The sequence below is a fragment of the Qaidamihabitans albus genome, from assembly GCF_016464705.1.
Taxonomy (GTDB): Bacteria; Actinomycetota; Actinomycetes; order Mycobacteriales; family Pseudonocardiaceae; genus Qaidamihabitans; species Qaidamihabitans albus.
In genome coordinates this window covers 54,149-279,788 of record NZ_JAEHOB010000005.1, presented here as the reverse complement: position 1 = coordinate 279,788, position 225,640 = coordinate 54,149, and the positions used below count along the sequence as shown (strand labels likewise).

At 71.8% G+C, this 225,640-nt stretch carries 219 protein-coding genes and 2 pseudogenes (2 of these 221 cut by a window edge); 124 read left to right on the top strand and 97 right to left on the bottom strand.

Going from position 1 to position 225,640, the window contains the following annotated elements; all coding sequences use genetic code 11:
- Positions 1-51 carry the 3' portion of a TetR/AcrR family transcriptional regulator gene (locus JAP66_RS12780; RefSeq protein WP_372448964.1) on the top strand. Its footprint begins 681 nt before the window's first position, so only the last 51 of its 732 coding nucleotides appear in the window; its start codon lies off the left edge, out of view; its stop codon occupies positions 49-51.
- 26 nt (positions 52-77) lie between these two features.
- Here JAP66_RS12780 and JAP66_RS12775 read toward each other — a convergent pair whose 3' ends face one another.
- Together JAP66_RS12775 and JAP66_RS12770 are read right to left on the bottom strand one after the other, a co-directional pair.
- Positions 78-1,643, bottom strand: coding sequence for an alanine/glycine:cation symporter family protein (locus JAP66_RS12775; protein ID WP_199431890.1), 1,566 nt, complete (start codon positions 1,641-1,643; stop codon positions 78-80).
- Between the two features lie 157 nt (positions 1,644-1,800).
- The gene (locus tag JAP66_RS12770; RefSeq protein WP_199431889.1) at positions 1,801-2,616 is read right to left on the bottom strand and encodes a lysophospholipid acyltransferase family protein; all 816 of its coding nucleotides are present in this window, start codon (positions 2,614-2,616) and stop codon (positions 1,801-1,803) included.
- 114 nt (positions 2,617-2,730) lie between these two features.
- Between JAP66_RS12770 and JAP66_RS12765 the strand changes: the two genes are divergently transcribed.
- Positions 2,731-5,268 (top strand): DNA translocase FtsK, encoded by a 2,538-nt coding sequence (locus JAP66_RS12765; RefSeq protein ID WP_199431888.1) that lies wholly within the window; start codon positions 2,731-2,733, stop codon positions 5,266-5,268.
- 68 nt (positions 5,269-5,336) lie between these two features.
- Here the strand turns inward: JAP66_RS12765 and JAP66_RS12760 are convergent, their stop codons facing one another.
- The 7 genes from JAP66_RS12760 to JAP66_RS12730 all read right to left on the bottom strand — a co-directional run bounded on the left by JAP66_RS12760 (position 5,337) and on the right by JAP66_RS12730 (position 10,661).
- Positions 5,337-5,777 carry a phospholipase gene (locus tag JAP66_RS12760; protein ID WP_199431887.1) on the bottom strand — a complete coding sequence of 147 codons (441 nt, stop codon included), beginning with the start codon at positions 5,775-5,777 and terminating at the stop codon, positions 5,337-5,339.
- A gap of 101 nt (positions 5,778-5,878) precedes the next feature.
- Positions 5,879-6,607, bottom strand: coding sequence for a SagB/ThcOx family dehydrogenase (locus JAP66_RS12755; RefSeq protein WP_199431886.1), 729 nt, complete (start codon positions 6,605-6,607; stop codon positions 5,879-5,881).
- Positions 6,608-6,633: 26 nt separating this feature from the next.
- Complete coding sequence (locus JAP66_RS12750) at positions 6,634-7,845, bottom strand: YcaO-like family protein (RefSeq protein WP_199431885.1); 1,212 nt, start codon at positions 7,843-7,845, stop codon at positions 6,634-6,636.
- The gene (locus JAP66_RS12745; protein ID WP_199431884.1) at positions 7,842-8,402 is read right to left on the bottom strand and encodes a hypothetical protein; all 561 of its coding nucleotides are present in this window, start codon (positions 8,400-8,402) and stop codon (positions 7,842-7,844) included. The genes JAP66_RS12750 and JAP66_RS12745 overlap by 4 nt, the downstream gene beginning before the upstream one ends.
- Entirely contained in the window at positions 8,399-9,202 is an 804-nt protein-coding gene (locus tag JAP66_RS12740; RefSeq protein WP_199431883.1) for a hypothetical protein, read from the bottom strand. Before JAP66_RS12740 ends, JAP66_RS12745 begins: the two co-directional genes overlap by 4 nt.
- Positions 9,199-10,035, bottom strand: coding sequence for a MerR family transcriptional regulator (locus tag JAP66_RS12735; RefSeq protein ID WP_199431882.1), 837 nt, complete (start codon positions 10,033-10,035; stop codon positions 9,199-9,201). Before JAP66_RS12735 ends, JAP66_RS12740 begins: the two co-directional genes overlap by 4 nt.
- 122 nt (positions 10,036-10,157) lie before the next feature.
- Complete coding sequence (locus JAP66_RS12730) at positions 10,158-10,661, bottom strand: amino-acid N-acetyltransferase (RefSeq protein ID WP_199431881.1); 504 nt, start codon at positions 10,659-10,661, stop codon at positions 10,158-10,160.
- 110 nt (positions 10,662-10,771) lie between these two features.
- On the opposite strand from JAP66_RS12730, the gene rimO reads away from it, so the two are divergent.
- From rimO to pspM, 6 genes are all read left to right on the top strand, one after another.
- The gene (gene rimO, locus JAP66_RS12725) at positions 10,772-12,247 is read left to right on the top strand and encodes a 30S ribosomal protein S12 methylthiotransferase RimO (RefSeq protein ID WP_307849544.1); all 1,476 of its coding nucleotides are present in this window, start codon (positions 10,772-10,774) and stop codon (positions 12,245-12,247) included.
- A 5-nt stretch (positions 12,248-12,252) separates the two neighbouring features.
- The gene (gene pgsA, locus JAP66_RS12720) at positions 12,253-12,894 is read left to right on the top strand and encodes a CDP-diacylglycerol--glycerol-3-phosphate 3-phosphatidyltransferase (RefSeq protein ID WP_199432038.1); all 642 of its coding nucleotides are present in this window, start codon (positions 12,253-12,255) and stop codon (positions 12,892-12,894) included.
- Positions 12,891-13,364: a CinA family protein gene (locus tag JAP66_RS12715; RefSeq protein WP_307849542.1), complete on the top strand. Its 474-nt coding sequence runs from the start codon at positions 12,891-12,893 to the stop codon at positions 13,362-13,364. The genes pgsA and JAP66_RS12715 overlap by 4 nt, the downstream gene beginning before the upstream one ends.
- Positions 13,365-13,496: 132 nt before the next feature.
- On the top strand, positions 13,497-13,967 hold the full coding sequence (locus tag JAP66_RS12710; RefSeq protein WP_199431880.1) for a helix-turn-helix domain-containing protein: 471 nt from the start codon (positions 13,497-13,499) through the stop codon (positions 13,965-13,967).
- A gap of 225 nt (positions 13,968-14,192) precedes the next feature.
- On the top strand, positions 14,193-15,056 hold the full coding sequence (locus JAP66_RS12705; protein WP_199431879.1) for a PspA/IM30 family protein: 864 nt from the start codon (positions 14,193-14,195) through the stop codon (positions 15,054-15,056).
- Between the two features lie 21 nt (positions 15,057-15,077).
- Entirely contained in the window at positions 15,078-16,013 is a 936-nt protein-coding gene (pspM, locus tag JAP66_RS12700; protein WP_199431878.1) for a phage shock envelope stress response protein PspM, read from the top strand.
- 49 nt (positions 16,014-16,062) lie between these two features.
- On the opposite strand, the gene JAP66_RS12695 is transcribed toward pspM, so the two are convergent.
- The 4 genes from JAP66_RS12695 to JAP66_RS12680 all read right to left on the bottom strand — a co-directional run bounded on the left by JAP66_RS12695 (position 16,063) and on the right by JAP66_RS12680 (position 19,810).
- On the bottom strand, positions 16,063-17,118 hold the full coding sequence (locus JAP66_RS12695) for a quinone-dependent dihydroorotate dehydrogenase (protein WP_199432036.1): 1,056 nt from the start codon (positions 17,116-17,118) through the stop codon (positions 16,063-16,065).
- A gap of 29 nt (positions 17,119-17,147) precedes the next feature.
- Entirely contained in the window at positions 17,148-17,714 is a 567-nt protein-coding gene (locus JAP66_RS12690) for a GNAT family N-acetyltransferase (protein WP_199431877.1), read from the bottom strand.
- A gap of 338 nt (positions 17,715-18,052) precedes the next feature.
- On the bottom strand, positions 18,053-18,865 hold the full coding sequence (locus tag JAP66_RS12685) for an Fpg/Nei family DNA glycosylase (protein WP_199431876.1): 813 nt from the start codon (positions 18,863-18,865) through the stop codon (positions 18,053-18,055).
- Between the two features lie 3 nt (positions 18,866-18,868).
- Entirely contained in the window at positions 18,869-19,810 is a 942-nt protein-coding gene (locus JAP66_RS12680) for a ParA family protein (protein WP_199431875.1), read from the bottom strand.
- A gap of 99 nt (positions 19,811-19,909) precedes the next feature.
- Between JAP66_RS12680 and JAP66_RS12675 the strand changes: the two genes are divergently transcribed.
- From JAP66_RS12675 to JAP66_RS12665, 3 genes are all read left to right on the top strand, one after another.
- Positions 19,910-20,671 (top strand): methyltransferase domain-containing protein, encoded by a 762-nt coding sequence (locus JAP66_RS12675; protein WP_199431874.1) that lies wholly within the window; start codon positions 19,910-19,912, stop codon positions 20,669-20,671.
- A gap of 97 nt (positions 20,672-20,768) precedes the next feature.
- Positions 20,769-22,040, top strand: coding sequence for a DNA polymerase IV (dinB, locus tag JAP66_RS12670; RefSeq protein WP_199431873.1), 1,272 nt, complete (start codon positions 20,769-20,771; stop codon positions 22,038-22,040).
- 197 nt (positions 22,041-22,237) lie between these two features.
- A complete protein-coding gene (locus tag JAP66_RS12665; RefSeq protein WP_199431872.1) occupies positions 22,238-22,645 on the top strand; it encodes an SCO2097 family morphological protein in 408 nt (135 codons plus the stop codon).
- Between the two features lie 169 nt (positions 22,646-22,814).
- Here JAP66_RS12665 and JAP66_RS12660 read toward each other — a convergent pair whose 3' ends face one another.
- From JAP66_RS12660 to JAP66_RS12650, 3 genes are read right to left on the bottom strand one after another with little or no spacing between them, the layout of a single operon-like run.
- Complete coding sequence (locus tag JAP66_RS12660; protein WP_372448963.1) at positions 22,815-25,304, bottom strand: transglutaminase TgpA family protein; 2,490 nt, start codon at positions 25,302-25,304, stop codon at positions 22,815-22,817.
- Positions 25,301-26,575: a DUF58 domain-containing protein gene (locus JAP66_RS12655; RefSeq protein WP_199431871.1), complete on the bottom strand. Its 1,275-nt coding sequence runs from the start codon at positions 26,573-26,575 to the stop codon at positions 25,301-25,303. Before JAP66_RS12655 ends, JAP66_RS12660 begins: the two co-directional genes overlap by 4 nt.
- Positions 26,576-26,583: 8 nt before the next feature.
- Positions 26,584-27,687, bottom strand: a complete 1,104-nt coding sequence (locus JAP66_RS12650; protein WP_372448962.1) for an AAA family ATPase — start codon at positions 27,685-27,687, stop codon at positions 26,584-26,586.
- Positions 27,688-27,979: 292 nt separating this feature from the next.
- Between JAP66_RS12650 and JAP66_RS12645 the strand changes: the two genes are divergently transcribed.
- The 8 genes from JAP66_RS12645 to JAP66_RS12610 all read left to right on the top strand — a co-directional run bounded on the left by JAP66_RS12645 (position 27,980) and on the right by JAP66_RS12610 (position 34,851).
- Positions 27,980-28,336, top strand: coding sequence for a hypothetical protein (locus JAP66_RS12645; protein WP_199431870.1), 357 nt, complete (start codon positions 27,980-27,982; stop codon positions 28,334-28,336).
- Positions 28,337-28,344: 8 nt separating this feature from the next.
- A complete protein-coding gene (locus JAP66_RS12640; RefSeq protein WP_307849541.1) occupies positions 28,345-28,929 on the top strand; it encodes a DUF3558 family protein in 585 nt (194 codons plus the stop codon).
- 35 nt (positions 28,930-28,964) lie between these two features.
- Positions 28,965-29,582, top strand: a complete 618-nt coding sequence (locus tag JAP66_RS12635; protein ID WP_199431869.1) for a PE-PGRS family protein — start codon at positions 28,965-28,967, stop codon at positions 29,580-29,582.
- The gene (locus tag JAP66_RS12630) at positions 29,579-30,328 is read left to right on the top strand and encodes an ESX secretion-associated protein EspG (protein WP_199431868.1); all 750 of its coding nucleotides are present in this window, start codon (positions 29,579-29,581) and stop codon (positions 30,326-30,328) included. The genes JAP66_RS12635 and JAP66_RS12630 overlap by 4 nt, the downstream gene beginning before the upstream one ends.
- A 352-nt stretch (positions 30,329-30,680) precedes the next feature.
- Entirely contained in the window at positions 30,681-31,112 is a 432-nt protein-coding gene (gene mraZ, locus JAP66_RS12625; protein WP_199431867.1) for a division/cell wall cluster transcriptional repressor MraZ, read from the top strand.
- A gap of 225 nt (positions 31,113-31,337) precedes the next feature.
- Positions 31,338-32,294, top strand: coding sequence for a 16S rRNA (cytosine(1402)-N(4))-methyltransferase RsmH (rsmH, locus tag JAP66_RS12620; protein ID WP_199431866.1), 957 nt, complete (start codon positions 31,338-31,340; stop codon positions 32,292-32,294).
- The gene (ftsL, locus tag JAP66_RS12615) at positions 32,294-32,926 is read left to right on the top strand and encodes a cell division protein FtsL (RefSeq protein WP_199431865.1); all 633 of its coding nucleotides are present in this window, start codon (positions 32,294-32,296) and stop codon (positions 32,924-32,926) included. Before rsmH ends, ftsL begins: the two co-directional genes overlap by 1 nt.
- On the top strand, positions 32,926-34,851 hold the full coding sequence (locus JAP66_RS12610) for a peptidoglycan D,D-transpeptidase FtsI family protein (protein WP_199431864.1): 1,926 nt from the start codon (positions 32,926-32,928) through the stop codon (positions 34,849-34,851). The genes ftsL and JAP66_RS12610 overlap by 1 nt, the downstream gene beginning before the upstream one ends.
- A gap of 26 nt (positions 34,852-34,877) precedes the next feature.
- Here the strand turns inward: JAP66_RS12610 and JAP66_RS12605 are convergent, their stop codons facing one another.
- Positions 34,878-35,696 carry an ABC transporter permease gene (locus tag JAP66_RS12605; protein ID WP_372448961.1) on the bottom strand — a complete coding sequence of 273 codons (819 nt, stop codon included), beginning with the start codon at positions 35,694-35,696 and terminating at the stop codon, positions 34,878-34,880.
- On the bottom strand, positions 35,693-36,694 hold the full coding sequence (locus tag JAP66_RS12600; protein ID WP_199431863.1) for an ATP-binding cassette domain-containing protein: 1,002 nt from the start codon (positions 36,692-36,694) through the stop codon (positions 35,693-35,695). Before JAP66_RS12600 ends, JAP66_RS12605 begins: the two co-directional genes overlap by 4 nt.
- Positions 36,695-36,785: 91 nt before the next feature.
- Here JAP66_RS12600 and JAP66_RS12595 point away from each other — a divergent pair, with 91 nt between their 5' ends.
- Positions 36,786-37,511, top strand: a complete 726-nt coding sequence (locus JAP66_RS12595) for a TetR/AcrR family transcriptional regulator (RefSeq protein ID WP_199431862.1) — start codon at positions 36,786-36,788, stop codon at positions 37,509-37,511.
- A 17-nt stretch (positions 37,512-37,528) separates the two neighbouring features.
- On the opposite strand, the gene JAP66_RS12590 is transcribed toward JAP66_RS12595, so the two are convergent.
- The gene (locus JAP66_RS12590) at positions 37,529-39,328 is read right to left on the bottom strand and encodes an AMP-dependent synthetase/ligase (protein WP_199431861.1); all 1,800 of its coding nucleotides are present in this window, start codon (positions 39,326-39,328) and stop codon (positions 37,529-37,531) included.
- Positions 39,329-39,511: 183 nt separating this feature from the next.
- Here JAP66_RS12590 and JAP66_RS12585 point away from each other — a divergent pair, with 183 nt between their 5' ends.
- From JAP66_RS12585 to JAP66_RS12555, 7 genes are read left to right on the top strand one after another with little or no spacing between them, the layout of a single operon-like run.
- Positions 39,512-39,922, top strand: coding sequence for a polyketide cyclase / dehydrase and lipid transport (locus tag JAP66_RS12585; protein ID WP_199431860.1), 411 nt, complete (start codon positions 39,512-39,514; stop codon positions 39,920-39,922).
- A gap of 10 nt (positions 39,923-39,932) precedes the next feature.
- Positions 39,933-40,724 carry a metallophosphoesterase family protein gene (locus tag JAP66_RS12580; protein WP_199431859.1) on the top strand — a complete coding sequence of 264 codons (792 nt, stop codon included), beginning with the start codon at positions 39,933-39,935 and terminating at the stop codon, positions 40,722-40,724.
- A 27-nt stretch (positions 40,725-40,751) separates the two neighbouring features.
- Positions 40,752-41,192, top strand: a complete 441-nt coding sequence (locus JAP66_RS12575; protein ID WP_199431858.1) for an SRPBCC family protein — start codon at positions 40,752-40,754, stop codon at positions 41,190-41,192.
- Position 41,193: 1 nt separating this feature from the next.
- The gene (locus tag JAP66_RS12570) at positions 41,194-42,354 is read left to right on the top strand and encodes an ArsA family ATPase (RefSeq protein WP_199431857.1); all 1,161 of its coding nucleotides are present in this window, start codon (positions 41,194-41,196) and stop codon (positions 42,352-42,354) included.
- The gene (locus JAP66_RS12565) at positions 42,351-42,773 is read left to right on the top strand and encodes a hypothetical protein (RefSeq protein WP_199431856.1); all 423 of its coding nucleotides are present in this window, start codon (positions 42,351-42,353) and stop codon (positions 42,771-42,773) included. The genes JAP66_RS12570 and JAP66_RS12565 overlap by 4 nt, the downstream gene beginning before the upstream one ends.
- Complete coding sequence (locus JAP66_RS12560; RefSeq protein WP_199431855.1) at positions 42,774-43,730, top strand: ROK family protein; 957 nt, start codon at positions 42,774-42,776, stop codon at positions 43,728-43,730.
- A gap of 24 nt (positions 43,731-43,754) precedes the next feature.
- Complete coding sequence (locus JAP66_RS12555) at positions 43,755-44,630, top strand: NUDIX hydrolase (protein WP_199431854.1); 876 nt, start codon at positions 43,755-43,757, stop codon at positions 44,628-44,630.
- An 84-nt stretch (positions 44,631-44,714) separates the two neighbouring features.
- Here the strand turns inward: JAP66_RS12555 and JAP66_RS12550 are convergent, their stop codons facing one another.
- Together JAP66_RS12550 and JAP66_RS12545 are read right to left on the bottom strand one after the other, a co-directional pair.
- Positions 44,715-45,200, bottom strand: coding sequence for a hypothetical protein (locus JAP66_RS12550; RefSeq protein WP_199431853.1), 486 nt, complete (start codon positions 45,198-45,200; stop codon positions 44,715-44,717).
- Positions 45,197-45,958 carry an alpha/beta hydrolase gene (locus JAP66_RS12545; RefSeq protein WP_199431852.1) on the bottom strand — a complete coding sequence of 254 codons (762 nt, stop codon included), beginning with the start codon at positions 45,956-45,958 and terminating at the stop codon, positions 45,197-45,199. The genes JAP66_RS12550 and JAP66_RS12545 overlap by 4 nt, the downstream gene beginning before the upstream one ends.
- 191 nt (positions 45,959-46,149) lie before the next feature.
- On the opposite strand from JAP66_RS12545, the gene JAP66_RS12540 reads away from it, so the two are divergent.
- On the top strand, positions 46,150-46,911 hold the full coding sequence (locus tag JAP66_RS12540; protein ID WP_199431851.1) for a lysophospholipid acyltransferase family protein: 762 nt from the start codon (positions 46,150-46,152) through the stop codon (positions 46,909-46,911).
- Positions 46,912-46,939: 28 nt separating this feature from the next.
- On the top strand, positions 46,940-47,434 hold the full coding sequence (locus tag JAP66_RS12535; protein WP_199431850.1) for a polyadenylate-specific 3'-exoribonuclease AS: 495 nt from the start codon (positions 46,940-46,942) through the stop codon (positions 47,432-47,434).
- 53 nt (positions 47,435-47,487) lie between these two features.
- Here JAP66_RS12535 and JAP66_RS12530 read toward each other — a convergent pair whose 3' ends face one another.
- Positions 47,488-48,579, bottom strand: coding sequence for a 3-deoxy-7-phosphoheptulonate synthase (locus JAP66_RS12530; RefSeq protein ID WP_199431849.1), 1,092 nt, complete (start codon positions 48,577-48,579; stop codon positions 47,488-47,490).
- A 248-nt stretch (positions 48,580-48,827) separates the two neighbouring features.
- Here JAP66_RS12530 and JAP66_RS12525 point away from each other — a divergent pair, with 248 nt between their 5' ends.
- The 5 genes and pseudogenes from JAP66_RS12525 to tesB all read left to right on the top strand — a co-directional run bounded on the left by JAP66_RS12525 (position 48,828) and on the right by tesB (position 54,762).
- Complete coding sequence (locus tag JAP66_RS12525; protein WP_199431848.1) at positions 48,828-49,853, top strand: 6-phosphofructokinase; 1,026 nt, start codon at positions 48,828-48,830, stop codon at positions 49,851-49,853.
- A gap of 155 nt (positions 49,854-50,008) precedes the next feature.
- Positions 50,009-51,519: pseudogene (locus JAP66_RS12520) on the top strand (SLC13 family permease).
- Positions 51,520-51,662: 143 nt separating this feature from the next.
- Positions 51,663-52,328, top strand: coding sequence for a DUF2461 domain-containing protein (locus tag JAP66_RS12515; protein ID WP_199431847.1), 666 nt, complete (start codon positions 51,663-51,665; stop codon positions 52,326-52,328).
- Between the two features lie 67 nt (positions 52,329-52,395).
- Positions 52,396-53,820 (top strand): pyruvate kinase, encoded by a 1,425-nt coding sequence (gene pyk / locus JAP66_RS12510; RefSeq protein WP_199431846.1) that lies wholly within the window; start codon positions 52,396-52,398, stop codon positions 53,818-53,820.
- Between the two features lie 36 nt (positions 53,821-53,856).
- Positions 53,857-54,762 (top strand): acyl-CoA thioesterase II, encoded by a 906-nt coding sequence (gene tesB, locus JAP66_RS12505; RefSeq protein ID WP_199431845.1) that lies wholly within the window; start codon positions 53,857-53,859, stop codon positions 54,760-54,762.
- 18 nt (positions 54,763-54,780) lie between these two features.
- Here the strand turns inward: tesB and JAP66_RS12500 are convergent, their stop codons facing one another.
- The gene (locus tag JAP66_RS12500; protein ID WP_199431844.1) at positions 54,781-55,131 is read right to left on the bottom strand and encodes a hypothetical protein; all 351 of its coding nucleotides are present in this window, start codon (positions 55,129-55,131) and stop codon (positions 54,781-54,783) included.
- A gap of 191 nt (positions 55,132-55,322) precedes the next feature.
- On the opposite strand from JAP66_RS12500, the gene JAP66_RS12495 reads away from it, so the two are divergent.
- From JAP66_RS12495 to JAP66_RS12480, 4 genes are all read left to right on the top strand, one after another.
- Positions 55,323-56,177: a helix-turn-helix domain-containing protein gene (locus tag JAP66_RS12495; protein WP_199431843.1), complete on the top strand. Its 855-nt coding sequence runs from the start codon at positions 55,323-55,325 to the stop codon at positions 56,175-56,177.
- 38 nt (positions 56,178-56,215) lie between these two features.
- Entirely contained in the window at positions 56,216-56,425 is a 210-nt protein-coding gene (locus tag JAP66_RS12490) for a DUF397 domain-containing protein (RefSeq protein ID WP_199431842.1), read from the top strand.
- Between the two features lie 160 nt (positions 56,426-56,585).
- Positions 56,586-56,783 (top strand): hypothetical protein, encoded by a 198-nt coding sequence (locus tag JAP66_RS12485; RefSeq protein WP_199431841.1) that lies wholly within the window; start codon positions 56,586-56,588, stop codon positions 56,781-56,783.
- Positions 56,784-56,842: 59 nt separating this feature from the next.
- Positions 56,843-59,845: a helix-turn-helix transcriptional regulator gene (locus tag JAP66_RS12480; protein WP_199432031.1), complete on the top strand. Its 3,003-nt coding sequence runs from the start codon at positions 56,843-56,845 to the stop codon at positions 59,843-59,845.
- Between the two features lie 88 nt (positions 59,846-59,933).
- Here the strand turns inward: JAP66_RS12480 and JAP66_RS12475 are convergent, their stop codons facing one another.
- Together JAP66_RS12475 and JAP66_RS12470 are read right to left on the bottom strand one after the other, a co-directional pair.
- Complete coding sequence (locus JAP66_RS12475; RefSeq protein WP_199431840.1) at positions 59,934-61,547, bottom strand: succinic semialdehyde dehydrogenase; 1,614 nt, start codon at positions 61,545-61,547, stop codon at positions 59,934-59,936.
- A 124-nt stretch (positions 61,548-61,671) separates the two neighbouring features.
- Positions 61,672-62,292 carry a TetR/AcrR family transcriptional regulator gene (locus JAP66_RS12470; RefSeq protein WP_199431839.1) on the bottom strand — a complete coding sequence of 207 codons (621 nt, stop codon included), beginning with the start codon at positions 62,290-62,292 and terminating at the stop codon, positions 61,672-61,674.
- 134 nt (positions 62,293-62,426) lie between these two features.
- On the opposite strand from JAP66_RS12470, the gene JAP66_RS12465 reads away from it, so the two are divergent.
- From JAP66_RS12465 to JAP66_RS12435, 7 genes are all read left to right on the top strand, one after another.
- The gene (locus JAP66_RS12465) at positions 62,427-63,548 is read left to right on the top strand and encodes an acyl-CoA dehydrogenase family protein (protein WP_210770038.1); all 1,122 of its coding nucleotides are present in this window, start codon (positions 62,427-62,429) and stop codon (positions 63,546-63,548) included.
- A 37-nt stretch (positions 63,549-63,585) separates the two neighbouring features.
- Positions 63,586-64,728: a CaiB/BaiF CoA transferase family protein gene (locus JAP66_RS12460; protein ID WP_199431837.1), complete on the top strand. Its 1,143-nt coding sequence runs from the start codon at positions 63,586-63,588 to the stop codon at positions 64,726-64,728.
- Between the two features lie 211 nt (positions 64,729-64,939).
- Positions 64,940-65,107 (top strand): hypothetical protein, encoded by a 168-nt coding sequence (locus tag JAP66_RS12455; RefSeq protein WP_199431836.1) that lies wholly within the window; start codon positions 64,940-64,942, stop codon positions 65,105-65,107.
- A gap of 323 nt (positions 65,108-65,430) precedes the next feature.
- A complete protein-coding gene (locus JAP66_RS12450; protein WP_199431835.1) occupies positions 65,431-65,919 on the top strand; it encodes a helix-turn-helix transcriptional regulator in 489 nt (162 codons plus the stop codon).
- A gap of 257 nt (positions 65,920-66,176) precedes the next feature.
- The gene (locus JAP66_RS12445) at positions 66,177-66,992 is read left to right on the top strand and encodes a lytic transglycosylase domain-containing protein (protein ID WP_307849550.1); all 816 of its coding nucleotides are present in this window, start codon (positions 66,177-66,179) and stop codon (positions 66,990-66,992) included.
- 86 nt (positions 66,993-67,078) lie between these two features.
- On the top strand, positions 67,079-67,456 hold the full coding sequence (locus JAP66_RS12440) for a hypothetical protein (RefSeq protein WP_372448960.1): 378 nt from the start codon (positions 67,079-67,081) through the stop codon (positions 67,454-67,456).
- Between the two features lies 1 nt (position 67,457).
- Positions 67,458-67,808, top strand: a complete 351-nt coding sequence (locus JAP66_RS12435; protein ID WP_199431832.1) for a DUF3817 domain-containing protein — start codon at positions 67,458-67,460, stop codon at positions 67,806-67,808.
- Here the strand turns inward: JAP66_RS12435 and JAP66_RS12430 are convergent.
- From JAP66_RS12430 to JAP66_RS12420, 3 genes are read right to left on the bottom strand one after another with little or no spacing between them, the layout of a single operon-like run.
- Positions 67,774-68,649: a spermidine synthase gene (locus JAP66_RS12430; protein ID WP_199431831.1), complete on the bottom strand. Its 876-nt coding sequence runs from the start codon at positions 68,647-68,649 to the stop codon at positions 67,774-67,776. The genes JAP66_RS12435 and JAP66_RS12430 overlap by 35 nt on opposite strands.
- Complete coding sequence (gene speD / locus JAP66_RS12425) at positions 68,650-69,039, bottom strand: adenosylmethionine decarboxylase (RefSeq protein WP_199431830.1); 390 nt, start codon at positions 69,037-69,039, stop codon at positions 68,650-68,652. It lies immediately after the preceding gene.
- Positions 69,029-70,216: a type III PLP-dependent enzyme gene (locus JAP66_RS12420; RefSeq protein WP_199432030.1), complete on the bottom strand. Its 1,188-nt coding sequence runs from the start codon at positions 70,214-70,216 to the stop codon at positions 69,029-69,031. The genes speD and JAP66_RS12420 overlap by 11 nt, the downstream gene beginning before the upstream one ends.
- Positions 70,217-71,175: 959 nt before the next feature.
- Between JAP66_RS12420 and JAP66_RS12415 the strand changes: the two genes are divergently transcribed.
- The 7 genes from JAP66_RS12415 to JAP66_RS12385 all read left to right on the top strand — a co-directional run bounded on the left by JAP66_RS12415 (position 71,176) and on the right by JAP66_RS12385 (position 81,647).
- The gene (locus JAP66_RS12415) at positions 71,176-74,715 is read left to right on the top strand and encodes a sensor histidine kinase (RefSeq protein WP_199431829.1); all 3,540 of its coding nucleotides are present in this window, start codon (positions 71,176-71,178) and stop codon (positions 74,713-74,715) included.
- On the top strand, positions 74,712-75,164 hold the full coding sequence (locus tag JAP66_RS12410) for a roadblock/LC7 domain-containing protein (RefSeq protein ID WP_199431828.1): 453 nt from the start codon (positions 74,712-74,714) through the stop codon (positions 75,162-75,164). Before JAP66_RS12415 ends, JAP66_RS12410 begins: the two co-directional genes overlap by 4 nt.
- A 7-nt stretch (positions 75,165-75,171) precedes the next feature.
- Positions 75,172-75,783 carry a DUF742 domain-containing protein gene (locus JAP66_RS32115; RefSeq protein ID WP_235998957.1) on the top strand — a complete coding sequence of 204 codons (612 nt, stop codon included), beginning with the start codon at positions 75,172-75,174 and terminating at the stop codon, positions 75,781-75,783.
- Positions 75,784-75,811: 28 nt separating this feature from the next.
- Entirely contained in the window at positions 75,812-76,378 is a 567-nt protein-coding gene (locus tag JAP66_RS12400) for a GTP-binding protein (protein ID WP_199431827.1), read from the top strand.
- A 91-nt stretch (positions 76,379-76,469) separates the two neighbouring features.
- Positions 76,470-79,706: a fused isobutyryl-CoA mutase/GTPase IcmF gene (gene icmF / locus JAP66_RS12395; protein ID WP_199431826.1), complete on the top strand. Its 3,237-nt coding sequence runs from the start codon at positions 76,470-76,472 to the stop codon at positions 79,704-79,706.
- Between the two features lie 49 nt (positions 79,707-79,755).
- Entirely contained in the window at positions 79,756-80,586 is an 831-nt protein-coding gene (locus tag JAP66_RS12390; protein ID WP_199431825.1) for an LLM class F420-dependent oxidoreductase, read from the top strand.
- 71 nt (positions 80,587-80,657) lie between these two features.
- Positions 80,658-81,647 carry a TIGR03557 family F420-dependent LLM class oxidoreductase gene (locus JAP66_RS12385; RefSeq protein ID WP_199431824.1) on the top strand — a complete coding sequence of 330 codons (990 nt, stop codon included), beginning with the start codon at positions 80,658-80,660 and terminating at the stop codon, positions 81,645-81,647.
- Positions 81,648-81,708: 61 nt separating this feature from the next.
- On the opposite strand, the gene kstR is transcribed toward JAP66_RS12385, so the two are convergent.
- The gene (kstR, locus tag JAP66_RS12380) at positions 81,709-82,344 is read right to left on the bottom strand and encodes a cholesterol catabolism transcriptional regulator KstR (RefSeq protein ID WP_199431823.1); all 636 of its coding nucleotides are present in this window, start codon (positions 82,342-82,344) and stop codon (positions 81,709-81,711) included.
- Positions 82,345-82,494: 150 nt separating this feature from the next.
- Here kstR and JAP66_RS12375 point away from each other — a divergent pair, with 150 nt between their 5' ends.
- From JAP66_RS12375 to JAP66_RS12365, 3 genes are all read left to right on the top strand, one after another.
- Positions 82,495-84,612, top strand: coding sequence for an acyl-CoA dehydrogenase family protein (locus tag JAP66_RS12375; RefSeq protein ID WP_199431822.1), 2,118 nt, complete (start codon positions 82,495-82,497; stop codon positions 84,610-84,612).
- Between the two features lie 94 nt (positions 84,613-84,706).
- On the top strand, positions 84,707-87,478 hold the full coding sequence (locus JAP66_RS12370) for an SCO1167/SCO6262 family helicase (RefSeq protein ID WP_199431821.1): 2,772 nt from the start codon (positions 84,707-84,709) through the stop codon (positions 87,476-87,478).
- The gene (locus JAP66_RS12365; protein WP_307849539.1) at positions 87,478-88,638 is read left to right on the top strand and encodes an SWIM zinc finger family protein; all 1,161 of its coding nucleotides are present in this window, start codon (positions 87,478-87,480) and stop codon (positions 88,636-88,638) included. Before JAP66_RS12370 ends, JAP66_RS12365 begins: the two co-directional genes overlap by 1 nt.
- On the opposite strand, the gene JAP66_RS12360 is transcribed toward JAP66_RS12365, so the two are convergent.
- The gene (locus JAP66_RS12360; RefSeq protein ID WP_199431820.1) at positions 88,639-89,874 is read right to left on the bottom strand and encodes an alpha/beta hydrolase; all 1,236 of its coding nucleotides are present in this window, start codon (positions 89,872-89,874) and stop codon (positions 88,639-88,641) included. It abuts the gene before it with no gap.
- A 39-nt stretch (positions 89,875-89,913) separates the two neighbouring features.
- On the opposite strand from JAP66_RS12360, the gene JAP66_RS12355 reads away from it, so the two are divergent.
- From JAP66_RS12355 to JAP66_RS12325, 7 genes are all read left to right on the top strand, one after another.
- Entirely contained in the window at positions 89,914-91,311 is a 1,398-nt protein-coding gene (locus JAP66_RS12355) for a WS/DGAT/MGAT family O-acyltransferase (protein ID WP_199431819.1), read from the top strand.
- An 88-nt stretch (positions 91,312-91,399) separates the two neighbouring features.
- Positions 91,400-92,470: an acyl-CoA dehydrogenase family protein gene (locus JAP66_RS12350; protein ID WP_199431818.1), complete on the top strand. Its 1,071-nt coding sequence runs from the start codon at positions 91,400-91,402 to the stop codon at positions 92,468-92,470.
- The gene (locus JAP66_RS12345) at positions 92,470-93,633 is read left to right on the top strand and encodes an acyl-CoA dehydrogenase family protein (protein ID WP_199431817.1); all 1,164 of its coding nucleotides are present in this window, start codon (positions 92,470-92,472) and stop codon (positions 93,631-93,633) included. Before JAP66_RS12350 ends, JAP66_RS12345 begins: the two co-directional genes overlap by 1 nt.
- Complete coding sequence (locus JAP66_RS12340; RefSeq protein ID WP_199431816.1) at positions 93,630-94,553, top strand: bifunctional MaoC family dehydratase N-terminal/OB-fold nucleic acid binding domain-containing protein; 924 nt, start codon at positions 93,630-93,632, stop codon at positions 94,551-94,553. Before JAP66_RS12345 ends, JAP66_RS12340 begins: the two co-directional genes overlap by 4 nt.
- The gene (locus JAP66_RS12335) at positions 94,550-94,948 is read left to right on the top strand and encodes a MaoC family dehydratase (RefSeq protein WP_199431815.1); all 399 of its coding nucleotides are present in this window, start codon (positions 94,550-94,552) and stop codon (positions 94,946-94,948) included. Before JAP66_RS12340 ends, JAP66_RS12335 begins: the two co-directional genes overlap by 4 nt.
- A complete protein-coding gene (locus JAP66_RS12330; protein ID WP_199431814.1) occupies positions 94,945-96,114 on the top strand; it encodes a lipid-transfer protein in 1,170 nt (389 codons plus the stop codon). The genes JAP66_RS12335 and JAP66_RS12330 overlap by 4 nt, the downstream gene beginning before the upstream one ends.
- Before the next feature lie 165 nt (positions 96,115-96,279).
- A complete protein-coding gene (locus JAP66_RS12325) occupies positions 96,280-96,882 on the top strand; it encodes a DUF5134 domain-containing protein (protein WP_199431813.1) in 603 nt (200 codons plus the stop codon).
- 82 nt (positions 96,883-96,964) lie between these two features.
- Here the strand turns inward: JAP66_RS12325 and chsH3 are convergent, their stop codons facing one another.
- Genes chsH3 through kstD form a run of 5 tightly spaced genes read right to left on the bottom strand, consistent with a single transcriptional unit; the run spans position 96,965 to position 101,986 of the window.
- Positions 96,965-97,837: an enoyl-CoA hydratase ChsH3 gene (gene chsH3, locus JAP66_RS12320; RefSeq protein WP_199431812.1), complete on the bottom strand. Its 873-nt coding sequence runs from the start codon at positions 97,835-97,837 to the stop codon at positions 96,965-96,967.
- 13 nt (positions 97,838-97,850) lie between these two features.
- Entirely contained in the window at positions 97,851-98,900 is a 1,050-nt protein-coding gene (locus JAP66_RS12315; RefSeq protein ID WP_199431811.1) for a ferredoxin--NADP reductase, read from the bottom strand.
- Entirely contained in the window at positions 98,893-99,153 is a 261-nt protein-coding gene (locus JAP66_RS12310) for a hypothetical protein (protein WP_199431810.1), read from the bottom strand. The genes JAP66_RS12315 and JAP66_RS12310 overlap by 8 nt, the downstream gene beginning before the upstream one ends.
- A 2-nt stretch (positions 99,154-99,155) precedes the next feature.
- Positions 99,156-100,289, bottom strand: a complete 1,134-nt coding sequence (locus JAP66_RS12305; protein ID WP_199431809.1) for a 3-ketosteroid-9-alpha-monooxygenase, oxygenase component — start codon at positions 100,287-100,289, stop codon at positions 99,156-99,158.
- Positions 100,286-101,986 (bottom strand): 3-oxosteroid 1-dehydrogenase, encoded by a 1,701-nt coding sequence (gene kstD / locus JAP66_RS12300; protein ID WP_199431808.1) that lies wholly within the window; start codon positions 101,984-101,986, stop codon positions 100,286-100,288. The genes JAP66_RS12305 and kstD overlap by 4 nt, the downstream gene beginning before the upstream one ends.
- Before the next feature lie 124 nt (positions 101,987-102,110).
- Between kstD and JAP66_RS12295 the strand changes: the two genes are divergently transcribed.
- Genes JAP66_RS12295 through hsaB form a run of 5 tightly spaced genes read left to right on the top strand, consistent with a single transcriptional unit; the run spans position 102,111 to position 107,267 of the window.
- Positions 102,111-103,736 (top strand): FAD-binding protein, encoded by a 1,626-nt coding sequence (locus tag JAP66_RS12295; RefSeq protein ID WP_199431807.1) that lies wholly within the window; start codon positions 102,111-102,113, stop codon positions 103,734-103,736.
- A 59-nt stretch (positions 103,737-103,795) separates the two neighbouring features.
- Positions 103,796-104,974: a 3-hydroxy-9,10-secoandrosta-1,3,5(10)-triene-9,17-dione monooxygenase oxygenase subunit gene (hsaA, locus tag JAP66_RS12290; protein WP_199431806.1), complete on the top strand. Its 1,179-nt coding sequence runs from the start codon at positions 103,796-103,798 to the stop codon at positions 104,972-104,974.
- Positions 104,975-104,976: 2 nt separating this feature from the next.
- Positions 104,977-105,825, top strand: coding sequence for a 4,5:9,10-diseco-3-hydroxy-5,9,17-trioxoandrosta-1(10),2-diene-4-oate hydrolase (gene hsaD / locus JAP66_RS12285; RefSeq protein WP_199431805.1), 849 nt, complete (start codon positions 104,977-104,979; stop codon positions 105,823-105,825).
- A 3-nt stretch (positions 105,826-105,828) separates the two neighbouring features.
- Entirely contained in the window at positions 105,829-106,728 is a 900-nt protein-coding gene (gene hsaC, locus JAP66_RS12280) for an iron-dependent extradiol dioxygenase HsaC (RefSeq protein ID WP_199431804.1), read from the top strand.
- Complete coding sequence (hsaB, locus tag JAP66_RS12275; protein WP_199431803.1) at positions 106,725-107,267, top strand: 3-hydroxy-9,10-secoandrosta-1,3,5(10)-triene-9,17-dione monooxygenase reductase subunit; 543 nt, start codon at positions 106,725-106,727, stop codon at positions 107,265-107,267. Before hsaC ends, hsaB begins: the two co-directional genes overlap by 4 nt.
- A 98-nt stretch (positions 107,268-107,365) precedes the next feature.
- Here the strand turns inward: hsaB and JAP66_RS12270 are convergent, their stop codons facing one another.
- Positions 107,366-107,896, bottom strand: coding sequence for a hypothetical protein (locus JAP66_RS12270; RefSeq protein ID WP_199431802.1), 531 nt, complete (start codon positions 107,894-107,896; stop codon positions 107,366-107,368).
- A gap of 100 nt (positions 107,897-107,996) precedes the next feature.
- Between JAP66_RS12270 and JAP66_RS12265 the strand changes: the two genes are divergently transcribed.
- The 5 genes from JAP66_RS12265 (at position 107,997) to JAP66_RS12245 (ending at position 112,749) form a co-directional block, all read left to right on the top strand.
- Complete coding sequence (locus JAP66_RS12265; RefSeq protein ID WP_199431801.1) at positions 107,997-108,740, top strand: IclR family transcriptional regulator; 744 nt, start codon at positions 107,997-107,999, stop codon at positions 108,738-108,740.
- 95 nt (positions 108,741-108,835) lie between these two features.
- Positions 108,836-109,876 (top strand): Ldh family oxidoreductase, encoded by a 1,041-nt coding sequence (locus JAP66_RS12260; RefSeq protein WP_199431800.1) that lies wholly within the window; start codon positions 108,836-108,838, stop codon positions 109,874-109,876.
- Complete coding sequence (locus JAP66_RS12255) at positions 109,873-111,222, top strand: MFS transporter (RefSeq protein WP_199431799.1); 1,350 nt, start codon at positions 109,873-109,875, stop codon at positions 111,220-111,222. Before JAP66_RS12260 ends, JAP66_RS12255 begins: the two co-directional genes overlap by 4 nt.
- A 3-nt stretch (positions 111,223-111,225) precedes the next feature.
- Positions 111,226-111,957, top strand: a complete 732-nt coding sequence (locus JAP66_RS12250; RefSeq protein WP_199431798.1) for an SDR family NAD(P)-dependent oxidoreductase — start codon at positions 111,226-111,228, stop codon at positions 111,955-111,957.
- Positions 111,958-111,996: 39 nt separating this feature from the next.
- Complete coding sequence (locus tag JAP66_RS12245) at positions 111,997-112,749, top strand: SDR family oxidoreductase (protein WP_199431797.1); 753 nt, start codon at positions 111,997-111,999, stop codon at positions 112,747-112,749.
- A 9-nt stretch (positions 112,750-112,758) separates the two neighbouring features.
- Here JAP66_RS12245 and JAP66_RS12240 read toward each other — a convergent pair whose 3' ends face one another.
- The 8 genes from JAP66_RS12240 to JAP66_RS12205 all read right to left on the bottom strand — a co-directional run bounded on the left by JAP66_RS12240 (position 112,759) and on the right by JAP66_RS12205 (position 120,853).
- On the bottom strand, positions 112,759-114,333 hold the full coding sequence (locus JAP66_RS12240) for a putative glycoside hydrolase (protein ID WP_199431796.1): 1,575 nt from the start codon (positions 114,331-114,333) through the stop codon (positions 112,759-112,761).
- 142 nt (positions 114,334-114,475) lie between these two features.
- Positions 114,476-114,865: a VOC family protein gene (locus JAP66_RS12235; RefSeq protein ID WP_307849538.1), complete on the bottom strand. Its 390-nt coding sequence runs from the start codon at positions 114,863-114,865 to the stop codon at positions 114,476-114,478.
- A complete protein-coding gene (locus JAP66_RS12230; protein ID WP_199431795.1) occupies positions 114,862-115,158 on the bottom strand; it encodes an ArsR/SmtB family transcription factor in 297 nt (98 codons plus the stop codon). The genes JAP66_RS12235 and JAP66_RS12230 overlap by 4 nt, the downstream gene beginning before the upstream one ends.
- Positions 115,159-115,282: 124 nt before the next feature.
- Positions 115,283-116,329, bottom strand: coding sequence for an acyl-CoA dehydrogenase family protein (locus JAP66_RS12225; protein ID WP_199431794.1), 1,047 nt, complete (start codon positions 116,327-116,329; stop codon positions 115,283-115,285).
- Entirely contained in the window at positions 116,326-117,324 is a 999-nt protein-coding gene (locus JAP66_RS12220; protein WP_199431793.1) for an acyl-CoA dehydrogenase family protein, read from the bottom strand. The genes JAP66_RS12225 and JAP66_RS12220 overlap by 4 nt, the downstream gene beginning before the upstream one ends.
- On the bottom strand, positions 117,321-118,460 hold the full coding sequence (locus JAP66_RS12215; protein ID WP_199431792.1) for an acyl-CoA dehydrogenase family protein: 1,140 nt from the start codon (positions 118,458-118,460) through the stop codon (positions 117,321-117,323). Before JAP66_RS12215 ends, JAP66_RS12220 begins: the two co-directional genes overlap by 4 nt.
- A 3-nt stretch (positions 118,461-118,463) precedes the next feature.
- Positions 118,464-119,309: an enoyl-CoA hydratase gene (locus JAP66_RS12210; protein WP_199431791.1), complete on the bottom strand. Its 846-nt coding sequence runs from the start codon at positions 119,307-119,309 to the stop codon at positions 118,464-118,466.
- Positions 119,306-120,853, bottom strand: coding sequence for a FadD3 family acyl-CoA ligase (locus tag JAP66_RS12205; protein WP_199431790.1), 1,548 nt, complete (start codon positions 120,851-120,853; stop codon positions 119,306-119,308). Before JAP66_RS12205 ends, JAP66_RS12210 begins: the two co-directional genes overlap by 4 nt.
- 73 nt (positions 120,854-120,926) lie before the next feature.
- Here JAP66_RS12205 and JAP66_RS12200 point away from each other — a divergent pair, with 73 nt between their 5' ends.
- From JAP66_RS12200 to JAP66_RS12185, 4 genes are read left to right on the top strand one after another with little or no spacing between them, the layout of a single operon-like run.
- The gene (locus tag JAP66_RS12200; protein WP_235998956.1) at positions 120,927-122,087 is read left to right on the top strand and encodes an acyl-CoA dehydrogenase family protein; all 1,161 of its coding nucleotides are present in this window, start codon (positions 120,927-120,929) and stop codon (positions 122,085-122,087) included.
- Positions 122,084-122,860 (top strand): SDR family oxidoreductase, encoded by a 777-nt coding sequence (locus tag JAP66_RS12195; RefSeq protein ID WP_199431789.1) that lies wholly within the window; start codon positions 122,084-122,086, stop codon positions 122,858-122,860. Before JAP66_RS12200 ends, JAP66_RS12195 begins: the two co-directional genes overlap by 4 nt.
- Positions 122,853-123,470, top strand: a complete 618-nt coding sequence (locus JAP66_RS12190) for a TetR/AcrR family transcriptional regulator (RefSeq protein WP_199431788.1) — start codon at positions 122,853-122,855, stop codon at positions 123,468-123,470. The genes JAP66_RS12195 and JAP66_RS12190 overlap by 8 nt, the downstream gene beginning before the upstream one ends.
- A gap of 8 nt (positions 123,471-123,478) precedes the next feature.
- The gene (locus JAP66_RS12185; protein WP_199431787.1) at positions 123,479-124,630 is read left to right on the top strand and encodes an acetyl-CoA C-acetyltransferase; all 1,152 of its coding nucleotides are present in this window, start codon (positions 123,479-123,481) and stop codon (positions 124,628-124,630) included.
- Positions 124,631-124,747: 117 nt separating this feature from the next.
- On the opposite strand, the gene JAP66_RS12180 is transcribed toward JAP66_RS12185, so the two are convergent.
- From JAP66_RS12180 to JAP66_RS12155, 6 genes are all read right to left on the bottom strand, one after another.
- Positions 124,748-126,235, bottom strand: a complete 1,488-nt coding sequence (locus tag JAP66_RS12180) for an FAD-binding oxidoreductase (RefSeq protein WP_307849537.1) — start codon at positions 126,233-126,235, stop codon at positions 124,748-124,750.
- Positions 126,232-126,363, bottom strand: a complete 132-nt coding sequence (locus JAP66_RS12175) for a twin-arginine translocation signal domain-containing protein (RefSeq protein WP_199431786.1) — start codon at positions 126,361-126,363, stop codon at positions 126,232-126,234. The genes JAP66_RS12180 and JAP66_RS12175 overlap by 4 nt, the downstream gene beginning before the upstream one ends.
- A gap of 542 nt (positions 126,364-126,905) precedes the next feature.
- Positions 126,906-127,958, bottom strand: coding sequence for an NAD(P)H-dependent flavin oxidoreductase (locus tag JAP66_RS12170; protein ID WP_199431785.1), 1,053 nt, complete (start codon positions 127,956-127,958; stop codon positions 126,906-126,908).
- Positions 127,955-128,734, bottom strand: a complete 780-nt coding sequence (locus JAP66_RS12165) for a CoA-transferase subunit beta (protein ID WP_235998955.1) — start codon at positions 128,732-128,734, stop codon at positions 127,955-127,957. The genes JAP66_RS12170 and JAP66_RS12165 overlap by 4 nt, the downstream gene beginning before the upstream one ends.
- Positions 128,735-128,804: 70 nt before the next feature.
- Positions 128,805-129,668, bottom strand: coding sequence for a CoA transferase subunit A (locus tag JAP66_RS12160; RefSeq protein ID WP_199431784.1), 864 nt, complete (start codon positions 129,666-129,668; stop codon positions 128,805-128,807).
- Positions 129,668-130,417, bottom strand: a complete 750-nt coding sequence (locus tag JAP66_RS12155) for an enoyl-CoA hydratase family protein (RefSeq protein WP_199431783.1) — start codon at positions 130,415-130,417, stop codon at positions 129,668-129,670. The genes JAP66_RS12160 and JAP66_RS12155 overlap by 1 nt, the downstream gene beginning before the upstream one ends.
- 70 nt (positions 130,418-130,487) lie before the next feature.
- Between JAP66_RS12155 and JAP66_RS12150 the strand changes: the two genes are divergently transcribed.
- Together JAP66_RS12150 and JAP66_RS12145 are read left to right on the top strand one after the other, a co-directional pair.
- Complete coding sequence (locus tag JAP66_RS12150) at positions 130,488-131,273, top strand: SDR family oxidoreductase (protein ID WP_307849536.1); 786 nt, start codon at positions 130,488-130,490, stop codon at positions 131,271-131,273.
- Positions 131,270-132,175, top strand: coding sequence for an SDR family oxidoreductase (locus tag JAP66_RS12145; RefSeq protein ID WP_199431782.1), 906 nt, complete (start codon positions 131,270-131,272; stop codon positions 132,173-132,175). Before JAP66_RS12150 ends, JAP66_RS12145 begins: the two co-directional genes overlap by 4 nt.
- Before the next feature lie 31 nt (positions 132,176-132,206).
- Here JAP66_RS12145 and JAP66_RS12140 read toward each other — a convergent pair whose 3' ends face one another.
- Entirely contained in the window at positions 132,207-133,370 is a 1,164-nt protein-coding gene (locus JAP66_RS12140) for a steroid 3-ketoacyl-CoA thiolase (protein WP_199431781.1), read from the bottom strand.
- A 247-nt stretch (positions 133,371-133,617) separates the two neighbouring features.
- On the opposite strand from JAP66_RS12140, the gene JAP66_RS12135 reads away from it, so the two are divergent.
- Together JAP66_RS12135 and JAP66_RS12130 are read left to right on the top strand one after the other, a co-directional pair.
- Positions 133,618-134,844, top strand: a complete 1,227-nt coding sequence (locus JAP66_RS12135; protein WP_199431780.1) for a cytochrome P450 — start codon at positions 133,618-133,620, stop codon at positions 134,842-134,844.
- 26 nt (positions 134,845-134,870) lie between these two features.
- Positions 134,871-135,686 (top strand): transglutaminase-like domain-containing protein, encoded by an 816-nt coding sequence (locus tag JAP66_RS12130; RefSeq protein ID WP_199431779.1) that lies wholly within the window; start codon positions 134,871-134,873, stop codon positions 135,684-135,686.
- Between the two features lie 86 nt (positions 135,687-135,772).
- On the opposite strand, the gene JAP66_RS12125 is transcribed toward JAP66_RS12130, so the two are convergent.
- The 4 genes from JAP66_RS12125 to JAP66_RS12110 all read right to left on the bottom strand — a co-directional run bounded on the left by JAP66_RS12125 (position 135,773) and on the right by JAP66_RS12110 (position 139,997).
- Positions 135,773-136,945, bottom strand: coding sequence for a thiolase family protein (locus tag JAP66_RS12125; RefSeq protein ID WP_199431778.1), 1,173 nt, complete (start codon positions 136,943-136,945; stop codon positions 135,773-135,775).
- A 6-nt stretch (positions 136,946-136,951) separates the two neighbouring features.
- Positions 136,952-138,013, bottom strand: a complete 1,062-nt coding sequence (locus JAP66_RS12120; protein WP_199432022.1) for a thiolase family protein — start codon at positions 138,011-138,013, stop codon at positions 136,952-136,954.
- 21 nt (positions 138,014-138,034) lie between these two features.
- Positions 138,035-139,027 carry a Zn-ribbon domain-containing OB-fold protein gene (locus JAP66_RS12115; RefSeq protein ID WP_199431777.1) on the bottom strand — a complete coding sequence of 331 codons (993 nt, stop codon included), beginning with the start codon at positions 139,025-139,027 and terminating at the stop codon, positions 138,035-138,037.
- Between the two features lie 175 nt (positions 139,028-139,202).
- On the bottom strand, positions 139,203-139,997 hold the full coding sequence (locus JAP66_RS12110; RefSeq protein ID WP_199431776.1) for a crotonase/enoyl-CoA hydratase family protein: 795 nt from the start codon (positions 139,995-139,997) through the stop codon (positions 139,203-139,205).
- Positions 139,998-140,061: 64 nt separating this feature from the next.
- Between JAP66_RS12110 and JAP66_RS12105 the strand changes: the two genes are divergently transcribed.
- Positions 140,062-141,696, top strand: a complete 1,635-nt coding sequence (locus JAP66_RS12105; protein WP_199431775.1) for an acyl-CoA synthetase — start codon at positions 140,062-140,064, stop codon at positions 141,694-141,696.
- Positions 141,697-141,712: 16 nt separating this feature from the next.
- Entirely contained in the window at positions 141,713-142,819 is a 1,107-nt protein-coding gene (locus tag JAP66_RS12100) for an NAD(P)H-dependent flavin oxidoreductase (protein WP_199431774.1), read from the top strand.
- A 62-nt stretch (positions 142,820-142,881) separates the two neighbouring features.
- Here the strand turns inward: JAP66_RS12100 and JAP66_RS32920 are convergent, their stop codons facing one another.
- From JAP66_RS32920 to JAP66_RS12080, 4 genes are all read right to left on the bottom strand, one after another.
- The gene (locus JAP66_RS32920) at positions 142,882-143,736 is read right to left on the bottom strand and encodes a M23 family metallopeptidase (RefSeq protein ID WP_199431773.1); all 855 of its coding nucleotides are present in this window, start codon (positions 143,734-143,736) and stop codon (positions 142,882-142,884) included.
- Positions 143,733-144,269: a helix-turn-helix domain-containing protein gene (locus JAP66_RS12090; protein ID WP_199431772.1), complete on the bottom strand. Its 537-nt coding sequence runs from the start codon at positions 144,267-144,269 to the stop codon at positions 143,733-143,735. Before JAP66_RS12090 ends, JAP66_RS32920 begins: the two co-directional genes overlap by 4 nt.
- Positions 144,270-144,357: 88 nt before the next feature.
- Positions 144,358-145,608 (bottom strand): APC family permease, encoded by a 1,251-nt coding sequence (locus tag JAP66_RS12085; RefSeq protein WP_199431771.1) that lies wholly within the window; start codon positions 145,606-145,608, stop codon positions 144,358-144,360.
- Complete coding sequence (locus tag JAP66_RS12080) at positions 145,605-145,982, bottom strand: VOC family protein (RefSeq protein WP_199431770.1); 378 nt, start codon at positions 145,980-145,982, stop codon at positions 145,605-145,607. The genes JAP66_RS12085 and JAP66_RS12080 overlap by 4 nt, the downstream gene beginning before the upstream one ends.
- Positions 145,983-146,048: 66 nt before the next feature.
- Between JAP66_RS12080 and JAP66_RS12075 the strand changes: the two genes are divergently transcribed.
- Together JAP66_RS12075 and JAP66_RS12070 are read left to right on the top strand one after the other, a co-directional pair.
- On the top strand, positions 146,049-146,606 hold the full coding sequence (locus JAP66_RS12075; protein ID WP_199431769.1) for a hypothetical protein: 558 nt from the start codon (positions 146,049-146,051) through the stop codon (positions 146,604-146,606).
- 46 nt (positions 146,607-146,652) lie between these two features.
- On the top strand, positions 146,653-147,090 hold the full coding sequence (locus tag JAP66_RS12070; protein ID WP_199431768.1) for an SRPBCC family protein: 438 nt from the start codon (positions 146,653-146,655) through the stop codon (positions 147,088-147,090).
- A gap of 11 nt (positions 147,091-147,101) precedes the next feature.
- On the opposite strand, the gene JAP66_RS12065 is transcribed toward JAP66_RS12070, so the two are convergent.
- The 4 genes from JAP66_RS12065 to JAP66_RS12050 all read right to left on the bottom strand — a co-directional run bounded on the left by JAP66_RS12065 (position 147,102) and on the right by JAP66_RS12050 (position 152,357).
- Positions 147,102-148,787, bottom strand: a complete 1,686-nt coding sequence (locus tag JAP66_RS12065) for a fumarate hydratase (RefSeq protein WP_199431767.1) — start codon at positions 148,785-148,787, stop codon at positions 147,102-147,104.
- Between the two features lie 364 nt (positions 148,788-149,151).
- Complete coding sequence (locus JAP66_RS12060; RefSeq protein ID WP_210770035.1) at positions 149,152-150,183, bottom strand: sigma-70 family RNA polymerase sigma factor; 1,032 nt, start codon at positions 150,181-150,183, stop codon at positions 149,152-149,154.
- A 246-nt stretch (positions 150,184-150,429) separates the two neighbouring features.
- Positions 150,430-150,855, bottom strand: coding sequence for a D-aminoacyl-tRNA deacylase (dtd, locus tag JAP66_RS12055; protein ID WP_199431766.1), 426 nt, complete (start codon positions 150,853-150,855; stop codon positions 150,430-150,432).
- Positions 150,852-152,357 carry a DUF7782 domain-containing protein gene (locus JAP66_RS12050; protein WP_307849535.1) on the bottom strand — a complete coding sequence of 502 codons (1,506 nt, stop codon included), beginning with the start codon at positions 152,355-152,357 and terminating at the stop codon, positions 150,852-150,854. The genes dtd and JAP66_RS12050 overlap by 4 nt, the downstream gene beginning before the upstream one ends.
- Positions 152,358-152,408: 51 nt before the next feature.
- Here JAP66_RS12050 and JAP66_RS12045 point away from each other — a divergent pair, with 51 nt between their 5' ends.
- Together JAP66_RS12045 and JAP66_RS12040 are read left to right on the top strand one after the other, a co-directional pair.
- A complete protein-coding gene (locus tag JAP66_RS12045; RefSeq protein ID WP_199431764.1) occupies positions 152,409-153,704 on the top strand; it encodes an amidohydrolase in 1,296 nt (431 codons plus the stop codon).
- A 19-nt stretch (positions 153,705-153,723) separates the two neighbouring features.
- Positions 153,724-154,056: a DUF3099 domain-containing protein gene (locus tag JAP66_RS12040; protein ID WP_199431763.1), complete on the top strand. Its 333-nt coding sequence runs from the start codon at positions 153,724-153,726 to the stop codon at positions 154,054-154,056.
- A gap of 13 nt (positions 154,057-154,069) precedes the next feature.
- Here the strand turns inward: JAP66_RS12040 and JAP66_RS12035 are convergent, their stop codons facing one another.
- On the bottom strand, positions 154,070-154,972 hold the full coding sequence (locus tag JAP66_RS12035; protein WP_199431762.1) for a carbohydrate kinase family protein: 903 nt from the start codon (positions 154,970-154,972) through the stop codon (positions 154,070-154,072).
- A gap of 17 nt (positions 154,973-154,989) precedes the next feature.
- Positions 154,990-155,889 carry a pseudouridine-5'-phosphate glycosidase gene (locus JAP66_RS12030; protein ID WP_235998969.1) on the bottom strand — a complete coding sequence of 300 codons (900 nt, stop codon included), beginning with the start codon at positions 155,887-155,889 and terminating at the stop codon, positions 154,990-154,992.
- Positions 155,890-156,030: 141 nt separating this feature from the next.
- Between JAP66_RS12030 and JAP66_RS12025 the strand changes: the two genes are divergently transcribed.
- Positions 156,031-156,279, top strand: coding sequence for a DUF3039 domain-containing protein (locus JAP66_RS12025; protein WP_199431760.1), 249 nt, complete (start codon positions 156,031-156,033; stop codon positions 156,277-156,279).
- Between the two features lie 11 nt (positions 156,280-156,290).
- Here the strand turns inward: JAP66_RS12025 and JAP66_RS12020 are convergent, their stop codons facing one another.
- Positions 156,291-157,496 (bottom strand): YihY/virulence factor BrkB family protein, encoded by a 1,206-nt coding sequence (locus JAP66_RS12020; RefSeq protein WP_235998954.1) that lies wholly within the window; start codon positions 157,494-157,496, stop codon positions 156,291-156,293.
- A gap of 352 nt (positions 157,497-157,848) precedes the next feature.
- Here JAP66_RS12020 and JAP66_RS12015 point away from each other — a divergent pair, with 352 nt between their 5' ends.
- The 5 genes from JAP66_RS12015 (at position 157,849) to JAP66_RS11995 (ending at position 164,450) form a co-directional block, all read left to right on the top strand.
- Positions 157,849-159,537 carry a DEAD/DEAH box helicase gene (locus tag JAP66_RS12015; protein ID WP_210770075.1) on the top strand — a complete coding sequence of 563 codons (1,689 nt, stop codon included), beginning with the start codon at positions 157,849-157,851 and terminating at the stop codon, positions 159,535-159,537.
- 299 nt (positions 159,538-159,836) lie between these two features.
- Positions 159,837-160,967 (top strand): sugar ABC transporter substrate-binding protein, encoded by a 1,131-nt coding sequence (locus JAP66_RS12010; protein ID WP_199431757.1) that lies wholly within the window; start codon positions 159,837-159,839, stop codon positions 160,965-160,967.
- Between the two features lie 72 nt (positions 160,968-161,039).
- Entirely contained in the window at positions 161,040-161,813 is a 774-nt protein-coding gene (locus JAP66_RS12005) for an ATP-binding cassette domain-containing protein (RefSeq protein ID WP_199431756.1), read from the top strand.
- 22 nt (positions 161,814-161,835) lie between these two features.
- A complete protein-coding gene (locus tag JAP66_RS12000; RefSeq protein ID WP_199431755.1) occupies positions 161,836-163,254 on the top strand; it encodes a sugar ABC transporter permease in 1,419 nt (472 codons plus the stop codon).
- Between the two features lie 59 nt (positions 163,255-163,313).
- Positions 163,314-164,450, top strand: a complete 1,137-nt coding sequence (locus JAP66_RS11995) for an ROK family transcriptional regulator (RefSeq protein ID WP_199432020.1) — start codon at positions 163,314-163,316, stop codon at positions 164,448-164,450.
- 107 nt (positions 164,451-164,557) lie between these two features.
- On the opposite strand, the gene JAP66_RS11990 is transcribed toward JAP66_RS11995, so the two are convergent.
- A complete protein-coding gene (locus JAP66_RS11990; protein ID WP_199431754.1) occupies positions 164,558-164,737 on the bottom strand; it encodes a DUF7455 domain-containing protein in 180 nt (59 codons plus the stop codon).
- Between the two features lie 341 nt (positions 164,738-165,078).
- Here JAP66_RS11990 and JAP66_RS11985 point away from each other — a divergent pair, with 341 nt between their 5' ends.
- From JAP66_RS11985 to JAP66_RS11975, 3 genes are read left to right on the top strand one after another with little or no spacing between them, the layout of a single operon-like run.
- Positions 165,079-165,858 (top strand): EamA family transporter, encoded by a 780-nt coding sequence (locus tag JAP66_RS11985; protein WP_235998968.1) that lies wholly within the window; start codon positions 165,079-165,081, stop codon positions 165,856-165,858.
- Positions 165,859-165,889: 31 nt separating this feature from the next.
- A complete protein-coding gene (locus tag JAP66_RS11980) occupies positions 165,890-167,242 on the top strand; it encodes a type I glutamate--ammonia ligase (protein WP_199431752.1) in 1,353 nt (450 codons plus the stop codon).
- Positions 167,243-167,245: 3 nt separating this feature from the next.
- On the top strand, positions 167,246-168,046 hold the full coding sequence (locus JAP66_RS11975) for a DUF6885 family protein (protein WP_199431751.1): 801 nt from the start codon (positions 167,246-167,248) through the stop codon (positions 168,044-168,046).
- Between the two features lie 5 nt (positions 168,047-168,051).
- Here the strand turns inward: JAP66_RS11975 and JAP66_RS11970 are convergent, their stop codons facing one another.
- Both JAP66_RS11970 and JAP66_RS11965 read right to left on the bottom strand, forming a co-directional pair.
- Positions 168,052-168,684, bottom strand: a complete 633-nt coding sequence (locus JAP66_RS11970; RefSeq protein WP_199431750.1) for a response regulator — start codon at positions 168,682-168,684, stop codon at positions 168,052-168,054.
- Positions 168,681-169,868, bottom strand: coding sequence for a sensor histidine kinase (locus tag JAP66_RS11965; RefSeq protein WP_199431749.1), 1,188 nt, complete (start codon positions 169,866-169,868; stop codon positions 168,681-168,683). Before JAP66_RS11965 ends, JAP66_RS11970 begins: the two co-directional genes overlap by 4 nt.
- A 102-nt stretch (positions 169,869-169,970) precedes the next feature.
- Here JAP66_RS11965 and JAP66_RS11960 point away from each other — a divergent pair, with 102 nt between their 5' ends.
- Positions 169,971-170,558, top strand: a complete 588-nt coding sequence (locus JAP66_RS11960; RefSeq protein ID WP_199431748.1) for a hypothetical protein — start codon at positions 169,971-169,973, stop codon at positions 170,556-170,558.
- 59 nt (positions 170,559-170,617) lie between these two features.
- Here JAP66_RS11960 and JAP66_RS11955 read toward each other — a convergent pair whose 3' ends face one another.
- Positions 170,618-172,054 carry an RNA polymerase sigma factor gene (locus tag JAP66_RS11955; RefSeq protein WP_199431747.1) on the bottom strand — a complete coding sequence of 479 codons (1,437 nt, stop codon included), beginning with the start codon at positions 172,052-172,054 and terminating at the stop codon, positions 170,618-170,620.
- Between the two features lie 163 nt (positions 172,055-172,217).
- On the bottom strand, positions 172,218-172,979 hold the full coding sequence (ppgK, locus tag JAP66_RS11950) for a polyphosphate--glucose phosphotransferase (protein ID WP_199431746.1): 762 nt from the start codon (positions 172,977-172,979) through the stop codon (positions 172,218-172,220).
- A gap of 73 nt (positions 172,980-173,052) precedes the next feature.
- Here ppgK and JAP66_RS11945 point away from each other — a divergent pair, with 73 nt between their 5' ends.
- Positions 173,053-173,862 (top strand): inositol monophosphatase family protein, encoded by an 810-nt coding sequence (locus JAP66_RS11945; RefSeq protein WP_372448959.1) that lies wholly within the window; start codon positions 173,053-173,055, stop codon positions 173,860-173,862.
- Between the two features lie 44 nt (positions 173,863-173,906).
- Here JAP66_RS11945 and cei read toward each other — a convergent pair whose 3' ends face one another.
- Entirely contained in the window at positions 173,907-174,590 is a 684-nt protein-coding gene (cei, locus tag JAP66_RS11940) for an envelope integrity protein Cei (RefSeq protein ID WP_199431744.1), read from the bottom strand.
- Between the two features lie 512 nt (positions 174,591-175,102).
- Between cei and JAP66_RS11935 the strand changes: the two genes are divergently transcribed.
- Positions 175,103-175,411, top strand: coding sequence for a DUF4193 domain-containing protein (locus JAP66_RS11935; RefSeq protein WP_199431743.1), 309 nt, complete (start codon positions 175,103-175,105; stop codon positions 175,409-175,411).
- Positions 175,412-175,518: 107 nt separating this feature from the next.
- Here the strand turns inward: JAP66_RS11935 and JAP66_RS11930 are convergent, their stop codons facing one another.
- On the bottom strand, positions 175,519-176,019 hold the full coding sequence (locus JAP66_RS11930; RefSeq protein WP_199432019.1) for a DUF3093 domain-containing protein: 501 nt from the start codon (positions 176,017-176,019) through the stop codon (positions 175,519-175,521).
- A 57-nt stretch (positions 176,020-176,076) separates the two neighbouring features.
- Between JAP66_RS11930 and dut the strand changes: the two genes are divergently transcribed.
- Genes dut through JAP66_RS11915 form a run of 3 tightly spaced genes read left to right on the top strand, consistent with a single transcriptional unit; the run spans position 176,077 to position 177,911 of the window.
- Positions 176,077-176,565: a dUTP diphosphatase gene (gene dut, locus JAP66_RS11925; RefSeq protein WP_199431742.1), complete on the top strand. Its 489-nt coding sequence runs from the start codon at positions 176,077-176,079 to the stop codon at positions 176,563-176,565.
- Positions 176,565-177,278 carry a DUF3710 domain-containing protein gene (locus JAP66_RS11920; RefSeq protein ID WP_199431741.1) on the top strand — a complete coding sequence of 238 codons (714 nt, stop codon included), beginning with the start codon at positions 176,565-176,567 and terminating at the stop codon, positions 177,276-177,278. The genes dut and JAP66_RS11920 overlap by 1 nt, the downstream gene beginning before the upstream one ends.
- A gap of 6 nt (positions 177,279-177,284) precedes the next feature.
- Positions 177,285-177,911, top strand: coding sequence for a LysE family translocator (locus JAP66_RS11915; protein ID WP_199431740.1), 627 nt, complete (start codon positions 177,285-177,287; stop codon positions 177,909-177,911).
- A 76-nt stretch (positions 177,912-177,987) separates the two neighbouring features.
- Here the strand turns inward: JAP66_RS11915 and JAP66_RS11910 are convergent, their stop codons facing one another.
- On the bottom strand, positions 177,988-178,428 hold the full coding sequence (locus tag JAP66_RS11910; protein WP_235998953.1) for a peptidoglycan-binding domain-containing protein: 441 nt from the start codon (positions 178,426-178,428) through the stop codon (positions 177,988-177,990).
- A gap of 55 nt (positions 178,429-178,483) precedes the next feature.
- A complete protein-coding gene (locus tag JAP66_RS11905) occupies positions 178,484-178,993 on the bottom strand; it encodes a peptidoglycan-binding domain-containing protein (protein ID WP_199431738.1) in 510 nt (169 codons plus the stop codon).
- Positions 178,994-179,149: 156 nt separating this feature from the next.
- On the opposite strand from JAP66_RS11905, the pseudogene JAP66_RS32105 reads away from it, so the two are divergent.
- Both JAP66_RS32105 and JAP66_RS32100 read left to right on the top strand, forming a co-directional pair.
- Positions 179,150-179,554 (top strand): annotated as a pseudogene (locus JAP66_RS32105) (DJ-1/PfpI family protein); the annotation flags it as partial.
- Between the two features lie 134 nt (positions 179,555-179,688).
- On the top strand, positions 179,689-179,841 hold the full coding sequence (locus JAP66_RS32100; protein ID WP_235998952.1) for a hypothetical protein: 153 nt from the start codon (positions 179,689-179,691) through the stop codon (positions 179,839-179,841).
- Here the strand turns inward: JAP66_RS32100 and JAP66_RS11895 are convergent.
- Positions 179,804-180,556 carry an alpha/beta hydrolase gene (locus tag JAP66_RS11895; RefSeq protein ID WP_199432018.1) on the bottom strand — a complete coding sequence of 251 codons (753 nt, stop codon included), beginning with the start codon at positions 180,554-180,556 and terminating at the stop codon, positions 179,804-179,806. The two genes, JAP66_RS32100 and JAP66_RS11895, sit on opposite strands and share 38 nt — an antisense overlap.
- A 109-nt stretch (positions 180,557-180,665) precedes the next feature.
- On the opposite strand from JAP66_RS11895, the gene JAP66_RS11890 reads away from it, so the two are divergent.
- Together JAP66_RS11890 and JAP66_RS11885 are read left to right on the top strand one after the other, a co-directional pair.
- A complete protein-coding gene (locus JAP66_RS11890; RefSeq protein ID WP_199431737.1) occupies positions 180,666-181,043 on the top strand; it encodes an OB-fold nucleic acid binding domain-containing protein in 378 nt (125 codons plus the stop codon).
- Between the two features lie 104 nt (positions 181,044-181,147).
- Positions 181,148-181,801 carry a DUF3159 domain-containing protein gene (locus JAP66_RS11885; RefSeq protein ID WP_199432017.1) on the top strand — a complete coding sequence of 218 codons (654 nt, stop codon included), beginning with the start codon at positions 181,148-181,150 and terminating at the stop codon, positions 181,799-181,801.
- A 73-nt stretch (positions 181,802-181,874) separates the two neighbouring features.
- Here JAP66_RS11885 and JAP66_RS11880 read toward each other — a convergent pair whose 3' ends face one another.
- Together JAP66_RS11880 and JAP66_RS11875 are read right to left on the bottom strand one after the other, a co-directional pair.
- Complete coding sequence (locus JAP66_RS11880; RefSeq protein WP_199431736.1) at positions 181,875-182,531, bottom strand: potassium channel family protein; 657 nt, start codon at positions 182,529-182,531, stop codon at positions 181,875-181,877.
- Positions 182,531-183,196 (bottom strand): potassium channel family protein, encoded by a 666-nt coding sequence (locus tag JAP66_RS11875; RefSeq protein WP_199431735.1) that lies wholly within the window; start codon positions 183,194-183,196, stop codon positions 182,531-182,533. Before JAP66_RS11875 ends, JAP66_RS11880 begins: the two co-directional genes overlap by 1 nt.
- A 175-nt stretch (positions 183,197-183,371) precedes the next feature.
- On the opposite strand from JAP66_RS11875, the gene JAP66_RS11870 reads away from it, so the two are divergent.
- The 3 genes from JAP66_RS11870 to JAP66_RS11860 all read left to right on the top strand — a co-directional run bounded on the left by JAP66_RS11870 (position 183,372) and on the right by JAP66_RS11860 (position 187,163).
- Entirely contained in the window at positions 183,372-183,821 is a 450-nt protein-coding gene (locus JAP66_RS11870; RefSeq protein ID WP_199431734.1) for a GbsR/MarR family transcriptional regulator, read from the top strand.
- A 112-nt stretch (positions 183,822-183,933) separates the two neighbouring features.
- The gene (locus JAP66_RS11865) at positions 183,934-185,964 is read left to right on the top strand and encodes an APC family permease (RefSeq protein ID WP_199431733.1); all 2,031 of its coding nucleotides are present in this window, start codon (positions 183,934-183,936) and stop codon (positions 185,962-185,964) included.
- Complete coding sequence (locus tag JAP66_RS11860) at positions 185,961-187,163, top strand: class I SAM-dependent RNA methyltransferase (protein ID WP_199431732.1); 1,203 nt, start codon at positions 185,961-185,963, stop codon at positions 187,161-187,163. Before JAP66_RS11865 ends, JAP66_RS11860 begins: the two co-directional genes overlap by 4 nt.
- Here the strand turns inward: JAP66_RS11860 and JAP66_RS11855 are convergent.
- Genes JAP66_RS11855 through JAP66_RS11840 form a run of 4 tightly spaced genes read right to left on the bottom strand, consistent with a single transcriptional unit; the run spans position 187,153 to position 190,960 of the window.
- Complete coding sequence (locus JAP66_RS11855; RefSeq protein WP_199431731.1) at positions 187,153-188,187, bottom strand: L-idonate 5-dehydrogenase; 1,035 nt, start codon at positions 188,185-188,187, stop codon at positions 187,153-187,155. The two genes, JAP66_RS11860 and JAP66_RS11855, sit on opposite strands and share 11 nt — an antisense overlap.
- Positions 188,188-188,206: 19 nt before the next feature.
- Positions 188,207-188,980 carry an SDR family oxidoreductase gene (locus JAP66_RS11850; RefSeq protein ID WP_199431730.1) on the bottom strand — a complete coding sequence of 258 codons (774 nt, stop codon included), beginning with the start codon at positions 188,978-188,980 and terminating at the stop codon, positions 188,207-188,209.
- Between the two features lie 14 nt (positions 188,981-188,994).
- On the bottom strand, positions 188,995-190,380 hold the full coding sequence (locus tag JAP66_RS11845; RefSeq protein ID WP_199431729.1) for a GntP family permease: 1,386 nt from the start codon (positions 190,378-190,380) through the stop codon (positions 188,995-188,997).
- Between the two features lie 40 nt (positions 190,381-190,420).
- Positions 190,421-190,960: a gluconokinase gene (locus JAP66_RS11840; protein ID WP_199431728.1), complete on the bottom strand. Its 540-nt coding sequence runs from the start codon at positions 190,958-190,960 to the stop codon at positions 190,421-190,423.
- A gap of 150 nt (positions 190,961-191,110) precedes the next feature.
- On the opposite strand from JAP66_RS11840, the gene JAP66_RS11835 reads away from it, so the two are divergent.
- Complete coding sequence (locus JAP66_RS11835; protein WP_307849534.1) at positions 191,111-191,854, top strand: FadR/GntR family transcriptional regulator; 744 nt, start codon at positions 191,111-191,113, stop codon at positions 191,852-191,854.
- 42 nt (positions 191,855-191,896) lie between these two features.
- Here the strand turns inward: JAP66_RS11835 and JAP66_RS11830 are convergent, their stop codons facing one another.
- Both JAP66_RS11830 and JAP66_RS11825 read right to left on the bottom strand, forming a co-directional pair.
- Positions 191,897-193,450, bottom strand: coding sequence for a GMC family oxidoreductase (locus JAP66_RS11830; RefSeq protein WP_199431727.1), 1,554 nt, complete (start codon positions 193,448-193,450; stop codon positions 191,897-191,899).
- Positions 193,451-193,484: 34 nt separating this feature from the next.
- On the bottom strand, positions 193,485-194,957 hold the full coding sequence (locus tag JAP66_RS11825; RefSeq protein ID WP_199431726.1) for an aldehyde dehydrogenase family protein: 1,473 nt from the start codon (positions 194,955-194,957) through the stop codon (positions 193,485-193,487).
- Positions 194,958-195,118: 161 nt separating this feature from the next.
- On the opposite strand from JAP66_RS11825, the gene dxs reads away from it, so the two are divergent.
- Positions 195,119-197,029, top strand: a complete 1,911-nt coding sequence (dxs, locus tag JAP66_RS11820; protein ID WP_199431725.1) for a 1-deoxy-D-xylulose-5-phosphate synthase — start codon at positions 195,119-195,121, stop codon at positions 197,027-197,029.
- A gap of 6 nt (positions 197,030-197,035) precedes the next feature.
- Here the strand turns inward: dxs and JAP66_RS11815 are convergent, their stop codons facing one another.
- Genes JAP66_RS11815 through JAP66_RS11800 form a run of 4 tightly spaced genes read right to left on the bottom strand, consistent with a single transcriptional unit; the run spans position 197,036 to position 202,549 of the window.
- Positions 197,036-198,454 (bottom strand): aminobutyraldehyde dehydrogenase, encoded by a 1,419-nt coding sequence (locus JAP66_RS11815; RefSeq protein WP_199431724.1) that lies wholly within the window; start codon positions 198,452-198,454, stop codon positions 197,036-197,038.
- Positions 198,454-200,097: a thiamine pyrophosphate-binding protein gene (locus JAP66_RS11810; protein ID WP_199431723.1), complete on the bottom strand. Its 1,644-nt coding sequence runs from the start codon at positions 200,095-200,097 to the stop codon at positions 198,454-198,456. The genes JAP66_RS11815 and JAP66_RS11810 overlap by 1 nt, the downstream gene beginning before the upstream one ends.
- Positions 200,094-201,044 carry an agmatinase gene (speB, locus tag JAP66_RS11805; RefSeq protein ID WP_307849533.1) on the bottom strand — a complete coding sequence of 317 codons (951 nt, stop codon included), beginning with the start codon at positions 201,042-201,044 and terminating at the stop codon, positions 200,094-200,096. Before speB ends, JAP66_RS11810 begins: the two co-directional genes overlap by 4 nt.
- 38 nt (positions 201,045-201,082) lie before the next feature.
- The gene (locus JAP66_RS11800; protein ID WP_199432014.1) at positions 201,083-202,549 is read right to left on the bottom strand and encodes a sodium:solute symporter family protein; all 1,467 of its coding nucleotides are present in this window, start codon (positions 202,547-202,549) and stop codon (positions 201,083-201,085) included.
- Between the two features lie 98 nt (positions 202,550-202,647).
- On the opposite strand from JAP66_RS11800, the gene JAP66_RS11795 reads away from it, so the two are divergent.
- On the top strand, positions 202,648-204,156 hold the full coding sequence (locus JAP66_RS11795; protein ID WP_199431722.1) for a PucR family transcriptional regulator: 1,509 nt from the start codon (positions 202,648-202,650) through the stop codon (positions 204,154-204,156).
- Between the two features lie 114 nt (positions 204,157-204,270).
- Here the strand turns inward: JAP66_RS11795 and JAP66_RS11790 are convergent, their stop codons facing one another.
- From JAP66_RS11790 to JAP66_RS32095, 4 genes are read right to left on the bottom strand one after another with little or no spacing between them, the layout of a single operon-like run.
- Positions 204,271-205,503, bottom strand: coding sequence for an NAD(P)/FAD-dependent oxidoreductase (locus JAP66_RS11790; RefSeq protein WP_199431721.1), 1,233 nt, complete (start codon positions 205,501-205,503; stop codon positions 204,271-204,273).
- Positions 205,500-205,724 (bottom strand): ferredoxin, encoded by a 225-nt coding sequence (locus JAP66_RS11785; RefSeq protein ID WP_199431720.1) that lies wholly within the window; start codon positions 205,722-205,724, stop codon positions 205,500-205,502. The genes JAP66_RS11790 and JAP66_RS11785 overlap by 4 nt, the downstream gene beginning before the upstream one ends.
- Positions 205,724-206,332: a ferric reductase-like transmembrane domain-containing protein gene (locus JAP66_RS11780; protein ID WP_199431719.1), complete on the bottom strand. Its 609-nt coding sequence runs from the start codon at positions 206,330-206,332 to the stop codon at positions 205,724-205,726. The genes JAP66_RS11785 and JAP66_RS11780 overlap by 1 nt, the downstream gene beginning before the upstream one ends.
- A complete protein-coding gene (locus JAP66_RS32095) occupies positions 206,325-207,548 on the bottom strand; it encodes a DUF4142 domain-containing protein (RefSeq protein ID WP_235998951.1) in 1,224 nt (407 codons plus the stop codon). Before JAP66_RS32095 ends, JAP66_RS11780 begins: the two co-directional genes overlap by 8 nt.
- Before the next feature lie 259 nt (positions 207,549-207,807).
- Between JAP66_RS32095 and JAP66_RS11770 the strand changes: the two genes are divergently transcribed.
- The 11 genes from JAP66_RS11770 (at position 207,808) to JAP66_RS11720 (ending at position 216,844) form a co-directional block, all read left to right on the top strand.
- Positions 207,808-208,359: a sigma-70 family RNA polymerase sigma factor gene (locus tag JAP66_RS11770; protein ID WP_307849532.1), complete on the top strand. Its 552-nt coding sequence runs from the start codon at positions 207,808-207,810 to the stop codon at positions 208,357-208,359.
- On the top strand, positions 208,356-209,135 hold the full coding sequence (locus JAP66_RS11765) for an anti-sigma factor family protein (protein WP_307849531.1): 780 nt from the start codon (positions 208,356-208,358) through the stop codon (positions 209,133-209,135). The genes JAP66_RS11770 and JAP66_RS11765 overlap by 4 nt, the downstream gene beginning before the upstream one ends.
- Positions 209,136-209,358: 223 nt before the next feature.
- Entirely contained in the window at positions 209,359-210,885 is a 1,527-nt protein-coding gene (locus tag JAP66_RS11760) for a DUF1996 domain-containing protein (RefSeq protein WP_199431717.1), read from the top strand.
- A gap of 259 nt (positions 210,886-211,144) precedes the next feature.
- Positions 211,145-212,050: an SCO0930 family lipoprotein gene (locus tag JAP66_RS11755; protein ID WP_199431716.1), complete on the top strand. Its 906-nt coding sequence runs from the start codon at positions 211,145-211,147 to the stop codon at positions 212,048-212,050.
- Between the two features lie 102 nt (positions 212,051-212,152).
- The gene (locus JAP66_RS11750; RefSeq protein WP_199431715.1) at positions 212,153-212,701 is read left to right on the top strand and encodes a sigma-70 family RNA polymerase sigma factor; all 549 of its coding nucleotides are present in this window, start codon (positions 212,153-212,155) and stop codon (positions 212,699-212,701) included.
- Positions 212,698-213,384, top strand: a complete 687-nt coding sequence (locus JAP66_RS11745; RefSeq protein WP_199431714.1) for an anti-sigma factor family protein — start codon at positions 212,698-212,700, stop codon at positions 213,382-213,384. Before JAP66_RS11750 ends, JAP66_RS11745 begins: the two co-directional genes overlap by 4 nt.
- A 92-nt stretch (positions 213,385-213,476) precedes the next feature.
- Positions 213,477-214,154, top strand: a complete 678-nt coding sequence (locus tag JAP66_RS11740) for a response regulator transcription factor (protein WP_199431713.1) — start codon at positions 213,477-213,479, stop codon at positions 214,152-214,154.
- Positions 214,151-215,287: a sensor histidine kinase gene (locus tag JAP66_RS11735; RefSeq protein ID WP_199431712.1), complete on the top strand. Its 1,137-nt coding sequence runs from the start codon at positions 214,151-214,153 to the stop codon at positions 215,285-215,287. The genes JAP66_RS11740 and JAP66_RS11735 overlap by 4 nt, the downstream gene beginning before the upstream one ends.
- A 17-nt stretch (positions 215,288-215,304) precedes the next feature.
- A complete protein-coding gene (locus JAP66_RS11730; protein ID WP_199431711.1) occupies positions 215,305-216,126 on the top strand; it encodes an aldo/keto reductase in 822 nt (273 codons plus the stop codon).
- A 32-nt stretch (positions 216,127-216,158) separates the two neighbouring features.
- On the top strand, positions 216,159-216,446 hold the full coding sequence (locus JAP66_RS11725) for a type II toxin-antitoxin system Phd/YefM family antitoxin (RefSeq protein ID WP_199431710.1): 288 nt from the start codon (positions 216,159-216,161) through the stop codon (positions 216,444-216,446).
- Positions 216,443-216,844, top strand: coding sequence for a type II toxin-antitoxin system VapC family toxin (locus tag JAP66_RS11720; RefSeq protein WP_199431709.1), 402 nt, complete (start codon positions 216,443-216,445; stop codon positions 216,842-216,844). Before JAP66_RS11725 ends, JAP66_RS11720 begins: the two co-directional genes overlap by 4 nt.
- Positions 216,845-216,911: 67 nt before the next feature.
- On the opposite strand, the gene JAP66_RS11715 is transcribed toward JAP66_RS11720, so the two are convergent.
- From JAP66_RS11715 to JAP66_RS11695, 5 genes are all read right to left on the bottom strand, one after another.
- Positions 216,912-219,020, bottom strand: a complete 2,109-nt coding sequence (locus JAP66_RS11715) for a 3-hydroxyacyl-CoA dehydrogenase NAD-binding domain-containing protein (RefSeq protein WP_199431708.1) — start codon at positions 219,018-219,020, stop codon at positions 216,912-216,914.
- A complete protein-coding gene (locus tag JAP66_RS11710) occupies positions 219,017-220,207 on the bottom strand; it encodes a thiolase family protein (RefSeq protein ID WP_199432011.1) in 1,191 nt (396 codons plus the stop codon). The genes JAP66_RS11715 and JAP66_RS11710 overlap by 4 nt, the downstream gene beginning before the upstream one ends.
- A 201-nt stretch (positions 220,208-220,408) precedes the next feature.
- On the bottom strand, positions 220,409-221,659 hold the full coding sequence (locus JAP66_RS11705) for an HRDC domain-containing protein (protein ID WP_199431707.1): 1,251 nt from the start codon (positions 221,657-221,659) through the stop codon (positions 220,409-220,411).
- A 65-nt stretch (positions 221,660-221,724) separates the two neighbouring features.
- A complete protein-coding gene (locus JAP66_RS11700) occupies positions 221,725-222,441 on the bottom strand; it encodes a response regulator (protein ID WP_199431706.1) in 717 nt (238 codons plus the stop codon).
- A 399-nt stretch (positions 222,442-222,840) separates the two neighbouring features.
- Entirely contained in the window at positions 222,841-223,404 is a 564-nt protein-coding gene (locus JAP66_RS11695; RefSeq protein WP_199431705.1) for a DUF3000 domain-containing protein, read from the bottom strand.
- A gap of 83 nt (positions 223,405-223,487) precedes the next feature.
- Between JAP66_RS11695 and hemE the strand changes: the two genes are divergently transcribed.
- Together hemE and hemG are read left to right on the top strand one after the other, a co-directional pair.
- On the top strand, positions 223,488-224,579 hold the full coding sequence (gene hemE / locus JAP66_RS11690; protein WP_372448958.1) for a uroporphyrinogen decarboxylase: 1,092 nt from the start codon (positions 223,488-223,490) through the stop codon (positions 224,577-224,579).
- Positions 224,576-225,640 carry the 5' portion of a protoporphyrinogen oxidase gene (gene hemG / locus JAP66_RS11685; RefSeq protein ID WP_199431703.1) on the top strand. It continues 357 nt past the right edge of the window, so the window shows 1,065 of its 1,422 coding nt (coding positions 1-1,065); it begins with the start codon at positions 224,576-224,578; the stop codon falls past the right edge of the window. Before hemE ends, hemG begins: the two co-directional genes overlap by 4 nt.

The window sequence follows — 225,640 nt, the reverse complement described above, 5'->3', positions numbered from 1 at the left end:
GACGGCCTAGAGAGAATCCTTCACGAGCCAGGTCAGGACTCCAGCCGGTGATCTCCGGCCAGAACCCTTCTGGCCGGTTACCGCTTGACCTCCTCGATCTCACCGGAACGGACACCGGACCGGAATGAGCGCAGCTCGCGTTTGACCACGGGCGCGAGAACGTACAGCCCGAGGATGTTGAACAGCGCGAGCAGGAACAGCGTCGCGTCCACGAAGCTGAGAACGCTGTCGAGGGCGAGCACCGAGCCGACGACGAGGATCAGGCAGAACGCCACCCGGTAGACGCTCTCCTTTGTCTTGCTCCTGCCGACCAGGTAGATCCACGCCTTCTCGCCGTAGTACGCCCAGGTGATCATGGTGGAGACGGCGAAGAGGACGACGGCGACAGCGAGCACGTAGGGGAACCAGGGCAGCACCGTCTCGAAGGACTGCGAGGTGACGGTGACGCCGTCCGGGGCCCCTGCGCGGTCGCCGGTCTCCAGCACCATCTGCTGCCCCTCGCGCCAGATCGCGGTGTTGGCGGTGATGATGATCAGGGCGGTCATGGTGCAGATGATCACCGTGTCGATGAACGGCTCGAGCATCGCGACGAGCCCCTCGGTGCTGGGATGCCTCGTCCGCACTGCCGAGTGTGCGATGGGGGCGGAGCCGAGACCAGCCTCGTTGGAGTACGCGGCGCGGGTGAATCCGACGATCAGCGCGCCGATGACACCACCGAGGACGCCCTGCCCGGTGAAGGCGCCGTCGACGATCTGGCGGAAGGCGCCGGGTACCGAGGTGATGTTCACGATGATCACGATCAGGCCCGCGCAGACGTAGACGGCAGCCATGGCAGGGACGAGCCTGCTCGTGACGGCCCCGATCGACTTGATCCCGCCGAAGATCACGACGCCGATGACGGTGCCGATGACGATACCGGCGATCAGCCTGGCGCCATCGGTGGCGAGGAAGCTGTCGTCACCACCGGTCACGTTCTCGATCTGGGCAACGGCCTGGTTGGCCTGAAACATGTTCCCGCCGAACGAGAACGCCAGGATCATGACGGAGGCGAGTATCGCCAGCAGCGTGCCGATGACCTTTCCCGCGTTGCCCGGCAGCCTTTCCGCGATTCCCTTGCGCAGATAGTGCATCGGTCCACCGGAGACGGTTCCGTCGGGATGCTCCTCGCGGTAGCGAACACCGAGCGTGCATTCGACGAACTTGGTGCACATTCCCAGGAAACCAGCAATGATCATCCAGAACGTAGCTCCCGCGCCGCCGATGGTGACCGCGACACCGACGCCTGCGATATTGCCGAGGCCGACGGTGCCCGACACGGCCGCGCTGAGCGCCTGGAAATGGCTGATCTCACCCGGCTCGTCGTCCTTGGTGTACTTTCCGCGGAGTACTTTCGTCGCCAGCTTGAAGCCACGGAACTGGATGAATCCGAAGTAGATTGTGAAGACGAAGCCCGCGAGCACCAACCAGGACACGATCCACGGGAACTCGACTCCGAAGACGGATATCTCGGCGAAAACGAAATCGCTGAGCCACTCCGCGACCGGGTCGAACAAGTCGTTGATCGCCTGCTCGACGCGAGCGAGGAGTTCGGTCTTCGCCCCTTCCTCTTCCTGGGCGAGCAAGCGCGTCGCAATACTCCGCATGGCCGCCAGTAGACAACATCATCCGGCGCTCACACAAGTGCACCGGGGGCCGGCCAGCATGCACGAAATGCGCGAGAATCAACGAATCCACGACGAGTCTTCCTGTCGGCCATGGCTGCGCGGATTGGCTGGTCAGATCACTCGATTTTGGACCGGCTCAAGGCCGCCACGGGCTCCGGGTATCGGTGGGCCGGGTGGGGTCGTGGAAGCGGGGCCGGTCCGGCTCGTCCCGGCGCAGCGGCACCAGCCCCTCGGTGATCGCGCGCATGATCCGCGCGTGCGCCTTGACCGCGTCGCCGGGGCGACCCGTCGAGAACTCCGCCAGGTCGATCGGCTCGCCGAAGTGCACGCGGAACGTCGGCCTGCGCACCGGCGAGGTCAGGCCGGACCGGGCGAGCGGCAGGATGTCGGCGGGCCCGGTGACGGTCTCGGTGCCCCAGTACACGGCCTCGTGTGCGCCCCACTGGCTGATCGGCACCACGGGCACCCCGGAAGCCAGCGCGAGGCGGGCGGTGCCGGTCTTCCCGCGCTCCGGCCACAGACCGGGATCGTGACCGATCCGGCCCTCCGGGTAGACGATGATCGGCGCACCGGTGGAGCGCAGCGCCTCGACGGCATGCCCGAACTGCTCGACCGCCGAGGCCGAGCCGCGATCGATCCGCAGGTGCCCGCTGGCGCGCAGCGCCGGGCCCAGCACGGGCGCGTCGAGCAGGCCGCCCGCGAGCAGGAACCGCGGGGCGAGACCGATCCGCCTGCACGCCGCCATCAGCACGAACGCGTCGAACACGCCGATGTGGTTGGCGGCCATGAGCAGTGGCCGCCCGCGCAGCTCACGGGGCACGTTACCGCTGACCCGCAGCCGCCCGGCGAGGGCGACCAGGCCGCGGTCGACCGCCAGCATCGTGCGCCAGATCAGCGGTGACGGCTCGTCCCGGCGTGTCGTCCGGCCGTCGTCGTGGTGCAGCGCCACCATGGGCAGAGCATGTCATGCGCACGGATGAGGCCGTCGCCGGGCTCGGGGCGGATGTTTCTCGAGTGCCGTGAGTGGCGCATGTGATTCAGCCGCTGCGGCGGTTACCGTAGAGGTATGGCGAGCGGGTCGACGACCAAGGGGAGAACCACGACACGGAGCGGCGGCAGAAGCGGGAGCTCCGCACGGGGCTCCGGCCGTTCCCGTTCGTCCTCGCGCGCCTCGACGCGCAAGCCGGCCAACCGCAGGCCGGCCGCCCGTTCCCGCACGCGCAGATCCTCCGGCGGCGCCTTCGCGAAGACGGTTCGCGGCGGCTGGACGCTGGTGGCCAAGGGCGTCGGTGGCCTCGCCCGCACGGTGGGCCGGGGCCGCGAGCTGGAGCCCGAACACCGTCGCGACGGCGTCGCGCTCGGCCTGATCGCGCTCGGGCTGGTCACCGCCGTCGGCGTGCTGTGGGAGGCGGCAGGCCCGGTCGGGGAGTGGGTCACCATCGGCACCCGCAGCGTGCTCGGCGCCGGTGCCGTGGCCCTGCCGCTGGCCCTCGTGGTCGCCGCGGTCGCCCTGATGCGCTCCGAACCCAACCCGCAGACCCGGCCGCGAATGGTGATCGGCACCCTGCTGGTGACGCTCGCCCTGCTCGGCCTGCTGCACCTGTTCAACGGCAGGCCCGACACGCTCGACGACCAGATGTACGCGGGCGGCTGGCTCGGCTGGTTCTCCGGCGGCCTGCTGGCCGAGGGCGTCACCACGTGGGTCGCCGTGCCGCTGCTGGCCCTGATCCTCGGCTACGGCGTGCTCGTGTTCACCGGCACGCCCGTACGTCAGATCCCGCGCCGCCTGCGCGAATGGGGTCTCGATCCCGAGGAGCTGGAGGAGATCCGGCGCGAGCGGGAGCAGGAACAGCCGCGCGACGCCGTCGCCGAGGGCGACCCGGCGGCGGTGCGGCTGCGCAAGCCGTCGCGGCGCAGGCAGGCCAGCGCCGCGAGCGCCGAGCCCGACGCCCACCAGCCCGCCCTCGACGCGGCTCCCGAGTCGGCCGCCGCGGCGGTGCCGGCCAAGGTGCCCGCGGCGAAGGAGCCCTCCGCCGGGACGTCCGGTCGCAAGAGCCGCAAGGCCGAGCCCGCGATGCAGGTCACCCGCACCGTGGAGGGCGACTACGACCTGCCCCCGCCGGACCTGCTGACCCTCGGCGATCCGCCGAAGACCCGGAGCAAGGCCAACGACGCCATGATCGAGGCGATCACCGGCGTGCTGGAACAGTTCAATGTGGACGCCCAGGTCACCGGCTTCACCCGTGGCCCCACGGTGACGCGCTACGAGATCGAGCTCGGCCCCGGCGTCAAGGTCGAGAAGATCACGGCGCTCACCAAGAACATCGCCTACGCCGCGGCCACCGAAAACGTGCGGCTGCTCGCGCCGATCCCCGGCAAGTCCGCGGTGGGCATCGAGGTGCCCAACACCGACCGTGAGATGGTCCGGCTCGGCGACGTGCTGCGCTCCTCCACGGCGGCCAAGGACAACCACCCGCTGATCATCGGGCTCGGCAAGGACATCGAGGGCCACTTCGTCACCGCGAACCTGACGAAGATGCCGCACCTGCTGGTCGCCGGTTCCACCGGATCCGGCAAGTCCAGCTTCGTCAACTCCATGCTGGTGTCGCTGCTGGCCAGAGCCACGCCGGACGAGTGCCGGATGATTCTGATCGATCCGAAGATGGTCGAGCTGACCCCGTACGAGGGCATCCCGCACCTGATCACGCCCATCATCACCCAGCCGAAGAAGGCCGCGGCGGCGCTGGCGTGGCTGGTGGAGGAGATGGAGCAGCGCTACCAGGACATGCAGGCCAACCGGGTGCGCCACATCGACGACTTCAACCGGAAGGTCCGCTCCGGCGAGATCACCGCGCCGCCGGGCAGCGAGCGCGAGTACCGGCCGTACCCCTACATCATGGCGATCGTCGACGAGCTGGCCGACCTCATGATGACCGCGCCACGCGACGTCGAGGACGCGATCGTGCGGATCACCCAGAAGGCCCGCGCCGCAGGCATCCACCTGGTGCTGGCCACGCAGCGGCCCTCGGTGGACGTCGTCACCGGCCTGATCAAGACGAACGTGCCGTCCCGGCTGGCGTTCGCGACGTCCTCACTGACCGACTCGCGGGTGATCCTGGACCAGCCGGGCGCCGAGAAGCTGATCGGCATGGGCGACGCGCTCTACCTGCCGATGGGGGCGGGCAAGCCCATCCGCATCCAGGGCTCCTTCGTCAGCGACGAGGAGATCTCGGGCATCGTCAACTTCACCAAGGAGCAGGCGCAGCCGGACTACACCGAGGGTGTGACCGCGGCGAAGGCCGGGGAGAAGAAGGAGATCGACGCCGACATCGGCGACGATCTCGACGTGCTGCTCCAGGCCACCGAGCTGGTGGTCACCTCGCAGTTCGGTTCGACGTCGATGCTCCAGCGCAAGCTGCGCGTCGGTTTCGCCAAGGCGGGCCGGCTGATGGACCTGCTGGAGACCAGGGGCGTCGTCGGGCCGTCCGAGGGCTCGAAGGCCAGGGACGTGCTGATCAAGCCCGAGGAGCTGGACTCCGTGCTCACGATGATCCGCGGCGGCGACCCGGCGCCCGCGGAGGACGACCAGGACGAGCAGGGCTGAGCGCGACAAGCTCGTGAGTGCTGACACGAGTTCTAACTCGCGTGCGCACTCACGAGCGTCGAGGCGGCTCAGCTCGCCCCGAACTGCCGCACGGCCCGGTAGTAGGTCCACGCCGCGGAGTCGCACTGCCAGCGCCCGGCGCAGATGGCCCGCATGTCGCGGTAGAAGTTGTCGTCGAGGGCCTTCCGGCCGGTCTCGGTGAACCGGCTCTGCCGCTTGTAGTTGCGGTAGCCGAAGTCGTGCCGGTGGCAGGCACGGGTGAAGTCGTAGCCGAGCGGCCGGTCCGGAGACCAGGAGCACGCGTCGGAGGACCAGTCGAGTGTGCCCGCGTGCGGCTTTCCGCCGCGCACGTCGGCGAACTCGGACAGCGAGATGTCGAAGAGGTACCGGTCGGTGATCGCCCGGTAGTCGGTGGCCTGCGCGGTGCCGGTGCCGAGGAACAGCGCCGCCGCGACGGCGGTCGTTGCGGCGGTGGCACGGAAGCCGCGCCGCGGGGTCGTCGTGGTCATCGGGTGCCCCCTCGCTGATCGGACCGCAGGTGACGATCAGCGTGGCGCGGCCGTGGTGCGCGGCACCACCCCCGAAAGGCGGACGGACAGTAAAGATCCGGCTACGGAGAGGGACTGCCGCCGGCGAATGCCGCGGCGAGCCGCACGTCGCGCTCCGCGAGATCGAGCAGGCCGAGCACGGCGTCGTCCGCGGCGGCGCCGAGCAGGTAACCGCCGAGCCCGTCGGCCGCCGCCCGCAGCGCCACCGACTGCGCCGCGCAACCGGCCTCGATCAGGCCGTACCGGCCACCCCGCACGCCGTACTTGGCGAGCAGCGGCGCGTCGGCGAGGACGAGAACGAGCACGAACTGCGGTCCAGGGCCGTCCGCGGGCTCCGCGCCGAGCAGCGGCGCCAGCTCCGGCCACGGCGGGCACGCGCCGACGTCCTGCAGCGCGTGCCTGGCGGGTTCGTACCGGCACACGCGGCCGCTCAGCTCGTGCCGCACGTTGAGCAGCAGCGGGTAGCAGCGCAGCGGGTAGAGCCCGCCCGCGGACGGGTAACCGCGGCCCGTCTCGCCCTCGGCCAGCGGCGCCAGCACCGAGCCCAGCCGCCGGCCCGGCAGCGGTGCGGAGGTGAAGCCGCGGTCGCTGCGCCTGCGCCGGAACAGCCGCGACAACCGGTCGTTCGGCCGGGCCAGCGTGTGGTAGCCGCCGGGCAGCTCGAACGGGTCCGGCCCGGTGCCCTCGGCGCGGTACCCGGCCAGCCGGGCGGCCAGCCTGCGCAACGTGAGCGGCGTCGTGCGGCCGGCCGCCCAGAAGTCCTCGAACGGTCCTGACGGTGCTGGTGACACGGGTTCTCCGGTTCCGGGACGGGCGCTCAGCCGAGCGGATGCGGGAAGGGGCTGGGAAAGGGCCCGAGCGGTTCCGCACCGGGAAAGCGGAACGTGAGGTCGGCCGCCGTGCCGGCGAGGTGCGGCCAGCGATGGTCGGCGTGCAGGGGCACCAGGTCGGGGGAGAGCACGCGCACCGCGCGCACGCCCGTCGCGGCGAGCTCGGGCGTGGTCAGTTCCCGGTAGGCGAGCCGGACGCCGCCCCGGTCGAGCGCGGTGACGAGTTCGGTGAGCTCCGCGGCCGCACCGCGCCCGGCTGCACCGGATGCGGACGGCGCACTGCCCCTCCGGCCACGCCACCACGGCAGCGCCGACCACTGCCGGGGGTGGCCGGTGTAGTAGGCGGCGTGCCGGTCGAAGTCGGTGACCTCCTCCGGCTCCAGGGTGGCGGTGCCGTACTCGGCGAGCCAGACGGCGAGGAACGCCGTGCCCTGGCACCATTCCAGCCACGCCTTGCCGAGCGCGTCCGCCGGGTCGGCCCGGCAGGCCAGCCCGAGGGTGGCCCGGTCGCGGCCGCCGAGCGGCAGCGTGCCGGCCACCGCCACGACCGGATGCGGGCTGTAGGCGGGCGTGAGATCGAACGCCGCCACCGTGCCACCGAGCTCCCGGACCGGCGCGGACAGCGGCTCCGGCACGGGAACCCGCGGTGGCGCGACGCCGTGCAGCCAGCTCACCGTCAGCGCGTCGCGCTCGACGAGCTCCTGCGTGGCCCGCAGCAGTGCCCGGGTGGTGGAGCTACCGGCGGCCAGGCCGGACGAGGTCGCCGGGAGCCCGAACTCCGGCCGCAGGCCGACCAGACCCGCGGGCACCCAGGTCCCGGCATTGGCCGGCAGCGTCCACGCCTGCGTGTACGCGGGCTCGCGGTAGCCGTCGAGGTAGGGGAAGCCGGGCCGCGCGCGCTGCTCCGGCCGGTGCAGGCTGAACTGGTCGAGCCGCCAGCACGGCGCACCCGCCGGCGGGCCTTCCGTGCCGAGCGGGCAGCGTGCCGCCGCGTGCCGTTCGAGTGCCTCGGCGAGGGCGGCCGTCCTCGCCACGGTGCTGGCGTGCGCCGCGCCGCCCGACGTGCCGCCGTGGGTGAAGGGCTCCGCGACCGCGGCCCACCCGGCGACGGGCACGTCCGCCAGGCCACGTGGCACCTCCCGCAGCTCGGCGACCACGCCCTGCCGCCAGCCGACGGCCCGCTCCAGCAGGGTTCTCACGACGCGCGCCGGTAGCCGCGCAGGAGCAGGACGGGTGCCACGACGACCGCGGCGACGTAGCAGATGCCGAACACGACGACGAGCCCGCTCACCAGCAATGCCGCGCACACGAGGAACTCCACGAAACCCACGGCGATCCACAACAGCAGCCGCCCCGCGCTGTTCCACGGGCGCTGCGAGCCGCCCAGCGCCGCGACGACGAACGCGGTGCCGCCGGTGAGCGCGGTGGCCAGTGCGGCGGCGGGCACGGGCTCGTAGTCCTGGAGGAGGAAGTAGCCGAGCACCAGCATCAGGACAGGCAGCAGGCCGAGCAGCAGGGTGGCCAACGTAGGACGGCCGCCGCCCTCCACGTGCGGCGGCTGCCGGCGCAGGTCCTTGGCGAACCCGGCGGGCAGGGCGACCGTCGCGCTCACCGTGGACACCACGCAGCAGCAACAGCAACAGCAGCACGAGCAGGTCGGCGTGGCCGCAGCGGCCCGGGTGGCGCCGGGGCTGAACGCGTCAGGCAGGCGCAGCGCGGGGGTCGTCGCAGTGGTCGGCGACGTCGCGGCGTTCATCCGGCCTCCCAGGGCAGGGTGGCCGGGCCGGTGGGCAGGCCGGGGCACACGGGGCAGTCGGCGGCCGGCAGGACGTTCTCGGCCGTGCTGGTCAGCTCCTCGGCGTGCATGCTCACGGTTCGTTCGAGCAGCGCCAGCGATCCGGCACCGAGGCGGCGGATCGCGTGCGCGGCCAGCGCGAGGGGCAGTTCGGGCTGCTCCGCGGTGACCGGCCGCTGCGGTGGGGGAGGGTCGCCCCAGCGGCGGCCGGTGCGGACGGCGAGGCAGGCCAGGCACGCGCTCGCACCCGGCACGACCAGCGGGCCGAGCACGACGGTGTGGTGATACGCGAGGTCGAGCAGCAGGTGCGGCACCGGCGGCTCGGCGAGCTCACCGGCGAGCTCCGCCAGCTCGCGCAGGGTCTCCGTGGTGCGGACGACGAGCAGCAGGTCCGGTTCGGCGGTGTCGGCGTGCACGCGCGGCGGGAACGTCTCGTGCAGCGCTGTGGTCAGCGCGGCGGGAGTGGAGCCCACCGTCCGCACGTCCACCCCGAGCACGCGCGGCCGCTCCGGCGTCGGCAGCGCGGCGGGACGGACCGCACCGAGCGAGCGGAGCTGGCGCACCACCGCGGCCAGCTCGCCGGGCAGGTCGGCGGCGTCGACCGGACCCGCCGTCGCGGCTTCGAACCAGGCCACGAGCGCCTGCGTGTGCGCGGGGGAGAGGTCGGGGACGAGATAGTTGAGGTCGGCGCCCGCGTAGAGCACGAGCCCGTCGTCGTTGGCCTGCGCGCGCCAGCCGGGATCGGCGACGACGGCGCTCATCGTGGCTCGCCCGGCTCGGCGCCGAGGAAGCGTTCGACCGTCTGATCGTCGGCGCTGCCCGGCCCGCCCGGTTCCGGGTCGCCGAGCGGATGGCCGGGAACGAGGTCGTGCCGCCCGGCGAACCGCTCGGCGGCGGCCCGGATCGACTCGCGCAGGGCACCGAGCACCACGCTCTCGGCGGTGCCGCTCAGGGTGCGCAGGAGCTCCCGTACCTGGGTGAGCCGGTCGTCCGACTCGGCGCTCTCGATCTCCCCGGTGAGGCGGGGCCACATCCGTTCTTCGAAGACGGCGACGAAGTCGGCGGCGATGCGGTCGGTGGTGGCGCGCAGGTCGGCGAAGCGGTCGAGCACCTCGGTGGCGGGCACGGCGAGCCGGGTGAGCCGCAGACCGCTCTCCAGCGCCCAGCGGCGGGCGTGGGGGCGGCCGCGGTGCCAGCGCACCAGGCCGAGCCTGCTCGCCCGGCGGAGCAGGCCAGGTCGCAGGTCCCCCGCGGGGACGAGCGTCCTCAGATCGCGCAGCCGCACCGGCACCCAGTCGTCCGGGCCCGCGGGCTCCGGCAGCCCGAGCACCGCGGCCACGCTCGCACCACGATCGCGGGCCGCGATGAGCTCGGCGATCGCGGGCAGTGAGAAGCCGCGGCCCTGCAGGCGCTGCACCAGCCGGAGCCGTTCCAGGTGCGTGCCGTCGTAGCGCGCGCTGCGTCCCCGACGGGCGGGCGGATGCAGCAGGCCCCTGGTCTGGTACATCCGGATGGTGCTGGTCGGCAGGCCGGTCTCGGCGGCGAGCCGCTCGACGCTGAACGTCTCGGGGGGCTCGGGGGGCTCGGGGGACACAGACGCATCCTGCGCGCCCGCACTCGTCTAGTCAACACTATTCGAGTGGGAGCCAGAATAAACCAGTGGAACCGGGCGCCGGGGTCGTGAGTGCGCACGCGAGTTCTAACTCGTGTGCGCACTCACGAGTCGAGGTGCAGGAGCATGCGGGTGTTGCCGAGCGTGTTGGGCTTGACGAAGGGCAGGTCGAGGAACTCGGCGACGCCCGGGTCGGCGGAGCGCCGCATCTCCTCGTAGACCTCCCGGGGCACCGGGGCGCCGTCGATCCGCACGAAACCGTGCCGGGCGAAGAAGTCGGTCTCGAACGTCAGCACGAAGATCCGCGGCAGGCCCAGGTCCGTCGCCAGCTCGATCAGCCTGCGCACCAGCGCGTGCCCGATGCCGCGCCCGCGCACCGACCGGTCCACGGCGACGGTCCGGATCTCGGCGAGGTCCTCCCACAGCACGTGCAGGGCGCCGCAGCCGACCACCTCGTCGCCGAGCTCGGCCACCCAGAACTCCTGCACGTCCTCGTACAGGGTCACCAGGTTCTTCTCGAGCAGGACCTTGCCCGCGTCGGAGTCGACCAGCCTCTTGATCTTGCGAACGTCCGCGATACGGGCGCGGCGGATGTGCGGGGACTCCACGGCACAGACGCTATCCGGTCGCCGGGAGCCTGCACCGGGGCGGTGCCGCGGGGCAGCGCCCGATCGTGGCGGCGGCCGGCCGGCGAGCACCGGCGGTTACCCTGGTCGGCGTGTCTTCCTCCCCCGCCGCTGAACCGTCCCCGGAAGGTCGCCGGGTGTCCCTGCTGACCCTCGGCTGTGCCCGTAACGAGGTCGACTCCGAGGAACTAGCGGGCCGGCTCTCCGCCGGCGGCTGGGAACTCACCGCCGACCCGGACCACAGTGACGTCGTCGTGGTGAACACGTGCGGGTTCGTCGAGTCTGCGAAGAAGGACTCCGTGGACACGCTGCTCTCCGCGGCCGACACCGGGGCCAAGGTCGTCGCGGTGGGCTGCATGGCGGAACGCTACGGCGCCGAGCTCGCGCAGAACCTGCCCGAGGCCGATGCCGTGCTCGGCTTCGACCACTACCCGGACCTCGCCGAGCGGCTCGGCGAGATCGTGGCCGGTGGCACGGTCGCCTCCCACACGCCCGCCGACCGGCGGACGCTGCTGCCGATCAGCCCCGTACAGCGGCCGGCCGCCTCGGCCGATGTGGCGGTGCCCGGGCACGGCCAGAACGGCCAGGGCGCGCGCGTGCTGCGTTCCCGGCTCGACGACGCCCCGGTGGCCGCGCTGAAGATCGCGTCCGGTTGCGACCGGCGCTGCTCGTTCTGCGCGATCCCGTCCTTCCGCGGCTCGTTCGTCTCCCGGCACCCCGACGAGATCGTCGCCGAGGCCGCCTGGCTCGCCACGCAGGGCGCGCGGGAGCTGTTCCTGGTGAGCGAGAACTCGACGTCCTACGGCAAGGACCTCGGCCGCGAGAGCGGTGGCACCCGGGCGCTGGAGCGCCTCCTGCCGCGCCTGGCGGCGGTGGACGGCGTCGAGCGCGTGCGCGTGTCCTACCTCCAGCCCGCCGAGACCCGCCCGGACCTGGTGCGCACGATCGCGACCACGCCGGGTGTCGCGCCGTACTTCGACCTCTCTTTCCAGCACTCGAGCGAGGCGGTGCTGCGCCGCATGCGCCGCTTCGGCTCCACCGACTCGTTCCTCGCGCTCGTCGAGCAGATCCGGGAGTGCGCGCCCGAGGCAGGCATCCGGACGAACGTGATCGTCGGCTTCCCCGGCGAGACCGAGGCCGATCTCGCCGAGCTCGAGCGCTTCCTCACCGGCGCCCGCCTCGACGCCGTCGGCGTGTTCGGCTACTCCGACGAGGACGGCACGGAGGCCGAGACGTTCGACGGCAAGCTCGACCAGGCGACCATCACCGAGCGGGTCACGCGGATCTCCGCGCTGGCCGAGGAGCTCACCACACAGCGCGCCGAGGACCGCATCGGGGACACGGTCGACGTGCTGATCGAGACGGTGGACGAGGAGACAACGGAGACAGCGGAGACAGCGGAGACAAGGGGGCGCGCGGCACACCAGGCGCCCGAGGTCGACGGCGAATGCGTGCTGGTCGACGCCGGCCCGTGCGAGGTCGGCGAGCTGGTCAGGTGCGAGGTGGTCGACAGCGAGGGCGTCGACCTGGTCGTGCGGCCGGTCGCGGTCGCGGGCAGAGACCGGTGAGCTCGGTGGCCGGCGGTCCCGCGGACGCGGACGGCGACGATCCGGACACGGCCGCCCCGGCGCCGGACGCTCCAGTGGTGCGCACGCTCAACGTGGCGAACCTGCTGACGCTCTCCCGGCTGGTGCTCGTGCCGCTGTTCGTCGGGGCGCTGTTGCTCGCCGAGGAGCCGGAGGGCACCGATCCGCTCTGGCGGTACCTGGCGACGGCGCTGTTCGCCGTGGCGGCGCTGACCGACCAGGTGGACGGCTGGGTGGCCCGCAGGTACGGCCTGATCACCGATTTCGGCAAGGTCGCCGATCCGATCGCCGACAAGGCGCTCATCGGGGCCGCGCTCGTGGTGCTGAGCCTGCTCGGTGAGCTGCCGTGGTGGGTCACGATCGTCATCGCGGCGCGCGAGCTCGGGGTGACGCTGCTGCGGTTCTGGGTCATCCGCTACGGCGTCATCCCGGCCAGCCGTGGTGGCAAGGCGAAGACGATGACCCAGGTCGTGGCCATCGTGCTGTACCTGCTGCCGCTGCCCGTGGAGGTCGCGCCGCTGCGCTGGATCTTCCTCGGCTGCGCGCTCGTGCTCACCGTCGTCACCGGCCTCGACTACCTGGTCCGGGCCGTCCGGCTGCGTGCGGCGGCCCGCGCGGCGGTGCGGTGAGCACCCCCGCCGCCGGGCTGGTGGCCAGGCTCGTCCGGAGAGGCGAGACGGTGGCCACGGCCGAGTCGCTGACCGCCGGCCTGGTTTGCGCCGCGCTCACCGAGGTACCCGGGTCGAGCGCCGTGGTGCGCGGTGGCCTCATCGTGTACGCGACCGACCTCAAGACCACGCTGGCGGATGTGGACGCCGCCCTGCTGGCCGAGCACGGCGCGGTGCATCCAGACGTCGCCGTCCAGCTCGCCGACGGCGCCCGGCGGCGGTGCGGCGCCGACTGGGGGCTGGGCCTCACCGGTGCCGCCGGACCCGACCCGCAGGACGGTGCCGCCCCGGGAACCGTGTACATCGGCGTCACCGGGGTCGGCGTGTGCGCAGGCCGGAGCCTGCGCCTGCCCGGCGACCGGCACGCCGTGCGGGCGGCGTCGGTGACGGCGGCGCTCGAACTGCTGGCCGAGCAACTCGACCGGCGCTGACCTGGGCAGTCGTCGCACCGGGGGAACAAAGCGGCGCGCCGGGACGTTCGCTCTTGGCGGACGCACCTCGCATAACCTGCGTTCTGTCGTCTGCTCTCGGTAACGTGGGCACCAGCTGAAGGGAGGCGCGTGATGACCGTGCTGTTGCGCGAGGCGATCGGTGATCGGCTCCGTCATGCCCGCACCAACAAGAGCCGAACGCTGCGCGACATCTCGCGCGCCGCCCGGGTGAGCCTCGGATACCTTTCCGAGGTCGAGCGCGGCCAGAAGGAGGCTTCGAGCGAGCTGCTGGCTTCGATCTGCGACGCGCTGGAGCTTCCGCTCGCCGAGCTGCTGCGCAACGTGGCCGCGGACGTGTCCGCCCTCGACGACGTCGAGACGGCCGGTGTCCGTGAGACGGCCGAGCAGCCCGTCGCCGAGCGGGCCGGTGACGCGGCGGAGTCCTCGACGGCGCCGAGGCGCGGCTTCGAGGGCGGCCGGCTGGTGTCCAGCGCCGTCGGCAACGGCCTCGCCGAGCTGCGGACGCCCGGCAACACCCGGATGACCCCGACCCTGCGCACGACGATCAGCGCGCCGAAGACCAAGGCGGTTCTCGCCGCCTGAGCGCCCGTCCGCCCGCATCGACGCGCGGCTCGTGGGACGGCTTCGGGGGAGCCTCAGGGCCATCCCTGAATTCCCCCGGGGTCGCCTGGAACGTGGACCGCTGACCTGACACGATGGAACCCAGCACCGGGGTGGCGCGTTGCCAGGGAACAAGGGGAAACGGGACGCGCCTACCTGATCATCCGGTGGACGAGCCCGTGGGACGTAAGAAGGCAGGCGGAGGAGATGGCCAACCCTTTCGTGAAGTTCTGGAACTACCTGATGGCGGCGTTCTCGTCGAAGATCGACGAGCACGCCGACCCGAAGGTACAGATCCAGCAGGCCATCGAGGAGGCGCAGCGTAACCATCAGGCGCTCTCCCAGCAGGCCGCGTCGGTGATCGGCAACCAGCGGCAGCTGGAGATGAAGCTGAACCGGCAGCTCGGCGAGGTCGAGAAGCTCCAGTCCTCGACCCGCCAGGCCCTGGTCCTCGCCGACGAGGCGCGGTCCAAGGGCGACGAGCAGAAGGCCACGGAGTTCGAGAACGCCGCCGAGGGCTTCGCCGCCCAGCTCGTCACCGCCGAGCAGAGCATCGAGGACCTCAAGACGTTGCACGACCAGTCGTTGCAGGCGGCGGCCCAGGCCAAGCAGGCAGTCGAGCGCAACGCCAGCATGCTGCAGCAGAAGCTGGCCGAGCGCACGAAGCTGCTGTCCCAGCTGGAGCAGGCCAAGATGCAGGAGCAGGTCTCGGCGTCGCTCACGCAGATGACCGAGCTCGCGGCGCCGGGCAACACGCCGTCGCTGGACGAGGTCCGTGACAAGATCGAGAAGCGGTACACCACCGCGCTCGGTTCGGCCGAGCTGGCGCAGAACTCTCAGCAGGGTCGCATGATGGAGGTGCAGCACTCCACCACGCAGCTGGCCGGCCACAGCAGGCTGGAGCAGATCCGGGCCTCGATGAAGGGTGACTCGGTCGCCCAGGTCACCGAGGGTTCGGCCGCGAAGTCCGCCCCGCAGGCGGGGTCCGCGTCCGCCGCGGCGTCGAACGCGGACGTCCAGCGGGAGATCCAGGCGCGCGTACAGGCCGAGCAGCAGAAGAACGAGGCGTAGCCCGGCCAGGGGCAGGCGATCATGGGGTCGGGCAAGCGAGATTTCAGCGAGTTCAACGCCAAGTTGGAGAAGCATCTTGAACGCTTGCCCGACTACGCGCAGCGCGCCCAGCGGAAGCTGAACCGCTACCTCCCGCCGCAGGACGGCTCCGGGCAGCGGCCGGCGGACGGGCAGTCGCCACGTCCGAACCGGCCGCCGCTTTCGATCCCGCAGGTGGACCTGTCGATGGTGTCCGACGTGCGGGACAAGTGGGCGCGCTGGAACGAGCCCGCCGCGAAGCTGGAACGCCGCAAGCGGCGGACGTCGCGGGCTTTCACGCTGTGGATCGTGCTGTCGATCTTGAGCGTGCTGTACGCGGTCGCCGGCTACACCGGGCTGATGAGCGGCAACGAGGGCTTCGAGGGGGCTTTCGGCGGCATCACCGCCACCGTCATCTTCGGGACGCTCATGGTGCGCTCGGGGCTGAAGCTGCGCAGGCTGCACCGCGTCGAGCTGCCCGCGAGCACGTTGCCGCCACCGCTTCCGCCCACCGCTTCCGCCGCCCGCAGGCCGATGGAGCGGCTGGCCGAGAGCGAGGCTTCGCTGAGCGAGCTGCTCGGCCAGCTCACCATGCCGGCCGCCGGTGCGCCGGCCGCGGTGCCTGAGGTGTCGGTCGAGGACGCGCGGGCCACCGCGAACGACGCCGCGGCGACGCTGCGCGCCCTCGCCGACCGGATCCAGGCGGTCGAGCGGGCCCGCGACACGGCCTCGGCCGCGGACCGGGCGGCGCTGGAGTCCGCGGTGCGGTCACTGCGCGAGCAACTCGACGACGGGCTCGACGGTTACGGTGCGCTCGTGGCCGCCGCCGGCCGGGCCGTGGCCGCGAGTAGCGGGGGAGTGCAGCCCGCGAAGGACTCCCTCACCGATGCCACCGACCGGCTGGCGGGTCTGGCGCTCGCCCTGCGCGAGCTTTCCTGAGCCGGCGAGCCGCACCGCTCGTGAGTGCGCACGCGAGTGAGAACTCGACTCAACACTCACGAGCCGCGAGCGCCCGGTTGAGCCGCCGCACGAGGCCGGGCCCGTGCAGCGCGAATCCCGTGTAAAGCTGGACGAGGCTGGCGCCGGCGTCGAGCATCCGTTCGGCGTCGTCCGGTGTGAGGATCCCGCCGACACCGATCACCGGCAGCCGATCACCCGTCCGCTCGCGCACGAAGCGCACCACGTCCCTCGCCCGGGCCGCCAGCGGACCGCCGGACAGGCCACCGGCCTCCTTCGCCAGGTGCGCGTCACCGTTCACGACGCCCTCCCGGCTGAGCGTGGTGTTGGTGGCGATGATCCCCGCGACGTCGTACTCGACGCAGACCTCCAGCAGCTCCCCGAGCGCCTCGTCGGAGAGGTCCGGCGCGACCTTCACCAGCAGCGGCGTCGGGGCGTGGCCCGCTCGTTCCGCCAGCGACACCGACGTTGCCCGGAGCTCGCCGAGCAGTTCGGTGAGTGCCGCGCGGTCCTGCAACGCCCGCAACCCCACGGTGTTGGGCGAGCTGACGTTGAGCGCGAAGTAGTCAGCATAGGGATAGAGCGCCCGCAGCGAGTACCGGTAGTCCTCCACCGCGTCCTCGAGCGCGACCGCCTTCGACTTGCCGATGCTGATCCCGAGCGGCGCCGCCGGCTTGCCCCTGGCCGCCAGGCGGGCGGTCAGCGCGTCGGCGCCCGCGTTGTTGAAGCCCATCCGGTTGATCACGGCGTCGCTGCCGGGCAGGTGGAACAGGCGCGGTCTGGGGTTGCCCGGCTGCGCCAGCCGGGTCACCGTGCCGACCTCGATGAAGCCGAAGCCGAGCGCGGGCCAGGCGTGCAGCGCGCGGCCGTCCTTGTCCATACCGGCGGCCAGGCCGACCGGGTTCGGGAAGCGGATGCCGAACACCGTCACCGGTGCGTCGATCGAGTAGTGGCGGCGCAGCGCGGCGAGCGCGGGTGGCACGGCGGCGAGGCCGGCCAGCGCGCGCACGGTGCGTTCGTGCACGACTTCGGGGTCGTTCTTGCCCAGCCGGTACATCGCCGGGCGGACGATCTTGTCGAAGAGCACCGCTACATGCTGCCCCATGCGTCCCGCCGTCAACGCGACGGGCGGGCCCGCCACTCCTGTTCCAGCATCGCGAACACGAGCTCGTCGGCCCACGTGCCCTGGACGATCACGTTCTCCCGCAGACATGCCTCCTGCCGCATCCCGAGCCGCTGCATCAGCGCCGCCGACGGCCCGTTGCGTCCGTCACACCGGCCGATGATCCGGTGCAGGCCCAGCTCGTCGAAGCCCAGCCGGAGCAGTTCGGTGGCCGCCTCGGCGGCGAAACCCCGACCGTGATGGCTGGGGTGGAAGACGAAGCCGATCTCGCCGCGGCGGTGCTCCGCACTGAGCCAGTCGAGGTTGAGATCGCCGATCAGCTCGCCGGTGTCGGCCCGCTCGACGGCGATGCCCAGCACCTGGCCGTCACCGTCCAGCATGTCCCGGCGCATCCGCTTGGCCAGCGCCGTCGCGGCCTCCAGGCGGGTGCGCGGCTCCCAGTGGAGGTATCGCGTCACGTCCTCGCGGGACTGGACCGCGTGCAGGGCGTCGAGATCGCCGGGGCGGAAGGGGCGCAGGATCAGCCGGGCGGTCCTGATCGGGAAGGCGGGCCGGAGCATGGAGCAGACCATAGAGGAAGACCCCCGACGCGACTCCCGAACGTCGTCAGTCGTTCGGGCCCGAGCCGGACCGTTCTCGGGAGCGTCGGGGGTCCGGTGACTGCCTGGTATTCACCGACAGGCACACACGTGCGGCAGGTGACGAGCCGACAGGTGGTCGGAAGCGGTCCCTGCCTCTTGAGTCCTCACGTGCTGTCCGTCAGCGGACAGCCACCTCACGAGTCCTGTAGTTAATCAACTTCGGACCACCTCCCTTCTCGTGTACCCGCAACGCTAGGCGAGCGGATCGAGTGAGGGCAACATGATTTTCGGCGAGCGAACCGGTGCCGTGGCCACAGCTAGCGGGCCGGAGCGGGGCCGGGCTGGCAGCGTGGGCAGAACCAGGTCGGCCTGCCGTGCGTGCCGGATCCCTGGGTGGCCACGCGGACCGGACCGCCGCAGCGGAAGCAGCCCTGCCTGCTGCGTTCGTACACCCAGTTTCGCCGTCCCCTGGCCAGCTCACCCGTCGTGCTCTGCCCGGGCCGGGACGCGCCCGCCAGCAGGAGCCTCCGCGCGAGCGTCACCGCGCGTTCGATGTCTGCAGTGTCCATCTCGGACACCGTCGTCCACGGGGAAACCCCTAGCAGGAAGCAGGTCTCGGTCTTGTAGAGATTGCCCACCCCGGCCATGATCCGCTGGTCGAGCAGCGCGAGCCCGATCTCGGCGGAAGGTACGGCGGAGAGCGCGCGCACCGCGGTGGCCGTGTGCCGGTCCGTCCATTCCGGATCGAGCAGATCGGGACCGAGGTGGCCGACGAGACGCTCCTCCTCGCCGCTCGGCAGCAGCGCCAGGTCGTGCACACGGAAGCCGACCACCTGCGCACCCGCGCTCGCCAGGATCACCCTGGCGTGCTGCGCGGGCATGTTCCAGCGCGCACCGGGCCGGAAGACCCGCCACGACCCGTCCATCTTCAGGTGGCTGTGCAGGCTGAGCTCGCCGGAGAACCGGATGAACAGGTGCTTGCCGACGGTGCGCACGTCCCGCACGCACCGGCCCGCCAGATCGACCGTCGCCAGCGCCGGATGGCGGAAGTCCGTCCGCTCCAACGTCTGCCCGGCGAGCGCTCCCGCGATCGTGCGGCCGGTGCGGAAGACCGTGTCGCCCTCGGGCACCGGCTACCCGATCTCGGGCTCGGCGAACGCTCGCACCACGGGGAACTCCGACGTGGTCTCGCCCGCGTCGGCGTCCTGGCGCCGGTCGTGCGCGCCGGGCTCCCCGGGTTCCTCGTACTCGCCGTGCTCGTCGGCCTCCTCCCGCGCCAGCCGGTGCCGCCCGGCCCGGTTCGAGCGCAGGATCTTGGCGAGCACCATGTTGAAGGTGAGCGCGATCTCCTGAGCTCCCGGCGAGTTCCACTCGTGGATCGGCGTGCAGGCGCCCTGCGCCTGCTGGATCGCCAGCCGGTCCGGGATGGCCGTCGGCATCACCAGCCTGCCGAAGGACTCGCGCAGCTCGGCGATCCGGTACTGGTGCTCATACGAGCGTGCCCGCAGCCGGTTGACGAGCACGCCCACCGGCCGCAGCCGCGGGTTGTGCTCGGCCCGGATCGACTCGATCGCCTCGAGCGCGCGCTCGGCGCCCGCGACCGCGTACATCGTCGGCTCCGTCACCAGCAGGGCGCTGTCCGCCGCGAGCAGTGCCGAGCGGGTCAGCCTGCCCAGTGAGGGCGGGCAGTCGAGGATGACGATCTCGTAGGGCTCGCCGCGCGGCGAGCCGTGCAGCTCGTCGAGCGCCCGCGCCAGGTTGTCCATCCGGCGGCTGTCGGGACCCGGTTCGTTGAGCAGCTCCAGCTCCTCGGCGCCGACCAGCACGTCGAGCCGGTCGCTCCAGGCGCTGGGCGCGATCGCCTGGTCGAGCACGGCGAGGCGGGGCGTCTCCAGCACGTCCGCCAGCGACGCGTCGGTCATCGGCGGGTCGAGGGACGCGGTGGCGTTGCCCTGCGGGTCGAGATCACCCACCAGGGTGCGCGCGCCCCTGCGCAACGCGGCGGAGGCGATACCGAGCGCAACCGTCGTTTTGCCGACGCCTCCCTTGAGGCTGAGTACGGCGACCGTGTGCACGCCCCCGAGCGTAGCCGTTGGCGCGGCGGTGACGCGCACGGTCGGGTTTTCGCCACGGGCACCGAGCGGTCCTGACGGGTCCAACTAGGGTTACCGTCCATGCGAGCGGAGACTTCGGCCGGTCACGGATCGGCGGCCGTGCGGCAGGTACTGGAAACCGAGCTGCGGGACGCCCGCGGCCGGGGCACCGAGCGGCCGCGCGTGGTCGACGTGGGCGGCGGCAGCGGCGGCTGGGCGGTGCCGTTCGCCTCGGCGGGCTGCCTGGTCACCGTCGTGGAGCCGAACCCGAACGCGCGGGCCATCCTGGAGCGCCGGGCCAGGGAGGAGGGCGTCTCCGAGCGGATCACGGTGATCGCCGACGACTCCGACGCGCTGGGTGAGCGGGTGCCGCCCGGCTCTGCCGACCTCGTCCTCGCGCACGGGTTGCTGGAGGTGGTCGACGACCCGGCCGCCGTCGCGGCCGCGCTGGCGGCCGCGGCCGCCCCGGGCGGCGCGGTGTCGGTGCTGGTGGCCAACCGGCACGCCGCGGCGCTGCAGCGGGCGCTCGCGGGCCGGCCGGGGGAGGCGCGCAGGCTGCTCACCGACCCGCACGGCGTCCTCACCGAGGACGGGGAGACGCTGCTCCGGCGGCTGGACACCGGCGGGCTGGAGGCGCTGCTCTCCGGTGCCGGGCTCGAGGTCGAGCTGCTGCAGGGGGACGGCGTGGTATCCGACGCTGTGCACAGCACGGCGCTCGACTCGGTGAACGCGACGGCGTCGTGGGAGCACGACCTCGCCGACTTCGAGGCCGCCGCGGCGGGCACGCCGCCACTGCGGGACATCGCCAGCCGCCTGCACGCCCTCGCCCGCCGGCCACGCTGACCGCGTGTCCGCGGTTCGTGCACGCGTGTCCGCGCCCTGCGACGCGGACACGCGTGCGTAGAGCGCGGACACGGCTGCCGCGGCTAGTGTTGCGGTGATGGGAAGGAACACGGGACTGCCCGCCGGGTTCGCCCGGTTCCGTGTCGGCACGGACGGCGACCCGGCGGGGCGGCCCGACGACACCGGCTGCGGACTGCTGCACGTCGACATGGACGCGTTCTTCGCGGCCGTGGAGCTGCGCACGCGCCCCGAACTCGCCGACCGACCGGTGGTCGTCGCCGGTGCCGGGCCCCGCTCGGTGGTGCTGTCGGCGAACTACCCGGCGCGGACGTTCGGGATTCGCTCCGCGATGCCCGTCGGTGCCGCGCGCCGGCTCTGCCCGCAGGCGGTGTACCTCCCGCCCACCCGCGGCCTCTACAGTGAGGTCTCCCGGGGCGTGCTGGCGATCTTCCGCGAGCTGACCCCGCTGGTGGAGCCACTGAGCCTGGACGAGGCCTTTCTCGACGTCAGCGGCGCGCTGCGCCGGCTCGGCACCACCCCGGCCGGTGTGGGGGCGCTGATCCGGCGGCGCGTCGCCGCCGAGCACGGTATCACCTGCTCGGTCGGCGTCGCCGGGGTGAAGTTCGCCGCCAAACTCGCCTCGGGCATGGCCAAGCCGGACGGGATGATCGTGGTGCCGGTGGCCGAGACGCTCGACTTCCTGCATCCGCTGCCCGTCTCGGCGCTGTGGGGCGTCGGGAAGAAGACGGAGCAGCAGCTGCGGCAGCTGGGACTCGACACGATCGGCGACGTCGCCACGGCGCCGCTGGAGCGGTTGCGCCGCTCGCTGGGCACGGCGGTGGGCGAGCACCTGCACGCGCTGGCACACGGCCGCGACGAGCGGGGCGTGGTCCCCGGCACGGAGGAGAAGTCGATCGGTGCCGAGCGCACCTTCGACGTCGACCAGTACGACCAAGCGGTGCTGGAGCGCGAGCTGCTGCGGCTGGCCGAACGCGTCGCCGCGACCCTGCGGGCCAGGGGCCTGCGCGGGCGCACGGTGTCGATCAAGGTCCGCTACGCCGACTTCCGGACGATCACCAGGGCGCGCACGCTCCCGTCAGCCACGGACGTGTCCAGGGAGATCCATGCCACCGCCGTCGCGCTGCTGGGCGAGGCGTCCGGGAATGCCGGGAAGCCGTCGGACGGCTCGATCCGGCTCATCGGCGTCCGGGTCGAGGGACTCAGCGACGGCACGGAGGGTGAACAGCTCAGCTTCGCGGGGCCCGAGCCGCGCTGGCGGGACGCCGAGGTCGCCGCGGACGTGGCGCGGTCCAAGTTCGGCGCGGGCGCCATCCGCCCGGCCTCCCTGCTGTCCCCCGACGAGGCGTGATTTGCTCCCGCGAGGGCTGCGCAGCGGCCGATCCGGGGCATTCCGTGCAAATCTCTGGGTGCTTGATGCGGGATCGGGTAGTCGTCGGCGCGCGGGGCTCGTATCCTGGTGGGGACACCCCCGCTCCTGGGGGCTCAAGTTGGGTCCACGACGTTGCGCGGCCCGGCGCCCGCGACAGCTGTGCCGGAGGAGGAAAGATGCCACTCTCCGAGCATGAGCAGCGGCTGCTCGACCAGATCGAGCGCGAGCTCTATGCCGAGGACCCCAAGTTCGCATCCACGGTGCGTGGCACCAGGCTGCGTCGCCCTGCCCGCCGTCGGCGTTTCCAGGGCATCGCCCTGTTCGCCGTCGGTGTCGCCCTTCTGGTGCTTGGCGTGATGGTGCCGTTCCGGGTCGCCGAGATTCCGCTGGTGAGCGTGCTCGGGTTTCTGGTGATGTTCTTCGGAGTCCTGTTGGCCGTCACCTCGATGCGACAACCCGCCGAGGCCGAGGAGAAGCCGGGCCCGGACAGCGGGGGCTCGGGCGGTGGCAAGCAGCAACGCCGTCGCAGTTCCTTCACCTCGCGGATGGAGGAACGCTTCCGCCAGCGTTTCGACGACCGGTAGCCGCCCGCCGGGTCGGTTCTTACAGCGCCTGTTCTTGATCCCATGCAGGTGCGGTGTTGTGCCTGGTCACCTCTCGTGAGTGCGCACACGAGTTAGAACACTGTTAGGCACTCACGAGAGGTGACCAGCTGAAATGGTGCGCACTGGGGCCGGTTCGGTCCGGCCGGTTCTACAGCGGGCGGCGGCGGTAGCGGCCGAGCAGCGAGCGGGGCAGCAGCCGGCCCCGCAGGGACACCGGCGCGTTGCGGCGCAAGCTCTCCCGCAGGCCCTGGAACGCCTTCGCGAACCCGGGGTCGCCGGTGCCCTGGTTGCCGTACCAGGAGCGCTCCACGCCGGTCACCACCGTGCGCAGGTCGTTCTTCCCCGGCTCGTCGAGATGGTGCCGCTGCGCGACCTTCTGCGCCGCCGTCCGCACCGTGTCGCTCTTCGGGATGGGCACCCCGCGATCCGCGCACTCGTCGAGCAGTTCCGCCCATGCGGCGTCGGCCGCAGTCGGCTCCCCGGCGTCGATCGCTCGCAGCCTGCGCAGGCGCGCGATCTCCCGGGTCGCCGAAGGCACCAGCAGCACGCCCGCGACCACCAGTAGCCCGAGCGCGAACGCCCAGTGCAGCTGCCAGCTCAGCAGGACGAGCGCCATCAGCCACAGCGCCGCGGCGGTCGGCACCAGCCAGCCGGGCACCGGGGGACCGGTGGAACGGTGCCTCGCCGTCGACATCCGGCGGCCGAGCACGGCGGCGCCCCCGGTCAGCACGAGCGCTGCCAGCAGTGAGAGGAGCGCGCCCCAGCCCGACCACGCGGGCGCCTGCTCGGAGAACACGCCCCGGCCACCCTGGCCGCCGGTTTCCGGTGCCTGCGCGGCCGCCGACTCGCTCGTGGGTGTCTCCGGTGCCGAAGACGCGTTCGGCACCTCGTCGTCGGCGGAGGGCGCCTGGTCACCGGGCACGTCGTCCGGTCGCAGATACGGCGGGACGAAGCCGCGGCCGTCGGACAGCGGCGTCGGGTCGAAGCTGACCCAGCCCTCTTCGCCGAAGTAGACCTCGACCCAGGCATGCGCGTCCTGGGAGGTGATCGCGCGGTAGTCGCCTGTCGAGTAGCCGGTGGTGAACCCGACGGCCACCCGGGACGGGATACCGAGCGTGCGCAGCATGACGGCCATCGAGGAGGCGAACTGCTCGCAGAACCCGCGCTTGCCGTTGAGAAGGAAGTCGGCGAGCGCGTCGGAATCGGACGCGGGTGCCGTCTCGGTGTCGTAGATGAAGCCGTTCTGCGCGCTGAAGTAGCGCCAGATCGCCTCGACCCGGTCGAAGTCGTTCGTGGCGTTGGCGGTGAGCTGCCTGGTCAGCTCCACCACCCGCGGGTCCACGTCGTCGACGGCGGTGTAGGCCGGTGGTATCTCCCCGGACCGCGCGGTCGCCGCGCGCAGCTCGGCCTTCGTCGGCTCCTCCAGCGACGCGACCTCGACGTAGGGCGCGGGCCGCTGACGGCGCTCGCGGAAAACCGATCCGCTCGTGCGGTCGTAGTACCAGTCCTGGGGGACGCCCCGCAGCTCGCGGGGCGAGCCGTACACGGGCAGCCACAGGTCGACCCAGTTGACCGGCTCGATCCGGATCTCACGGCTCTCCCCGGTGCCGTCGTCGCCCGGAGCGGGCGGCAGCGGGCCGCTCGCGGGCACGCCTGCCGGCATCGGGCCGTCCGGCAGCCCCCAGCCCTGGTTGGCCCGGTAGGTGTCCAGGGTGAAGGCACGCAGCAGCCTGCGGTCGTTGCCCAGCCCGCGGACCCGGAACAGCTCGACGTCGTTGCCCTGGTCGAGCATTCCCCGCAGCGACGTGAACGGGTTGACGCCGAGACCGCCCGCCGCGTTCTGGCCACCGGAGACCGCGCCGGGCAGGCTGCCCTCGGTGCCGATCGCGGTGACCGTCGATCCGGCGACGAGACCCACCGCGAGCGCCGCGGTGACCACGGCCACCGGCGCCGACGTGCTTCCCGGCGACGCGCCGAGCCCCGGTGCCGTCCGGTTGCGCCAGCGCCGGTGCCGGTGGCTGCCGTCGACCGCGAGCAGCCCGGCGAACGAGCCCGCTCCGGCGGCGAAGGTCCACCACGGCAGCAGGTCACCGGCCAGCGCGGAGGGCACCGCGTAGACGCAGAGCAGGATGAGCCCGGTCGCCGCCGGGGCGGCCGCGGCGACGGCGAGTGTGTCGACCAGTATCGCGACGAGCCCGATCGCGATCGTCACCAGGCACAGGATCGGCGCGGACGCCTCCACCGGCGGCAGGCCGGTTCTGATCTGCTCGAACGAGGCCGTCAGCACATCGTTGAGCTCGGCCAGCGCCGCGGGACCGGGAAAGATCGCCAGGATGCCGCTGCGCGTGAAGACCCCGATCACCAGGCAGGTCAGCACGAACAGTTGCGCGAGCCCGACGAGGGCGGTGGGCACGCGCAACGAGCGCAGCGCGAGCCCCGTGCACGTGACGAGGACGGTGGCGACGATGATGTAGCCCAGCCAGGCGCCGCCGCTGACCACGCCGGTCAGCGAGGTCGACGCGCAGACGGTCGCCAGCCCCGCCATCGCGGGTGCGGCGATCGAGCCGCTCCAGGCCGCGGGCCCGGCCGGCTGCTGCGGGGCGGGCGCCTCCGGGCGCGGTGGGGACGTCGTCGTCACGCGGGCCCGCCGATCAGCGACGACCGGGGCACCGCGCTCTGGCAGAGCTCGGCCCACACCTGCGGCATCAGGCTGTCGGGACCGGCGACCACGACGCCCCAGCCCGCGGCGCGCAGCAGCGCCGCCGACTCCTCGGTGGCCGCGGCACGGTGCTCGGGCGCGCTCATCCCGCCGGACCAGGAGGGGGTGTCCAGCAGCACCGCGAGGCTGCGCACCCCGCGCGGCCGGTACCTGGACAGCTGGTCGACGGACTCGTTGCTGACGGTGCCGAGCACGGCGATGAGCTCCTGGCCCTGAGCGGGGTCGTAGCCGGTGGTGATGTCGCGCTCGTGCGCGGGCTGCAGCGCCGCCAGCGCGTCGAGCACGATGTTGTCGTACTGCTGGCCGCCACCGCCGGGCGTGTCGGCCAGGACGCGGCTGTGCTCGCTGACCAGGCGCACACGGTGGCCGGCCCGGCGCAGGTGCAGGCACACGCTGGCGGCGAACTCCACGGCCCATTCGAGGCTCGCGGCCGGGCCGGTGCCGTGGTGTGCCGCCGCGCGGTGGTCGAGCAGGACGGTGGTGCCGCCGCGCCACGGCCGCTCGTCGACGCGGACCATGATCTCGTCGCGCCGCGCGGTCGAGCGCCAGTGCACCTTGCGCATGTCGTCGCCGTGCCGGTACTGCCGGACGACGACATCGGTCTCACCCTGACCGGCGTGGAGCCGGACGTTGCCGTCGTCGCCCGCACCGAGGCCGGCGCCGGCCGGAAGTCCCCACAGGCCGACGATCCTGGGCACCACGACCAGCCGGGAGTGGCTGATGAGCTCGCGCTCGAACTCGCAAAGGCCGAACGGGTCGGTGATGGTGGCGCGCAGCGGGCCGACCTGCTGGATGCCGCGCAGCACGGGCTGCACCGGGTAGCGCAGTGCCACGGACCGGTGCTGGGGGAGCCGCTCGACCACGAACCGCGGGCGGGACCCCAGCGCGTAGGGCACGCCGTCCTCCAGCAGCACCTCGCCCGCGGGGAGCTTCCCCGTACGCCACAGATCGAGCTGGACCTCTCCCTGGCCGCCGACGTGGACCCGGTCGGGCAGTAGCTTGCGGGACGCCCCGATCCGTACCTTGGACGCGGACGCCAGTAGCGCGACGAACAGCGGCAGTGCCACCACGAACACCGCGACCCGGAGCAGGTCCCGCTCGTTGAGCACGGCGGCGCACACCGCGGCGGCGACCCCCGCGGCGAGCAGGCAGCGGCCGCGAGTGGTGAGGCCGGACAGAGAGCGCAGCATGTCGGTCGCTACCGGTGGTTCTGCCCGTGGCCGCCGTGCGGAACGGGTACCCGGTGCAGGATCCCGCGGATGACGTCGGTCGCCGAGCGGCGTGCGGCGTGCGCCTCCGTGGTGAGCACGAGCCGGTGCGCGAGCACCGGCACGGCGACGGCATGGAGATCGTCCGGCACGACGAACTCGCGCCCGGACAGCGCCGCCTGCGCCCTGGCCGCACGGACGAGCTGCAGCGTCGCGCGCGGCGAGGCGCCGAGCCGCAGCTCCGGGATCTGGCGGGTGGCCGACACCAGCTCGACCGCGTACTGGCGTATCTCCGGTGCGATGTGCATGGCGCGCACGGCCTCGACGAGCCGCCGCACGGTCGCGGCGTCGGACACCGGTTCGAGTTCGGCGAGCGGGTTGTGACCGGCGTGCTCATCGACCATCGCGAGCTCGGCCTGCTGGTCGGGGTAGCCGATCGAGACCCGGGCGGTGAACCGGTCGCGCTGTGCCTCGGGCAGCGCGTAGGTCCCCTCCATCTCGATCGGGTTCTGGGTGGCGATCACCATGAACGGCTCGTCGAGGTGGTAGGTGGTGGTGTCCACCGTGACCTGGTGCTCCTCCATGCACTCCAGGAGCGCGGACTGGGTCTTCGGCGATGCCCGGTTGATCTCGTCACCGACGACGATGTTCGCGAAAACGGGGCCGGGGCGGAACTCGAAGTCGCTGGTCTGCCGGTTGTAGATCGAGACACCGGTGACGTCGCTGGGCAGCAGGTCAGGGGTGAACTGGACACGGCTGACCGTGCAGTCGATCGAGCGGGCGAGTGCCTTCGCCAGCGAGGTCTTGCCGACACCGGGCACGTCCTCGACGAGGAGATGCCCCTCCGCGAGCAGCGTCACCAGCGCGATCCGCACGACGTCGGGCTTGCCGACGAGCACGCGCTCCACGTTGGCGGCGATGCGCCCGGCGGTGTCGTGCAGCTCGTCGAGCGTGGCCGCGGGGGCCTGCCCGTTACGGGTACCGGCGGCGGGCGGGTAGGGCACCTGCGCGGTGGCCTGCTCGCCGGCCGCGGCGGCGCCGCCTCCGGCTCCGTGGCGGGCGCCCACCCCCTCCGCCTGTGTCCTCGACGTCACACGACCTCCTGTGCCAAAGCCCTCGCAGATGCCACGAACGTGTGGTGACGTTCGTGGGAAACGGGCTGCCCTTGCGCGGTCCAGCCTGCCACGAAGTGTGTCAAACCCGGGCGAACCCGGTAAGAGAACCCCATGATCACGCTCCGCAACCGTTGGGGCTAGGCCATTCGGGCGGGTGAACGGCCGGTGAGCTGGGGGTCTCCCCGTGACCGAGGGTACTGTCCTATGCTGCGAAGCGGATCCGAACGGCTACGGAGCGGCATGAGCGGCAGGGAGAGGCGCGGCGCGGACGATGACCGACGTGGAGATGCGAACCCCAGCCGGGGCGGGCGGCTTCGCCGTCTCACCGGAGCTGGCCGCTGACGCCTTCCGGCGGCTCAGCGACCTGCAGGACGTCGTGGGCCAGCTGGTGCGGCAGGCGAACGTTCTCGGCCGGTCCGTCCCGCTCGGCGGCGGATACGCCGGCGAGGTCGGCGACTTCATGGCCGAGTACGGCCTCGACGGTTCCGGTTCGGCGGCCGACTCGCTGGTCGCGTTCGGACAGGAGCTGGAACGGCTGAAGGGTCAGATCGACGCGGCCCTGCGGCAGTACCGGGACACCGATGCCGAAGCCGGGGACGGCCTCGGCGTCGACTGCACGGGCGGCTAGGTGTGCCCGTGCGCCGCGGAGTCCGGACACTGCTGATCGTGGTGGGCGTTGCCGTGCTGCCACTGACGGTGACCTGTTCGGCCTGCGGTGCCCGGCCACAGGCCGAGCAGGCCACACGCGCCACCGCGTCCGCAGCCACCACGGCGGGCAGTGCGGAAGGTGCGGACGGTGCCGACGGGGTCGAGGGAGCCGAGGCGGGTGCGCTGCCTGCACCGTGCGAGCTGCTCTCCCCGGCAGAGCGCTCCAGCGCGGGGCTGACCGTGCCCGGCGAGCCGAAGACGGTCGGCGACGCCGCGGCGTGCGACTACACCGAGCCCGGCTCGTTCGGCATCACGATCACCGTCGACGAACGGTCGGGTCTGGCGGACCTGCATGAGAAGCCCGGCAGGGCCACCCCGGTGCGCTACGGCGACCGCCAGGCGCTGCGGGTCGCCGACGAGGGCGCCGATGACGGCACGTGCGCGGTGCTGCTCGCGGCGGGGGACTCCGCCAGCGTGCACATCGACGTGAGCAACACGAACTTCAGCGGCACCGCGCTGGCCTGCGAGCGGGCCGGCGCGGTGGCCGAACTGGTCGAGCCGGACCTGCCCTGAACATGCACGACCATGCTGGGACATCGGGAGCCGAGATGAGCGAACGAGCGGTGCCGGAGGCGACCCGGCGGTACGAGTCGTACCGTCACGAGGAGCTCAAGGCCGAGGTCGAGTCGGGCAACGACCCCACCGCCGCCGGCGAGATCGGCCGAGCGTGGGCGGATCTCGCGGTGCGGCTGCGGGAGGCGGGCGAGGCGCTCACCGGGATGGTCGCCGGTAGCGAGGAACAGTGGCAGGGCGCGGGCGGGGACGCGCTGCGCGCGGTGCTCGGCAGGGCGGCGGGCTGGTCGGACCGGTCGGCGGAGCTGTCGGACCTGCTCGGTGACGCGGTCGGCCAGCAGGCGGCGATCGCCGCCAAGGCGAAGGCGGAGATGCCCGAACCGGTGCCGTACGACCCGGCGGGAATGATCCGTGACGCGGCGGCGGGTGGTGACATCAGGCTGCTCGCCGGGCTCGCCGACGCGCTCGCCGCACGCCGGGCGGAGGCCGAGGCCGCGCGCCAGCAGGCGGTCGACGTCATGTACGCCAGGGACGAGGCCCTGCGCGCCGCCGCGCCGGCCACATCGTTCCCGGCGCCGCCCGAGCTCACCTCGGGTTCGCCTGGTTCGCCCGGCTCGTCCGGGACCGGCCACGGGGGACCGGTCGCGCGGTGATCCGGGTCTCCGCGTCGGCGTTCGACATCCTGTGGAGCGACCTCGGGCACGCGCGGGTCCCGCCGCCGCTGCAGGTGCGCAGTGTCGGCCGGACCGCCGAGGAGCGGGCGGAGATCCGCGACAGCGTGTACGCCAACCTCGCCGAGCGTGGACTCGCGGCGGGAGGCGAGCCGGATCCGGCACTGCGGGACCGCCTCGACGTACTCGCCACCGCCTCCGTCGTCGTCGAGTGCGAGGCGCTGGTGGACATGGCCGAGGCCGAGCCGCTGCGGGCCCTCGCCGCGGGCCGCGGCGAGGGTGAGGGTGTTCTCGCCGTGCAGCCCCGGCAGACGATCGGGCTCACCCCGATCCGCGATTCCGAGGTGTTCGTCGCCGCGGTCAGCGTCCTGCCGGACCTCGAACCGGGGCCGGGCTACGGCGTCAGCCTGCCGGTCTCCGCGCTCGGCGACGCCGTCGAGGACCCCGTCTTCGGTAGTGGCGGTGGCGGTTCGGGTCCGTTCGAGCGGCAGATCCGCGAGGTGCTCGCCATCCAGGCCAGGCCGGTGCTCGGCGCCGGCCAGTTCTCGGTGCGGGTCCGGCGGGACGGCAAGCTGCACCGGCTGGGCGGGCTGAGCTGGTTCGGCACCGACGTCGGCGCCTATCTCGGTACCGTCGCACCCGGCCGGGGTGACGAGGACTGGCTGAGCGTGGCGCCGGTGGACAGCGACCGCCTGGTCGCCAGGCTCGCCGACATCCTGCGCGACTGAACGGCGATCCCCGGCCGCCTTCCCCCACTTCCCACCACCCGCGCTCCGCGGCGGCCCCGCGGCAGCCCCGCGGCAGCCCTCCGGCCGGTCCGGCACGTCCTCGATCGCCCCTGCTGACCCCCTGCCGTCCCCCGCGGCGGCGATGGCCCCCCACCACCACCCACCACGGCCCCAGCCTGCTGACCTGCGTAAACATAAAGACCATGCGCACGATCGGGCTGTTTCAGCGTTGACTGTGGTGAAAAGTGGGGTACGGTGGTGACCAGTGGGGCGGAAGGGAAGCCTCGTGGCCGATCGCGGATGGTTCGCAGTCAGTGGACCAGGCGCGGATCGGTAGGGGAGGTGGAAGCCGATGTTCCTCGGCACCCACACTCCCAGGCTGGATGACAAGGGGCGGCTCACGCTGCCTGCGAAGTTCCGGGATGCGCTGGCAGGTGGGCTGATGGTCACCAAAGGACAGGATCACTGCCTTTACGTCTTCCCGCGTGCCGAGTTCGAGCAACTGGCCCGCAAGGTCGCCGACGCGCCGTTCACCAACGAGTCGGTACGTGCGTACCAGCGGTATCTGTTCGCCGGAACCGACGAGCAGCGCCCGGACGGCCAGGGACGCATCGCGATCGCGTCCGAGTTGCGGCGCTATGCCGGGCTCAACAAGGAATGTGTGGTGATCGGCGCGATCACCAGGCTCGAGATCTGGGATGCCCAGGCGTGGCAGGGCTACCTGGAGGAACACGAGGACAGCTACGCGAAGGCTCAGGAGGAGATTCTGCCGGGCGTGTTCTGACAGCAGTGCGCGTGGCAGGCCGGCAGGCGGCACCCACGCCGTCGGGGGGCGTGGGTCCACCCGCCGGCGAGGGAACGGAGACGTTCGACGCGGATGTCGTGAGGCCTCTGTCCGCTCAGTGGCCCTGGTGCACCTTCCCCGGCACCAGGTTCGCAGCGGGCGGGCGGAGACCTGACGGCATCCGTTTCCCAGATTCGGGGCAGGTGAGGCGAAAGGGGGACGGCCGTGACGGACAACGCCGCACATCTGCCCGTCCTGCTGGATCGCGTACTCGCCCTGTTCGCTCCCGCACTCGCCCGGCCGGAGGCCGTGCTGGTCGACGCGACCGTCGGCCTGGGTGGCCACGCCGACGCGCTGCTGGCCGAGCATCCGGAACTGCGCGTCATCGCGCTCGACCGCGATCCCGTGGCACTCGAGCGCTCCCGCGAACGGCTCGCCCGGCACGGCGACCGGGTCCAGCTCGTCCATGCCGTGTACGACCGGATGCCGGACGTGCTCGCCGGCTTCGGCCTGTCCCGTGTGGACGGTGTGCTGATGGATCTCGGGGTCTCGTCGATGCAGCTCGACCTCGCCGAGCGCGGTTTCGCCTACGCGCGGGACGCGCCGCTGGACATGCGGATGGACCGGACCACCGGGCCCACCGCCGCCGATGTGCTCAACACCTACCCGGTGGAGGACCTCGCGCGCGTGCTGCGCGAGTACGGCGAGGAGCGGTTCGCGTACCGGATCGCCAAGGCGGTCGTGGCCGAGCGGGTGCGCGAGCCGTTCGATCGCAGCGAGCGGCTCGTGCGGCTGCTCTACGACACGGTGCCCGCGCCCAGCAGGCGTACCGGCGGGCACCCGGCGAAGCGGACGTTCCAGGCCCTGCGGATCGAGGTCAACGGGGAGCTGGAGACGCTGCGGGCCGCGCTGCCCGCGGCGCTGGACCTGCTGGCGACCGGCGGCCGCATCGTCGTGGAGTCCTACCACTCGCTCGAGGACCGCATCGTGAAGCAGGAACTGGTGCGGCGCTCGAAGTCGCGGACGCCGGAAGGGCTGCCGGTGGAGCTGCCGGGACACGGCCCGGAACTGAGCCTGCTGACCCGGGGGGCCGAGAAGGCGGACGCCGCGGAGGTCGAGCACAACCCGCGCGCGGCATCGGTGCGGCTGCGCGCCGCTGAGAAGAGGGGAGCGGCAGCCTGATGACCGCGCCAGCTCGCACACGTAACCAGCCTGCCACCCGCACCCGGCAGCGGGCGCGGGCGTCGACCGGGGTCAAGGAGGCTCCGGAGCCCACCCGGACACCGAGCCGCACCCGTTCCCGGAACCGCAGCACCGCAGCCGAACGCGCCTATGCGCGGCGGGCGCAGCGGGTGGATTCCCTGCGCCGTGCCCCGGCCGCGGCCGAGGGCAGGCGACGCAGGCTGGCGCTGGGCTGGCCGCGCTCGCGTGCCTCGTTCGTGCTGGTCCAGATGGCGCTGCTGGCCGTGGGGGTGGCCGCGACGCTGTGGCTGTCCACGCAGGCGATCGCCGACTCGTACCGGCTCGAACAGCTGCGGCAGACCAACGCCGGCCTCGCCGAGCAGGCCGAGCGGTTGCAGCGCCAGGTCACCACCCAGGAGTCGCCGTCCTCGCTCGCCGACCGGGCCAAGGCGCTCGGCATGGTGCCCGGCGGCAACCCGGCCCGGATCGTCGTACAGGAGGACGGCTCGATCAGGGTGGTCGGCGAGCCGGAGCAGGCCACCGCGCCCGCACCGCCGCCCGCACCCGAGCCGGAGCAACCGGACGAGGACCGGCAAGAGGGAACCACTGGGGAACAACCCGGAGGGGAGTAATGGCACGAAACGCACGGTCCCGCGGCGGAAACCGGGCCGGCGGCGGCACCCGCCGCCGCACCTACTCGGCCCGGGCCCGCCGAGGGGGGGTGACGGCGGCCGACCGGGGCCATCGCGGCCGGTTCACGGCCGGCCGGATCGCACTGGTGGTGCTGTTGTGTGCCACCGGGCTGAAGCTCGTGCACATCCAGGGGTTCGAGGCCGAGGCGCTCTCGGCCAAGGCGGAGCGACAGCGCACGACCACCATCGACATCCCGGCCCAGCGTGGGTCCATCCTCGACCGCGACGGCGCGAAGCTCGCGTTCAGCGTCGAGACCCGCACGCTGTGGGCGAACCTTCGGCTGATGCGCAAGACCTGGGCCGAGCACGCCCGTGAGCATCCCCGGTCGGGTCAGAACTACGACCGGCACGTCGAGGAGATCGCGGAGTTCATCGCCCGCCAGGTGCCCGGCAAGACCAGCGAGGAAGAGCTGCTGGAGCTCTTCCACAAGGACGCGAGCTTCACCTACCTGGTCGACGAGGTGGAGCCCTCCGTCGCCGACCGGATCAAGGAGCAGTACCCGGAGATCGGGTACGAGAAGCGCGCGGTGCGCGAGTACCCGGGCGGCGAGCTCGCGTCGAACGTCGTCGGGTACGCGAACTGGCGGATGGAGGACCCGGACGTCTCCAAGCACAACATCCACGGCCTTGCCGGTCTGGAGAGCATGCGGGACGACGACCTGGCCGGCCAGCCCGGCAGGCAGATCGTGGACACCGCGCAGGGCAACGACAACGTGGTGATCCCCGGGACGGAGCGTGACCTGCGGCCGGCCGTACCTGGCTCCGACCTGGAACTGACGATCGACTCGGACGCCCAGTACGTGCTGCAGAACAAGCTCGCCGACTACGTCGCGAAGTCGAACGCCGACGGGGGCAGCGCGGTCGTCCTGGACTCGCAGACCGGCGAGGTGTACGCGCTGGCCAACGACAAGACGTTCAACCCGAACGACCGGAGCACGCTGCGGCCCGAGCTGATGAACAACGTGGCGGTGAGCAACCCGTTCGAACCGGGGTCGGTCAACAAGATCGTCACCGCCACCGCGGCGATCGACGCGGGCATCGTGAAGCCGGACTCGGTACTGAAGGTCCCGGACTCGATCGAGATCGCCGACCACACGGTGCACGACGCGTGGGTGCACCCCACCCAGCCGTTCACCGCGACGGGCATCTTCGCGAAGTCGTCCAACGTGGGCACGCTGATGCTCGCGCAGAAACTCGGCCCGGACCGGTACATGCGGATGCTCGAGCGGTTCGGGCTGGGCCAGCGGACCGGCCTCGGCCTGCCTGGTGAGAGCGGCGGGTACGTGCCGCCGCGGGAGGACTGGTCGGGCACCACGTTCGGCAACCTGCCGATCGGACAGGGTCTGTCGATGACCGTCGTGCAGATGGCCGGGATGTACCAGGCGATCGCCAACGACGGGCTCCGGGTGGAGCCGCGGATCGTCAAGGCGAAGATCACCCCGGACGGGACCCGGGTCCCCGAACCCGCACCGGACAAGACACAGGTGGTGAGCCCGGAGACCGCCGACACGGTGAAGAACATGCTGCGCGCCGTCACCCAGGACGGCGGCGGCCACGATCGCGGTACCGGCCCGGCCGCCGCGCTGGAGGGTTACCAGATCTCCGGCAAGACCGGCACGGGGCAGCAGGTCGATCCGAACACCGGCGGCTACAGCGACCACCTCTACAACATCACGTTCGCGGGGATGCTCCCCGCCGACAACCCGCGGTTCGTCATCGGTATCCGGCTGGACGCGCCTGACACCACGCTGCCGGAGGGAAGCTCGGCGGCGCCGCTGTTCCACGACATCGCGTCCTACCTGGCGCAGCGCTACCAGATCCCGCTCTCCGACAAGCCGGCCCCGGTGGTCCCGCTCATCATGTGACCCCGGCCCCTGCCTCATGGCAGCGTTCACAGGCCGGCGGTGCGGAAGCGGCGGACCGACAGCGGGATGAAGATCGCCAGCAGCAGCACCGACCAGCCCACGGTGGCGAGCACCGGGTTGGCCAGCGGCCATGCCAGCTCGCCCGTGGGCAGGCCCGGGTTGCCGAACAGCTGACGGCAGGCCACCGTCGCGGCGCTGACCGGGTTCCAGTCCGCGATCGTGCGCAGCACGTCGGGCATCCCGGCGGTGGGCACGAAGACGTTCGAGATCATCGTGACCGGCATGACGAGCGGGCCGAGTCGCGCGGCCGTCTCCTCGTTCTTCACCATCGACCCGAGGAAGACACCGACCCAGGACACGGCGTACTGCAGCAACAGCAGCAGCCCGAACGCGCCGAGCGTCGCGGCGACGCCGTTGTGCGCGCGCCAGCCGAAGAGCAGGCCGCAGGCGGCCATCACGAGCAGGCTGCCCGCCGCGACGACGAGATCCGCCGCCGTCTGCCCGAACGGCACCGCGGAGCGCGCCATCGGCATCGACCGGAAGCGGTCCATGACGCCGAGGCCGTTGTCCTTGGCGATGACCGTGAGCGAGCCCATGATGCCGAACACGCTGCCCATGACGAACAGGCCGGGCATCAGGTACTCGCGGTAGTTCCCGCCGCCGGGAATCGGGATGGCGCTGCCGAACACGTAGCCGAACAGCACGACGGAGACCAGCGGGAACGCGAACGTGGCGGCGATCTGGCCGGGCTGGTGCTTGAGCTTGAGCAGGTTGCGGCTCATCACGGCGGCGCCGTCGGACAGACCGGCCCGCAGCGGCGAGTACGGGACCACGGGCGCGCTCACCGGAGCACCTCCGCCACGGTCGGTGCGCTGTCCGGCGCGTTCTCCGCGGGCTTGCCGGTCAGGGTCAGGAAGACCTCGTCGAGTGTCGGGCGCCGGATGCCGACGTCGACGGCCTCGACCCCGGCCTGGTCGAGCCCGCGCACGATGTCGGGCAGCGCCACGGTGCCGTCCCCGACCGGCACGCTGAGCAGCCTGCGGTCGGGATCGATGTCGGGCGGGACGGCGGAGTCGGCGACGCGCGCGAGGGCGCCTGCCGCGCCGGAGAGGTCGCAGCCCGCGGCGATCACGACGTCGATCCGGCCGCCGATCCTGGCCTTGAGGTCGTCCGGCGTGCCCGAGGCGATCACCCTGCCCGTGTCGATCACCGCGATGTTCTGCGCGAGCTGATCGGCCTCGTCGAGGTACTGGGTGGTGAGCAGCACCGTGGTGCCGTCGGCCACCAGCCCGCGGATGGCGTCCCAGATCTCGTTGCGGCTGCGCGGATCGAGGCCGGTGGTGGGCTCGTCGAGGAAGAGCACGGCGGGGGAGACGATCAGGCTGGAGATCAGGTCCAGCCTGCGGCGCAGGCCGCCGGAGTAGGTCCTCACCAGCCGGTCGGCGGCGTGGGCGAGGTCGAAGCGCTCGAGCAGCTCGTCGGCCCGCCTGCGAGCCGCCGCGGTGCCGAGGTGGAACAGCCTGCCGAAGACGCGCAGGTTCTCGCGCCCGGTGAGCTGCTCGTCGAGCGCCGCGTGCTGCCCGGCGAGGCCGATCTTCCGGCGCACGGCCGCGGGTTCGCGGACGACGTCGTGCCCGGCGACGATCGCCGTGCCTTCGTCGGGCCTCGTGAGTGTGGCGAACACGCGTACCGCGGTGCTCTTGCCCGCGCCGTTCGGCCCCAGCAGGCCGTAGACCATGCCCGCGGGCACCGTCAGGTCCAGCCCCGCCAGCGCGGGTGTGGAGCCGAATCTCTTGTGGACGCCCTCGGCGACGACGACGGCGTCACCCGGTGGTGCTGCCATGGGATCCCCCTAAGTGAGTACGATGTACGCAGCCTACGGTAGGCAACCGAGTACGATGTACGCAACCAGTTTTCGCTACGAGGTGAAATCGATGGGGCCCGCCGACGAGTCGTCACTGCCCGCACGGGTGCGGGTGTGGCTGCCCGCGGAGAAGCGCGGCCGCGGGCCCGCGCCCGCCTACAGCAGGGAGCAGATCGCCGACGCGGCCATCCGCATCGCCGATGAGCACGGTCTTGAGGCCGTGTCGATGCGCAAGGTCGCCGCCGAGCTCGGCACGGGCGCGATGAGCCTTTATCGCTACGTCGAGAACAAGGAGTGCCTGCACGAGCTGATGGCCGACCGGATGCTCGGCAGGCAGGAGTGGCCCGAGCTGACCGGGGACTGGCGCGAGGATCTGCGGGACCTCGCGCGCGGCGCGCGCGCGATCCTGCTGGCACACCCCTGGCTGACCGAGATCTGGACCGGCCGCCCCGTGATGGGGCCGAACATGCTCGCCGGGCTGGAGCGTTCGATGGCCGTCGTGGACGGACTCGGCCTGGACATCGACGCCATGTTCGAGATCGTCGGACTGCTCAACACCTGGGTCACCGGACACGTGCAGACCGAACTGGCCACCCGGGCGAGCTTCGGTGACGTCGAGGAATGGCAGCGGCGCATGGGGCCCTACGTGGCGATGCTGGCGGACAGCGGTGACTATCCCTACCTGACGCGGATCGTTCGCGAGGCGGCGGCGCCGCACGCCGACCCGGACGAGCGGTTCGAGCGGACCCTCGGCCGGATCATCGCCGGTATCGAGGCCACCCTCCCGGGCCGGTAGCGCTGCCGCTGCCGCTGCTACTGCTTCGCGTAGAGCGACTCGATCGTGTTCGCGTAGTTCTTGCTGACCACGTTGCGCTTGAGCTTGAGGCTCGGCGTGATCTCCCCGCCCGCCTCGGTGAAGTCGTGCGGCAGGATGGTGAACTTCTTGATCGCCTCGGCGTGCGAGACGAACTTGTTCGCCTCGTCCACCGCCGCCTGGACGTCCGCCCGCAGCTCCGGGTCGTCGGCCAAGTCTGCCACGGTGGCACTCTCCGGCTTGCCGTGCTGCGACTTCCAGGTCGGGAAGAACTCCTCGTCGATGGTCACCAGCGCGCTGACGAACGGCCGCTGGTCACCCACCACCATCGCCTGGCTGATCAGCGGGTTCGCCTTCAGCGTGTCCTCCAGCCCGGACGGGGCGACGTTCTTGCCGCCCGCGGTGACGATCATCTCCTTCTTCCGTCCGGTGATCCGCAGGAAGCCCTCGTCGTCGAGCTCGCCGAGGTCGCCGGTGTGGAACCAGCCGTCCTCGATGCTCTCGGCGGTGGCCTGCTCGTTGTTCCAGTAGGCGTCGAACACCACGTCGCCCTTGAGCAGGATCTCGCCGTCCTCGGCGATCCGTACCTTCGTGCCGTTGACCGGCCTGCCGACCGTGCCCACCTTGAACGCCTTCTCGGTGTTGACGTGCGCGGCCGCGGACGTCTCGGTGAGGCCGTAGCCCTCGTACACCGGCACGCCGATGCCACGGAAGAAGTGCGCCAGCCGGGCACCGAGCGGTGCGCCGCCGGACACGGCCGCCTTGCAACGCCCGCCGAGCGCCGCCCGCAGCTTCGTGTAGACGAGCTTGTCGAACACCGCGTGCTTGACGCGCAGGCCCAGTCCGGGGCTGCCGGAGTCCTGTGCCTCGCTGTAGGCCACCGCGGTGGCCTCGGCTGCGTCGAAGATCTTGCCCTTGCCCTCGGAGTGCGCCTTGAGCTTCGCGCTGTTGTAGACCTTCTCGAACACCCTCGGCACGGCGACGACGAACGTCGGGCGGAACGTACCCAGGTCCGCGGCCAGGTTCTTGATGTCCGCCGTGTGGCCGAGGGTGACCCTGGCGGTGAACGCGGTCAGCACGATCGCGCGGGCCAGGATGTGTGCGAGCGGCAGGAACGCGAGCTGCGAGTTGCCCGGCCCCATGATGTCGGGGAAGGCGTCGATGTTGGCGCGGATCTCGGACAGCAGGTTGAAGTGCGTCAGCCGGACGCCCTTGGGCCGGCCGGTGGTGCCCGAGGTGTACACGATCGTGGCCGCTTCCGCCGCCCGCACCGCGCGGCGGCGCGTGTGCACCTGCTCGTCGGCCACGTCGGCGCCGAGCGAGGTCAGCGCTTCGACCGCCGGCTCGTCGCCCTCGATCCGCCACGCGTGGTCGAGGTCGGGCAGCCTGCCGCGAACGGACTCCAGGGTCGCGGACAGCTCGCCGGTCTCCACCACGACCGCCTTGGCCCCGGAGTCGGAAAGGATCCAGTGCAGCTGCTCGGGTGAGGAGGTGTCGTAGATCGGCACCGTGACGCCGCCCGCCGCCCAGATCGCGAAGTCGATCAGGGTCCATTCGTAGCGGGTGGCCGACATGAGCCCGACCCGGTCGCCCTGCTCGATGCCGGCGGCCATCAGGCCCTTGGCGACCCCGAGTACCTGCCCGGCGAACTCCCGTGCCGTGACGTCGAGCCACGAGCCGTTCACCTGGCGACGGAAACTCACGGTGTCGCCGAATCGCTCGGCGTTGGCCCACACGACGTCCGACAGGTTCTCGTCGTCGGTGACCGTCCGGTTTGCGGGAGCGCTGTATTCGCGCACGTGAACCTCCGTGTCCAGTGTCCTAGTCGGGGCCGGGTCATTCCGGATCGCGGCGCCGACCTCGTCGGCCCGACCGTGCATGACTCTCCCAACCTGTGTTACTCGCCGGTCAACTTAGCCGCTGCCCATCGGCTTGACCATGCTCGGGTCATCACGAATCGGTGAGCATGCCATTCTGCACGCGTGTCCACTTCTCAGAACGCACCGGCAGCACTGGACATCGTCGACGAGACGTTCCTCGCGGTGCCGCCGAGCACGGTGGCGGCGGCGTTCGCCGACCCGCGCTCCTGGACCCGGTACTGGCCCGATCTGGTACTGGAAGTTTACACCGATCGGGGAGAAGCGGGCCTGCGCTGGACCGTGCGCGGGGCACTCGTCGGCACCATGGAGGTCTGGCTGGAGCCCGTGCTCGACGGCACCGTGCTGCACTACTTCCTGCGCGCCGTGCTGCCCGGCTCGCCGAGCCCCCGCGAGCTGCGGCGGGCGGCCGACCGCAGGGCACGGGCGGCCAAGGCGATCGCGCTGGAGCTCAAGGAGACCCTCGAGGACGGTCGTGAACCGGGCGTGCCGCCGCGGGCCGGCGGCGCTGGGTAGGCTGGCCCCCGTGCGGGTTCATGTCGTCTCCGACGTGCATGGCAATGCCGAGGCGCTCGCTCGCGCGGGGGAGGGTGCCGACGCGCTCATCGTGCTCGGCGATCTGCTCGACTTCGTCGACTACCACGACCACGGCAACGGCATCCTCGGCGCGCTCTTCGGCGCCGAGCAGGTCGGCACGTTCGCCCAGCTGCGCCGCGAAGGCACGCGGGAGCAGACCGTGGCCTTCTCCCGGTCGCTGTGGGCCAGCCTGGACGACCCCGCGGCGGCGGTCGACGAGGCGATCCGCGAGCAGTACGCGACCCTGTTCGGCGCGATGACCACACCCACCTACGCCATCCCCGGCAACGTCGACGCGCCCGCACTGTGGCCCGAGTTCGCCGGGCCGGGCATCCGGACGGTCGACGGCGAGGTGGTGGAGATCGGCGGCCTGCGGTTCGGCTTCGTCGGCGGGGCGCTGCTGCCCGAGGCGGTCACCCCGCGGCGCAACGGCGCAGTGTGGCGGCCGTACCTGCGCACGCGCGAGGAGTTCGACACAGCGGCGGCGCGCCTGAGGGGCATCGACGTGCTGTGCAGTCACATCCCGCCCGCCGTGCCCGACCTCGCCTACGACGTCGTCGCGCGCAGGCCCGAGATCGGCTCAAGGGCACTGCTCGAGCTGATCCTCGCCGAGCAGCCGCGCTGGTCGTTGTTCGGACACGTGCACCAGCCGCTGACCCCGCGGCTGCGCGCCGGGCGGACCGAGTGCCGCAACGTCGGCCACTTCAAGCAGACCGGACGCCCCTACGTGCTGCGCTGGTGACGGCACCGGCCGCTACGCTCTAGCCCCATGGCCGAGCAGTCCACGCAGTCCATCGAAGTCGACGCGGCACCGGAAGAGATCATGGCGGTCATCGCCGATCTGCCCGCCTACCCGGAGTGGGCCAAGGCCGTCCGGCAGACCGAGGTGCTCGCCGTCGACGACGCCGGCCGGGCCAAGCAGGTCCGGTTCACCCTCGACTCCGGCCCGGTCAAGGACGTCTACATGCTGGAGTACGACTGGGCGGACGACGGGCTGTCGGTGAGCTGGCATCTCGTCAAGGGCCAGATGCAGAAGGCGCAGAACGGCCGTTACCTGCTGGAGCCCCTGAACGGGCGGACCAAGGTGACCTACACGCTCGCCGTCGAGCTCGCGCTGCCGATGATCGGCATGCTCCGGCGGAAGGCCGAAAAAATGATCATGGACACCGCGCTGAAGGAGCTCAAGCGCCGCGTCGAGGGCAAGGGATAGCGTGCGAGTCCTGCTGTTCACCGGCAAGGGGGGCGTCGGGAAGACGACGCTCGCCGCGGCCACGGCCGCGGGTCTCGCGGCGCGGGGCAGCAAGACGCTCGTCGTGTCCACCGACCCCGCGCACTCCCTCGGCGACGCGTTCGGCCTGCCGCTGGCCGCCGAACCCGCGGAAGTCGACAGCTGCCTGCACGGGGCACAGGTCGACGCGCGGACCCTGGTCGACAACGTCTGGGCGACGCTGCGCGTCCAGCTGCGTTCCGCGCTGACCGGCGCCGGGATCGACGCGCTCGACGCCGAGGAGCTGACCGTGCTGCCCGGGGTCGACGAGCTGCTCGCCCTCACCGAGGTCCGGCGGCTCGCCGAGACCGGGCCGTGGGAGAGCGTGATCGTCGACTGTGGCCCGACCGCGGAGACGCTGCGCCTGCTCGCGCTGCCCGAGGCCGTCGCCGGTTACGCCGGCCGCGCGTTCGGCAGGCGCGGCTGGATGGCCCGCGCCGCCGGGGCGTGGAGCGGCGTCGCCGAGTCCGTCGAGCGCCTCGCCGCGCATGTGGACGGCCTGCGCACGCTGCTGACCGACCCCGCGGTGACCACCGTGCGGCTGGTGCTGACGCCCGAGCGGATGGTGGTCGCGGAGACCCGCCGCACGCTGACCTCGCTGGCGCTGCGCGGCATCCGCGTCGACGGCATGATCGCGAACCGGCTGATGCCCGCACCCGGGTTGTGGCGTGGCTCCGCGGCTTCGTGGCTGCGCACGCGGCGCAACGAGCAGGAGGCGGTGCTCGCCGAGCTCCGGCGGTCGGGGCCCGCCGAGGGCATGCTGCGCTCGGTCGAGCACCGGGCGGCCGAGCCGGTTGGCCTGCCCGCCCTGCTGGAGATCGCCAGGGAGCTCTACGGCGACGCGGATCCGCTCGGCGGTGCGGGCGGACCGGCCACCCCGCTGCTCGACGTCTCCGAGACGGAGAGTGGTTTCGACCTGCGGATAGCCCTTCCCCTCGGCCGGGACGCCGCCGTGGACCTGGCCCGCGTCGACGACGACCTGGCCGTCACGGTGGACGGTTTCCGGCGGCTCGTGGCGCTGCCCGGGCCGCTGCGGCCCTGCCGGGTCACCGGTGCCGAGTCGGACGCCCGCGGCCTGCTGGTGCATCTGGAAAGGACCGCATGACCTCATACGAGGAGGGCAGCGCGAGCCTCGCCGAGGAGATCCGGCTGCTCGTCGAGATGGTCGTCGAGCGCGCGGCCCCCTGGCTGGACGGCGTCGTGGCGGCGGGTCACGGCGCCACCGGGGAGGGTGCGGGCACCGGCGAACAGGAGCACGACGCGGGCGGCTGCGGCTGGTGCCCACTGTGCGCCATCGTCGCGGTCGTGCGCGGCGAGCGGCCCGAGTTCGCCGCCCGGCTGTTCGAGCAGGCGGCGCAGCTCGTCGCGCTGCTGCGCGCAGTGCTGGCCGACCGCTGGGAACCGCAGGAGGGCGTGCACATGCCGGGCTTCCGGCCCGCACCGGCGGAGGACGGCCCGGCACCGGAGCGGCCGCTCCGGGTGCAGCACATCGCCGTCCGTCCGCGGCGCGACTGGGGGCCGTAGGTGCTGGCGATCGGGGTCGATGTCGGCGGCACGAGCGTGCGCGCGGGCGTCGTGGACGAGCGGGGTGCGCTGCTCGACACGTCGAGGGTGGGCACACCCGGTGACGAGCTGGCGCTGGAGGACGCGATCACCGGCGTGGTGGAGGAGCTGCGCAACCGGCACGAGGTGGGCGCCGTGGGGCTGGCCGTTGCCGCGTTCGTCCGGCCGGACCTGCGCTCGGTCATGTTCGCGCCGCACCTGGCGTGGCGGGCCGCACCGGTCGCCGACCGGATCGCCAAGCGCGTCGGCCTGCCGGTCAGGCTGGAGCACGACGCCAACGCGGCCACCGTCGCCGAGCACCGCTTCGGCGCGGCGCGGGGCGCGCGGGTGGTCTCGCTGATCGCGATCGGCACCGGGATCGGCGCCGGACTGCTGCTGGACGGGGATCTGTTCCGCGGCGGCCACGGCGTGGCGCCCGAACTCGGCCACCTGTGCGTGCTGCCGGGCGGCCGGGCCTGCTCGTGCGGGAAGTACGGCTGCTGGGAGCGCTACTGCAGCGGCACCGCGCTCGCGGCGACCGCGGTCGAGCTGCTGGCCCGGCATCCCGGCCGCTCGACCGTGCTCGCCAGGGAGGTGGCGGGCGATCCGGGTTCGGTCACCGGCAGGCGGGTCGCGGGAGCGGCCCGCGACGGCGACCCGATCGCCAAGCGCGCGATGGCTGAGCTGGCGCGCTGGCTCGGTGAGGGCCTCGCCCTGGTCGCCGACGTGTACGACCCGGAGGTCGTGGTCATCGCGGGGGGCGTTTCCGAGTCGGCGCCGCTGTTCCTCGACGAGGCGCGCGAGCACTACGCGGCCGCGATCACCGGCGCGGGGCACCGCCCGCTGGCCAGGATCCGCACCGCCCAGCTCGGGGACGAGACCACGATCGTCGGTGCGGCGACCCTGGCGAGGGAGGAGCGCGCCGTCGGCACGGGCTGACCAGCCACCGCTTAGGCTGGCCGGATGCTGCTCGGGGACGGTGACGGGTTCGTCAGCTGTGCGTGCGGGAGCCGGCACTGGGGCCTGCACGGAGCCGCCGGCCTGCTGCTGACCGACCCGCGGCGCGGGGTGCTGCTGCAGCGCCGCGCGTGGTGGACCCATCACGGCCGTACCTGGGCCCTGCCGGGTGGCGCCGTGCAGTCCACCGAGACCGCCGAGCAGGCCGCGCTCCGGGAGACCGAGGAGGAGACGGCGGTGCCGCGCGCCGCGGTACGCGTGCTGGCCTCCTCCAGCGTCGATCACGGGACCTGGAGCTACACGACCGTGCTGGCGACCGTCCGGGAGCCGGTGCGGGCGCGCGTGGCCAACCCGGAGAGCACCGACCTGCGCTGGGTGCCTGCCGGAGAGGTGGCGGACTACCCGCTGCACCACGACTTCGCCGCGGCGTGGCCGGAGCTGCGGGCGCAGCTCGACCGGGAGCTCGTGCTGGTGGTGGACGCCGCCAACGTGGTCGGCTCCCGGCCGGACGGCTGGTGGCGCGACCGCGCGGGAGCCGCCGAGCGGCTGCGGGACCGGCTGGCGCCGCTCGTGCACCGGGGCGTCCGTGCCCCGGACGTCGCACTGGCCCACGGCCGTCACTGGTGCTGGTGGCCCCGCGTGGTGCTCGTGGTGGAGGGGCAGGCTCGGGCGACCGAGCCGACCGAGCACGTCGAGGTCGTCGCGGCCGAGCACGACGGGGACACGACGATCGTGCGCACCGCCAGGGAGGCGCGTGCCGCGCGCCCGCATGATCACGTCGTCGTCGTGACCGCGGACCGGGCGCTGCGTGAGCGGGTCCGCGACGTGGGTTCCGAGGTGATCGGCCCGGCGGCACTGTTGGACCTGCTCCGGGAACCGTGAGGGCGCTCACCGGTCGTGAGTGAGGAGCCGTGTTCTAACTCGCGTGCGCACTCACGAGAGGTGACCAGGCACAATGCAGTGCTTTCAGACCTGGGCGCCGTTGCCGGGGTCGGCGCCGTCGGGCGGACCCTGCCGGACGCGCAGCAGGAGCAGCGCGAGCCCGGTGGCCAGCGCGAGCATCCCGAGCGCCATGCCGACGGTGCCGCTCAGCCCGATCACGCCGGGCGCGATGAGCAACAGCAGTCCCAGCACGAAGAACAGCAGCACGATGAACGCGCCCTTACGCGGCTTCGGCAGCGGCGGGGGCTCCGGCGGGACGAAGTGCTCCTCGTCGTCCACGTCGGCGGGATCGCTGCCGAACATCGTCTCGTCCCAGCCGGTCCCGGTCTCGCGCCAGCCGGTGCTCGCGGGCCCGGCAGGCGCCGCCTGCTCGGGCGGCGGGTCGTCCCGGTCCGGCTCGGTGGGCGTCGTCCCCCTGTCACCCACCCCCTGCGCGCGCAGGTCGGCGACGATCTGCTCGAAGGTGGCGTCGACGTCCTCCGGCCCGTCCGCGCCTGACATCCTGCTCATCGGGCACCAACCTGTCCGACGGTCTGCACGAAGTCCACACTGCGCTCGAAGATCAGTTCGGCGTCGTTGTCCAGTGTCGCCACGTGGTAGCTGTCTCGCAGCAGGACCTCACTGAACTGCCTGCTGCGCACGCCGTCGGCGATGATCCGCGAGTTCACCGGCTCCACGACGTGGTCAACGACCGAGTGCATCAGCAGTAGTGGCTGGGTCACCTTGTGCAGGTCCTGGCGGACCAGCTTCCACAGCTGCGCCAGGCTGGCCGCCGCGCGCACCGGTGTCCGGGAGTAGGCGAGCTCGGTGACACCCGGCTTGGCGATGTCGTCTCCGACCCCCTTGACCGACGGCAGCACCGGCGCAAGCGCCGGGAGCAGCCGGGCGTCCCGGCGCAGGGTCAGCACGGAGGGATTGACGAGCGCGATCCCGGCGACGGCGTCGCCGAGTTGCTGGGCGAGCCGCAGCGTCAGCGTGCCGCCCATCGACAGCCCGAACACGAACACCGACTCGCACGTGCCTGCCAGCGCGTCGAACTCGGCACGGACGCAGTCGTACCAGTCGGTCCACCGTGTGCGGTTGAGCTCCTGCCACGTCGTGCCGTGCCCGGGCAGCCGTGGCCCGCGGACGGTGTAACCGGCTTCGGCGAGGTGCTCGCCCCACGGGCGGATGCTCGCAGGCGAGCCGGTGAAACCGTGACACAGCAGCACCCCGGTCTCGGTGGAACCGGTGTGCGAGAACGGCTCCGCGCCGACGAGCACAGGCATGCCCGATCGCCCTCCCGTTGAGCTGTTGTTCCCATCGTCGCACGGTCGCCGGGGCACGTGCGCCCCCGGCCACGTTGTGACATCGGTCGCCGGGCCGCGGCAAGCGGGGACCTGGTGTTGTGCACGGCCGGTCGCGCTTCGTAGGCTGATCGATCGGGTGCGGGGTTCCGGTAGGAGGAGGGGTTGACGCGGTGCTGTATCGCCTCATGAAGTACGTGCTTCTCGGGCCGCTGCTCCGGCTCTTCTGGCCGGCGAAGGTCTCCGGGCTGGAGAACATCCCGGACAGCGGGGGCGCGATTCTGGCGAGCAACCACCTCGCGGTCGCCGATTCCTTCTTCATGCCGCTCCGCGTCCGCCGACGCGTCACCTTTCCCGCGAAGCAGGAATACTTCACGGAGAGAGGAGTGAAGGGCCGGCTGAAGAAATGGTTCTTCAGCGGCGTGGGGCAGTTCCCGATCGACCGCTCCGGCGGCTCGGCCGCGCAGGCCGCGCTCGACACGGCGATCCGGCTGGTGCGCGAGGGGCATCTGCTCGGCATCTACCCGGAGGGCACCCGTTCCCCGGACGGCCGTCTCTACAAGGGAAAGACCGGCGTCGCCCGGATCGCGCTGGAGTCGAGGGCCCCGGTGGTCCCGGTCGCGATGATCGGCACCGAGAAGGTCAACCCCATCGGCTCCAGGATGTGGCGGCCGCGCAAGCTCGAGATCCGGTTCGGCAGGCCGCTCGACTTCTCCCGCTACGAAGGTCTCTCCGGCGACCGCTTCGTGGAGCGGTCCATCACCGACGAGATCATGTACGCGCTGATGGAGCTGTCCGGCCAGGAATACGTCGACATCTACGCCGCGAAGGCGAAGGAGCTGCTCGCCGCCGAGGAGGCCGGCGTGCGGTCGGCGGTACCTGCGCAGGCCCGCGCGCGGGACGCCGACCGGCTTCCGGAGACCAAGGCCGGTTGACCCGTCCGGGGTCGAGTACGGTGCCCCGGTGCGTTTCTTCTACGACACCGAGTTCATCGAGGACGGCGTGACGATCGACCTCGTCTCGATAGGTGTCGTGGACGAGCGCGGCCACGAGTTCTACGCGGTCTCCACCGAGTTCGACCCCGGCAAGGCAGGCCCGTGGGTACGGGAGAACGTCCTGCCGAAGCTGCCCTCGCCCGCCGACCCCGCCTGGCGCAGCCGCGACCGGATCCGCCAGGACCTGCTCGACTTCTTCGGGAAGCCGCACGGCGGGATCGAGCTGTGGGCCTGGTTCGCCGCCTACGACCACGTCGCGCTGGCCCAGCTGTGGGGCCCGATGCCCGCGTTGCCACGCCAGTTGCCGCGGTTCACCCGCGACCTTCGGCAGCGTTGGGAGGACGCGGGCAAGCCGCGGCTGCCCGACCCGCCGGGCGATGCGCACGACGCGCTCGCCGACGCGCGGCACAACCTCGAGCGCTGGCGGATCATCGAGGACGCCCGCCGAGCCCAGCGCTCGTGAGTGCGCAGACGAGTTAGAACGCTGTTACGCACTCACGAGGCGGGCGGCGCTGGTCACCGGGCGCGTACGGCAGCGGCGAGCTCGTCGAGCAGGGCCGCGGTCGTCGGCCAGTCCATGCAGGCGTCGGTGATGCTGCGGCCGTAGGCCAGGTCGCCGCCGCGGCCGAGGGTCAGGTCCTGGCGGCCGGCTTCGAGGAAGCTCTCCAGCATCACGCCCACGATGCCACGCTCGCCCGCGGCGATGCGCCCGGCGATGTCGCCGACCACCTCGGCCTGCCGCTCGTGGTCCTTGCCGCTGTTGCCGTGACTGGCGTCGATGATGAGCCGCTCGGGCAGCCCGGCGGTGCGCAGCCTGCCCAGCGTCTCCTCGACCGTGGCCGCGTCGTAGTTGGCGCCCGCGGTGCCACCGCGCAGGATGACGTGGCAGTCCGGGTTGCCCGAGGTGGTGAGCAGCGCCGCGAGGCCGTCGGCGTTGATGCCGGCGAACACGTGGCTCGCCGCGGCCGCCCGGGTGGCGTCCACCGCCACCTGCACGTCACCGTCGGTGGAGTTCTTGATCCCCACCGGCATGGAGAGCGCGCTGCAGAGCTGGCGGTGCACCTGGCTCGCGGCTGTGCGCGCGCCGATCGAACCCCAGCTCACCGTGTCCGCGATGAACTGCGGGGTGATCGGGTCCAGGAACTCGCAGCCCACCGGCAGACCCAGCGCCGAGACGTCGAGCAGCAGCTGCCGCGCGATGCGCAGGCCCTTGTTGACGGCGAAGCTGCCATCGAGGTCGGGATCGTTGATCAGGCCCTTCCAGCCCAGGGTGGTACGCGGCTTCTCGAAGTAGACGCGCATGACGACGTGCAACTGCTCGCGCACCCGCTCGGCGTGCTCGGCGAGCTGGCGGGCGTAGTCGAGCGCCGCCGCCGGATCGTGCACGGAGCACGGGCCGACCACGACCGTGAGCCGGTCGTCGCGGCCGTCGAGGACGCCGACCGTGTCGGCGCGGCCCTGCGCGACCGTCTTCGCGGTCGCGGCGTCGAGGGGATGTTCCTGGCGCAGCAGGGCGGGTGACAGCAGCGGGCTGATGCTCGTGGTGCGCTGGTTGTCCAGCGACCGCACCGGGTCGGTGGCGTCCGCGGGCCCTGCGGTGAGTGACATGTCGGGGCGTTCCTTTCCGCAAGCCGCCCCGAACCCGCCGAGCCGGCTTGTCGTCCGGCTCGTGGGTGGTGGGTCAGCGCACGGTGTCGCCGACCGGCCCACCCGGGGCCGGTCCGCTAAACCAGAAATAGCGCTGCACGGACGTGACCCTAACAGATGCCGGGATGCTCCTGCACCGATCAAGAGCCGATCCCGTTAGGCTGGCGTCCGAAAAGTGTGACTCAAGACAAACGCGGAGGTCTGATCTGATGCGAGTCGGTGTGCTGACCGGCGGTGGCGACTGCCCGGGGCTCAACGCCGTGATCCGTGCGGTGACCCTCAAGGGCATCCAGGTACACGACTGGGAGATCGTCGGCTTCCGCAACGGCTGGCGTGGTCCGCTCACGGGGGAGAGCAGGCCGCTGGGCCGCGGTGACGTCGAGGCCATCCTGACGCGGGGCGGCACGATCCTGGGCTCCTCCCGGACGAACCCATACAAGGAGGAGGGCGGCGTCGAGCGGATCAAGTCGGTGCTCTCGGAACAGGGCATCGACGCGCTGGTGGCGATCGGCGGCGAGGACACCCTCGGGGTGGCGAACAAGCTGGCCGACGAGGGGATCAACGTCGTCGGCGTGCCGAAGACCATCGACAACGACCTCGGCGCCACCGACTACACCTTCGGCTTCGACACCGCCGTGCACATCGCCACCGAGGCGATCGACCGGCTGCACACCACCGCCGAGTCGCATCACCGTGCCCTCGTGGTCGAGGTGATGGGCCGGCACGCGGGCTGGATCGCGCTGCACTCCGGCCTCGCCGGCGGGGCGAGCGTGATCCTCGTGCCGGAGACCCCGTTCTCGGTCGACCAGGTGGTGGAGTGGGTCGAGCGCCGGTTCGAGCGTGAGTACGCGCCGATCATCGTCGTCGCCGAGGGGGCGCTGCCCGAGGGCGGCGCCGAGCGGCTGCAGAGCGGGGAGAAGGACGCGTTCGGGCACGTGCGGCTGGGCGGGATCGGCAACTGGCTCGCCGACGAGATCGCCGAGCGGACGGGCAAGGAGTCGCGTGCGGTGGTGCTCGGGCACACCCAGCGCGGCGGCACGCCGACCGCCTACGACCGGGTGCTCGCCACCCGGTTCGGGCTGCACGCGGTGGATGCGGTGGCAGCGGGCGACTTCGGCGTGATGGTGGCCCTGCGCGGCACCGACATCGTCCGCGTGAAGCTGGAGGAGGCCACCGCCGAGCTCAAGACGGTGCCGCCGGAGCGCTACGCCGAGGCCGAGGTCTTCTTCGGCTGACCGCCTCCGCCACCGCGGACACGGCCCCGGGACCGTCCACGGACCCCGGGGCCGTGGCGCGGTGGTACCCGGACACGATCAATCGGCGAATGGTGTGAACAATCGCCGCGCCGCGCGGTACATTCCCCTCCGCACGTCAGCGTTGGAGGTGAGTGATGTCACAGCCCGCCGCCGGGGAGTCCACAACCGAGTCGCTCGACCGGGGCACGGTCCGGCGTCAATGGATCGGCGTCGCACTGGGGTCCGTGCTCGCCGTCGTGGCCTATCTCCTGCTGCCCGACGGCCTTTCCCCGGAGGGCCGGGTCACGGCGGCGATCGCGGTGCTGATGGCCGTGTGTGGGTGACCGAGGCGCTGCCGCTCGCGGCCACCGCGCTGCTGCCGCTGGTGCTCTTCCCGCTCTTCGGGGTCAGCGACATCGAGGACGCGGCCAGCCCCTACGCCGACGACATCATCTTCCTGTTCATGGGCGGCTTCATGCTGGCCCTGGCGATGCAGCGGTGGAACCTGCACAAGCGGATCGCGCTGCGGACCGTGCTCGCCGTCGGCACCCGTCCGGTGATGCTGATCGCCGGCTTCATGATCGCGACGGCGTTCATCAGCATGTGGGTGAGCAACACCGCGACCACGGTCATGATGCTGCCGATTGGCGTTTCCGTGCTGGGCCTCGTGTGGCAGCTCGGTGACGGCAGGGGCGATCCGAACTTCGCCACGGCACTGATGCTCGGCATCGCCTACGCCGCGTCGATCGGCTCGCTGGGCACGATCATCGGTACCCCGCCGAACACGCTGCTGGTCGGTTACCTCGAGGACAACCACGACATCAGCATCGCCTTCGGCGAGTGGATGCTTTTCGGGGTGCCGATCGCGGTGGTGTTCCTGGTGATCGCCTGGTTCGTGCTGACGCGGCTGGTGTTCCCGCCCACGATGAAGTCCCTGCCCGGCGGCCGGGAGCTGATCCGGGAGCAGCTCGACGAGATGGGCCGGATGAGCCGGGGTGAGTGGAACGCGCTCGCCGTTTTCGTGCTCGCGGCACTGTCGTGGATCTTCATCCCGACACTCGCCGACGTCGAGGCGATCGGCAACGCCCTGCCGTGGCTGTCCAATGTGTCCGACGCGGGGATCGCGATGGCGGTGGCGGTACTGCTCTTCGTGCTCCCGGTGGATGCGCGCGCCGGTGTGCGCACGCTCAACTGGGACACGGCGAAGCAGCTGCCGTGGGGGATCCTCCTGCTTTTCGGCGGCGGGCTGAGCCTGTCCAGCCAGTTCACCGCGACCGGGCTGAGCGAGTGGATCGGCGAACAGGTCAGCGGGTTGGACGTACTGCCGCTGCTGGTCCTCGTCGCCGTGACCGTGCTGCTGGTGCTCCTGCTCACCGAGCTGACGAGCAACACCGCGACGGCCGCGGCGTTCCTGCCGATCCTCGGTGGGGTCGCGCTCGGTCTCGGCCACGGCCCGATGGTGCTGGTCGTGCCGGCCGCGCTCGCCGCGACCTGCGCGTTCATGCTGCCCGTTGCGACCCCGCCGAACGCCATCGTGTTCGGCTCGGGCTATGTCACGACGGGGCAGATGATCCGCGGTGGTGTCCTGCTGAACGTGATCGGGCTCGTGCTGGTCACGCTCGCCGCCTACACCCTGGGTGCCTGGGTCCTCGGGATCGCGTTCTGAGTCCCTGTCCTTGATCCAGAGCGCGGCGTTGTGCCTGGTCACCTCTCGTGAGTGCGTACGCGAGTTAGAACACTGTTACGCACTCACGACCGGTGACCTGCGGCGCGCTCCGGATCGTCGTCGCCGCCGAGTAGCGTGTGCGCGTGGCTTTCACCGGTTTCGGCGAGTACGCCGTCGACTTCTTCGACGGGCTCGTCGTGGACAACTCGAAGTCGTACTGGCAGGACAACCTGGCCACCTACCGGGCCGACGTCCGCGCGCCGATGGAGGCACTGCTCGCCGAGCTCGTCCCCGAGTTCGGCCCCGGTTTCGGCGAGGGCAAGGTGTTCCGGCCCTACCGCGACGTCCGCTTCGCCAGGGACAAGAGCCCGTACAAGACGCACTGCGGGGCCGTGATCGAGCAGGGCCGCGGCGGCGGTGCCTACTACGTCGAGGTCGGCCCGGCCGGGCTGCGGGCCGGCGGCGGCTGTTTCCACCTGGCCGCCGACCAGCTCGCCCGGTTCCGCCGGGCTGTCGACACGGACGTGCACGGCGCCGAGCTGGTGAAGATCCTCGCGGCGTTGCGGCGGTCCGGCTGGGAGATCGCCGGTGACATGCTCAAGACGAGGCCGCGCGGGTTCGCGGCGGACCATCCGCGGCTGGACCTGCTCCGGCACCGCTCGCTGTACGCGTTCCGGGTGTGGGAGCCGGACGACACGCTGCACGAGCGCGCCTGCCTGGACCGGGTGCGCGCAGCATGGCGGCAGGTCCGCCGGTTCAACGAGTGGGCGCGCGATCACGTGGGCGCGAGCGAGCAGGCACGCCGGTGACGGTCTTCCTTAACGATCTCGGGATCGGTACAGACTTGCGTGCCGCCAGGGTTTAAGGTGTCTGAGTGTGAGCCGACGAGCGAAGATCGTATGCACCCTTGGCCCGGCGACGGCGACGGCGGACAAGGTCCGGGACCTCGTCGACGCGGGTATGGACGTCGCGCGGATGAACTTCAGTCACGGTAGCCACGGTGACCACAAGCAGGTCTACGACCTGATCCGCACCGCCGCGGCCGACACGGGCAAGGCGGTCGGCATCCTCGCGGACCTGCAGGGTCCGAAGATCCGGCTCGGCACGTTCGCGAGCGGACCCGTCGAGTGGCGTACCGGGGATCGCGTCCGGATCACCGTCGAGGACATCGCGGGAACGCACGACCGCGTCTCGACCACGTACAAGGGCCTGGCCAAGGACGCCAAGCCGGGTGATCGGCTGCTCGTCGACGACGGCAACGTCGGCCTCGTCGTCGAGGGCGTCGACGGCCCCGACGTGATCTGCGAGGTCACCGAGGGCGGCACGGTCAGCAACAACAAGGGCGTCTCGCTGCCCGGCATGGACGTGTCCGTGCCCGCGATGTCCGAGAAGGACATCGAGGACCTCGAGTTCGCCCTCGAACTGGGCGCCGACTTCATCGCGCTGTCGTTCGTGCGCTCCCCGGCCGACATCGACCTGGTGCACCAGGTGATGGACCGGGTCGGCAAGGGCCGCGTGCCGGTGATCGCGAAGCTGGAGAAGCCGGAGGCGGTCTACAACCTCGAGGCGATCGTGCTGGCCTTCGACGGTGTGATGGTGGCGCGCGGCGACCTGGGCGTCGAGCTGCCGCTGGAACAGGTGCCGCTGGTGCAGAAGCGGGCCATCCAGATCGCGCGGGAGAACGCCAAGCCGGTCATCGTCGCGACGCAGATGCTCGACTCGATGATCAACAACTCCCGGCCGACCCGCGCGGAGGCGTCCGACGTCGCCAATGCCGTACTCGACGGCGCCGACGCGGTGATGCTCTCCGGTGAGACCAGTGTCGGCCGGTATCCGATCGAGACCGTGGAGACGATGAGCCGGATCGTGCGGGCGGTGGAGGCGGACATGCCGTCGGTGCCGCCGCTAAGCCACGTTCCGCGGACCAAGCGCGGCGTCATCTCCTACGCCGCCCGTGACATCGGTGAACGGCTCAACGCGAAGGCCCTGGTCGCCTTCACTCAGTCGGGCGACACCGTGCGCCGCCTCGCGCGGCTGCACACCCGGCTGCCGCTGCTCGCGTTCACCCCGCTGGAGAGCGTGCGCTGCCAGCTGGCGATGACCTGGGGCACCACCGCGCGGATCGTGCCGCACGCCGACTCGACCGACCGGATGATCCAGCAGGTCGACCACGCCATGCTGGAGACGGGCCGCTACCAGGCCGGTGACCTGGTGGTGATCGTCGCGGGCTCGCCACCCGGCACGGTCGGCTCCACCAATCTAATCCGCGTGCACCGGCTCGGTGAAGAGGACCACGCCTAGCGGCGGCACCGTCGTCGACAGTGTTGAATCTCAGGCATGACTGAGCTGGCGAGGCAGGCCGCGTCCGGACTCGAGCGGGAGACCGGCCTCGACGCGCATCAGGTGCTCGACCGACTGGTCGCCCTGCTGGACCTGGAGAAGATCGAGGAGAACATCTTCCGCGGGGTGAGCCCGCCGCATTCGCCGACTCGCGTGTTCGGCGGGCAGGTGGCGGGCCAGGCGCTGGTCGCCGCCGGGCGCACCGTGCCCGCGGAGCGAACGGTGCACTCCCTGCACGCCTACTTCATCCGCGGCGGCGATCCGAGGGTGCCGATCGTCTACGAGGTGGACCGCATCCGGGACGGCCGGTCGTTCACCACCCGGCGGGTCGTGGCCGTACAGCACGGCAAGGCGATCTTCGCGCTGTCGGCCTCGTTCCAGCTCGCGGAGCAGGGGGTGGAGCACGCCGACGAGATGCCCGACGTGCCACCCCCCGAGTCGCTGCTGACGCTGGCCGAGCGCGCGGCGGGATTCGCCGACCGGCTCGGGATTCGCACGATGCCGCGGCCGATCGACATCCGCTACGTCAACGACCCGCCGTGGGTGACCCGCGAGAGCGGGGAGCGTCCCGCACGCAACCAGGTGTGGATGCGTGCGGACGGTGTCCTGCCCGACGAGCAGTTGCTGCACGTCTGCGTGCTCACCTACGCCTCGGACATGACGTTGCTCGATTCGGTGCTGGCCAGGCACGGTGTGTACTGGGACCTCGACAAGGTGCTCGGCGCCAGCCTCGATCACGCGCTGTGGTTCCACCGGCCGTTCCGTGCCGACGAGTGGTTTCTCTACGACAGCTCGTCGCCGACCGCGTCCGGGGCGAGGGGACTGGCGACCGGCCGGTTCTTCGCCGAGGACGGCACCCATATCGCGACCGTGGTCCAGGAGGGCCTTGTCCGTGTGCTGTAGCCGGGGCGGGCGGCGCCCTCAGCCCGCGTAGTGCAGGGCCGAGTTCCGCCGCCGGTGGTGGCGGCGAATGGCAGGTTGCACAGGTATGTCCTCCGCGCCCGCGCCGAGGGCGCCCTGCACGGCGAGGTAGGCCCGGCAGGGCAGCCCGCCGCGCCGCCGGGGGAACAGCCGTGGGCGGCGGCCGTGACAGACGGTGCAATGGCCACGGGGATCGAGCCGGTGCTCACCGAGCACCGTCCGCAGCGCATCCACCAGCAGGGCGAGCTCGCGGCCGGCGCCGCCGTCCTCGGCTGCCGCCCGCGAGATCTCCGCGAGCCTGCCGTGGACACTCGCCTGCAGTGGGCTGACGATGGGATCGTGCGCGACCACGTGATCTCCCCATTCCGTACCGCGGAACCCTCCGCTGCGGAGAGCACGCCGTGACGATACCTATCGATTGTGCAAATTGCAGTCCACCGATTGGGCAACAACTTGCCCGCCGCACGTCAATGCATCACCGATTTCGGAACCGGCTGGTTAGATGTGGGGCACCAGTGGGCTAGCGAGCCGGAGGTGAAGCCATGACACGAGGCCACGGTCCGACCGTGCGACGTCGCAGGCTGGCCAGTGAGCTGCGCCGGCTCCGGGAGGCGGCCGAGCTGACCATCGACGAGGTCGGGGAGAAGCTCGAGTGCTCCGCGTCCAAGATCAGCCGAATCGAGACCGGGCACGTGGGTGTCACGCCCCGTGACGCGCGCGACATGCTCGAGCTGTACGGCATCACCGGCGATGCGCAGGAGGCGCTCGTCCAGCTCGCCAGGGAGGCGCGTAAACGCGGCTGGTGGCAGGCGTACAACGAGGTCTTCACCGGTGCCTTCGTCGGGCTGGAGGCCGACGCGAGCTCACTGCGGGCCTTCCAGGCGCTGCTGGTACCGGGACTGCTGCAGACGGAGGACTATGCCCGCAACGTGATCAGGGCGATGCGGCCGGACGCCGCGGAGGCCGAGGTCGAGCGGCGGGTCGCCGCACGGATGGCGCGCCAGCAGCTGCTGCAGGATCCGGTGCCGCCGGAGTACTGGGCCGTCGTCGACGAGGCCGTGCTCCGCCGGGTGGTCGGCGGGCCGGAGGTGATGGTCGACCAGCTCGCCAGGCTCGCCGAGCTGGCCCAGCTGCCGCACGTGACCATCCAGGTCGTCCCGTTCGCCGCCGGCGCGCACCCTGGCATGGAGGGCCCGTTCCTCATCCTGGGTTTTCCGGAGCAGGTCGACCCGGACGTGGTGTACGTGGACACGACGAGCAGCGGTCTCTACCTGGAGATGGCGCCCGATGTGCGGCGCTATTCCCTCATGTTCGATCATTTGCGAGCCGCCGCGCTCAAGCCGGACGACTCCATCCAGCTGATCGCCGATGCGGGCAGGCGGTTCCGCAGTGAGTAGCAATACCAGTACGACCAAGCAGAGTGAGGAGTAGGGAAATGGTGGCCGACGCCGATCTTTCCAGGCTGGAATGGCGGAAGAGCACCTACAGCGGTGGCGGCAACGACTGCGTCGAGGTCGCGTTCACCGGAGAAGGTGCTGCCGTGCGTGACTCGAAGAACCCGGCGGCAGGCGCGTTACGCCTGCCGGCCGCGCACTGGCATGCGCTCCTGGCCGCTGCCCGGACGGGTGAACTCGACCTGCGCTGACGGACGCTCCCCACCCGGCCCCTTACCCCGGTCTCCCCTGCTCGGCCGCGGGTAAGGGGTCGTTCGTGTCCGGTACGACGTGATCACCCGATGCCGGCCCCCGTCCCTCAGGACGACTCTGACCTTCGTCGAAACGTAGGAGAAGAGATCGGAATGAGCGATGAGGATGGTCAGGCAGTGGACGGGGGATGCCCTGCACGCCGAGGTGGCGTACCGGGTGGAGGAGATGCGCAAGGCCGGCAAGGCGGGGAGGGCGGCCAGGAACCGCCGGTGGTCGCGTGAACGGGACCGCACTGCGGACCCGGTGAGCCACCGTACCGACGAGCGGGACCCGGCGCCCCGGCGCCGGGCCGCCTGAGCGGAGGGTCGTCAGCCCCCGGCGAAAACCATGCGGAACTGTCGGTCGGGTAGCGCACAATACGAGTTGTGCCCCCTCTTGGTTCGGCTATACCGCTCGTCGGCCGCGTCGACGAGCTGAGCAGGCTGCGTTCCGCGCTGGCCCGCGCGGAACGACGTGCGGCGGGGGCGGTGCTGCTTTCCGGCGACGCCGGGGTCGGCAAGAGCCGGCTGCTCGCCGAGTTCGCCGACCACGCCGCGGGACAGGAGGCGCTGGTGCTGACCGGCCGGTGCCTCGACATGCAGGCGGGCGGACTGCCCTACCTGCCCTTCGCCGAGGCGCTGGGTCCGCTCACCACCACGGACGACCCCGTCGTCGGTGAGGCGGTGCGGGCACGTCCCGCGCTCGGCCGGCTGCTCCCGCAGGTGCACGCGGCCCCGCCTGCCGGCCTCCACTACGCCCAGGTGCCCTCCGCCGAGGCCGAGTCCCTGCACCGTGCCCGCGCCGCCCAGGACCTCGGCGAGCTCCAGCTCTTCGACGCGGTGCTGGGCGTGCTCACCGAGATCGCCGAGCAACGGCTGGTCGTGCTGGTGCTGGAGGACCTGCACTGGGCAGACGGCTCCACGCGCAATCTGCTCTCCTTCGTGCTCTCCAGGCTGCGTTCGCAGCGTCTGCTCGTGATCGGCAGCTACCGGGAGGAGGACGTGCACCGGCGGCACCCGCTGCGCGCACTGCTCGCGGAACTGGTGCGGCTGCCCACGGTGGAGCGGGTGGACGTGCCTCCGTTCGGTGATGCCGAGTCGCGTGCGCTGGTGCGCGCGCTGGCGGACGAACCGCTGCCGTCGGAGACGGTGGCCGACGTCGTGGCGCGGTCGGAGGGCAACCCGTTCTTCGTCGAGGAGCTGCTCGCGTCCTGCGCGACCGGTGCGGACCTGCCCGCGGGGCTCGCCGAGGTGCTGCTCGCCCGGGTGGAGCGGCTCGCACCGGAGACGAGGCGGGTGCTGCGGACCATCGCGGTGGCCAGCGACGCCGTGGCCCACGCCGCGCTGGCCGAGGTCTCCGGCCTCGACGAGCTCCAGCTGGACGAGGCGCTGCGCGAAGCCGTGCAGCACCACGTGCTGGTGATCGAGCGCGGTTTCTACACGTTCCGGCACGCCCTGCTGCGGGAGGCCGTCTACGGCGACGTCCTGCCGGGGGAGCGGAGCCGGATGCACGCCGCCTACGCGGCGCGACTCCGCGCGAAGCCGCAGGGCCGCGGGCACGACGCGCGGCTCGCCTACCACAGCATGCAGAGCCGGGACCACAGCACGGCGCTGGCCGCGCTGGTGCGGGCCGCCGACGAGGCCGAGCAGCTCGGCGCTCCCGGCGCGGCCCTGCGGCACATCGAACAGGCGCTGGAGATCTGGGACACCGTTCCGGCCGCCGACCGCCCGGACGGCATCGACGAGCTCAAGCTGCTGCACGAGGCGTCGTTCTTCGCCGGCACGTCCGGCGAGCCGGAACGCGCGATCGCCTTCGCCCGGTCGGCGGTCGAGACCCTCGGCCCCGAGGTGGACACCGAGGACGCCGCGTTCACCTGGCGCAGGCTCGCCGAGGCACTGCTGTCGCTCGACAGCACCTTCGACGAGGCGGTCGACGCGATCGGCCGCGCCTGGGAACTGGTGGCCGACGCTGCGCCGAGCAGGACAAGGGCCTGGGTGCTGGCGACCCGTGCGGGGATCCTGCGTGGCATCGATCGGATGGACGAGGCTTACTGGAGCGCGCAGACCGCCGTCGCGGACGCCCGTGCCGTCGGGGCCGGAGGTGCCGAGGCGGCCGCGCTGACCACGCTCGGCGCGCTGGCCGACTCCGCGGGCAACCCGGGAGAGGCCAGGGAGCGGCTGCGGCAGGCCGAGCGCAAGGCCCGGGACGCGGGCGCGCTGCACGTCGAGCTGCGGGCGCTGTACTTCCTCGCCCTCAGCTACGACGACCTGGCCGAGATCGCTCCCGCGATCGAGCTGTACCGGCGCGGCATCGAACGGGCGGAGGAGTCCGGGCTGAGCTGGAGCTCGTTCGGTCTCGGCCTGCGGGCCCGGCACGTCTTCCTCCGCTACGTCAGCGGCGACTGGCCTGCCGACTCGGAGAAGGACCGGCCGAAAGCCAGCGTGTCCAGCACGGTCACCGCCCTGCTCACCGCGTCGTGGGTGCACCTGGTGGTGGCGCGGGGCCGCTTCGCCGACGCGGAACGGCTCGTCGCGGACCTGCGCTCGCAGTGGCACAGCGACATCCTGATCACGCTGGCGGCATCCACCGCGGGTACCGAGCTGGCCGGCTGGCAGGGGGACTATCCGACGGCGGCCCGCCGCGCGCAGGAGGGCATCGGCTGGCTGGAGACGATGTTGCCGTGGGCGCTCGGCGGGCTCCGGATCGGCGCCCTCGGTGTCGAGGCTTGCGCCGCGTGGGCCGGTGCGGCACGCGGCCGGGGTGATGCCAAGGCGGAGGCGGAGGCGCTGGCGGCCGGCGAGGCGCTGATCGAGCACGTCCGGGAGTGCGCGCGACGCGGCAGGCCGCGGACGGGCACGCTCGGGCCGGAGGGGCATGCTTGGCTGGCCCGCGCCGAGGCCGCGGCGACCGGGCTGGCCGGCCCCGCCGACCCGGCGTCGTGGGAGAAGGCGGTGGCCGCGTTCGGTTACGGCGCCGTGTACGAGCAGGCGGTGTGCCGCCTGCGGCACGCGGAGGCGCTGCTGGCCGCGGGCGACCCCGACCCGGCAGCCGAACAGCTGCGCGAGGCACACGAGGTCGCCCGGCGGCTCGGCGCGAAACCCCTGCTCGCGGCTGTCCGCGACCTTGCGCACCGGGCGCGGGCCGAGCTGCCTGGGGAGCGGCCCGCGCGCCGCGCGGTCGTCGACCCGCTCACCGACCGGGAGCGGGCCGTGCTCGAACGGGTCGCGCTCGGCCGCACGAACCGCCAGGTCGGCGCCGAGCTCTACATCAGTGAGAAGACGGTGAGCGTGCACCTCTCCCGCGTGATGGCCAAGCTCGGCGCAACCCGGCGCGCGGAGGCGGTGGCGATCGCCTACGACCGCGGCCTGCTCACCCACTAGCCCGCGAGTTCCGCGCCCGGAGCGGCTGGAGTGCGCAACTCGCGGGGCCGAGTGGGCAGCTCGCGGGCTGGGGTGGGGGGCTCGCGGGTCAGCGGCCGGGGAGCCTGCGCAATGCCCGCATGCTCGCGGTCATGCCTTTCGCCCACAGCTTCGGCGGCATCCCGCGGAACGGCCGCAGCCGGAACCCGCGCTGCACGGCGATCGACTGCGACTCCGTGTACTTGAGCAGTCCCTCGGCGGCGTTGCGGCGGCCGACGCCGGACTCCTTCATCCCGCCCATCGGCACGCCCACGCTGCCGAAGGTCGCGGCGAAGCCCTCGTTGACGTTGACGGTGCCGGCCTTCAGCCGGGTGGCGACCTCCCAGCCATGCCGCTGGTCGCCGGACCACACACTGGCGTTGAGCCCGAACGGGGTGTCGTTGGCCCGTTCGACAGCCTCGTCGACGTCGGTGTAGCCGTAGACGGCGACCACCGGCCCGAACGTCTCCTCGGCGAACAGCCTGGCCCGCTCGGTCACCCCGGTGAGGATCGTCGGCTCGTAGAAGAGCGGCCCGAGATCCGGCCTCGGCCTGCCGCCCGTCAGTACCGTCGCGCCGTTCGCCCGTGCGTCCGCGACGTGCGCCGACACGGTGTCGAGCTGCTCGGCCGAGGTCAGCGACCCCATCCCGGCGCTGTAGTCGAGCGTGGCACCGAGGCGCAGCGCCTGAGTCCTGCGCACGAACGCCTGCGTGAACGCCTCCCGGATGCTCTCGTGCACGTAGATCCGCTCGACCGAGACGCAGAGCTGGCCCGCCGAGGAGAAGCAGGCGGCCACGGCGCCCGCGGCGGCCTTGGCCACGTCGGCGCCGGGGAGCACGACCATCGGGTTCTTGCCGCCGAGTTCGAGGGAGTAGCCGGTCAGCCGCCGTGCGATCTGCCCGGCCAGGTGCTTGCCGGTCGGTGTGGAGCCGGTGAAGCACACGTAGTCGGACTCCTCGACGATCGCGTCGCCGATCCGCGAGCCGCGGCCGAGCACGACTTGCCATGCGTCCGCGGGCAGCTCCGCCCGCTCGGCCAGTTCGTGCAGCCACAGTGCCGAGAGCGCGGTCTGGTTGTCCGGCTTCTGCACCACGGCGTTGCCTGCGGCGAGCGCGGGCAGTACGTCCATCGCGGTGAGTGCGAGCGGGTAGTTCCACGGCGAGATCACTCCGACGACGCCCTTGGGGTGGCGTACCTCGCCGGCCCTGGTCAGCACGGGGATGACCCCGGCGGCGCGCCGCGGCGCGAGCAGCCTGGCGCTGTGCTTGCCGTAGTAGGCGGCGACCAGCGCGGTCGCGGCGACCTCGTCGAACGCGTCGAGCCGGGACTTGCCCGCCTCGACCTGCACGAGGTCGAGCACCTCGTCCTGGTGCCGGAGGATGAGGTCGTGCAGCCGGATCAGCACCTGCTGGCGCTCGGTGGCCGGCATCGCCGCCCAGCCGGGCTGGGCCCGGCGGGCCCCGGCGAAGGCGGCGCGCGTGTCGGCGTCGGTGGCCTGCGGCAGGGTCGCGATCGGCAGGCCCGTGAACGGTGCGGTCATCTCGGCGGGCGCGGAGTCGGCGCCGCCCGTCACGCGTTCGAGCAGGGCGGCGGCCCGCGCGGCCGGGGGAGCGCCTGCCACCCCGCCGATGGTGCCCGGCGTACCGGTGGCCCGGCCCGCATTCACCGGTGTCGTGCTGGTCATCGCAACTCCAATCGCGGCGTTGTTACTGCCGAGTAGAGCATACCGCCGGTACGTAAACCCCAGCGGCTCGTGAGTGCGCACGCGAGCTCTGACTCGTGTGCGCACTCACGAGGGGCCGACGCGGTCAGGGTTGCGCGTAGAGGGTCACGGCGATGCGCTTCCACTCCTCGAGCAGCTGCTTGCGGCGCTGCGGGTCGCCGCCCAGCTCGGCGTCGAGCGCGAGACCCCGGGTGAAGTTCACGGTCAGCCAGTACAGCGTCTCCACCTTCTCGCGCGGCAGGTCACCGGTGATGCCGGCGACGTGCTCGAGGGTGGACCGGCCGAGGGCCCGGTCCACCGGCCGGATCGCGGCGCGCAGCTGCGGGTCGGTGCGGGCGGCGATCCAGAGCTCGGTGACGGCCGTGGCGAGCGTGCCCGAGTAGGCCTCCCACAGCACGTCGATCGCCGCAGCCACGCGTTCGGGTCCGGCCGGCAGCCGGTCCACCTCCGGCGTGCGCTGTGCCTTGAGCTTCGTGGTGAGGTGCTCGACCGCGGCGGCCATCAGCTCGGCCTTGTCCGCGAAATGGTGCTGAACCGCGCCCTTGGAGACCCCGGCCCTCGCGCAGACCTCCTGCATCGACGTGCGCGCGTAACCGATCTCGACCAGGCAGTCGACGGTGGCGTCGAGCAGTGCCGTCCTCGTCTGCGCGCGCCGCTGAGCCTGCGTGCGGTGCCCCCGGTTGCCCGGCGTTCCGGTCGCTGTCACCGCGCCTCCCTTTACCGGCCCCGTGGGCACATGTACATTCCAGCCAGAACTTACATTCCGTTCGTCATGTTTTCTAGCCGGGGCAGAGCAGGGAGGGCGCAGACGTGCCGCTGAACATCAGGAGGAGCTCCTGGATGACCCAGGAGCTGGACGACTTCCGGGACCTCGCGAGGAACTTCTGCCAGAAGGAGCTGGCGCCCAACCAGGAGCGGTGGATCGAGGCCAAGCAGGTCGACCGCGGACTGTGGACGAAGGCCGGCGAGGTGGGCCTGCTCGCCCTGTCCATCCCCGAGGAGTACGGCGGTGGCGGCGGCAGCTTCGCGCACGAGGCCGTGCTTTACGAGGAGCAGGCGCGCTCCGGTGACGGGGCGTGGGGCGTCTCCGTGCACAACGGCATCGTGGCGCACTACCTGGCGGCCTATGCCTCGGAGGAGAAGAAGAAGGAGTGGCTGCCGAAGTTCGCCAGCGGCTCCTATGTCGGCGCGGTCGCGATGACCGAGCCCGGCACCGGCTCCGACCTGCAGGGCATCAAGACCCGTGCGGTGCGCGACGGGGACTCCTACGTCATCAACGGCGCCAAGACGTTCATCACCAACGGCGCCCACGCCGATCTCGTGGTCGTCGCCTGCAAGACCGACCCGGACGCGGGTGCGCAGGGCGTCTCGCTCATCGCCGTGGAGACCTCCGCACCCGGTTTCCGCCGTGGCCGGGTGCTCGACAAGGTGGGGCTCAAGGGTCAGGACACGGCCGAGCTGTTCTTCGACGATGTCCGCGTGCCGGCGGAGAACCTGCTCGGCGAGCAGGAGGGCCAGGGCTTCATCCAGCTGATGCAGCAGCTCCCGCAGGAGCGGCTGATCATCGCGGTGACGGCGGTGGCGGGCATGGAGGCCGCCATCGACCAGACCATCGCCTACACCAAGGAGCGGACGGCGTTCGGCCGGCCGGTGTTCGGCTTCCAGAACACGAAGTTCACCCTCGCCGAGGCCGCCACCGAGGCGGCCGTCGCCCGCGCATTCCTCGACCAGTGCATCGAGCGGCACCTGCTCGGCGAGCTCGACGTGCAGGGCGCGGCGATGGCGAAGCTGTGGACCACCGAGCGGGTGAACAAGGTGATCGACGACTGCGTGCAGCTCTTCGGTGGCTACGGATACATGATGGAGTACCCGATCGCCAGGGCCTGGGCCGATATGCGCATCTCCCGCATCTTCGGCGGCACCAGTGAGATCATGAAGGAAATCATCTCCCGGACGCTGTGAAGTCCGGCCGGCGGGTCTCGAGGAAGGGGACGCACCGATGAAGGCTGGTCCGCTGAGCGGGCTCAAGGTCATCGAGCTGGCCGGGCTCGCACCCGCGCCGTTCGCCTGCACCATCCTGGCCGACCTCGGCGCGGACGTGATCAGGGTCGATCGCGCCACGCCGGGCGAGGACGTGCTCGGCTTTCCGTACGACCCGCTGATGCGCGGGCGGCGCACGATCGGGGTGAACACCAAGTCCCCCGACGGGGTCGAGCTGGTGCTCCGGCTGGCGGAGAAGGCGGATGCCCTCGTCGAGGGCTTCCGCCCGGGGGTCGCGGAGCGCATGGGGCTCGGGCCGGAGCAGGTGCGGGAGCGCAACCCGCGCCTGGTCTACGGGCGGATCACCGGCTGGGGCCAGGACGGCCCCCTGGCGCCACAGGCGGGACACGACATCAACTACATCGGACTCGCCGGCGCGCTGGAGCCGGTCGGCCGGGCCGGCGAGCGCCCGGTTCCCGCGCTGAACCTCATCGGCGACTTCGGCGGTGGCGGGCTGTTCCTGGCGATGGGCGTGCTCGCGGCACTGTACGAGCGCACCTCGTCGGGCCAGGGTCAGGTGGTGGACGCGTCGATGGTCGACGGGGCGGCGCTGCTGACCACCCACCTGCACGGCCTCAAGGCCGCCGGGGTGTGGGGCGGTGAGCGCGGCGAGAACATGCTCGACGGCGGCGCACCCTTCTACGACACCTACGAGACCGCGGACGGCAAGTACGTGGCCGTCGGCGCCATCGAGATGCGGTTCTGGGCGTCGCTCGTGCAGGTGCTGGGACTGGACGCCGCGGAGCTGCCGGTGCACCTCGACAAGAGCGAGTGGCCCCGCTTGCGCCAGATCCTCGCCGAGGCCATCGGCAAGCACACCCGGGACGAGCTTGTCGCGCGCGCGGAGGGCACCGACGCCTGCCTGACGCCGGTGCTCTCGCCGTGGGAGGCCCCGGAGCATCCGCACAACGCGGCGCGGGGCACCTTCGTCGACGTCGACGGTGTGGTGCAGCCCGCACCGGGACCGAAGTTCGATCGGACGCCGCCGGGGCCGCCCGAGCCCCCGCACGACAAGGGCGCCGACACCGGGGAGGTCCTCGCGGAGCTCGGCCTCGACGGGAGCGAGATCGAGCGGCTGCGCGCCGCGGGCGCCGTCAACTGAGGCGCGGGCGGGCGTGTCTGCCCCTCCATGCGCGGCTCGTCTCCTAGACTCGGGCACGGATTCGCTCAATACAAGGAGTTACGAAAGACACCCATCCGCGTGATTACCCATCGGAAGGCCATGCCGTTGGGGCATCATGGCGGTGTCGGCTGGGAGACGAGCGCGGTGCCGTGACCTCGATGGTGCCGCCGGCAAGGAATCGGATGGTGTTATGTCGCCGGGAATCAAGAAGATCCTCATCTTCGGCGTCGTGGCGTTCGTCCTGTTCTTCTTGATCAGCCGGCCAACGGAGTCCGCCGAGGCCGTGCAGACGGCTCTGGGCTGGCTACGGGACGGGGCAGAGGCCATCGTGACCTTCGTGCAGAGCTTGTTCTCCTGATCCCACAGCGTCCGCGCCGGCACCGCGAAGCGGTGTCGGCGGCTTTGCTGCCCGCTCGCCCTGTGGTTACTCCACGTCACTTTTCCAGAATGTGGTGCCGATTACTCGACCATCCGAGTGGATTGCGGGGATTAAGGCGCTGGTCGCCGAATTCTTCGCTCGGAAGGTCTGGCGGACGGCTGGCCCCCTCTCCTACGGTGCTCACATTGCGTGATCGACCGGTTCCCCGAGGTCCTGCGGGTTCCCCGGTGCTCACGCTCATATCTCGAACAACGTTGCTCGACCAGTCCTGACACACCAGTGCGTTGCAAGAGGAGGCAGGGATGACGGGAGATCCCGGAGTTGACGCGTTGATCCAGCAGTGGGCGGCCGAGCGTGAGCAGAACGCCGAGGACCGGGAGGTCGATCGCATCGCCTCGGCGTGGCTCGCGGAGTCCCCACAGAGCGCTCCGGGCATCCCAGGGCAGCGCAGGCGCGCGGGCGCCGGAAGCTGGGCGCAGGTGGACGCCGCCGATCCCGGCTACCTGGCGGCGATGCGGGAACGCCTGCCCGACGCGCCGGACGAACTGCTGTCGGCCGCGGCGGGCTGGTGGCAGATGATCGGCGACGTGGGCGAGGCCGAACGCTGGTGGGACGCCGGTATCAGCCCGCTCGACCAGCGCGCGCTGGACTACCGGGCCGCCGGTCTCGCGCCGGAGGACCTCTCCAGGCGGCTGGGCCCGCTGACGGTTCTGGAACACCTGCGCCGGGGCAGCGCACCGGCCTGGTGCGTGGCGCGGCTGTCCCGCCAGCGCCGCGACGCGGCCAGCTGAGCCGGCGGCCGAATGGCTGAACGAGCGGGCGTAACGCTAACCTGCGCCCGTTCGTTGTCCAGCCAGCAGGCCGGGAAGGCACGGCGGGTCCGCCGCCGGTCCGGCGGGTACGCAGTGGGAAGGCTCGATTCGTGCAAGGCGCTGACGCCGGGTCCACCGAGTTCGACAAAGGCGACAATGGCGACAGCGGCGCCGGGAACACCGAACACGTCGACGCTGCCCAACCCGGTTCAGGGCGGCCGCGGGCGGGCCTTGCGGTGCTCGGCAGGCTGGCCATCGTCGTTGTCGTCCTCGGCTCGGCCGCCGGTGGTGTCTGGCTCGTCGCACGCGCGGCCACGCCGGACGCGGGCCCGACGACCACCGACATCCCGGCCCTCCAGGTGGAGGCGGCCGATGTCGAGCCCGGTTCGACCGCTCCGGTGAGCAACACGATCGCGGGCGCGCGGGGCGCGGGCGGCGAACCGCCTCCCGCGCGGTCCGAGCGGAGCGGTCCGCAGTCGCTCGGCGACTGGGCGGATCGCGCGGAGGGCGCCGTCGGCGTGCCCGCCAGGGCACTCGTCGCGTACGGCAACGCGGAACTGGCGATGCGGGCCGAGCAACCCGGCTGCCGGCTGTCCTGGGCGACGCTCGCCGGTATCGGCCGGATCGAGTCCGATCACGGGCGCTACGGCGGCGCGACCCTCGGCGCGGACGGCAGGCCGTCCAAGCCGGTGGTCGGGGTGCCGCTGGACGGCTCGCCGGGCGTGAAGGCGATCTCCGACACCGACGGCGGCCGGTTCGACGGCGACCCGGTCCACGACCGTGCGGTCGGCCCCATGCAGTTCATCCCCAGCACGTGGGCGCGGTACGGCTCCGACGGTGACGGTGACGGCGTGGCCGATCCGCAGCAGATCGACGACGCGGCGCTCGCCGCAGCCCGCTACCTGTGCGTCAACGGCCGGGACATGGCGGCGGCGCAGGGCTGGTGGTCGGGGATCATGTCGTACAACAACTCGGTCGAGTACGCACAGAAGGTGTTCGGCCTTGCCGACGACTACGCCAAGCAGGCGCGTGCGGTGCGCGCCTCGGGCTGAGCCCGTGCCGAGGTGACGTTCGCCGTGCTGGGCGCTACCGATGTGGCGTTGGGGAGCAGGCCGCGCGCGAGTGCTAGCGTCGATGTGTGTCCATGAGCTCCACGACCACGCGGCGACTCGCCATCGTCGGTGTCTCCGTGCTGAGCCTGGCGATCTGCTGCGGCCTGGCATGGTGGCAGTGGGAGCGGTACTCGTCCGCGGGCGGCACCTTCCAGAACCTGGGATACGTGCTGCAGTGGCCCCTGTTCGGGCTGTTCCCCGCGTTCATGTTCTGGCGGATCCGCCAGTTGAAACGGCGGCAGCAGGAGGGCCGGGAGGCGCCCGAGCCTGCTGCTCCGCCCGCTCCACGCCCCGCCGCCCGGCCGGCGGCGCCGGCGGATGACGAGGACGAGCGCGACGAGGAACTGGCCGCCTACAACAGGTACCTGGCAGAGTTGAACGCCCGCGACCAAGAGGTGAACTGAGATGGTGACGACGGACCGTGACGATACGGCGGCGCCCGCCCCGGCGTCCTTGCGCGGCTCGCTGATGCGGTTCCGGGTGCTGGCCTACGCGACGGGTGTCGCGCTGCTGGGGCTGGCGCTCGCCTTCGTCCTCAAGTACGCGGCCGACTCACCGGGCATGATGAGCTGGATCGGCGTGACCCACGGCGTGCTCTACATGGTCTACCTCGTGGTGGCCGTCGACCTGGCCCTCAAGGCCCGCTGGTCGATCAAGGGCACCCTGCTGGTACTGGTGGCCGGCACCATCCCGTTCCTGTCGTTCGTGGCCGAGCGCAAGGTCACGCACCGGGTCGCTGCGGGTCGCCGGCTCTGACCCGGATCGAGTACGGGGGCACCGTGCTCGCCCGCAGTGTCTCGGCGTCGATCGAGGCCGGCCGGTAGGCCGCCCTGGACAGTTCGGCGACCATGCCGTCGACCGGATTCTCGACCGAGTCCAGGCGGCCGCTGAGGAACGCCCACTCGTGCTCGTCGGAGCCGAAGTAGACGACCGTGCCGAAGATCTCGCCGAAGCGGTCCCAGGCCGCCCGCAACGTGTCGTTGCGCCACAGGGTGGGGCAACCCGCCTGACAGACCACCACGCCGCCGGGCGCGAGCACGTCGCCGCAGCGGCGCAGGAACTCCTCGCCGTACAGGCGGTTGTGCTGAGCGTCCGGATCGAAGTTCTCGTCCGGCAGGTCGATCACGACCACGTCGTAGTCCGCCTCCGCCGATGCGAGGAACTCCCAGCCGTCGCGGTAGTGCACCCGGACGGGACCGCTGCCCCGCTCGGCCTTCGCCAGCTCCTCGGCGGAGTAGCCGTACGGCAGGTGCTCGGCACACGCGCGCACGGTGACGTGGTCGATGTCGACGTGATCGACCACGTCCGCGCCGCCGGCGATCGCGAGCTGGCTCACCACACCCTCGCTGGAACCGATGACGAGGACGCGGCGCATCCGGCCGGCGAGCAGCATCGCCGGCACGAACAGCGCTTCGTGGTACACGAGCTGGCTGGCCTCGGTGCTCTGTCGTTCGTCGTCACAGAACAGTGAGATGCCTTGCGTGGTACGGCCGACGACCACGTGCTGGAAGTCTGTGTGCGTGTCGAGGACGATGTCGGAGACGTCCCACACCCTGGAGAGACCGGGGCCGAGCGGTTCGACGATCTGCGTGGACATTCACTCCCCTGCGTTCACGGTCTGGCGGCCACGTTGGACGGTCGACATCGTCATCGAGTCAGTGCCGAGAGCGTTGGCGAGCAGACGCACCGCATACTGCGGATCCGCGCGTTCGCCGCAGGTGAACACGTCGACGAAGACCGCGCCGATCTCGGGATAGGTGTGCACCGAGGCGTGCGACTCGGCCAGCATCGCGAGAACCGTGACCCCCTGCGGTTCGAAGCGGTGGGCGATGACTTCGCACACCGTCGCACCAGCCGTGGTCAGCGTGTCCGCCAGTGTGTGGCGGAGAAAGTCGGTGTCGTCGAGCAGGTTCGGTTCGATACCGTCGAACTCTGCGAGCACATGCTTGCCGGAAAACACGCCGACCGGCGAAAACTCACTCGGCACTGATCAGCCTCCCTCCAGAAACACAGTACGTACGTAATGGTTCGATCCCGTTGAACGCTACCGAGGAATAGCTCGCGGTGTACGCGCCCGTTGCGAGAATGTCGAGTCGCTCACCCGCCCGCAACGACAGCGGGAGGCGATACGGAGTCTGCTGGTAGAGCACGTCATCACCATCGCACGTCGGTCCGGCGATGATCACAGGACCGTCCTCTGCTGTGTGCTCGCCGACAGGTTCGAACCGGTAGGCGATGGCCTCGTTCTCCGTCTCCGCCAGCCCGTTGTACCGGCCGATGTCGAGAAACACCCAGCGATGCGGATCCGCGGCCGACTTGCGGGAGACGAGGACGACCTCGGTGCGGATGAGCCCGGCCTCGGCGACGATCGCCCTGCCGGGTTCGAGGACGAGCTCGGGAGGCGCGCCGGGGAAGTGCCTGCGCAGCGCCCCGCGGAGCGCATCGGCGTAGCCGGCGGGCGATGGCGCCTGCCTGGTGTAGCTCACGCCGAAGCCCCCGCCCACGTTGAGCGTGCGCAACGGCACACCACGCTCCGCGGCCGCGCGGAACACGGTCGCGGCCGCACCGGTCGCGACGTCCCAGGCGCGGGTGTCCAGTTGCTGTGAACCGACGTGGAAGCTGACACCGGCCGGGTCGAGGCCGAGTTCGGCGGCCCGCACCACGAGGGCGATGGCCTCGTCGGCGGCACAACCGAACTTGCGGCCGAACGGCGTCACCGACGCAGGGGCATCCACCAGCAACCGTACCGACACCCGCGCTCCCGGTGCGTGCCGCGCCAGGTTCTCCAGGTCGCCCTCGGCCTCGAAGGCGTACTCCCGGACACCCGCCGCGTGTGCCATCGCGATGGCCGCGGGCTTCTTGATCGTGTTGCCGTACGACAGCGACTCCGGCCGGGCACCCGCCGCGAGGCAGGCATCGATCTCCGCGGGACTGGCTACGTCGAAGCCCGCGCCCGCCGCGGTGAGCGCCCGCAGGACCGCGGGCTCGGGATTGGCCTTGACGGCGTACTGCACCCGGGCGTCGCCGAACGCCGTGGCGAGCGACCGATAGCGCTCCAGCACCGTGTCGACGTCCACGACGAGGCACGGCGTGGGTGGGTCGTGCTCGTCCAGGAAACGGCGGATCCGGTCGAACCGGTCGAACGTGGTATCCGATCTTTGCAGTTCTCAGCTCCCGGTTCCGGTCGGAGGTGCGCGGGCCGACGAGGGGCACATCGTAGCGACGCCGGGGAGACGCCCGGGAAAGAGGACGGCCGGAGGCCCGGGACGGCCCACCCGCGCAATTCCACGCCGTTCAGCGGAATTCCGTGTGGCGCACTGTCATATCGGCCCGATATGGGGCGGCGAATGGGTGAGCGGCGACCGGGGTGCCGCTCGACGCGATTTACCCTGAGTATATGCATTACCCCTGGTGGCAGCCCACTGCGGAGGGTCACTCGACAGGGGAGTGAGTCACCCCCTGTTCGTGAAGGTTCGCTGGCCAGGGTAGAAATCCGGTGGGGAAGTACCAGCGTGCCGGCCGGCGGCACCGGTGGCCGAACCCACGGCGATGCCACAAGATCGTGCACTCTTTGGTGCGTACGTTCCACCCTGAGACCTCATGCGATAGGCTGTTCAGGTGACAGCCACGCCCGGCGCTGGGCTATGTGGGTGATACTTGACGGTCCGCCGCTGATGAATGCTGTAGCCGCATTCCGGCCGACGTCCCGCCCGCCGTGGAATACGCCGACCGCTGAGCTGTGGAAATCGACGTTTTTGCTGGTCACGCCCCGTTCCTTGAGAACATTTGGTGACTACCCGATTGGTGTACGCTTTCCTCGCCACCCCGACCGACAGATCAATTGGGCGCCGACTCGCCCGGACGTTGTGCAGTCCGCAGGATGCGACGTGCGGTGCCCTCCGGGGGTTGACGAACGGTCGGTTGCCGGTAGACGAGACGACGGCGAGGCGCGGCACGCGCCCAGCGGCGAGGACGGACTTACATGCGGTACAGAGCTGGTCACGAGGCAGAGCCGGGCGCGACGACACACCGGACCTGGTAGCGGCGACGCCGTGCGCCGTCGCCAGGTACCGAACACGCCGGAGGAGGAGTCACCTTCGTGACCGTTGCAGGAGAAGGCCAAGTGCCTGTCGGGAAGCTCCTCGGCCAGCAGCCCCCGCGGCCGCCGAAGTGGCGCGCGGTCGTGCGGTGGCGCGACTGGAGCCTGCCGGTCAAGCTGGGCGCCGTAACCCTCGTCCCGATCGTGATCGCACTCGTGCTCGGCGCCATCACGATGTCCAATCAGGTCAACCGTGCCGACCGCTACGAGCGGATCGACCGGCTCGTCGCGCTCGACACGTCCGTCCGGACGCTGGTCGACGGCCTGCAGCGGGAGCGTACGCAGACCGCCGAGCTGCTCACCGAGGGGCTCGGCGCGGGCAACCCGGAACTGGACGCCGTTCGCGGTGAGGTCGACCGCGCCGTCGAGCCGGTGACCGCCGCCGCCGCCCGCGCCGCGGAGCTCCAGGGCGGCATCGACGGGCCTCGCACGCAGGTGACCGAGCAGCTCGGCCGGCTGGCGGACCTCCGCGAGCGGGTCGGCAGCGGCCAGGTCGACCCGGTGGAGGCCATCACCGAGTACAGCGCGGTCACCTCCGCGCTGCTCGATCTGGACACCGCACTCGTGGCCGGGATCAGCGACGAGGAGATCGGCGGCTCCGCGGCCGCCCTGCACGACCTCCTCGTCGCCAAGGAGGCGGTCACCGTCCAGCAGGCGCTGGTCGGCTACGGGATCGCCCGCGGCGGCCTGGCGCCGAGCGAGCTCAACGAGCTGCGCACGTACGACGTCCGGCTCACCGACCGGATCGAGGAGTTCCGCACCGCGGCCACACCCGGGCAGCGGCAGGACTTCGAGTCCACAGTGCTCGGTGACGCCTTCGACAACCGGGACCGCATCGTCAAGGCGGCGCTCGCGGAACAGGGCACCGGCGGTGATGACGCGCTCGGCTCGGTCTCGGCACAGCAGTGGACGGACGCGTCCTCGGCGGTGTTCTCCGGGCTGGGCGAGGTGGGCTCACGCCTGGGCGAGCAGCTCACCGCGCAGTCCGGTGAGCTGGCCGACGGCGCCGGCACGGGTGCGGGCGTGCTGGCCGTGCTGCTCTTCGTCGCGCTGCTGCTCGCCGCCGCGGTCGTCTTCCTGATCACCCGGCAGCTGCTGCGGTCACTGAAGCTCCTGCGCACGAGCGCGCTCGAGGTCGCGCAGACGGAACTGCCCACCGCGGTGCGCAACATCCAGGAAGGCCGCTCGCAGAGCACCGAGATCCGGCCGGTGCCGGTGGAGACCGGTGAGGAGATCGGCGAGGTCGCGAGGGCCTTCGACGCGGTGCACAGCGAGGCGCTGCGGCTGGCCGTGGAGCAGGCCGCGATGCGCACCGGCTACGCGAGTGTGTTCGTCAACCTCTCCAGGCGCAGCCAGAGCCTGGTGCAGCGGCAGCTGCAGCTCATCGAACGGCTTGAGCGCGACGAGGAGGATGCCGACCAGCTGGCGACGCTGTTCCAGCTGGACCACCTCGCCACCAGGATGCGGCGCAACAACGAGAACCTGATGGTGCTCTCCGGTGCCGAGCCGGGCCGCCGGTCCGGGCAGCCGGTGACCGCGACCGACGTGCTGCGCGCGGCGGTCTCGGAGATCGAGCAGTACCAGCGGGTGGTGGTGCGCACGCCGCCTCCCGTCCGGGTGGTCGGCTACGCCGCCAGCGACCTGATGCGGCTGATCGCCGAGCTGCTTGACAACGCCACCGCGTTCTCCGCCCCGGAGACGCAGGTGACCGTGGTGACCCGCCTCGCCGACGACCGGTCGCTGTCGATCGACATCCTCGACAAGGGCATCGGCATGAACGAGTCCGAGGTGACCGAGGCCAACGCCCGGCTCGCCGAGGCGGCGTCGGTCGACCTGGCGACGTCGCGCCGGATGGGCCTTTTCGTGGTCGGCAGGCTCGCGAGCAGGCACGGTTTCGGCGTGTCGCTGCACGGCGGCAAGGACATCGTCGGCGTCCGGGCGACCGTGACCGTTCGCGCCGAGCTGGTGATGGACCAGGCGCAACCGCAGGGCCAGCCGGGTCAGCCGAGTGGGCTCGGCCAGCCGCCGCAGGCCCAGGCGCTCCCGCCGGGCATGGCCGAACGGCAGCAGCCGGTGCCGTCGCAGGGCGGCGGGCCCCTTCCGCGCAGGCAGCGGCCGCCGAACGGCGTGAGCAGGCCGGGCGCGCTGGCCGACCTCGCCGGGCAGAGCTCGCCGCCCAGCCAGGGCAGTGAGGTGGAGCGCCGCCTCGCGGGGGGATCGCCGCAGGAGCCACCGCTCACCGACAACGAGATCACCGGCACAGCGCTGTTCAGCCCGATCGGACGCGAGGACACGGGACAGCAGGCACCCCCGAAGTCGCCGGAGTCACCGAAGTCGTCCCAGCCGCCGGAACTCCCGAAACGCCAGGGATCGCCGCTGCCGCCGCAGCGGCAGACCGGGCAGCGGCCGGAACCCGGCGCCGCCGACGAGGGTCCGCGCTGGCCGAGCGGGGAAGACGTGGCCGCTCCCGCGCCCCGGCAGGGTGAGCGGACGGAGCAGCCGGAGCCGCAGGGCGCGGACGGCGGTGCGCCGTCCGAAGCAGGTCAGGCGGCACCGGACGAGGAGGTGCTGCCCAGCGGCAAGCAGCTCTTCGAGGCCACCGGTACGGCGGTGAGCGACTGGTGGAGCGCCGCGACCACGGCGAGCGACGCCGAGCGGCGGGCCCGCAAGGCGGCCGTGGACAACGCGGAGACGACACCGATCTTCGACGAGATGCTCTCGGTGTGGTTCCGCAGCAACACGCCTCCGCCGCCGGACCAGGCCAGGCCGGAGGCGGCGGGCGCGAAGAAGGCGAAGGACGCGAACAACGCCGGGGACGCCGGGGACGCCGGGGACGCCGGGGAGGCCGGGGACGCCGGGGACACAGCCGCGAACAGTCCGTGGGACTTCGCGGTCGACGAGAGCTGGCGCACGGTGCAGGCGGTCTCGCAGGCGGCGCCTTCGGACTACACGCCCGCGGGCCTGCCGAGGCGCCGTCGCGGCGAGAAGCTGCTTCCCGGCAGTGCGGTTCCGCAGGGCGGCGGTGCGGCGACGGGCGAGAAGCCGGCCGCCGCGGAGCCGAACCGCGACCCGGCCGATGTCCGTGGCCGGCTCAGCAGTTTCCAGCAGGGGGTGAGCCGCGGGCGCCGGGACAGTGGCGGCGAGTCCGCCACCGCGCCGGCGTCCGGATCGGGGCTGCCGCAGCGGCAGCCGAGGAAGCCACAGCAACGACCGGAGCAGCAACGACCGGAGAGGAGTGCTGACGACGCCGGGGAAGGCGCCACAGCCGGCTCGGACTGGACCTTCGCCACCGATGACCGGTGGCGCACGGTGCAGTCGGTGTCCGGGGCGGCGCCGTCGGACTACACCTCGGCCGGCCTGCCGAGGCGCCGCCGTGGCGAGAAGCTGCTGCCGGGCAGCGCGGCGACACCGTCGAGTACGGCGGAGGACCGTCGCCCCCGCACCGAGCGGGATCCCGCCGATGTGCGGGGCCGGCTGAACAGTTTCCAGCAGGGCATTCGCCGCGGCCGGCATCGGACCGGGCAGGCGACCGAAGGCAACGAAGAGAAAGTGGAGGGTGAATGACCGCGCCGGATCGGGCTCAGCCCCAGCAGAACCAGTTCGGATGGCTGGTGAACGACTTCGCCGAGCGGGTGCCGGGTGTCGCGCACGCGGTGGTCGTGTCGGCGGACGGCCTCCTGCTCACCTCGTCGAACCGCCTGCCGCTCGACCGGGCCGACCAGCTGGCCGCCGTGGCGTCCGGCCTGGTCAGTCTCACCCAGGGCGCGGCGCGCTGCTTCGAGGCGGGCGCGGTCAACGAGACGGTCGTCGAGATGGAGCTCGGCATCATGGTGCTGATGTCGATCAGCGACGGTTCGTGCCTGGCCGTGCTCGCCGCGCCGAACTGCGACATCGGTCAGGTGGCCTATGAGATGACCTTGCTCGTCGACCGGGTCGGCCAGATCCTCACCCCCGAACTGCGGGCGCAGCTGCAGGGAGCGGGCGGCTCGCTGATCGGCGAACCGGTGGGATGATGCTCCGATGAGCACGGGGCCTGGATACTCCGGCGACGAGGAGGCGAGCACGTTCGAGGACGTGGTCGATTCCTTCGCGCTGGGCTCCGGTCGCGGCCGTCGGAAGCACAGGAAGGACAGGGCCGAACCCGGTGGCCGGCGTGAACAGCAGGAACAGCCCCGCCGGGCGACCTCACCCACCGAGGCGCACACAGGTGCCGGCAACCCTGCCGGCGCCTGGCACACAACCGGAGAGGAGCAGCCTGTGTCGGCCGAAGCCGTCCCGTTGCCTCCAGCAGAAGAGACGGGGTTCGTACGCCCCTACGCCATTACCGGGGGACGGACGAAGGCGAACCACCCGCTGGAACTGGAGACCTTGGTCTCCACGCGGGATGGTGCTTTGATGGCGGTGCCCGACCAGCTCGAGCACCAGCTGATCATGGAGGAGTGCCGGAACCCGCGATCGGTCGCGGAGATCGCCGCGATCCTGCGCGTGCCCTTCGGTGTCGCCAGGGTGCTGATCAGTGACGCGGCCGACGCGGGGCTGGTCACCGTACACAAGACGATCTCCGGCGACGAGGGCGCCGAGGCGCATTTGATGTTGATGGAAAGGGTTTTGAGTGGACTCCGTCGGCTTTAAGGCACCGCGGGAATCCGCGCCGAAGACCATGACGTCGGCCAAGATCGTCGTGGCGGGCGGGTTCGGTGCGGGCAAGACGACGTTCGTCGGTTCGGTGTCGGAGATCGTGCCGCTGACGACCGAGGCGATGATGACGGACGCCAGTGCCGGCATCGACAACCTCGACGCGACGCCGAACAAGTCGACGACCACGGTGGCCATGGACTTCGGCCGGGTGTCGCTCGACGAGGACCTGATCCTGTACTTGTTCGGCACGCCGGGTCAGCAGCGCTTCTGGTTCATGTGGGACGACCTCGTCCGGGGTGCGATCGGCGCGGTCGTCCTCGCCGACACCAGGCGCCTCGCCGACTCGTTCGCCCCGGTGGACTTCTTCGAGGACCGGGGCCTGCCCTACATCGTCGGCGTCAACACGTTCGACGGCGTGCTGCAGCACGATCTGAACGACGTGCGGGAAGCGCTGTCGGTGGACCCGAGCATCCCGCTGGTTCGCTGCGACGCCCGCGACAGGGAGTCGACCAAGCAGACGCTCATCACGCTGGTCGAGTACGCGATGCGGCAGTGGATCGCGATGCGCTCGGCGACTCCCGCGCGCTGACCTGCCGCTGAATCGGTTCCGAGTGGGCTGAGACGCCCGTCACGGCACTGCTCGGTTTTAAAACAGTAGGAAGTCCAAGTATTTTGGAGGCATGACCACCGAGCTGCACCGGCCCGCGCATCCCGTCCGGTTCGTGACCTCGTCGAGCCTGTTCGACGGTCACGACGCGTCCATCAACATCATGCGGCGCATCCTGCAGTCCCAGGGCGCCGAGGTGGTCCACCTCGGGCACAACAGGTCGGTGGACGAGGTCGTGACGGCCGCCATCTCCGAGGACGCGCAGGGCGTGGCGATCAGCGCGTACCAGGGCGGCCACGTCGAGTACTTCTCCTACCTGGTCGAACTGCTCCGTGAGCGCGGCGCGGGCCACATCAAGGTCTTCGGTGGCGGTGGCGGCGTCATCGTCCGCGAGGAGATCGAGCTGCTGCACTCGCGCGGTGTCGCCCGGATCTTCTCGCCGGACGACGGCCTCGAGATGGGGCTGCCCGGCATGATCAACTCGATGATCCGGGCCTGCGACGTGGACCTCGCGGCCGAGCCAGGCGGCTCGATCGAGCGGCTGCTCTCCGGGGACATGCCGACGCTCGCGCGCGTCATCACCCGGTTGCAGCAGCAGGTGCTTCCGGCGGAGTGGCTCAGTGCGATCACCGAGGCCGCGAGGTCGCGCACGGTGCCCGTGCTGGGGATCACGGGCACCGGTGGCTCGGGCAAGTCCTCGCTGACCGACGAGCTGGTGCGCCGCTTCCGGCTCGACCAGGAGGACAAGCTGCGGATCGCCGTGCTCGCGGTCGACCCGTCGCGCCGCCGTGGCGGTGGCGCCCTGCTGGGAGACCGGATCCGGATGAACTGCCTCGACGGCTCGTCCGTCTACTTCCGCTCGATGGCGACGCGGACGGCGAGCGGGGAGATCCCGGCCGGCCTGGACGACTCGATCCTCGCGTGCAAGGCGGCGGGCTACGACCTGGTGATCGTCGAGACGCCCGGTATCGGACAGGGCGACGCGGGCATCATCGATCACGCCGAGGCGTCGCTGTACGTCATGACGCCGGAGTTCGGCGCGGCGTCACAGCTCGAGAAGATCGACATGCTCGATTTCGCGGACGTGGTCGCCATCAACAAGTTCGAGCGGCGCGGCGCCGAGGACGCCCGGCGTGACGTCGCCCGCCAGCTCGTGCGCAACCGGGAGGCGTTCGGCGCCGACCCGGAGGACATGCCCGTGTTCGGCACGAGCGCCGCGAAGTTCAACGACGACGGCGTGACCGCGCTGTACCAGCATCTGCGCGACCTGCTCGCCGACCGTGGCCTCTCGGTGTCGCCCGGAACGCTGCCCGCGGTGCCGGGCAAGGTCTCCACCGAGGTCAGCACCATCATCCCGGCCAACCGCACGCGCTACCTCGCCGATATCGCCGACACGGTCCGCGGCTACCACGAGCGCACCCGGCGGCAGGTCGAGGCCGTGCGCGCGAGGGATCACCTCGCGGCCGCGCGCGACGCGCTGGCAGCCGACGGAGCCGACACCGGGGCGATCGACCGGCTGCTCGGGTCGGCCGAGTCCGCTGTGGACGGTGACATCGCCGAGCTGCTGCGCGGCTACGACGAGCTGGCCGAGTCCTACCGGGGCGAGGAGCTGGTGTTCACGGTGCGCGACAAGGAGCTGCACACCCAGCTTTGGCGGGACACGCTCTCCGGCAGCCGCATCCCGCGGGTGGCGCTGCCGCGCTACACCGACCGTGGCGAGCTGCTGTCCTTCCTGCGCCGCGAGCACGTTCCCGGCTACTTCCCCTACACGGCAGGGGTCTTCCCGTTCAAGCGGGAAGGGGAGGATCCGGCGCGGATGTTCGCGGGCGAGGGCGACCCGTTCCGCACCAACCGGCGGTTCAAGTACCTCTCGGCCGACTCCGAGGCGAAGCGGCTCTCGACCGCGTTCGACTCGGTGACGCTCTACGGCCACGACCCCGACACGCGGCCGGACATCTACGGCAAGGTCGGCACGTCCGGGGTCTCCATCGCCACGCTCGAGGACATGGAGGTGCTCTACGAGGGGTTCGACCTCACCTCGCCGAGCACCTCGGTGTCGATGACCATCAACGGCCCGGCGCCGACGATCCTGGCGTTCTTCCTCAACACGGCCATCGACCAGCGCGTCGACGCGTTCGTCGCCGAGCACGGCAGGCAGCCGGACGAGCGGGAGCTGGCCGAGCTGCGCGAGTGGGCACTGCGCAACGTGCGGGGCACCGTGCAGGCCGACATCCTCAAGGAGGACCAGGGGCAGAATACCTGCATCTTCTCCACCGAGTTCTCGCTGCGGATGATGTCCGACATCCAGGAGTGGTTCATCGAGCACGGGGTGCGCAACTTCTACTCGGTGTCCATCTCCGGCTACCACATCGCCGAGGCCGGGGCGAACCCGATCTCGCAGCTCGCGTTCACCCTCGCCAACGGGTTCACCTACGTGGAGTCCTACCTGGCGCGCGGGATGGACATCGACGACTTCGCGCCGAACCTGTCGTTCTTCTTCTCCAACGGCATGGACGCCGAGTACTCGGTGCTCGGCCGGGTCGCCCGCCGCGTCTGGGCGATCGCGATGAAGGAGCGTTACGGAGCCAACGAGCGTTCGCAGAAGCTCAAGTACCACGTGCAGACCTCGGGCCGCTCGCTGCACGCGCAGGAGATGAGCTTCAACGACATCCGCACCACGCTGCAGGCGCTGTGCGCGCTGTACGACAACGCGAACTCGTTGCACACCAACGCCTACGACGAGGCGATCACGACGCCGACGGAGAGCTCGGTGCGCCGCGCGATGGCCATCCAGATGATCGTCAACAAGGAGTGGGGCCTTTCGAAGAACGAGAACCCGCTACAGGGCTCGTTCATCATCGACGAGCTGACCGATCTGGTGGAGGAGGCCGTGCTCACGGAGTTCGACCGCATCTCCGAGCGGGGCGGCGTGCTCGGCGCGATGGAGACCGGCTACCAGCGCGGCAAGATCCAGGACGAGTCGATCACCTACGAGCGGCTCAAGCACGACGGCTCGCTGCCGATCGTCGGGGTGAACACGTTCCGCAACCCGCACCCCGAGGACGACGAGGTCGAGGTCGAACTGGCCAGGGCAACCGAGGACGAGAAGCGCTCGCAGCTGAAGCGGCTCGCCGACTTCCAGCGCAGGCACCACGACGAGGCGCAGGCGGCGCTGCGGGCGCTGCGGGAGGCGGCCACGCGCGGTGACAACGTCTTCGCCGTGCTCATGGACGCCGCACGAGTGTGCTCGCTCGGCCAGATCACGGAGGCCTTCTTCGAGGTGGGCGGCCAGTACCGCCGCAACGTCTGACCCCGCTCCAGTGGGAACAAAGGCGGGGGTTCGCGGGTTCGAAGATCATATGAAGTTCGGGATCTCCACCTTCGTGACCGATGAGGGCATCCGGCCGGACGCGCTGGCCAGTGCGCTGGAGGAGCGTGGCTTCGACTCGCTCTTCCTCGCCGAGCACTCGCACATCCCCGCCAGCAGGGAGACGCCCTACCCGGGCGGCGGCGAGATGCCCCGGGTGTACTACCGCACGCTCGACCCGTTCGTCGCGCTGACGGCGGCCGCGACGGCGTCGGAGCGGCTGCTGCTCGGCACCGGGGTCGCCCTGCTGATCCAGCGCGACGTCTTCCACACCGCCAAGGAGGTCGCCAGCCTGGACTTGCTCTCCGGTGGCCGGTTCCTCTTCGGCGTCGGGGTGGGCTGGAACCGCGAGGAGATGCGCGACCACGGCACCGACCCGCGCACCCGCGGCGCGCTGCTGAACGAGCAGCTGCAGGCCCTGAAGGCGATCTGGACGCGGGACGAGGCGGAGTTCCACGGCAAGCACGTCGAGTTCGGCCCGGCGTTCTCGTGGCCGAAGCCGGTACAGCGGCCGCACCCGCCCATCTACATCGGCGGGGAGAGCCCGGCCGCGCTCGCCCGGCTCGCCGAGCACGGCGACGGCTGGCTGCCCCGGCCGCACACCGAGCCCGACGAGATCAACCGGGTCCGTGACCGGCTCGCCGAACAGGGCAGGCCCGGCCTGCCCGTGAGCATCTTCGGCGCCGGCCGCGACGAGGAGCGGATCGCCCGCTGGGCCGACGCCGGTGTCGAGCGGGTCACCTTCCTGCTCGGCACGAAGCCGGAGAGCGAGACGCTGCGCAGGCTGGACGAGCTCGCGGCGATCATGGAACGGCATCGATGACCTGCGCGGCGGTCCCGGGGGTAGGTTGAGCAGCGGAGGCAACCGGGGCACGCAGAAGGGTGGAGCAGTTCGTGAGTGAAGTCCAGATCGGCATCGCGGCCGCGCTCGAGCAGTTCGCGCCGAGGGAGTCCGTGCAGCTCGCCGCGCTGGCCGAGCGGCACGGGTTCTCCGGGCAGATGGCCGCCGACCACTTCCAGCCGTGGGTACCGGCGCAGGGTGAGGCCTCGTTCGTGTGGAGCGTGCTGGCCTCGCTCGCCGAGAACACCACCGGTGACCTCGGTCCCGGTGTGACCTGCCCGTCGTTCCGGCAGCATCCCGCGATGGTCGCGCAGGCCGCCGCGACGCTGGAGGCCACCTACCCCGGGCGGACCTGGCTGGGCATCGGCTCGGGCGAGGCACTCAACGAGCACATCGTCGGCGGCTACTGGCCGGAGGCGCCCGAGCGGGTGCGCCGGATGTTCGAGGCGCTGGAGATCATCAACAAGCTGTTCAGCGGCAAGGATGTCAAGCACAGCGGTGAGTTCTTCAAGCTGCACACCACGCGGCTGTGGACCCTGCCGGACGCGCCACCGCCGGTCTACATCGCCTCGGCGGGCCCGTACACCTCCCGCAAGACCGGCGAGCTGGCCGACGGGCTGATCACGCCCGGCGCCTCGCTGGAGAAGCTCGCCGGCATCCTGGACAACTTCGGCAAGGGGGCGCGGAAGGCGGGCAAGGACCCGGACGCCATGCCGAAGCTGTTGCAGGTGCACCTGTCGTGGGCCGCGACCGACGACGAGGCCTGGAAGAACGCGCTGGAGCAGTGGCCGAACGGCGGGATGAAGTTCCCGAAGGCCGACGTCCGCTCGCCGTTCGACTTCGAGCAGATGGCCAAGCTGGTCCGGCCCGAGGACTTCGAGGGCCGCATGGTGGTCTCCTCGGACCCGGACGTGCACCGCGCGGCGCTGCAGAAGTTCGTCGACGCCGGCTTCAACCGCATCTACGTGCACAACGTGGGCCGCAACCAGGAGGAGTGGCTCGAGGTCTTCGGCCGGGACGTGCTGCCCAAGCTCACCGCCTGAGCCCGCGACCGTCGTGAGTGGCTGCACGAGTTCTCACTCGCGTGCGCACTCACGAGGGTCCCTAGTCGAGCAGCAGGTGCACCGAGAGTTCGAGGCGGTTGGCGACGTCGGTGGCCGACGCGCGCCGGGTCACCCAGGCCACCAGGTTGGCCATCCACACGTCGGCGATCACATGGAAGACCGCGCGGTCGTGCTCGGTCGGGTCGTCGATGCCCATCGCCTTGGCGAACATGCTCTCCATGAGGCGGCCGACCAGCTCCACCTCGGCGGCCGCGGTGGTGTCGGCGAACATGAACGCCCGCACCATCGCCTCGGTCAGATGCGGGTCGCGCTGCATCAGCCGGGTGTTGCGGCCGAGGACGAACAGCAGCCGTTCGGTCGGCGTGTCGCCGGGGATCGAGCCGCGGTCGAGCTTGTCCTGCGCCTGTTCGAACTCACGCGCCAGGCCCGAGACGAGCAGGTGGATCTTGGAGGGGAAGTAGCGGTAGAGGGTGCCGAGGGCGACGTCGGCGCGTTCGGCGACGGCCCGCATCTGCACCGCGTCGTAGCCGCCCTTGGCGGCGAGCGCGAGCGTGGCGTCGAGGATGCGCTTGCGCCGGTCACGCTGTGCGGCCGACCCGAGCTCCCCGTCGCCGATCGTGCTCAGGGTGCCTCCGCGGGCCTTGCCCTGGGCCGGCGCCTTGGGCTTGCTTGCCATCGGCATTCCCCTTGATCGCAGAACCTGTTCCACTTCGCATCCGTAGCGTACCTAACGTTATGCGGTGCCGTCGGCTGGGGTTTTGCGTGCAAAACTGAAACACGTTCTATAGTGGGTGCGCTGGCAGCCGTTCGTACTGGAGGCAAGCCCATGCCGATCGCGATCACCGATGAGCAGCATGCACTGGCCGAGTCGATCCGGGACTGGGCCGCCGGCCGGCGGCCGGGCGCGGACGAGCGGACCGGCCTCGCCGGGATCGGCCTTTTCGCGATCGCCGTGCCGACGGAACTGGGCGGCGCGGGCGCGGGGGTGGCCGAGCTCGCTGCCGGGGTCGAGGAGACCGCCACGGCGCTCGTGCCGGGCGCGCTGTTCGGCAGCCTGCTGGCGGGCCTTGCGCTGTCCCGCGTGCCGGACTCGCCGGTGGCCAAGGAGCTGGTACCGGCGCTGGCCGAGGGCTCCGCTCATGCCGCCGTGGCATTCGACGCGGGCGGACTGCGGGCCACGAGGACACCGGACGGCGGACTGGTGGTGTCCGGCCGCACGGGTCCGGTGCCGGATGCCGCCGACGACGCCCACCTGCTCCTGGCCGCCAAGGCCGGTGCCGAGCGGGTGTGGTTCGCGCTGCCGCCCGGCCGGGCCCGCGTCGTCCCGGGCACACCGTTCGACCACTCGCGCGAGCTGGCGACCGTCGAGCTCGACGACACGGCCGTGCCCGCACAGGAACTGCTGCCCGGGATGCCGGTGGCGGAGCTGGCCGCGACGCTTGCCGCCGCCGAGGCCGCCGGGGTCGCGTCGTGGTGCGTCCGGACGGCGAGTGAGCACGCGAAGGTACGTGAGCAGTTCGGCCGCCCGATCGGCTCCTTCCAGGCGGTCAAGCACCTCTGCGCGGAGATGCTCTGCCGCGCCGAGCTCGCCGCCGCTCTGGCCTGGGACGCGGCCCGCGCCGCGGACGACGATCCCGGCCAGCACGCGCTCGCCGCGGCCGTCGCCGCCGGTGGCGCGCTCGACGCCGCGGTGGACAACGCGAAGGACTGCATCCAGGTGCTCGGCGGGATCGGTTTCACCTGGGAGCACGACGCGCACCGGTACCTGCGGCGTGCGGTGTCGCTGCGGCAGCTGCTCGGCGGGTCGGCACGCTGGCGGCGCCGTGCCGCCGAGCTCACGCGCGGCGGCACGCGGCGGCGCCTCGACGTGGACCTGGCCGCCTACGGCGACGACGGCTTCGCCGGGCAGGCCAGGCGCGTGGCCACCGAGATCGCGGCGCTGGAACCGGAGCGGCGGCGCGCCAGGCTCGCCGAGACCGGCTATCTCGTGCCGCACTGGCCGAAGCCGTACGGGCTCGGTGCCTCCCCGGCGCGGCAGCTCGTGATCGACGCCGAGCTGAGCCGCGCCGGTATCCGCAGGCCCTACCTGGTGATCGGCGGGTGGGCAGCGCCGACGATCCTGCGGCACGGCTCGGCCGAGCAGCAGGACCGCTTCGTCGGCCCCACCCTGCGCGGTGAGATCACCTGGTGTCAGCTCTTCAGCGAACCCGGGGCCGGCTCCGATCTGGCCTCGCTGCGCACGAGGGCGCGGCGGGTGGACGGCGGCTGGCGGCTCACCGGCCAGAAGGTGTGGACCTCGCTCGCGCACGAGGCGGACTGGGCGATCTGTCTCGCCCGCACCGACCCGGACGCGCCGAAGCACCGCGGCATCACCTACTTCCTCGTGGACATGCACAGCGCGGGCATCGACATCCGGCCGTTGCGGGAGATCACCGGAGAGTCGGTGTTCAACGAGGTCTTCCTCGACGACGTGTTCGTTCCCGACGATGCGGTGGTCGGCGAGGTCAACGGTGGCTGGCGGCTGGCGCGCTCCACGCTGGCCGACGAACGGGTCGCGCTCAGCGGCGGCTCCTCGGTCGGCGAGGGGGTCGAGCGGCTGCTCGAACGGCATGCGGAGCTGGACGCGGAACGGCTCGGCGGGCTGGTGGTGCACGGGTCGGCGGCGTCGGTGCTCGAACTGCGGGCGACGCTGAACCGGCTCGGCGGCCGAGAGTCGGGGGCGGAGTCGAGCGTGCGCAAGCTGATGGGCGTGCGGCACCGGCAGGCCGTGGCGGAGGTCGCGCTCGACGCGCTCGGCCCGGCCGGCGCGATGGCGGGGGAGCCGGAGGCGGACGAGGTGCGGCACGAGTTCCTGCTCTCCCGCTGCCTGAGCATCGCGGGCGGCACCACGCAGGTGCTGCTCAACCTGGTGGGCGAACGCCTCCTGAACCTGCCGCGAGACTGACTCGTGAGTGCGCACACGAGTTAGAACTCGCGTGCGCACTCACGAGCCACGCTGGGTCGGGAGGTTGTCGGGGTGCTGCCATATCGTTGGCCGCGTGGAGTTCGGACCGGCCACCCTGGCCACCTACCTTCCCGCCGACCCGCCGCGGGAGGGCGCCCTCGCGCTGTGGGGCGACATCGCGGGCGACACGCCCGTGGAGCTCGTGCTGCCCGCGGGCAGCACCTACCGGCGGACCAGGGTCGACGCGCGGGTTCTCCCGCTCGCCGACGCGCTGCCGGCCCTGCTCTCCACCGACGCCGGTGTCGCCGGTGTCGCGGGGAATGCCGGTGCCGCCGGAGCGTGCGTGCGCGCCTGGTCGGCCGCCGTCAACGCCGGGCTGAACCTGATCGCCCGCGGCAGGCTCCGGCCCGCCGTGAGCCCCGGCGGGTTGGGTGCCTGGCGCGTCGGCCCGCTGGACACGGCCGACGAGCTGCTGCTGCGCGACCTCGCCGCAGCCCTGCCGCCGGAGGCGCACGCGCTGCCGATCTCCGGGGTCAAGCGCATCCGCCTGCACTCGCCGCAGTCGCTGATCCGCGCGCTCTGGGACGCCACGGCCGACCTGCTGGTCCGCACACCCGCCGCGGACCTGACCCCCGGTGCCGCACCGTTCGCCGCCCCCCGTGCCCTGCCGCTGGCGGCCGCGGACGCGAGCTGGCTGTCCGAACAGGACGACCACAGCTCCGCCGGTGCCCAGCTGCAACTGCGTGTCGAGCCGAGGGACGACGGGTTCGCCGGAGTGCTCGCCCTGCGCAGCGTCGCCGACCCGAGCCTCGTGGTCGACGCGGAGACGCTCTGGACGGCGTCCGCCGCCGTTCTGTCCCGCTTCGGTGAGCAGGCCGAGGCCCAGCTGCTGCTCGGCCTGCGCCGCGGTGCGCGGGCGTGGCCGCCGCTGGAACGCACGCTGCGCGCGGCCGCGCCCACGGTGCTCACCCTCGCCGACGACGAGGTCGTGGACCTGCTGGAGAACGGCAGCGCGGCACTCGGCGGCGCGGGTATCGAGGTGCTCTGGCCGAAAGGCCTGTTCGCCGACGACCTCGAGGTACGCGCCGGCGCCACCCGCGCGCCGGGCAGCGAGTCCGGCCCGGCCTTCGCGCTGACCGAGCTGCTGAGGTTCCGCTGGCAGCTGACCCTCGGCGGCCGGGAGCTCACCGAGGAGGAGGTGACCGCCCTCGCCGAGGCCAAGCGGCCGCTGGTGCGGCTGCGCGGGCAGTGGGTCAGGGCCGACCCGGGCCTGCTGGCGAAACTGCGCGGCGCGCAGGGGAGCGCGCCGGAGACGCTGAGCGGTGCCGAGGCCCTGCGGGCGGCCCTCACCGGGTCGCTGGACCTCGACGGCGAGCAGGTGGACTTCGCCCCGCCGGACGCGCTCGCCGAGCTGCTCGACGGGCTGCGCGGGGCGGCGGCGGAAGCCGTCGAGCCGGACACCGACCTGCAGGCCACGCTGCGGCCCTACCAGCGGGCGGGGCTCGGCTGGCTGGCGAGAATGACCGGGTTGGGGCTCGGCGGCTGCCTCGCCGACGACATGGGGCTCGGCAAGACCGTGCAGCTGATCGCGCTGCACCTGCACCGGCGGCCGCTCGCGGCGGGACCGACACTCGTGCTGTGCCCCACCTCGCTGCTGGGCAACTGGGAACGCGAGTTCGCGAGGTTCGCGCCGAAAGTGCCGGTGCGCCGCTTCCACGGCGGTGGCCGCCACCTCGACGACGTGGCGCCCGACGAGGTGGTGCTCGCCACCTACGGCGTGCTTCGCCGGGACCGGACCGGGCTGGCCGAGGTGAGCTGGGGCCTCGTCGCGGCCGACGAGGCGCAGCACGTGAAGAACCCGCTTTCGGTCACCGCCACGCAGCTGCGCCGCATCCCGGCCGCCGCGCGGGTGGCGCTGACCGGGACGCCGATGGAGAACCGGCTCACCGAACTCTGGTCCATCCTGGACTGGACGACCCCGGGCCTGCTGGGCTCGCTGCAGCACTTCCGTCGCACCCTCGCCAGGCCGGTGGAGCGGGACGCCGACGCGGCCGCGACCGAGCGGCTCGCGGCGGCGGTGCGCCCGTTCCTGTTGCGGCGCCGCAAGACCGACCCGGACATCGCGCCCGAGTTGCCGCGCAAGACCGAGACCGACCGGTTCGTGCCGCTGACCGCCGAGCAGACGACGTTGTACGAGGCGGTGGTGCGCGAGAACCTCGCCGCCATCCGGGAGGCGCACGGCATCCAGCGACGCGGGCAGGTGCTGAAGCTGCTCACCGAGCTCAAGCAGATCTGCAACCATCCCGCCCAGTACCTCAAGCAGCGGGCGCCGCTGGCGGGGCGCTCGGGCAAGCTCGCCGCCTTCGAGGACCTGCTCGACGTGATCGTCGACGAGGGCGAGTCCGTGCTCGTGTTCAGCCAGTACGTGCGGCTGTGCCGGCTGCTCGAGGCCCGGCTCGCCGACCGTGGTGTGCCCACCCAGCTGCTGTCCGGCTCGACCACGCCGCGGCGGCGCGAGGAGATGGTGGAGCGGTTCCAGAGCGGTGCCGTGCCCGTCTTCCTGCTCTCCCTCAAGGCGGGCGGCGTCGGCCTCAACCTCACCAGGGCGACGCACGTCGTGCACTACGACCGCTGGTGGAACCCGGCGGTGGAAGACCAGGCGACCGATCGCGCGTACCGCATCGGCCAGGACCGGCCGGTGCAGGTGCACCGGCTGATCGCCGAGGGCACTCTCGAGGACCGGATCGCGACGGTGCTGGAGGCCAAGCGGGGCCTCGCCGAGGCCGTCGTCGGCGCGGGGGAGGACTGGATCACCGAGCTCTCCGATGCCGAGATCACCGACCTGGTGCGGCTGGGCGGGCGCTGATGCCCAGGCGGAACTTCGGCGGCACCTGGTGGGGGCGGTCCTGGGTGCGGGCGCTGGAGGACCGGGCCAGCCTCGACCCGAACCGCCTGCCGAGGGGCCGGACCTACGCGCGCAAGGACCAGGTCGGCGCCCTCACCGTCGAGCCGGGGCGGATCTCGGCGCGGGTGCGCGGCAGCAGGGCCACGCCGTACCGCGTCACCGTGGGCGTGCACCGGTTCGCCGACGACCAGTGGGACGTCCTGCTCGGCACCATCTCCTGGCAGGCGGGCTACGCCGCAGCGCTGCTCGACGCGGAGCTGCCTCCCGACCTCGCCGAGCACGCGCGGGCCGCCGGAGCCGACCTGCTGCCCGGACCGGGCGACCTGCGGCCGCGCTGTTCGTGCCCCGACTCGGCCAACCCGTGCAAGCACGCCGCCGCGGTCTGCTACCTGGTCGCCGACGAGGTGGACGCCGACCCGTTCGTGCTGTTCCTGCTGCGCGGCCGCGGCCGCGACGAGCTGTTCGCGGAACTGCGGGCGCGTCGCGGCCGGCCGGCCGGTGCGGGTGCCGCGCCGGGAGCCGAGCGGGGGCTCGCGCCCCGCGAGGCGTTCGCGCGCGTGCCGGGGCCGCTGCCCGCCCGGCCCGCGGCGCCGCTCGCGGCGGGACGGCCCGCCGTGCTGCCCAGCGATCCGCCGCCCGCCTCGGAGCTGTGCGGGCAGGCGCTGGCGGAGCTCGCCGCGGACGCCGCGGCCCGGGCATGGGAGCTGCTGCGCGGTGGCGGCGCCGGCCTCGCGCTGACGGCCGAGGAGGACCTCGCCCGCCGGGCCGCCGGCCAGCCGCTGGAAGGGCTTGCCGGACTCGCCGCGGCCGCCGGGGTCACACCGCGCGAACTCGCGCGCCGGGCCGCGGCGTGGCGCGCGGGTGGCGCGGGCGGGCTCGCCGTCACCGGCACCGCCTGGCGGCCTCCGCCCGCGCCGATCGCCGAGGCCAGGGCCGAGCTCGCCGAGTCGGGGCTGCCCGGGACGACGACGGTGTGGCGCAACCGCGTCACCCGCGGCCCGGTACAGCTACGGTTCGGCGCGGACGGCCGGTGGTACCGGTTCCGCCGGGCAGGCGGCGGCTGGGTGCTGACCGGGCCGGGCGCGCGGCGGCCCCTGGACCTGCTGGCCGATCAGGACTGATCAGGACTGAACGAGCCGGTGCGCGTACGCCCACTCCAGGAACCGTTCGACCCCGCGGACCACGTGCGCGCTGCGGATCGAAGGGAAGATGTCGAACGCGTGCTGGGCACCGGGGATCTCGGCGTAGGGCACCGGGTTCGCCGACACCTCCCGGAGCCTGCGCACGAATTCCCGCGCCTCCCTGGCGGGCACCAGCGTGTCCTGCTCGCCGTGGACGACGAAGAACGGTGGCGCCTTCTCGTTGATCCGGTCCAGCGGTGAGGCGGCGACGTAGTCGTCGAGGAACTCCGCCGGGTCCTTGCCGACGACATAGCGGGCCAGCAGCCGGTGCAGCCGCAGCGTGCTCGCCCGCGACCCGCTGGTCGCGGCGAAGTCGTAGACGCCGTAGTGGGGTACGCAGGCCTGCACGCTGGTGTCGGCGTCCTCGAAGCCCGGCTGTAGCGCGGCGTCGCCGGGGGTGAGCGCGAGCAGCGCGGCCAGGTGCCCGCCCGCCGAGCCGCCGGTCGCCGCGACGAACGTGGGATCTCCTCCGTAGCCGGCGATGTTGTCGTGGATCCAGCCGAGCGCCCGCTTGGCGGCGATGATGTGCTCGGGCCAGCGGGCGGCGGGGGAGAGGGGGTAGTTGATCGCGACGCAGATCCAGCCGCGCTGCGCCATGTGCTGCATCAGCGGGATGCCCTGCTCGTCCTTGTTGCCGATAATCCACGCGCCACCGTGGACCTGGAGCAGCACGGGCCTGCCGGACACGGGTTCGCGCGGCCGGTGGACGTCGAGCAGGAACCGTTTGCCGCCGTCGGCGTAGGCGATGTCCCGGTCCCGCCGCACGTACGGGTTGCGCATCCGGAACGGCAGCACGAGCTGGCCCCACGGGGTGGCGAGGTCGGCGGGGTCCGGTGGGTGTTCCAGGTCCTTGTCGTAGCCGGGGCCGAGGGTCTCGGTCAGCGCGTGCTCGACCGCGCCGTGTGCACGCTGTGCCGTGCGGATGAGCGTGCCGAGACCCGCGGCCGAGACGGCCGACATCGCCATGCCCACGCGGTCCGCCCGGGGCGGGCCCCGGCGGGCGAGGTGCGCGGCGGTGTCGGCGGCCGTCAGCGCGAGCAGGTGCGGTGCCAGCTCGGCGGTGAGCCAGCCGGCGAAGAACGCGGGGATCGACGTCCGCGCGCCCCGCAGTGGGCGCAGGGCGTTGGCGGTCAGCGCGAGTTGCAGTGCCCTGCGGGTCCGGAAGCTCGGGTGCATGGCCTGAGGGTAGCCACGTGCTCGCCTACCCTTGACCACGTGCAGCAACTCAGTGGCCTCGACGCGAGTTTCCTCTACCTGGAGACGTCCGCGCAGCTGCTGCACGTGTGCGCGCTGGTCACCGTCGACCCGGCGACCGTGCCCGGCGGGTACGACTTCGCGAAGCTCAAGGCCGGGCTGGCGGAACGGGTGGCGCTCGCGCCGCCGTTCCGGCGCAGGCTGCACAACTCGCTGCTGAACCTGAACCACCCGGTGTGGGTCGAGGACGAGGACTTCGATCTCGACCATCACGTGCACCAGATCGCGGTGCCACCCCCGGGCGGCCGGGCGGAGCTCGCCGAGCTGTGCGCGCATATCGCGGGCCAGCCGCTCGACCGCTCCCGCCCGCTCTGGGACATGCACGTGATCGAGGGACTCGACAACGGTGGCGTCGCCGTGCTGGTGAAGATGCACCACGCCAGCGTCGACGGGGTGAGCGGAGCTAGCCTGCTGACCTACCTGACCGGAACCGAACCGGACTCGCCACCGCCGGACCCGGGGCCCGGCGCCAGGACCACCCCGGCGCCGCCGCGACCGCTGGACATGCTCCGGCGCAGCACGCTGGCCGTCGCGCGGCGGCCGGTGGAGATGGCGCGCCTGCTGCCCGGCCTGCTCACGATCGCGCCAAGGTGGGTGGGCAGGTCGCTGCAGGGCAAGGGCATGGCGACACCGTTCACCGCACCGCGGATCTCGTTCAACGGGACCATCACGGGCCATCGCGCCGTCGCCTACACCCAGGTGGACCTGGCCGGTGTCAAGGCGGTGAAGGACGCCTTCGGCGTCACCGTCAACGACGTCGTGCTGGCGATGTGCGCCGGGGCGCTGCGGCGGTTCCTCACCGCGCGGGCCGAGCTGCCGAAAGACCCGCTGGTGGCGACCGTGCCGGTGTCGGTGCACGGGCGGAGCAGCCGGGCCGGCGGCAGCAACAAGATCTCGGCGTTCTTCGCGTCGCTGCCCACGCACCTGGCCGATCCGGCGGCGCGCGTCTTCATGATCGCCGAGAACAACCGGCGCTCGAAGGCGCACCACCGCACGATCGACGCCGACATGCTCCAGGACTGGGCGCAGTTCGCGGCCGCGACCAGCTTCGGACTCGCGGTACGCGCGTACTCGGCGCTGCGGCTCGCGGAACGGCACGCGGTGATCCACAACCTGATCATCTCCAACGTGCCAGGGCCACCCATGCCGCTGTACCTACTCGGCGCGCGCGTCACCGGGCTGTACCCGCTCGGTCCGGTGTTCCACGGCGCCGGGTTGAACGTCACCGTGCTGTCCAACGACGGCCGGGTGAACGTCGGGCTGCTCGGCGCACGAGAACTTGTTACAGATCTGTGGCCGCTCGCCGACGCCATGCCCGAAGCCCTCCAGGAACTCCTCGACGCACGCCCTGCGAGCTGACCGGTCACGAGTCAGGGGGTTGCCGTGATCGCCTGTTGTGGTTAAGACTAGAACAGGTTTCAGTATTGGGCACAGGCGAGGGGTGCGCGTGGACTTCATCCTCGACGAGGACCAGCAGGCGATCGCCGGACTCACGGCCGACGTCCTGCGCCGGGAGAGTGAGCCGGACGCGGCCTGGCGCGCGCTCGCCAAGGCCGGTCTGCTGTCGCTGGCGCTGCCCGCCGAACTGGACGGGGACGGTCTCGGCGTGGCCGAGGTCGCGGTGGTGCTCACCGAGGTCGGCCGCGCGGCCGCACCGCTGCCCGCGCTGGCGACGCTGGCGCTCGGCGTGCTGCCCGTCGAGCACCTCGGGGGCGCCGACCAGCGCGCGGAGCTGCTGCCCGACGTCTCCTGCGGTGACGCCGTACTCACCGCGGCGCTGCACGAACCGTCCGACCCGCTCACCACCCGTCCGGCGACCACCGCCACCGGCGGATCGGGCGACTGGCTGCTGACCGGCGTCAAGACGGCGGTGCCGTACGCCGCCACGGCGCGGCGCGTCCTCGTACCCGCCTCGATGCCCGGCGGCACCGGCGTGTTCCTCGTGAACCCGGCCGGGGCGGGGGTCACGCTGACCGCCACCCGTACCGCGACCGGTGCCCCCGAGTACACGATGCGCCTCACCGGCGCGCCGGTCGCGGAGTCCGGCCTGCTCGACACCCGCGTGCCCGGCGAGTCGGTCGCGGTGCTGCACCGCTACGCCCTCGCCGGGGCGGTGGCGCTCGGTGACGGCGCCCTCGCCGGTGCTCTCGCCCTGACCACCGGTCACCTCGGTACCCGGGAGCAGTTCGGCCGCCCGCTCGCGACCTTCCAGGCGGTGGCCCAGGAGATCGCCGATGTCTACATCGCCTCGCGCACCGTGCACCTCGCGGCCCTGAGCGCCGCGTGGCGGCTGGCCTCCGGCCTCGACCCCGACGGCGAACTGGACATCGCGGCCTACTGGCTGGCCGAGGAGGCGCCGCGCGCCATGGCCGCCTGCCATCACCTGCACGGCGGTCTCGGCGTCGACGCCGACTACCCGCTGCACCGCTACTCCTCGCTGGTCAAGGACCTGGCACGCGCCGTGGGCGGAGCGGCGACGCGGCTGGACCGGCTCGGCGAGCTCGTGGGAGGTGCGTGATGTACCCGGAACTGACCTCGGCGCAGCGGGCGCTGCGCGACGAGCTGCGCCGCTACTTCGCCGGGCTGGTCTCGCCGGAGGAGCGCAGGGCGATGCTGCGCGAGCGGCACGGGCCGGTGTACCGCGAGATCGTGCGCAGGATGGGCCGCGACGGCTGGCTCGGCCTCGGCTGGCCCGTCGAGTACGGCGGGCGTGGCCTTGGCCCGGTCGAGCAGCATCTCTTCGCCGACGAGGCGGCCAGGGCAGATGTCCAGCTGCCCTCGGTGACGCTGCAGACGGTCGGCCCGACGTTGCAGCAGTTCGGTACCGCGGAGCAGAAATCCCGCTTCCTGCCGCGGATCCTCGCCGGGGAGGTGCACTTCGCGATCGGCTACAGCGAACCGGAGGCGGGCACCGACCTGGCTTCGCTGCGCACATCCGCGGTGCGGCGGGGCGGGGAGTACGTGGTCAACGGCCAGAAGATCTTCACGACGGGCGGGCACGACGCCGACTTCGTCTGGCTCGCCGTGCGCACCGATCCCGGGGCGCCCAAGCACAAGGGCATCTCGATCCTGATCGTCGACACCACCGACCCCGGCTACTCGTGGACGCCGATCATCACCTGCGACGGGGCGCACCACGTCAACGCCACCTACTACTCCGATGTCCGGGTACCGGCGGACATGCTGGTGGGCGAGGAGAACCGTGGCTGGAAGATGATCACCACCCAGCTCAACCACGAACGCGTGATGCTCGGGCCCGCCGGCCGGATCGGCGGCCTGTACGACCGGGTGCGCGAGTGGGCGTCCACCCGCAAGACCCCGGCCGGGACCCCGCTGCTGGACCTGCCCGACGTGCGGCGCGCGCTCGGCGAGACACTGGCGGTGACCCGGATCAACGAGCTGCTCAACTGGCAGGTGACGGCGTCCGAGCCCGGTGCGGTGGCCGACGCGTCCGCGACCAAGGTGTTCGGATCGGAGCGGATCCAGCGGGCGAGCCGGCTGCTGGAGGAGATCGTCGCCAGGCACGGGGATCCGGCCGATCCGGCGACCGGCGAGCTGGCCGAATGGCTGGACGTGCTCGCCAAGCGCAACCTCGTGCTGACCTTCGGCGGTGGTGTCAACGAGATCCAGCGGGAGCTGATCGCCATGTTCGGTCTGGAGCTGCCGAGGGTGCCTCGATGAGAGGCATCGAAGAAGCGGCGAAACATATTGCCGCACAAGGAGAATCGCGAGCCCGCCTCGCGCGTGACCCGGTGAACCAGGCGATGGTGAACAACTGGGTGGAGGCGCTCGGCGACGGCAACCCGGCCTACACCGACCCGGAGTTCGCGCGCGGCTCCGTGCACGGTGGCCTGGTCGCACCGCCCGCGATGGCGCAGGTGTGGACCATGAACGGCCTGCACGGCACGCGCGCCGACGACGACCCGCTCGGCGCGATGATGTCCGTGCTGGACGAGGCGGGTTACACCTCGGTCGTCGCGACCGACTCGGAGCAGACCTATCACCGCTACCTGCGCCACGGCGAGCACGTGGCGGCATCGACGCGGCTGGAGGGCGTCGTGGGCCCGAAGCGCACGGCACTCGGTGAGGGCTGGTTCGTCACGACGCGCACCACCTGGTCGGTGGCAGGCGAGCCGGTCGCCGAGATGATGTTCCGGGTGCTGAAGTTCCGCCCCGCGGGCGAACCTGCGCCGGCGCCCGATCCGGCCGCGGTCCTGCGGCCGGTGATCAGCAGGGACACCGAGTTCTTCTGGGCGGGTACCAGGGTGGGTGAGCTGCGCATCCAGCGGTGGGGCGGCGGCACGCTGCGGCATCCGCCAGGGCCGGTGGCACCCAACGGCGACCTCGCCGCGAAGCCGGACCACGTCGTGGCCAACGGGACCGGCACGGTCTACAGCTACGTGGTCCATCACCATCCGAAGGTGCCCGGCAAGCGCCCCCCGTTCGTCGTGGCGCTCGTCGAGCTGGACGAGGGAGTGCGGATGCTGGGCGAGTTGCTCGACGCCGGGCCGGAGGACGTCTACATAGGACTTCCGGTCGAGGTGAGCTTCGTGCGGGTGGACGACGAGCTCACGTTGCCTGCGTGGAAGGTGCGGTCATGAACGCCGGGGTCGGCACCGAGCTGCCGCAGCTGAGCATCGAGATCACGCCGACGTTCGTCGTGAGCACGGCCATCGCCACGCGCGACTTCCAGGACGTGCACCACGACCGTGACGCGGCCGTGGCGCGTGGCTCGAAGGACATCTTCGTCAACATCCTGACCGACACCGGCCTGGTCCAGCGGTTCGTCACCGACTGGGCGGGGCCGGAGGCGCTGATCAGGTCGATCCGGATCCGGCTCGGGGTGCCGTGCTACGCCTACGACACGCTCACCTTCACCGGCCGGGTCACCGGCCGCGACGGTGCGGACGCGGACATCGCCGTCACCGGCACCGGCGGCCTCGGCGACCACGTCTCCGGCACGGTCCGGGTCACCCTGCCGGGAGGGCCCGCATGACACTGCCGGGAAAGGCGGCGATCGCGGGCATCGGCGCCACCGAGTTCTCCAAGGACTCCGGCCGCAGCGAACTGCGACTCGCCGCCGAAGCCGTGAGCGCCGCGCTGGCCGACGCCGGCCTCAAGCCGTCCGATGTGGACGGACTTGTCACGTTCACGATGGATGGCAACGCCGAGATCGCGGTCGCCCGCGAGCTGGGCATCCCGGAGCTGTCGTTCTTCAGCCGCGTCCACTACGGCGGGGGAGCGGCGGCCGCCACGGTGCAGCAGGCCGCGATGGCCGTGGCGACCGGGGTGGCCGACGTGGTGGTGGCTTACCGGGCGTTCAACGAGCGCTCCGGGCACCGGTTCGGCCAGGTTTCGGGAGCCGCCGCCCAGCAGGTGAACACCTCCGGCGTGGACAACGCCTTCCACTATCCGATGGGCCTGGCGACCCCGGCGGCGACGGTGGCGATGGTGGCGCAGCGTTACCTGCACACCTACGGCGCGACGAGCGAGGACTTCGGCCGGGTTGCCGTGGTCGACCGCGAGCACGCCGCGACCAACCCGAACGCATGGTTCTTCGGCCAGCCGATCACCCTCGCGGAGCACCAGGCATCACGCTGGGTCGCCGAACCGCTGCACCTGCTCGACTGCTGCCAGGAGAGCGACGGCGGCGTCGCACTGGTGGTCACGAGCACCGAGCGGGCTCGCGACCTGCCACGTCCACCTGCGGTGATCGCGGCGGCGGCGCAGGGCAGCGGGCCGGACCAGTACATCATGACCAGCTACTACCGGGACGACCTCGCGGCGCTGCCCGAGATGGGCGTGGTCGGCGGGCAGCTGTGGCGGCAGGCCGGGATCACCCAGGCGGACGTCGACGTGGCCGTGCTCTACGACCACTTCACGCCCTATGTCCTGATGCAGCTGGAGGAGCTGGGTTTCTGTGGGCGCGGTGAGGCGAAGGACTTCGTCCGCGACGGTGCCCTCGGCCTCGACGGCGCGCTGCCGCTCAACCCGCACGGCGGTCAGCTCGGGGAGGCCTACATCCACGGGATGAACGGCATCGCCGAGGCCGTGCGGCAGATCCGCGGCAGCGCGGTGAACCAGGTCGGCGGCGTCCGTCACGTGCTGGTGACCGCGGGCACCGGCGTGCCCACCAGCGGTCTGGTCCTCGCGGCGTCCTGAACGACCTCCCCGATGCGGCACCGGTCGCGTTGAACGCACCGAATGCCACATTGGGCTTGCGACGGCGGGGGCGGGAGTGGGATCACCTGCTTGACGGCTGGTGGGGGGTGGCGGCGTCTGCCACGGTGATCGAGACGTTCTCCCCGGACGCCGAGCGAGGCTGGAATGCACATCCCGGTGGTCGTGGCGTGGATTCTCACCGGTGCCTTCCTCCTGCTGAGCGTCCCGTGCCTGAGCAGGCTGGTCCGGCTCGACTACCCGCGGCTCGGCAGCGGGCTCCGGCAGGTGGACCTGGCGGGGCTGCTGATGGCGCTGGCGATGGTGGCGATGGCCTCACCGGTCGGCGCTCCGGTGCCCACGGCGGGCTGGCAGGCGCTGTTCCTGCTCACCGGGGCGTGGTTCCTCGCCGCAGCACTCTGGCGCCGGGCGCCCGCCTGGCAGGGGGTGTGCCGGCGCTGCCACCTGCATCATGCGGTGGCGTCACTGGGAATGCTCTACATGCTGGCGGCCATGCCGCACGACGAGGCCGGGCACGGGCCGTGGCCCGCGATGTCCACCGCCGACGCGTCCGTGACGCTGGCCTGGCCGGTGGTGGCGGCACTGGCGGCGGTGTACTTCGCGGTCGACGGGACGCACTCGGCGGTGCGGGCGTTCCGGGCGGCGCGCACCGACGGCATGGCCACGATGCCCGCCGGGTTCGCCTCCCGGACCGTGTGCCGGACGGTGATGGGCCTCGGCATGGGCTACATGTTCGCGACGGGCCTCTGAGCGCCTGGTCACCTCTCGTGAGTGCGCACGCGAGTTAGAACACTGTTACGCACTCACGACCGGTGACCTGCGGAAACAGTGTTCATGGCAGAAGCTGGGCGGGGTGGAGGACGGCGTCGGAGAGTACCGGGGCCTCACCGCGGTCGAGCGAGCACGCGGTGACGAGCAGCCGGTCGCCGTCGCGCCACACCCGGGTGCGCAGCGTCTCGCCCGGCAGCATGATCCCGGCGAACTTCGCCGACCAGGCGCCTACGCGGGTCACGTCGGCGTCCAGGAGCGCATCGGTGACGGCCTTGGCGACGATGCCGTAGGTGCACAGGCCGTGCAGGATCGGTAGGTCGAACCCGGCCGCGCGGGCGAACTCCGGGTCGGCGTGCAGCGGGTTGCGGTCGCCGCAGAGCCGGTACAGCAGCGCCTGCTGCGGAAGTGTCGGCGTATCGAGGACGAAGTCCGGCTCCCGGTCCGGCAGCTCGACGCGGTCGGAGGTGCCGCGCTCACCGCCGAAGCCGCCCTCGCCGCGGGCGAAGATGCTCGACCGGGCCGTCCACAACGGATCGCCGGACGGATCGGTCACCTCGGTCTCCTGGCGGATCACCGCGGCCTTGCCCTTGTCGAGCACGTCGGTGATGCGGGAGCGGGCCACCGCCTTCCCCTCGACCGGGATCGGCCGGTGCACGACGACTTCCTGGGTGCCGTGGACCACCTTGGCGAGGTCGATGTCGATGCCGGGAAACGACACCGCGGGCGGCTCGAAGGTACGGAAGTTGGGCGCCACCGTCGCGAACGTCGGCAGCACCCGCAGGCCGCTCTCGTAGACGTAGCGCAGCTCGCGCGGGTCGGTCGGAGGATCACCCGCGCCGAGCGCGAGGTGGTAGAGCAGGACGTCGGAGGCCGTCCAGCCGAACGTCGTCTCACCGAGATCGGCCCCGATGGCGGTCTGCACGTCGATGGGCATGCGGGTGGCTCCCTCACTCGTAGCTGACCGAGACCTCGTCGGTGACCGGCATCGACTGGCACGCCAGCACGATCCCCTCGTCGATGTCCTCGGTCTCCAGGACCTCGTTGTGCAGCATCTTCACCTCACCGGAGGTGATGCGGCAAGCGCACGCGCTGCACTGACCCTCGCGGCAGGAGAACGGCGCGTCCAGGCCGCGGTCGAGCAGGAAGTCCAGCAGCTTCTGCCCGCGCGGCCAGTCGAACGTGTGCTCGGCACCGTCCAGCGCGACGGTCAGGCGGGCGGGTTCGGCCGTGCCCTCGGCGCCGTCGGTGCCGGGCTCCGCGCTCGGCTCGACCGGTCTCGCCTGCTCGAAAGGGTTCCCGCCGAGGGAGACGAACTTCTCGGTGTGGATGCGCGCCCGGGGCAGGCCGAGCGACTTCAGCGCCGTGGTGGCCGCCGACATGAACGGCCGCGGTCCGCAGACGAACGCCTCCCGCTCGGCGAATGGGGCGGCCAGCGCGCGCAGATGGTCGGCCGTCGGCAGCCCCTGCAGCGTCTCCAGCCAGTGCAGGACGACGAGCCGGTCCGGGTGCTTGGTGGCCAGCTCGTGCAATACCCGGCCGAAGATCACCGAGTTCTCGTCCCGGTTGGCGTACACCAGCATCACCCGGCCGGAGCCCGCGGCCAGCACCGAGCGCACGATGGACAGCACCGGCGTGATGCCACTGCCCGCGGCGAACAGCAGCAGGTCGGCGTCCAGCGACGACGGCGTGAACACGCCGCTCGGCGCAAGCACCTCCAGCTCGCTGCCCGCCCGCACGTTGTCGCAGATCCAGTTCGAGGCGTACCCGTCCACGGTGCGCTTGACGGTGATCCGCGGCCTGTCGTCCTCGTGCGGCGAGCTGGACATCGAGTAGCAGCGGGCCACCGAGCCGCACCGGTCACTGGGTACCCGCACGGTGAGGAACTGGCCAGGCCGGTAGTCCAGGCCGGGCGGCACGTCGAACACGACCGAGCAGGCGTCCGCGGTCTCGGCGACCACTTCGGACACTCGCAGCACGTACGAGGTGATCTCAACCATCGCCGGTGAGCCATCCCTCACACGCGGCCTCGGCGATGCTCTCGCTCAGCCGCTCGCACGTGTCGAGCAGTGCCGGATGCACACCGCCCGCCGCCCGCTCGGCGAGCACCGGGCAGCTCGTGGCGGCGTCGGTGGTCCACTGGATGCTCGTGTGCTGCGGGCTGTTCTTCTTCACCAGCACCCTGGTCCCGCAGGAGCGGCAGGACAGCGGGCGCAGCCCCGAGGTGAGGAACTCGTCTCGTTCGGCGAGCACGGTCACACCTCGGCCTGCTGCCGGGCGAGGTTCTCTTCCACTTCCTTTGCCCAGACCTCGTTCGCCCGCGTGGTGTCCACTTCGAACTCGAAGCGCCGCGTCATGTCCTCGGTCACGTCGGCGGCGTCGACGTAGAACTGGTCGTACCAGCGCCGGAGCTGGTAGACGGGCCCGTCCTCCTCGCAGAGCAACGGGTTGTCGATGCGCGTCTTGTTCTTCCAGATCTCCACGTCCTGCATGAACCCGGTGCCGATGCTCTCGGCGAACTTGCCCGCGATCTTGTCCGCCTGCTCGTCGGACACGCCCGGCAGCTTCTTCACGATCACGCCCCACTGCAGCACGAACGAGTTCTCCGTGACCGGGTAGTGGCAGTTGATCAGCACGTTCTCGATCTCGAGGCCCTTGTAGGTGTTGAGCAGCGTGTTGATCATGTAGGACGGCCCGAAGTACGACGCCTCCGAGCGGAGCAGGTTCTCCTCGCCGCCGTAGTTCGACGCCATGCCGACGTCCGGGCGGCCCTTGGTGTTCAGGTACTGCGTCGCGATGTGCCCCTCGAAGACGTTCTTGAAGTACGTCGGGAAGGCGAAGTGGATGTAGAAGAAGTGGGCCATGTCGACGACGTTGTCCACGATCTCCCGGCAGTTGGCGCCCTCGATCAGCACCGAGTCCCAGGTCCAGTTGCTCCACTCGCCGTTGAACACACCCTCGATACGGGGGATCACCACGTCCTCCGGAGGCGGGTTGCCCTCCGGGTCGTTCCACACGAACAGCTGTTTGTTCTCCTCGAGGGTGGTCCACGACTTCGTGCGCGCCCGCAGCGGAACCCGCTTGGCGTAGGGGATCGAGACGCACTTGCCGCTGCCGCTCCAGCGCCAGTCGTGGAACGGGCAGGCGATCTCGTTGCCCTTGACGGTGCCCTGGGTGAGATCACCGCCCATGTGCCTGCAGTATCCGTCGAGCACGTTGAGGCCGCCGTCCTCGCCCTGGAACACCACGAGCTTCGTGCCGAAGGCGTTGATCGCGTGCGGCTTGCCGTCCTTGAAGTGCTCGGCCAGCCCGAGACAGTGCCAGCCGCGGGCGAACCTGGCCGGCGGCGCGCCCGCGTCGATCGTGCGAACGGCTTCTGCCTGCGTCATTGCGTACCTCCAGCTTGCTGTGCCGTGGCGTGCCTGCGATTCTTGGCGGCGATGTGCTGTGCCGCAAGGTAGCCGAAGACCATCGCCGGCCCGATCGTCGCGCCGGGACCGGCGTAGGTCCGGCCCATCACGGCGGCGCTGGCGTTGCCCGCCGCGTACAGTCCCTCGATCACCGTGCCGTCCTCGCGCAGCACGCGGGCGTGCACGTCCGTGCGCAGCCCGCCCTTCGTGCCGAGGTCGCCCGGCACGATCTTGACGGCGTAGAACGGGGCGAGCTCCAGCGCTCCCAGACTCGGGTTCGGCCGGTTGCGGGGGTCGCCGTAGTAGTGGTCGTAGGCGCTGCGCCCGCGCCCGAAGTCCTCGTCGGTGCCGGTCCGCGCGAAGGCGTTGAACCGCTCGACCGTGGCGGTCAGCGCGTCGGCGGGCACCTCGATGCGCTCGGCGAGCGCGGCCAGCGTGTCCGCCTTGGCCGCGATCCCGGCCTTGAACCAGCGCCCGGGAAGCGGCTGGCGCGGACCGAGCCCGGTGAACATGTACCGGTTGCGGTAGCGCTGGTCGAACACCAGCCAGGTCGGGATGTTGCGGGCAGGCCCGTCGCCGGGGCCGTACATCGCGTGCACCGCCTCGACGTAGGGCGCCGACTCGTTGACGAACCGCTCGCCGCGGGCGTTCACCATGAGGCAGCCGGGGCGGGAACGTTCGGCCAGCGCGAACCACGGCCCGCCGGTGAGCGGAATCGAAGGGCCCCACCAGGCGTCGTCCATCAGGTCCGTGGCCGCACCGAGGGCGAGCCCTGCGGTGATGCCGTCACCGGTGTTGGCCTCGGCGCCCACGGTCCAGTCGGTGCCGATCGGCGGGCGCTGGTACTTGCGGCGCAGCTCGTCGTTGTGCTCGAAGCCGCCGGAGGCGAGCACGACCCCGCGTCGCGCGCGGAGCAGCGTCCGCTGTCCGGCGCGCTCGGCGTACACGCCGGTGACCACGCCGTCCTCGGTGTGCAGCCCGGTCATCGGGGTGGACAGCCACACGGGCACGTCCGCACGCTGCAGTCCCGCGCGCAGCCCGGCGGAGAGCGCCTGGCCCATCGACAGCAGGCGTTTGCCGGTGAGCCTGCCCGCGAGCCCCCGTGCGCCGAGCCGCAACAGCCGCAGCACCCCGCGCGGGTGCCTGGCGATCAGGCTCAGCCAGCGGAAGTCGGCCTGGGTGAGTGGCACGCCGAGCGGCGGGGCGCTGTAGGGCGGCTCCAGGTTCGCCAGTTCCGCGCCGAGCACGTGGCCGTCCAGCGGTTTCGGCTCGACCGAGCGACCGCCGGCCCGGCCGCCGGGTGCCTCGGGGTGGTAGTCGGAGTAGCCGCGCACCCATTCCAGCCGCAGCGGCGTGTGCTCGTGCACGAACGCGACCACGTCGGGGCCGTGCGCGAGGTAGACCTCGCGGCGCTCGGCGGGCACGACGTCGCCGACGATCGCGTCCAGGTACTCCCGGGCGGCCTCGGGCGTGTCCTCGATCCCGGCGGCGCGCAGGGCCTCGTTGTTCGGGATCCACACGCCTCCGCCGGAGCGGGCGGTGGAGCCGCCGAAGCGCGCCGCCTTCTCGATGAGCACGACCTCGAGGCCCTGCCGGGCGGCGGCGAGCGCGGCCGTCATGCCGGCCGCGCCGCTGCCGACCACGACGACGTCGGCCGCTACGACCTCGTCAGCCATGCCACCTCCAAAACCTGGAACAAGTTATAAGTCTTCGCGCTGCTGCTCGCTGCCGTTGCAGTCACGATAGACGAGAACGTGTTTCAGTTCTAGGGTAGGCGGTGTGGCGAGGCGTGCAACGGAGATGGCAGAGGTCACTGAGGTTACCGATGTCGGCGATATCGCCGACGTGATCGTCGTCGGTTTCGGCGCGGCGGGCGCGTGCGCGGCGATCGAGGCCGCCGAGGCGGGTGCCGACGTGCTGGTCGTCGACCGGTTCGGCGGCGGAGGCGCGAGCGCGGTCAGCGGCGGCGTCGTGTACGCGGGCGGAGGTACCGACCAGCAGCGCGAGGCCGGGGTGGACGACTCGGTCGACGCGATGTACGAGTACCTCCGGCTGGAGGTGGGCGACGTGGTCTCCGCGGCGACCCTGCGCCGCTTCTGCGCGGAGAGCACCGGCATGATCGGCTGGCTGCAACGGCATGGCGTGCCGTTCGAGGGCAGCCTGTGCCCGGTGAAGACGTCCTACCCGAACAACGACCACTACCTGTACTACTCGGGCAGCGAGGCGGCGGGCGGCTTCTGCGACGCGGCCAGGCCCGCCGCGAGGGGGCACCGGGTGAAGGGCAAGGGCACCTCCGGGGCGGTGCTGTTCGCCCGGCTGGCCGCGGCGGCGCGGCAGGCCGGCGTGCGGGTGCGCTCGCAGACCACCGCACACTCGCTCGTCGTCGGCGACGACGGAACGGTCACCGGCCTGGTCGTGACGACGCTGCGCGGCGCACCGGCGTGGGTGCGCACCGCCCACCGGGTGCTGGGCCGGTACTCGGCCAAGCCGGGACTCTACGTACCGGCGCTGCGCAGGTTCCTGCAGCGCGGGGTGGTGGCCCTCGAGCGTGCGCACGCGCGCGAGGTGCGGCTCACCGTGCGGCACGGTGTGGTGCTGTCCGCGGGCGGGTTCATCGCCGACCGGGCGATGGTCCGCGAGCACGCGCCCGCCTACCGGGGCGGCCTCGCGCTCGGCACCGCGGGCGACGATGGCTCCGGCATCCGGCTCGGCACCGGGGCCGGGGCGGCGACGGCGGAGCTGGACCGGGTCTCGGCGTGGCGGTTCATCACCCCGCCGAGCGCGTTTCTCGGCGGGGTCCTCGTCGACGCCGGAGGCGAGCGGATCATCGACGAGTCGCGGTACGGCGCCGCGGTCGGCGAGGCCATGATCGTCCGCCACGGCGGCTGTGGCTGGCTGCTCGTCGACGACGCCATCGTGCGGCAGGCGCGGCGGGAGGCGCGCCGCGAAAGCCAGTGGTTCCAGTGGCTGCAGACCCTGTATCTGTTGCGCCGGGGCCGCGTGAGCGCCGGGACGCTCCCCGAGGTGGCCCGCCTCGCCGGTGTCGACCCGGACGGCCTGGCCGAGACGGTGTGGGCCTACAACGCCGGGGGAGCGGACCCGATGGGCAAGCCGGCCGCGTTCGTCCGGCCGCTGCGAACGCCGCCGTACTCGCTGATCGACGTCTCGATCAAGCCGAACCTCGGCTACCCGTGCCCGATGCTGACGCTCGGCGGGCTCGTCGTCGACGAGGAGAGCGGGCAGGTCCGCGACGAGGGCGGAGCGCCGATCGGCGGGCTCTACGCGGCCGGTCGCACGGCGGTGGGGATCTGTTCCAGGTCCTACGTGAGCGGGCTGTCGCTGGCGGACTGCGTCTTCTCCGGGCGCCGTGCCGGGTGGCACAGCGCACGGACGCTGGCGCGTGACAAAAACGAGAACATGTTCTAGTCTTGGCCGGGTAAGACGAGGTGAACGGGCATGATTCGTGAGCAGGAACGGGGCGGAGTATGAGCGAGCAGGGCACCGACGCGGTGATCGCCGGGATCCGGGAGCTACTGCCCACCCTGCGCGAACGCGCGCAGGAGGCGGAGGACGCACGGCGGATCCCGGACGAGTCGATCAAGGCCCTGCAGGAGACCGGCTTCTTCAAGCTGCTGCAGCCGAAGCCCTACGGCGGTTACGAGGCCGACCCGGTCACGTTCTACACGGCCGTCAAGCTCATCTCGGCCGCGTGCGGCTCGACCGGCTGGGTCGCCTCGATCCTCGGCGTGCATCCCTGGCACCTGGCGCTGTTCGACGCGCAGGCGCAGGAGGACGTCTGGGCGGACGACGTGAACGTCCGGATCTCCTCGTCGTACGCCCCGATGGGCAAGGCGCGGGTGACCGAGGGCGGCTACCGCCTCACCGGCAAGTGGAGCTTCTCGTCCGGCTGTGACCACGCGACCTGGGTGCTGCTCGGCGCGCCCGCGTTCGACGCGGAGGACAAGCCGGTCGACTTCTGTACCTATCTGCTGCCGATCGGCGACTACGCGATCGACGACGTGTGGGACACGGTGGGCCTGCGCGGCACCGGCAGCAACGACATCGTCGTCGACGACGTGTTCGTGCCGGCACACCGGGCGCTGAGCTTCATGGCCACGTCCAAGTGCAAGACGCCCGGCCAGGAGGTCAACCCCGGGCCGCTCTACAAGCTGCCGTACGGCTCCGTGCACCCGAGCACGATCACCGCGCCGATCATCGGCATGGCGCAGGGCGCCTACGACGCGCACGTGGAGTACCAGCAGTCCCGCGTCCGCGCCGCGTACCTGGGCGAGCAGTCCAAAGAGGACCCCTTCGCCAAGGTGCGGATCGCCGAGGCGGCCAGTGAGATCGACGCCGCCTGGCTGCAGCTGACGCACAACATCGACGAGCTGTACCAGCTCGCCTGCGCGGGGGAGAAGCTGCCGTTCGCCACGCGGCTGCGGGTGCGGCGCGACCAGGTCCGCGGCACCGAGCGCGCGATCGGCGCGATCGACCGGCTCTTCGAGAACTCCGGTGGCCGCGCACTGCGCACCGGCACGCCGATCCAGCGGTTCTGGCGCGACGCGCACGCCGGGCGCGTGCACGCGGCCAACGACCCGGAGCGGGCCTACACGATGTTCGGCACCGGCGCCTTCGGGCTGCCCGTCGAGAACGCGATGGTGTGAGCATGACCGAGGGCAGCTATGTCGAGGCGCGGCCGGGGCTGCGGCTGCACTACCACGAGGCGGGCGGCGAGCACCCCGAGACGGTGATCCTGCTGCACGGCGGCGGCCCCGGCGCGTCGGCGTGGAGCAACTTCTCCCGCAACATCGGCGTTTTCGCGAAGTCGTTCCGCACGATCGCCGTGGACCAGCCGGGTTTCGGCCGTTCCGACAAGCCGACCGAGCACCCGCAGTACTTCACGCACAGCGCCGGAGCGGTCGTCGGGCTGATGGACCGGCTCGGCATCGAGAAGGCCCATCTGGTCGGCAACTCGCTCGGTGGCGGTGCGGCGGTGCGCCTCGCGCTCGACCACCCGGATCGCGCAGGCCGCCTCGTGCTGATGGGGCCCGGCGGGCTGAGCCTCAACGTCTTCGCGCCCGATCCGACCGAGGGCGTCAAGAACCTGGCGCGCTTCGCCGCGCCACCGGGCCCCAGCAAGGAGAAGCTGGAGGCGTTCCTGCGGGTGATGGTCTACGACCAGTCGCTGATCACCGACGAGCTGGTCGAGGAGCGCTTCGCCGCGGCGAGCACGCCGGAGTCGCTGGCGGCGATGGCCGCGATGGGTGCCTCGTTCGCGAAGCCGGAGACCTACGAGCAGGGCCTGCTGTGGCGGGAGGCGCACCGGCTGCGGCAGCGGGTGCTGCTGATCTGGGGCCGCGAGGACCGGGTCAACCCGCTCGACGGCGCCCTGCTGGCGCTCAAGACCATTCCGCGCGCGCAGCTGCACGTGTTCGGCCGGTGCGGGCACTGGGCGCAACTGGAGAAGTTCGACGAGTTCAACCGGCTGGCCATCGACTTCCTGAACGGGGGCTGACAAATGGGGATCCGGTCGCTCGGATATCTGCGCATCGAGGCCACCGACATGGCGGCCTGGCGGGAGTACGGGCTCAAGGTGCTCGGCATGGTCGAGGGTGAGGGCGCCGATCCGGACGCACTGTACCTGCGGATGGACGACTTCCCGGCCCGGCTGGTGATCGTGCCAGGGGAGACCGACCGGCTCGCGCAGGCGGGGTGGGAGACCGCCAACGCCGCCGAGCTCGACGAGGTGCGGGGCCGGCTCGAGGAGCACGGCGTGCCGTACAAGGAGGGCACGGCCGAGCAGCGCGCGGACCGGCGCGTGCACGAGCTGATCACGTTCGACGACCCGTCGGGCAACACGCTGGAGGTCTTCCACGGGGTCGCGCTGCAGCACCGCCGCGTGGTGAGCCCGTACGGCCACTCGTTCGTCACCGGGGAGCAGGGGCTCGGCCACGTCGTACTGTCCACACACGACGACGAGGCGGCGCTGCGGTTCTACCGCGACGTGCTCGGCTTCCGGTTGCGGGACTCGATGCGGCTGCCGCCGCAGATGGTCGGCAGGCCCGAGGACGGCGAGCCCGCGTGGCTGCGTTTCTTCGGCTGCAACCCGCGCCACCACAGCCTCGCGTTCCTGCCGATGCCGACGCCGAGCGGGATCGTGCACCTGATGGTCGAGGTGGAGAACACCGACGACGTCGGCCTGTGCCTGGACCGGGCGCTGCGGCGGAAGGTGCCGATGTCGGCGACGCTCGGCCGGCACGTCAACGACCTGATGCTGTCGTTCTACATGAAGACGCCCGGCGGGTTCGACGTCGAGTTCGGCTGCGAGGGCAGGCAGGTGAGCGACGAGAGCTGGATCGCGCGGGAGAGCACGGCGGTGAGCCTGTGGGGGCACGACTTCTCCGTCGGGGCACGATGACCGTGACCGCCGCCGCCACCTTCGACTCGGCCCGCTTCCGGTCGGTTCTCGGCCACTTCTGCACCGGTGTCGCGGTGGTCACCGGGCACGACGGGCGGGAGCCGGTGGGCTTCGCGTGCCAGTCCTTCGCGGCGCTGTCGCTGGACCCGCCGCTCGTGCTGTTCTGCCCCGGCCGCAAGTCCCGCACCTGGCCGGTGATCGAGCGGACCGGGCACTTCGCGGTGAACGTGCTCGCCGGGGACCAGCAGGAGGTGAGCGCGGCATTCGGCGCGCGCGGCGCCGACAAGTTCGGCTCCGTCGACTGGTCGCGCGCACCGTCCGGGTCGCCGCTGCTGGCCGGCGCGCTGACGTGGATCGACTGCGCGATCGACGCGGTGCACGAGGCGGGCGACCACTACGTCGTGATCGGCCGGGTCACCGCGCTCGGTGAGGTGTCCGACGAGCGACCGCTGCTGTTCTTCCGGGGCGGCTACACGGTGACCGAGGACCGCTCGCCGGGCGAGCTGTTCCAGTGGCCGCGCCCCGACGACTGGTTCTGATCCGCGAGTCCCCCGCCCAGACCCGCGAGTCCCGGAATCGGGCCCGCGAGTTGCCCATCCAGGCCCGTGAGTTCCGCACTCAGGGTGCGCGCACGGGTTCAGCGGCGCGCGTCGTGGGCCTCCTTCGCGGCCCGCAGCACCTCCTCGGCGCGGCGGCCCTGTGCGCCGATCTCGCCGAGGGCGTAGCGGTAGACCTTGCCGTCGCGCAGATCCTCGAGCCTGCCGCCGAACCGCTTGCCGGCCGGCGTCAGCTCCAGCGTGTACGCCTGCCTGCTGAACACCAGCGCGAGGCGCCGCCGCTCGCGGAGCACGCGAAGATCGCGTACCTGCTTCCACGCCACCGAGAAGCCCCCGATGGGCTCCTGCTCAACGCCGAAGCCGTCCGGACCGACGGTGAGCAGGAGCTTCTGCCTGCCGAGCGCGACCACGAGCAGCGCGGCGAAGGCGATCATCGGCAGCCCTAGCACGAGGCCCTGAAGGCGGGCGAGGTCGCCGCCCACCGCCCCGGCGACGGCCAGCGCGGTGACGACGAGCCCTCCCGCACCGAGCAGCGCGGCCGCGATCCGGCGCAGCCGCCGCAGTTCGCGCAGGAGGTCGAGCACCACCACATCGGTCGAGCCGGAGGACATGCCACGGACGGTACCCGGGCGCGGAAGGCGGACACGCGTGCGGGACACGCGGACACGTGCGCGTGGAACACGGACACGCGGACGGCTCTACATTGGGCTCATGGCAGGTGCAGCACCACAGTCGGCCGCGGACAAGACCCTGTCCGTGCTGGAGGCCCTTGCGGACCACTCCCGCATCGCCGACCTCGCCACGGCGACCGCGCTGCCCAAACCCACCGTGCACCGCATCCTGCAGACCCTGGTCGCCCGCGGCTTCGCCCGGCCCGACGGGCACGGCGGCTACGTCGGCGGCCCCCGGATCCTGAGCCTGGCCGGGCGGTTCCTCCAGCGGCTCGACCTCGCCGAGCGGGTGCGCCCGCTGCTGCGTGAGCTACAGGAGGCGACCGGCTGGACGGTGCACCTCGCACTGCTCTCCGGTGACGAGGCGGTCTACGTCGCGAAGGTCGAGGGCGCGAAGCCCTACCACCTGGCCTCCCGCGTGGGCATGAGCCTGCGGCTGCACTGCACCTCCATCGGCAAGGCCGTGCTCGCCACGATGCCCGACGACGAGGTCCGCGCCCTGCTGCGCCGCACCGGGATGCCCGCCCGGACGCCGCAGACGCTCACCGACGAGGACATACTCGTCAAGGAACTCGCCGCGGTCCGCCGCGCCGGCTACGCCGAGGACCACGAGGAGAACGAGGCCGGGGTCCGCGCGGTCGGCGCCGCCGTGTTCGACCACACCGGGCAGGTCATCGGCGGCCTCTCGGCGGCGGTGCTCGTCCATCACGAAGGCGATGCCGAACCGCGCGCCGACCTCGTCATGCGCACCGCCCGCGAGGTGTCCCGGACCCTCGGCGGCTGAGCCGGAACGCTGTGACCGGCTTCACAAGCCGGAAACGTCGTGGCATCATATGGGCGTCAACATGGAATGGCATTCTGCCTGACGGAACGGAGTGGATGGTGCTGCTGGTCCCCGCCGACGCCCTGCGCGAGCTCGCCACCGGGATCCTCGTCTCGGTCGGTGCCTCGCCGGCGGACGCCGCGGTGGTGGCGGGCTCGCTGGTGCTGTCCAATCTGCTGGGCCACGACTCGCACGGGGTTCGCAGGCTCGGCTCGTACGTGGACGAGGTAGGCGAAGGGCGGATCGATCCCGCCGCACGGCCGAAGACCGAGCTGACCAGGCCCGGCACCCTCGCGGTCCACGGCCGCCGCGCGTTCGGCCAGCTCGCCGCCGCACACGCCGTCCGGGAGCTGCGGGCGGTCACCGCCGAGCACGGCACCGGCGTGGCGGCCATCAGCGAGTGCAACCACGTCGGCCGTCTCGGCGAGTACGTCGGCGCGCTGGCCGAGCACGGGTTCGTCGCCCTCGCGTTCGGCAACGCGGACCCGACCGTGGCGCCCTACGGGGGACGGGAACGCCGCATGGGCACCAATCCGCTCGCCTGGGCCGTGCCGCGGGCCGAGGGAGAGCCGCCGGTGGTGATGGACTGGGCGACCTCGGGGGTGGCCGAGGGCAAGCTCGCCCTCGCCCGCGATCGGGGCGAGCGCGTGCCGCCCGGCCTTGTGCTGGACCCCGAGGGCCGGCGCAGCACGGACCCGGCCGACTTCTACGCGGGCGGCGCACTGCTGCCGTTCGGCGGGCACAAGGGCTACGGGCTGAGCCTGCTGATCGAGATCGCAGGCGGTCTCCTTTCGGGAACGGGGATCGGCAGCATGCCCGGATACGCGGGCGGGTTCGGCACCGTGCTGGTGGCCGTCGACATCGCGGCGTTCACCGCACCGGAGACCTTCCGCGAGCAGGTCGAGAGCTTCTGCCGCCTGCTGGCCGCGACACCACCCGCGGAGGGGCACGAGGAGGTGCTCGTGCCGGGGGAGCCGGAGGAGCGCGTCCGGGCCGAACGAGACCGGAAGGGGATCCCGATCACGCAGGCCACCTGGCGCGAGCTGCAGGCGCTGCGCTCGCGTGCACCCGAAGATCCGAAGGAGCCAGGACTATGAAGCCGCAGGCCGTCAACGGGGACGGCATTACTCCGACCGCACCGAAAGAGCTCCGGCGCGTGGTTGGCGCCGCCGTGGTGGGCACCGCGCTGGAGTGGTACGACTTCTTCATCTACGGCACCGCCGTCGCGCTGGTGTTCAACGACCTGTTCTTCCCCAGCTTCGACCCGGCCGTCGGCACACTGGTCGGATTCGCGACGTTCGGTGTCGCGTTCCTGTTCCGGCCGCTGGGCGGGTTCGTCTTCGGCCATCTCGGCGACCGCATCGGGCGGCGGGCCACGCTCGTGCTCACCACCCTGGTCATGGGCCTGTCCACGGGCATCATCGGCCTGCTGCCGACCTACGACAGCATCGGCATCGCGGCCCCGATCCTGCTCACCGCGATGCGCGTGTGCCAGGGCCTCGGCGCCGGTGCCGAGTTCGGTGGGGCCTCCACGCTGCTGGCCGAGCACGCGCCTGCCGAGAGGCGGGGCTTCTTCACCTCGTTCGCGCAGACCGGCGTCCAGCTCGGACTGCTCTCGGGCACGGTGGTGTTCCTGATCGTCGGCCTGCTGCCCGAGGAAACCCTGCTCGGCTGGGCCTGGCGGATCCCGTTCCTGCTCAGCTTCGCCCTCATCGCGGTGTCGCTGTACGTGCGGCTGCGCGTAGCCGAGTCGCCGGTGTTCCGGCAGATGACGGCCAAGCAGCGGATGGTGCGGCTGCCGGTGTTCGAGGCGCTGCGGCGCTATCCCCGCAACTTCCTCGTCGGCATCGGCGCGCACATCTGCGACACCGCGGTGATCTACATCTACGCGACGTTCACCATCGCCTACATCCAGGAGACCCTCGGCCTGCCCCGGTGGGTCGCGCTGACCGGCGTGATCGCGTTCACCATCGTCGTGATCATCCTGCAGCCGGTGTACGGCGCGCTGTCGGACCGCATCGGCCGCAGGCCGCTCAACCTGTTCAGCGTCGTGTTCACGGCCGCGTTCGCGTTCCCGTTCTTCCTGTTGCTCGACACCAGGGAACCCGCGCTGATCTGGCTGGCGCTCATCGTCGCCACCGCGGGCGGTATCGCGCCGATGATCGCGGTGCAGCCCGCCTTCTACGCGGAGCTGTTCGGCGCGCGCGTGCGCTACAGCGGCTTCGCCGCGTCCCGTGAGCTCGGGGCCGCGCTCGCCGGGTTCTCGCCGCTGATCGCGAGCGCACTGCTGACCCAGGCCGGTGGCCGCCCGTGGCTCGTCGCCGTCTGGATCATCTTCACGGCCGTGGTGTCGTTCGTCGCGTTCGTGTACTCCCGGGAGTCCAGGCACCTGGACATCACGGCACCCGAGGTGGCCACGGCGCGGGTCCGTGCGGAGAGCTGAGCGGTGGACCTGAGCGGGTCGGTCGGGGTGGTCACCGGCGGCGGGACGGGGATCGGCAGGGCGACGGCCCTCGCCTTGGCCCGCGCCGGCGCAGGCGGGATCGTGCTGAACTACTCGCGGTCGGCGGACGAGGCCGGTGCGGTGGTGGCCGAGCTGAGGCAGCTCGGCTGCCCCGCGATCGCGGAGCGGGCCGACGTGGCCGACGACGACCAGGTGCGGGAGCTGGCCCGCCGGGCGCTGGACGAGTTCGGCCGCGTCGACGTGCTGGTGAACAACGCCGGTCTCACGCACGCGGTGCCGCACGAGGATCTCGCGGGCCTCACCGACGAGATGTGGCACCGCGTGCTGGACGTCAACCTGCTCGGTCCGTTCCACTGCGCGCGGGCCTTCGCGCCGCCGCTGGCGGAGGCCCGCGGGGCGGTGGTCAACGTCTCCTCGATCTCCGCCTACCGCGCAGGAGGCTCGTCGATCGCCTACGGCGTCAGCAAGGCGGCCCTGCTGCAGCTGACCCGGAACCTGGCGGTGGCGTTGGCACCCGACGTGCGGGTGAACGCGGTGGCGCCGGGAACGGTGGCCACGCGCTGGCAGGCCGGCCTGCACGGGCCGAGGGCTTCGCCGAGCGTGCCCGCGCCGAACGGGAGTCGGTGCCGCTGCGGCGCACGTCCGGGCCCGAGCACGTGGCGCAGGCCGTGCTCGGCCTGCTCGCGATGGACATGGTCACCGGCGAGGCCGTGATCGTGGACGGCGGCAAGCACGTGCGGTACTAGTGAGCGCATGGCGGATGATCAGGTGGCGGTGGTGACCGGAGCCGGTTCCGGGATCGGCAGGGAGGTCGCGACGGCGCTGCTGGCGGCCGGCTACCGGGTGGCGCTGGCCGGGCGGCGGGCCGAGCCGCTGCGGGAGACGGCCACGGAGGACACGGAGGCCACCGGCGCTCTTGTCGTGCCGACCGATGTCACCGACGCCGATGCCGTCGCCGCCCTGTTCGGCGAGGTCCGGGAGCGGTGGGGCCGCCTCGACCTGCTCTTCAACAACGCCGGGACCTTCGGCGTGCCGGGCTCGGTCGACACGCTGCCGGTGGACGACTGGCGGCGGACGGTCGACGTCAACCTCACGGGGATGTTCCTGTGCGCGCAGCAGGCGGTGCGGATGATGAAGGCCCAGCGGCCGCGGGGCGGGCGGATCATCAACAACGGCTCCGTCTCCGCGCACAGCCCGCGCCCGGAGAGCGTCGCGTACACGGCCACGAAACACGCGGTCACCGGGCTGACCAAGTCGATCTCCCTGGACGGCAGGGCGTTCGACATCGCGTGCGGGCAGATCGACATCGGCAACGCCGCCACGGACATGACGGCGGGTATCGCCGCCGGCGCGAAGCAGGCCGACGGCAGCGTGCGGCCGGAGCCCACGTTCGAAGCCCGGCACGTTGCGGAGGCCGTGCTCCACCTGGCCGGGCTGCCGCTCTCGGCCAACGTCCAGTTCCTCACGATCACGGCCACGGCCATGCCGTTCATCGGCCGCGGCTGACCGCGCCGCTCACCGCGGCCGGAGGGCCTGCGGGTCGTAGCGGCAGCGCGGGTCCCACAGGATGAAGGAGTCCATGCCGTTGTCCTCGGCCGCCTTGATCTGCGCCTGGATCTCGCGCGGCCCGTACCGCACCTGCATGCTGAACGCCTGCAGCCACGGAATCACCTCGGTGTGCGGGCTCCCCTGCACCTTCCGCGCGAAGGCGGCCAGCGACCGGGCGGTGATCTGGTAGGGCTGCCGTTCGGGGTCCTCGACCCCGTACTCGCCCGGCCCCCAGTGCGAGGGGTAGACCATCGGCGCGATGTAGTCGGCGTGCTCGGCCATGCTCGGAATGTCCTGCGCGACGAGCTCCGGCCGGTCGGCGGCTATGCCGAACACCGATGCGCCCAGCAGCGCCCCGTGCTCGCGCAGCGCGGGCCGGGTCTGTTCGAGGAAACCGGCGATCGCCTCCTCCGGGCTGGTGCCGAGGCCGGGAACCCGCATCTGCGACAGCAAGCCCTCCGGGCGGCGGATGTAGTCGTAGAGGATCTCGTCGAAGCCCAGCTCGGCGGCTTCCGCGGCGAGCGCCACGTTGTAGCCGCGCACGGCCGGGTCGGCGAAGTTGGTGAAGGCGTACTCGCCGTAGCCGCCGGTCCAGGCCGTGCCGTCGGCCTGCTGGATGACCCGCTCCCGGTGACCGCCGTGCCACGAGGCCTCGGCGAGGATGGGATCGCGGAACGCGACCACCCTGCCCACCACGCGCAGGCCGGCCTCGTGCAGTTGGCCGAGTGCGGCCCTGGCGTCGTAGTGCCCGCGTGCCGCGCCGATCTCCTGAGCCAGCGGCACCTGCGACGCGTAGCCGATCTCGCCGCTCTCGTCCTTGATGTCCAGCTGAACCGTGTCGATCCGGTTCTCCCTGGCCAGCCGCAGCACCGGCTCGCGCAGCGCCGGGCTCGCCCACGCCATCGCGGTCATGTGCACGGCACGCATCCCCGGGTGCCGCACGGGCAGCACGACGTCCTCGGCCGCCGTGTTGCCTGCCGCGTCCCTGGCCTCGACCGTGACCCTGCCCGTGCCCGGCGGGACCGGCACGGTGAACGTGCCGTCGTCGGCGACGGCCACCGGTTCGCTCCCGGCCCGCACGGAGTCGGCTCCGCGCGCGGAGCCGCGCACGGCACCGGGTTCGCCGGGCTCGACGGGTTCCACCGGCTCGATCTCCAGCGCCGGTGGCGTGGCGTCCACCGTGAAGTCGAGCACCGTCTCGCTGCCGGGCAGCGGCGCCACCCCGGCCGGCAGCCGGACGGCGAGGGTGTGCTCACCCTCGGCAGGCTCCCCAACGTCCAGCAGCAGGCGGTCGCCCTCCTGCCGGACCGGTACGGCCGAGTCGTCCAGCAGAACCTCGACCCGGTCGAGGTCACCGCCGGTGGTGACGGCCACCTCGCGCAGTGCCGCGGGCGCGACGACGGCACCGTCGGACAGCCCGGATACCGTGAGGTCGGCACGCGCCGAGAAGGCCAGCGCGACGAGTGACCCTGCCGCGGCGAGCGCCACGAGCGTGATGACGAGCAACGGCCTGCGGGGAAGAAACCGGCGTGCTGCCAACATGTGCCCCACCATGGCAGCCATGACCGCTTCGTGGGTGCTGTGCGGGCGCGCCGATCCGGAATGGCCCCCCACGCGGCCGGCAGGGCTGGATCGGAAGCGGCGGCGAACCAGCCGGCCCGGGGTTCGCCGCCGGGATGAGCGACTACTTCATGGCGGCGAGCTGGATCAGGTTGCCGCAGGTGTCGTCGAAGACGGCGGTGACCACCGGCCCCAGGTCGGTCGCGTCCTGGGTGAACTCGACGCCCAGCCCCTTGAGCCGCTCGACCTCGGCGTACACGTCGTCGACGGCGAACTGGGTGAACGGGATGCCGTCGTCGACCAGTGCCTTCTTGAACGGGCCCGCCGCAGGGTGGCCGTCCGGCTCCAGCAGCAGCTCGACGCCGCCCGGGTCGGCGGGGGAGACCACGGTGAGCCAGCGGGCCCCGCCGGCGGGCTCGTCGGTCTTCTTGATGAACCCCAGCTTCTCGGTGTAGAACGCAAGCGCCTTGGCCTGGTCGTCGACGAACACGCTGGTGATGTTGATGCGGATCACGGGTTCGGTTCCTCTCGGTCGATGGGCCACCGCTCGACGATCGAGCGCAGCGGGCTCGTGTCGATGTGGTGGAACTTGTACCGGCCCTGCCGCCGGGTGTGCACCAGGCCGGCCTGCTCGAGCACCGCGAGGTGCTGCGAGATGGCCTGGCGCGACGAGGCCAGGCCGTGCTTCATGGTCAGCCGGCCACAGATCTCGAACAGCGTCTGACCGTCCCTGTCGGTCAGCTCGTCCAGGATGGTGCGTCGCGTCGCGTCGCCGATGGCCTTGAACAGGTCGGGGTCGGAGTCCACGGGCACAGTTATAGGCAAGTCACAACTTGCCTGTCAAGGAACGCACGGCATTGTGCCTGGTCACTCCTCGTGAGTGCGCACACGAGTTAGAACACGGCTCCTCACTCACGACCGGAGCAGGCTGCTAACCCGCCGCGGCACCGACGAGGGCGGGGATGCGGGCCAGGTGCTCGTGCGGCTGCCCGAGCAGTTGCGCGGTGCCGTGCGCCCGCTTGAGGTAGCGGTGCGCGTCGTGCTCCCACGTGATCGCGATCCCGCCGTGCAACTGGATCATCTCGGCCGCCACCGCCGAGAACGCCTCCGAGCAGTACGCCTTGGCGACGGCCGCGAGCCGCGGGCGATCCGCCTCCGCCGCCTCCGCCGCCGCGTACGCCGCCGAGCGGGCCGTCTCGCTGAACACGTACAGATCGGCCATCCGGTGCTTGAGCGCCTGGAAGCCACCGATCGGCCTGCCGAACTGCCTGCGCTGCTTGGTGTACTCGACGGTGATCTCCAGCGCCCGTGCCGCCGCCCCGGCCTGCTCCGCGGCCAGCGCGACGCACGCGGCGTCCCGCGCGCGGCCCAGTGCGGCGCGGAAGTCGCCGCCGCCCAGCCGTGTTCCGCGCGCCCGTGCCAGTTCCACGACCGCGAGCGCACGGGTCTGGTCCATACCGGGGGAGCGGGTGCGGCGCACGCCGTCCAGGTCGGGGTCCACCTCGAACAGGCCGACCGTGCTGCCCGTGCCCGCGGCGACGAGCAGCAGGTCGGCGGCTTCACCGTCGACGACGTAGTGCGCCGTGCCGTCGAGGAGCCCGTCGCGGGCCGTGCAGGCCACCGTGCCGGGGTCCCAGCGGCCCGCCTCGCCCACCCAGGCCAGCGCCGCGGTGGTGCGGCCCTCGGCGAGTCCGGGCAGCAGCCGTGCGCAGGCCGCGTCGTCGCCCGAGGCGACGAGGGCGTACGAGGCGAGCACGGTGGACCCCAGGAACGGGCACGGGGTCAGCGTCCGGCCCAGTTCCTCGGCCACCACGGCGATCTCGGGCAGTCCCGCGCCGAACCCGCCGTAGCGTTCGGGGACCGGCAGGCCCGCCACGCCGACCTGCTCGCACAGCACCGCCCACGCCGTGCCCGGCTCTCGTTCCAGGACCGCGCGCACGGCGGCGCGCAACGCCCGCTGCTCGTCGGTGAACGTCATCGGCTCCGCCTGCCCGCTGTGACCGCGCCGAGCACCCGGCGGCGGTGGAACGCCTGCGTGCCCCACGCTCCCGCCAGCGCCCGCACCGTGGCCAGCCACCGGCCCAGCGGATGCTCCGCGGTGTAGCCGATCGCGCCGTGCACCTGCAGTCCGGTGCGCGCCGCGAGATACGCCGCGTCGGCCGCCGCGACCTTGGCCGCGGACACGTCGCGCGCGAGGTGTCCGCGGCCAAGGTTCTCGACGTTCTTCCCGCCCGCGGCCATCGCCACCGCCGCGCCGTAGAGCAACGGCTCCGCCAGCTCCAGCCGGGTGGCCACGTCCGCGAGCAGGTGCTTGATCGCCTGGTACTCGCCGATCGCCCTGCCGTACTGCCTGCGCTGGCGGGCGTACTCCACGGACCGCTCCAGCAGCCACCGGCCCGCGCCGAGCAGCTGTGCCGAGGTCGCCAGCACACCCCAGTCGAACGCGCGCCCGGTGTCGGCGCAGGTGGCGATCGCATCACCCACGGTGCTGCCGAACAGCCGGCGCGCCTGCGCCACCGAGGAGAGCCGCCGGCCGGGGGTGAACACCCGCAGCGTGCCGTCCTCGACCGCGATCCGCGTGTCGGCGACGTCGGCGTCCAGCGCGTACGGCACGTGCGGGTCCCAGCGCAGCGACGCGAGCGTCTCCCCGGCGGCGACCCCGGCCAGCAGCTCGTCGTCGAGCAGTGCCGGAAGCACCGCGGCGGTGTCCACCCACGGGCCCGGCACGCCGTGATAGCCGAGCCGCTCGAACGCCAGCGCCACGTCCACCGCGCCCGCGCCGAGACCGTCCCGGTGCTCGGGCACCGCCAGCGCGGGCACGCCGATCTCGGCCAGCCGCCACCAGAGCTTGAGCCCGGGCTCGTGCTCGCCCGCCGCCCAGCGCCGGGCGGCCGACTCGACGTCCACATCGGACAACAGGTCGTCCAGGCTGGTGCCGAACTGCCGTTGCTCGGCGGAGAACGCGAACCTCATCGTGGCCCCCTCGGCAGTCCGAGCAGCCGCTCCGCGACCGTGTTCCGCTGGATCTGGTCGGTGCCGCCGTAGATCGGTCCGGCGAGGGAGAACAGCCAGCCGTCCAGCCATTCGCCGCGCAGCTCCGCCTCGGGGCCGAGCAGGTCGAGCGCGGTCTCGTGCAGTGCCACGTCGAGGTGCGACCAGAACACCTTGTTCACGCTGGACTCCGGGCCGAGCGTCGCTCCCTCGGCGAGCCGGGTGACGGTGCCGAACGTGTAGAGCTGGTACGCCCGCGCGCCGATCCACGCGTCCACCACCCGCCCGGCCAGCGCGGTGTCGGCCGGATCGCCCCGGCGGCACCACAGGTCCACCAGCCGGTCGGCCGCCGCGAGGAACCGGCCGGGGCTGCGCAGGGAGAGGCCGCGCTCGTTGTTGGCCGTCGTCATCGCCACCCGCCAGCCGTCCCCCGGCTGGCCGATCACGTCGGAGTCCGGCACGAAAGCCCCGTCGAAGAAGATCTCGGCGAAGCCCGGCTCACCGTCCAGCTGCGCGATCGGGCGCACGCGCACACCCTCCGCCCGCAGGTCCACCATGAGGTAGGTCAGCCCGCGGTGCCGCTCACCGTCCGGGTCGCTGCGGAACAGGCCGAACGCGCGGTCGGCGAACGCGGCCCGCGAGCTCCACGTCTTCTGCCCGGACAGCAGCCAGCCGCCCTCGGTGCGGGTGGCCGTGCTGCGCAGGGCGGCGATGTCGCTGCCAGCGTCCGGTTCGGACCACGCCTGCGCCCACACCTGCTCGCCGCGGGCCATCGGCGGCAGGATGCGCCGCCGCTGCTCGGATGTGCCGTGCGAGAACAGTGTCGGCGCGAGCATGAACAGGCCGTTCTGGTTGACCCGGCCCGGCGCGCCCGCCGCGTAGTACTCCTCCTCGAACAGCAGCCATTCCAGCAGCCCGGCGTCCCGGCCGCCGTACTCCTCCGGCCACGACACGGCGGAAAGCCGCGCGGCGGCGAGCGTGGCCTCCCAGTCGCGGTGCTGCGCGAAGCCCTCGGCCGTGTCGAAGGACGCCAGCGGCTCGCGGGGAACGTTGTCCGCCAGCCATTCCCGCACCTCCTCGCGGAACGCCAGCGCGTGCGCGTCCAGCTCAAGGTCCACGGCTCAGCCCGTCCTGCCCGCGTCGCGCATCGACCGCGCGTCCTGCCCGCCGAGGGAGTCGCCGCCGGAGACCTCGGCGTTGTGCGCGTGCGCGAAGTGGTGCAGGCCGAACACCGAGTCCATCCCGCTGCGCAGGCCCATCAGGTCCTCGGCCTGGTTGACCGCCTTCTTCGCCAGCGCCAGGCCGAACCGGGGCATCCCGGCGATCCGCCCGGCCAGTGCCAGCGTCTCCGCCTCCAGGTCCGCCCGGGGGACGACCCGGTTCAGCATGCCCCACTCCTTCGCCTGCCGGGCACTGAACCGCTCGCCGGTGAACAGCACCTCCTTGGCCGCGCGAGGGCCGAGCACCCACGGGTGCGCGAAGTACTCGACACCGGGAATTCCCATCCGCACCACCGGGTCGGCGAAGAAGGCGTCCTCGGCAGCGACGATCAGGTCGCACACCCAGGCGAGCATGAGCGCGCCCGCCACACACGCGCCCTGCACGCTCGCGATGGTCGGCTTCGGGATCTCCCGCCAGCGGCGGCACATGCCGAGGTAGACCTCGGACTCGCGGGCGAAGCGCTGGTCGCCGCCCGCCTTGTCGACATGGTCCCACCACAGCACGGCCTTGTTCTCGAACGAGACGTCGGTGTCCCGGCCGGGGGAGCCGATGTCGTGTCCCGCGGAGAAGTGCTCACCCGCCCCGGCCAGCACGATCACCTTGACCTCGTCGTCCTCGACGGCCCTGGTGAACGCGGCGTCCAGCGCGTAGGTCATGGCCGAGTTCTGCGCGTTGCGGTACTCCGGCCGGTTCATCGTGACCAGGGCGACGCCGTCGCGCCGCTCGTAGCGCACCGTCTCCGTCATGCCCGCTCCCTCAGCTCTCGTTTCAGCACCTTGCCGGACGCGTTGCGGGGCAGCGCGTCCGTGAACTCGACCTCGCGCGGCACCTTGAAGTTGGCCAGCCGCTCCCGGCAGAACGCCAGCACGTCCGCCGGGGACAGCCGGTGCCCCGGCGTGCCGACGACGTAGGCCCTGCCGACCTCACCGAGCCGCTGGTCCGGCACCCCGACGACCGCCGCCTCGGCGACGCCGTCCAGCCGCGCGAGCACCTGCTCCACCTCGGCGGGGTAGACGTTGAACCCGCCGCAGATGTACATGTCCTTGATCCGGTCGGTGATGGTCAGGTAGCCGCGCTCGTCGAGGCTGCCGACATCGCCGGTGTGCAGCCAGCCCTGCTCGTCGATCGCCTTGCCGGTGGCCTCCGGGTCGTCCAGGTAGCCGAGCATCGTGTTGGGGCCACGCAGCAGGATCTCACCGTTGCCCGGGTCGGTCCGGACCTCGAAACCGGCGGCGGCGCGGCCCGAGGTCCGGGCGACGGTCTCCGCGTCGTCGCCGGGCCGGCACATGGTCGCCACCACCGCCTCGGTGAGCCCGTACGCGGTGAGCACGGTGTCGAAGGCCAGCTCCGAGCGCATGCGCTCGACCAGTGCCACCGGCACGGTCGTCGCTCCGGTCACGGCGAGGCGCAGGCTCGAAAGGTCGTACCGCGCCCGGTCCGGGTGGTCGAGCAGCACCTGGTAGATGGTCGGCGCGCCGGGCAGCACGGTGATCCGCTCCCGCTCGATCACCTCCATGGCCTGCCGGGCGTCGAACGTCACCTGCGGCACGAGCGTCGCGCCGCGCAGCAGCGCGGCGAGGATCCCGGCCTTGTAGCCGAAGCTGTGGAAGAACGGGTTGACGACGAGGTAGCGGTCCTCCGGGCCGAGTTCCGCGCAGTCCGCCCACGCCCCGGCCGTGCCGAGCGTGCGGCGGTGGCTGGTCATCGCGCCCTTGCTGCGGCCGGTGGTGCCGGAGGTGAACAGGATGTCGCCGACGTCCTCCGGGCCCACCGCGGCGGCGCGTGCGTCGGCGTCCGCCGTACCCCCGGTGGGCACGTCGCCCCACTCGAGCACGCCCTCCTCGGCCCCGCCGGTGCCTTCTGTGCCCTCTACGGGGATCCGCAGCACTGTCGCGGGCAGCGTCGCGCCCGCCTCGCGCAGCTGGCCGAGCCGGTCCACCCCGAGGAACGGACCCGCGACGACGAGGGCCGAGGCGGCGCTGCGGTCCAGGATGTCGCGCATCTCCGGGCCGGTGAACCGGGTGTTGACCGGCACCAGCGTCGCACCGGAGTACAGCGCGCCGAGCGCGGCGACCACCCAGTGCCAGGTGTTGGGCGAGCAGATCGCGACCCGGTCGCCCGCGGCGATGCCGCGCCGGACGAACAGCTCCGCGCAGCCGCGGACCCGCTCGTACAGATCGGCGTAGTCGAGCCGCACCGCTTCGTCCACCACGGCCTCACGCCCGGGGAACCGGCGGGCCGCAAGGGCGAGCACGGCCGGGACGGTGTCCGCGTCCTCGTCGATGCGCATCACAGTCTCCCTAGCAAGTGCTTGGTAGGGTAGCCTACGCAGAAGCTTCCGGTTTGAACAGAGGAGTCCTTCGTTGCTGGCGGAGCGGGACGGCGAGTTTCGGGAGCGGGTGCGGACCTGGCTCGCGGAGAACCTGACGGGCGAGTTCGCCGCGTTGCGCGGGCTCGGCGGGCCCGGCCGGGAGCACGAGGCGTTCGAGGAACGCCTGGCGTGGGAACGCCACCTGGCGGCGGCCGGGTGGACCTGCCTCGGCTGGCCTGCCGAGCACGGTGGCGCGGACGCGACGCTGGAACAGCAGGTGATCTTCCACGAGGAGTACGCCCGCTCCAGGGCACCGGCGAAGGTGAGCCACCTGGGCCAGGAGCTGCTCGGCCCCACGCTGATCGCGTCCGGCACGCCCGCGCAGCAGCGGCGGTTCCTGCCACGGATCCGGGCGGTGGAGGAACTGTGGTGCCAGGGCTACTCCGAGCCGGGCGCGGGCTCCGACCTGGCCGCCGTGTCCACCACCGCGACGCTCGACGGCGGCGAGTGGGTGCTGACCGGCCAGAAGGTGTGGACCTCGCTCGCGCACGTCGCCGACTGGTGTTTCGTGCTGGCGCGCACCGAACCCGGCTCGGCCCGGCACCGCGGACTGTCGTACCTGCTGGTGCCGATGCGGGCATCCGGCGTCGAGGTGCGGCCGATCCGGCAGCTCACCGGCACCTCCGAGTTCAACGAGGTCTTCTTCGACGGTGCCAGGACACCGGCGGACATGGTGGTGGGCGAGCCCGGCGACGGCTGGCGCGTGGCGATGGGCACGCTCGCCTACGAGCGGGGCGTCGCGACGCTGGGCCAGCAGGTCGGCTTCCGTCGCGAGCTGCGGTCGCTGACCGAGCTGGCCGAGCACAACGGCAGCGCCGCCGACCCGGCCGTGGCCGAGCGGCTCGCCCGGGCGTGGGCAGGGCTGGAGGTGTTGCGTGCGCACGCGCTGCGCACGCTCGGGGACACGGCCACCGGGGTGGCGGAGGTGTCGAAGCTGGTGTGGGCGAACTGGCACCGCGATCTCGGCGAGCTCGCGATGCTCGTGCGGGGCGCGGGCTCGCTCGTCGCCGAGCGCGAGCCGTACGAGCTGGACGAGTGGCAGCGGCTCTACCTGTTCAGCCGGGCCGACACCATCTACGGCGGCTCCAACGAGATCCAGCGCAACATCATCGCCGAGCGTGTGCTCGGCCTGCCGAGGGAGGCCCGCCCATGATCGCAGTCCCCGCCTACCCGGCAGGTGCCGACCTGCTGCACGGCAAGGTGGTCGTGGTCACCGCGGCGGCAGGCACCGGCATCGGCTCGGCCGCGGCGAAGCGCTGCCTCGAGGAAGGCGCCCGGGTGGTCGTCAGCGACGCGCACGAGCGCAGGCTGGGGGAGAAGGCCGAGGAGCTGGCCGGTTCCGGCGAGGTCCACGCGATCCCCTGCGACGTCACCGACGAGACACGGGTGCAGGCCCTCGTCGACGGTGCCGTGGAACGCTTCGGCCGGATCGACGTGCTGGTCAACAACGCCGGCCTCGGCGGAAGTAGATCCATTGTGGACATGAGCGACGAGGAGTGGTCGCGGGTGCTGGACGTGACGCTGAACGGCACGTTCCGCATGACGCGCGCCGTGCTGCGCCGGTTCATCGCACAGGGCGGTGGCGGCGCCGTGGTGAACAACGCCTCGGTGATCGGCTGGCGGGCCCAGGCCGAGCAGGCGCACTACGCGGCGGCGAAGGCCGGGGTGATGGCGCTGACCCGCTGCGCGGCGGTGGACGTCGCCGCGCACGGCATCCGGGTCAACGCGGTCGCACCGAGCCTGGCCATGCATCCCTACCTCGCCAAGGTGACCACCGACGAGCTGCTCGCCGAACTCACCGAGCGTGAGGTGTCCGGCAGGGCGGCGGAGCCGTGGGAGGTCGCGAATGTCATGGTGTTCCTCGCCAGTGACTACGCGTCCTACCTCACCGGCGAGGTCGTGTCCGTGAGCAGCCAACATGCGTGAGGTCGCGATGAACAAGGGATCGGGGCGGCGGGCGGAGCTGCTGGCGCTCGCCGCGAGGTTGTTCGCCGAGCGCGGCTACGTCTCCACGACCGTGCGCGACATCGCGGACGCGGCCGGCATCCTCTCCGGGAGCCTGTACCACCACTTCGACTCGAAGGAGTCGATGGCCGACGAGATCCTGCGCGGCTTCCTCGACGAGCTGTTCGGCACCTACGAGGAGATCGTCGCCGCGGACCTCGGGCCGCGCAGGACGCTGGAGGCGGTGGTGGTCGCCTCCTTCGAGGCGATCCACCGGATGCCGCACGAGGTCGCCATCTACCAGAACGAGGCGAAGCATCTCGCGCAGTCGCCGCGGTTCTCCTACCTGGACGAGCGCAACGCCGAGTTCCGCGAGCTGTGGAACCGGATCCTGGCCGACGGCGTGCACGCGGGCGTGTTCCGCGAGGACCTCGACGTCGAACTGGTCTACCGGTTCGTCCGTGACACGGTCTGGGTCGCCGTGCGCTGGTACAACCCCGAGGGCCCGCTGTCGGCCGACGCGGTCGCCAAGCAGTACCTCGGGATCCTGCTGGACGGGATCGCCACCGGCAGGCGCCGGGCGAGGAAGTGAGGAACGCGATGGCGCAGGCCTACATCATCGACGCGGTGCGCACGCCGGTCGGCAGGCGCGGTGGCGGGCTGAGTGCCGTGCACTCCGCCGACCTCGCCGCACACGTGCTCGGGTCGCTCGTCGAGCGCACCGGCGTCGACCCCGCGCTGGTCGACGACGTGATCCTGGGCTGCACGGACACGATCGGCGGCCAGGCGGGCAACATCGCGCGGACGGCGTGGCTGGCCGCCGGCCTGCCGGACCACGTGCCCGGGGTGACGATCGACCGGCAGTGCGGGTCGAGCCAGCAGGCCGTGCACTTCGCCGCGCAGGCGGTGCTGTCCGGCACGATGGACCTGGTGCTGGCCGGTGGAGTACAGAACATGAGCCGCATCCCGATCAGCGCGGCCATGCTCGCCGGGCGCGAGTACGGTTTCGACGACCCGTTCTCCGGCTCGCGGGGCTGGCAGCGCCGCTACGGTGACGCCGAGGTCTCGCAGTTCCACGGTGCGGAGATGATCGCCGAGCACTGGGACATCACCAGGCAGGCGATGGAGGAGTTCGCCTACCGCAGCCACCGGCGGGCCGTCGCGGCGATAGACGAGGGTCGCTTCGCCGCCGAGACCGTGCCCTTCGGCGATGTGAAGCACGACGAGGGCCCGCGGCGGGACACCAGCGCCGAGAAGATGGCCGGGCTGCCGCCGCTGCGCCCTGGATCGCGGCTCACGGCGGCGGTGGCCAGCCAGATCTCCGACGGGGCCAGCGCGACGCTGGTCGCGTCGGGGGACTTCGTGCGCGAGCACCGGCTGACGCCGCGGGCGCGGGTGCACCACATCTCGGTGCGGGCCGCGGACCCGGTGTGGATGCTGACCGGGCCGATCCCGGCGACGGCGCACGCGCTGCGGAAGACGGGACTGTCGGTGGACGACATCGACCTGTTCGAGGTCAACGAGGCGTTCGCCAGCGTGGTCCTGGCGTGGCTTGACGAGACCGGCGCCGACCCGGAGCGCGTCAACGTCAATGGCGGCGGCATCGCGCTGGGGCATCCCATCGGCGCGACCGGCACCAAGCTGTTCGCGACCCTGCTGCACGAGCTGGAGCGCCGCGGCGGCCGCTACGGCCTGCAGACGATGTGTGAGGGCGGCGGCACCGCCAACGTCACCATCATCGAACGCCTGTGACCGCCCTCCTCGTGAGTGCGTAACAGTGTTCTAACTCGCGTGCGCACTCACGAGTGGTGACCAGGCACAACGCCGTGCGCCGACTGGTTCCGCATCGGCAGTCGTGTTCAGCACCTCTTACCGAGGCGGCCGGATCGACAGTGCGTGGTGGAAAACGTTGCGCGGGTCCCAGGTCGCCTTGATCCGCTGCAGCCGGGGATAGTTGTCCTTGAAGTACAAGGTGTGCCAGGGCACGCCGGAGGTGTTCCACGCCGGGTCGGTGGTGTCGATGTCCGGATAGTTGATGTAACAGCCGTCGTTGGCATCGTCGGGAACCGGCACCCCGCCGGTGCTCGCGTACATGTCACGGTAGTACTCGCGCACGCGCCGGATGCCGTCGCTGTCGCCGCCTCGCCCGTCCCAGGTGGTAAGGAAGATCGCCTTCAATATGGAGTCGCGCTGCGGCATAGCGGTGGCATCGGGGCGCACCGTATTGACCGCGCCGCCGTAGGACAGCAGCCACAACATCGGCGCCTCCTGCGCGCCCGCCGGTGCCGGCCTCTCGGCGAGGTGGCGATAGGTGATCTCGGCCTGCTCGTCGGTGAACCGCCTGCGCAGGTACGCCGACTTCTGCTTGTACCGCCCCGATTCCCCGTTGATACCCGACTTGAGCGCGTTGGTCAGCCACGGCGTCCGCTCCGGCGGTGGTATCAACGGCGTGGGCACGCCATCGGTGATCTCGGACTGGAACTCCTTGAGCAGCGCGTCGGCGTTGGGCAGCGTGCCATCCAGTTCGGCGGAGATCAGGAACCCGCCCGGATCCGCAGCCGCGACCTTGCGCGGGGCGAGTAGCACGCTGAACAGGCTGGCGAACCGATCCCCGGGTTCGCTGTGGCGCTCGAAGAACGTGCCGTAATTGCGCAAGATCCGCATGAACGCGGCCTGGTCGACATCGCCCCAGCCCCACAGCATCGGGCTGCCCAGGATCGTACCGGGCGGCCGCGGCAGCAGGTGTGCTGGGTCGGTGCCACGGGCGTTCGGGTCGCGCAGCCAGTACCGGGTGACCACACCGAAGTTGCCGCCGCCAGCGCCGGTGTGCGCCCACCACAGGTCGGGGTTCTCCTCGCGAGATGCGAACACGGGACGGGCCCGGCCGTACCGGTTCACCACGACGACCTCGACCGCGTGGAGATAGTCCACAACGGAACCGAATTCCCGGGACTGCGGACCGTATCCACCTCCGGCGAAATGCCCGCCGACGCCCACCTCGCCGCACTGTCCACCCGGAACGGTCACGCCCCAGCCCAGATACAGCGTCTTGAACACCTCCCGCAGTGTGGCGCCTGCTTCGACGACGAATGCGTTCCGCCTGCGGTCAAAGGAAACGTCATGGAACTCGGACAGATCGATGACCACCTGTGCACCGTCGCCGACGAAGTTCTCGCAGCTGTGCCCGCCGCCACGGACGGTGATCCGCTTGCCTGCGCGCACCGCGTCCTGCACCAGGCCGACTACCTGATCGGTGGAGCCAACGAGGTGGAAGCGCTCCGGGTCGACGGTGAACCGCGTGTTCACCCCCTTGATCCGCAGGTCGGCGTAGCGTGGATCGTCGGGGCCCACGGTCACCGGCCCAGTGCTGGATTCCCCGGTGCCGCAACGGTTTTCGCCGACGCGACGGCCGGAAGGCCGGCCGAGACAGCCGCTCCTGCCGCAGCGGTACGCACGAGGAAGCTCCGCCTGGTGAAGTCGGACATTGCTCTGCTCCTCGGATCGTCATGCCGTGCTGACAGCGAACGTATCGGCTGAGACATTCGACGCCATCAACCGTTCGGCTGACCCGGGATGTCAGCCTCGGGGACGACCAGCTGCGGCCGGCCGCAACCGACGCGCGGCCCAAGGCAGGCATCGACCCTGAGGTAAAGCGGGTCAGGAGGTAGAGATGCGTGTCGGTACGGGTGGCGACTGGCCCCAGGTGGCCGGTCGCCGAAGACGAACTCACCGCCGAACGCCGCCAGTGCCCCTGCGCGGATCAGACCGGTCACGACCCGCCAGAGTCGGTCGTCGGTGACCGTGGCGGCATCCGCACCCGTTTCCAGTGCCACAACCACCGAGGAGGGCCAGTCCTCGGTTGCCCGGGGCAGCTGCCCGGCGACCACCGCCCGCCGGGATGTTTCCGCAGGTCACCGATCGTGAGTGAAGAGCCGTGTTCTAACTCGGCCAAACACTCACGAGAGGTGACCAGGCACAACACCGCGCCTGCCTGGAATCAAAGACAGGCTCCAACTCGTGTGCGCACTCACGAGGGCTGCGGGAGGGCGCGGATGGCGGCGGCTGCCTCGTCGACGATGCCCGGCACGAGGTCGGCCACGCTCGGCAGGTCCGCCAGCAGGCCCACCACCTGCCCCGACGCGAGCACCCCCGCGCCGGTGTCCCCCTCGACGAGCCCGGCCCGCAGCAGCATCGGCGTGTTCGCCGCTATCACCACCTGCGCCCACGTGCGTTCGCGCCGCATCGCCATGCCCTCGCGCACCATCGAGCGCCAGGACAGCCCGGTGAGCCTGCGGAACCGGACGGCGCTGCGCACGGCCCTCGCGAGGCCGCTCACCCGGCCGGCACGCTCCAGCGCGTCGACGAGATCCGTGCGCAGCACCCGGTGCGGCAGCCCGTCGACCTTCCGCGTCACCACGGTGTCACCGAGCCCGCGCGCCAGGTACGCCTGCTTCACCGCGTCGGGCACCGTGCTCTCCCGCGTCAGCAGGAACCGGGTGCCCATCGCGACCCCGGCGGCACCGTAGGCGAGTGCCGCCGCCAGCCCCCGGCCGTCGAAGAAGCCGCCCGCCGCGATCACCGGGATGTCCACCGCGTCGAGCACCGACGGCAGCAGCAGCGTCGTCGCGACCCCGCCGGTGTGCCCGCCACCCTCGCCGCCCTGCACGATCACGGCGTCGGCGCCCCAGCCGGCCACCTTCTCGGCGTGCCGCGCCGCGCCGACCGAGGGCACGACCACGATCCCGGCGTCCTTGAGCCGCGCGATCATCTCCCTGCGCGGTGCGAGCGCGAACGAGACGACCCGCACCCGCTCCCGGATGAGCAGGTCCACCCGCCGGTCCGCGTCCTCGGCGTCGGCCCGCAGGTTCACCCCGAACGGCCGGTCCGTCCGGCTCTTCACCTCCTTGACGGCCGCCGCCAGCTCGTCGAAGGTCATCGTGGCCGAGGCCAGGATGCCCAGAGCCCCTGCCTGTGCCGTCGCCGAGACCAGCCGGGGACCGGCGACCCAGCCCATGCCGGTCTGTACCAGCGGATGCCGCACGCCGACCAGCTCGGTGAACGGGGTGCTGAGCGTGGTCACGAGGAGACCTCCTTGTCCCGCAAGGACTTCGGGTCCAGCACCTCGCGCAGCAGCCGCAGCTCCTCGGCCGTCGGCAGCCGGCTCTCCGCGATGTCGGTGGTGTCCAGCGCGAACGACGTCGCGGCCTCGACATCCGCCACGCTCACCCCCGGGTGTACCGACAGCAGCCGCGGCGCGTGCTCCGCGCCGCCGAAGTCCAGCACGCCGAGATCGGTGACCACCCGGTACACGTCGTGAAAGCGGGCCGCCGCCCCGTGTGCCCGGTCGTAGCCGACACCGGAGACCACGTCCACCCGTTCCACGAACACGCGCTTCGCGTGCCGGGGAACCCAGTAGCTGGTGCGGTGGTTGACGGTGTTGCCCGGCCCGCCCCGCACACCGAGCAGCTGCTTCTTCGGGCGTCCGTGGTCACCGATCGCGGAGATGTTCTGGTTGCCGTGCCGGTCGATCTGGTTCGCGCCCATCACCACGTGCCGCCTGCCGCGCGGCACGACCGTGTCGAGCACCGCGCGGAACGGCTGCCAGCCCTCGATCACCGGCTCCTCCGCCGACCCGAGGCCGGGCGTGTTGACCAGCAGGTACGCCTCGCCGTCGGACAGCAGCAGGTCCGGCTCGAACGTCAGCCGCGCCAGCCGCGCGCCCAGCGACGGCAGCAACCCCATCGGGCTCGCCACGATCTCCCCGTCGCCGCGGAACAGCTCGGCGCACGCCACCGCTGCCACCTCGGCCCGCGTCACGTCGGCTTGCATGAGCGGGGCTTCGCGATTCTGGCTCATGCCACCTCCTGTGTCCTGCGGGGCACCCGCACCCGGTCGGCTTGCATGAGCGGGGCTTCGCGATTCTGGCTCATGCCACCTCCTCCGCGAAGCGGCTGATCTCCGCCTGGTACCGCGCCTCGTCCCCGGAAAGGAACCGGTCCGCGAACCGCGGCCACGCGTCCAGATCCCTGGCCGCCTCGGCGTAGTGCCGCTGAAAACGCTCGTCACGGCCGTAGTCCGGCGCCGCCGACGTGAAGTGCGCCCCGCGCGGTGTCTCCACCACCCCGTCCACGCAGCCACGGTTGAGCAGCAGGCTCTGCACCGGGGCATCCCTGGTCAGCTCGCCGGTGTCCACGATCCGTTCCGCCGAGACGAAGCACCGATCGGCGGCCAGGGCGAACACGTCGTCGAAGTACGGGTCCGGGCCGAGGTACTGCGCGTTGCCCCGCGCGTCCGCGCGGTTGAGATGCACCAGCGCGGCGTCCAGCGGCAGCGCGGGTACCGCCAGCAGCTCCTCGCCGTCGGCGTAGGGCGAGCGCACGGTACGCAGCCGCGGGTTCAGCCGGACGACGTCGGAGCCGAGACCGGCCCGGCTCGGCAGGAACGGCAGCCGCTTCGCCGCCGCGGAGAGCGCGGTGCCCAGCACGCCCTCGTCGTACTCGGTCACCTCGATGGCGCCCGCCTCGCGCACCCGGTTGAACCACGGGTCGAACGGGATCGAGTCGAGCGTGACGAAGCCGAAGACCAGCCTGCGGATCCGGCCCGCCGAGGCCAGCAGCCCGACATCGGGCCCGCCGTAGGACACCACGGTCAGGTCGGTCACCGACGACCGCAGGATGGCCCGCACCAGCGCCATCGGCTTGCGCCGCGAGCCCCAGCCGCCGATGCCGATGGTCATCCCGTCGGCGAGCTCGGCGACCGCCTCGTCCGCCGTCATGCGCTTGTCTGCCATCACTGCCCCCTGCCGTCGAGGAACTCCTGCCGCGCGCCGTCGGAGACACCGGCGAGGTTGAGCTCGAAGGTGAAGCCCTGCTCGTAGCGGTAGCTGCGGTGGACCGGCTGCACGTCGATGCCGTTGATCGCCTGCTTGGCGGCCCGGATCACCCTGGTGTCCTTCGCCGCGATGCGCCGCGCGAGCTCGAGTGCCGCACCGTCCAGTTCGGACCTCGGCAGCACGCGGTACACCGAGCCGTGCTGGTGCAGCTGTTGCGCGTCGATGGTTTCGGCCGTGTAGTAGAGCGCACGCATCAGGTGCTGCGGCACCAGCCGCGCGAGGTGGGTCGCGGCGCCGAGCGCACCCCGGTCCACCTCGGGCAGCCCGAAGGCGGCGTCGTCGGAGGCCAGCACGATGTCGGCGTTGCCGGCGAGCCCGACGCCCCCGCCGAGGCAGAAACCGTGCACCGCCGCGATCACCGGCACCGCGCAGTCGTAGACGGCCGAGAACGCCGCCGCGCACCCCCGGTTGGCCCCGATCAGCGCGGTGTGGCCGCCGTCGCGCTGGATCTCCTTGATGTCCACGCCGGCGTTGAATCCCCTGCCCTCGGCGCGCAGCACGACGACGTGGCAGGCCGGGTCGTCGCCCGCACCGGACACCGCCTCCGCGAGATCGAACCAGCCGCGCACGGTCAGCGCGTTCACCGGGGGAGCGTCCACCGTGACGACGGTGACGCCCGGCTCCGGTCGCGTGGTGGTGATGGACATGGGCGCACCTTCCGCGTCCGGGAAACGAGAACGGGTTACAAACCTAGCACTTGCTTGGTAGGTTGGCGAGGTGGCTGATCCGGGTACAGGTCTGGCGCTCCGGCTCGACGGAGCGGTCGTGCTGGTGACCGGCGGCGTCCGCGGCGTCGGCGCCGGCATCACGACCGCGTTCCTGCAGGCCGGTGCCAGGGTCGTCACCTGCGCCCGGCACGCGCCCGCCGATCCGGTCGGTGACGCGGAGTTCGTGCCGTGCGACGTGCGTGACGCCGCGCAGGCCGAGCGGCTCGTCGGCGAGGTCGCCGAGCGGCACGGGCGGCTGGACGTGCTCGTCAACAACGCGGGCGGGGCGCCCCACGCCGAGGCCGCGAGCGCGTCGGCGAACTTCCACGAGAAGGTGGTCGCGCTGAACCTGCTGGCCCCGCTCAACCTCGCCCGGTACGCGAACGCCGTGATGCGGCGGCAGGAGTCCGGCGGCTCGATCGTCAACGTCGGCAGCGTCAGCGGCACGCGGCCGTCACCGGGCACGGCCTCCTACGGCGCCGCGAAGGCGGGGCTGGAGAACCTCACCGCGAGCCTCGCCGTCGAATGGGCGCCGAAGGTGCGCGTCAACTGTCTCGACGTCGGCATGGTCCGCACCGAGTCGGCGCACCTGCACTACGGCGACGCCGACGGTATCGCGGCCGTCTCGGCCACGGTTCCGCTGCGGCGGCTGGCCGAACCGGAGGAGATCGGGACGTGCGCGGTGTTCCTCGCCTCCCCGCTCGCGTCCTATGTGACCGGTGCGGCCCTCGCCGTGCACGGTGGGGGAGAGCTGCCGGCCTTCCTGTCCGCCAGTACAGCAAGGGAGAACTCGTGAGCGGAATCGTCGACGGCCGGGTCGTGATCGTCACCGGCGCGGGACGCGGCATCGGTCGGGCGCACGCGCTCGCGTTCGCCCGCGAGGGCGCGCGGGTGGTGGTGAACGACATCGGCGCGGCGCTGGACGGCAGCGGGCTCTCCCGCGGTCCCGCGCAGACCGTCGCCGACGAGATCGAGGCCGCGGGCGGAGAGGCGGTCGCCAGCACGGACGACATCGCCGACTGGTCCGGAGCCGAGCGGCTGGTGCACACGGCGGTCGAGTCGTTCGGCCGGCTCGACGTGCTCGTGAACAACGCCGGGTTCCTGCGCGACCGGATGCTGGTGAACCTCGCCGAGGACGAATGGGACGCGGCGATCCGCGTCCACCTCAAGGGCCATTTCGCGCCACTGCGGCATGCGGCGGCGTACTGGCGGGCCGAGACCAAGGCGGGGCGGCCGCCGAGCGCCAGGGTAGTCAATACCAGCTCCGGCGCCGGCCTGCGGGGCAGCGTCGGTCAGGGCAACTACTCCGCGGCGAAGGCCGGGATCGCGGGCCTGACGCTCGTCGCCGCCGCGGAGCTCGCGCGCTACGGGGTCACCGTCAACGCGATCGCCCCGGCGGCACGGACCAGGATGACCGAGCAGGCGTTCGCCGACGACATGGCCGCGCCGCAGGCGGGCTTCGACGCGATGGCCCCGGAGAACGTCTCGCCGCTGTTGGTGTGGCTCGGCAGCACGGAGTCGGCCGCGGTGACCGGCCGCGTGTTCGAGGTCGACGGCGGGCGGGTCTCGCTGGCGCAGGGCTGGCGGCACGGTCCCGCCGAGGACAAGGGCGCTCGCTGGGAACCGGCCGAGCTCGGCCCCGTGGTGGCGCGGCTGGTCGCCGAGGCTCCCGATCCGGAGCCCGTCTACGGCGCGTGACCGGCGTCGGTGATCATGCGCCGTTCGGGAGTCACAGCCGTTCGAGGATCGTCGCGGTGGACAGGGCACCGCCCGCGCACATCGTGACCAGCGCGCTCGTGGCGTCGCGCCGTTCCAGCTCGTGCAGCGCGGTGGTGAGCAGGCGGGTGCCGGTGTTGCCCACCGGATGACCGAGCGCGATCGCGCCACCGTTGACGTTGACCCGGTCCGGATCCGGTTCGTGCACCCGCTGCCAGGAAAGCACGACCGACGCGAAGGCCTCGTTGACCTCGAACAGGTCCGGGTCGCCGATGGTCATCCCGGCCCGCTTGAGCACGTGCTCGGTGGCCCGCACCGGACCGTCCAGATGGTAGTAGGGCTCGGCGCCGACGAGCGCCTGCGCGACGATCCGGGCGCGCGGGCGCAGGCCGAGCGCACGTGCCCGGCCTGCGTCCATGAGCAGCACGGCCGAGGCTCCGTCGGAGATCTGCGACGACGTGCCCGCGGTGTGCACGCCGCCGTCCACCACCGGTTCCAGCTTGGCCAGGCCCGCGAGCGTGGTGTCGCGCAGCCCCTGGTCCCGGTCGACGACGCGGGTCTCGCCGGGAGGCGCGCCGTCCGCGTCGAGCACGGGTGCCTGCACGGGGACGACCTCGCGGGCGAACCGCTGCTGCACCCACGCCTGTGCCGCCTTGTGCTGGGAGGCGGCACCGAACGCGTCCACGTCCTCCCGCGTGAGGCCCCGGCGCACGGCGATCCGCTCGGCCGCGCGGTACTGGTCGGGCAGGTCGATCGACCACGCGTCCGGCTTGGGTGCGCCCGCGCCGGTGCCGCGGTTGGCGCCGAGGGGAACCCGGCTCATCGCCTCGACCCCGCACGCGACGCCGATGTCGATCGCACCGGCGGCGATGAGGCCGGCCACGAGATGCGTGGCCTGCTGGGCGGAGCCGCACTGGGCGTCGATGGTCGTGGCGCCGCACTCCTCGGGCAGGCCGGCGTGCAGCCACGCGGTGCGGGTGACGTTGCCCGCCTGCTCGCCCGCCTGTGTCACGCTGCCGCCGATCACCTGCTCGACCAGCGCCGCGTCGAGTTCCGCCCGCTCCAGCAGCGCCCGGTGCGCGGTGCCGAGCAGTTCCGCGGCGTGCAGGCCGGAAAGCCAGCCGCGCCGCTTGCCGATCGGGGTGCGCACGGCCTCGACGATGACAGGGTTGCCCACGCTGGTTCTCCTCGCTCCGCGCTGCGTCTTTCGCACTAAAGTAGAACACGTTCTCGAATTGGGCAATGCCGGGCGAGGTCAACCGCCATTTGGTGACCGAACAAACGCAGTTGTTCTACCAGCAGTTTCAAGATCCTCATCGATTAAGTAAACAGGTTTCACCGCGGTTCTTCTCTGAGTTAACGCCGTATGCTTCAATCGGGTCGTAGAACGTGTTCCACGACATCGCAGTCGGAGGTACCGCGGTATGAGCTCCTCCCTGATCCCCGCCGGATTCGACTTCACCGATCCCGATCTCTACGCGACGCGGCTCCCGCTGGAGGAGTTCGCGTTGCTCCGGCGCACCGCTCCGGTGTGGTGGAACCAGCAGCCGTACAACACAGCGGGCTTCCGTGACGACGGCTTCTGGGTGGTCACCCGGCTGGAGGACGTCAAGACGATCTCCAAGGACAGTGAGCTGTTCTCCTCGCGCGAGAAGACGGCCATCATGCGGTTCGACGAGTCGATGACCGAGGAGAACCTCGAAGCCAACCGGCTGGTGCTGCTCAACATGGACGCCCCGCAGCACACCAAGCTGCGGCGCATCGTCTCCAAGGGCTTCACCCCGCGGGCGATCGGCAGGCTGGAGGACGCACTGCGGGAGCGCGCACAGAGCATCGCCCGCAACGCGAGGGCCAAGGGGTCCGGCGACTTCGTCACCGACGTCGCGTGCGAGCTGCCGCTGCAGGCGATCGCCGAGCTGATCGGTATCCCGCAGGAGGACCGCCTCAAGATCTTCGAGTGGTCGAACCAGATGATCGGCTACGACGATCCCGAGTACGACGTGGAGCCGCTCACCGCCTCCGCGGAGCTCGTCGGCTACGCGTTCAACATGGCCGAGCAGCGCCGCCAGTGCCCGATGGACGACATCGTCACCAAGCTCATCCATGCCGACGTGGACGGCGAGTCGCTGGCTTCGGACGAGTTCGGCTTCTTCGTGATCCTGCTGTCGGTGGCCGGGAACGAGACCACGCGCAACGCCATCACGCACGGGATGAAGGCGTTCCTCGACCACCCGGAGCAGTGGGAGCTCTACAAGAAGCACCGGCCCAAGACCGCGGCGGACGAGATCGTGCGGTGGGCGACGCCGGTGGTCGCCTTCCAGCGCACCGCCACCGCCGACACCGAGCTCGGCGGCCAGCACATCCGCAAGGGCGACCGGGTGGGCATGTTCTACAGCTCCGCCAACTTCGATCCCGAGGTGTTCGACGAGCCGGAGAAGTTCGACATCATGCGCGAGGACAATCCGCACGTCGGGTTCGGCGGCACCGGATCGCACTACTGCATCGGCGCGAACCTCGCGCGCCTGGAGATCGACCTCATCTTCAACGCCATCGCCGACGAGATGCCCGACATCCACGAGGTGGCGCCGCCCGAGCGCTTGCGCTCCGGTTGGCTGAACGGCATCAAGCACTACCAGGTCGCCTACGAGTAGTCCGGCCGGCCATGGATCATGGCCGGATGACCGTACGCAGCCGCCTCCACTCCGAACTGTCCCTGAACGTCACCAAGCGCGGCCGGGTCGCGCTGTCGGTCGCGGCCGCCGAATCCGCCGGGCTGGACGGCGAAGAGCTCACCGTGACCGCAGAGGCCACCGGCTGCACGCTCGACGCCCGGGTCGTCGTGTTCCGGCACGGCACCCGTGTGCACGTCGTCGACCTGCCCGAAGGCGAGGTGACGGTCCGGTACCGCGCCGAGCGGCCCTGCCCGCCCGCCGAGGCCGAGGCGCTCACCGACGCCGATCTGATCCTCTACACCCGGCCCAGCCGGTACTGCCCCTCCGACCGGGTCGGCGGTTTCGCCCACGGCGAGTTCGGTGAGCTGCCGGGAGCTCGCGCCCAGGTCGAGGCGATCGTGCGGTACGTGGGCACGCGCATCGCCTATGTGGGTGGTTCGAGCAGGCCGACCGACGACGCGGTGGACACGCTGCTGGCCGGCGACGGCGTGTGCCGCGACTACGCGCACCTGTGCGTCACGCTCTGCCGGGTGCTCGACATTCCAGCCAGGTTCGTGGCGGTGTACGCGCCGGGACTGTCCCCGATGGACTTCCACGCCGTCTTCGAGGCCGCGATCGACGGGCGCTGGCAGCTGTTCGATGCGAGCCGTCTCGCGCCGAGGCAGAGCATGACCCGCATCGCCACCGGCCGCGACGCCGCCGACACGGCGTTCCTGTCCACCCTCGGCAGCGAGCTCGACCTGCGCCGCACCTCGGTCACCGCGACGATCGACCCGGAGCTGCCCACCGACGACGGCACGGCCCAGGTCGCACTCGCCTGACTCGTGAGTGCCTACGCGAGTTAGAACTCGTGTGCGCACTCACGAGGGTCGTGAGTGGCCACGCGAGTTCTAACTCGGCTGCGCACTCACGAGGGGGTGTGGGGCTTGCCGGCTCCGACGACCCACATCGCGAAGTACTGGGAGCCGCCGCCGTAGGCGTGTCCCAGCGCGATCCTGGCCCCGTCGACCTGGTAGTCGCCCGCCCGCCCCATCACCTGCTTCGCGGCCTCGGAGAAGCGCAGCATCCCGGAGGCGCCGATCGGGTTGGTCGAGAGCACGCCACCGGAGGGGTTGACCGGTAGCCTGCCGCCCAGCGCCGTCTCCCCGGCCTCGGTGAGCTTCCAGCCCTCGCCCTCCGGCGCGAAGCCGAGGTTCTCCAGCCACATCGGCTCGAACCACGAGAACGGCACATAGATTTCCGCGGCGTCCACCTGGGACAGCGGGTCGGTGATCCCGGCCTCCCGCCAGAGTGCCGCCGCGGCGTCCCGGCCCGCCTGCGGGTTCACCTGGTCGCGCCCGGCGAACGTGGTCGGCTCGGTGCGCATCGACGTCGCGTGGATCCACGCCGCGCCGCCGGGCACCGCGTCGCCCGCCGCCTCGTCGCCCAGCACCATCGCGCAGGCGCCGTCCGAGGACGGGCAGGTCTCGTCGTAGCGGATCGGGTCCCACAGCATCTGCGAGGCCCGTACCGACTCGACGGTGATGTCGGGCTGGCGCAGGTGTGCATAAGGGTTCAACGCGCCGTTGCGCCGGTCCTTCGCCGCGACGATCGCGCCGACGTGCTCCGGGGCGCCGGAGCGGCGCAGGTAGGAGCGCACGTGCGGAGCGAAGTAGCCACCGGCACCCGCGCCCACCGGCATGTGGAACGGCGGCGTGATCGACAGCGCCCACATCGCGTTCGACTCCGACTGCTTCTCGAACGCGACCGTCAGCACGCGCCGGTGCACGCCCGCCTGCACGAGGCCGGTGGCGATCAGGGCCGTGGACCCCCCGACCGAGCCCGCGGTGTGCACCCGCAGCAGCGGCTTGCCGTTGGCGCCCAGCGCGTCGGCGAGGAACAGCTCGGGCATCATCACGCCCTCGAACATGTCCGGCGCCTTGCCCAGCACGACCACGTCGATGTCCGGCCAGTCGACCTGCGCGTCGGCCATCGCCCGGTCGACCGCCTCGCGCAGCAGCCCGGGCATCGACACGTCGGTCCGCTTGGCGCGGTGGTGGGTCTGCCCGGTGCCGAGCACCGCGGCCAGTCGCTTGCCCATGCCGCCTCAGCCCCTCTCCAGTACGGCCACCAGGTTCTGCTGCAACGCCGGCCCGCTGGTCGCGTGCCCGAGCGCCCGCCGGGCGTCGCCGTCGAGAATCCGGGTGGCGGCCTCGCCGATCCGCGCGAGCCCCGCGGAGAACATCGGGTTGCCGGTGAGCGCACCACCGGACGGGTTGATCCGCACGCCTTCGCCGAGCCCCAGCGCCTCGCGCAGGATCAGCTCCTGGTGGGTGAACGGCGCGTGTAGCTCGGCCACCTCGACCGGGCCTGCGCTCCCGGCGCCCGCGGCCCGGCCCGCCGCCTCGGCGGACGCGGAGCGGGTGAGGTCGCGTGAGCCGAGCGCGGGGGAGTCCACCCTGTGGTCGATGCCGGCGATCACGGCGGGGCGCTCCACCAGGTCACGGGCTCGTTCCACCGAGGCGAGCACGATCACCGCAGCGCCGTCGGTGACCGGTGCGATGTCGTGGGCTCGCAGCGGGTCGGCCACGAAAGGCGCGTCGAGGAGTTCGGAGACCTCGGCGTGACCGGAAACCTGGGCGTAGGGGTTGGCGGCGGCGTCGGCACGGCTGCGGATGGCGACCTCGGCGAGGTCCTTCTCGCTCCACAACCCGGCGTCCAGCCCGAGCCGCGCCTGCAGGCCCGCGACCGCGATCGAGTCCGGCCACAGCGGTGCGGTGACGTAGGGGTCGAGCTGCAGCGCGAGCACCCGCCGCAGCTCCCCGGCCGAGGACTTGCCGAAGCCGTACACCAGCGCGGTGTCCACCTCGCCCATACGGATCTTCAGCCACGCCTCGTATAGCGCCCACGCGGCGTCCATCTCCACATGCGACTCGTGGATCGGCGGGAACGCCCCGATCGCGTCGACCGCGGCGACGAACGAGAACGCCCGCCCGGCGAGGTAGTCCGAGGAGCCGGAGCACCAGAAGCCGATGTCCTGCTTGGACAGTCCGGTTCGCTCGAACGCCTGCGCGAAGATGGGGACCAGCATCTCGACGCCGTTGGTGGTGCCGTGGGTCCGCCGCACGTTGGGCGCCTGGGCGAACCCGACCACTGCCACGTCTGTCAGGTTTGTCACTGTCGGATTCCCCTAGAGGTGGTGGGCGAAGTTCTCGTACGGCGCGTCCGGTTCCCCGGTCGGCGCGAAGTGGGTGATGTTCTCCAGCGTCGTCGACCACTCCTCGCACGGCCGCCACGCCGCGCGCACGCGCATGCCCATGCGCACCTCCTCGGCGGCACAGCCGAGCACCAGGTGCAGGAACGCGATGTCGGCGCCGTCCAGCAGGATGTAGGCCGCGACGTAGGGCGGTTTGATGCGCTGGCCGAGGAACGGCACGTTGACGATGCAGAACGTGGTGACGATGCCGGTGTCGGGCAGTTCGATCTCCTCGGCCGTCGGCACGCCGTCGGTCGGGCAGGCGCCGCGGGGCGGGATGTAGACCTTGCGGCACGCCGGGCAGCGCTGCCCGATGAGCCTGCCCTCGGCGAGACCGCGCAGGTAGCGGCTCTCCTCGGGGGAGGCCGAGTGCTGGTACCGCAGGTGGATGGGCGTGATGATCGTGCCGACCGGCTCACCGTCCTCGCGTTCGGCCACCGGTGGTGGCGGCGGGGTGGGCGCGGGATCGGGCGGGGCGTCCGCGGCCACGAACCAGGCGATGTCACGGATGTGCCCGACCGGCTCGTCGGACCACCGGGCCCTGACCCGCATTCCGGTGTGGACATTCGCAGCGGACCCCGCGTCCAGGGCGTGCAGCAGGGCCGTGTCGGCACCGTCGAGCCGGATCAGCGCCCAGGCGAACGGCCGCTCGAGCGGCTGGCCCGCCAGCGGCTCTGCGGCCCACGACCAGGACACGACGGTGCCCTCGTCGGCGACGTCGACGAACTCGGTCAGCGCCCGCGCGGTGACCGGGTCGTACTCGACGGGCGGCACGTGCACGCGGCCGTCCGAGCCCCGGATGCCGACGATCCGGCGCTCGCGCAGCGCGTTGACGAACCGGCCGAGGACCGGACCGACGGAGCGGGTGTAGTCGAAGCCCACGTCGAGCGGGGCCGACAGCGGTGTCTCGCTTCCGGCTGCAATCACAGTCAGAAGTGAAACACGTTCTCGGTTCGTCGGCAAGGGTCAGGACAGGCGAGCGGCCACCCGGTCCGGCTCAATAGTGAAACAAGTTCTATCTTTCGCCTCGCGTCTGCCCGAACTGCCATGAACGACCCGTTACTGGCACTTTCGCCAGTAACGGGTCGTTCATGGCAACTAGCTAGCGGTCGCGGAAGTGGGGGGTGCGCTTCTCGGCGAACGCGCGTGGTCCCTCCTTGGCGTCCTCGCTCGCGAACACCGTCATCCCGTACTGGGCGTCGAGCTTGAACGCCTCCTCCTCGTGCATGCCCTCGGTGTCGCGCATCGTCCGCAGGATCGCGCGCACGGCCATCGGCCCGTTAGCCGCGATCCGCTCGGCGATCTCCAGCGCGCGATCGAGGGCGGTGCCGTCCGGTACCACGTGCCCGATCAGGCCGATCTCCTTCGCCTCGGCGGCCGTGATGTGCTTGCCCGTCAGCAGGATCTCGGCCGCCACCGTGTACGGGATCTGCCGCGGCAGCCGCACCGCCGACCCGCCGAGGGGGAACAGCCCCCACCGCGCCTCCGACACGCCGAACTTCGCGCTCTCGCCCGCGATCCGGATGTCGGTGCCCTGCAGGATCTCCGTGCCACCGGCGATCGCGGGCCCCTCGACCGCGGCGATCAGTGGCTTGGTGAGCCTGCGGCCCTTGAGCAGCCCGTCGATCCGGCTGGGATCCCACGAGCCCTTGTCGAACGCGGTGGCAGGGCTGTTCCGGCTCATCGACTTGAGGTCGGCACCGGCGCAGAACGCGCCGCCCGCGCCGGTCAGCACGCAGCTCCGGACGTCCGGGTCCTCGTCGACCTGATCCCACGCCTCGACCATGATGGCCAGCATCTCGCCGGTGATCGCGTTGCGGGCCGCCGGCCGGTTCATCGTCACCACCAGCGTGTGCCCTCGTTTGTCGACCAGTGCGTGCGGGGCGTCGGCTGCCATCGGGTCGCCTTCCGATCTCGGGTCCACCATTGCCCAGAACGATAACATGTTCTAGTTTGAACACGTGGCACTCAACATCGCGGATCTTCTCGAGCACGCCGTCGACGCCGTGCCCGACCGCACTGCGATCGTCTGCGGCGCGCGGCGGGTCACCTTCTACGAACTGGAACAGCGCGCCAACCGGCTGGCGCACCATCTGGCCGCGCACGGTGTGGAGCCGGGCTCCCACATCGGTGTCTACTCGCGGAACTCCATCGAGACGATGGAGGCGATGATCGCCGCGTACAAACTGCGCGCGATCGCGATCAACGTGAACTACCGCTACGTGCGCGGCGAACTCGACTATCTCTTCGGCAACGCCGACCTGGTCGCGCTCGTCCACGAGCGGCGCTACGCCGACATGGTGGCCGAGGTCCTCCCCGGCCACCCGCAACTGAAACACGTTGTCGTGATCGACGACGGCAGCGACGCCGGCTACGGCCGCTACGGCGGCGTGGACTACGAGACCGCCCTCGCTTCGCGGTCGCCCGAGCGCGACTTCGGTGAGCGCAGCGGGGACGACGTCTACGTCCTCTACACCGGCGGCACCACGGGCTATCCGAAGGGTGTGCTGTGGCGGCACGAGGACGTATGGCGTGCGCTCGGCGGCGGGATCAACTTCGTCACCGGTGAGTACGTCGCCGACGAGTGGCAGCTCGCGAACGAGGGCAAGGAGAGCGGCGGGCTCGTGCGGCTGCCTGCGGCCCCGCTGATCCACGGTGCCGCGCAGTGGGCCGCCTTCGGCGCGCTGTTCACCGGCAGCACGGTGGTGTTCGTGCCGCAGTTCGACCCGCACGAGATCTGGAAGGCCGTGCAGGACAACAAGGTTCAGGTACTCACGATCGTCGGCGACGCGATGGCGCGCCCGCTCATCGACGCCTATCGGGAGGGCGACTACGACGCCTCGTCGATCGTCGCGGTGTCCAGTCACGCGGCGCTGTTCTCGCAGAGCGTGAAGCAGGAGTTCCTCGGGCTGCTGCCGAACGTGGTCATCACCGACGCGATCGGTTCGTCCGAGAGCGGCTTCACCGGCATCGGCATGGTCAGCAAGGACGCCGACCATTCGGCGGGCCCACGGGTGAACTTCGGCAAGGACGCGATCCTGCTCGACGAGGACAACCGCCGCGTCGAGGCGACTCCCGGCGCGACCGGGCGGATCGCCAGGCGCGGGCACGTCCCGATCGGCTACTACAAGGATCCGGAGAAGAGCAAGACGATCTTCGTGGAGATCGAAGGGACCCGCTACGTCGTGCCCGGCGACTACGCCCGCTACGAGGAGGACGGCACGGTCACGCTGCTCGGCCGCGGCTCGCAGTGCGTCAACACCGGCGGGGAGAAGGTGTACCCCGAAGAGGTGGAGGGCGCGCTGAAGTCGCATCCGGACGTCTTCGACGCGCTCGTCGTCGGCGTTCCGGACGAGCGGCTCGGCCAGCGGGTCGGCGCGGTCATCCAGACCAGGACGGGACGGGCGCCCGATTTCGCGGACCTCGATGCGCACGTGCGGACGCGGATCGCGGGTTACAAGGTGCCCCGGACCCTGTGGCTGGTCGAGGAGATCGGCCGCTCACCGAGTGGCAAGCCGGACTATCCGTGGGCGCAGCGCTACGCCCTGGAGCACGAGCCCGCGCTCGACTCGACGAAGCCGGCCAAGCAAGCCTGACCAGGAGGACTCTTTGATGCGCACCGCGCTGTGCGACACGCTCGGGATCGATCTGCCGATCGTCGGGTTCACGCCGTCGGAACACGTGGCCGCGGCCATCAGCAGGGCGGGTGGCCTCGGAGTCCTCGGCTGCGTGCGGTTCAACGACGCCGCCGAGCTCGACCGGGTCCTCGGCTGGATGGACGAGAACACCGACGGCCGCCCGTACGGGGTCGACATCGTGATGCCGTCGAAGATCCCCACCGAGGGCAGCTCGATGGACCTCGGCAACATGATCCCCGAAGAGCACCGCGCCTTCGTCGAGCGCACGCTCGCGGAGCTCGGCGTGCCGGAGCTGCCGGACGACACCGACGAACGGGCCGGGGTGCTCGGCTGGCTGCACTCGGTCGCCCGCTCGCACGTCGAGGTCGCCCTGAAGCATCCGATCAAGCTGATCGCCAACGCGCTCGGCTCACCGCCGGTGGACGTGATCGCGCAGGTGCACGAGCACGGCGTGCCGGTGGCCGCGCTGGCGGGCAAGGCCGAGCACGCCAGGCGGCATGTCGACAACGGCGTGGACCTGGTGGTTGCGCAGGGCTACGAGGCGGGCGGGCACACCGGCGAGATCGCGTCGATGGTGCTGCTGCCCGAGATCGCCGACGCGGTCGGCGACCGGGTGCCCGTGCTCGCCGCGGGCGGCATCGGCTCGGGCAGGCAGGCGGCCGCCGCGCTCGCGCTGGGCGCGGTCGGGGTCTGGATGGGGTCGGTGTGGCTCACCACTGAGGAGTACCTGCAGACGATGCCGGAGTCGGAGGCGATGCAGCGCGCGCTTCTCGACGCGACCTCGGCGGACACCGTGCGGACGCGCATCTACACCGGCAAGCCGGCCCGGCTGCTCAAGACCCGCTGGACCGAGGCATGGGCGGCGCCGGACGCCCCCGAACCGCTGCCGATGCCGCTGCAGAACCTGCTCGTCTCGCCCGCGCACAACCGTATCCACGCGGCAGGCGACCCTTCGGTGGTGTCGATGCCGGTCGGCCAGATCGTCGGCCGGATGAACGCGGTCCGCACGGTCGCGGACGTCATGGCCGAGCTGGTCGGCGACTTCGAGAAGACCGTGGAGAGGCTGGACCGGATTCGCTAGTGCCCTCCAGGTGCAGGTCACCGCTCGTGAGTGCGCACACGAGTTAGAACACTGTTACGCACTCACGAGGCTTGGCCGGGCGTCAGGTGCTCGTTGTCGGCGGGCATGCCGTCGGTGACGGGGCCGTCGCCGATGCGGACGCCCGCGAACCGCATCGGCAGGCCCTGCGCGATGCCGGGGCTCGCCCGGTCCATCAGCTGGACGTGCACGTGCGGTTCGGTGCTGTTGCCGGAGTTGCCGCACCGCGCCAGTTGCTGCCCGGCTCGCACGGTGTCGCCCTCCCGCACGGTCGCCGAGCCCTGCCGCAGGTGGGCGACCAGCGCGAAGCAGCCGTCCCCGGCGTCCACGACCACATGGTTGCCGATCACTCGCCCGGCGCCGCCGAACTCCCGCAGCATGCCCTCCAGCAGCAGGTACACCAGCGACCACCGGGCGTTGCGGCTGCGGTGATCCCGAGCGCGGTCCCGGACCCGGACGACCCTGCCGGGCACCGGCGACAGCACCGGCTCGCCGAACGCGGGGAAGTCCTGCGGTGGCCGCATCCCCGGCCCAGCGCCGAACGCGGGCCGCTCCCGGTCGAGGGGCTCGTACACCAGGTCGACCGCGTGCGACTGGCCGTAGGCGCGGGTGCCGTGGCTGGGCACCCTCGTGGCCGGGCTGTTCAGCGCCAGCCAGCGGCCGGCGACCGGCGGGTGCACCGCCCGGTCCGGGCCGGTGTGCTCGGTGCCGGGCAGGAACAGGGCCACGACGCCGAGTATCACGAGGGCGAAGCCGGCCAGTTCGGCGGTCGAGAGCACGTCGTCCGCCGTCGCGGACCGCCACCAGAGCCCTGCCAACCACTTCCCGGCGATGAGCAGGAGCCCGGACATGGCCAGCCGGACGGCCAGGCGCTGCACGTTCCGCATCACCCGTTTCATCGCCGCACCGCCGTGAGGATCACCAGCAGCGGCACGATCCGGGTCACCGGCATCTCGTAGCTGCCCCGGCTTCCCTGCCGCAGCCAGCCGGCGGTCACCAGCTGGCGCAGGTGGTGGTGCAGCTGCCCGGTGCTGCCGAGCGACTCCACGTCGGCGAGAGCGGCGGTCGTGCGCACGCCGTTGAGCACCTGCCGCAGCAACTCCAGCCGCACCGGATGGGACAGCGCCGCGAGCGTGGGCGCGAGCTCCGACCAGTCGCCTTCCAGCAGCGCGGCGGAGCCCGCGCCTTCCTGCCAGTCGGCCGGCTCGCCGGTGGGCAGGGTGACCGTGCCCGCGAGCAGGACGGCGCCACCGTCGGGGCCTTCGTGCTCGGCGAGCCGCCGCTTGAGGCCGTCGAGCGCCCAGAGACGGCCGTGCTCCTCGGGGGAGTGGGCGGGGGCCTTGTGGGCGTCCCGTCGTTCGAGGGCGTCGACGCGCTCGCCGAGCCGCCGCAGTTCCTCGGCGACCTCGGCCAGCTCGGCTGCAGAATCCATGACATCGAAAATACAGAACTACGTAGTTACGACCCAAGCCCAGGTCCGGCTCGTGAGTGCGCACGCGAGTTCTAACTCGCGTGCGCACTCACGAGCCACGCTGGGTGGTGCGCTGGACGGCGAAGGCGAGCGCACCGGCGGCGAGCACGGCGGTACCGGCGACCACCGAGGAGACCGGCAGGCTGACCGCGAGCACCACGCACCCGGTGAACCCGGCCACCGGAACGATCCGGCCGCTGCGCAGCGTCCACGCGCTGGCGTTCGCGATCGCGTAGTACACGAGCACCGCGAACGAGGAGAAGCCGATCGCACTCCGCAGATCGGCGAACGACGCCAGGACCGCCACAGCGGCACCCACGGCGAGCTCGGCGCGGTGCGGCACCTCGAAACGAGGATGCACCACGGCGAGCGCCCGCGGCAGGTGCCCGTCGCGGGCCATCGCCAGCACGGTGCGCGACACGCCGAGCACCAGCGCCAGCAGTGCGCCGAGCGCGGCCACCGCGGCACCGGCGCGGACCACCGGTGCGAAGCCGGACCACGACGTGGTGGCCACCGCGTGCGCGAGCGGGTCGGCCGTCCCGCCGAGCCCACCCGGACCCAGCCGGAGCAGCACGGCCAGCGCCACCGCTGCGTAGACGAGCAGCACGATCCCGAGCGCGACCGGGATCGCCCTCGGGATCGTCCGGGCCGGGTCGCGTACCTCCTCGCCGAGCGTGGCGATCCGGGCGTACCCGGCGAAGGCGAAGAACAGCAGCCCAGCTGCTTCGAGCACACCGCCCGCGCCGGTGCCGGGGAAAGGCAGGAGCCGCGAGCCCGCCACGTCTCCGGCCAGCAGGATCACCGCGACCGCGCCGGCGAGGACCAGCAGGCTCAGCGTGACGATGATCTTCGTCGCGAGCGCCGAGCGCCGCACACCCCGGTAGTTCACGGCGGTCAGGGCCGCCACGACGGCCACCGCGAGCAGCCCGCGCCACGGCCTGCCGACATCCGGTGCCGCGTAGACGACGACGGTGAGCGCCATCGCCGCGCAGCTCGCGGTCTTGCCCACCACGAAGCCCCAGCCGGCGAGATGGCCCCAGAACGGGCCGAGCTGTTCGCGGCCGTACACGTACGTGCCGCCCGAGGACGGGTACCGGGCGGCGAGGCGGGCGGAGGAGGTGGCGTTGCAGTACGCGACGAGGCCCGCGACGGCGAGGCCGAGGAGCAGCCCGGAACCCGCCGCCCGGGCAGCGGGGGCGAACGCGACGAACACGCCGGCTCCGATCATCGCGCCGAGGCCGAGCACCACGGCGTCGCCGGTGTCCAGCCTGCGCGCGAGCCGGTTCGGCTCCGCGGTCACCGGGGCTCGAACAGTTCGACCGGGTTGCCCGCCGGGTCGTCGAGCAGGACCTGCCTCCCGCCGCACGCCTCGACGATGTCGTTGCGGAAGCTCGCGCCCGCGCCGCGCAGGCCCTCGACGAGACCGTCGAGATCGGTCACCCCGAGCTGGCTCCGGTTCCAGCCGCCCGGTTCCGGACGGCGGCCGTCGGGCATCGCCTGCGCGGCGCCGCCTGGTCCGGCCGGAGCGCTCAGCAGCAGCCGGCGCGCGACCCGCACGACGATGGCGAACCCGGGACCCGGCCGGGCCTGCTGTTCGAAGCCGAGCAGCCGGGTGTAGGAGTCGACCGCAGCGTCGACGTCGTCGACGAGGTAGCGCACGCTCGCGGTGCTCATGGCAGAACCCTCTCGAAAGCGGGTGCCGCGTGCAACCCGCCGCTGCTGCCGCACCGTCCTTGGTGCATGAGGTGGAAGCAGGCACTCGCCGGAATCGGAATCATCCTGTTCGCCACGACCGCCTGCGGGCAGCAGCCGGCGAACACGGCCGGGGCCGGGCCGGGTTCCCGGGACGGTGGCTCGCTCCCGTCGCGGGACCCCGTGCTGTCCAGGTCGGGGCAGGTGGAGCAGGGCGAGATCCCGGGCGAGGTACAGCCGGCCCCGCCGGTGGAGGGCATGCCGGGACGCAAACCCGCGCAGCCGCCCGCCGGGGGCGACGGAACGCCCGTGCCCGCCGAGCGGATCGACGGCAGCGCGCTGCCGGAGGGCCACCCGCGGCAGGTGAGCGTCCACGGCGACGGGCGGCGGCTGTCGGTGACCGCCCAGGAGGGCGGTTGCGGCCGGGCCAGCGTCGAGGTCGCCGGGCAGACCGGGCGGCACGTCGCGCTCACCCTCGTGGAGACCGAACCGGCCGGGCAGCGGGCCTGCACGATGGACATGCGTTACCCCGTGCTGACCGTCCGGCTCGACCAGCCGCTCGCCGACCGCGAGGTGGTGCTGAGCAGCGAGCAGCGCAGGGGATAGCTCACGTTCGCCGGTGCGGCGACGCGGCCCGACCTAGGGTGACGCCATGTCACGACGTCAGGTCTCCGTCACCCGCACCATCCCCGCGCCGCCGGAGCGGATCTTCGAACTGCTCACCGACCCCGCCAAGCACCCGCTGCTCGACGGCTCGGGGAGTGTGCTCGCGGCCCAGGACGGCGCCCCGCGGCGGCTCGAGCTCGGATCGAGGTTCGGGATGGACATGAAGATCGGCGCGCCCTACAAGATCCTCAACACCGTCGTCGAGTACGAGCCGGACCGGCTGATCGCGTGGCGGCACTTCAACGGGCACCGCTGGCGCTGGCGGCTGGAGCCTGCCGATGCCGGCGGCACCGAGGTGACCGAGACCTTCGACTGGTCGACGGCCCGGATTCCGCTGCTCATCACGCTCAGCCCGTTCCCGGCCAGGAACAGGGCGAACATCGCCAGGACGCTGGAGCGCCTCGAAGCGATGTTCGCCTCCTGAGCCCGGGTGCTTCAGCCGCGGAAGGAGATCTGCAGCACCGGCTCGGCGGTCTCGGCGAAGAAGTCGTTGCCCTTGTCGTCGATGACGATGAACGCGGGGAAGTCCTCGACCTCGATCCGCCACACCGCCTCCATGCCCAGCTCGGCGTACTCCAGGACGTCCACCTTCCTGATGCAGTCCTGTGCCAGGCGCGCGGCGGGCCCGCCGATCGAGCCGAGGTAGAAGCCGCCGTGCTCGCGGCAGGACTCGGTGACCTTCCGCGACCGGTTGCCCTTGGCCAGCATGACGAGTGAGCCGCCCGCGGCCTGGAACTGCTCGACGTAGGAGTCCATCCGGCCCGCGGTGGTCGGCCCGAACGAGCCGGACGCGTAGCCCTCGGGCGTCTTGGCAGGTCCTGCGTAGTACACGGGGTGCTCACGCAGGTACTGCGGCATCTCCTCGCCGGCGTCGAGCCGCTCGGCGATCTTGGCGTGCGCGATGTCGCGCGCCACGACGAGCGGGCCGGTCAGGCTCAGCCGCGTCTTGACCGGAAGCCGGGAGAGCTGCTCGCGGATCTCGCTCATGGGCCGGTTGAGGTCGACCTCGACGACCTCGGCGGAGAGGTCGTCGTCGGTGACCTCCGGCAGGAACCGGGCCGGATCGCCTTCGAGCTGCTCGATGAAAACGCCGTCGGCGGTGATCTTCGCCTTCGCCTGCCGGTCGGCCGAGCAGGAGACCGCGATGCCGACCGGGCAGGACGCGCCGTGCCGGGGCAGCCGGATCACGCGCACGTCGTGGCAGAAGTACTTGCCGCCGAACTGCGCGCCGATGCCGAACTGCCGGGTCATCTCGAGCACCTGCTGTTCAAGGTCGGTGTCGCGGAAGCCGTGGCCGAGCGGCGAGCCTTCCCGCGGCAGGTCGTCGAGGTAGCGGGCGGAGGCGAGCTTGGCGACCTTGAGGTTGTACTCCGCCGACATCCCGCCGACGACGATCGCCAGGTGGTACGGCGGGCAGGCGGCGGTACCGAGGCCGCGCAGCTTCTCGTCCAGGAACCGGGCGAGCCGCTTCGGGTTCAGCACGGCCTTGGTCTCCTGGTAGAGGAACGTCTTGTTCGCGCTGCCGCCGCCCTTGGCCAGGAACAGGAACTCGTAGGCGGGCTCGGCGGTTCCGTCCGGGCCGGTTGCGTTGTCCCTGTGGTACAGCTCGATCTGGGCCGGCAGGTTGGTGCCGGTGTTGCGCTCCTCCCAGAAGTTCACCGGCGCCATCTGCGAGTACCGCAGGTTCAGTTCCTGGTAGGCCTCGAAGATGCCGCGGGAGAGCGCCTCCTCGTCGCCGCCGCCGGTCAGCACCCCCTCACCGCGCTTGCCGATGACGATCGCGGTGCCCGTGTCCTGGCACATGGGCAGCACGCCGCCTGCGGAGATGGCGGCGTTGCGCAGCAGGTCCGTCGCGACGAACCGGTCGTTGCCGCTGGCCTCCGGGTCGTCGACGATCGAGCGCAGCTGCGCCAGGTGCGACGAGCGCAGAAGGTGCTGGATGTCGGTGACGGCCGTGCGGGCCAGCCGGGTGAGTGCCGCGGGCTCGATCTCGAGGAAACGGCGGCCGGCCGCCTCGACGACACGCACGCCCTCCGAGGTGACGAGCCGGTACTCGGTGTGCGTGTCCTTGCCGACCGGCAGGACGTCGGTGTGCTGGAACTCTGTGGTGGGTGGCGTCAACGCGGGCTCCCTTGCACGCTGTTCGGGGGCCTCGAAAGTACAGCGCCGTCCCGGCGGGCCGGTGCCGCCCGGGCGGCGGCGCGACGTAGATCACCCACAAAAACGGAAGGCCGGGCCCACCCCGACGGACCCGACCTTCCGGGGAATGCGGTGGAGGCCTGAGCCCCACCGCAAAGCTTCAGTTCATCCGCCCTGACTGCGGGCGTTCGCACCTCACCCGGGCGGCCGAACCGGCCGTCCTGGCGACCTCCACCCGGAAGACGCCCGGGTGGCTCCCGGGTTGCGTGCGGAACGGCCATCCGACCGTCTCGTGACCAAAGTCATAAGTCAACACGGCCGTCCGGGTGTACCCGGTCACGCTCCGTCAGCTGGCGTACGCGCGCAGCCGGTCGGCCCGCTCGCCCTGGCGCAGCTTCGCCATGACCTCGCGCTCTATCTGCCGCACGCGCTCACGGGAGAGGCCGAAGTGCTTGCCGATCTGGTCGAGGGTGCGCGGCTGGCCGTCGTCGAGGCCGTAGCGCAGCCGGATGACGTACTGCTCCCGGTCGTCGAGGGTGGCCAGTACCCGGCGCAGGTCGTCCTGCAGCAGTCCGGAGATGACGGCGCTCTCCGCGTCGGTCGCGTCGGAGTCCTCGATGAAGTCGCCGAGCGGCGCGTCCTCCTCGGTGCCGACCGGCATGTCGAGGCTCACCGGGTCGCGGGAGTGGTCGAGCAGTGTCGAAACCTTCTCGGCGGGGATGCCGGACTCGGCGGCCAGCTCCTCGTTGGTGGCCTCACGACCGAGCTGCTGGTGCAGGTCACGCTTGATCCGCGCGAGCTTGTTGACCTGCTCCACCAGGTGCACGGGCAGGCGGATGGTGCGGCCCTGGTCGGCCATGCCCCGGGTGATCGCCTGCCGGATCCACCAGGTGGCGTAGGTGGAGAACTTGAACCCCTTGGAGTAGTCGAACTTCTCCACGGCGCGGATCAGCCCCAGGTTGCCCTCCTGGATGAGGTCGAGCAGCGGCATCCCACGGCCGGTGTAGCGCTTGGCGAGCGACACGACGAGGCGCAGGTTCGCCTGCAGCAGGTGGTTCTTGGCCACTCGCCCGTCGCGTACCAGCGCGGAGAGCTCGGCCCTGCGCTCGGCGGAGAGATCGGGGGCGGTGTCCAGCATGTGCTGGGCGAACACCCCGGCCTCGATCCGCTTGGCGAGGTCCACCTCCTCGCCCGCGGTGAGCAGGGCCGTCTTGCCGATGCCGTTGAGGTAGACACGGACGAGGTCGGCTGCGGGGCCCTGTGCGTCGAGGTCGGCCTCCTCGACCGGCACGGGGGCGACCTCGGCCTCGAAGGTGGCCGTGGGAATCTCCCGCTCACGGATCCCGCGGGCCTCACGTTCGAGAGTCTGGACGGACATTCTGCCTCCCCGGTCAACGGGCTGACGTGTTGTTGTGCGGCACGCCTGCGCTGCGCTTCGCGTCACGAGCCTGTGGAACCCGCCCGCGAGACCAGCTTGCTGGCTGGACATTGGGGTCAACGCATGCGCGTCCGAAATCGTTCCCGGGTCCATGACTTGTTGACGGGCTCACGTTCCGGCCGGTTGCTCCACCAAAGCTGAGGTTTTCCTGAGAACCCGGGGGACGCGAACGACGTGAATTCTTCGTCAAACTTCGACCAGCACGGTGAACGGCCCGTCGTTGACGCTGTGCACTTCCATCATGGCCCCGAAGACCCCGGTCGCGACTTCGGCGCCCCGCGCGCGCAGCTCGGTCACCACGGCGCGCACGAGTTCCTCGGCGTCGTCCGGCCGGGCGGCCGGCGTCCACGATGGACGGCGGCCCTTCCGGGTGTCGCCGTAGAGCGTGAACTGGCTGACCACCAGCAGCGGCGCCCCGGCGCTCGCGCACGACCGCTCGTCCCGCAGGATGCGCAGCTCGTGCAGTTTGCGGGCCATGGTGGCCGCCTGCGCGGCGGTGTCCTCGGCGTGGATTCCCAGCAGCACCAACAGTCCCGGCTCGCCGATCGCCCCGACGACCTGCCCGTCCACCGTGACGCTCGCCTCGGTCACGCGGGCCACCACCGCCCTCACCGGCCGGCCTCCTGCGCGGGCACGAGCATCCCGTGCCGGAGCAGCTCCCGGACCACGGGCAGTGCCGTCGTCGCGAGCTCGGCGCGATCGTGGCCGTGTGCCACGGACAGCAGGTCCAGCAGATCGGCCAGCGGGAGCAGGCCCCTGCAGCCGGCCAGCAGCGCGGTCGCCAGCTCGTCCAGCTCGTGCTGCCACCCGGGACCGTCGGTGCGGTGCAGCCGCCGCAGCGTGGTCGACCAGCCGTTGTCGGTCGCCTCGTCGACGCGTTCGAGCAGCACCGTCTCCGGCACGCGGAACGCCGTGTCCAGCAGTTCGGCGTCGTGCGCGCGCAGCCACGCGACCCGGTCCAGCCAGGCGGCGGCCTCCCCGCCGAGCGGATCGTCGTACGCCTGCCGCAGGTCCTCGCACACGACGGTCGGCGCGCTCTCCGCACCGGAGCCGCGACGCAGCGTGACGAAGCCGAAGCCGATGGCCTCGACCCCGGCCTCCTCGAACCAGTCCAGCCAGGCGGCGGCCTTCGCGCGCCCCTGCGCGGAGGCAGGGTCGATGCCCGCGTCCCGCAGCCAGGTCCCGACGTAGAGCACCGGGTCGGCGACGTCCCGTTGCACGAACCAGGCATCGGTTCCCGCGGGCAGCCACCGCGTCACCCGGTCGGCCCAGTCCTCGCCCTTGACGTGCAGCCAGGAGGCCAGCAGCTGACCGATCCCGCCCTCGGTGAGGAACGCGGGCAGCTGGCGGACCACGAGCGCGCTCGCGTCGTCCCCGGCGAGCCCCGAGTCCCGGTACACGTAGTCCACCCGCCCGGGCCCGGCCACGAACGGCGGGTTGCAGACGATCTGGTCGAACCGTCTCCTGGCCACCGGTGCGAACCACTCGCCCTGCGCCAGCTCGACGTCCAGCTCGTTCAGCCGGAAGGTGGCCCGCGCCAGCCGCAGCGCGCGCGGGGACACGTCGGTCGCGGTGATGCGCTGGGCGTGCCTGCTCGCGTGCAGGGCCTGCACGCCGTTGCCGGTGCCGAGATCGAGCAGGGAGCCGACCGGGCGGCGGCTGGTCGCCCGCACGAGGCTGAGCGAGGCGTGCCCGACACCGAGCACGTGGTCCTCGGGAACGGGCCGGCCGAGCTGGTCGGAGTCGAGGTCGGCCAGTACCCACCAGGACCCCTCCTCGTCGCCGTGCGGGCGCAGGTCGAGGCCGGCGCGGAGCCGGTCGCCCTCGGCGCACAGCAGGCCGGTCGCCAGCGCGTCCTCGACGGGCAGCGGCGCGAGCGCCGCCCGGACCGCGCCCGGCGGCTCGGAGCCGCCGAGCAGGAACAGCCGGACGAGCGTGCCGAGCCGCCCGGCGTCCCGGCACGCCCGGTAGGCGGCCTCCGGCTCGCCACGGCCCAGCGCGGCGTGCGCCTGGCCGCCGAGCAAGTCGAGAACGCCGTCGGCGTCGTAGCGCGCCTCCCGCAGCGCCGCGCGCAGGCGGGCGCAGAAGTCGGCGGAGAACTCCGGAAGACTCACAGCGGGTGATGATCCCATGCCGCGCTCCGGTGCCTGTGGTCAGATGTCGCGGTGACGAGCGAACGCGTGACCACCGTTCTCGCCGGGCTCGCTGCACGGCTGCCGGGTCTCGAGCGGCTCTACCTCGACCTGCACCGGCATCCCGAGCTGTCGTTCGCCGAGACCCGCACGGCCGCCGAGCTCGCCGCCCGGCTGGTCGCCGACGGTTACGAGGTGCGCACCGGCATCGCGGGCACCGGCGTGCTCGGCGTGCTGCGCAACGGCCCGGGCCCTGCCGTGCTGCTCAGGGCCGACATCGACGCGCTCCCGGTGGAGGAGAAGACGGGCCTCGGCTACGCCAGCACGGTCCGCGCGATCGACGCGGAGGGGCACGAGGTGCCGGTCATGCACGCGTGCGGGCACGACATGCACGCCACGTGGCTCTCCGGCGCGGCGGCCCTGCTGGCCGAGCGGCGCACGGCCTGGTCGGGCACGCTGCTGGTGGTGTTCCAGCCGGGCGAGGAGACCGGCGGCGGCGCCAGGGCGATGATCGAGGACGGCCTGTTCGAGATCGCCGGCACGCCGGACGTCGTCCTCGGCCAGCACGTCACCCCCGGGCCGGCCGGCTGGGTGCTGACCCGGCCCGGTGTGCTGATGGCGGCGACCGACGCCGTGCGCGTCACGCTGCACGGGCGGGGCGGGCACGGCTCGCGCCCCGAGACGACCGTGGACCCGGTCGTGCTCGCCGCGTCGGTGGTGCTGCGGCTGCAGACGATCGTCTCGCGCGAGATCTCGGCGACGGACTCGGCGGTGGTCACGGTCGGCGCGCTGCATGCGGGCACCGCGCACAACGTCATCGCCGACCACGCCACCCTCGACGTCAACGTGCGCACGTTCGAGCCGCACGTGCGCACGCGCGTGCTGGCCGCGCTCGAACGGATCGTGCACGCGGAGGCGCGGGCGGCCGGCGCGCCCCGGCCACCCGAGATCACCGAGCTGTCCAGCTTCTCCGCCACCGCCAACGACGAGGCCGCCACCGGCGACCTCACAGCGGCCTTCGAACGGCACTTCCCCGCGGGCCGGGTGTGGGAGGCGCCACTGGTCACCGGCAGCGAGGACTTCGGCGATTTCGGTCGCGCCGCGGGCGTGCCGTCGGTGTTCTGGCTGGTCGGCGGCAAGGACGAGCGGGCGGTGCTCGACGCGCTCGCCGCGGGCCGGTTCGAGGACGACATCCCGTCGAACCACTCGCCGCTGTTCGCGCCCGTGCTGCATCCCACCCTGCGCACCGGTGTCGAGACGCTCGTCGTGGCCGCGCTGCACCGTCTTCGCTCCCCGGCTGTCGCCCCGGGCAGTGTGGTGGGAGCATGAAGGCTTGGAGGTGGAGCCGGTGAGCGAGCACGACAAGCGCGGCACCCCGGTACTGATCACCGAGGCGGCGCCCTCCTACGACGACCAGCAGGCGGCCCGAAAGCGCAAGTACGTCCTGATGATGGGGATGCGGTTCCCCTGCCTGATCCTCGCCGGGATCTTCTACCAGACCTGGTGGCTGGCGCTCGCGTTCATCGTGCTCTCGGTCCCGCTGCCCTGGATCGCCGTGCTCATCGCCAACGACCGCCCGCCGAGGAAGGCCGAGGAGGTCAACCGCTACCGGCGGGAGGCGAACGCGATCGAGGCGGGCGAGCACCGGATCATCGACGTTTCGCCTGGTCACCGCTCGTGAGTGCGGAGGCGAGTTAGAACTCGTCTCCGCACTCACGAGGTGGGACGGGCGCTGGCTGGGCGCCGACGCCGCCCACCGCGCGGGCACCGAGCCGCACCCCCGCGCGCAGGGCGGCCGCCGGCGGCTCCCCGCGCAACCACGACACGAGCAGCCCGGCGTCGAAGGCGTCCCCGGCCCCGGTGCTGTCGACGCACCGTGCGGGTTCGGCGGGCACGTTGAGCACGCCCGAGCCGTCCACCCAGCTCGCACCCGAGCGTCCGGCCGTGACGGCGACCGCGCCGACGGTGCCCAGCAGCTCCCGCGCCCCGGCCGGATCGCTCGTCCCGGTCAGCGCGCGCAGCTCGGCGGCGTTGGGCAGCAGCAGGTCGACGCCGCGCACGTCGGCGAGGAAGGCGGCCGGATCGGTCATCAGTGCGGCGGCCTGCGGGTCCACCGAGGTGCTCAGCCCGGCGGACCTGGCGGCGGCCAGCGCGGCCAGGCCTGCGGGACGGGACGACGGGTCCAGCAGGACATAGCCGGAAAGGTGCAGGTGCGCGGCCCCGGCCAGGGCGGCCGGGTCGATGTCGTCCGGCCGGAGATGCTTGTTCGCGCCCCGGTCGGGCAGCATGCTGCGCTGTCCGGCCTCATCGACGAGCACCACCACGCAGCAGGTGGCGGCCTCGGTGTCCACGGCGAACGCGCAGCGGACGCCCGCGGCCTCCAGCTCGGCACGCACGAGCCGCCCGCCCGCGTCGTCGCCCACCCTGGCCAGCAGCGTCGGTTCGGTCCCCTGGGAGCGCAGCCACAGCGCGGTGTTCGCGCCTGCGCCGCCCCCGGCGAGCCGGACCCGCGCGCGGACGTCGTCGCCGTGCAGCACCGCGCCCTCGTACCGCGCCACGACGTCGAGGCCGGCGTCGCCGACCACGGCGATCCTCATCGGAGCCTCACCGTGCCTCACGCACGCAGCCGCACGGCGACCTCGGCGGCCAGCCGGGCGTTGGACAGCACCAGCGCCTCGTTCGCGTCCAGGCTCGCGCCCGCGCTGCCGGTGTGGAAGTACTCCAGCAGTACCGGGGTGACGTCCGCTCCGCGGACACCGCGTGAGCGCAGCAGCTCCAGCCCCTCGGAGAGCAGCCGGTCGTGCAGCTGTTCGTCCAGTTCGGACTCCGGTGGGACCGGATTCGCCAGCAGTATCCCGGATTCCGCGAGGTGCCGGTGTGCCGTCACGGCCGCCGCGGCCTGTTCGGCGTCGTCGACGCGCTGCGGGACGGGCAGGCCGGACGAGCGCCGGTAGAACGCCGGGAAGTCGTCCGTGCGGTAGCCGAGGACCGGCACCGAGTTGGTCTCCAGCACCTCCAGCGTTGCCGGGATGTCGAGCACCGACTTGACCCCGGAGCACACGACGAGCGTCGGCACCCGCGCCAGCACGCCGAGGTCGGCCGAGACGTCCCAGGTGACCGTGGCGCCGGGCGGCGGCAGGTGCACGCCGCCGAGCCCGCCGGTGCCGAACACGTCGATGCCGGCGGCGTGCGCGAGCGTCGAGGTGCTCGCGACCGTGGTCGCGCCCGAACGGCCCAGCGCGAGAGCAGGGCCGACGTCGCGCAGGGACAGCTTGTCCAGGCCCGTCGCCTCGGTGCACACCCGCTCCAGCTGAGCCACCGAAAGGCCGATGAGCGCCTGCCCGTCGAGCACGGCGATGGTCGCCGGCACGGCACCGGCGTCGCGCACGGTCCGTTCGAGCCGCGTGGCCACGTCGAGGTTGCGGCCGGGCGGCAGGCCGTGCGAGAGCAGGGTGCTCTCCAGTGCGACGACGGCGAGCCCCTCGGCGAGCGCGTCGGCGACCTCGGCTGACATCGCGAGCCGGAATTCGGAAGTAAGCGTCACGGGGTGGCATCCTCGCTCATCGCCCATCCGGCACCGGAGCCTCCCCGGCCGTGGCGGGAGCGAGGAGCGGGGAAGTTCCGCCGGGCCGGGGACATGCGGCATCATGAAGGTGTGAGTACGCAGACTCTGCCTGATGTCGACACCCGCCCAGAGGGCACCGAGAGCACCGACGACGATGCCCCCAAGGTGTTCCACTACGTGCGCAAGCACCAGATCGCGGAGAGCGCGGTCATGGGCACGCACGTGGTGGCGCTGTGCGGCGAGGTGTTCCCGGTGACGAAGCAGGCGAAGCCGGGCTCCCCGGTGTGCCCGGAGTGCAAGCGCATCTTCGACGGTCTGCCGCCCGGCGGGGACGAGTAACCTCCGGGCGCTCAGCCCGGCCGGTCGGGTTCCCCGGCCGGTGCCGTGCGCTGCTCCGGCTGCTCCCCGGCGGTCCCGTGGGCGCCGGTCGTCTCGCCGCGCGCCGGGCCGTCGGTGCCGTCGGTGCCGCTGGCCTCCCCTCCGGTGCCGTCGGTGCTCTCCCTGGGGGCCGGTTCGGGCCTGCGCGGCCTGCGCAGCGGCATTGTCGTGCGCTCCCAGAGACCGCGCCCCTCCTGGGCATGGATCTGCTCGTTCGCGCGCTCCAGCTCCAGCCGCCTCCACTTGCGCCGCTGCCTGCGGGTCGGCTTGGCGGGCCACAGCTCCTGGATCGCGCTGTTGAAGTAGGCGCCGGTGACGATCGCCAGCCCGATGAAGAACGTGAACAGCAGAAACGCGATCGGCGTCGCGAGCGCGCCGTAGGTGTAGCCCGTGGTCGTGATCCAGCTGATGTAGATCCGCAGCCCGACACTCGACAGCAGGAAGATCACCATCGCCAGCGCCGCACCGGGCAGCCCGCGGTGCCAGGGCAGCTTGCGGGGCAGTGCGAGCTTGTAAAGGGTCGCCAGTGCGAGCATGAGCATCAGGCCGACCGTCGGGTAGTAGGCGGCACCGATCCACGCGGCGATCGTCGGCCCCCAGTCGGGCGGGAAGAACTCCGAGAGCAGCTCGGGGCCGATCGCCACGACCGGCAGGCCGATCACCAGCAGCACGAGGCTGGCCAGGTACAGCAGCAGCGCGAAGAGCCGCTGCCACACCTCGTTGCGGACGCCGTACTGGCCGTGGGCGACGGTGATCGCGTCGACGAAGGACGACATCGCCGACGAACCGGCCCACAGTGAGATCAGGAACCCGACGGAGACGATCTCGCCCTTACCGGTGGTGAGGATGTCGTCGACGGTCGGCTCGATGATCTGGTTGACCACGCTGCCGCTGAAGATGGTCTCGGAGAAGCTGATGATCTTGTCGTGGACCTGCTGCACGACGCGCTCGCCGAACCACTCGCCGATGTAGCCGAGGCTGCCGAGCAGCCCCAGCAGCAGTGGCGGCAGGGAGAGGGTCTGCCAGAACGCCGCCTCGGCGGCCTCGGAGAAGATGTTGCCGTCCCACGCCTTGCTCAGGGTTCGCCCGATCAGGCGCAGGGGTCCCTTGCGCCTGTCCTGCCGGGCAGGCGCCGCCTCGTCCCCTTCGCCCGCCGCTCCGGCGTCTGGAGTCTCCATCGCGCTCCAAGCATGGTCCATGAGCACGGATTCGGCTCGCCGCCCCGGCGGCGTGTCCTTCCGGCGTGCCGTGGACGGCCGGTGTCGGTGCCGCCGGGTACCCTCGTGCTCGCGCCCTCACCGCGTACCCGGCACGGCCGCCGGTACCCCGTCGTGAGGGCATTCGTGTGTCTTCTGTTCGTCGGCGAGAGGAGTTGGACCGTCGGTGTCGGACACAGGAGGTGCGCGGACCGATGATCGCGAAGGCCTCGATCGTGGGCGCCGGCCGGGTGCGGGTGTCCCGCAGGATACGGCCAAGGCCGGGCTCGGGTTCGCCGCGCCCGAACCCGAGCACGACGCGACCGCCCGCCCGCTGCGCGCGTGGCAGCGCCGTGCGCTCACGAAGTACCTGACCCAGAAGCCGAAGGACTTCCTCGCGGTCGCGACGCCGGGCGCCGGTAAGACCGTGTTCGGGTTGCGGGTCGCGGCCGAGCTGCTCGCCGACCGGACCATCGAGGCGATCACCATCGTCACGCCCACCGAGCACCTCAAGCACCAGTGGGCGATCGCGGCCGCGGGGGCGGGCATCGCGATCGACTCGGACTTCCGCAACACGACCGGGATCACCTCCTCCGACTACCAGGGTGTCGCGCTCACCTACGCGCAGGTCGCGGCGCATCCGACGATGCACCGCGTGCGCACGGAGAACCGCAAGACGCTGGTCATCCTCGACGAGATCCACCACGCCGGGGACGCGAAGTCCTGGGGCGACGCGGTGTTCGAGGCCTTCACACCCGCGGTGCGCAGGCTTGCGCTCACCGGTACCCCGTTCCGCAGCGACGACTCGCCCATCCCGTTCGTGACCTACGAGCCGGACGCCGACGGCTCGCTGCGCAGCCGGGCCGACCACTCCTACAACTACGCCGACGCGCTCGCCGACGGCGTCGTCCGTCCGGTGGTGTTCCTCGCGTACTCGGGCGAGGCGTCGTGGCGGACCAGCGCCGGTGACGAGTTCACCGCGCGGCTGGGCGAGCCGCTGACCGCCGAGCAGACCGCGCGGGCCTGGCGCACGGCGCTCGACCCGGGCGGCGAGTGGATCCCGTCGGTGCTGCAGGCGGCCGACACCCGGCTCACCCAGCTGCGGGCGGCCGGCATCCCGGACGCGGGCGGCCTGGTCATCGCCACCGATCAGGACTCCGCCCGCGCCTACGCCAAGATCCTCGCGCGGATCTCCGGTGAGCGGCCGGTGGTGGTGCTCTCCGACGACCCGAAGGCAACCAGGCGGATCGGCGAGTTCTCCGACTCGGACGAGCGCTGGCTGGTGGCCGTGCGGATGGTCTCGGAGGGCGTCGACGTGCCGCGGCTCGCGGTGGGCGTGTACGCGACGAGCGCCTCAACGCCGCTGTTCTTCGCCCAGGCGATCGGCCGCTTCGTGCGGTCCAGGCAGCCGGGGGAGACCGCCAGCGTGTTCCTGCCGAGCGTGCCCGTGCTGCTCGAGCTCGCCAGCGAGCTGGAGGCCGAGCGCGACCACGTGCTCGGCAAGCCGCACCGCGAGAAGGACGGCTGGGACGACGAGCTGCTCGTGGCGGCCAACCGCACCGAGGACGAACCGGGTGAGGAGGAGAAGGCGTTCACGTCGCTGGGCGCCTCGGCCGAGCTCGACCAGGTGATCTACGACGGCAACTCCTTCGGCACGGCGGTGTTCTCCGGCACCGACGAGGAGCAGGAGTATCTCGGGCTGCCGGGCCTGCTCGAACCGGATCAGGTGCGTGCGCTACTGCGCAAGCGGCAGGAGGAGCAGCTCGCCGACGGCAAGCGCCGCAAGCCGTCGGCCGCAGACGAGGAGCAGCGGCAGCCCACGCCGAAGGCGCAGCCGGTGAACGAACGGATCAAGTCGCTGCGCAAGGAGCTCAACGCGCTCGTCGGCGTGTACCACCACCGCACCCGCAAGCCGCACGGCGCGATCCACAACGAGCTGCGCCGCGTGTGCGGCGGCCCGCCGACCGCGATGGCGACGGTCGAGCAGCTGGAGGAGCGCATCACCACGCTCCGCTCCTGGTAACCCGCGAGTCCCGCGCCTACGCCCGCGAACGGCGCACTCGGCGGTCGCAGCGGCCGGTCGCCGAGTCCTGAGCGGGCACTTCGCTGACCGGAGTGGGGAACTCAGGGGCCTCAGCGGGGGACTCGCGGGCGGGAGCGGGGACTCGTGCCGTTGCCAAAACGTGTCCACTTGATCGGTACAGACACTCTTCCGCGGGACTTCGGTTCCGACATATGTTGTCGCCCACAACATATGCGCGACGGAGCGCCGGTCCTTCCCGGGCCGCCCGCCCGTCGGTGGACCCGGAAAGGTTCCCAGGAATGCGAACCAAGAGACTTCTTGCAGTCGCCGCTGCCACGCTCGGCGTTACGTTCACGCTCGCGGCCTGCGGTGCCAACACCGCTGGCAACGAGGGAGGCGGCGACAACGCCGAACCCGCCGCAGGCGGCGGTACCGAGGGCACGGTCGGTGTGATCCTGCCCGAGACGGCCTCCTCGGCCCGCTGGGAGGGCTTCGACAAGCCGATGCTCGAGAAGGCGCTGCGCGCCGAGGGCTTCGACGCGGACGTGCAGAACGCGCAGGGTGAGGTTCAGAAGTTCACCACCCTCGCCGACGGCATGATCGCCAAGGGCGTGAAGGTACTGGTCATCGCCTCGATCAACAGCGAGGTCGGCGGGGCCGTCGCGGCCAAGGCCAAGGCCGCGGGCATCCCGACCATCGACTACGACCGGCTCAACCTCGGCGGCGGCTCCGACTACTACGTCTCCTTCGACAACACCAAGGTCGGTGAGCTCCAGGGCGAGGGTCTCGCCCAGGCGCTCGAGGGCAAGGACGGCGCGCAGGTGATCGAGATCGAGGGCGCGCCCACCGACAACAACGCGACGCTGTTCCACAAGGGACAGCGCAACGTGCTCCAGCCGCTCTACGACTCCGGCAAGCTCGAGCTCGTGCAGAGCCAGCCCATCGACAACTGGGACAACCAGAAGGGCGGTGTGATGTTCGAGCAGATCCTGACGAGTAACGGCGGCAAGGTCGACGGCGTCGTCGCCGCCAACGACGGGCTCGCCGGCGCGGTCATCACCGTGCTGAGGAAGAACGGCCTCAACGGCACCGTTCCGGTGACCGGCCAGGATGCCACCCCCGAGGGCCTCAAGGCGATCCTGCGCGGCGACCAGTACATGACCGTCTTCAAGCCGATCCAGGAGGAGGCCGACGCCACCGCGAAGCTCGCCGCGGCACTGGCCAAGGGCGACACGGCCGCCGCCGACGCGATCGCCACCGACACCGAGCACGACCCGGAGGGCAACCGGGACGTCAAGTCGGTCCTGCTCGAGCCGAAGCTGATCACGAAGGACAACGTCAAGACCGTGATCGACGAGGGCTACGTACCCGCGAGCGACGTCTGCACCGGCGATCTCAAAGCCACCTGCGACGAGCTCGGCATCTCCTGACCGGCACCCCGACCCGCCAGGGCGGGCCGCGCACCCCGACTGCGCGGCCCGCCCTGGCACCACGGAGAAACCATGACTGAGCCCATCCTCGAACTACACGGCCTCAACAAGAGTTTCGGACCCGTCCACGTGTTGCACGACGTGGACTTCGCGGTGCGCGCGGGCGAGGTCACCGCGCTCGTCGGTGACAACGGGGCCGGCAAGTCGACCCTCGTCAAGTGCATCGCCGGTATCTACACCTCCGACTCCGGCGACGTGCGGTTCCAGGGCGAGGAAGTGCACATCCGTGGCCCCAAGGACGCCGCCGCGCTGGGCATCGAGGTCGTCTACCAGGACCTGGCGCTGGCCGACAACCTCGACATCGTCCAGAACATGTTCCTCGGCCGCGAGCGCGGCAGCGGCTGGCTGCTGGATGAGGCGAGCATGGAGCGCGCGGCGCGGGAGACCCTCGCCTCGCTATCGGTCCGCACGGTCAAGTCGGTGCGCACGCCGGTCGCCTCGCTCTCCGGCGGTCAGCGGCAGACCGTGGCCATCGCCAAGTCGGTGCTGTGGGACAGCAAGGTGGTGCTGCTCGACGAGCCGACCGCCGCGCTCGGTGTCGCGCAGACCCGGCAGGTGCTCGACCTGGTGCGGCGGCTCGCCGAGCAGGGCCTCGGTGTGGTGCTGATCAGCCACAACATGGCCGACGTGTTCGAGGTGTCGGACCGCATTTCGGTGCTGTACCTGGGCCGGGTGGCGGCCGAGGTGCAGACCAAGGAGGTCACGCACGGGCAGGTCGTCGAACTCATCACCGCAGGCCGCTCGGGTGAGCTCGGGCTCGCCCGGCCCGACTCCGCAGTCCTGTGAGCCCTGTGATCAAGGAAGAACCATGACTCAGACCCCTACCGCGTCGTCCGACAGGGCGATCACCGACTTCGGCATCGACACCACGACGCTGTCCACGGCCGAGGCGGTGCGCGACTACCTCGCACGCGTGCGCGCGGGCCAGCTCGGTTCCCTGCCCGCACTGCTCGGCCTGATCGCGCTCGTGATCATGTTCTCGGCACTCTCGGACGTCTTCCTGTCCCTGAACAACGTCGCGAACCTGCTCGCGCAGGGCGCGGGGCAGACGATGATCGCGATGGGCATCGTCTTCGTCCTGCTGGTCGGCGAGATCGACCTCTCGGCGGGAACGGCGTCCGGTGCCGCGGGCGCGGTGCTGGCCATGCACTTCGTCCATGACGGCAACCTGCTCGGCGGCATGGGCTCGACGGTCTTCATCGTGTTCAACCTGGTGCTGGCCCTGGCCGTGGTGCTCGCCTTGCTGCTGCGGATCTGGCCGGGTGCCGCGCTCGCCGGGGTGGCCATCGTCATCTCGGTCTCCGGGATGACCGCGAACCCGTGGCTGGAGATGCTGCTCGCGCTCTGCGTCGGTGCGGCGATGGGCTGCATCACCGGCTTCCTGGTGGCCCGGATCGGCATGCCGTCCTTCGTCGTCACCCTGGCGCTGTTCCTCACCTGGCAGGGCGTCATCCTGCAGTTCATCGGTGAGGGCGGCACGCTCGGGATCAGCTCGTCACCGGTGCTGAACAAGGTCGCCAACGGAAACCTCTCCACGCTGGGCAGCTGGGCGCTGTTCGCCGTCGGGGCGGGCGGCTTCGGGGCGCTGATGCTGGGACAGCACTTCTCGCGGCTCCGGCGCGGCCTGGTCACCCAGCCCACACCGCTCGTGCTGTTCAAGGTCGGCGGGGTCGCCGCGCTCGGCGCGGTGGCGACGATGCTGCTCACGATCAACCGCTCGCCGAACCCGAGCATCGTGATCTCCGGGGTGCCCTACGTGGTGCCGATCGTGCTCGCCCTGCTCACCCTCGGCACCTACGTGCTCAACCGGACGAGCTACGGCAGGCACATCTACGCCGTGGGCGGGAACCGGGAGGCCGCGCGCCGGGCCGGGATCAACGTCACCAAGATCAGGGCCAGCGTGTTCATCGTCTCCTCGTCCGTGGCGGCGCTCGGCGCGATCGTCTACTCGTCGAAGGTCGGCTCCGTGGACGCGCAGGCCGGTGGCCTGAACACCCTGCTGTTCGCCGTCGGTGCCGCCGTGATCGGCGGGACGTCGCTGTTCGGCGGCCGGGGCCGGGTGTTCGACGCGGTGATCGGTGGCACGGTGCTCGCGGTGGTCGCCAACGGTCTCGGCCTGCTGCGCCAGCCCGCCGCGGTGGTCGCGATCGTCACCGGCCTGGTCCTGCTGCTGGCGGCGATGGTCGACGCGCTGTCCCGGCGGCGCGCGGCCACCGCCGGACGCTGAGGTGGGGGCGATGCGAGCATGACCCCGTGACCAGCACACCCGTTGCCAGACCCGACGAGATGCGCCGGTACAACCGGTCGAGCCTCCTGCGGCTGCTGCACGTGGGCGGCCCGTGCACACGGGCGGCACTGGCGACCGAGCTCGGCTTGAACCGCAGCACGATCAAGACGCTCGTGGACGGTCTGGCCGAGACGGGTGTGGTGGAGGAACGGGTGCCCCGGCCGGGCCGCGGCGCCGGCCGGCCGTCGCTGCTGGTGCTGCCGCAGCCGCAGGCCGCGGTCGTGCTGGCGGTGGACGTGCAGGTGGAGCACGTGGCGCTGGCGCTGGTCGGGCTCGGCGGGCAGATCCTCGGCCGCAACCGGTGGAACCTGCACCGGCGGACGCGGGAGCCGGACGAGGTCATCACCCACGTGATCGAGTCGACCGCGCTGCTCGCCGCCGACCTCGGGCTGCTGCCGGTCGCCGCCGGTATCTCGGTGCCCGGCGTCGCGCGGCGCTCGGACGGCTACGTGCACGAGGCACCGAACCTGCGCTGGACGAACATCGCGCTCGGCGAGCGGATGGCCGCCGGCCTCGGCATTCCGGTGACGGTCGGCAACGACGCCGAGTTCGGCGCGCTCGCCGAGCACCTCCGCGGGGCCGCGCGGGGCGCTGCCGACGCGGTGTTCGTCTCCGCCGACATCGGGATCGGCGGGGGAGTGATCGCCCAGGGTTCCTCTCTGCGGGGAGCGGGCGGTTACGTCGGCGAGATCGGCCACATGGTGGTCCGGCCCGGCGGCCGGGGCTGCTACTGCGGCAACGAGGGGTGCTGGGAGACCGAGGTCGGCGAGGCGGCGCTGGGCCGCGCACTCGCCCTGCCGGCCGACAGCCCGCGCGGCGCGGTCGTGGCCGAGCTGCGCAGGCTCGGCCGGGACCCGGAGGTCACGCGCGAGCGGCTCGCCGAGTACGCCGAATGGCTCACCCTAGGCCTGGTCAACGTGGTGAACCTGCTCGGTCCCGAGCTGGTGGTGCTCGGGGACCTGTTCACCGCGCTGCCGCCCACGGTCCTGCACCGCGTGGGCGAGGAGGTCCGCGCGCGCAGCATGGTCAGCCGCGCGATGGGCGGGGTCCGGGTCGAGAAGTCGCCGCTCGGGGCCGACGTGAAGCTGCTCGGCGCCGCCGAGGCCGCATTCGAAGGGGTGCTCGACACCGTCTGAGGCGGCCGTGTGGGCTTTGTCACAGGCGCCTTCGGAACAGGTCCTGAAATGCGCGACGGGCGGAGACCCTTTCGGATCCCCGCCCGCCGCGCGGCTGTGATGGCGACTCAGCGCTGGATGCTGGCCTCTTGCTCCTTGAGCTTGGTCTCGTACTCGCGGCTGTGGTGGCCGCAGAACAGCAGCTCCCCGCCGCTGCGGAGTACGACGCGAACCTTGGCCGCCGCTCCGCAACGGTCGCAGCGGTCTGCAGCAGTCAGTTCGGGGCGGGTGAGCGTCGGTGAAGTCATTGGAGTCTCCCTCCGTCCCGGCATCGGGTGCGCCGATGCCATCAATTCAGCCGCGAACACCTCGGTGGTGCCCGGACCCCGGGGTGAGGTACCGGCCGCGGTGTTCGCTGCCTCCACTCTTGCAGACGTTTGGCTGCCCGCAAGTGTTCCCGTGTGTGTGGGAGGTGTGTCACGTCGAATTACCCCGGATGCCGTAGATCTATCCACGCTCCCCGCCTACGATGCCCGGGCTCGGCACGTTTTCCGTGGTCAGGCACCATCATGGAGTGGAGATCTCGATTTCGAAACGGCGGATCGACGCGGTGCCGGTCCCGGCCTTGTTCGTTCTCAGCGGAATCTCCATGTACGTCGGCGCCGCGATCGCCGTGTGGTTGTTCGCCGCCGCCACGCCCGCCGGCGTCGCCTGGCTGCGCTGCCTGGGTGCGGCGCTCATCCTGCTGGCCTGGCGCAGGCCCCGCCGCGCGGCGTGGCGCGGCAGGCCGCTGCTGCTGGCCGGGGCGTTCGGCGTGGTCACGGCCGGCATGAACGTGCTCTTCTACGAGGCGATCGCGCGGCTGCCGCTGGGCACGGTCGTCGCGCTGGAGTTCGCCGGTCCGGTCGCGGTGGCGGCGTTCGGGTCGAGAGGCCGCCGGGACATCGTGGCGCTGGCGCTGGTCGCGCTCGGCGTGCTCGCCATCGCGGACGTCCAGCTCGAAGGGAGCCCGGCCGGCGTGGCGTTCGCCCTGGGAGCCGCCACCGCGTGGGCCGGGTACATCGTGCTCGGCAAGCGGGTCGCGCTCGGCGGCAACGGCATCGACAGCCTGGCGGTGGGCTTCGCGGTGGCGACCGTGCTGCTGTCGCCGCTCGCCCTCGGCACGGGCGGCATCTGGCGGGCACCCGACCTGCTCGTGCTCGGGATCGGCGTGGCGTTGCTGTCGACCGTCGTGCCGTACGTGCTGGACCAGGTGGTGCTGCGCCGGGCAGGGCGGGCGCGCTTCGCCCTGCTCCTCGCCCTGCTGCCGGTGACGGCCACGGTGACCGGCCTCGTCGTGCTCCGGCAGGTGCCGACGCTCCCGGAGGCGCTCGGCACGCTTGCGGTCGTCGCCGGGGTCGCCCTGCGGTCCAGGGGGCCGGACAGGTGACTGTGAGCCGGAGCACTGGCAGGATGAGCCGATGACCAAGGCGGCGTCGGCGGCGGCCAAGGATCTCGCGGCCGCGGGGGTCCGTGGCGTGCACGTGTCGTGGGCCGACAACAACGGCATCCCGCGGTCCCGGATCGTGCCGATCGGCGGGCTCGGCGGGGCCGCGAGCCGTGGCGTCGGCGTCACCGCGCTGTTCGCCGTCTTCGACTCGCACGATCGCATCACCTACGAGCATCCCGGGCTGGCGACGCCCTCCGGCGACGTCCGGCTGATCCCGGTCATCGAGCGGCTGAGCCGGCTCGCCGGCCAGCCCGCGCTCGCCTGGACCCCGGCCCGCCAGGTGGCGGCCGACGGCTCGCCGTGGCCCTACTGCCAGCGCGGGGTGCTCGAACGCCAGGTCGCGCTGGCCGCGAACAAGGGCTTCGAGCTGCGCGCCGGTTTCGAGCTGGAGTTCGCGGTGGCGCCGCTGGACAGCCCCGACATCGAGTCGGCCCCCGGGCACGGCGGTCCCGCGTACAGCCCGCACGCGCTCGTACCGCTCGACGGGTTCGTCGACGCGCTGCTGCACGACTTCGAGGCCAACGGCCTGCGGATCGGCCAGCTGCACGCCGAGTACGGCCTCGCCCAGATCGAGCTGTCCCTCGGCGCGACCGACCCGGTGTCGGCGGCCGACGACCAGCTGCTGGCCAGGCAGACCATCCACGCCGCCGCACGGGCGCACGGGCTGCGGGTGAGCTTCGCGCCGATGGTGAGCCCGGAGGCCGCGGGCAACGGGTGGCACCTGCACACCTCCATCCGGCGCAAGGGCCGGAACCTCCTCGCCGGCCAGGACGGCCCCGGGAACGACGGCGCGGGGTACCTCGCCGGGCTGCTGCGGGAGCTGCCCGCACTGACGGCGATCACGGCGCCGAGCGTGCCGTCCACGGCCAGGCTCCGCCCCGGCTACTTCGCCAGTGCCTACGCCTTCTGGGGCGTGGAGAACCGGGAGGCGCCCCTGCGCTACGTCCCCGCCTCGGCGCTGCTCGGCGACGACCACGCCAACGTCGAGCTGAAGCCCTGTGACGCCTCGGCCAACCCGTACCTCGCGCTGGCCGTGGTGCTGGCCGCCGGGCTGGCGGGGATCGACGAGCGGCTTGAGCTGCCCCGGCCCATCGAGGAGGACCCGGGGACGTGGAGCCCCGGCGAACGGTCCACACAGGACGTGCGGCGGCTACCGGCCTCACCGGCCGAGCAGGCGAGCGAGCTCTCGGCGGCGACCTGGGTCGCGGACGTGCTCGGCGACGAGCTGCTCGGGGCGTTCCGCTCGGTACGGGAGTCCGACGCCGCGTGGGCGAAGGACCGCCCGATCGAGGAGGTCGTCCGCGCGCACCTCTGGCGGTACTGACCGGTGTCCTTACTGGACGGTGTGCGTTGGCTGCCCGGCGGCCGGGATCTGGTTCGGCACGCACGGGCGGAGCTGCCGCAGAAGAACGAGCTGTGCGGTGCGTTCGCCGTGATGGTGTCGCTGCGCGCGCACGGCATCGGCGTCGCCGACCAGGACGAGGCCGCGCTCGTCGCCGGTACCGTGCTGCTCGGTGACGGCCCGGCCGGGATCCCGCCGGGGGAGCGGGGGCGCGCGGACTTCCGGGTCGCGTTGCCGGTCACTCGGCGGCCCGAGCTGGCCGGGACCTCGGCGGCCGGGGTCGCGCGAGCGGTGGCGAAGCTCTCCGGTGGCGAACTGGCCGCCGTCCCCGCGTGCGGTGACTGGACGGTGCCCGCACTGCGGACCCTGCTCGGCGAGCTCGGTGGGCTGTCGCGGGTGGCCGTGATCGCCAACGTCGACACGGCGGCGTTCGCCGCGCAGGACACGCCGCCCCGCGCGCTGCGTGACTATCTCGAAGCCGGCCTGCCTCCGCTGTGGACATCCCGGTGGCGGGTCGGTCACTTCGTGCTTCTCGCCGGAACACTGCCCGGCAGGCTGGGCACACTGGTGTCCGTTGTGGACACCTATCCTTCGCTGGGGGAGCGCGGAGTGCACCTGCAGCCGATCGAGTTCGCCGTCGCGGCACTGCGGCGCGAGGACCTCGCTCCGGGTGGGCTGCTGCTCGTCGTGCCGGTCGCCGAGGCCCCGGCCGCGCGCGCAGCGGTGACCGCCGCGGGGCTGCGGTCCGAGCTGTGGGACAACGGCAGCCCGGCCCCGTTCAGCTGACCCGCTCACCCCAGCTCGGCGGCGATGAGCGCGGCCTGCACACGCGAGTGCAGGCCCAGCTTCGTGAGCACCCGCGACACGTGTGTCTTCACCGTGGTCTCGCCGATGAACAGCCGCGCGGCGATCTCCGCGTTCGACAGGCCTTCGCCGAGACAGCCGAGCACGTCGCGCTCCCGGTCGGTGAGCTGGTCGAGGCCCGCGGGCCGCTCGGGTGGCGCGCTCGCCGCGAACGCCGCGATGAGCCTGCGGGTGACCTGGGGCGCGAGAATGCCCTCCCCGTCCGCCACGACGCGCACGGACTCCACCAGGCGGGCCGAGTCCACGGACTTCAGCATGAATCCGGCGGCTCCTGCGCGCAGGGCGGCGTAGACGTACTCGTCGAGATCGAACGCCGTGAGCACGAGCACGTCACAGCGTCCCTCCGCCACCAGCGTGCGGGTCGCGCTGATGCCGTCGATGCCGGGCATCCGGACGTCCATCAGCACCACGTCGGGTGCGAGCGCCCGCGCCTGCCGGATCGCGGCCGCGCCGTCGGCCGCCTCACCGACCACCTCGATCCCGTCAGCGCCGGACAGGATCATGACGATGCCGGTCCGGACGGCGCCGTGATCGTCGGCCACGACAACGCGGATGGTCATGAGCCGAGTCCCGCCAGCGGGAGGACGGCGCGCACTCGCCAGTCCGCTCCGGAGGGGCCCGCGGAGCAGGAGCCGCCCACCGCGGCCGCCCGCTCGCGCATGCTCAGCAGGCCCGTTCCCGCCGCACCGTCCGGTTCGCCGGTCAGCTCGTTGGTCACCTCCACCGTGAGGGCGTCACCGGTGTGCCGGATCGTGACGGTCGCCACGGTTCCGGGTGCGTGCTTCGCGGTGTTGGTGAGCGCCTCCTGGGCGATGCGGTACGCGGTGAGGTCGACGGCCGCGGGCAGGGGCGCGCCGTCGAGTTCGGTGTGGACGTCGAGCCTGATCCCGCTCGCCCTGGCCGACTCGACGAGGCGCGGCAGCTCGTTGAGCCGGGCAGGCGCGGTGATCTCGGCGGGACCGTCCGCCCGCAGCAGGCCGATCATGGCCCGCATCTCCTCCAGTGCGCCCACGCTGTTCTCGCGCACGGCGGTGAGGACGGTCCGCACCGTCCCGGGATCCGTCGCGGACAGTGCGGCCTCCGACTGGAGCGCGATCGCCGAGAGGTGGCCGGCGATGACGTCGTGCAGGTCCCGCGCCATCCGGGTGCGCTCGGCGGCCACCGCCGCGCCACGGTCCAGCTCGGCGAGCCGCGCCATCTGGGTCGCGTTCGCGCGCTCGGCCTCGGCGATCTCCTTGTGCTGCCGGATGTTGGTGGCCCACCACACCGGCGTGACGGCGAACGGCACGCACAGGAAGGCCGCCCCGACCGCCATCCGCCAGTCCGGGGCGAGCATGAGCAACGTCGCCGTCACCGCCAGCGTCCCCATCGCGACGACGGTGACGATCGCCCGGCTCAGGCGCCGCGAACCGTACAGCGTGGCCGTGTAGAGGTGATCGGAGCACACCAGCAGCACCGGCACGGACAGTCCGAGAGCGGCGTCCGCACCCAGCGGTACGAGGGCGAGGCCCAGCGCGGCGCCGGGGGCACGGCGGCGCAGCGTCAGCAGCGCGCAGACCACGGCCAGGAGCGCGAACCGGGCCGGTACGGGCGCCCGGTCCACCCCGAATATCGCGTACAGGTCCCCCGCGTACAGCCCGCTCCCGACCGCGAGATGGCCGGTCGCGATCAGCATGTCCTGGCGGACGGGCGGCAGCCGGCGAAAGCTCGTGATGATCGGCGGCACGGTCGGCACGGACTCCATCACAGCACATCGGTCTCGCGGCCCGCGTCCTACGAAGTGATGACGGCGAAGTCGTGCCGAACGCCGACGCGCGGGCACGCGCGGGTGCCGCACGCTCCGCCTGTGGGCAACGTATTCGACTTCGTCAGGGAGAACCCGATGGCCGCGGTGATCGCCGCGGGCGAGATCGGCTTCTGGGTGTTCGTCGTCGCCGGGCTCGTGGCGCGCTATGTGCTGCGAAAGGGCCGGGCCGGCCTGGTGCTGCTCGCCATGACGCCGGTGGTGGATGCGCTGGTGCTCGTCGGGACGATGATCGATCTGTCCCGCGGGGGTGAGGCGAGCGGCGTGCACGGCCTCGCCGCGGTGTATCTCGGGTTCAGCGTGGTGTTCGGGCCCGCGATGATCCGCTGGGCGGACGAGCGGTTCGCGTACCGGTTCGCGGGTGGGCCGCCACCACGGCGGCGCCCCTCCGGGGGACCGGAGCGGGTGCGCTACGAGTGGCGCGAATGGGGCAAGTGCGTGCTCGCGTGCGCCATCGCGGCCTCGGTCCTGCTGGTGCTGAGCTTCGTCGTCGGCTCGCCGGAGCGGACCAGGGTGCTGTGGGCGGACGGGGGCTGGCTCCCGCGACTCGGGGTTGTCACCGGCATCTGGTTCGTCGTCGGACCGCTGTGGACGACGTTCTCGGGAACCGAGGCCAAGGACCGCTCATGAAAGTGCGGCCGGCGCCCCTCGGGACACCGGCCGCACGCTCATGAGCAGTGGCGCGTTTCTCAGTCCAGGTAGTCGCGCAGCACCTGTGAACGCGACGGGTGGCGCAGCTTGGACATGGTCTTGGACTCGATCTGCCGTATACGCTCCCGGGTCACCCCGTAGACCTGGCCGATCTCGTCTAAAGTCCGCGGCTGGCCGTCGGTGAGGCCGAAACGCAGCCGGACCACCCCGGCCTCGCGCTCGGACAGGGTCTGCAGCACCGACTGCAGCTGGTCCTGCAGCAGCGTGAACGACACCGCGTCCACGGCCACCACGGCCTCGCTGTCCTCGATGAAGTCGCCGAGCTGGGAGTCACCCTCGTCGCCGATCGTCTGGTCGAGCGAGATGGGCTCGCGGGCGTACTGCTGGATCTCGAGGACCTTCTCCGGGGAGATGTCCATCTCCTTGGCGAGCTCCTCGGGGGTCGGCTCGCGGCCGAGGTCCTGCAGCAGCTCACGCTGGATGCGGCCGAGCTTGTTGATGACCTCGACCATGTGCACCGGAATCCGGATGGTGCGGGCCTGGTCGGCCATCGCGCGGGTGATCGCCTGCCGGATCCACCAGGTGGCATACGTGGAGAACTTGAAGCCCTTGGTGTAGTCGAACTTCTCGACCGCGCGGATCAGCCCGAGGTTGCCTTCCTGGATGAGGTCGAGGAACGCCATGCCCCTGCCGGTGTAGCGCTTGGCCAGCGACACCACGAGCCGGAGGTTCGCCTCGAGCAGGTGGCTCTTCGCCCGCTCGCCGTCGCGCACGATCCACTTGAGATCGCGCCGCATCTGGGTGCTGAGCTTCTCGCCCTCCTCCTCGACCACGCGGACGCGCTCGGCGGCGTAGAGACCGGCCTCGATCCGCTTGGCGAGCTCGACCTCCTCCTCGGCGTTGAGCAGCGCGACCTTGCCGATCTGCTTGAGGTAGGCACGAACCGAGTCGGCCGACGCGGTGAGCTCGGCGTCCTTGCGTGCCTGCCGCAGCGCCTCCGACTCCTCCTCGTCCCAGACGAAGTCGGGGTCGTTGGCGGATCTGCCGCCTCTGCCGGGGGCCTCGACCTCCTCGGCCTCCTCGGTCTCCTCGGCCTCCTCGGTGACGGTCGCGTCGACGACATCGACCTCGACGGCTTCCACCTCGAGGTCCGCCAGATCGACGTCCTCGAGTTCGGCGGTGTCGATGTCCTCGCCGGGAGCGCCGTCGACCTTGACACCCTCGACCTTGACGCCGTCGGTTTTGACGCCGTCGGTCTTGGCACCCTTGCGCGTCCGAGCGGACTTCGCGGGAGCCTTCTTCGCGGCCTTCTTGCGGCCCGACGTCTCCGATGCTTCCGCCGGCGTGGCCGTCTCGGGCGCGGCCGCCGTGCTGTCGTCGGTCGTCGCGGTGTCGGCGGCGCTCGTTGTCTTCGTCCCGCTTCGGGTTGCGGTTCTTGCGGCTGCCACGTACGCCCTTTCGCAGCGGTCGATCATGACGCACCGGGACGCTCCGGTCCCGGCCGCCTTAGATTCGGGGAACACTCCCTGGCCTGCGGTTATGCCTCCCGCAGCCGAGGGCTGTGTTCCATTGTAACGACGATGCGCCTGGACGTCGCGAAGCGATCAACTTTCGCCGGGTTCCGCCGGTGCCGCGCACTCAGTGTTCGATGCCCTCCGCGGCCGCCGCGGCGGCGCCGACGATCCCGGCGTTGTTCTGCAACGATGCCACCACGACCCGGGTGCGGATTTCGAGCAGTGGAACCCACTTCTCGGATTTCTTGCTGACTCCGCCGCCGACGATGAACAGGTCCGGCCAGATGAGGTTCTCCAGCACAGTCAGGTAACGATCGACGCGCACGGCCCACTCGGGGTAGGAGAGCCCCTCGTTGTCCTTGACCGACGCGGCGGCCTTCGTCTCCGCGTCGTGCCCGTCGACCTCCAGGTGACCGAACTCCGTGTTGGGAACGAGCTTGCCGTCCTGGAAAAGCGCGCTGCCGATACCGGTGCCGAAGGTCAGCAGCGCGACGACACCCTGACGGGCCGCGGGGTCGCCGAACCTCATCTCGGCCATCCCGGCCGCGTCCGCGTCGTTGAGCATGGCCACGTCGTCGATGTGCCTGCCGAGCCGCTTGGCGAAGAGCCCGTCCGCGTCGGTGCCGATCCAGCTCGGGTCGATGTTCGCCGCGGTGTGCGCGACGCCCTTCTTCACCACGGCCGGCAGCGTGATCCCGACCGGTCCCTCCCAGTCGAACTGCGCCACGATGTCCGCGACGACCTCGACGATCGCGTCGGGAGTGGCCGGCCGTGGCGTGTCGATGCGCACCCGCTCGCCGACGAGCCTGCCGTCTTCCAGGTCGACGAGCGCGCCCTTGATTCCGCTGCCGCCGATGTCGATACCGAAACCGCGGGTCGCCGTCATTGGCGCTGTCCCTTCATTCTCGATTCAGAAGCCTCGGACCGAAACCTTATCGGGGGTGTGGTCCCATGGTGCCGTGGGAGCTATCGAGGCGGAACTGACGCGGGTCGCCGAGCAGGTCGCGACGGAGGCGGCCGAGCTGGTGCGGGACGCGCACACGTCCATGCTCGCCGGTCACACCGTGGCTGTCGGCACCAAGAGCAGCCAGACCGACGTGGTGACCGCGGTCGACCACGAGTCCGAGCGCTACATCCGGGCGAGGCTGGCCGCGCTCCGTCCCGGGGAGCCGGTGCTCGGTGAGGAGGAGGGCGGTGCGCCGGGCGACCGGGTGACGTGGGTCGTCGACCCCATCGACGGCACGGTGAACTTCCTCTACGGCTTCCCCGTGTTCGCCGTCTCGGTGGGTGCCCAGGTCGACGGCGTGTCGGTCGCGGGTGCGGTGGTGGAGCCGGTCAGCGGCAGGCGGTGGACGGCCACCCTCGGCGCCGGGGCGTGGCTGGACGGGCAGCGGCTGTCGGTGTCCGCGCCGGCGCGGCTCGACATGGCGCTGCTCGCCACCGGCTTCGCCTACCTGCCGGAGCGTCGTGCCCGCCAGGCGGAGCTGGTCGCCGGGATGCTCGGGCGGGTGCGCGACATCCGCAGGGCCGGGTCGGCCGCACTCGATCTCTGCGCGGTCGCCGCGGGTTGGGCCGACGCCTACTTCGAGCACGGGCTCAAGCGCTGGGACTGGGCCGCCGCCGCGCTCGTCGCCGCCGAGGCGGGCGCGGTGGTGTCGCTGCCGGGGGAGGACCCGGAGCTCGGCGCGGACGGCACCCTCGCGGCTGCTCCGCCGGTCGCGGACGCGCTGCGCGCGGCACTGATCGAATGTGGCGCAGGTAGCGTGTAGCCCGCGAGTCCCCGCTCAGGCCCGCGAGTTCCGCGTTCGCGCGGTCAGCAGTAACCCTGCCGTGCTGCCGCGAGCTTCGCGGGGTCGAGCTCCGGCCCGGGAGGGCCTGCCGACTGCTCGTTGTTGCCGACGTGCTGGTTCTCCGCGGACCAGGTCTTCAGCCGCTGCAGGATCTGCATCCCTTCCGCGGTGGGGCGCACATCGCCGAACTGCTCGCCGATCGAGAGATCCACGGTGGCGTCCTTGCGGTTGTCCCGGATCAGCTCGAAGCAGGGGTCGATCAGGCTCACCGTGCGGGCGGCCGCGCGGCCGTTCTCCCCGAAGCGGATCTGGCCGTGGCACGCCGCGGCCAGCTTCGGATACGCCGGGTCGTTCGCCGGCGCGGCGATCCTGGTGAAGCCGAGCTCGCGGAGGCTCTCCGTGGTGATCGACGCCTTGCCGCGCGCCCCGTTGGCGTTGAGCACGCGCAGCGCCACCTTGTCCGGGGGGATCGGCGTGGTGCCGTCGAGCGCGTCGTGCGGCAGCGACGTGTACGTGACGCCGGGCGGCGGGGTGGCGGCGGGCTCGCAGCGGATGGCGGCGTCGATGTCCTCCTTGGAAGTGATCGCGTTGACCCACACGAACACGGCCGCGAGCCCGAGCACGGCGATGACGATGAGCGCGGGCAGGGGCTTGTGCCTGCGGTACGGCTTTCCTCCGCGGCTACCGAAGCCGGTCCCCGACGCCACCTGCCCCGTCCCTTCGCCGTCGTGCGAGCGGAAGTCCTGCTCACCGATACCGTCGTCGCTGATCAGCCTAGGCGTTACAGCCGGGGGGCGCGGCAGCCGCCCCGCCGGGGAGCGCCCGGTCCGTCCCGGCGCCGGCGAAGACGCGTCCGCCTCACCGGGCCCGACTCGGATAGCACCACGTCAGCGAGGGTGCGGCAAGGAATCCGTGCCTCGCTCCAGCCTCCCGATACCCGGTCGCAACCCGAACGGCCTAAGCGTTTCGCGCGCCCAGGTTAGCCCCGTGGAGTGACGTATTCTCGGTGGTGGGCAACCTGTGTCCGGGCCCCGACAGTGGTGGGCTACCCTCTGCGGGCTCCGGACGCGGATCGGGATCTTGTGGAAGAGACGTCCCTCACTGTCGTTTCGGGCACAAAAAGGGGCGCTGGAACGTTGACCAGCGGCACGAGGACTCTCGAGCGGCGGCTCGGGCGTCCGGGAACCGTTATCGAAGCTGATCGCAGGGGTGAAGGACAATGGCGACCGACTACGACGCTCCGCGCCGCAGCGAAGCCGACGAGCTGGCCGAGGACTCGTTGGAGGAGTTGAAGGCGCGGCGCAACGAAACGCAGTCCGGCGTTGTGGACGTGGACGAAGACGCCACCGCCGAGAACTTCGAGCTTCCGGGTGCCGACCTGTCCGGCCTGTCGGGTGAGGACCTGACGGTCAAGGTCGTGCCGAAGCAGGCTGACGAGTTCACCTGCTCGGTGTGCTTCCTGGTGCACCACCGCAGCCGGCTCGCCGAGGAGAGTGGCAGCAGGCTGATCTGCCGCGACTGCGCCTGATCGGTCGCGATCGGGCGGGCCGGGGACCGGAGGGGTCTGGGGTTCGCGAAGGGGTGGTTGGGCCGGACGGCTCGGCCACCCCGTTTCGTCCCCGTCATTCCTCGTCCTCACCCCGCGTCCTCACCCCGCAGTAGCCGCGCCAGTCGTTCGGGCCGCCGCGTGCTGACCACCCAGTACGGCGTCGGGTCCCCGGGATCGGTGAGGTGGACGCGCACGAGCGAGCCGATCCAGCCGCGGTGCACGACGAACGCGGCCGGGTCCAGCTCGGGGCCGAGGGCCTTGCGCTTGTCCCGCTTGCCGATGACCTCCACCTCGCCCGCGAAGCGCAGCGGCAGATGCGCGTCGCCTGCCCACAGCTCCGGCTCGCCGTTCCCGTCGCCGGCCGTGACCCGGATCCGGACCCGGCCGGCCGCGATCAGCAGGAGCACGGTCAGCGTCAGCAGCACGACGTAGGGCAGCCAGGCACGGACGCCCGGGTAACCCATGTGGATCTCGGCCGCGAGCAGCGCCGCGGCGATCAGCGGGAGCGGCCACGCCCACCACGGGACGTAGAGCCGTTCCGAGTGCAGAACCGCACCCGCCGGGCGCGGTGTCCCCGCCTCGCTCACCGGCCGTCCGGCCGCGCCTGCAGTGTCGCTCACGCCTCCAGGGTAGTCTCGCCGCTCGTGTCCAGCGTGCAGGTCCTTGTCTCCCGCCTCGACCCCGGTGTGCCGCTCCCCGCCTATGCCCGGCCGGGCGACGCCGGTGCCGATCTCGTCACCACGTCCGACGTCCTGCTGGAACCGGGGGAGCGCGCCGTCGTCGGCACGGGGGTGGCGATCGCGCTGCCGCCGGGGTATGCCGGATTCGTGCACCCGCGTTCCGGCCTGGCCGCGAGGGCGGGGCTTTCGGTCGTCAACACGCCCGGCACGATCGACTCGGGCTACCGCGGGGAGATCCGCGTATGCCTGGTCAACCACGACCCTCGGGAGCCGATCGAGCTGTCCCGCGGCGACCGGATCGCCCAGCTCGTGGTGCAGCGGGTCGAGCACGCGGAGTTCGTCGAGGCAGCGGAGCTGGAGGCGACGGAGCGGGGCGCGGGTGGCTACGGTTCTACAGGTGGACATGCCGCACTCGGTTCGGCTGAGCTGACCCGGGAAGGAACGGAGAGCTAGTGGGGATTTTCGGACGCAAGCGGCGGCGGGGGGCCGCGGCGGAGGCGGAGCCGCGCCGTGGCCGGCACGCCGCACCGGACGTGGCGGAGCCCGACGACCTCGATGCGGAATACGGCGAATACGGAGAATACGACGAGTACGGCGAATACGACACCGAAGCGGAGGCGGCGTCGTATCGTTCGGGGCCGTTCGACGCCGCGGAGGCGCCCGACGACGACGTGCCGCGGATCGACCTCGGCTCGGTACGCGTACCGGTGCCGGACGGCTCTCAGGTGCAGGTGGAGATGGACCAGCAGAGCGGCAACGTCCGTGCGGTGCACGTGGTGACGGCACACGGCCAGGTGACCGTCAGCGGGTACGCCGCGCCGCGCTCGGGCGGACTGTGGAAGGACGTCAGCGCCGAGCTGACCGAGCAGCTGCGGGCCGACGGCGCGAAGGTCACTTCCACCCGCGGCGACTGGGGCCTGGAGCTCTCGGCGATCGTGGGGGAGGTGGCGCTGCGGTTCGTCGGCGTCGACGGGCCGCGCTGGATGCTGCGCGGCGTCATCGCCGGGCCGCAGTCCCAGGCCGCGCAGGCGCCCGCGGTGCTCCGCGACATCGTGCGCGACACGATCGTGGTGCGCGGCGACTCTCCGATGCCGGTGCGCACGCCGCTGCCGATCACGCTGCCGGACGCGGTCGCCGAGCACGTCGCCGCGCAGCAGCAGGGCTGACCCGCCGTGCCGACGGCCGCCGAGTGGATCGTGTTCCTCGGCACGGCCGCGCTGTTCGCGGTCACGCCGGGACCCGGCATCCTCTACGTGCTGGCCCGCAGCCTGCGCGGTGGCCGCGGCGAGGGCGTGCGGTCCGTGGCAGGCAACGGGATCGGCGCGGCGGCGCACGTGCTGGCGGCGGCGCTGGGCCTGTCCGCCGTACTCGCGACCTCCGCGGTCGCGTTCACCGTGGTCAAGATCGCCGGCGCGGTGTACCTGGTCGGCCTCGGGCTGTACGCGATCCTCCACCGGCACGAGGACGCGGCCGATACCGGGGGCCCCGCTCGCCGGTGGGCGCGGTCACCGCTGCTGCAGGGTGTGCTCACCGAGCTGCTCAACCCGAAGACCGCGCTGTACTTCATGGCACTGCTGCCGCACTTCGTGCATCCGGAGAGCGCGCCGGCGCCGATGGTGTTCCTGCTGCTCGGCCTGATCGCGCTGGGGCTGGCGATGCTCGCGGATCTCGGTGTCGCGCTCTTCGCGGGCAGCCTCGGCACGAAGCTGCTGGCCAGCAGGCGGTGGCGGGCTCGCCAGCGGGTGGCCGGCGGCCTGACGATGATCGGTCTCGGCGGTTTCGTGGCGGTCGCCGAGTAGCGGCCTTGGCCGCCCCGGCACGACAAGAGGAGCCTTCCTGATCGGAGGAGGAAGGCACCTCTTGCGTGCGCATCACTCAGCTACGGTACGGATGGCAGTCGCGACCGTCCCTGGAGACGAACCTCATCCGGTCGCGGGTGTTGGGGCCGTAGGTTCCGTCGGCCGTGGTGCCGACGGCCTTCTGTACCGACTTCAGCGCGGCTTCGGTGCGCGGCCCGAAACTGCCGTCCGTCGCGAGGTCGCGGATTCTTTCGTTCTGGTACGGCGCCGCCAGGTAGCGGCTGCCGTAACACCTGATCATCGTGTACTGGAACTGGACCACGATCGCGGTGTTCGCGACCAGGCCACGGCCGATAAGACACGATGTGCTGTTCCCACTGGCGGCCGGAACCGAGATCGCGTGCCCTCCGCCAGGACTGTGGAGCACCACCTTCACACACAGCGGGGTCGCCGCGGTCGCCGATCCCGTCGAGACGAAAGTCCCGGTGACGGCCATGAGCACAGCCGCGACACTCATCCCGGCCCTCCGCAGCACTCCAGAACCCTTCATGTCAGTGCCTCACCTCGAGTCGTCAGTAGCGATAACAGTTGCTTCGGTTCGGAGTCAGGAACTTCATGCGGTCCCGGGTTTTCGGGCCGTAGATGCCGTCCGCGGTGGTGCCGACAGCGCTCTGCACGGCCTTCAGCGCGGCTTCGCTGCGCGGCCCGAAACTGCCGTCCACCGCGAGTTCCCCGACCTTTTCGCTCGAGTAGGGCGAGGCCAGGTCGAGATTCGGGTAGCACCGGCGCATGGTGAACTGGAACCGGGCCACGATCGTCGTGTTCGCCGCGAAACTGCGGCCGATCAGGCAGGAAGTATTTCCTTTGCTCGTTGGCACCATGATTTCGTGCCCCGACCGTACGATCTCGGTCGTCGTGGCGCAGGGAGGCAGGGTCGCCGCCGACGCCGGAGTGGAGAACGTGATCGCGGCCGCCCCCATCGCCAGTGCGGCCAGGCCGGCCGCTCCCTGACGCTGCCATCTCGAACTCATCGGAGTTCGTGCTCCTTTCCTCGTGCTGATCTCGTGCCGAATTTCCCCCATGTGTTCCCTGCTCCGGCTTTCGGACCGAACTGGCCATCCGTGAGCCGCCCGGCAATGCCGCGGCCGCTCGTCACTTTAGGAATGCCGCGACCCGGGCGGTGTCCGGTGAACGCCCGACAGCGGGGCACGGTCGGGGAGCCTCCTGGCTAGGGTGAGGTGGTTCGATCCGAGCCGTTCCGCATCGTCGTGCTGCTGTTCCCCGACGCCACCCAGCTGGACTTCACCGGCCCGGCACAGGTCTTCTCACGGCTGCCCGGCACGGAGGTGCACCTCGCGTGGCACGACACGCGGCCGGTGGTCAACGACGGTGGCTGGTCGATCGTCCCCACGACGACCCTGGAAGCCTGCCCGCAGGCCGATGTCCTCTTCGTGCCCGGGGGAAGCGGGGCGTTCGACCTCTTCACCGACGGCATCGCGCTGCACTTCCTGCGGCGCCAGGCGGCCGGTGCCGGCTGGGTCACCTCCGTCTGCACCGGTTCGTTCGCGCCTGCCGCAGCCGGTCTTGTCACGGGCTACCGGGCGACCAGCCACTGGGCGTCGCTGCCGATGCTCGGGGAGCTCGGCGCGATCCCGGCGGAGGAGCGGGTCGTGATCGACCGGAACCGCATCACCGGCGCGGGGTCAGCTCCGGCATCGACTTCGCGCTCGTACTCGCCGCGGAGGTCTTCGGCGCGGACGTCGCGCGACGTGTCCAGTTGCAGCTCGAATACGATCCGGCGCCGCCGTTCGACTCCGGCTCGCCCGGCAGGGCCGACCCGGAGGTCGTCGCCACGATCAGGCGATCGGCGCTCGACGCCCGGCAGGCGGCGGTCAGGGCGATGGCGGCCCGTCTCCGTGAGCGTGGCTGAACCGGCCTCCGCCTGCCCGCAGCCACGCGAGCACCGCCGCCCGGCCCAGCGACTCGCGGTCGGCACCGACGGCCGTCAGGGTGGTCTGGCACAGCGCGGCGCGAGGCAGCGCCCCGGCCCAGGCGCGGGCGACCGCCGCCGGGTGTACCGGATCGTCCGCGCACGCCGCGATGCCCACGGGCACGTCGAGCGCGCGCAGCTCCGCCAGCTCGGGCGCCGGATGGTCCGCCGCGGCGCGCAGCCCCGCGGCCAGACCGGGCCCGTGCCGCCGCCACGCCCGGCGCAGCTCGTCCGCGAGCCAGGGCGCGATCCCCGCCGTCGCGGTCGCCAGCGTGGCGTCGAGCCCGTCGCGCGCCACGCGGTCGGCCGAGAGGCGCGCCGCGACTGCCGCGGGCGCCGACCCGACGCGGCCGTTCCACGCAGGCAGTGCCGCCAGCACGCCCGCGCAGCGGTCCCGGTTGCGCAGGGCCCACTCGGTGGCGAGGTGGGCGCCGAGTGAGATGCCGCCGACCAGCAGCGGCGCCCGCGCGGCCGACGCGGCGGCGTCCAGCACCTCGAGGTAGCCGGTGGTGACGGCCGCCCCGGCGGGTGGCGGCGGCGCGCTGACCGCGAAGCCGACGGCGGCCAGCGGCCGGGCGAACACCGCGCGCACGAACACCTCGTCGGACCCCGTGCCGGGCAGTAGCACGGCGGCGGGTGGCGAAATAGCGGACATCACGTTGCGATCCTGCCGCAAAAGGTATTCCCTTGCCGCGAGCGAGCTACGCTGGAGAACGCACGGGCCGCAAAGAAGTCGGGGGCCCCGGAGCACAGGAGCACCAGATATGTCCGCCAAAGACGGCGGCTACTTCAGCCGGCTGGTCCGCAAGCTGACCAGTGACGTCGAGGAGCTCGACGCCGACGACCTGTCGGAGAAGTCCGAGGCCGGCGGGGCGCAGCGCGCCTGCGACTGCCGGTCGGGCGAGGAAGTCACCGTGCTCGGCCGGTTACGGAGCGTCGAGTTGTGCCCGGCCAGCGACGCTGCGACGCTGGAGGCCGAACTGTTCGACGGTACGGACGGGGTGACGCTCGTCTGGCTGGGCCGGCGCCGGATCCCGGGCATCGAGCCGGGACGCACCATCAAGGTGTGCGGCAGACTGGCCGACCGCAACGGCCAGAAGGTGCTGTACAACCCGTACTACGAGCTACTGCAGCCGACGTGAAGAAGTGATAGCGCACTGTGAACGAGCCTGACCGTACCGCCGAAGCCGAAACGGACGCCGCCGCGGCCGAGGAAGCCCCGGAGACCCGCGAGCCCCAGCCCACGATGCTCGAGCAGATGGGCGGCGTGTCCGGCCTTTTCTACTCGTCGGTACCGGTCATCGTGTTCGTCCTGGCCAACTCGATGTTCGGCCTGCAGGCCGGCATCTGGAGCGCGGTCGGCAGTGCCGTGCTGATCACCGTCCTGCGGATCGTCCGGAAGGAGCCGCTGCAGCCGGCGATCTCCGGTTTCTTCGGTGTCGCGATCGCCGCTTTCATCGCCTACCGCACCGGCTCGGCCAAGGGCTTCTTCCTGTTCGGGATCTGGGCCAGCCTGGTGTACTGCGGCGCGTTCGTGCTGTCGGTCCTCGTGCGCTGGCCGCTGGCCGGGGTCGTGTGGAACATGCTCAACGGCACCGGGACGGCGTGGCGCAAGGACAAGCCCTCCCGGTTCGGCTACGACATCGCCACGCTCGCGCTGGCCGCCGTGTTCGCCGCCCGGTTCGTCGTTCAGCGCTGGCTCTACGACGAGAACTACACCGGCTGGCTGGCGTTCGCGAAGATCGCCATGGGTTACCCGCTGTACGCGCTCGCGCTGCTGGTCGTCGTGTGGGCCGTACGGCGCTCGGACAAGCGGCTCAAGGAGATCAGCGAGGCCGAGGAGAGCGAGGAGGCGCGGATCGAGGAGCGGCTGCGCGTCAAGTACGGCGGCGAGGCGTAGCGGGCCGGTCCCGGTCGTGAGTGCGTAACAGTGTTCTAACTCGTGTGCGCACTCACGAGCTCGCGCGGCGCCGTCAGTAGCCCAGCGCGGTCCGGATCTCCGGCTCCACGTCGGTGGGGGAGACGAACAGCAGCTCGTCACCGGGCTCCAGCGGGTCGTCGGGCTGCGGCACGATCACCCGCTCGCCACGCAGGATGGTCACCAGCGCGGCATCGCGGGGCAGGTCCAGGTCCCGCACCGGCTTGCCCGCCAGCGGTGTCTCGTCGGGCAGGGTGATCTCGACGAGGTTGGCCTGGCTCTGCCGGAACGTCATCAGCCGCACCAGGTCGCCGACGCTGACGGCCTCCTCGACCATGGCGGCGAGCATGCGGGGGGTGGACACCGCGACGTCGACGCCCCAGCTCTGGTTGAACAGCCATTCGTTCGCCGGGTTGTTCACCCGCGCCACGACGCGGCGGACCGCGAACTCCGTCTTGGCCAGCAACGACACGACGAGGTTGACCTTGTCGTCACCGGTCGCGGCGATCACCACGTCGCAGAGCTGTATCCCCGACTCCTCCAGCGTGGAGACCTCGCACGCGTCGCCGAGCACCCAGTCCGCCTGCTCGACCGTCTCGGGCGCGAACTGGCCGGAGAGCCGCTCGATGAGCATCACCGTGTGCCCGGCGTCGATCAGCTCCGACGCGATGGACCGGCCCACCGCGCCCGCTCCCGCGATCGCGACCCGCATCAGTCCTCCTCCTCGGGTGGCCGGGCGGCCAGGGCCGTCACGTCGCCGATCGTGCCGGAATGAGCGGCGGCGTAGACGTCGTCGTCGGCCTGCAGCACGGTCTTCGGTTCGGGCAGCACGCCGGTGCCGAACCGCATGATGAACGCCACCCGGCTCCCGGTGGCCTGCTCGAGGTCACGGACGGGCCTTCCGATCCACGCCTCATGCAGTGGAAGCTGCAGCAGCGCCATCGTGCCGGAGGGATCGCGCCAGGACGTGGCGACGCCCTCCGGCAGCAGCGTGCGCAGGAACCGGTCGGTGGTCCACGGGACCGTCGCGACCGTGGGAATCCCGAGCCGCTCGTACACGGCGGCGCGCTTCGGGTCGTAGATGCGGGCGACGACGTGCTCGACGCCGAACGTCTCGCGCGCCACCCGGGCCGAGATGATGTTGGAGTTGTCGCCGCTGGACACGGCGGCGAACGCGCCGGCCCGCTCGATGCCGGCCTCGACCAGCACCTGGCGGTCGAAGCCCATGCCGACCACCTGCTGGCCGTGGAAGTCGCTGCCAAGCCTGCGGAAAGCGTCCTGGACCCGGTCGATGACCGCCACGTCGTGGCCCAGCCGCTCGAGCGCGGCGGCAAGGGACGCGCCCACCCGGCCGCACCCCATGATCACCACGTGCACGGTGTGCCCTCCTCCGCTCTGTGTCGGCGCCAGCGCAGAACCTACCTCCGGCCCGGTCGGTTCGTGTGTCGAGGTCGCGTTGCCGCGCCGTCCAACGAACCAGCCTAGCGAATATTCGGGAATTTCTGAAAGATCGAAAGTGTTAGTATCATGTCAAGCCGAGTGAGGGAGGATCATGGCCGACCCGAGGGCCGCCGCCGAGCGCATGGCGCTCACGCTGACCCGCAACGGAATGCAACGGATGACCGCCCGGGTGCTGTGCGCGCTGCTGTTCGCGGAGCAGGAGACGATCACCGCCGGAGAGATCGCCGAGCAGCTCGGCGTGAGCGCGGGCTCGGTCTCCGGCGCGATCAAGATGTTGCAGCCGGTCGGCCTCATCCAGCGGGTACCGGTGCCCGGCAGCAGGCGGGAGCACTACCGCTTTCCCGAAGACGGCTGGCCGACGCTGATGTCCGCGCAGAACGAGGTGGTCCGTGCCATGCAGGACGCCGCGGAGGAGGGCATCGCGAGCACGGGGGAGGACAGTATCGCCGGGCGCAGGCTGGCCGAGATGCGCGACTTCTACGACTACCTCATGCGCGAGCTGCCCAAGCTGATCGACGAGTGGCGCGCGCAGCGGGACTGAGACTACTCCGCGACGACTCCGCCGGGGGACACGGCGCCGGGCGACGACGGTGTGACCGGCGTGATCGACGCCGTCTCGACGGCGCCGGGAACCGTGCGATTACGCTCCTGCCGTGTCCAAGTTCGCCACCGCGGCAAAACGGCTGGTGCTGGGTCGGCCCTTTCGCAGCGACCGGCTCGCGCACACGCTGCTGCCCAAGCGGATCGCCCTGCCGGTGTTCGCCTCCGACCCCATGTCGAGCGTGGCGTACGCGCCGGAGCAGATCCTGGTCATGCTCTCCGTGGCCGGAGCCTCCGCCTACGTGTACAGCCCCTGGATCGGCCTCGGGGTGGCGCTCGTCATGGTCGCGGTGGTGGCGTCCTACCGGCAGAACGTGCGCGCCTACACCTCCGGCGGCGGCGACTACGAGGTGGCGACCGTCAACCACGGCCGGCGCTGGGGCCTGGTGGTCGGCAGCGCCCTGCTGGTCGACTACATCCTCACGGTCGCCGTTTCCATCGCGTCGGCGGCGGCCAACATCGGCTCCGCCATCCCGTTCGTCGCGACGCACAAGGTCGTCTTCGCCGTGTTGGCGATCGCCCTGCTGGCCGCGGTGAACCTGCGCGGCGTCCGCGAGTCCGGCACGACGTTCGCGATCCCGTCCTACGCTTTCGTGGCCGGCATCCTCGGCATGATCGTGTGGGGCGCGGTCCGGGTGTTCCTGTTCGACGACGAGGTTCGCGCGGAGAGCGCCGACTTCGTGCTCATCGAGGAGGGCGAGCACCTCGCCGGGTTCGGGTTCGCGTTTCTCGTGATGCGCGCGTTCTCCTCCGGCAGCGCGGCGCTCACCGGGGTGGAGGCCATCGCCAACGGCGTGCCCGCGTTCCGCAAGCCCAAGGGCCGCAACGCCGCCACCACCCTGCTGATGATGGGCACCCTGGCGATCACGATGTTCCTCGGCCTGCTGTTCCTGGCCAGGGTGACCGGCGTGATCATGGCCGAGGATCCTGCGGAGCAGCTGCTCAACGCTCCCGAGGGCTACGAGCAGAAGACGCTGCTCGCGCAGCTCGCCAACGCCGTCTTCGCCGGGTTCTCGCCCGCCGTCTGGTACGTCATCTTCTTCACCGGGCTGATCCTCGTACTGGCGGCGAACACGGCGTTCAACGGGTTCCCGGTGCTCGGCTCGATTCTCGCTCAGGACCGCTACCTGCCGCGGCAGCTGCACACCCGTGGTGACCGGCTCGCTTTCAGCAACGGCATCCTGTTCCTCGCCGGCTTCGCGGGCGTGCTCGTCGTCGCCTTCGAAGCCGACGTCACGCAGCTGATCCAGCTCTACATCGTCGGCGTGTTCGTCTCGTTCGTACTCAGCCAGAGCGGCATGATCCGGCACTGGAACCGGCTGCTGCGCACGGAGAGCGACCCGGTGGCGCGCGGCCGGATGCGGCGGGCGCAGATGATCAACTCCTTCGGCCTGCTCATGACGGCCTCGGTGCTCGTCGTCATCCTGATCACCAAGTTCCTGGCCGGCGCCTGGATCTCGATCGTGTCGATGGCGGCGATCTACTGGCTGATGACGGCGATCCGCCGGCACTACGACGGCGTGGCCGCGGAACTGCGCGACGAGGAGCTGAAGCCGGCGACGCTGCCTTCCCGCAACCACGCCATCGTCCTGGTCTCGCAGCTGCACCGGCCGACGTTGCGCGCACTGGCCTACGCCAAGGCGACCCGGCCCGATGTCCTGGAGGCGGTGACGGTCAATGTGGACGAAGTGGACACCAGGAAGCTGGTGGACCAATGGAACAAACAGGGCTTCCGGATCCCGCTGAAGGTCGTGGAGTCGCCGTACCGGGAGATCACCAGGCCGGTACTGGACTACGTCAGGCGCATCCGCGGCGACCATCCGCGCAACGTGGTCACCGTCTTCATCCCGGAGTACGTGGTCGGCCGGTGGTGGGAGCAGCTGCTGCACAACCAGAGCGCGCTCCGGCTCAAGGGCAGGCTCCTGTTCCAGTCCGGGGTGATGGTGACGAGCGTGCCGTGGCAGCTGGAGTCGTCGAAGCGGGCTTCGCGCAAGGCGGACGAGTCCTACCACGTCGCCGGTGACGTCCGGCGCGGCCTGCACGGGGCCGCGCCCGAACGCGACGAGGAGGAGACCCGGCGGTGAAGGTCGACTGGACCGGCCGCGCGCTGGAGGCCGAGGTGGGCCCGGTCGCGCACGGCGGGCACTGCGTGTCCAGAGTGGACGGCCGGGTCGTGTTCGTGCGGCACGCGCTGCCCGGAGAGCTGGTCGTCGCCGAGGTCACCGAGGACAAGGGCGGGGCGTTCTGCCGCGCCGACGCCGTGCGGATCCTGCGCCCGGCACCGGACCGGGTCGAGCCGCCGTGCCCGGTCGCCGGTCCGGGCCTGTGCGGTGGCTGCGACTGGCAGCACGCGAGTCCCCGCGCGCAGCGGGCGCTCAAGGCCGGGGTCGTGGCCGAGCAGCTGCGCCGGCTGGCCGGGATCGAGCGTGAGGTCGAGGTGGAGGAGCTGCCCGGCGGTTCGCTGCGCTGGCGGACCCGCGTGCGCTACGTCGCGGGGCGGGACGGCCGGCCGGGCCTGCGGGCGCATCGCAGCCACCGGGTGATCCCGCTCGAGGACTGCCCGATCACGGTGCCCGGCGCGACCGGGGATGTGCTGTCCCGGCGCCGGCGACCGGGCAGCGAGATCGAGGTGGCGGCCGACGCCGCGGGGCGCACCCATGTGCGGGTGCTGGAGACCGTGCGAGGGCGGGAGAAGTCCCGGCAGGTGGCGGGCGGCGTCGCCGCGCAGCGCGCCGCGGGCCGCGACTGGCGCCTGGGCGCGCACGACTTCTGGCAGGTGCATCCCGCGGCGGCCGACACGTTCGCCGGCGTCGTCGCGGACTGGGCCCTGGCGTCACCGGGCGGCCGGGTGTGGGACCTCTACGCCGGTGTCGGGCTGTTCGCCGCGGTGCTGGCCGGGCAGGTCGGGCCGGACGGCGGCGTGCTCGCGGTCGAGTCGGGGCGGCGGGCGGTCGCCGACGGGGAGGCGAACCTGGCCGACCTGCCCCAGGTGCGCTGGCGTGCCGGCCGGGTGGAGCACGTCCTCGCGGACGTGGACGAGCGACCCGAGGTGGTGGTGCTCGACCCGCCCCGTAAGGGCGCCGGACGCGCGGTGGTCGACGCGATCGCCGCCGGTGAGCCCGAGCGGGTGGTGTACGTGGCGTGCGATCCGGCGGCGCTGGCCCGGGATGTGGCCACGTTCACCGGGCACGGCTACCACCTCGAACGCCTGCGCGCCTTCGACGCGTTCCCGATGACCCACCACGTCGAGACCCTCGCCCTCCTCACCCGCATCAGAAGGTGAGCAGGACCTTGCCGGAGGCGGCGGAGTCGCGGGCGAGGGCGAACGCCGTCTCGGCGTCGGCGAGCGGGAACTCGTGGCTGATCACCGGGTCGGCTCGCAGCGATCCGTCGGCCAGCGCCGCGACGACGTCGGCCAGCTCGGTGTCGAACCGCAGCGAACCGGCGACGGTCAGCTCCCTCGTGACGACCAGCCCGGCGAGGAACGGCTGCTCCGCTCGTGGTGGCAGGCCGAGCAACACGAGGTGACCGCCGCGGCGCAGCGCCCGCACGGCCGTGGCCATACCGGGCGCCGTGCCCGACGAGTCGATCGCGATGTCGGCCCCCACCTCGTCGACCCTGCCTTCGAGGTCCGCGGCGGTGCGGGTCTCGGTGGCGCCGAGCTCACGTGCGATCCGCAAAGGACGCTCGTGCAGGTCGGACACGACGATCTCGTCCGCGCCCGCCCGATGCAGCACCGCGACCACGAGCGCGCCGATCGGTCCCGCACCGGCCACGAAAACCCGCCTGCCCGTGACGTCGCCTGCTCGTGAGACGGCGTGCCACGCCACCGAGGCGGGTTCGGCGAGGGCCCCGGTGCGCACCGGCAGCCCCGCGGGCAGCGGCAGCAGCCGCTCCGCCGCGACGACGTGCCGCTGGGCGAACGCGCCGTCGGTGTGCGGGAAGCGGGCCGCTGAGCCCAGATAGCCGGCGGTGGGGCAGAGGTTGCGCCGCCCGGCCGCGCATTGCGGGCACGTGCCACAGGGCGTGGCCGGGTGCACGGTCACCGGCGTGCCCCGCGCCGGGCCCGAACCGTCCGCGGCAGGCACCTCCACGTGGCCGGACACCTCGTGCCCGAGCACCATCGGTCCGCGCAGCACCGACTCGCCCACCGCGCCGTGCGAGACGTAGTGCAGGTCCGACCCGCAGATCCCGCCGTAGCCGACCGCGACGACCGCCTCGTGCGCGGCCGGCTCGGGCAGGACCCGTTCCTCGATGCGGAGGTCGCCGGCACCGTGGGTGACGAGTGCGAGATACGGACGTGGCATGAGGGCTCCCGGAAGAGGTTCAGACGACGGCGGTCATGCCGCCGTCGACGAACAGGATCTGGCCGTTGACGAAGGCGGCGGCGTCCGAGGCGAGGAACACCGCGGGGCCCACCAGATCCTCGGTCCGGCCCCAGTGCCCGGCCGGGGTGCGCTCGGCCACCCACGCGCTGAACTCCGGATCGGCCACCAGCGCCGAGGTGAGCTCCGTGGCGAAGTAGCCGGGTGCGATGCCGTTGACCTGCAACCCGTGGCGGGCCCACTCGGCGGTCATCGCCCGCGTCAGGTTGCGTAACCCGCCCTTGGCCGCCGTGTACGGCGCGATCGAGGGACGGGCCAGCTCCGCCTGCACCGAGCAGATGTTGACGATCTTGCCCCGGCCGCGCTCGATCATGCCGCGGGCCACCGCGCGCCCGACCACGAACGCACTGGTGAGATCGGTGCGCAGCACCGCCTCCCAGTCGTCGAGGTCCAGCTCCAGCATGGGTTGCCGGTGCTGGAACCCCGCGTTGTTGACCAGGATGTCCACGCCACCGTGGCGGGCGGTGATGTCGGCGACCGCGGCCGTCACGGCGGGCTCGTCGGTGACGTCGAAGGCGACCGCCGAACAGCCGGCCTCGGGAACCTCGCCGGCCAGTCCGGCCCTGGCCTTCTCCAGCCGGGCGGGATCACGGCCGTTGAGCACCACCGAAGCCCCGGCGCGGGCGAGCCCGGCCGCGATGTCGTAGCCGATGCCCCGGCTGCTGCCGGTGACGAGCGCGACGCGCCCGGAGAGGTCGAAGACGCTCAGTGACATGGATTCCTTCCCGGTCAGGCGATCGCGAACAGCAGCGCCGACAGCCCGAAGCCCATCAGCCCGATGGTCGTCTGCATGACGGTCCAGGTCTTCAGCGTCGTCTTCACATCCATCCCGAGGAAGCGTCCGACGAGCCAGAAGCCGGAGTCGTTGACGTGGCCCGCGGTGACCGAACCGGCGGCCAGCGCCAGCACGAGCGCGGCCAGTTCCACCGCGTTGAACCCGTTGCCGAGCACCAGCGGCTGCACCAGCCCGGCCGCGGTGGTCAGCGCGACGGTGGCCGAGCCCTGCGCGATCCGCAGCGTCGTCGCGATGATGTACGCGGCCACGATCACCGGCAGCCCGAGGTCGGACATGGCCTCGGAGAGCGCGTCACCGATGCCACTTGCCCGCAGCACCCCACCGAACATGCCACCGGCACCGGTGATCAGGATGATCGCGGCCACCGGGCCGAGTGCCGAGTCGAGCAGCTTCTCCACGACGTTCTGGCCGCGGCCGCGGCGGGAGCCGAGCACGTACATCGCGACGAACACCGTCACCAGCAGCGCGACCGGGGTCGAGCCGAGTGCCCGCGCCACGTCGAACCAGCCGGCGTCGCCGTCGACCCAGCCCGCCTCGGCGGCGGTGTCGAGGCCGGTGTTGGCGAAGATCATCACCAGCGGGAGCAGCAGCAGCGCGACGACCGTCCGCGGCCTCGGCGGGTTCTCGTCGTGCTCCTCCTGCTTGCCGCCGCTCAAGATGTCCGGGACCGGCAGCACGATGCGCTTGCCGACCCAGAGGCCGTAGAGGTAGCTGGTGACGAACCAGGTGGGAATCGCGACCACCAGCGCGAACAGGATGACCAGGCCGACGTCGGCGCCGAGCAGGCCGCTGGCCGCGACCGGCCCCGGGTGGGGCGGCACGAAGACGTGCATGACCGAGAACGCGCCCGCCACCGGCAGGCCGTAGCGCAGGACGCCACCGCCGAGCCGCCGCGCGACGGCGAAGACGATCGGCAGCATCACCACGAGCCCGGCGTCGAAGAAGATCGGGAAACCGAAGATCAGCGAGGCGACGCCGAGTGCCAGGGGTGCGCGCCGCTCGCCGAACTTGCCGACCAGCGCGTCGGTGAGCGCCTGCGCGCCGCCGCTGACCTCGACGAGCCTGCCGAGCATGGCGCCGAGCCCGACCAGCAGGGCGACACTGCCCAGGGTGGAGCCGAAGCCGTCGAGCAGCGTGTCGATCACGTCACCGGCCGGGATGCCGGTGGCGAACGCGGTGGCGATGCTGACCGCGACCAGTGCGAGGAAGGCGTGCACCCGCAGGCGGATGATCAAGAAGAGCAGGACGGCGATCGCGGCTGCCGCGATGCCCAGCAAAGGCCCGGCGCCGAGGGTCTGGGTCCACTCGTCGGTGTTCATTCGAAAGCTCCGTTGCTTCGCGTTGGGGAAGGGAGGAGTGCTACACGGCTGAGGACGCCGGAGAGGCGCCCGCGTCGAGGCCGAGGCGCCGCAGCGCCCGCGTGACCACCTCGTCCGGCGGGTCGCCGACGTCGACGGTCACCCCGTCCTCGTCGGGACCGAGTGGTTCCAGATCGCCGAACTGCGAGGCGAGCAGGGACGGCGGCATGAAGTGCCCCGAGCGTTCCGCCAGCCGCAGGCGCACCGTCTGTGCGCTGCCGTGGAGGAACACGAAACGAACCCGCGCCGCGTGGGCCTGCCGGAGCACGTCGCGGTAGGAGCGCTTCAGTGCCGAGCAGGTGACGACCACGGACCGCCCCGCCGCACCACGCTCGTCGATCCAGTCGCGGATGGCCGATAGCCACGGCAACCGGTCGGCGTCGGTCAGGGGGGTGCCGGCCGTCATCTTGGCGATGTTGGCCTCGGGATGGAACTCGTCGGCCTCGGCCATGGTCCAGCCGAGACGGCGAGCGAGCAGCCGGGCCGCGGTGCTCTTGCCCGCCCCCGACACCCCCATCACCACCAGGCAGGTGGGAGTCATCAGGCTCCTCGTCGAACGTCGTCGATCAACAGTCGTGCTTAATGGTATTACCAATAGCGGCGAAAGATAGCACCATTTGGCCGACGAAGGAAGGGGTGCCCCCGGGTACTCTTCGTGACTGAGTCCGGAAACCGTCGAGCGGGAGAACGTGTGGCGAAGTCCGTGCACGGGCACGAGGACAGCCAGGGAGCGGGTGTCGAGGTCCTGCACAACACGGTGCTCGACACGATCGGGCAGCGGATCACCGCCGGTGCGCTGCCCCCGGGGCACGTGCTGACCCTCGACCGGATCCAGGACGACTTCGGCGTCTCCCGCACAGTCGCCCGCGAGACCATGCGCATCCTGGAGTCGATGGGCCTGGTGACCTCGCGGCGCCGCGTGGGGATCACCGTGCAGCCGCGGGAGTCCTGGAACGTCTTCGACCCGAGGGTGATCTGGTGGCGGCTGTCCGGCAGTGGCCGGGACGCGCAACTGCGCTCGCTGACCGAGCTGCGGATCGCCGTCGAGCCGCTGGCGGCATCCGCGGCTGCGCGCAACGCCTCCGTGGCACAGCGGGCGCGCGTGCTGGAGCTGGCCACCGAGATGCGCGGTGAGGGGGAGGCGGGCGAGCTGGGCGGGTTCCTCGAGCTCGACATCGCGTTCCACACCGTGCTGCTCGAGGCGAGCGGGAACGAGATGTTCGGCGCGCTGGCCGACGTGGTCGCGGTGGTGCTGCAGGGCCGTACGCAGCTGGGCCTGATGCCGCACCAGCCGGTTCCCGAGGCGCTCGAGCTGCACGAGGAGGTGGCACGCGCCGTCGCCGGCGGGCGCGCGGCGCACGCCGAGACCGCGATGCGCGAGCTGCTCGCCGAGGTCCGGGACGCGATGATCCCGCTGTGGCAGCAACGCTCGTGAGTGCGCACGCGAGTTAGAGCACTGTTACGCACTCACGAGCGGTCAGGTCTTGGCGTCCTCGGCGACCATGTCCGCGCACTTCTCACCGATCGCCATCGTGGTGATGCACGGGTTCACCGCGACGAGGAACGGCATCACCGACCCGTCGGCCACGCGCAGCCCGTCGACGCCCCGCACGCGCAGCCGGGCGTCCAGCGGTGCCATCGGGTCGCTGTCGGGGCCCATCTTCACCGTGCACGCGGGGTGATAGACGGTGTTGTGCGTCTTGCGCAGGTAGTCGGCGATCTCGTCGTCGCTGCGCGCCTCCGCGCCGGGCGCGAGCTCGGCGCCGGCCCATTCGGCCATCGCGGGCCGGGAGACGATCTCCCTGGCCAGCCGGACGCCGTAGGTCATCACGTGCAGGTCGTGCGGGTCGGTGAAGTAGCGCGGATCGACCATCGGCTTGTCCCGGAAGTCCCTGGTCCGCAGCCGAACCGTGCCGGTCGAGCGGGCACGGGTCACGTTCGGCGTCAGGCAGAACCCGTTCTCGGTCGTCGGGTAGCCGTATCGCAGCGTGTTCAGGTCGAACGGCACGGAACCGTAGTGGAACATCAGGTCCGGCCGGTCGAGGCCGGGCTCCGTCGTGGTAAAGATCCCGATCTCCCACCACTGGGTCGACTCGGCGACCATCGGCCTGCGCGCGTCCCACTGGACCAGGCCCTCGGGATGGTCCTGCAGGTTCTCGCCGACGCCCGGGGAGTCGACCAGCACGTCGATCCCGGTCTCACGCAGGTGCGCTGCCGGGCCGATACCGGAGAGCATCAGCAGCTTCGGCGTGTCGATCGCGCCGTTGCTGACGATCACCTCCTTGCGTGCCCGGATCTCCTCGCTGTGCAGCAGGTCCTCGGCCAGCACCTCGACACCGGTGCAGCGCGTGCCCTCGAAGGTCAGCCGCTTCGCCCGGACACCGGTGCGCACCGCCAGGTTCGACCGCTTGCCCATGATCGGGTGCAGGTAGGACACCGACGCCGACGAGCGGGTGCCGTCCTCGCGGGCGTTGATCTGGAACCAGTTCGCCCCGTGGGTGACGGTCTTGCCCGAGTTGAACTCCGCGCGCGGCACGCCGGCCTGTTCACACGCCTCCAGCAGCGCCACCCCCGCGGGGTCGCGCGGCGGGACCGACCGGATCGTGACCGGGCCCGACCGGCCGTGGTGCTCGCCAGGGCCGTCGTTGGTCTCCAGCCGCCGGTAGAGCGGGAAGACGTCCTCCGCTGACCAGCCCCGCAGGCCGAGCGAGGCCCACTCGTCCAGGTCCTCCGCGGGCGCCCAGAAGGCGATGCACGAGTTGTGCGACGAGCACCCGCCGAGCACCTTTGCCCTGGCGTGCCGCAGGAACGAGTTGCCGGACTCCTGTGGCTCCACCACGTAGTCCCAGTCGTAGCCGGACTCCAGCAGCGCCATCCACCTGTCCAGCTCAAGCACGGCGGGCTCGTCCACGTCGGACGGGCCGGCTTCGAGCAGGCAGACGGTGTTGGCGGAGTTCTCCGACAGCCGGGCCGCCACGACCGAGCCGGCCGTACCACCGCCGACCACGACATAGTCGAATTCGCGGGTCATCCTCTTGTGACTCCTTGTTCTTCGCCGGTGGCGTCTATTCGGCGCGGAACCAGCGCGGCGGTGCCGGGCGCAGGTTCTGGTAGATGTGCTTGGACTCCTGGTACTCGGCGAGTCCGGTCGGGCCGAGCTCGCGGCCCGTGCCGGACTGCTTGAGCCCGCCCCATTCCGCCTGCGGCAGGTAGGGGTGGTAGTCGTTGATCCACACCGTGCCGTGCCGGAGCCGGCCCGCGACCCGCTGGGCCCGCGACGCGTCTGCGGTGAACACCGCGCCGGCGAGGCCGTAGTGGGTGTCGTTGGCGATCCGCACCGCGTCGTCCTCCGTGCGGAAGGTCTCGACGGTCAGCACCGGCCCGAACGACTCCTCGATCACGGCGTGGGTGCCCTGGCGCACGTTGTCGAGCACGGTCGGCGGGTAGAAGTAGCCGTCGGCGAGACGCTCGTCGGCGGGCCGCCTTCCGCCGGTGCGCAGCACCGCTCCCTCGGCGAGCGCGGTCTCGACGTAACGCTCGACCTTCTCGCGGTGCGCCGCGGAGATCAGCGGCCCGGTCTCGGCTTCCGGGTCGAACGGGCCGCCGAGCCGGATCCGTTCCGCCCTGCGGACGATCTCGTCGACGAACGCGTCGTGGATCTCCTCCTGCACGATCAGCCGCGAGCCCGCCGAGCACACCTGCCCGGAGTCCAGGAAGATCGCGGTGATGGCGTAGTCGACGGCGGTCTCGAAGTCGGCATCGGCGAACACCACGTTCGGGTTCTTGCCACCGAGTTCGAGGGCGACCTTCTTCACCGTCGCCGCCGCCGACGCGGCGATGGTGCGGCCGGTGTGCAGCCCGCCGGTGAACGACACGAGGTCGATGTCGGCGTGCTCGGCGAGTGGTGCCCCGGCCTCGGCTCCCGCGCCGAGCACGAGGTTGGCCACACCCGCGGGCACGCCGGCCTCGGTGAGGATCCGCATCAGCAGGATGGCGGTGTGCGGGGTGAGCTCGCTCGGCTTGAGCACGAACGTGTTCCCCGCGGCCAGCGCGGGCGCGACCTTCCACGCGGTCTGCAGCAGCGGGAAGTTCCACGGCGTGATGAGCCCGCACACGCCGGCGGGTTCGTGGACGATGCGGCTGATCGCGTCCGGGTCGCCCGTGTCCACCACCCTGCCCGCCTGGTTGCCCGCGAGTTTGCCGAAGTAACGGAAGCAGGCCGCGATGTCGTCCATGTCGATCTCGCTCTCGACCAGCCGCTTGCCGGTGTCGAGCGACTCGGCGCGCGCGAACGTCTCCTTGTCGCGCTCCAGCAGGCCCGCGACGCGCAGCAGGAGGTCGCCGCGCTCACCCGCCGCCGTCGCGGGCCACGGTCCGCTGTCGAAGGCCGAGCGGGCGGCGGCGATGGCCGCCTCGGTGTCCTCGCGCGAGCCCTCGTCGACGGTGGCGACCAGCGAGCCGTCCGCGGGGCACCGGATCTCCCTGGTGCCGCCCCGGACCGCGCCGACCCACTGCCCGCCGATGAAGAAGTCCGCCATGCAATCCTCTCCGTCCTCGCCTGCGGCCGATGCGCAGCGGCCCAATGGTTTGAGACCATACCTTTGGCGTGGGGGCCAGGCCATTCGGCGCCCGGCCGATCCTAACGAGGCTCCGTAGACTGGGCGGACGACGCATCGGACCGAGGCGAGCGAGGTGGAGCGTGACGTTGCTGGAGTCGGTACAGGGACCGGCCGACCTGAAGCGGATGGATCACGATCAGCTGGGAGCACTGGCCGGGGAGATCAGGCAGTTCCTCATCGAGAAAGTCTGCAAGAACGGTGGGCATCTCGGCCCCAACCTCGGTGTGGTGGAGCTGACCCTCGCGCTGCATCGCGTGTTCGACTCGCCACGGGACGCGCTGCTCTATGACGTCGGCCACCAGTCCTACGTGCACAAGATCGTCACCGGCAGGCGGGACGACTTCGACGGGCTGCGGCAGCTCGGCGGCATCGCCGGTTACCCCGCGCGCGCCGAGAGCGAGCACGACCTCGTCGAGAACAGCCACGCCTCCACCGCGCTGTCGTACGCGGACGGGCTGGCCAAGGCGTTCCAGCTCGCCGGTGGCGGCAGGCACGCCGTCGCGCTGGTGGGTGACGGTGCCCTCACCGGCGGCATGTGCTGGGAAGCGCTCAACAACATCGCCGCGCACCCGGACCGGCCGATCGTGGTCGTCGTCAACGACAACGGACGGTCCTACTCGCCGACGATCGGCGGCTTCGCCGAGCACCTGGCCGCACTGCGGCTGCGGCCGAGTTACGAGCGCATCCTCGACGGCGGGCGGGAACTGCTCCAGAACACCCCGGTGGTCGGCAGGCCGCTGTACGCGGCCCTGCACGCCGCCAAGGCCGGGATCAAGGACGCGCTCAGCCCGCAGGTGATGTTCGCCGATCTCGGCCTGAAGTACCTCGGCCCGGTGGACGGGCACGACCTCGGTGCGCTGGAGCGGGCGCTGCACAGTGCCAGGTCCTTCGGTGGCGCGGTGATCGTGCACGCGGTGACCGAGAAGGGGCACGGCTACCCGCCCGCGGTCAACCACGAGGCCGACCAGATGCACCAGACCGACCCGATCGATCCGGCGACCGGGCTGCCGCCGGTGAAGGGCACGAGCTGGACGTCCGTCTTCGGCGAGGAGCTGGCGCGGATCGGTGACGAGCGCGACGACGTGGTGGCAATCACGGCGGCGATGCTGCGCTCCACCGGGCTGCACAAGTTCGCCGAGGCCCATCCCGAGCGGTGGTTCGACGTCGGCATCGCCGAGCAACACGCGGTGACCTCGGCCGCCGGGCTGGCGATGGGCGGGATGCACCCGGTCGTCGCCGTGTACTCGACCTTTCTCAACCGCGCCTTCGACCAGGCGCTGATGGACGTGGCCCTGCACCGCCAGCCGGTCACGTTCGTGCTCGACCGTGCCGGCATCACCGGTCCGGACGGGCCGAGCCATCACGGCATGTGGGATCTGTCCCTGCTCGGGATGGTGCCCGGCATGCGGGTGGCCGCCCCGCGCGACGCCGAGACGCTGCGCGAGGAGCTGCGGGAGGCCGTCGCCGTTTCGGACGGCCCGACCGCGTTGCGCTTCTCCAAGGGCAGCGTCGTGGAGTCCGTGCCCGCGCTGGAGCGGACCGGCCCGGTGGACGTGCTGCGCCGCGACCAGGACGCCGATGTACTGCTCGTCGCCGTTGGCGCGTTCGCGCCGCTCGGGCTGGCCGCCGCAGGCCGGCTCGCCGACCAGGGCATCGGGGTCACCGTGGTGGACCCGCGGTGGGTCGTGCCGGTGCCCGGCGAGCTGGTCGCGCTCGCGCGGACGCACCGGCTCGTGGTGACCGTCGAGGACAGTGGCCGCCACGGCGGCTTCGGTTCGGCGCTCGCCGCGGCCCTGCGCGACGCCGACTGCGACGTGCCGCTGCGCGACCTCGCCGTGCCGCAGCGGTTCCTTGCCCACGGCACCAGGAACGAGGTGCTCGCCGGGGTCGGCCTCACCGCACAGGACGTCGCGCGCAAGGTCACCGAGTGGGCCGCCACCCGCCTCGGCGAGCCGCAGCAGGCGGAGATCGAGTCGTCCGCCCAGGAGTGAGTCCGGTCAGTACACCCGCGTCATGACGTGCTTGACGCGGGTGTACTCGGCGAAGGAGTAGGTGGAGAGGTCCTTGCCGTGCCCGGAGCGGCCGAATCCGCCGTGCGGCATCTCCGCCACCAGCGGGCCGTGCGTGTTCACCCAGATGCAGCCGAAGTCCAGCCCGGCCGAGACGCGCATCGCCCTGGCATGGTCGTTGGTCCAGACCGACGCCGCGAGGCCCTCGGGGACGCCGTTGGCGAGCGCGAGGGCCTCCTGCTCGTCGCGGAAGCGCTGCACGGTCACCACCGGGCCGAAGACCTCCTCCCGGACGATCTCATCCTGCTGCCGCAGCCCGGAGATCACGGTGGGGGCGAAGAAGAAGCCCCGGTCGCCGATCCTCGCGCCGCCCGTGCGCACCTCGGCGTGGCCGGGCAGCCGCTCGACGAGCCCCCGCACCCGGTCGAGCTGCGTGGCGTTGTTGAGTGGCCCGAAGTCGGCGGCCGCGTCGTCGGGCGGCGCGGCCCGGCGGTTCGCCGCCGCCGTGGTGAGCGCGGCGACGAGCTCGTCGTGCACGGACTCGTGCACCAGCACCCGGCTGCCTGCGGTGCAGTCCTGGCCCGCGTTGTAGCAGGCCGCGTCGACGACGCGGTCCGCCGTGTCGCCGACGTCGATGTCATCGAACACCACGAGCGGTGCGTTGCCGCCCAGTTCGAGGTGGGTCCGCTTGAGGTCGGCGGCCGCGACCGTGGCGACGTCGATGCCCGCCCGCGTGGATCCGGTGATCGAGACCAGTTCCGTGGCCGGGTGCGCCACCAGCGCCCGCCCGGTTTCCCGGTCGCCGAGCACGACGTTGAACGCCCCGGCGGGCAGGAGCTCCGTGGCCGCGCGCGCCAGCAGGATCGCCGTGCCCGGCGTGGTCTCCGCGGGCTTGAGCACCACGGTGTTGCCCGCCGCGAGCGCGGGCGCGATCTTCCACACCGCCATCATCAGCGGGTAGTTCCACGGTGCGATCTGCGCGCACACGCCGACCGGCTCCCGCCGGATGAACGACGTGTGCCCCGGCGCGTACTCGGCCGCGGCCGAACCCTCCAGCAGCCGCGCCGCACCGGCGAAGAACCGCAGCGCGCCGACGCTCTCCGGTATCTCCTCGCCGACGACCACCGCGCGCGGCTTGCCGGTCTCCCGGATCTCCGCCTCGGCGAACTCCGCGGCATTGGCCTCGACGGCATCCGCGAGCCGCAGCAGCGCCCGCTGGCGCTCGGCGGGCGTACTCGCCCGCCAGAGTGGGAAGGCACTCGCGGCCGCGGACATCGCCTCGTCCACAGCGGACTGTCCGGACAGGACGGTTTCGCCGCTGCGCTCACCGGTGCTGGGATCGACCAGCTCCAGCGCACCGTCACCGGCAGCGGGTACGTCGTGTCCGGCGATGAAGTTTCCGAGCATCACGTCTCCAGGTGGGTCGGTTCGAACATGCGCAGCAGTGCGGGCAGGACGACGACCGCGGGGCCGGGAGTCCGCAGCGCGCTCGCCAGGTCGGCACTGAGAGTGTCCACGGTGGACACCGTGGCGGGTACGCCGAAGGCGGCCGCCAGTGCGGCGAAGTCGGGCCGGGTCAGCTCGGTGGCCGTGGTCCGCCCGAAGGCGCCGGTGAGGTACTCGCGCAGGATGCCGTAGCCGCCGTCATCGACGATGAGCCAGGTGACGTCGAGCCCGTGCTGCACGGCGGTGGCGAGTTCGGCGATGCCGTACATCGCTCCGCCGTCGCCGGAGACCGCGAGCACCGGGCCGCCCGTTGCCGCCGCGGCGCCCAGTGCCGCGGGCAGCCCGAAGCCGAGGCCGCCCGCGCCCTGGGCGGTGTGGATCGGCGCGCCGTCCGGATTCCACGCCGACCAGGCCCAGTAGCCGAGGACCGTCATGTCCCAGAAGGTCGGCGTGCCGTCGGGCAGCGCGGCCCGCACGTCGGCGAGGGCCCGCTGTTCGAGCTCGAGATCCTGCCCGGCGAGCCGGTCGCGGACCTTGGCCAGCAGCGCCGCGACCGACGCCTCCGCCCGGCCGTCCGGTTCCCGCGCCGGGACCCGCTCCAGCAACGCGGACAGCGTCTGCCGCACGTCGGCGTGGATGCCGAGCGCGGGGTGGTTGGCTTCGAGCTTGCCCGCGTCCGCCTCGACCTGAATCACCCGTCCCCGCGGGGCGAACCGGTGGTAGTTGCTGGACAGTTCGCCCAGCCCCGAGCCCAGTACCAGCAGCACGTCGGCGGCGGCGAGGAACTCCGTGCTGTGCCAGTCCTCCAGCCAGGACTGCCCGGAAAGCGGATGTTCCCAGGGGAAGGCGCCCTTCCCGCCGAACGTCGACAGCACCGGGGCGCGCAGCGACTCCGCCAGCGCGAGCAGTTCCCGCCGCGCGCCGGAGCGCAAGACGCCGCCGCCTGCCAGGATCACCGGGTTCCTGGCCGCCGCGAGTTCCACCGCGGCCGCGGCGGCCGGCTCGGGCAGCGGGGCGAGCGGCGGCGCGGCGGGGGAGGTCACGACGGAGGTGATGGGCGGCAGCCCGGCAGGGCCGAGCAGCACGTCCTGCGGGATCTCCACCCACACCGGCCCGTACGGCGCGGTCGCCGCCGACTCCCACGCCTCGCGCAGCGCGGTGGGGATCTGGCTCGCCGTGCGCACCACGTGCACCGACTTCACCACGTCGCGGAAGCTCGCCCGCTGGTCCGGCAGTTCGTGCAGGTAGCCGTGCCTGCCGCCGCCGAGCCCCGCGGCGGGCACCTGGCTGGAGATGCCGAGGACCGGCACCGACGACGCGCGCGACTCCTGGAGCGAGGACAGCGTGAGCAGGGCCCCCGGACCGGTGGAGACGATCATCGGGGTGACCGGCACCGGCCCGCCCGCCCCGAGCCGGGCCCTGGCGTGGCCGTCGGCGGCGAAGGCGAGGTTGTTCTCCACCCGCGCACCGACCAGCGTCAGGTCGGGAGCCCGCCGCAGCGCCTCGAACAGGCCGAGCGCATGCTGACCGGGCAGCCCGAACACCGTGTCCGCGCCGAGTGCCCGCAGCGTCTCGACGACGAGGTCCCCGCCGATACGGGTCACGGCCTCGCCCGCATCGCCAGCAGGCTGACCAGGTCGTAGGCGACGTGTGCGGCGGCGATCGCGGTGATCTCGGCGTGGTCGTAGGCGGGGGCGACCTCGACCACGTCGGCGCCGACGAGGTTGCTGCCCGCCAGGCCGCGCAGGATCTCCAGCAGCTCGCGGCTGGTCATGCCGCCCGCCTCGGGGGTGCCGGTTCCGGGAGCGTGCGCGGGGTCGAGCACGTCGATGTCCACCGAGACGTAGAGCGGGCGGTCACCGATCCGTTCGCGCAGTGTTTCGACGGTCGCCGGGACGCCCCGGTGCAGCACATCGGCCGAGGTGACGATGCCGAAGCCGAGCCGCTCGTCGGTGTCGAGATCCTGCTTGCCGTAGAGCGGGCCGCGTGTGCCCACGTGGCACAGCGCGGCCGTGTCGAGGATTCCCTCCTCGGCGGCGCGGCGGAACGGCGTGCCGTGCGTGTACGGCTCGCCGAAATAGGTGTCCCAGGTGTCCAGGTGCGCGTCGAAGTGCAGCAGTGCCACCGGCCCGTGCCGCTCCGCCGCCGCCCGCAGCAGCGGCAGGGCGATGGTGTGATCGCCGCCGACGGTCACCAGGCTCGTGCCACGCTCACCGAAGGCCGCCGCCGCACGCTGCAGGGTGCCGATGGCCTCGCCGATGTCGAACGGGTTGAGCGCGATGTCCCCGGCGTCGGCCACCTGGGCCGCGGCGAACGGGGAGACGTCGAGCCCGGGGTGGTAGGGACGCAGCAGGCGGCTGCCCTCGCGAACGGCGGCCGGGCCGAAGCGGGCACCCGGCCGGTAGGACACTCCCGCGTCGAACGGGACACCGACGACCGCGACGTCGGCGTGGGCGACCTCGTCGGCCCGCGGCAGCCGCGCGAAGGTGGCGAAGCCCGCGAAGCGCGGCACCTTCGACGAGTCCACGGGTCCGATCGGGGGTGGGTACACGGGCGCTCCTTCTTCGGTCGTGAGTGTTCGGACGAGTTCTAACGCGGCTGGCCACTCACGACGCCGTCGGCGGGTTCTTCCTCGCCGGGCCCGTCGCCGTGGCCGGAGAGCCTGGCGTTCCAGGTGCGCAGCACGGTGTCCGGCGTCCGCGGGGTGAGGAGGCTGACCGCGACGTAGGCGACGAGGCTCGCGCCGAGGCCGTAGTAGATCGGCTCGTTGGCGAGCAGGCCCCGCGTGACCATCGAGACGATCACCACAACGGAACCGGTGACCATCGAGGCCAGCGCGCCCGCCCGGGTGCCCCGCCGCCAGAGCAGGGCGCCGAGGATCGCCACGAGCAACCCGCCGACGAGGATGTTGTATGCCACGGTCAGCGCGGCCACCACGTCCGTGACGATCATGGCGACACCGATGACGAGCACGCCGAGCACCAGGGTGGTGACGCGGTTCATGGCCACGCCTGCGTCCGGCCGCACGCGCTGCAGCAGCCTCGGCAGCAGGTCGTTCGTGGTGACCGTCGAGCAGGCGATGAGCGCGCCGCTCGCGGTCGACATCAGCGCCGACAGCGCCGCGGCGAGCACCAGCCCGCGCAGGCCGGACGGCAGCAGGTCGGCCACGATCGTGGCGAACGCGTTGTCCGAGTCGGCGAGGTTCGGGTACAGCGTCCTCGCGGCGGTGCCGATCAGCGCGCCCGCGATGCCGTAGACGAAGCAGTAGACGGCGGAGCCGATGCCGCCGTAGGTGGCGACCCGTGGCGTGCGGGCGGTGAACACGCGCTGCCAGATGTCCTGGCCGATGAGCAACCCGAAGCCGTAGATCAGCACGTAGGTGAGGATCGTGCCGCCGCCGATGGCGTCGAAGGAGAAGAAGCTCGCGTCCAGTTCCGTGCGCATCCCGCCGAGGCCGCCCGCGGAGGTGAGCGCGACCGGCAGCAGCACGAGCAGGAAGCCGATCGTCGTGATGACGAACTGCGCCATGTCGGTGAGGGTGATCGACCACATGCCGCCGAGCACGGAGTAGAGCACGACGATCCCGCCGCCGATCGCCACCCCGGCGATGCCGGGCAGGTCGAACAGGACCGTGAAGATGGTCGCGAAGGCCAGCGTCGAGGTGACCGTCAGCATCAGCGTGTAGCCCCACATCACGGCTCCCGAGATCGCGCTGGTGGAGCCGCCGTAGCGCAGGTCGAGCATCTCCGACACGGTGTAGAGCCGCAACCGCACGAGACGGCGGGCGAACACCACGTGCAGCGCGAGGATGCCGAGCCCGATGGTGAGCACCAGCCAGGCGCCGGAGATGCCGTAGGTGTAGCCGAGCCCGACACCGCCGATGGTCGACGCGCCGCCGAGCACCACCGCGGACATCGTGCCCGCGTACATGAGTCCGCCGAGCCGCCTGCCCGCCACCAGATAGTCGCTGCGGGTCCTCGCCAGGCGCAGGCTGTACCAGCCGATCGCGATCATTCCGGCGATGTAGAGCGCGATCACCGCGTAGTCACCGGCCACGGTGTCCTCCTCGAGTCGTGTTCGGGTCACCGTAAGTTCGGACGCCGGACCGGTTGAATGGGATACTTCGGCCCAATTTGGCGTAGTCTCTGGTCGAAATGACCAATCACGCCGAATGGGTCGCCAACGAGGTGTCGATCCCGTTGCGCGCCGTGCTCGACCGCGCGGACCTCGCGGTCGAGGCCGTGCCGGAGACCATGCGGCCCGGGGCGCCGGACCTGCCGGTGCGCTGGGCGCACGTCAGCGAGCTCCGCGACCCGGCCCCGTACCTACTCGGCGACGAGCTGCTGCTGACGGCGGGCGTGAACCTGCCGGACGAGCAGGCCGAGGTCGACCACTACGTGCGGGGCCTGCGGGACGCGGGCGTCACCGCACTCGGGTTCGGGGTCACCCCGCCGATGCACGAGGACCTGCCCGAACGGCTGCGCCGTTCTTGCGCCCGGTACGGGCTGCCGCTGCTGGTCGTGCCCATCCGCACCCCGTTCCTCGCGATCAGCCGCGCGGTCTCCCTCGCGCTCGGCCAGGCGGGTCAGCGCGAGCAGCGTCGCGTGACCGAGGCAAGGGAAGCGCTGACCAGGGCCGCCGCGGGCGGTTCCCGGGAGGTCATCCGCGGGCTCGCCCAGCGCTTGCCCGGCTGGGCGGCGCTGGTCGGCCGGGACGACGAGCCCGCGGTGGACCATGGCGCGCCGCGGCCGCTGCCCGCCGAGCTCGGCGGCATGCTCGCCCGGCTGCGCGCGGGCAGCGGTATCCGCAGCGCCACGACCGAGCTCGCCGACGGGACGTTCGTCGTGGCCCAGCCCGTCTACCCGCAGGCCACCGCGGCACACCTGCTGGTCGTCGGCCGCGACCGGCGGTTCAGCGGCACCGACCGGGCCGTCGTGGCCGTCGGCGCCGCGCTGCTCGGTCTCCTCGGCCGGGCCGGTTCCGACACGGCCCGGCTGGCCGGCGCCAGCACCGCACTGCTGCTCGCCGACGCCGCGCCCGGCGACGTGCTCGGCCCGCTGCTGCCGGCCGAGGACTACCGGGTCGTCGCCGGGGTGTGGCAGCGGGGGAACGGACCGCCCGAGGCCGACGCCGAGTACGGCTGGCTGCGCTCGCGGCTGCACACGCCGTTCGTGCGGCTGAGCGGTGCGCGCTTCACCGCGATCGCCACCGCGGCGCCCGATGCCGCGGTGCTCGCCGACCTCGCCGCGCACGGCTGGCTCACCGTCACCGGCAGCGCGCGCCCGCCCGCCGCGCTGCACGAGGCCGGGCCGGAGGTGGCGACGCTGCTCGCACGGGCCCGCGCGCTCGGCGCGCCCGTGGTGGCCGGCGAGGCGGAGGGCCTCGCCGGTGTCGTCACTCCCGGTGCCGCCGCGGGGTTCGCCGCGCGCAGGCTCGCCCCGCTGCGGGAGCACGGCCGGGGCGACGGCGACGTGCTGGTGACCACGTTGCGGACCTGGCTCGCCCAGCACGGTGGCTGGGACCGCACCGCCGCCGCGCTCGGCGTGCACCGCAACAGCGTCCGGCACCGCATCGGCCAGATCGAACGTGCGCTCAACGCCGACCTCGCCGATCCGGACGTCCGGATGGAGCTCTGGTTCGCGCTGCGGTGGGAGGGATCTTGAGGTCGGTGTACAGGCAGTGCCGCAGCCGCTGCAGCCGGCCGCCCGGCGCCGTCTCCGCCGGGCCGGTGTCCCGTTCGTCGCGGTCCTGCCCGTGTGGACCGGACCGCCGCCCGGTCATGGCGCCGTCCCCACGGCAGGCCTCGCCTCCGGTCCGGACCACCGGGCCGGTGCCGGGGTGGTGGCCGGTGCGGGAAGTCTGCGATCCAGCTCCGCGGTCCAGTACAGCATCGCCTTCGGCCGGTCCCAGCCGCACGCGCCGACCAGCTCGCCGGCCCGGACGAACCCGGTCACGCCGTCGGCGAGGCGCACGGTGTCCTCCGCGAGCGCGGGCAGTCCGATCGTCTGCAGCCGCACCTCGTACAGGCTCGACCACGCGCGGGGCAGCGGGGTGAACGGTCGCGCCTGGCCGCGGCCGGCCAGCAGGTTCTCCGCCGCCGCGCGCCCGCTCTCCACCGCGTTCAGCCAGTGCTCGACCCGCCGGGGTTCGTCGTCGAACCGCAGGTTCGGCCAGCGCGCGACGTCCCCGGCGACCACCACGTCCTCCGCGCCGGTGGCGAACAGTGTCGGTTCGCACAGCACCCCGTCGTCCAGCGTCAGGCCGGAGCCGCGCAGCCAGTCCACGGCGGGCACGCTGCCGATCGCGAGAACCACGCAGCTGGCGACCACGAGCTGGTTGTTCGTCAGGTGCAGGCCGAACGTCTCCTTGGTGCTGATCCAGTGCCGCACCGCGGTGTTCATGGCCAGCCCCGCCCGGTGCTGCCGGTGCAGTTCGGTCACCGAAGCCGCGATCCGCGGCCCGAAACGGTACAGCGGCGCGCGGGCGTGCCCGACGAGCGTGACGTCGCGGCCCATCTGGCGCATACTCGCGGCGAACTCGCAGCCGATCAGGCCACCGCCGATCACCACGGCCGCCTTGTTGCTCGCGGCCAGCGCCCTGCGGACCGCGGCCGCGTCCTCGGCGGTGCGCAGCACGCGTACCCGCGGGTCGTGCCGCGGCGAGCCGGGCAGATGCCGGGGCACCACGCCGGTGGCCACGACCAGGCCGTCGTACCACAGCTCCTCGCCACCGGGCAGGTGCACGACGTGCTGCGTGGTGTCCAGGTGGGTCGCGCGGGTGCCCAGCCGCCAGCGGGCGTCCAGCTCGGTGTAGGACTTGAGGGTCATGTCGACCGGCCGGGCCGCGCCGGTGATCAGCTGCTTGGACACCGACGGCCGGTGATACGGCCGCCGGGGCTCGTCTCCGATGAGCACCAGCTCGCCGTCGAAACCGAGCTCGCGCAGTCGTTCCGCCGCGCGGAGACCGGCGACACCGGCGCCCGCGATCACGATTCTGTCGCCGTCGCTCATCCGGGCACCCCGCGCACGACGATGGCCTGCATCGGGCAGCAGCGGGCGGCCGCGGCGGCGCGCTCGGCGTCCTCGTCGCTCACCCTGCGCCGGTAGCGCAGCCGCCCGTCCCGCCCGAGCTCGAACAACCCGGGCGCCTCCCATTCGCAGGTGCCGAAGCGTTCACAGCGGTCGTTGTCGACGCTGAGCCGCGGTCCGCCGCGGATCCGGTGCAGGGTCATCACACTTGCTCCTCGACGAGGCCGATCCGTTCCAGGATCTGAATGGGCAGGAACCGCAGGACGGCCAGCGTCACCGCCGGCACCAGCAGGGTGATGCCGCCGAGCCACAGCACCGAGAGCCGTCCGTTCGCGATGGCGCCCAACAGCGAATGCAGCACCAGCAGCGCGAAGGCCGGATAGGCGAGGCGATGCAGCCACAGCCAGCGCCGGTAGGACGTCCAGCGGAGCAGGCCGGCGGTCAGCGCGACGGCCAGCATCAGCTCCAGCCCGACGATTCCCATCGTGTGCCTGGCGAGGGTGCCGGGCATCAACGGAATGATCAGACGTGCCGCGCTGAACGTTCCCGCGGTGACGAAGACGAAGCCGATCGCGTGGACCACGCCGAAGGCGAGCGTGAGGGTGGCGAGTGCGATGTGGCCGCTGCGCATGGCCTTGCGCCCGCAGAGGTGGTGCACCCAGCCGGTCGCGGTGAGCACGCCCCAGCACAGCGTCAGGCACATGAACGCGTACGCCAGCCGCGCGGAGAAGGCGGCGACGTAGCGCAGTCCCTGGTCGGCCGCCGGCTGGGCGAGGTGGATCAGCGCCTCGGTGGCCCATCCGTCAGGCATGTGCCTTCTCCCCAGGTTCCGGGCCGGCCGCCGGTGGCGAGCCGGCCGCGTCCGTGCCCCGCGCCGCTCTGCGCCGGGGACCGCGGACCAGCCACAGCGACAGCAGCGTGGCGCCGCCGAGGAAGGTGGCGAGCACGACGATGAGGAAGATGTCGGTGGCCTCCATGTCCAGTGCGGCGCCCGCCGAGGTGGCCGAGGCGTCGAGTACGGGCGCGGGAAGCGCCTCGTAGTCGACCAGTCCCGTGCTCTCCAGCAGGTTGATGTGCCGCAGCACCGCGGTGTTCCCGGTGTTGGCGAACGCGCGCATCGTGTCGTTGCGGGTGCCCGCGCGCACGTTGGCGATGTAGGTGAGCACCTTGCCGTGTGCGAGGCGGAGCCGGTTGGCGAAGACCCGGTCGAACTCGGCGTCGCTGCCGGCGCCGCGCATCTCGCCGAGCCAGTCCTGCTGCTTGACCGTCGGCCGGTCGGGCAGCTCGACACCGAGCCGCTCGGCGACCGTCTTGGTCGCCGCGTCGAGCCTGCCGTGGTCGACGAGGATCGGCAGGCCGATCGAGCGGACGCGGGAGCTCTCGCCGCGAGTTCTGGCCCAGCTCGCCGCCGGCATCTCCCACAGGCCGGCCTGCCGCACCTTGACAAGCAGCTCGGCGTCGGTGTCCGCGACCGGGGCGCCTGCGTCCGGCGTTGCGAGGCCGGGGGTCGGCCGCGCCTTCCCGCCGTCGGGCGTGATCGGGAACCAGGTGCCGTCGATACCCTCGCCCGCCGTCTCGCCCGGCATCTCGTCGTCGGCGTACCGGTAGAGCGGCCAGCCCGCGAGCGTGAGCTGATCGGTGCCGTCCGACCGGGTCACCGAGCCGAGCAGCTCCTGCGCCATCCCGTCCGCCTGTGCCGTACCGGCCGCACGCACGGGCGGCCACCGCTCGGTACAGGCGCCGGTGCAGTTCGAGACAGGTGGGTCGGAACTGTCACGGTCGTATCGATAGAGTGCGAATCCCTTGTCGTCAACCACCATCCGGCCGATGTCGAACGCCTCGACACCGTGCAGCCGCTCTCCGGCCTGCTCCGTACCGCTCTGCGCGGTGGCCTGGATCTGTACCGTGCGGCCGGTGTCCGACGAGTAGTAACCGCCGTAGGAATTGCTGTCGTCGCAGGCCGCGGTGAGCGCGACTACGGCGATACCAGCGGCGAGGGACATGAGTGAGCGCCGTGCCGGCGTCATGAACTTCCTCCTGTCGGGGGCCAGGGGCGTGCGCCATCGCCATGGAAGTAGCTGTTCAAGGGCACAGTGGATCCACTGTGGACATGTTTGTCCATAGTGGAATTCGGGCGTTGCGGGGGACAACGCCTCGGTATGGCTTGTCGGGGTCTTCGGAGAGGGATACGGCGAAGGTTCGGTAACGGTTCAAAAAAAGATTCACGACGATGAGATCGACGTGGGTACTGGACGAACAAGCCGCGGCACCACAAGGATGTGTCCCGTGGGACGCCACAGCCGCACTCTCCAACCCGTCGCCGACCGAGCCATCGAGCCGAGCGGGCACGAAGACCTGGCCAAATCGCTTTACCAGGAATTCGGCAGGCCGCTGATGGCATTCACGCTCAACCTCACCGGTCACGACCGGCAGTGGGCCGAGGACGTCGTGCAGGAGACGCTGATCAGGGCGTGGCGCAACGCCGACAAACTGGACCGCGAGCCGGAGATGCTGCGTGCGTGGCTGCACACGGTGGCGCGGCGCATCGTCATCGACGGCTGGCGCAGCCGCCGGGCGCGCCCGCAGGAGGTCGAGGAGGCCGACGCCGACTCGGTCGGCGTGCCCGACGAGTCGGACCGCACGCTGGCCGCGATGGTGGTCTACGAGGCGCTGCGCAACCTTTCGCCCGAACAGCGTGAGGCCGTGTCGCAGACGTATTTGCGGGACCGGACCGTGAACGAGGTCGCGGCGACCCTCGGGGTGCCGCCGGGTACGGTCAAGTCGAGGATCTACCACGCGGTACGGGCACTGCGCCGCGCTCTGCAGGATCGGGGGTGAGCCGCACGATGGCCGGAGCCGCGCACACCGATGTGGCCGCGTACGTGCTCGGTGTGCTCGACGACGCCGAGAACGCCGTGTTCGAGGCGCATCTGCTGGACTGCCCGCACTGTCAGCTCGACCTACTCGAACTGCACGACCTGCCCGACGTGCTCGACCGGATCAGGCAGCGCTGGCCGGAACCTCCGGTGCCCGCGCCCGGACGCCAGGTGCTCGACGCGCTGCTCGACGAGGTGAGCGCCGCACGCCGCAGGCGCCGGCGCGCGGGGCGGCTCGCCGGCGTGGCCGCGGCATTGTTGATCCTGGCCGGCCCGCTGCTCACATTCGCCCTGCTGGCGCCGGAATCCGAGGACGGCAGGGCGGTGCCGCAAGCGCGCGGGCCGGAGCCGACGGCTGTGCAGGCACCGCGGACGGGCGCCGGCTCACCCGGGATGCCTGATCCGGAGCCTGCCGGCTCCGTCGACATGTTCGGACCCGATCCGGCGGGCGCCTCGGCCACCGCGAAGGTGACCGTGCACGACCGGGACTGGGGGAGCAGGGTCGATCTCCAGCTCGGTGGGATCGCGGGACCGCAACGCTGCCGGCTCGTGGCGGTCTCCCGGGACGGGGACACGCAGGTGGTCACCGGCTGGTCGGTGCCGGCGCCGGGCTACGGCGTGCCGGGTTCCCCGGAACCGCTGCGGATCTCCGGTGGCACGGCGCTGACGCCTGCCGATATCGAGCGGTTCGAGGTGCGTACCGACAGCGGCTCGCTACTCGCCACCGTCTCTCGGTGACCTGGCTTTATAACGTAAAGGTAACAGCCAGGTCGCTTTTTGAACTACCCGCGCCGTTCGCGCCGTATCCCTGAGTGCCGCAGTTAAGCCGGCCGGCGAACCCCCGGATCGCGATCTCGCCGGGTTCTCTTCCTTCGCCGAATCATCTGTAGCCGCCGCCTGGGTGGCCGGGTCTTGCTACCGCGATGCCGCCTGGGCAGAACGTGAACGAGGTGAGCAGTCAATGCCCCGAAACCAAGGGCGACATCGCGTAGCCCGCAGAACGAAGATCGCGACCGGAGCTCTCGGCCTCGCGCTTGCGGTCGGTGGTCTGGTCGTGACCACGACGGCCGGCGACCCCGGCCGGGCCGGTGCCGACGAGACGGACGGCTCGCTCTACGTCGACATCACGACCGTGCAGCCGAATGTCGACGAAGTGCCGCCGGGCGACGGCGCGTCGACGGGCACGTTCACCGTCGACTGCGGCCGCAACGAGGAGGGTCACTTCAACGCCGACAACTTCATCGCACAGCCGGGTGTCGACAACGGCGCCCAGCATGTGCACGACTATGTCGGCAATCTCTCCGCCAACTCCGACTCGAACAACGAGAGCCTGCTGGCCTCCGACACGACGTGCGGTAACGGTGACCGCTCGAGCTACTACTGGCCGGTGCTGCGCATCGATACCGGGAACCCCGAGAGCCCGGAGAACCCCGAGAGCCCCGAGAGCGCCGACGGTGGCAACCCGGCGAGTGCGCCGGAGGGCTGGGCCGCCGAGTCCCGGCGGAACGCGACGATGCGCTCGCAGGCCAAGCTGGACGCCCGCATGCCCCGCATCGAGTGCCCCGACGTCGTGACGGAGCTTCCCGACGTGCCCGATCCGGCGATGGGCGAGGTGAACCGGGAACTGGCGAACCTGGACGCCCAGGTGGCGCGGGCCGATCAGCGGCTGGACAGCGCCCGCGGTGAGGGCGGGCCGGACTTCGTCCGCAACGCGATCCTCGGCCCGCTGGCGGACCGGCGGGCGGCGACCATCGAGCGCATCGCGACCGCCATGAGCCGGTTCGGGCAGCGGATACGCGACCTCCGGGACCTGGCTCGCTGTGCCGAACGGGACACCGGTGACGACGGCCTCGACAACGGCCTCGACAACGGCGGCGAGAACAGCGAGGGGGACGACGGGCAGGACGACGAGTTCGCCGAGCCGGAGGGCGAGAACTTCGAGCTGCCCGGAAACGAGGGCGAGATCCAGCAGGCCGCGGACGTCGACCTGACCTTCCGTGGCAGTCCCGCCGGGGACGTTTCGGCGATGCCGCAGTTCCTGCGGGTGCTCACCGGTCAGGCCAAGCCGACCGCCAACGGCGACGAGCTGGCCAGGCCGTCGTTCACCTGCAGTGGTTTCACCGACCGGCTGATCGACGAGTACCCGATCTGTCCCGAAGGCAGCCAGGTGATGCGGGTGCACGACTTCCCGAGCTGCTGGGACGGGCAGAACATCGACAGCCCGAACCACCGGGACCACATCGTCTTTCCGGACGAGGAGACCGGGCAGTGCGCGGACGGGTTCACCGCCGTGCCACAGCTGCGCATCACCCTGACCTACGACATTCCCCGTGAGATCCAGGAAGCCGGACAGTACACAATCGACTCTTTCCCCGAGGAGAACAACAACCCGGCCTCCGATCACGACGACTTCGCCAACGTGATGTCGCAGGAGATCATGAACCGGGTCGTGAACTGCATCAACGGCGGCCAGAGATGCGAGGAATGACGGTCAGGTGGGGCGGGCCGGACGATGCCGTCGGTCGGAGTCCGGCCGAGTCGCTCATCCAGCGGAGAAGGGCCGATCAGCATGTCCTGTGCCTGGCACTCGCCCGGCGCCGGTTCGTCCACTCCGCCTTCCCGCGCCGACGAATGCGATCGGCACGGTCGGGGCGAAAAAGGTTGAACCGCGTCGTCCCGGCGCACGTGTGCTGGTTACCGGTCGTCCCGATGCCGCGGGACTCCCTACCACATAAGGAGAAACTCTGATGTCTCGCACGGGTCTCGCCGTCTCCGCGATGGCAGCCGCCGCCGGTCTGGGGCTGCTCGCCTCCTGCGGCTACGGCACCGATGACATTGGCGCTCCAGCTCCCGCCGCGGTCCAGCAGCAGGCACAGCCCGCCGAGCAGGCCAAGCTGGTGGCCGCGGAGGTCGGCGAGCTGGGGCAGGTGCTCACCGACCAGGACGGTAAGACACTTTATCGCTTCGCCGAGGACTCCGCCGATCCGCCGACGGCCACCTGCGAGGGTGACTGCGCGACCGCGTGGCCACCGCTGCTGGCCGAGGGCGAGGTGGCGGCAGAAGGTCTGGACCAGTCGCTCGTCGGCACGGTCAGCCGTTCCGACGGCACCCAGCAGGTGACCGTGAACGGCTGGCCGGTGTACCGCTTCGCCAAGGACACCGCACCCGGCCAGGCGCAGGGTCAGGGGGCCGACGACGCGTGGTCCGCGATCACCCCGGCCGGCGGCAAGGCGGGCGAGGGCGCGGCCGCGGTGAACACCACCGAGATCGCCGGGCTCGGCGAGGTCCTCGTCGACCAGGACGGCATGACGCTGTATCTGTTCAAAGAGGACAGCACCGAGCCGCCGGAGGCGACCTGCGAGGGCGATTGCGCGCAGACCTGGCCACCACTGCTCGCCGAGGGTGACGTGCAGATCGACGGTGTCGACCCGGCGCTGGTGAGCACGGTCGAACGCGCGGACGGCACGCGGCAGGTGACGGTCGGCAACTGGCCGGTGTACCGCTACGCCAAGGACACCGCGCCCGGTGACGCCACGGGGCACGGGGTCAAGGGCACCTGGTACGCGATGGAGCCTGCAGGCTGCGCGGTCTCGCCCGAGAAGAAGCCCGCCGAAGCGGCGGGCGAGGAAGCCGACAGCGGCTACGACTACTGAGCCACTGAGCGATTCCGGCTTCCGAGTCTCCGGCCCGGCGGGTGTTCCCACCTCACCGCACCCGCCGGGCCGGTCCCGCCCGCTCACGAGAAAGGCTGTCGGATGGCGGCGCTGTGGGCCAGACGAGAGGCAGCGGCCGACGAGGCGCTGATCCGCTCGCTCTACACCGAGCACGGCAAGGCCCTGCTCGCGTACACCACGCGGTTGACCGGTGATCGCGCCGCCGCGGAGGACGTCGTGCAGGAGACGCTCGTCCGCGCGTGGCGGCGGCCCGACGCGCTGCTCAACGGCAGGGGATCGGTGCGCGGCTGGCTGCTGACGGTGGCCCGCAACATCGTCACCGACCGGTACCGGGCGAAGGCGGCGCGGCCGTGCGAGGTCGCCGAGTCACCGCACACCCCGCCCGTGCAGTTCGATCACGCCGACTCGGTCGTGGACTCGGTGGTGGTGCTGGACGCGCTGGCCCGGCTCAGCCCCGAGCACCGCGACGTGCTGACCGAGATCTACTTCCGTGGCCGCAGTGTCAACGAGGCCGCGCGAAATCTCGGCGTACCCGCCGGAACGGTGAAGTCACGCTCGTACCACGCTCTGCGTGCGCTGCGGCAGACCTTCACCGGCGGGCGGCTCGCGGTGCGGGAGGTGGCCGGATGACCACAGGACACGACACGCGTTCACTCGGTGCCTACGTGCTCGGGGCGCTGGACCGGCAGGAGGTACCCGCCGTGGAGCGGCACCTGGCTTCGTGTCCGCGGTGCCGGGCGGAGCTGGACGAGCTGTGCGCCACGCGCGCGCTGCTCGGCGAGGTTCCTCCCGAGGCACTGCTGGAGGGGCCACCGGACGGGGGTGAGCTGCTGTTGCGGCGCGCGCTGCGGACGGTCCGGGCTGGCCGGGCGGGTCGTGGCGGCCGGTCCCGGCGGGTGGGTGCCGGTGTGGCCGCGGCCGTGGTCGCCGCCGTGCTCGCCGGCGGCGGGGCGGTGCTCGGCTACAGCGTCGCGCCGGGGGTGCTCGCGCAGCAGGAGACGCCCGCAGGGCGAGCCGGGTCGGCGACCGATCCCGGCACCGGCGCCGCCATGACCGTCTCGGTGCGGCCGGCCGCGGGCTGGGTACGGCTGCATGCATCGGTCGCCGGGATCGAGGCGGGGCAGCGGTGCCGCCTCGTCGTGGTGGCGGCCGACGGGACCCGCACGGACGCCGGCAGCTGGCTGGTCTCCGGTGACGGCGCGCAGGAGGGCACCGAGCTGGACGGTGCCGCCGTCGTCGCGCCGGCCGACGTGGTCGCCGTCGAGGTGCGGAACTTCGCGGGCCGCAGGCTCGTCGCCGTGCCCCTCGCCTGAGCACCCGCGAGTCCCCCGTTACGGGCATGAACGCAGGACTCGCGCCGCGGGGCGTACAGAGAATTCTCAGGAATGTGTGGCACCGTGGCGACGTGCGTGTATTGGTAGTTGAGGACGAGGAGCCGCTGGCCGACGCGATCGCGCGCGGGCTGCGCCGTGAGGGCATGGCGGTCGACGTCGCGTTCAACGGCGACGACGGCCACGAGAAGGCGGCCGTCACACGCTATGACGTCGTGCTGCTCGACCGGGATCTGCCCGGCATGTCCGGTGACGAGCTGTGCCGGGAGATCGTGTCCTCGGGCGAGCTCACCAGAGTGCTGATGCTGACCGCGAGCGGCGCCGTCGCGGACCGGGTCGAGGGGCTGTCCCTCGGTGCGGACGACTATCTGGCGAAGCCGTTCGCCTTCCCCGAACTGGTGGCGCGGGTACGCGCACTCGGCAGGCGGGCGACCCCGCCGGCGCCGCCGCTGCTCACCGCCGGCGACGTCGAACTCGACCCCGGCAAGCGGACCGTGCACCGCGCCGGCGAGCCGGTCGAGCTCACCCGCAAGGAGTTCGGCGTGCTTGAGGTACTGCTCTCCGCCGGGGGCGCCGTGGTCAGCAGCGAGGACCTGCTCGAACGGGTGTGGGACGAGAACGCCGATCCCTTCACCACCACGGTGCGGGTCACCGTGATGACACTGCGCAAGAAGCTCGGTGAGCCGGGCATCATCGAGACCGTGGTCGGCTCGGGCTACCGGGTACCGGGTGCCGGCTCGCGCAACAGGTGAACCGCCGCGCCGGGCTCCCGGTGCGCAGCCTGCGCGCCCGCATCACCCTGCTCGCCACCCTGCTCGCCGCCGCCGTGAGTCTGGTGCTGCTGTGGCTCGCGTGGAAGCTGGTCGGTGACTCGGTGGCGGCGGTGCCGCAGATGCCGCCCGGCACGACGGTGCGGGTCGACGGCGTCGACGTCGAGGCGTCCGCGCTGGCCGCGCACCTGCGGGAGCACGCCAGGCAGCGGGTGCTCATCGCGGGTGCCGCCGCGTTCTTCTTCGTCGTCGCGGCCACCGGCATCCTCGCGTGGACGCTCACCTCCCGCGTACTGCGGCCGCTGCGCGAGATTACCGGCACCGCGCGTCGGCTTTCGGTGGAGTCGATGGGCCAGCGGATCGGGGACATCACGACGAAGGGGGAGCTGGCCGAGCTGGCCGGCACCTTCGACGCGATGCTCGACCGGCTCCAGGCCGCTTTCGAGGCGCAGCGGCACTTCGTGGCCAACGCCAGCCACGAGCTGCGGACCCCGCTGTCGGTGATCCGCACGGAGCTGGACGTGACGCTGGCGGACGAGGACGCCGACCAGGCCGAGCTGCGGCGGATGGCCGCGGTGGTGCGTGACGCGACCGAACGCGCCGAGCGGCTCGTCGGGTCGCTGCTGCTGCTCGCGCGCACCGACGGCACGGGACTCGCGGCGGCCGAACCGGTCGATCTCGCCGTGCTGGCCGACAGCGCCTGGCGGGCAGTGCGCGCCGAGGCCGCGGAGCGCGGCTTGCGCACGGATTTCCACACCGAGCCCGCTCGTACGACCGGGGATCCGGCGCTGCTGGAACGGGTGGCCGGCAACCTGCTGGAGAACGCGGTGCGGCACAACGTCACGGGCGGCTGGATCGAGGTGACCACCGGCGCGGACGACCGCTGGGCGGTGCTGCGGGTCCGCTCGGCGGGCGGGCTGATCGACCCCGCGGCGGTCTCCGAGCTGTTCGAGCCTTTCCGCCGGGCGGGGGTGGCCCGCACGGCGCGGTCGGGGGCCGGGCTCGGGCTGTCCATCGTGCGGGCCGCGGTGCAGGCGCACGACGGTTCCGTCGCCGCGGAGCCGGTGGTGGGTGGCGGCCTTTCGGTAACCGTGCGCCTGCCGGCCGGCGGGTGAGCGGATACGGTCGGGGCATGGATCCGACGGTTGAGCTGAACAACGGTGTGCGCATGCCCCGGCTGGGTTTCGGCGTCTACAAGATCCCCGACGCGGAGGTCGAGCGCGCGGTGCACACGGCGTTCGAGGCCGGGTACCGCAGCATCGACACCGCGACGCTGTACCGCAACGAGCGGGGCGTCGGCGCCGCCGTGGCCAGCTCGGGGCTGCCGCGCGAGGAGGTCTTCGTCACCACCAAGCTCTGGAACACCGAGCACGGCTACGACGAGGCGCTCCGGGCCTTCGACGCGAGCCTGCGGGAGCTGGCGCTCGACTACGTCGACCTGTACCTGATCCACTGGCCGGTGCCGAGCAGGGACCGCTACGTCGAGACGTGGCGCGCCTTCGAGAAGATCATCTCGGACGGCCGGGCGCGTGCCATCGGGGTGTCGAATTTCCAGGTGCCGCACCTGCAGCGCCTGCTTGACGAGACCGGCACGATTCCCGCGGTCAACCAGATCGAGCTGCATCCCCGGCTGCAGCAGCCGGAGCTGCGCGGCTTCCACGAGCGGCACGGGATCGTGACCGAGGCGTGGAGCCCGCTCGCGCGCGGCGGCGACCTGTTGCGGGACGAGGTCGTGGAGACGGTCTCCCGCAAGCACGGCAAGACGCCCGCACAGGTGGTCCTGCGGTGGCACCTGGAGATGGGCCACGTGGTGATCCCGAAGTCGGTGACGCCCGAGCGGATCGCGGAGAACATCGACGTGTTCGACTTCGAACTGGACTCGCACGACATCGCCGGGCTGGCCACGCTGGAGGTCGGCGACCGGATCGGGCCGCATCCGGACACGCTCGCGTAGCACCGAGCGCTTCATTGCGCTACAGTTGTGCTATGACTGCGGAAACCATCGGCCAGCGTGAGCTCCGCAATGACAACGCGGAGATCATGCGGCGGGTCGAGGCGGGGGAGAGCTTCACCGTCACCCGGCACGGCAGGCCGGTCGCCGACCTCGTGCCGCACCGCCGCACGTGGCACATGCCGCGATACACCCTCGCCGAGGTGCGGGCCGAGTTCGGTGACCTGCCTCCGGTGGACGGTGCGCGGTGGCGCAGCGAGCGGGCCGAGGACGACGCGGTCTTCGGGCCGGACGAGCCCGGGGATCCGTGGTCGCGGCGGTGACCGGCCCGGCGGAGGTGCTGCTCGACACCTGTGCCGTCATCGACCTGGAACGGCTCGACCTGGGCTCGCTCGCCGACGCGCGGCCGCTCGTCAGCGCCGTCACCATCGCCGAGCTCGCGTACGGGCTCGACGTCGATGACCCGATCGAGCGGTCGGCCAGGACCGAGCGGTACTACGCGGCGCTGCGGCGGTTCGAGGTCGTACCGTTCGACGCCGCGGCGGCGAAAGTCTACGGCACGATGGCGGCGCTGGTGCGCCGTGCCGGGCGCAGCCCGCGGCCACGCAGGCTGGACCTGCAGATCGCCGCAACGGCGGCGGCGAACGGGCTGCCACTACTCACCGGCAACGCCGCCGACTTCACTGGCCTCGACCGGCTGCTGGACGTCATTTCCGTATAACGACCTATACGGCACGGCGTCGGGTCGCCCGGCCTGCGCCGGACGGCCGGGCGACCCCCCGAACGGCTCAGGCCGCGGGGACCGAGGCCACCCCCGGCGCCAGGAACGGCTTACCGTTGACCTTCTCGGACACGCCGGACCGGTCGAGGTACGGCGTGATGCCGCCGAGCCAGAACGGCCAGCCCGCGCCGAGGATCAGGCACAGGTCGATGTCCTGCGCCTCCGAGACCACGCCCTCGTCGAGCATGATCCGCGCCTCCTCGGCGATGGCCGAAAGCGCACGCTCGCGCACCTGCTCCGCCGACGACGGTGCGTCCCCCTGCCGCCAGAGCTCGGCGACCTCGGGATCGACCTGCTGGTTGCCCTTGTCGTCCCAGGTCCAGACCGCGCTCTTGCCCGCATCGACGAAGCGTTTCAGGTTCTCGCTCACGCCGTAGCGGTCGGGGAAGGCCGTGTGCATCGTCTCCGCGACGTGCAGCGCGACCGGGGGGCCGACGAGCTGGAGGAGCGTGAGCGGGGACATCGGCAGGCCGAGCGGGTCGAGTGCGGAGTCCGCGACCTCGAACGGGGTGCCCTCGTCGACCGTCGCGAGGACCTCGCCGAGGAAACGCGTGAGCAGCCGGTTCACCACGAACGCGGGCGCGTCCTTCACCAGCACGCACGACTTCTTCAGGTCCTTGCCCACCGCGAACGCGGTCGCCAGCGTCTCGTCGTCGGTCCGCTCCCCGCGCACGACCTCCACCAGCGGGAGCACGGCGACCGGGTTGAAGAAGTGGAAGCCGACGACCCGCTCCGGGTGCCGCAGCTCGGCCGCCATGTCCGTGATCGAGAGCGAGGAGGTGTTGGTGGCCAGCACGGCCTCCGCGGCGACGTGCTGCTCGACCTCCGCGAAGACCTGCCGCTTGACGCCGAGGTCCTCGAACACCGCCTCGATCACGAAGTCGGCGTCGGCGAAGGCCGCCTTGTCCAGCGTTCCGGACACCAGCGCCTTCAGCCGGTTCGCCTCGTCCGGTGAGATCCGCTGCTTCCCCAGCAGCCTGTCGACCTCTTCGTGCACATAGGACACACCCTGGTCGACACGTTCCTGGTCCACATCGGTCAGCACCACCGGTACCTGGAGCCTGCGCACGAACAGCGCGCCGAGCTGGCTGGCCATCAGCCCCGCGCCGACGATGCCGACCTTGCCCACCTCGCGCGCCAGCGACTTGTCCGGCGCGCCGACCGGCCGCTTCGCGCGCTTGTTCACGAGGTTGAACGAGTACAGACCGGCCCGCAGCGGGTCGGTCATCAGCACGTCCGCCAGCGCCTCGGACTCCGCCGTGTAGCCGGTGTCGAGGTCGGCGGTGCGGGCCAGTTCGAGCAGCTCGACCGCCTTGTTCGCCCCCGGCGAGGCCCCCTTGGTCTTGCCGTCGACGATCGCCTTCGCGCGGCCGATCGCGGCGTCCCACTCCTCGCCCCGGTCGATCGCGCGGCGCCGCGGCGTGTGCTCGCCACGCACCACCTTCGCCAGCCAGCGCAGGGACTCCTCGAGGAAGTCGGCGGAGCCGAACAGCTCGTCGGTGATGCCGAGCTCGGCCGCCTGTGCCGGCTTGAGCATCTTGTTCTGGTTCAGCGCGTTCTCGATGATGACGGTCACGGCCGCGTCCGGGCCGATCAGGTTCGGCAGCAGCTGCGTGCCGCCCCAGCCGGGGAACAGCCCCAGGAACACCTCGGGGAACGAGATGGCGGCGGTGTTGTCGGACAGGGTCCGGTAGTGGCACGACAGCGCGAGTTCGAGCCCGCCGCCCATCACCGCGCCGTTGACGAACGCGAACGTCGGGATGTCCGACTCGGTGAACCTACGGAACACGTCGTGGCCGCTCTGCGCGATCTGCGCGGCCAGATCCCGGCTCGCGATCTGCTCGACGCCGTCCAGGTCGGCGCCCACGGCGAAGACGAACGGCTTGCCGGTGACCGCGATCGCGGCGGGGGCGGCGGCGAACGCCTCGTCCAGCGCCGCGTTCAGGCTCACCAGGCCCTGCGGGCCGAAGGTGGAGGGACGGGTGTGGTCGTGGCCGTTGTCGATGGTGATCAGCGCGACCGGCTTGTCCAGTCCGGGCACGGACACCAGCCGGTTCGTCGCCCGCGTCACCACCTCGTCGGGAAAGGCCGTCTTTGCCTGTTCTGCGGAAATCACTTGTTGCCCTCCCAAGCGGGGTTCTCCCAGATGACCGTGCCGCCCATGCCGATGCCGACGCACATCGTCGTCATGCCGTAGCGGACGTCGGGGCGCTCGGCGAACTGGCGGGAGAGCTGGGTCATCAGGCGGACGCCGGACGAGGCGAGCGGGTGGCCGCACGCGATCGCGCCGCCCCACGGGTTGACCCGCTCGTCGTTCTCGGAGATGCCGAAGTGGTCGAGGAACGCGAGCACCTGGACCGCGAACGCCTCGTTGATCTCGAACAGGCCGATGTCCGAGATGGACAGGCCGGTGCGGGCGAGTGCCTGCTCGGTGGCCGGCACGGGACCGACACCCATGACCTCGGGGTCGACACCGGCGAACGAGTAGCCCACCAGCCGCATGCCGACGGGCAGGCCGAGCTCGCGGGCCGTGTCCTCGCCGGCGAGGATCGCGCCGGTCGCGCCGTCGTTGAGGCCGGCCGCGTTGCCCGCGGTGATCCGGCCGTGCGGGCGGAACGGCGTCTTCAACCCGGCGAGCTGCTCGACCGTCGTACCGGGGCGGGGCTGCTCGTCCTCGGTGGCCAGTCCCCAGCCCAGCTCCGCCGAGCGGATGGCGACCGGCACGAGCTCCGGCCCGATCTTGCCTGCCTTGACGGCGTCGGCGAACCGCTCCTGGCTGCGGGCGGCGTAGGCGTCGGTGCGCTGCCTGGTGATCTCGGGGAAGCGGTCGTGCAGGTTCTCCGCGGTCCGGCCCATCACGAGTGCCGACGGGTCCACCAGCTTGTCGGCGAGGAACCGGGGGTTCGGGTCCACGCCCTCGCCCATCGGGTGGTGGCCCATGTGTTCCACGCCGCCGGCGATCACGACGTCGTAGGCGCCGAAGCCGATGCCGCCCGCGGTGGTGGTGACGGCCGTCATCGCCCCCGCGCACATCCGGTCGATGGCGAAGCCCGGCACGGACTTCGGCAGGCCGGCCAGCAGCGCGGCGGTACGGCCGATGGTGAGGCCCTGGTCGCCGGTCTGCGTGGTGGCGGCGATCGCGACGTCGCCGACCCGCTCCGGTGGCAGCTCCGGGTGCCTGCGCAGCAGCTCGCGGATGACCTTGACGACCAGGTCGTCGGCCCGGGTGTCGGCGTACATGCCCTTGTCGCCTGCCTTGCCGAACGGGGTTCGGACCCCTTCGACGAAGGCCACGTTGCGCACCGCCCGCGCGGTCGGCGCGGCCGGTGTTGCGGGTGTGGCCACGAGGTGCTCCTTCGAACGAACGGAAGAATCTTTGAGGTCCGCACGATAGCCCTGGTTACTGGTCGGTAACCAGGGTGGTGGCTCTGTCAGGTGGCTCACAGCGAGCGGACTCGTGGGTGTTTTGCCCGGTCCGCCCACGGCTAAACCCGCAGGAGCGGGTCAGGCGGTGGTGTGCAGTGCCTTGCTGAGCTCGGTGGCGGTGAGCTCGATCTGCCACGGCCGGGCCCCGCCCTCGCGCAGCACCTCGGCGACGCCCTCCGGGGAAAGGTCCTCGGGCGGACGCCAGCAGGTGCGCCGGAGCAGGTCGGGCAGCAGCAGGTTCTCGGTGGGCAGCCTGTGCCGCTCGGCGATGCGGGCCAGGGTCGCCCGCGCGGCGGCCAGCCGTGCCGCGGCGTCCGGGTCCTTGTCCGCCCACCGGTTGGCCGGGGGAGGACCGTCGTTGCCGACGGCCGGACTCGGCAGCTCGGTCGCGGGCAGTGACTTGGCCGCCTGCAGGTGCCGCAGCCAGTTGCCGGTGTACCGCCGCTGCACGCGGCCGCCGAACACCGGCAGCGCCTGCAGATCGGCGACCGTGCGGGGATCGGCGAGCACGGCGTTGACGATCGCACTGTCCGGCAGTACCCGGCTCGGCGCGCGGTCGCGCTTGCGGGCCAGCTCGTCGCGTGCCTCCCACAGCGCGCGCACGGCGGCCAGCCCGCGGGCGGTGCGAACCTTGTGGATACCCGACGTGCGGCGCCACGGCTCCGTGCGGGGCGGCGCGGGCGGAGCGGTGCGGACCGCCTCGAACTCCTGGTGGGCCCACTCCAGCTTGCCCTGCGCGGCCAGCTCGGCCTCCAGCTTCTCCCGCAGCGGGATGAGCAGCTCGACGTCGAGGGCGGCGTAGTTGAGCCACGAGGTGGGCAGTGGCCGCTTCGACCAGTCGGCGGCGCTGTGCCCCTTCTCCAGCCGGTAGCCGAGCAGCAGCTCGACGAGGGTGCCGAGCGCGACGCGCTCGTAGCCGGCGAGCCTGCCGGCGAGCTCGGTGTCGAAAAGGGCGGCGGGACGGAGCTCCAGCTCGTCGAGGCAGGGCAGGTCCTGGGAGGCGGCGTGCAGCACCCATTCGGCCTCGCCCAGCACGGCCGCGAGCGGTTCCAGCCGGCCCTCGAGTGGAACCGGGTCGACGAGCATGGTGCCGGCGCCCTCGCGGCGTACCTGGATGAGGTAGGCCTTCGGCCAGTACCGGTAGCCGGAAGCCCGTTCGGTGTCCACGGCGATCGAGCCGGTGCCGGCCGCCAGCCGCTCGCACGCGTCGTGCAGCGCCTGCACATCCGCGATGACCGGCGGGGTGCCGTCGGCGGGTTCCGTCAGTGGTTCGGGCGGTGTGGGCGCGGTCTCCGCCGGTGCCTCGGGGCCACGATCTGCGGTTTCCACGAGAATGGACCCTACGGGACGGACTTACCGCGCCTGGTCAGGCCGCCCCGTAGGGACACTCGTCGCTAGCGGATCACCCCGGCACGCATGGCCAGTGCGACCATCTGTGCCCGGTCACCGGTGCCGAGCTTGCGGCCGATCCGCGACAGGTGGGACTTCACCGTGAGCGCGGAGAGGCTGAGCTCCTCACCGATCTCCTTGTTGGACTGGCCGTCGGCCACGAGCTGCAGTACCTCGACCTCGCGCGCCGAGAGCTCGCGCGGGGTGTTGTCGGTGCCTGCCACCCTGGTGCCGGTGGCCAGTACGGGCGCCACGCTCGGATCGGCGTAGACACCGCCCTCGAGCACCCTGCGCACGCCGTCGGTGACGACCACCGGCGACGCGGACTTGAGCAGGTATGCCTGGGCGCCCGCCTGGAAAGCGGACCGTACGGCGTACGGATCATCGGACGACGCAAGCACCACCACACGTGGCCAGCCGTTGCTACGGAGCTCCGTAACCAGCTCGATGCCACTGCCGTCCGGCAGGCCGAGATCGAGGATCGCGAGGTCGCACGGCCCGGTGGCCGTCGCCCTTGCTCTCGCCTCGGCCACCGTGGCGGCCTCGTGTACCGTGCCTGCGCCCATTTGTGCTAGTCGTGCGGCAATTGCCTCCCTCAGCAGCGGGTGGTCGTCGACCACCAGCACGGAGAACAACTCTTCCCGCGGATGCGGAACCATGCTCGCCGGCAACGCGCCGGCTGGCGTGGATCGGACGGCCTGAGAAAAGCCGACGGCAGCCACGTCACTACCTCCCTGGAGTCGGTCGTGCCCCCCGACCGGCACCGGGACTTTCGGCCAATCAGCCGCGCCAGCTTTAGACCGAAAGTGGTGTCGTCGGATGCACTCTAGCCGCCCAAGTGGGTCAGTGGGGGGATCAAATAGGTATCTATACCGATCGGGTAGTTACTCACTGCCGATTGCGTAGCACGATCGGGTTATTACACGCGCCGTGGCTAACGGATCGCACAGCGTCCACGATGAAGTAAGGTTATCGGTTTTGTTCAGGGCGTGCAGATGGTCCGTGCAGATGCGCCGAGCCGTGCCGCAGCGGGTGCGAACCGTGGACGAGAAGGGCGTCAGGCTCCGCCGAGTAGGCAGGAGTATGCCTCCTGGGTGACGTGCCGCCCCGACCGGGGGAAGTCAGCAGCCCTGCCGCTGCTCGAACAACGTCACCCCGACCGGGGGAAGCCCGACCACGCTCGACATCACCTGGCAGAACGCCTCGCCGTGCGGCCGCAGTGCCGTGGTGGTGGGTGTCCAGGACGCGCGTAGCTCCAGGTCGTCGGTGCGGGCGGGCCCCGAGATGTCACCGAAGCGGGCCGAGGACGTCTCGGTGACCGTGCCGCCGAGCGCGGTCACCGCCGCGCCCGACGTCTCCAGCGCATCGGTCAGCCACGACCAGCCGACGGCGGGCAGGAAAGGGTCGGCCGCCAGTTCGCGGTCCAGTTCGGCGCGGACGTAGACGACCAGCCGGAACACCCCCTGCCACGACTCCGGGCCGTCCGGATCGTGCAGCAGGACCAGCCGGCCCGAGGCCGCCACGTCCGCCGGGCCGGTGACCTCGCAGCCGAGCGCGTACGACCACGGGGCGAGGCGCTGCGGTGCCCGGATCGGTTCCAGGGTCACCTCGGGCCGGGGCCGCACGGATTGCAGCGCCGCGACGGCGTCGCGGAACAGATCGGGCGCCTGCGTCATGGCGGTCACCGCCCGACTGTAAGCCGCGACCCGGCCGGTACGGGCGCAGACGCGCCGGGGAACGTGCCGCCGCCGGGCGTGGCACGATAACGATGATGACAACGTCCGTCCCGCCGTCCTCCCCGCCGCCGACCCGGCCGCAGGCCCGGCGCGAACTCACCGACGCGCCGTTCCTCGCCGCCGCCCGGGGTGACCGTCCCGCCCGGCTACCCGTCTGGTTCATGCGCCAGGCCGGGCGCTCCCTGCCCGAGTACCGCGAGCTGCGCGAGGGTGTGCCGATGCTCCGCGCCTGCCTGGACCCGGAGATGCTCGCCGAGATCACCCTGCAGCCGGTCCGGCGGCACGGAGTGGACGCCGCGATCCTGTTCAGCGACATCGTGGTGCCGTTGTACGCCGCCGGCCTCGACATCGACATCGTGCCCGGGACGGGACCGGTGGTCGGCTCGCCCATCCGCTCGGCCGCCGGGGTCGCGGCCCTGCCGACACTCGAACCCGGCCAGGTGTCGGCCGTGGCCGACGGCGTGCGCCTGCTGACCGACCGGCTCGGCGACGTGCCGCTGATCGGCTTCGCGGGCGCGCCGTTCACCCTGGCCTCCTACCTCATCGAGGGCGGGCCGAGCCGCAACCACGAGCACACCAAGGCGCTCATGCACGCCGAGCCGGAGCTGTGGCACACGCTGGCCGACCGGCTCGCCGACATCGCGCTGGGCTTCCTGCGCGCGCAGCTCGACGCCGGGGTGGACGCGATCCAGCTTTTCGACTCCTGGGCCGGTGCGCTCTCCCCCCGCGACTACCGCGAGTTCGTCCTGCCGCATTCGGCGAAGGTGCTGGCGGGCGCCGGGCAGTACGGCGTCCCGCGCATCCACTTCGGCGTCGGCACCGGCGAGCTGCTGACCGCGATGCGGGACGCGGGCGCCGATGTCGTCGGCGTCGACTGGCGGGTGCCGCTCGATCTGGCCGCGCGCAGGCTGACCCTGCCCGACGGCCCGCCGCCGGTCCTGCAGGGCAACCTCGACCCGGCACTGCTGATGGCCTCGTGGCCGGTGGTCGAGGCGGAGGTGCGCCGCATCGCCGCCGAGGGCCGCGCCGCGGCCGGGCACATCTTCAACCTCGGACATGGGGTGCTGCCGGGAACCGACCCGGCGATGCTCACGCGTGTCGTGGAGCTGGTGCATTCGCTGTGACCGAACCGGCACCGAGGCGGGTCGCCGTCGTCGGAGGCGGTGTCTCCGCGCTTGTCGCCGCCTACCGCCTGCGCCGTGAGCTCGGCGGCGACGCCGTGCTCACGGTCTGCGAGGCCACCGGCGAACTCGGCGGAAAGCTCCGCACCACCGAGCTCGCCGGCCTGCCCGTCGACACGGGCGCCGAGGCGTTCCTCGCCCGCAGGCCCGAAGCCGTCGCGCTGGCCACCGAGCTGGGCCTCGGCGGCCAGCTGACGCATCCCACGGCCGCCCGCGCGACCGTCCGGGCGGGCGGGCGGACACGGCCGCTGCCCAGGCGGACCGTCATGGGCGTGCCCGCGGCGCCGGACGCGGTTGCCGAGGTGCTCTCCGCCGAGGGCGGCCAGGCGGTCGCGGCGGAGGCCCGGAAGCCGGGCCTGACGCTGCCGGACGGCGACGTCGCGCTCGGCGCGCTGCTGCGGGAACGCTTCGGCGACGAACTGGTGGATCGGCTCGTCGATCCTCTCCTCGGCGGCGTCTACGCCGGTGGTGCGGACGGCCTCGGCCTGCGCGCGACAATGCCCGGGCTCGCGGCGGCGGTGGACTCCGGGGCGGGCTCGCTCACCGCGGCCGCCGCGGGCCTGCTGCCCCCGGAGCCGGGCGCGGAGCCGGTGTTCGCGACCCTGACCGGTGGCCTCGGCTCGCTCGTCGAGGCGCTGGTCGAGCACGCCGCACCGGAGCTCCGGCTCGGCGTCCCGGTACGGGCGCTCGACCGGCTGCCCGGCGGCGGCTGGCGGCTCACGTTCGGCGCCGCGGCACCGGCGCACGCGCCCGAGGAAGCGGAGCTCGATGCCGATGCCGTGGTGCTCGCGGTGCCGGCCCCCGCGGCGAGCCGCCTGCTCGCGGGCGTGGTGCCCGCCGCGTCGGCGGCGCTCGCGGAGGTGGAGCTCGCGTCGATGGCCGTCGTCACGCTCGCCCTGCCGCCGGGAACCGCGCTGCCGGACGCCTCCGGTGTGCTGATCGGCGCGGGGGAGCGGTACGACGACGGCACGCCGTTCACGGCCAAGGCGTTCACCTTCTCCGCC

Excerpts from the sequence above, each read along its gene's own strand:
- JAP66_RS12775 (WP_199431890.1), bottom strand. The coding sequence starts at position 1,643 with ATGCGGAGTATTGCGACGCGCTTGCTCGCCCAGGAAGAGGAAGGGGCG.
- JAP66_RS12770 (WP_199431889.1), bottom strand. The coding sequence starts at position 2,616 with ATGGTGGCGCTGCACCACGACGACGGCCGGACGACACGCCGGGACGAG.
- JAP66_RS12765 (WP_199431888.1), top strand. The coding sequence starts at position 2,731 with ATGGCGAGCGGGTCGACGACCAAGGGGAGAACCACGACACGGAGCGGC.
- JAP66_RS12760 (WP_199431887.1), bottom strand. The coding sequence starts at position 5,777 with ATGACCACGACGACCCCGCGGCGCGGCTTCCGTGCCACCGCCGCAACG.
- JAP66_RS12745 (WP_199431884.1), bottom strand. The coding sequence starts at position 8,402 with ATGAACGCCGCGACGTCGCCGACCACTGCGACGACCCCCGCGCTGCGC.
- JAP66_RS12740 (WP_199431883.1), bottom strand. The coding sequence starts at position 9,202 with ATGAGCGCCGTCGTCGCCGATCCCGGCTGGCGCGCGCAGGCCAACGAC.
- JAP66_RS12710 (WP_199431880.1), top strand. The coding sequence starts at position 13,497 with ATGACCGTGCTGTTGCGCGAGGCGATCGGTGATCGGCTCCGTCATGCC.
- JAP66_RS12705 (WP_199431879.1), top strand. The coding sequence starts at position 14,193 with ATGGCCAACCCTTTCGTGAAGTTCTGGAACTACCTGATGGCGGCGTTC.
- pspM (WP_199431878.1), top strand. The coding sequence starts at position 15,078 with ATGGGGTCGGGCAAGCGAGATTTCAGCGAGTTCAACGCCAAGTTGGAG.
- JAP66_RS12690 (WP_199431877.1), bottom strand. The coding sequence starts at position 17,714 with ATGCTCCGGCCCGCCTTCCCGATCAGGACCGCCCGGCTGATCCTGCGC.
- JAP66_RS12675 (WP_199431874.1), top strand. The coding sequence starts at position 19,910 with ATGCGAGCGGAGACTTCGGCCGGTCACGGATCGGCGGCCGTGCGGCAG.
- dinB (WP_199431873.1), top strand. The coding sequence starts at position 20,769 with ATGGGAAGGAACACGGGACTGCCCGCCGGGTTCGCCCGGTTCCGTGTC.
- JAP66_RS12665 (WP_199431872.1), top strand. The coding sequence starts at position 22,238 with ATGCCACTCTCCGAGCATGAGCAGCGGCTGCTCGACCAGATCGAGCGC.
- JAP66_RS12655 (WP_199431871.1), bottom strand. The coding sequence starts at position 26,575 with ATGCTGCGCTCTCTGTCCGGCCTCACCACTCGCGGCCGCTGCCTGCTC.
- JAP66_RS12645 (WP_199431870.1), top strand. The coding sequence starts at position 27,980 with ATGACCGACGTGGAGATGCGAACCCCAGCCGGGGCGGGCGGCTTCGCC.
- JAP66_RS12635 (WP_199431869.1), top strand. The coding sequence starts at position 28,965 with ATGAGCGAACGAGCGGTGCCGGAGGCGACCCGGCGGTACGAGTCGTAC.
- mraZ (WP_199431867.1), top strand. The coding sequence starts at position 30,681 with ATGTTCCTCGGCACCCACACTCCCAGGCTGGATGACAAGGGGCGGCTC.
- ftsL (WP_199431865.1), top strand. The coding sequence starts at position 32,294 with ATGACCGCGCCAGCTCGCACACGTAACCAGCCTGCCACCCGCACCCGG.
- JAP66_RS12610 (WP_199431864.1), top strand. The coding sequence starts at position 32,926 with ATGGCACGAAACGCACGGTCCCGCGGCGGAAACCGGGCCGGCGGCGGC.
- JAP66_RS12600 (WP_199431863.1), bottom strand. The coding sequence starts at position 36,694 with ATGGCAGCACCACCGGGTGACGCCGTCGTCGTCGCCGAGGGCGTCCAC.
- JAP66_RS12595 (WP_199431862.1), top strand. The coding sequence starts at position 36,786 with ATGGGGCCCGCCGACGAGTCGTCACTGCCCGCACGGGTGCGGGTGTGG.
- JAP66_RS12575 (WP_199431858.1), top strand. The coding sequence starts at position 40,752 with ATGGCCGAGCAGTCCACGCAGTCCATCGAAGTCGACGCGGCACCGGAA.
- JAP66_RS12565 (WP_199431856.1), top strand. The coding sequence starts at position 42,351 with ATGACCTCATACGAGGAGGGCAGCGCGAGCCTCGCCGAGGAGATCCGG.
- JAP66_RS12555 (WP_199431854.1), top strand. The coding sequence starts at position 43,755 with ATGCTGCTCGGGGACGGTGACGGGTTCGTCAGCTGTGCGTGCGGGAGC.
- JAP66_RS12550 (WP_199431853.1), bottom strand. The coding sequence starts at position 45,200 with ATGAGCAGGATGTCAGGCGCGGACGGGCCGGAGGACGTCGACGCCACC.
- JAP66_RS12545 (WP_199431852.1), bottom strand. The coding sequence starts at position 45,958 with ATGCCTGTGCTCGTCGGCGCGGAGCCGTTCTCGCACACCGGTTCCACC.
- JAP66_RS12530 (WP_199431849.1), bottom strand. The coding sequence starts at position 48,579 with ATGTCACTCACCGCAGGGCCCGCGGACGCCACCGACCCGGTGCGGTCG.
- JAP66_RS12525 (WP_199431848.1), top strand. The coding sequence starts at position 48,828 with ATGCGAGTCGGTGTGCTGACCGGCGGTGGCGACTGCCCGGGGCTCAAC.
- tesB (WP_199431845.1), top strand. The coding sequence starts at position 53,857 with ATGACTGAGCTGGCGAGGCAGGCCGCGTCCGGACTCGAGCGGGAGACC.
- JAP66_RS12495 (WP_199431843.1), top strand. The coding sequence starts at position 55,323 with ATGACACGAGGCCACGGTCCGACCGTGCGACGTCGCAGGCTGGCCAGT.
- JAP66_RS12490 (WP_199431842.1), top strand. The coding sequence starts at position 56,216 with ATGGTGGCCGACGCCGATCTTTCCAGGCTGGAATGGCGGAAGAGCACC.
- JAP66_RS12485 (WP_199431841.1), top strand. The coding sequence starts at position 56,586 with ATGAGGATGGTCAGGCAGTGGACGGGGGATGCCCTGCACGCCGAGGTG.
- JAP66_RS12475 (WP_199431840.1), bottom strand. The coding sequence starts at position 61,547 with ATGACCAGCACGACACCGGTGAATGCGGGCCGGGCCACCGGTACGCCG.
- JAP66_RS12465 (WP_210770038.1), top strand. The coding sequence starts at position 62,427 with ATGACCCAGGAGCTGGACGACTTCCGGGACCTCGCGAGGAACTTCTGC.
- JAP66_RS12460 (WP_199431837.1), top strand. The coding sequence starts at position 63,586 with ATGAAGGCTGGTCCGCTGAGCGGGCTCAAGGTCATCGAGCTGGCCGGG.
- JAP66_RS12455 (WP_199431836.1), top strand. The coding sequence starts at position 64,940 with ATGTCGCCGGGAATCAAGAAGATCCTCATCTTCGGCGTCGTGGCGTTC.
- JAP66_RS12450 (WP_199431835.1), top strand. The coding sequence starts at position 65,431 with ATGACGGGAGATCCCGGAGTTGACGCGTTGATCCAGCAGTGGGCGGCC.
- JAP66_RS12435 (WP_199431832.1), top strand. The coding sequence starts at position 67,458 with ATGGTGACGACGGACCGTGACGATACGGCGGCGCCCGCCCCGGCGTCC.
- JAP66_RS12430 (WP_199431831.1), bottom strand. The coding sequence starts at position 68,649 with ATGTCCACGCAGATCGTCGAACCGCTCGGCCCCGGTCTCTCCAGGGTG.
- JAP66_RS12410 (WP_199431828.1), top strand. The coding sequence starts at position 74,712 with ATGACCGCGCCGGATCGGGCTCAGCCCCAGCAGAACCAGTTCGGATGG.
- JAP66_RS32115 (WP_235998957.1), top strand. The coding sequence starts at position 75,172 with ATGAGCACGGGGCCTGGATACTCCGGCGACGAGGAGGCGAGCACGTTC.
- JAP66_RS12400 (WP_199431827.1), top strand. The coding sequence starts at position 75,812 with ATGACGTCGGCCAAGATCGTCGTGGCGGGCGGGTTCGGTGCGGGCAAG.
- icmF (WP_199431826.1), top strand. The coding sequence starts at position 76,470 with ATGACCACCGAGCTGCACCGGCCCGCGCATCCCGTCCGGTTCGTGACC.
- JAP66_RS12390 (WP_199431825.1), top strand. The coding sequence starts at position 79,756 with ATGAAGTTCGGGATCTCCACCTTCGTGACCGATGAGGGCATCCGGCCG.
- kstR (WP_199431823.1), bottom strand. The coding sequence starts at position 82,344 with ATGGCAAGCAAGCCCAAGGCGCCGGCCCAGGGCAAGGCCCGCGGAGGC.
- JAP66_RS12375 (WP_199431822.1), top strand. The coding sequence starts at position 82,495 with ATGCCGATCGCGATCACCGATGAGCAGCATGCACTGGCCGAGTCGATC.
- JAP66_RS12365 (WP_307849539.1), top strand. The coding sequence starts at position 87,478 with ATGCCCAGGCGGAACTTCGGCGGCACCTGGTGGGGGCGGTCCTGGGTG.
- JAP66_RS12360 (WP_199431820.1), bottom strand. The coding sequence starts at position 89,874 with ATGCACCCGAGCTTCCGGACCCGCAGGGCACTGCAACTCGCGCTGACC.
- JAP66_RS12345 (WP_199431817.1), top strand. The coding sequence starts at position 92,470 with ATGTACCCGGAACTGACCTCGGCGCAGCGGGCGCTGCGCGACGAGCTG.
- JAP66_RS12340 (WP_199431816.1), top strand. The coding sequence starts at position 93,630 with ATGAGAGGCATCGAAGAAGCGGCGAAACATATTGCCGCACAAGGAGAA.
- JAP66_RS12335 (WP_199431815.1), top strand. The coding sequence starts at position 94,550 with ATGAACGCCGGGGTCGGCACCGAGCTGCCGCAGCTGAGCATCGAGATC.
- JAP66_RS12330 (WP_199431814.1), top strand. The coding sequence starts at position 94,945 with ATGACACTGCCGGGAAAGGCGGCGATCGCGGGCATCGGCGCCACCGAG.
- JAP66_RS12325 (WP_199431813.1), top strand. The coding sequence starts at position 96,280 with ATGCACATCCCGGTGGTCGTGGCGTGGATTCTCACCGGTGCCTTCCTC.
- chsH3 (WP_199431812.1), bottom strand. The coding sequence starts at position 97,837 with ATGCCCATCGACGTGCAGACCGCCATCGGGGCCGATCTCGGTGAGACG.
- JAP66_RS12315 (WP_199431811.1), bottom strand. The coding sequence starts at position 98,900 with ATGGTTGAGATCACCTCGTACGTGCTGCGAGTGTCCGAAGTGGTCGCC.
- JAP66_RS12305 (WP_199431809.1), bottom strand. The coding sequence starts at position 100,289 with ATGACGCAGGCAGAAGCCGTTCGCACGATCGACGCGGGCGCGCCGCCG.
- kstD (WP_199431808.1), bottom strand. The coding sequence starts at position 101,986 with ATGGCTGACGAGGTCGTAGCGGCCGACGTCGTCGTGGTCGGCAGCGGC.
- JAP66_RS12295 (WP_199431807.1), top strand. The coding sequence starts at position 102,111 with ATGGCAGAGGTCACTGAGGTTACCGATGTCGGCGATATCGCCGACGTG.
- hsaA (WP_199431806.1), top strand. The coding sequence starts at position 103,796 with ATGAGCGAGCAGGGCACCGACGCGGTGATCGCCGGGATCCGGGAGCTA.
- hsaD (WP_199431805.1), top strand. The coding sequence starts at position 104,977 with ATGACCGAGGGCAGCTATGTCGAGGCGCGGCCGGGGCTGCGGCTGCAC.
- hsaC (WP_199431804.1), top strand. The coding sequence starts at position 105,829 with ATGGGGATCCGGTCGCTCGGATATCTGCGCATCGAGGCCACCGACATG.
- hsaB (WP_199431803.1), top strand. The coding sequence starts at position 106,725 with ATGACCGTGACCGCCGCCGCCACCTTCGACTCGGCCCGCTTCCGGTCG.
- JAP66_RS12270 (WP_199431802.1), bottom strand. The coding sequence starts at position 107,896 with ATGTCCTCCGGCTCGACCGATGTGGTGGTGCTCGACCTCCTGCGCGAA.
- JAP66_RS12265 (WP_199431801.1), top strand. The coding sequence starts at position 107,997 with ATGGCAGGTGCAGCACCACAGTCGGCCGCGGACAAGACCCTGTCCGTG.
- JAP66_RS12260 (WP_199431800.1), top strand. The coding sequence starts at position 108,836 with ATGGTGCTGCTGGTCCCCGCCGACGCCCTGCGCGAGCTCGCCACCGGG.
- JAP66_RS12255 (WP_199431799.1), top strand. The coding sequence starts at position 109,873 with ATGAAGCCGCAGGCCGTCAACGGGGACGGCATTACTCCGACCGCACCG.
- JAP66_RS12245 (WP_199431797.1), top strand. The coding sequence starts at position 111,997 with ATGGCGGATGATCAGGTGGCGGTGGTGACCGGAGCCGGTTCCGGGATC.
- JAP66_RS12240 (WP_199431796.1), bottom strand. The coding sequence starts at position 114,333 with ATGTTGGCAGCACGCCGGTTTCTTCCCCGCAGGCCGTTGCTCGTCATC.
- JAP66_RS12225 (WP_199431794.1), bottom strand. The coding sequence starts at position 116,329 with ATGACGTTCACCGACGAGCAGCGGGCGTTGCGCGCCGCCGTGCGCGCG.
- JAP66_RS12220 (WP_199431793.1), bottom strand. The coding sequence starts at position 117,324 with ATGAGGTTCGCGTTCTCCGCCGAGCAACGGCAGTTCGGCACCAGCCTG.
- JAP66_RS12210 (WP_199431791.1), bottom strand. The coding sequence starts at position 119,309 with ATGACGGAGACGGTGCGCTACGAGCGGCGCGACGGCGTCGCCCTGGTC.
- JAP66_RS12205 (WP_199431790.1), bottom strand. The coding sequence starts at position 120,853 with ATGCGCATCGACGAGGACGCGGACACCGTCCCGGCCGTGCTCGCCCTT.
- JAP66_RS12195 (WP_199431789.1), top strand. The coding sequence starts at position 122,084 with ATGATCGCAGTCCCCGCCTACCCGGCAGGTGCCGACCTGCTGCACGGC.
- JAP66_RS12190 (WP_199431788.1), top strand. The coding sequence starts at position 122,853 with ATGCGTGAGGTCGCGATGAACAAGGGATCGGGGCGGCGGGCGGAGCTG.
- JAP66_RS12185 (WP_199431787.1), top strand. The coding sequence starts at position 123,479 with ATGGCGCAGGCCTACATCATCGACGCGGTGCGCACGCCGGTCGGCAGG.
- JAP66_RS12175 (WP_199431786.1), bottom strand. The coding sequence starts at position 126,363 with ATGTCCGACTTCACCAGGCGGAGCTTCCTCGTGCGTACCGCTGCGGCA.
- JAP66_RS12165 (WP_235998955.1), bottom strand. The coding sequence starts at position 128,734 with ATGAGCCAGAATCGCGAAGCCCCGCTCATGCAAGCCGACGTGACGCGG.
- JAP66_RS12160 (WP_199431784.1), bottom strand. The coding sequence starts at position 129,668 with ATGGCAGACAAGCGCATGACGGCGGACGAGGCGGTCGCCGAGCTCGCC.
- JAP66_RS12155 (WP_199431783.1), bottom strand. The coding sequence starts at position 130,417 with ATGTCCATCACCACCACGCGACCGGAGCCGGGCGTCACCGTCGTCACG.
- JAP66_RS12135 (WP_199431780.1), top strand. The coding sequence starts at position 133,618 with ATGAGCTCCTCCCTGATCCCCGCCGGATTCGACTTCACCGATCCCGAT.
- JAP66_RS12130 (WP_199431779.1), top strand. The coding sequence starts at position 134,871 with ATGACCGTACGCAGCCGCCTCCACTCCGAACTGTCCCTGAACGTCACC.
- JAP66_RS12125 (WP_199431778.1), bottom strand. The coding sequence starts at position 136,945 with ATGGGCAAGCGACTGGCCGCGGTGCTCGGCACCGGGCAGACCCACCAC.
- JAP66_RS12110 (WP_199431776.1), bottom strand. The coding sequence starts at position 139,997 with ATGGCAGCCGACGCCCCGCACGCACTGGTCGACAAACGAGGGCACACG.
- JAP66_RS12100 (WP_199431774.1), top strand. The coding sequence starts at position 141,713 with ATGCGCACCGCGCTGTGCGACACGCTCGGGATCGATCTGCCGATCGTC.
- JAP66_RS32920 (WP_199431773.1), bottom strand. The coding sequence starts at position 143,736 with ATGAAACGGGTGATGCGGAACGTGCAGCGCCTGGCCGTCCGGCTGGCC.
- JAP66_RS12090 (WP_199431772.1), bottom strand. The coding sequence starts at position 144,269 with ATGGATTCTGCAGCCGAGCTGGCCGAGGTCGCCGAGGAACTGCGGCGG.
- JAP66_RS12080 (WP_199431770.1), bottom strand. The coding sequence starts at position 145,982 with ATGAGCACCGCGAGCGTGCGCTACCTCGTCGACGACGTCGACGCTGCG.
- JAP66_RS12075 (WP_199431769.1), top strand. The coding sequence starts at position 146,049 with ATGAGGTGGAAGCAGGCACTCGCCGGAATCGGAATCATCCTGTTCGCC.
- JAP66_RS12070 (WP_199431768.1), top strand. The coding sequence starts at position 146,653 with ATGTCACGACGTCAGGTCTCCGTCACCCGCACCATCCCCGCGCCGCCG.
- JAP66_RS12060 (WP_210770035.1), bottom strand. The coding sequence starts at position 150,183 with ATGTCCGTCCAGACTCTCGAACGTGAGGCCCGCGGGATCCGTGAGCGG.
- JAP66_RS12035 (WP_199431762.1), bottom strand. The coding sequence starts at position 154,972 with ATGAGGATCGCCGTGGTCGGCGACGCCGGCCTCGACGTCGTGGCGCGG.
- JAP66_RS12030 (WP_235998969.1), bottom strand. The coding sequence starts at position 155,889 with ATGTCAGCCGAGGTCGCCGACGCGCTCGCCGAGGGGCTCGCCGTCGTC.
- JAP66_RS12020 (WP_235998954.1), bottom strand. The coding sequence starts at position 157,496 with ATGGAGACTCCAGACGCCGGAGCGGCGGGCGAAGGGGACGAGGCGGCG.
- JAP66_RS12010 (WP_199431757.1), top strand. The coding sequence starts at position 159,837 with ATGCGAACCAAGAGACTTCTTGCAGTCGCCGCTGCCACGCTCGGCGTT.
- JAP66_RS12005 (WP_199431756.1), top strand. The coding sequence starts at position 161,040 with ATGACTGAGCCCATCCTCGAACTACACGGCCTCAACAAGAGTTTCGGA.
- JAP66_RS12000 (WP_199431755.1), top strand. The coding sequence starts at position 161,836 with ATGACTCAGACCCCTACCGCGTCGTCCGACAGGGCGATCACCGACTTC.
- JAP66_RS11995 (WP_199432020.1), top strand. The coding sequence starts at position 163,314 with ATGCGCCGGTACAACCGGTCGAGCCTCCTGCGGCTGCTGCACGTGGGC.
- JAP66_RS11990 (WP_199431754.1), bottom strand. The coding sequence starts at position 164,737 with ATGACTTCACCGACGCTCACCCGCCCCGAACTGACTGCTGCAGACCGC.
- JAP66_RS11985 (WP_235998968.1), top strand. The coding sequence starts at position 165,079 with ATGTACGTCGGCGCCGCGATCGCCGTGTGGTTGTTCGCCGCCGCCACG.
- JAP66_RS11980 (WP_199431752.1), top strand. The coding sequence starts at position 165,890 with ATGACCAAGGCGGCGTCGGCGGCGGCCAAGGATCTCGCGGCCGCGGGG.
- JAP66_RS11970 (WP_199431750.1), bottom strand. The coding sequence starts at position 168,684 with ATGACCATCCGCGTTGTCGTGGCCGACGATCACGGCGCCGTCCGGACC.
- JAP66_RS11965 (WP_199431749.1), bottom strand. The coding sequence starts at position 169,868 with ATGGAGTCCGTGCCGACCGTGCCGCCGATCATCACGAGCTTTCGCCGG.
- JAP66_RS11955 (WP_199431747.1), bottom strand. The coding sequence starts at position 172,054 with ATGATCGACCGCTGCGAAAGGGCGTACGTGGCAGCCGCAAGAACCGCA.
- ppgK (WP_199431746.1), bottom strand. The coding sequence starts at position 172,979 with ATGACGGCGACCCGCGGTTTCGGTATCGACATCGGCGGCAGCGGAATC.
- JAP66_RS11935 (WP_199431743.1), top strand. The coding sequence starts at position 175,103 with ATGGCGACCGACTACGACGCTCCGCGCCGCAGCGAAGCCGACGAGCTG.
- JAP66_RS11910 (WP_235998953.1), bottom strand. The coding sequence starts at position 178,428 with ATGAGTGTCGCGGCTGTGCTCATGGCCGTCACCGGGACTTTCGTCTCG.
- JAP66_RS11905 (WP_199431738.1), bottom strand. The coding sequence starts at position 178,993 with ATGGGGGAAATTCGGCACGAGATCAGCACGAGGAAAGGAGCACGAACT.
- JAP66_RS11895 (WP_199432018.1), bottom strand. The coding sequence starts at position 180,556 with ATGTCCGCTATTTCGCCACCCGCCGCCGTGCTACTGCCCGGCACGGGG.
- JAP66_RS11890 (WP_199431737.1), top strand. The coding sequence starts at position 180,666 with ATGTCCGCCAAAGACGGCGGCTACTTCAGCCGGCTGGTCCGCAAGCTG.
- JAP66_RS11885 (WP_199432017.1), top strand. The coding sequence starts at position 181,148 with ATGCTCGAGCAGATGGGCGGCGTGTCCGGCCTTTTCTACTCGTCGGTA.
- JAP66_RS11880 (WP_199431736.1), bottom strand. The coding sequence starts at position 182,531 with ATGCGGGTCGCGATCGCGGGAGCGGGCGCGGTGGGCCGGTCCATCGCG.
- JAP66_RS11870 (WP_199431734.1), top strand. The coding sequence starts at position 183,372 with ATGGCCGACCCGAGGGCCGCCGCCGAGCGCATGGCGCTCACGCTGACC.
- JAP66_RS11855 (WP_199431731.1), bottom strand. The coding sequence starts at position 188,187 with ATGCCACGTCCGTATCTCGCACTCGTCACCCACGGTGCCGGCGACCTC.
- JAP66_RS11850 (WP_199431730.1), bottom strand. The coding sequence starts at position 188,980 with ATGTCACTGAGCGTCTTCGACCTCTCCGGGCGCGTCGCGCTCGTCACC.
- JAP66_RS11845 (WP_199431729.1), bottom strand. The coding sequence starts at position 190,380 with ATGAACACCGACGAGTGGACCCAGACCCTCGGCGCCGGGCCTTTGCTG.
- JAP66_RS11840 (WP_199431728.1), bottom strand. The coding sequence starts at position 190,960 with ATGACTCCCACCTGCCTGGTGGTGATGGGGGTGTCGGGGGCGGGCAAG.
- JAP66_RS11830 (WP_199431727.1), bottom strand. The coding sequence starts at position 193,450 with ATGACCCGCGAATTCGACTATGTCGTGGTCGGCGGTGGTACGGCCGGC.
- JAP66_RS11825 (WP_199431726.1), bottom strand. The coding sequence starts at position 194,957 with ATGGCGGACTTCTTCATCGGCGGGCAGTGGGTCGGCGCGGTCCGGGGC.
- JAP66_RS11815 (WP_199431724.1), bottom strand. The coding sequence starts at position 198,454 with ATGCTCGGAAACTTCATCGCCGGACACGACGTACCCGCTGCCGGTGAC.
- JAP66_RS11795 (WP_199431722.1), top strand. The coding sequence starts at position 202,648 with ATGACCAATCACGCCGAATGGGTCGCCAACGAGGTGTCGATCCCGTTG.
- JAP66_RS11790 (WP_199431721.1), bottom strand. The coding sequence starts at position 205,503 with ATGAGCGACGGCGACAGAATCGTGATCGCGGGCGCCGGTGTCGCCGGT.
- JAP66_RS11785 (WP_199431720.1), bottom strand. The coding sequence starts at position 205,724 with ATGACCCTGCACCGGATCCGCGGCGGACCGCGGCTCAGCGTCGACAAC.
- JAP66_RS11780 (WP_199431719.1), bottom strand. The coding sequence starts at position 206,332 with ATGCCTGACGGATGGGCCACCGAGGCGCTGATCCACCTCGCCCAGCCG.
- JAP66_RS32095 (WP_235998951.1), bottom strand. The coding sequence starts at position 207,548 with ATGACGCCGGCACGGCGCTCACTCATGTCCCTCGCCGCTGGTATCGCC.
- JAP66_RS11760 (WP_199431717.1), top strand. The coding sequence starts at position 209,359 with ATGCCCCGAAACCAAGGGCGACATCGCGTAGCCCGCAGAACGAAGATC.
- JAP66_RS11755 (WP_199431716.1), top strand. The coding sequence starts at position 211,145 with ATGTCTCGCACGGGTCTCGCCGTCTCCGCGATGGCAGCCGCCGCCGGT.
- JAP66_RS11750 (WP_199431715.1), top strand. The coding sequence starts at position 212,153 with ATGGCGGCGCTGTGGGCCAGACGAGAGGCAGCGGCCGACGAGGCGCTG.
- JAP66_RS11745 (WP_199431714.1), top strand. The coding sequence starts at position 212,698 with ATGACCACAGGACACGACACGCGTTCACTCGGTGCCTACGTGCTCGGG.
- JAP66_RS11730 (WP_199431711.1), top strand. The coding sequence starts at position 215,305 with ATGGATCCGACGGTTGAGCTGAACAACGGTGTGCGCATGCCCCGGCTG.
- JAP66_RS11725 (WP_199431710.1), top strand. The coding sequence starts at position 216,159 with ATGACTGCGGAAACCATCGGCCAGCGTGAGCTCCGCAATGACAACGCG.
- hemE (WP_372448958.1), top strand. The coding sequence starts at position 223,488 with ATGATGACAACGTCCGTCCCGCCGTCCTCCCCGCCGCCGACCCGGCCG.